The organism is Pseudomonas sp. S2_B10 (genome assembly GCF_054668425.1).
In genome coordinates this window covers 4,622,645-4,853,330 of record NZ_CP162768.1, presented here as the reverse complement: position 1 = coordinate 4,853,330, position 230,686 = coordinate 4,622,645, and the positions used below count along the sequence as shown (strand labels likewise).

The window sequence follows — 230,686 nt, the reverse complement described above, 5'->3', positions numbered from 1 at the left end:
AGCTCGGCAAGGTCGAAATAAGGCTGGAAGAAAACCGACTCTCCATCGGCACAACCACTTTTTATCTGCCGGTCTATGGAAGCGAAGATCTGATAGATCAAATCCGCGTTATTACAACCGGTGGAGTTGTGCACACGGTCGATCTGGTCTTTGATCGCATTTATCTGGATGGGCTTGATGCACGTTTTTTCGAAGAGCCCGACGCCTCAAAAGCGCTCCCGCCATATTTTGCCGCATTGGCCAACGACGAAGTCAAAGTCTGGAACGTTATCTGCGTCAACGACGAAACCGCACGCGTGGGCTACAACCTGGCCGCCCATGGCTGGGTATTGCGTGCCGACAAATCCCGCATCGAAAAGTCTGCGTTAAGAGTAGTGAATCGCTGCAGTCACCAGACCAACATTTTCCGCCCTGTTTCGCTGATGAAAGTGCCTCCCGCGTAATTCGCGGTAACCCGTCAACAAACACCCTTTTTTTATCAGCGTACTGTCTACGCGGCACCCGCACGCGTCTGCGCGCTCTTTTTCCGAGTATTTCCCATGGCCAAATCACCCAAAAAAATCCCGACCATAAAATCGCCCGATTCGCCCGATGCCACACATCCCGTATCACCGCCCCTCGTCAGAAATGTGGGCCTGGACATGCCTGACGCCCTGCTCCTGGGCATCGATTCGCCGGCGATCAGCCAAGCGCCAGCCACCTCTGCCGCAGCCAACGCAGTGCCCACGGTCAGCCTTCATGCGTTGCCAGAAGCAGCGCATGATTTCAGCGCCACTCGGACCGCAATCGCCTGGCCGCAAGAGCGCTTCCACGAATTGGTGCCGGTGACGCAGAACGATGGCTTGTTCACTGGACCGGATCAGCGCACCTACGCTCAAATCGCCAATGAAGGCCAGTTTGTCGTCGAGCAGGACGGGCAAGGCAACTACCATGTGCCACTGACCTTCGCGCCCGGCGTGCCCGGCCTGCCTCTGACGCGAACCGAGGGTCAGGCGATCTGGCAAATCCAGCGGCCCGAGAGGCCCTCCAACCGGCCTGCGTCCTCCACACCACACTTGCCCTCATACATCTCGCCGGCCGACGCCATGACGTTGACCAAGCCGGAAATGGCGACAGAAGGCCTTCGTTACAACAGACTCAGGCAGACCTTCGTAACCACGGTAGACGGCACCGTCATGGTGCGCAAAAACCAGGACGGTGAATATCAACAAGCGTTTGCCTCAACGACCAATGCACCCGACGTTTTCTTCGAGCAAATCCCCGGCACCGTTTTCTGGCGGCGAAAAACACCCGGGGCGAAGCCATCAGGTACCAAGCCCGAAGCCAGCCAGTCCGACAACGCAGTCCCCGGCCCGAGCAAGCGTCCACGACTTGCCGAGGACACAGAAACGCTAACCGCGTCGAAAGCCACGACTCCGCCTGAGGAGCTGACCCCGTATTTCTGGCTGCCCTGGGGGCACCTGAACAAACCAGTGCACATCGAATCGGTACAGCTTGGCTGGCTGCATTATCCAATCGTCCCTGTCGGCTCAAACACGACACCCAAAGTGTATTTCGTATGTCATCCCGAGTTTGTCCCGACAGATTTCAATACTTTCGAAAGCATGCTGATAAACATGCCCGAGCGACAGCCGGTAGCGACTTTTCGCATCGGCAGTGATCCGGGTGAGGTCCATCCGGGCAAACGCTTTTTTGAAGAGCCGATATCAACGTCCGTCGCTCGCGCGTTCCCCGATTTCTCTGAAGCAACAGCAAGGGCCGTCGCCCGCAGGTTGTTCGAACTCGCCGATCACTCCGAGACGATTACCGGCACCGGATTGATCAATGTCCAGGCCGTTCTGCATCAGTGGAAACAACTGCCGTTTTCCACAGCTCCCGATTTTGCCGACCCGCTGAACATGCTGGCCGTTGCGCCGGACATCGACCTGGGAAGCAAACGGCTTATTCCGATGCCTTCCCAGACCGACAGCGAATTGCAACGCCTGAGCTTCGATCCGCAGCATTTCCCCTCCGCCTGGAATCATTACAAGACCTATCCCTCGGATCTGAATCTGCGGCGATTGCTCGGCGCGTTGCTGGTCGGCTGTGGTTACGAGCTGTTTCCACTGACTTATGAGCACAGAATGCCGACGCTGGTCTTCAAACGAGCCGGTCACGATCAGATCTTCTTTTTGAAACTGGGAGCGATCAGTCAGGCCGGCCTGACTCATGTGCCTGGCAACGAACTGGCGGAACCGGGCTTGCCCGCCAGAATCGGTCAGGACGCCTTCAAGGCACTGACCGATGCAGCCGCGCAGAATAAAGTGGTATGGCTGATCGGGGGTGTATTGAAGGTCGCGTCCACGCCAGATTCGGTATTCATTATCCGCGAGCGCTGAGCCGCTACCCGCCTGCACCGGCGGTTGAGCTGTAAACAGGCATAAAAAAAGCCCGCAGTGTGAGCGGGCGAAAGACCAAAGAAGCTATATGCGCAGTCGCTTCCCGGTGGGGGCAGCTGCTTGGGGGTCAGCTGCCCCGATACGTGGAATAGCTGTAAGGCGAAATCAGCAGGGGCACGTGATAGTGCTCCTGCTCGGCGGAGATGCCGAAACGCAGCACCACCACGTCCAGGAAGGCCGGCTCGGGCAGTTGCACGCCCCGGGCGCGGTAGTAATCGCCGGCATGGAACTGCACCTGATAAACCCCGGTGCGGTAATCATCGCCTTGCAGCAACGGCGCATCGACCCGGCCATCGCTGTTGGTTGTCGCACTGGCGACCAATTCCAGGTGCGACCCTTCAACGCGGTACAGCTCGACCTTGATCGAGCTGCCCGGGCAACCGTGTGCAGCGTCCAAAACGTGTGTTGTCAAACGTCCCATTGATTCTGCGCGCCCGGCCGCAACAAGCGGTCAGACTTCGCGCCTCCCGAAGTCAGTTGAAAAGGAGACCGCACCGTTTCGGAGCACGAAACGCTGCGGCGAGCGACTGATTAAGACACTTTTCAAAAAAATTGTACACAATAAAAACGACATTTTTCGCTTCACCCCCGCCATCCGGGTCTTTATCACCAATTCGCAGGCAAAGCGCCTGATCATTGAACCTTCTATTCATTAGCTGACTGGTCAGGCAGGTTTCTTGCAGGCTGGAACCATTAACAGCAAAAGATGACAGCCGGTGAAAAATGCGAAAATTCAGGCTTACAAAATGTAAATAAAGTTGTATACAATCAGCCCATCGCTGTGACGCCAGCCTGCCAGGCCGCCACACCAATCTGTCAACGTACAAGAAGGAAGACTGCAGTGAGCGCTGACTACCCACGCGACCTGATCGGTTACGGCAGTAACCCTCCTCACCCACACTGGCCGGGCAATGCCCGGATCGCCCTGTCCTTCGTACTCAATTACGAAGAAGGTGGCGAGCGCAATGTTCTGCACGGCGACAAGGAATCCGAAGCCTTCCTGTCGGAAATGGTCGCTGCCCAGCCGCTGCAGGGCGCGCGCAACATGAGCATGGAATCGCTTTACGAGTATGGCAGCCGTGCCGGCGTCTGGCGCATTTTGAAGCTGTTCAAGGAATTCGATATTCCGCTGACCATCTTCGCCGTGGCCATGGCCGCCCAGCGTCACCCGGACGTGATCCGTGCGATGGTCGAGGCCGGCCACGAAATCTGCAGCCACGGCTACCGCTGGATCGACTACCAGTACATGGACGAAGCGCAGGAACGCGAGCACATGCTCGAAGCGATCCGCATCCTCACCGAACTGACCGGCGAGCGTCCGCTGGGCTGGTACACCGGCCGTACCGGGCCGAATACCCGTCGCCTGGTCATGGAAGAAGGCGGTTTCCTCTACGACTGCGACACCTACGACGACGACCTGCCCTACTGGGAACCGAACAACCCGACCGGCAAGCCGCATCTGGTGATCCCCTACACCCTCGACACCAACGACATGCGCTTCACGCAAGTGCAGGGTTTCAACAAGGGTGACGATTTCTTCGAATACCTCAAAGACGCGTTCGACGTGCTCTACGCCGAAGGTGCCGAGGCGCCGAAAATGCTCTCGATCGGTCTGCACTGCCGCCTGATCGGCCGTCCTGGTCGCCTCGCTTCGCTCAAACGCTTTATCGAATACGCCAAAAGTCATGAACAGGTGTGGTTCAGCCGTCGCGTCGACATCGCACGCCACTGGCAGCAAACCCACCCGTACCAAGGGACTGCAAAATGAGCCGCTTTCAAACCCTGCAACCGTCGACCCTGAGCCGCGACGCTTTCGTCAAAGCCTTCGCCGACATCTACGAACATTCGCCATGGGTGGCCGAAAAGGCCTACGACCTCGGTGCGGACGCTTCGATCGACGAGATCGAAACCCTGCACCAGCGCATGAGCGATATCCTGTTGAGCGCCGATCATGCCAGCCAGCTGGCCCTGATCAACGCTCACCCGGACCTGGCCGGCAAAGCTGCCGTCCAGGGCCAACTGACCGAAGCCAGCACCAATGAACAGGCTGGCGCCGGTATTCACCAATGCACGGCCGAAGAGTTCCAGCGCTTCACCGAGCTGAACGACGCCTACAAAGCCAAGTTCAAGTTTCCCTTCATCATGGCGGTAAAAGGCAGCAACCGGCATCAGATCCTCGCGGCGTTCGAAACGCGCATCAACAATTCGGTGGAAGCCGAGTTCAAATGCGCGCTGGCGGAGATCAACAAGATTGCCCTGTTCCGTTTACTGACTCTTTAGCAAGCCTGGCCCGAGCGTGAATGAACGCGCAAACGCCCAGGGCCCTGCGAGCATCCCCAGCCAACTTATCAAAGGCAGACAAGAAGAATGAAAGCTTACGCCGTACCTTTCGAAAAATACGTCAACCTGGCCGACGCCCGTCTGGGCACCAAAATCATCTCGGTCACCGATGACTGGTTCGCAGACGCCAATCGTCTGTTCCAACCGACCCCGGCCGTATGGAAGGAGGGCGTGTTCGATGACAACGGCAAGTGGATGGACGGCTGGGAGTCGCGCCGCAAGCGCTTCGAAGGTTACGACAGCGCGGTGATCCGTCTGGGCGTACCGGGCTCGATCAAAGGCGTGGACATCGACACTTCATTCTTCACCGGCAACTACCCGCCATCGGCCTCGCTGGAAGCGTGCTTCCTGGCCTCGGGCGAGCCGGATGAAAACACCCAGTGGACCGAAGTGCTGTCGGCCGTCGAGTTGCAGGGCAACAGCCACCACTACCATGAAATCAGCAACGACAAAGCGTTCAGCCACCTGCGCTTCAACATCTACCCGGACGGCGGTGTTGCCCGTCTGCGCGTGTACGGCATTCCGTTCCGCGACTGGTCCGCTGTGGGCGACAACGAGCAGGTCGATCTGGCCGCAGCCCTTAACGGTGGCCGCGCCCTCGCCTGCTCCGACGAACACTTCGGCCGCATGAGCAACATCCTCAACCCGGGCCGCGGCATCAACATGGGCGACGGCTGGGAAACCGCACGTCGTCGCACGCCGGGCAATGACTGGGTAATCGTCGCCCTGGGTCATCCAGGCGAGATCGAGAAGATCGTCGTCGACACCCTGCACTTCAAAGGCAACTACCCGGACACCTGCTCGATCCAGGGCGCCTTCGTCAAGGGCGGCACCGACAGCCAGATCGAAACCCAGTCGCTGTTCTGGCGCGAACTGCTGCCAAGCCAGAAGCTTGAAATGCACGCCGAACACACCTTCGTCGAGCAGATCAAGGCACTCGGCCCGATCACCCACATCCGCCTGAACGTGTTCCCGGATGGTGGCGTGAGTCGCCTGCGTGTACTCGGCAAGGTCGCTAAATAACACTGCAATGATCGTTCCCACGCTCTGCGTGGGAATGCATCACTGGACGCTCTGCGTCCGCTTTGGATGTGACGCGGAGCGTCACGGGCTGCATTCCCACGCAGAGCGTGGGAACGATCACTCAACGAAAAGAAGAACAGCATGCGCACACTGACGATTGAACCGCTGACCAAAGAAGCCTTCGCCCCTTTCGGTGACGTGATCGAAACCGACGGCAGCGATCACTTCATGATCAACAACGGTTCGACCATGCGCTTCCACAAACTGGCGACGGTCGAAACCGCTACGCCTGAGGACAACGCGATCATCAGCATTTTCCGCGCCGACGCGCAGGACATGCCGCTGACCGTTTGCATGCTGGAACGCCATCCGCTGGGCAGCCAGGCTTTCATACCGCTGCTCGGCAACCCCTTTCTGATCGTGGTCGCGCCAGTTGGCGATGAACCTGTATCAGGCTTGGTCCGCGCCTTCGTCACCAACGGCAGGCAGGGCATTAATTACCATCGCGGCGTTTGGCACCACCCGGTGCTGACGATCGAAAAGCGGGATGACTTCCTGGTGGTTGATCGCAGTGGCACAGGCAATAACTGCGATGAGCATTTTTTCAAAGAGGATGAGCGGTTGATCCTCGCCCCCCACCAATAAGAGAAGGTCTGATCACTCGACAACAAGAGTGACAGGCGAGAGGTAAAGACTGTGGAAGCACATCTGTTGGAATGGCTGAACCTGAGCGTGCGCTGGGTTCACATGATCACTGGCGTGGCCTGGATCGGCGCGTCGTTCTACTTCGTCTGGCTGGAGAACAACCTCAACCGCGTCAACCCGAAAACCGGTCTGGCCGGTGATCTGTGGGCGATCCACGGCGGCGGCATCTACCACCTGGAAAAATACAAACTGGCCCCACCGTCCATGCCGGACAACCTGCACTGGTTCAAGTGGGAAGCCTACTTCACCTGGATGTCGGGGATCGCGCTGCTGTGCGTGGTGTTCTACTCCAATCCGGTGCTCTACCTCGTGGCACCCGGCAGTGGCCTCAGCGGTCCTGAAGGCGTGGCCATCGGTATCGGCTCGCTGATCGTCGGCTGGTTTGTCTACGACTTCCTCTGCGATTCGGCCCTGGGCAAGAAACCCGCCCTGCTCGGCTTCATCCTGTTCGTGCTGATCATTGCCGCCGCCTATGGCTTCAGCAAGGTGTTCAGCGGTCGTGGTGCGTACCTGCACGTTGGCGCGATCATCGGCACCATCATGGTCGGTAACGTGTTCCGCATCATCATGCCGGCGCAACGGGCACTGGTCGCGGCGATCGCCGAGAACCGCACGCCTGATCCGGCCCTGCCGGCCAAGGGCCTGCTGCGTTCGCGACACAACAACTACTTCACCCTGCCGGTGCTGTTCATCATGATCAGCAACCACTTCCCGAGCACTTACGGCAGCCAGTACAACTGGTTGATCCTCGCCGGGATCGCGGTGTTGGCGGTATTGGTGCGTCACTACTTCAACACCCGTCACGACAGCCACAAGTTTGCCTGGACCCTGCCGGTGGCAGCGGTGGGCATGATCTGCCTGGCCTACGTCACTGGCCCGGCGCCGATGTCGAGCGCACCTGAAGTGGCCAAGGCACCGGCGAGAATCGAGTACCAACCGCTGCCGGAAACGGCACTGGGCGGTGGCGCGAAACCGGCCGAAGCGGCGCAACCTGCGGCACCCGCAGCCCCTGCGGCGGCACCCGCGCAAGCCTCGAATGCCGGCCCCGGTTTCGACAAGGTGCACAACGTGATTCAAGAGCGTTGCACGGTGTGCCATTCGTCCAAGCCGACCAGCCCGTTGTTCAGCGCAGCCCCGGCCGGTGTGATGTTCGACACCCCCGAGCAGATCCGCCAGAACGCCGCGCGCATTCAGGCGCAAGCCATCACCACGCAGATCATGCCACTGGGCAACATCACCCAGATGACCCAGCAGGAACGTGACCTGATCGGTGCCTGGATTGCCCAGGGAGCACAAACCAATTAATCGTTAAAAGCATCGCTGGCAAGCCAGCTCCCACAGGGTTTTGCATAGCCTGTGTGGGAGCGGGCTTGCCCGCGAATGGCCGCTCCGCGGTCTGCCTGATGCAAAGAAACAGCTGCAAGCAACCCGGCAGCTGTTAATCACAAGAATAAAAAAGATCCGAGGTGTTGCATGTCCGAGCTGTCCAAAGCGCGCATCCCCGACGCACCCGCCATTCAGCGTTTGCCCCTTTTGCAACTGATCCTGGTCGGTCTGCAACATGTTCTGCTGATGTACGGCGGTGCCATCGCGGTGCCGCTGATCATTGGACAGGCCGCTGGCCTGAGTCGTGAAGAAATCGCCTTCCTGATCAACGCCGACCTGCTGGTCGCCGGCATCGCCACCATCGTGCAGTCGCTCGGCATCGGCCCGATGGGCATTCGCATGCCGGTGATGATGGGCGCCAGTTTCGCTGCGGTCGGCAGCATGGTGGCCATGGCCGGCATGCCCGGCATCGGTCTGCAAGGGATCTTCGGTGCGACGATAGCTGCCGGTTTCTTCGGCATGCTGATCGCGCCGTTCATGTCCAAGGTCGTGCGTTTCTTCCCGCCACTGGTGACCGGCACGGTCATCACCTCGATCGGTTTATCGCTGTTCCCCGTGGCCGTGAACTGGGCCGGTGGCGGTGTCGACGCCGCGCAATTCGGTTCGCCGATTTATCTGGCCATCGCTGCGCTGGTGCTGGCGACCATTCTGTTGGTTCACCGCTTCATGCGCGGATTCTGGGTCAATATTTCGGTACTGATCGGCATGTGTCTGGGCTACGTACTGTGCGGCGCGATCGGCATGGTCGACCTCAGCGGCATGGCCAGCGCACCGTGGATTCAGTTCGTCACCCCGCTGCATTTCGGCATGCCGAAATTCGAGCTGGCACCGATTCTGTCGATGTGTCTGGTGGTGGTGATCATCTTCGTCGAGTCCACCGGGATGTTTCTCGCGCTGGGCAAGATCACCGGCCAGGAAGTCTGCCCGCGCATGCTCCGTCGTGGCTTGTTGTGCGATGCCGGCGCGTCGTTCTTCGCCGGTTTCTTCAACACCTTCACCCACTCCTCGTTCGCGCAGAACATCGGCCTGGTGCAGATGACCGGTGTGCGCTGCCGTTCGGTGACCATCGTTGCCGGTGGCCTGCTGATCGTCCTCAGCCTGTTGCCGAAAGCGGCGTTTCTGGTGGCATCGATTCCACCGGCGGTGTTGGGCGGCGCGGCGATTGCGATGTTCGGCATGGTCGCGGCCACTGGCATCAAGATCCTGCAAGAGGCCGACATCGGTGACCGCCGCAATCAGTTGCTGGTCGCGGTAAGCATCGGCATGGGCCTGATCCCGGTGGTGCGTCCGGAATTCTTCGCCCACTTGCCCATGTGGATGAGCCCGATCACCCACAGCGGCATCGCCATGGCCACCCTCAGCGCGCTGACGCTGAACCTGCTGTTCAACATCCTCGGCGGCAAGGAGCGTGCGGCGATCAATGATTGCCATGCTCACTGATTGAAACCACCACGCCACCTGTGGGAGCGAGCCTGCTCGCGAAAGCGCTGTGTCATTCAACATTGATGGCGACTGACACAACCGCTTCGCGAGCAGGCTCGCTCCCACAGGGACTACGCAACTGCTTGTGCCTCAAACAATAAAAACAACAGGGAGCAACAGATGACCCGCACGCAAAGCAACGTTCTGTTGAGTGGCGGCCTGCTGGCCGCGAGTCAGGCCATGGCCGGCGATCTGCTGCTGTGGCAGAGCAACAGCCTCAGCTATCTGTACGGCAAGAATTTCGCGATCAACCCGTCGTATCAGCAGACGGTCACCTTCGAGCACGCCGACAAGTGGAAGTACGGCGACAACTTTCTGTTCGTCGACAAGATCTTCTACAACGGCAAGGAAGACCCGAACAAAGGGCCGCATACCTTCTACGGCGAGTTCACCCCGCGTCTGTCCTTCGGCAAGATCCTCGACCGCAAGATCGAGTTCGGCCCGATCAAGGATGTGCTGTTGGCGATGACCTACGAGTACGGCGAAGGCGAAACCGAGGCCTATCTGATCGGCCCCGGCTTCGACCTGAAAGTGCCCGGCTTCAACTACGTCACCCTGAACATTTTCCGCCGCCAGACCGAAGGCCCGCGCCCCGGCGATGGTGTCTGGCAGATCACCCCCGCGTGGTCCTACAGCTTCCCGCTGGGCAATTCCGATGTGCTGATCGACGGCTACCTCGACTGGGTCGTCAACAACGACGAAAACTCGCGCGGCACCTACCACGCCAACCTGCACATCAATCCGCAGATCAAATACGACCTCGGCAAAGCCATGGGCTGGAGCCAGAAACAGCTGTACGTCGGCACCGAGTACAGCTACTGGAAGAACAAATACGGCATCGAAAACAGCCACGCGTTCGATACCAACCAGAACACCGCCAGCCTGCTGCTGAAGGTGCACTTCTGAGATGGCCCGCAACCGTGCGCCATGCTTGCCGACGGTGCTCTGTTGCGGGGCACTTGAGCGTTGGCCGAGGAGCCAGTATTCTCCGCGGCCTTCCGAATTCGCTCTAAAAAAAAGCCTGAATTCAATTTCTGACCGAAAAGCCAACTTATCCCGGCTGCGGTCAGTCCTGAGGCATCCCGAAAACACGCTCGTCGACTGTTTTTCAGCAGCCGAACGGGCGTTTTTTGGTTTTTCAAAAGCCTTGGCGCAGCTTTTGCTACCAGCATTCAAAGCTGACCGATCGGATGAAATTTGCGGTACGAAAAAAGGCGCCACATCAGAGCGCCGATCTTAAAAAAATAACGTGGAACACCTACTTTGGGAGCAACCGAATGAAACGTATGTGCACCAGCCTGATGCTGGCCGGATCGATGTTCGCCGGCGGCCAGGCGATGGCCGAAGGCCTGCTGCAGTGGCAGAACAACAGCCTGACCTACCTGTATGGCAAGGACTTCCAGGTCAACCCGCGCATTCAGCAGACCGTGACCTTCGAGCACGCCGATGCCTGGAAGTATGGGGACAACTTCCTGTTCATCGACAAGATCTTCTACAACGGCAAGGATGATGGCGGCGTCGGCTCCAACACCTACTACGGCGAGCTCAGCCCGCGCCTGTCATTCGGCAAGATCTTCGATCAGAAACTGGCCTTTGGTCCGGTGACTGACGTGCTGCTGGCCATGACCTACGAGTTCGGTGAAGGCGATACCGAGTCGTACCTGATCGGTCCGGGCTTCGACCTGGCGATTCCGGGCTTCGATTACTTCCAGCTGAACTTCTACCAGCGTCACACCCAGGGCGCACGCGCCGGTGACAATGTCTGGCAGATCACCCCGGTGTGGTCCTACACCATCCCGGTGGGCAAATCGAACATCCTCATCGACGGCTTCATGGACTGGGTGGTCGACAACGACTCCAATTCCAAGGGCGACTACCACGCCAACCTGCACTTCAACCCGCAGGTCAAATACGACCTGGGCAAGGCGCTGAATTTCGGCGAGAAGCAGTTGTATGTCGGTGTCGAGTACGACTACTGGTCGGACAAGTACGGGATCAAGGACAGCCAGTACTTCAAGACCGATCAGAGCACCACAAGCTTCCTGGTCAAGTTCCACTTCTGACCCTGAAAGCTTCGCGAGCAGGCTCGCTCCCACATTCAGACCGAGTTCCAATGTGGGAGCGAGCCTGCTCGCGAAGGCCTCACCGCAGATTTCAGGCAGGAGCCACCGCTTCAGATATCCGCAAAAACCGGCACAGCTCCTCGCGCTTGGCCAACGCATCGCGCCGCCCCAACTCGATCAACTCGCTGCAATACCCCGCCTCGAACAGCAGGTAACTGAGCACCCCCGCCCCGCTCGTCTTCGTCGCCCCCGGCCCGCGCAGAAACAGGCGCAACGCCGCCGGTAACTCCTGGCGATGCCGCGCGGCGATTTCGTCGATCGGCTGACTCGGCGCAATCACCAGCACTTCCACGGGCGCCACACCCAGCGCGCGAGTGGGTGTGCCGGCCGGGAGCAAATGACTGAACTGATTCAGACGCTGCAGCAACTCGATATCGCTCTCCAGACTGTCGATGAACGTGCTGTTGAGCATGTGCCCGCCAATCTGCGCCAGAGTCGGTTGCTGGCCGCTGTAGGCGCGCTCCAGCGGCTGCTGCGGATCGACGCCGCGCGGGTTGCCGCTGACGCCCACCACCAGCACGCGACTGGCCCCCAGATGCAGCGCCGGGCTGATCGGCGCCGACTGGCGCACTGCGCCGTCACCGAAATATTCCTCGCCGATTTTCACTGGCGCGAACAACAGCGGAATCGCCGAACTGGCCAACAGGTGATCGACCGACAATTGCGTCGGCACGCCAATACGACGGTGCCGCAGCCAGGCGTCGATGGTGCCGCCGCCCTGATAGAACGTCACCGCTTGCCCCGATTCGTAGCCAAACGCGGTCACCGCTACCGCGTGCAATTGCTTGCGCGCGATGGATTCGGCGATGCCAGGCAGGTGCAGTTTTTCCTCGAGCAGCTCGCGCAGCGGCGAACTGTTGAGCAACGCCACCGGCATCTGCCGACCGAGGCCGAGCAGGCTGTGGCTGACGAAACGGCTGGCCTGATGGATCACGCCCGGCCAGTCGCTGCGCAACACGCGGTGGCTGCGAAAGCCCTGCCAGAACTGGGTCAGGCGTTCGATGGCAGCGCGAAAATCCATGGCACCACTGGCCAGGCTGACCGCATTGATCGCCCCGGCCGAGGTGCCGACGATCACCGGAAACGGATTGTCCGCGCCGACCGGCAGCAACTCGGCAATCGCCGCCAGCACCCCGACCTGATAAGCCGCCCGAGCCCCGCCGCCGGAAAGAATCAAACCTGTGACCGGTTCAGCAGGACTCATCGCAACACTCCACAGTGCTTGTCAGTACGGGTGAATCAACGACGCTTGGGATAAAGCTTCGGCTCGCCCGGTGGGCGACTCTTGAAGCGCCGATGCGCCCACAGATACTGCTCGGGGCAGGCACGCAAAGCGCTCTCGACCCACTGATTGATGCGGATGCAATCGGCCTCCTCGCTTTCGCCGGGGAAGTCTTCCAGCGGCGGATGAATCACCAGGCGATAACCACTGCCGTCGGCCAGACGTTCCTGAGTGAACGGCACCACCAGCGCTTTGCCCAGCCGTGCAAACTTGGTCGTCGCAGTGACGGTGGCGGCCTGAATGCCGAACAGCGGCACGAAGATGCTCTGCTTGGCGCCGTAATCCTGATCCGGCGCATACCAGATCGCCCGTCCCGAGCGCAGCAGTTTGAGCATGCCGCGTACGTCATCGCGCTCCACCGCCAGCGAATCGAGATTGTGCCGCTCGCGGCCACGGCGCTGGACGAAGTCGAACAAGGGGTTTTTGTGTTCGCGGTACATGCCGTCGATGGTGTGCTGCTGGCCGAGCAGCGCCGCGCCGATTTCCAGGGTGGTGAAATGCGCGGCCATGAGAATCACGCCTTTGCCTTCGCGCTGGGCCTTCTGCAGATGTTCAAGGCCTTCGACGTGGGCCAGTTTCGCCAGACGCTCGCGCGACCACCACCAGCTCATCGCCATCTCGAAGAAGGCGATGCCGGTGGAGGCGAAGTTTTCCTTGAGCAGGCGTTTGCGCTCAGCGGCGGATTTTTCCGGGAAGCACAATTCAAGATTGCGCCGGGCGATGGTTCGCCGGTCGCTGGCGACGCGATACATCAACGCGCCCAAAACTCGACCGATGGTCAGCAGCGCCGGATACGGCAACTGCACGATCAGCCACAAAAGCCCCAGGCCGCACCAGAGCGGCCAGAAGCGCGGAGCAAGATATGCTTTTCGAAAACGCGGGCGATCCATTAAAGCTTCCGTAAATACAGTGGCCGCGCATTCTACATCGTTCGACCCGGCTTGCGGCTCGCGGGCGTTCTCGTTATAAGTCTCGGCACTTTTAGTGACAAGCCGTTGTATGCCGACATGAGCCAAACCGACCCGTTAGACCAAGATCCCGTATTCCAGCTCAAGGGCAGCATGCTGGCCATCACTGTGCTGGAACTGGCCCGTAACGACCTCGAAAGCCTCGATCGGCAATTGGCCGCCAAAGTCGCCCAGGCGCCGAATTTTTTCAGCAATGCACCGCTGGTTCTGGCGCTGGACAAACTGCCGCCGAATCAGGGCGCGGTTGACCTGCCGGGGCTGATGCGCGTCTGCCGTCAGCACGGTCTGCGTACCCTGGCCATTCGCGCCAGCCGCATCGAAGACATCGCCGCCGCCATCGCCATCGACATCCCCGTGCTACCGCCCTCCGGCGCCCGCGAGCGTCCGCTGGAGACGCCGGAAGCCGAAGTCAAAAAGAAGCCGGAAAAGCCGCCTGAGCCGACCGTCAAACCGACCCGCGTAATCACCACGCCAGTACGTGGTGGCCAGCAGATATATGCCCAGGGTGGCGATCTGGTCGTGGTCTCATCGGTCAGTCCGGGGGCGGAACTTCTCGCCGATGGCAACATCCATGTATACGGCCCGATGCGCGGCCGTGCGCTGGCCGGCGTCAAAGGTGACACCAAGGCACGGATTTTCTGTCAGCAATTGAGCGCTGAACTGATCTCCATCGCCGGTCATTACAAGGTCTCCGAGGATTTGCGTCGTGATCCGATGTGGGGCTCGGGCGTCCAGGTCAGCCTGTCAGGCGACGTGTTGAACATCATTCGGCTTTAACGGATACTGCCGCATTTTCCAAGCATCTCTAAAACGTAGCGAAAACGGCTCAAACGAAGTAGGAAAAAGGCTCAAAGCCAAATTCCAGCCAAGGCTGTCCGACTGCAGTAGTTTTCAAGAGATGTTTTTCAGGGGCTGAACAGTCCTTCTTCCTTAGGGGTGAAACACCTTGGCCAAGATTCTCGTGGTTACATCCGGCAAGGGTGGTGTGGGTAAGACCACCACCAGCGCCGCTATCGGTACCGGTCTCGCTCTGCGCGGCCACAAAACAGTGATCGTCGACTTCGACGTGGGCTTGCGTAACCTCGACCTGATCATGGGTTGCGAGCGCCGCGTGGTGTATGACTTCGTCAACGTGGTAAACGGCGAAGCCAACCTGCAACAGGCACTGATCAAAGACAAGCGCCTGGAAAACCTCTACGTACTGGCGGCCAGCCAGACCCGCGACAAAGACGCGCTGACCGTCGAAGGCGTGGAAAAAGTCCTGATGGAGCTCAAGGAACAATTCGAGTTCGTCGTCTGCGATTCCCCGGCGGGCATCGAGAAAGGTGCGCACCTGGCCATGTATTTCGCCGATGAAGCGATCGTCGTGACCAACCCGGAAGTCTCCTCGGTACGTGACTCGGACCGCATGCTCGGCCTGCTGGCGAGCAAATCGCGCCGCGCCGAACGGGGCGAAGAGCCGATCAAGGAACACCTGCTGATCACCCGCTACCACCCGGAGCGTGTCGAGAAGGGCGAGATGCTTGGCGTTGAAGACGTCAAGGAGATCCTCTCGGTGACCCTGCTCGGCGTCATCCCGGAATCCCAGGCGGTACTCAAGGCTTCCAACCAGGGCGTGCCAGTGATTCTCGACGACCAGAGCGATGCCGGTCAGGCTTACAGCGATACCGTCGACCGCCTGCTGGGCAAAGAAAAAGCCCACCGATTCCTCGATGTCGAGAAGAAGGGATTCTTCGAGCGCCTGTTTGGAGGTAGGTAATGAACCTTTTTGACTTCTTTCGTGCCAACAAAAAGCCAAGTACCGCCTCGGTAGCGAAAGAGCGTCTACAGATCATCGTGGCGCATGAGCGCGGCCAGCGCAGCACGCCGGATTACCTGCCAGCCTTGCAGAAGGAACTGGTCGACGTGATCCGCAAGTACGTCAACATCGGCAACGACGACGTACATGTTGCACTGGAAAGCCAGGGCAGTTGCTCGATTCTGGAACTCAACATCACCCTGCCCGATCGCTGAGTCGATTTGGCAGTCGCTACGGCGGCTCGGGCTGTTGATGCTCGTGTAGGAGCTGCCGAAGGCTGCGATCTTTTGATCTTCAAAGTCAAAAGATCGCAGCCTTCGGCAGCTCCTACAGAGTTATCAGCAGTCCCGAGCCGCCGTTGGCATTTGTTACGAGGCTGTTTTAATGCCGCTGTCCAACATCCGCATCATCCACGAGGACGCCGCCGTTCTTGTGGTCGACAAACCGACCCTGCTGCTCTCGGTGCCCGGTCGCGCTGACGACAACAAGGACTGCCTGATTACCCGCTTGCAGGAAAACGGCTACCCGGAAGCGCGCATCGTTCATCGCCTGGACTGGGAAACCTCCGGGATCATCCTGCTGGCCCGTGACGCCGACACTCATCGCGAACTGTCGCGGCAGTTTCACGACCGCGAAACCGAAAAAGCCTACACCGCTTTGGCCTGGGGTCAGCCGGAGCTGGACAGCGGCAGCATCGATCTGCCCCTGCGCTACGACCCACCGACCAAGCCACGGCATGTCGTCGATCACGAATTCGGCAAGCATGCGCTGACCTTCTGGAAGGTGCTGGAACGTTGCGGCGACTGGTGCCGTGTCGAACTGACACCGATTACCGGCCGCTCGCATCAATTGCGCGTGCACATGTTGTCGATCGGCCATCCGTTGCTCGGTGACGGACTCTACGCCCACGAGCAAGCGCTGGCGGCCTGGCCGCGTCTGTGCCTGCACGCGAGCATGCTCAGCTTCACTCATCCGCAGACCGGCGAGCGCCTGCGCTTCGAGTGCCCGGCTCCGTTCTGAATTGCGTGAATACTTTAAAAGCCCTTCGCAATGAAGGGCTTTTTTTGTCCTGCCAGAATTCCACCGGCAATAGATTGACGTAAAGAACTGTCATAAAATTGTAATCAAATATAAAATCATGGCACTTCGATATCAGGCAGGAGGCCTTTCCCGTGTTCTGCAGCAAAACACTTCAATCCGAATACCCGATCATCTACGCATTCGGTAACACGACCCTGCACTTGAGCGAAGCACCCAGCATCCAGGCACGCCAGGCCCTGGAGCAGCTCATTAAAAAACGCCGCGCGCACAAACTGACCCGGGCCAGCGCACCGTTATCGTCCTGTGAAACACCACTATTTGCCAAGGTCCAGCCATTGGACACGTTCAAGGCAAAGGTGCGGGTGAGCCTGAACAAACCGCAACGCAACGGGCGCTTCGACTGGCCTCTTGAAGAACTGATGAATTCCCTCGAAGCTCAGCGCCGGGGCGTGGAGATGCCTCCACTGAAGGGCTATGGCTATACCCGCAGCAGACTCGGCCTGACCGAGGAGTTCTTCCTGCTGACTCACCTGCTCGAAGGCCATATGGATGGGGCCGAGTGCATCAGACGCAATCCCGAAAACATCGAAGCCTTTATCCTCGACGCGTTTCAACTGCTCAGCTCGCTCGCCAGCAAGAACATCACCCACATGGATTTCTGGGTGGGCAACATCATGGTGCCCGAGCAAACGCAAAGGCCACTCAAAGCCATCGACTTTGAAAACTGCTTCGCAGGCCCGACCGCGCACGCAAGTGAAACCCTCGGTTTTCAACTCGGCTTCTTCTATCGTCGGGATATCTACAAATTCATCACCGAAGCCGCCTACGATCGCCTGGTAGATCGATACCTCAGTGCACTGCCTGGCTTATCGAGAGACAGGTTCGAGGCTGTCTATCAGTTGAGCAAACATGAATACGTCGGTCGCAAGCAACGCCGTGAAGTCTTCCTCTCTGGCAGATTGATCACTGGTTGACGCCCTCCCTGGCAACACTTTGAAGCAAGTGTCCGGCCTGCAAATCAGCGGAGCAATACGGTAAACTCGCGCCCCCGCCGTATGGAGCCGCTTATGCGCGAAGCCTTCCCCCCCTGGAAAAAGTACCGCACCAGCTGCTCTACCTGATCTATGGCGACAAAGACGTTTATCGGCGCGAGGCGAAATTCAGCATCCTCACCGCCCTTGCACAGCTGCAGCCAGATGAATCGTTGTGCATCCGAGTGCTGACCGATCGTCCGCAGGACTATGCCGGCTGGCCGGTCGAGACCGTCCCTTTGAGCGAGCAGACCCTGATCCAGTGGCAGGGCGAGAACGGCTACCACCACCGCCGCAAAGCGTGCGCCATTGCGCTGGGCCTGACACTCGCCGAAAAAACCCTGTTCGTCGACACCGACACGCTGTTTCTCGATTCGCCGCACCGGTTGTTCAGCATGATCACGCCCGGCCGTTACGTGATGGACCGCTTCGAATATGACTGGAGTTACGTCTGTAACCGGGCGGACTACGAAAAACTCGCGCGCTGCCTGCAAGTCCACGGCATCTCGTCGACGAACAGCTTCAAGCTCTACAACAGCGGCTTGTGCGGCGTCACCGATGGCGATGCAGCGCTGCTGGAGAAATCGATCCGGCTGATCGATGAGTGGACGCAGGGTTCGTTCGACATCCATACGATCGAACAGATTGCACTGTCTTTTGCCATGCGCGACCAGCCGATCCAGGAAGCGAAGAAATTCATCTATCACTACTTCGCCGACAAGAACTTCTTCCACGCCATGCAGAAACATTTTTTCGCCCGCTATGGCGAGGCCTTCCACCTCGAACTGCCAGCGCTGTGCAACGAGGTTCCGCGCAGCAAACCCGTTCCCTCAACCTGGGAGCGCCTGCGCATCAAGTGGAAGCTGCGCAAAAAGCGCGGCGGCATGAAGAAAGTCGGCCGGGCGTTGCTGTTCGGCAGTGCTGCACCTGCCCATCCGTATTACGAGATCTGCCGTCACGAATGGTGGGAATCGGCGTCGCGGGAAATCCTGCGTTGGGACAGCGTCACGCAAAAGGCCTTCTTCGGCAGCGGCAAGGGCTGGCCGAAGCACCTGCCGAAACCCGCCAGAAAGGATGATCAACAAGCCATCATTGCCTACCTGCGCAAGCGCATCGATCAGCACTCCTGAGCGTGCTTGCGCAAACCACTTGCCCAATGGCGCTGAGTGATGCGTTAAACTGCCGCCCATTGCTGTCTGGAGTTTCTTATGCGCGCAGAGTTGAACCAGGGCCTGATCGACTTTCTCAAGGCCTCCCCTACCCCGTTCCACGCCACCGCCAGCCTCGTTCAGCGTCTGGAGGCCGCCGGTTATGTGCGCCTCGACGAGCGCGAGCCATGGTCCACCGAGGCCAACGGCCGCTATTACGTCACCCGTAACGACTCCTCCATCGTCGCGATCAAAATGGGCCGCAACTCGCCACTGCACGACGGTATCCGTCTGGTCGGCGCTCACACCGACAGCCCGTGCCTGCGGGTCAAGCCGCAACCGGAACTGCAACGTCAGGGCTTCTGGCAACTGGGCGTCGAAGTCTACGGCGGCGCGCTGCTGGCGCCATGGTTCGACCGCGATCTGTCGCTGGCCGGCCGCGTGACCTTCCGCCGTGACGGCAAGGTCGAGAGTCAGTTGATCGACTTCAAGGCACCCATCGCGATCATTCCCAACCTGGCCATTCACCTCAACCGTGAAGCCAACCAGGGCTGGGCGATCAACGCGCAGACCGAACTACCGCCGATCCTGGCGCAATTCGCCGGTGACGAGCGCGTCGATTTCCGCGCCGTGCTCACCGACCAACTGGCCCGCGAACACGGCCTGAATGCCGACGTGGTGCTGGATTACGAGCTGAGTTTCTACGACACGCAAAGCGCTGCGGTGATCGGCCTGAACGGCGATTTCATTGCCGGTGCGCGTCTGGACAACCTGCTGTCGTGCTACGCCGGCCTGCAAGCGTTGCTCACCGCCGAAACCGACGAGACCTGCGTGCTGGTCTGTAACGACCACGAAGAAGTCGGCTCGTGCTCGGCGTGCGGTGCCGACGGCCCGATGCTCGAACAGACTCTGCGCCGCCTGCTGCCAGAAGGCGACGAGTTCGTGCGCACTATTCAGAAATCCCTGCTGGTCTCCGCCGACAACGCCCACGGCGTGCATCCCAACTACGCGGACAAGCACGACGCCAACCACGGCCCGAAACTCAACGCCGGCCCGGTGATCAAGGTCAACAGCAACCAGCGCTACGCCACCAACAGCGAAACCGCCGGTTTCTTCCGCCACCTGTGCATGGCCGAAGAAGTCCCGGTGCAAAGCTTCGTGGTGCGCAGCGACATGGGCTGCGGCTCGACCATCGGCCCGATCACCGCCAGCCATCTGGGCGTGCGCACCGTCGACATCGGCCTGCCGACCTTCGCCATGCATTCGATTCGCGAGCTGTGCGGCAGCCATGACCTGGCGCATCTGGTGAAAGTGCTCAGTGCGTTCTATGCCAGCCGTGAATTGCCGTAACGGCTGACAAGCTTCGCGAGCAGGCTCGCTCCCACAATGGAATGCCATTCACCTGTGGGAGCTAGCCTGCTCGCGAAATCGCCTGTGCAGACAGCAGAATCCTCCCGGCCTGATGCATTCCTGAGCCACATCACACCCCGCCTCGAAAACCCGCCTAGACTGCAAACATCCCCCACAGACAAGGCAGTCTTCATGATCTCGATGTCCTCCTTCCACGCCATGCTCATTCCCATCCTCAGCGGAATGATCCTGCTGGCCATCGGCTTCAACTTCCGCGACAAGAACGCCGGGGTGTTCGCCATGTGGATCGGTATGCTGATGATCCTCGCCACGGTGGTCTACAAGATCCTCGCCAAACTCAACGAATGACCGCGCCCGGCTCGCATTGAGCCAAAGGGCCTCGTACACTCCAGCGCATCCGCCTATCGCGAGGTTGTCTTCTGGTGTTCGCTCGTCTTTTTGCTTTGCCCGGTCTGCTGCTTGTCTGCCTGATGACGCTGCTGCCGCTGGCGCCCGCCCAAGCGGTCGGTCTGCCCGGCCTGCTCAACACTTCCAAACCGCAGCCTGAAGCCGTGGAACCCCTCGGCCAGTCACTGGACGAAGTGATCAAGTCGCTGGAAAACGACAAGCAACGCGCGCAGTTGCTCAGCGATCTGAAGAAGCTGCGCGACGCTACGAAGAAAGCTCAAGCCACCCCGGAAGAAGGCGTGCTGGGCCTGATCGGCGGCACCCTCGCCAGCTTCGAAAAACAGTTTTCCGGCGCCGACAGCCCGCTCACCCGCTGGTCCAACGAATTCGATCTGGCCAAGGACGAACTGACCAGCAAGCTGCTGCCGGCCAATGAATGGCTGCCGATCATTTTCGGTTTCGCGGTGATCCTGATGGTCTGGAGCCTGCTCGCCGCCGCGCTGATCTGGCTCAGCCACCGCGTGCGTCTGCGCTTCGGCCTCACCGAAGAACTGCCGCAACACCCCAAGGCCCTCGACATGCTGCGCTTTGCCCTGCGCAAGCTCGGGCCGTGGCTGATCGCGTTGGTAATGACGGTGTACATGAGCTACGTGCTGCCGTCTTCCCTGGGCAAAAGCCTGGCGATGGTGCTGGCCTATGCCTTGGTGGTCGGCACCTGTTTCTCGGCGATCTGCGTGATCGCCTTCTCCCTGCTCGACGGCCCGCACCGCCATCGCGCGCTGTACATCCTGCGTCATCAGGCGTTTCGGCCGCTGTGGCTGATCGGCAGCTTCGCCGCGTTTGGTGAAGCGCTGAGCGATCCGCGTCTGGTCGAGAGCCTGGGCGTACATCTGGCGCACACCGCCGCGACCACGGCCAATGTCCTCGCGGCACTGTCGACCGGCCTGTTCATACTGCGATTCCGCCGACCGATCGCGCACCTGATCCGCAACCAACCGCTGTCACGCCGCCTGACCCGCCGCGCCCTCAGCGATACCATCGAAATCCTCGGTACTTTCTGGTACGTGCCGGCACTGGTGCTGGTCGGCATCTCGCTGTTCGCCACGTTTGTCTCCGCCGGCGACACCAGCTCCGCGCTGCGCCAGTCGCTGATCTGCACGGTGCTGCTGGTGTTGTGCATGGTCATCAACGGCCTCCTGCGCCGCCATTCGCTGAAACCGCAACGCGGGCCGAAACGCCATGCGCTGTATTCGGAGCGACTGAAAAACTTCTTCTACACCCTGACGCATTTGCTGGTGTGGCTGATCTTCATCGAACTGGGCCTGCGCGTCTGGGGCCATTCGCTGATCGCGTTCGCCGAAGGCGATGGCCATGACATCAGCGTCAAACTGTTCAGCCTGATCGGCACGCTGATTTTCTCCTGGCTGATCTGGATCCTCGCCGACACCGCCGTGCACCACGCCCTCACCCGCTCGCGCAAAGGCCTGGCGAATGCACGGGCGCAGACGATGATGCCGCTGATCCGCAACGTGCTGTTCGTGGCGATTTTCATCATCGCGCTGATCGTCGCCCTGGCGAACATGGGCATGAACGTCACGCCGCTGTTGGCCGGTGCCGGCGTGATCGGTCTGGCCATCGGCTTCGGCGCGCAGTCGCTCGTCGCTGACCTGATCACCGGCCTGTTCATCATCATCGAAGACTCGCTGGCCATCGACGACTACGTCGACGTTGGCGGCCACCTCGGCACCGTCGAAGGTCTGACCATCCGCACCGTACGCCTGCGCGACATTGACGGCATCGTCCACACCATCCCGTTCAGCGAAATCAAAAGCATCAAGAACTACTCGCGGGAATTCGGCTACGCGATCTTCCGCGTCGCCGTGCCATACAACATGGAAATCGACGACGCGATCAAACTGATGCGCGACGTCGGCCAGAAGATGCGCAGCGATCCGTTGCAGCGCCGCAATATTTGGTCGCCGCTGGAGATTCAGGGTGTGGAAAGTTTCGAGTCCGGCAGCGCGATTTTGCGCGCACGGTTCAAGACTGCGCCGATCAAGCAGTGGGAAGTTTCCCGGGCGTTCAATTTGTCGCTGAAAAGGCAACTGGATGAGGCGGGGCTGGATCTGGCGACGCCAAGGATGAGTGTGCAGGTGATTACGCCTGGGGTGGAAATCAAAAAGGAAAGCTGAACAGAGATGGCCCCCTATTGGCAGGTAATACCAATAGGGGGCTAGTTTTATCTGGCTTTGAAACCAGGTTTTCCTTCGGCGGCCCGCCACCTTTTGACTTCCGCCACAATATTTTCCGGACCGCTTTTCCCCGATTCTGGGTAGTAGATCAAATCGGAACCCGCTGGATGTTCGCTCAGTCGTTCAAACTCCATTACAGCTGAGGTTTGCCCCTTCTCAGTCGCGTAATCCGATTGGTATATCTTTTGTACGAAATGCAAGAATTGCTCTTCGGACATTTCATTGATCATTAATTTTTTCATTACTCGCCTCCCTTATGAACTGCCAAATGCTGTTTCGGAGTTAGCAACCGCAGGTTGTCAATATCGTACAACTGCCCACCATCCGATAACGATGAGACGTGGTGCAACTCAAACTTCACTCGTTTACCAACCCGATCGCCCGCTTTCACATACGGTGATCGGCCTTTGCTCATTGCACTGAGACTACCTGGATCAAACGACATCGCCAGTTCCGCATCAGCGCTCACCGCTTTCCAGAAAGTCTCCCTGAATGCCCTGAAATCCTTGAAATTCTTGCCTCGCAATTGATCTGCAATTTTTGAGGGAATTGCCGCCCCCTCACCTTGCGTGGCCGCCTCCAGCCATCCACCCGCAACCGGCGCTCCATGACCACTCGCCACCCCTGGATCATTGCGTCGATCCCGGAACATGACGTACTGCGGTGGCAGGCCCGATTCCGACGGGAAGACCAGAATGAAGTCGTCGAAACGAATGCTGCCCCGCCCTGGGTGAGCGTCGATCCGTCCTTCAATCGGCACGAGGTTGCCGCCGATATATCGCGGTGGGGACGGATTCTCGATGGGGAACAGCGTTGAACTGTCTGCCGGCGTTACTGCGGGAGTCCAGACCGCGGTTGTCGGCGGGATGTCAGTGAGGGTCGCGCTGTAAGTGTTGTTCCCTGCGTTGAAACCAGCTGCAACCACGCGAACGCCGGAAGGCCGTTTTGTCCCCGCTACCGGAACGACAAGCAGTTCGGCGAGAGAGCCCGTCAGCGGCCGGGCGCTCAAACGTACCGGCAGATTCAGTCGTGCTCTTTCGCTTGCCAGCCTGTCCAGATCAGGCAGTTGACCGGGCAGCAGATCTGCCAGTGGGAGGCTGAGCAGAAAGCGTTCAGGCAACTCTCCATTGCCCAACACCGGGGAGTAGACAAACGCACTTACCCCCACCATCAGACCGGACGCCGTGCCGGCAGCCACCTCCGATAAACCGGCCACCGCCGCGCGAATCGAAGCGGCAAAACCCGCCATCAGGTTGTCGGCAATCGCGACCGCACCCGCGGACGTCGCAAATACCAGTTGGGCGTGGCTGGTATTGCCCTGAAAGCGCAACAGGCTACTGTGCCCACCGGAGGTGTCCTGCCGGTGCTTTTCCTCAGCAACCCTGCGTGCTTCGGCCTCAGCCTCAAGCGCTGCCTGTTCCTCGGCACGCTTGCGCTCTAGTGCCTCAGCCGCCAAACGGGCCTGTTCCTCTTCGAGCCGCCTGATTTCATCGGCCGCGGCCTGCCGCGCCAGCTCCTCCGCCTGCCGCCGCGCCTGCTCCTGAGCGACGCGGGCCTGTTCCTGTGCAACCTGCCTGGCGTATTCCGCCGCCAACCGCGCCTGCTCCTGAGCGATCCGCTCGGCTTCCTGCGCTTGCACCACGGCAATCATGCCCTTGACCGTGGCCGACTGGCTGTTCAACACGCCAATGCCTTCAACCAGTAACTTGGCGTTGAACAGAGCGCTATAAGCCTGCCGTACGCTGACGCTGGCGCTTCGCCGATTGACTTGCGGTAAGCGGCCTCCGTTGAAAAAGGTTTCAACCTGGGCGTGGCCGAAACGTTCGATGGCCACGTCCTTGGCCACCAAAAGCGCACCAAACTTCCTGGCGATCAGGGAATCCCTGAATTGCATCTCCCGCGCCAGCGCATCCAAAGGCGGCAAGACACTTTGATCACCTGCTGCCCGCACTTCTGCCAGTTCATTTTCAATGACCTGAGCAATATTCCTGGAAGTATCTTTATAGATACTTTCCATATCGAGTATTTCACCCAGCGGCGTAAAGTTAATGCCTGGTCCCGAGCCGTCCCCTGCACCTAAATAATGTAAATATTCATCTTGTTTATCCGGACGCACAACAATCGGCGGAAGCGTTATTCCATTACGCTGCATTTATAAGTCCTCCATGGACAATAGTTTTGTCGCACTGACTCGTTACCCTCAAACAGCCAATAACGTGACCGGCACCTGGAGAAATTTATGGAAATAGATGTTGTGCGGTGCGGTACATGGTTATCGCCCGCGTTTTATCTGTCACGCCGGACGGAACTGATAAAGCGGTAGGAGTTTTCGCTGATAACTTATGCTCAAACGTAAATCTGTCGGAGCGCATAGCGCTTTCCGGACCCGATCGCACTTGCGTGCAAAGCCTTTGTCACAGGCAAGGAAGCCAACAACAATAATCAAGGAGAAGCCCATGCAACTGACGCGCATTGCCCAGACCCTTTTGCTCACCCTGGTCGCCAGCCACGCCAGTGCCGCGACGATGGACAGCGCCCGCACGCGCATCGCCGAGCAGGCGCAGAAGCTCGAGCCGGAGCTGCTGGAAACCCGCCGCGACCTTCACGCTCATCCAGAACTTGGCAACACTGAAAAACGCACCGCTGAACTGGTCGCCAAACAGCTGCAAGCCATGGGCCTGGAAGTGAAAACCGGCGTCGCCCGCACCGGCGTTGTCGCCATTCTCAAAGGCGCCCTGCCCGGCCCGACCGTCGCCCTGCGCGCCGACATGGACGCGCTGCCGGTCAAGGAAGTCTCCGACTTGCCGTTCGCTTCGAAAGCCAAAGGCACGTATCTCGACAAGGAAGTCGACGTCATGCACGCCTGCGGCCACGACGCCCACACCGCAATCCTGCTCAGCGCAGCGAAAATTCTGACGGGCATGCGCGACACCCTGCCCGGCACCGTGGTGTTCTACTTCCAGCCCGCCGAGGAAGGCCCGAGCGATTTTATTCCCGACGGCAAAAACACCTGGGGCGCGAAGATGATGGTCGAGGAAGGCGTAATGAAATCGCCGAAACCAGACGCAGTGTTCGGGCTGCACGTCTGGGCCGGCGTCCCCGCCGGCCAGATCGCCTACCGCCCCGGCCCGACCCTGGCCAGCTCCGACGACCTGCGCATCAAGATCCACGGCAAACAAACCCACGCCGGCCGCCCCTGGGATGGCATCGACCCAATCACCGTCGGCGCGCAAACCATCGTCGGCCTGCAAACCGTGGTCAGCCGCCGCACCGACATTTCCTCTTACCCGTCGGTGGTCAGCATCGGCACCATCAACGGCGGCACCCGCTACAACATCATCCCCGAATCACTCGACATGACCGGCACCATCCGCTCCTACGACTACGGCATCCGCCAGAAACTGCACAGCGACGTACGCCAGACCATCGAGAAAATCGCCGAAAGCGGCGGCGCCAAAGCCGACGTCACCATCATCGAAAAATACGACCCGACGATTAACAACCCGGCACTGACCGAGAAAATGCTGCCGACATTGAAGTGGGCGGCCAAGGATGATGTGGTGCAGGGACCGCTGGTGGGTGGGGCGGAAGATTTCTCGTTCTTCGCCAAGGAAGCACCGGGATTGTTTGTGTTTCTCGGGGTTACGCCGCGGGATCAGGACATGAGCAAGGCCGCGCCGAATCACAATCCGGGGTTCTTTGTGGATGAGTCGGCGCTGGTGGTTGGGGTGAGAACATTGGCGTCGTTGGCGACGGATTATCTGTATGGGAATGCGGCGGTGGGCAAGTAGGAAGGGGTGACTGTGGGGGCGCTTTCGCGAGCAGACTCGCTTCCCACAGAAAAGCGAAAGCAAAAACAAAAGATCGCAGCCTTCGGCAGCTCCTACACACGATGAGCGTTAGCTCGAGCACCGCTTTTGATCTTGATCTCGGAGCCCGTCGGCAGGCTGAGTGGAGGGATTGATCCGGGCGTGGGAGCGCAGCGACCGTACGACGCAGTCGTACACAGCGAGTGTAGGTGCAGCGAAGCAAACCGGAGCCGCTGCGCCAGGATCGATCCCGCAGCGAAGGAACTCCGAGCCCCAGCGAGCGGGCCGAACGTCAGGGCGCAGCCTTTTGGTTACTTTTTGGTGTTTGAAAAAGTGACCCGCCGTAAGGGCGGAACCATAAGAAGCCGTTACCGCAGCAACGGATATTCACCCAACCCCCAAAACCTGGTTGGCCCAAAGGCCGCCAAGGTCAAAAAAGATCAAACCACATCAACCCCTACGTGAATCGCATCATGCCGCCAAAACTCCAGATCACAATCAATCAGCCGCCCATGCTGATCATAATTGACCCGAGCAATCCTCAATCCCGGACTCCCCACCGACACCCGCAAAGCCGCCGCCGCATCGACAGATAAAGACGTAGGCACAATCTCAAACCGCACCCGCCCATAGTGCAAATCGAAATGCCGCGCATACAACTCAGTGATCGACTGATTCAAATCAAACTCAAGAATCCCCGGAAAAAACTGTGGATTCAGATAGTGCTCCACATACAACACCAGTCGGCCATCAATCCGCCGCGAGCGGCAAATCTGGATCACGCTCGACAACGCCGGCAGCTGCAACCACGCACACACCGCCGCCGAAGCCGGCTGCAACCGCGCCGAAATCACCTCGGTCGACGGCTCACGCCCCTGCGCACTGACCATGGCGTGAAAATGACTGCGCTGCATCAGGTTGTACGCCAGACGCGGCGGCGACACGAACCAGCCGCGCCGCTCCTCACGATAAATCTGCCCTTGCGCCTCCAATTGCAACAGCGCTTCACGCACAGTGATCCGCGTCGTCCCGAACAACTCGCTGAGCTTGCGTTCAGCGGGCAACTTGCTCCCGGCCGCCAGTAAACCATGATCGATCTGCTCCTGCAGCACCTGGCCAATCGCTGTCACCGCTTTCGTTGCCTCATCGCGCATCAACGTTACCTATCTGGACTAGACCAGCACTGTTTCAGGGCAAATCCGGGCGCTGCTCAGAGCGCTTTCGTGTGTTGCAAGCCTAGGCAGTGCAGATGACCGACAGATGACAAAACTACCCAACGGTCGTTTTCACGGCTTGCAATACATCGGCCAAGTCCCTTGCTTATCGGGCCTGCGTCATGGTCTACGCTTGTTTGGCAACCGCCAATCCCGGGCGGAGAAAAGATCAGCCATAAGGCCATCGACATCAAAATGTCATCCAGCCCGCCTAAATTGGCTCAGGTATTGCTGACCTAGACCAACCCAACCGCAATCGCAGCGTTGAACACGACCAAGGAGCTTCGGAATGAAACAGCTTTTCCTGGCAACACTGTTAGGCTCGACCATTGCAATGTGCAGCGCCGCCATGGCGGCCGACACCGATCTGAAAACCCTAGAAGCCGCTGCGAAAGCGGAAGGCGCCGTCAACAGCGTCGGCATGCCCGATGACTGGGCCAACTGGAAAGGCACCTGGGAAGACCTGGCCAAGAAATACGGCCTGAAACACATCGACACCGACATGAGCTCGGCCCAGGAAATCGCCAAATTCGCAGCTGAAAAAGACAACGCCACCGCCGACATCGGTGACGTCGGCGCCGCCTTCGGCCCGATCGCGGTCAAGCAAGGTGTGGTGCAACCGTACAAGCCAAGCACCTGGGATCAGATTCCGGACTGGGCCAAGGACAAGGACGGCAACTGGGCACTGGCCTACACCGGCACCATCGCCTTCATCGTCAACAAGAAGCTGCTGAACGGCTCCGACGTGCCGACCAAATGGGCTGACCTGAAAACCGGTAAATACAAAGTCTCCATCGGCGACGTGAGCACTGCTGCCCAGGCCGCCAACGGTGTCCTCGCTGCCACACTGGCCAATGGCGGTGACGAGAAAAACATCAAGCCTGCCTTGCTGCTGTTCGCCGACCTCGCCAAACAGGGTCGTCTGTCGATGGCCAACCCGACCATCGCCACCATGGAAAAAGGCGAGATTGAAGTCGGCGTGGTCTGGGACTTCAATGGCCTGAGCTACAAAGCCAAGATGGCCAACCCGGATGATTACGTAGTGCTGATTCCATCCGACGGCTCGGTGATTTCCGGCTACACCACGATCATCAACAAGTACGCGAAAAACCCCAATGCCGCCAAGCTGACGCGCGAATACATCTTCAGCGACGCCGGCCAGACCAACCTCGCCCGCGGCAACGCCCGGCCGATCCGCGCCGAACACCTGCAACTGCCGGAAGACGTGAAAGCCAAGCTGCTGCCGAACGAGCAATACAAAAACGTTACGCCAGTCAAGGACGCCGACGCGTGGGAAAAGACCTCCAAAGCCCTGCCGCAGCAGTGGAACGAAGAAGTCATCGTAGAGATGAAGTAATCCTTCATCTGTAGGAGCTGCCGAAGGCTGCGATCTTTTGATCTTGCCCTTTAAAAGCAACATCGAAAGATCGCAGCGTCCGGCAGCTCCGACACAGATTGGTTCCAGATTTGTTTTCGGAGTTCTTGCCCCTATGAAGCACAACGTCATCCTTGTCGTGCTCGACGGCCTCAACTACGAGGTTGCGTGTCACGCCATGGGGCATCTGCAGGCTTATGTTGGCGCAGGACGCGCGGCGCTCTATCAACTGGAGTGCGAATTGCCCGCCCTGTCCCGACCGCTTTACGAATGTATCCTCACCGGCGTGCCACCGATCGGCAGCGGCATCGTCCACAACAATGTCTCGCGCTTGTCCAACCAGCGCAGCATCTATCACTACGCCCGCGATGCCGGGCTGAAAACCGCCGCTGCGGCGTATCACTGGGTCAGCGAGTTGTATAACCGCTCACCGTTCGTGGCTGCGCGCGACCGCCACACCGACGATCCGACATTGCCGATCCAGCACGGGCATTTCTACTGGAACGACCATTATCCGGATTCGCACCTGTTCGCCGACGCGGAGAACCTGCGCCTGCGTCATGCGCCGGATTTCCTCCTGATCCACCCGATGAACATCGACGACGCCGGGCACAAGCACGGCCTCGACAGCTCGCAATACCGCAACAGCGCGCGCTCGGCTGACGTCATCCTCGCCGACTATCTGCAGACCTGGCTCGACGCTGGTTATCAGGTGCTGGTGACCGCCGACCACGGCATGAACAACGATCGCTCGCACAACGGCCTGCTGGCGGAAGAACGTCAGGTGCCGCTGTTCGTCCTCGGCGAGGCGTTCAGCCTCAACCCTGATGTCACACCGAAGCAGACCGAGCTCTGCGGCACGGTTTGCGAGCTGCTCGGCGTGCCCCACGACAAACCTGTGTGCCGGGAGCTGCTCAAGTGAATGCCATGACTCGCGGCAAATGGCTCGCGGCGCTGTGTCTGGTGCCTTTCGCGCTGTTCTTTATCGTCTTCGAAATCGCCCCGCTGGTCTGGGTGATGATCAACAGCCTGGAATCGGAAGAGTCCGGGTGGGGCCTGGCCAATTTCAGCAAGATCTTCGGTTCGAAGTTCTATCGGCAGGCAATCCAGTACAGCCTGGAGATCAGTTTCTGGTCGAGCGTATTCGGCATCATCATCGCCGTGCTTGGTGCGTATTCGCTGCGCCGCGTCGATTCGAAGCTGCGCAACTTCGTGAATGCCTTCGCCAACATGACCAGCAATTTTGCCGGCGTGCCGCTGGCGTTCGCGTTCATCATCCTGCTCGGTTTCAACGGCAGCATCACCATCATGCTCAAGCAGTCGGGGATCATTCAGGACTTCAACCTGTATTCGAAAACCGGCCTGATCATCCTCTACACCTATTTCCAGATTCCCCTCGGCGTGCTGCTGCTCTATCCGGCTTTCGACGCTCTGCGTGAAGACTGGCGCGAGTCCGCCGCACTGCTCGGCGCCAACGGCTGGCAGTTCTGGCGGCACATCGGCCTGCCGGTGTTGACCCCGGCGTTGCTCGGCACGTTCGTGATCCTGTTGGCCAACGCCCTCGGCGCCTACGCCACGGTTTATGCGCTGACCACCGGCAACTTCAACGTTCTGCCGATCCGTATTGCGGCGATGGTCTCCGGCGACATTTCCCTTGACCCGAACCTGGCCAGCGCGCTGGCGGTGGTGCTCGTGGCGCTGATGACCATTGTCACCGTCGTGCATCAATTGCTGTTGAAGAGGAGCTACCATGTCTCGCGCTGAATCCGGCCCGGCCGGCCTCTACCACCGCGTCGTGGTCTATCTGCTGTTCGCCATCCTGTTGTTGCCGCTGCTGGGCACGCTGGTCTATTCGATCGCCAGCAGTTGGTCGGCGACCATTCTGCCGAGCGGCTTCACCTTCAAGTGGTACATCCAGCTGTGGAGCGATCCGCGCTTTCTCCACGCATTCGGGCAGTCGCTGATCGTCTGTGTCGGCGCGCTGGTGTTATCGGTGGTGCTGATCCTGCCGCTGCTGTTTGTCGTGCATTACTACTTTCCGAAACTCGATGCGCTGATGAACATCCTCATCCTGCTGCCCTTCGCGGTGCCGCCGGTGGTGTCCTCGGTGGGGCTGCTGCAGCTCTACGGTTCCGGGCCGATGGCGATGGTCGGCACACCGTGGATTCTGATCGGCTGCTACTTCACCGTAGCGCTGCCGTTCATGTACCGCGCGATCACCAACAACCTGCAAGCGATCAACCTGCGCGACCTGATGGACGCCGCGCAACTGCTCGGCGCCAGCACCTTTCAAGCGGCGTTTCTGGTGGTGCTGCCGAACTTGCGCAAAGGCCTGATGGTGGCGCTGCTACTGTCTTTCTCGTTCCTCTTCGGTGAGTTCGTGTTCGCCAACATTCTCGTCGGCACCCGCTACGAAACCCTGCAGGTGTACCTGAACAACATGCGCAACAGCAGCGGCCACTTCACCAGTGCGCTGGTCATTTCGTATTTCTTTTTCGTGCTGGTCCTGACCTGGATCGCCAACATCTTGAACAAGGACAAAAGCGAATGAGCTACGTCAGCGTCCAACACCTGCAGAAAAGTTATGCCGGCACCACGGTATTCAGCGACATCGATTGCGAGATCAACAAAGGTGAGTTCGTCACCCTGCTCGGCCCGTCCGGGTGCGGCAAGTCGACTTTGCTGCGTTGCATCGCCGGCCTGACCCCGGTGGATGGCGGCAAGATTTTGCTCGATGGCGTCGACATCGTGCCGTTGAGTCCGCAGAAACGCGGTATCGGCATGGTCTTTCAGAGCTACGCGCTGTTCCCCAACATGACCGTCGAACAGAACGTCGCCTTCGGCCTGCGCATGCAAAAGGTCAACGCCGATGACAGCCACAAGCGCGTCTCTGAAGTGTTGAAACTGGTTGAACTGCACGACTTCGCCAGCCGCTATCCGCATCAACTGTCAGGTGGGCAGTGCCAGCGTGTCGCCCTCGCCCGGTCGCTGGTGACCCGCCCGCGCTTGTTGCTGCTGGATGAGCCGCTGTCGGCACTCGACGCACGGATTCGCAAACACCTGCGCGAGCAGATCCGTCAGATCCAGCGCGAACTCGGCCTGACCACGATCTTCGTCACCCACGATCAGGAAGAAGCGCTGACCATGTCGGACCGGATTTTCCTGATGAACCAGGGAAAGATCGTCCAGAGCGGCGACGCCGAAACCCTCTACACCGCTCCGGTCGATGTATTCGCCGCCGGCTTCATCGGCAACTACAACCTGCTCGACGCAGATGCCGCCTCGAAGCTGTTGCAACGGCCGGTCAACCATCGCATCGCCATCCGCCCGGAAGCCATCGAACTGAGCCTTGACGGCGAACTCGACGCGCAGATCCGCAGCCACAGCCTGCTCGGCAACGTCATTCGCTATCGCGTCGAAGCGCGCGGGGTGGAACTGGTGGTCGACGTACTCAACCGCTCCGCCGCCGATCTGCATCCCGACGGACAACGCCTGGCACTTTCCATCGATCCGACGGCCCTGTGTGAGGTAGCCTGATGACTTTGCTGACGTTGAAGAGAGAACTGCACTGATGGCCCTGGCAATTTTTGATCTGGACGAAACGTTGATCCACGGCGACTGCGCCACCCTCTGGAGCGAGCAGATGGGGCGCCTGGGCTGGGTCGATCCCGAGTCGTTCATGCGCAAGAACAACGAACTGATGGACGCCTACAGCCATGGCAAATTACGCATGGAAGATTACATGGCGTTCAGCCTCGAACCGCTGATCGGCCGTACGCCAGAAGAAGTCGAGCACCTGGTCGGGCCGTGGGTTGAAGACTTTATCGAACCGATCATCTTCAGCGACGCGACCAAAACCATCGCCGCGCACCGCAAGGCCGGCGACCGGATTCTGGTGATCTCGGCGTCGGGCACGCACCTGGTCAGACCGATTGCCGATCGACTCGGCATCGACGAGATTCTAGGGATTGAACTGGAAGTCGCGCACGGCGTTTACAGCGGCCATACCGTGGGCACGTTGACCTACCGCGAAGGCAAGATCACCCGCTTGCTGGAATGGCTGGACGCCGAAGAAGAAAACCTCGAGGGCGCGAGTTTTTATTCCGATTCGCGCAATGACTTGCCGCTGCTGTTGAAAGTGGATTTTCCACACGTGGTCAATCCGGATCCGGTGCTGCTTGAGCACGCAGAAAAGGCCGGCTGGCCGATCCATCTCTGGAAATAAAAGCAAAAGATCGCAGCCTTCGGCAGCTCCTACTTTTGGAATACGTGCCTCTGTAGGAGCTGCCGAAGGCTGCGATCTTTTGACCTTGCTTTGCTGTCAGCTCAAACTCTCATTGATCACCAACACCAACTTGCCCGCCACCGTATTGCTCGCCAGTTCGGCAAACGCTGCTTCGGCATCCTTCACCGCAAAGGCTCTGGCCAATTGCGGACGCAAGCGGCCCTCGGCAAACAGCGGCCACACATGCTGGCCCAGATCACTGAGCAGATCGGCCTTGAATTGATCGCTACGGCTGCGCAACGTCGAACCGAGCAGTTGCACACGCTTGGCCAACACCTGCGCCAGATCCAGTTTCGCCTCGCGCCCGCCCATCAAACCGATCAGCACCCAACGTCCGTCCAGCGCCATCAGCTTGAGGTTCAGCGCCGCATAATTGCCGCCCACCGGGTCGAGAATCACATCGAACGGCCCGAAGTCGCGCAGGCTTTCAATTTCATCGGTGCGCACCACGCCGCCCTGCGCACCCAACGCTTCGCAGTAAGCCAAGCGTTCGGCGGAACCGACGCTGACCCAGCACGGGTTGCCGAAGGCTTTGCACAGCTGAATGGCGGCTGAACCGATTCCACTTGCGCCGGCGTGCAGGAGAATTTTCTCACCGGGTTTCAGCGCTGCAAGTTGAAACACATTCAGCCAGACGGTGGCGTACACCTCGGGCAATGCCGCCGCCTCGATCAGCGAAACACCTTCGGGCACGGGCAACACATGCCGTCCATCGACGACCACCTCTTCAGCCATGCCGCCCCCGGCCAACAAGGCGCAAACCCGGTCGCCAACCTGCCAGGACGAGCCCGCGCCGACCTCGCTGATCACCCCGGAGCACTCAAGACCAAGCACTTGGCTGGCCCCGGCTGGCGGCGGATAAAGCCCTGCTTTCTGTAATAAATCGGCGCGATTGAGGCCGGCTGCCGCCACCCGGATGCGGACTTGTCCTACATCGCACGTCGGACTCGGCTCTTCAACCCATGCCACTTGACCTTCAACGCCTTGCAATGCCTTCACACTGCCTCCATAGTGAGTCTGGACTGAGCCCGAAGCTGTAGCGCCGGGCTTTTTGCATTATGCGACCGGCTCTCAAAGAACCGGCGACTTCAAAGACGGCCTAATATGCGTTATCAATTGTCCCCGCGTCGAATCAGCATGAAGCATCTGCTCCCCAGCACCGCCCTCGCTCTTTTCATCGGTATCGGCCTGTTGCCGGTGTCGGGCACCACATTCGCAGCCAACAGCTGGGACAAGTTGCAGCCTGATCGCGATGAAGTCATCGCCAGCCTGAACGTCGTCGAGTTGCTCAAGCGTCACCACTACAGCAAGCCGCCGCTCGACGATGCGCGCTCGGTGATCATCTACGACAGCTACATCAAGCTGCTCGACCCGTCGCGCAGCTATTTCATGGCCAGCGACATCGCCGAATTCGACAAGTGGAAGACCCAGTTCGACGACTTCCTCAAAAGCGGCGACCTCAACGCCGGGTTCACCATCTACAAGCGCTACCTGGACCGCGTCAAAGCGCGTCTGGACTTCGCCCTTGCCGAGCTGAACAAAGGCGTCGACAAGATGGACTTCAACACCAAGGAGACCTTGCTGATCGATCGCAAGGACGCGCCTTGGCTCAAGTCCACCGCAGAACTCGACGACCTGTGGCGCAAACGCGTCAAGGACGAAGTGCTGCGCCAGAAGATCGCCGGCAAAGACCCGAAGCAGATCCAGGAAACCCTGACCAAGCGCTACAAGAATCAACTGGCGCGCCTCGATCAGACTCGTGCCGAGGACATCTTCCAGGCGTACATCAACACCTTCGCCATGTCCTACGACCCGCACACCAATTATCTGTCGCCGGATAACGCGGAAAACTTCGACATCAACATGAGCCTGTCCCTCGAGGGCATTGGCGCCGTGTTGCAGAGCGACAACGATCAAGTGAAGGTCGTGCGTCTGGTGCCGGCAGGCCCGGCGGACAAGACCAAGCAGGTCGCTCCGGCCGACAAGATCATCGGCGTTGCCCAGGGCAACAAGGAAATGGTCGACGTGGTCGGCTGGCGTCTGGACGAAGTGGTCAAATTGATTCGCGGCCCTAAAGGCACCGTGGTGCGTCTGGAAGTCATTCCGGCGAGCAATGCGCCGAACGACCAGACCACCAAGATCGTGCCGATCACCCGTGAAGCGGTGAAGCTCGAAGATCAGGCCGTGAAGAAGTCGATCCTCAGCCTGAAACAGGACGGCAAGGACTACAAACTTGGCGTGATCGAGATCCCGGCCTTCTACCTCGACTTCAAGGCATTCCGTGCCGGCGATCCGGACTACAAGAGCACCACTCGCGACGTCAAGAAGCTGCTGACCGAGCTGCAGAAGGACAAAGTCGACGGCGTGGTCATCGACTTGCGCAACAACGGCGGCGGCTCCCTGCAGGAAGCCACCGAGCTGACCAGCCTGTTCATCGACAAAGGTCCGACCGTACTCGTGCGTAACGCCGACGGCCGTGTTGACGTGCTCGAAGATGAAAACCCGGGCGCGTTCTACAAAGGCCCGATGGCGCTGTTGGTCAACCGCCTGTCCGCCTCGGCCTCGGAGATCTTCGCCGGCGCCATGCAGGACTACCATCGCGCATTGATCATCGGCGGCCAGACTTTCGGTAAAGGCACTGTGCAAACCATTCAGCCGCTGAACCACGGCGAACTGAAACTGACCCTGGCCAAGTTCTACCGTGTCTCCGGGCAGAGCACCCAGCATCAGGGTGTACTGCCGGACATCGACTACCCGTCGCTGATCGACACCAAGGAAATCGGCGAAAGTGCCCTGCCGGAAGCCATGCCGTGGGACACCATTCGCGCGGCGATCAAGCCGGCGGCCGATCCGTTCAAGCCGTTCCTCGCCCAGTTGAAGTCCGAACATGACTCGCGCACCAACAAGGATGCCGAGTTCGTGTTCATCCGCGACAAGCTGGCCCTGGCGCAGAAACTGATGGAAGAAAAAACCGTCAGCCTCAACGAAGCCGATCGTCGTGCCCAGCACGCCGACATCGACGCCAAGCAACTGGCGATGGAGAACATCCGTCGCAAGGCCAAAGGCGAAGAACCGCTCAAAGAGCTGAAGAAAGAAGACGAAGACGCACTGGCCGCTGCCGAGCCGGACAAGGTCAAACCAGAAGACGATGCCTACCTGAGCGAAACCGGGCGCGTGCTGCTGGATTACCTGAAACTTAGCAATCAGGTGGCCAAGAAGTAAGTGATGGCAATTTAGTGCTGACGATCCCCGGATCGTCATCAAACAGTCATCATTCTGTCGTGCAATAAAGGACCAGGAGCAAGCGCTCCCGGTCCTTTTTTTATCGCCAGAGACTGCCATGACCACGACCGAACAGCTGAGCGCCTTGAGCTCGATCCTGACTCAAAGCGGTTTACACAGCCTGTTCCAGCCGATCATCTGTCTTTCCGAACGCCGCATTCTCGGTTACGAAGCCCTCACCCGTGGCCCGTCCAACAGCCCTCTTCACTCTCCGATTGCCCTGTTCGCCGTGGCGCGACAGGCTGGTCGATTGAGTGAACTGGAAATCGCCTGCCGACAAAGCGCCTGCCGCCGCTTCAACGAACAGCAACTGCCGGGCAAGCTGTTCCTTAACGTGTCGCCAGAATCCTTGCTCGAAGCCGCGCACCAACCCGGCCGTACGTTGCAACTGCTGCAGGACTTGGGCATTGCGCCGAGCCAGGTGGTGATCGAGCTCACCGAGCAGACGCCGATCGATGACTTCCAGTTGCTGCAAACCGCCCTGCATCACTACCGGGCGATGGGTTTTTCCATTGCGCTGGACGACTTGGGCGCGGGGTATTCGAGCCTGCGCCTGTGGTCGGAATTGCGTCCGGATTACGTGAAGATCGACCGGCACTTCATTGATGGCATTCATCAGGATGCGTTGAAAAGAGAGTTTGTCGGTTCGATTCTGCAAATCGCCAAAGCCTCGCGCGCGCAAGTCATCGCCGAGGGCATCGAGCTACCGGAAGAACTCGCGGTGCTGACTGAAATGGGCGTCGACCTGGTGCAAGGCTACCTGCTCGGCCGCCCTCAGGAACATCCGTCCCGCGACGCTCGCGCGTTGATGCCCAAACACGACAGCAGCGCCGTCGCGCTGAATGACGAAGGCAGCGACCTCAGCGCCCTGCTCAACGACCAGCCCGCCGTGCAACGCGATACGCCCACCGCGACGGTACTGGAAGCCTTTCGCCGCCAGGCCAACCTCAATTCGCTCGCGGTGCTCGACGAACAAGGCCAGCCCTGCGGCATCGTCCATCGCCACTCGCTGTCGGACGCACTGCTCAAACCGTTTGCCACCGATCTGTTCGCGCGCAAACCGATCAGCCGCCTGATGAACGATGATTTCCTCGCCGTGGAAATCAGCCAGTCGCTGCAGCAAGTCAGCCGCCTGATCACCAGCCGCGCCCGCCAGCGCATCGAAGAAGACTTCATCATCACCCTCAACGGCGGTTATCTAGGCCTCGGCCGAGTGATCGACGTGCTGAAACTGATCACCGAACTGAAAATCCAGCAGGCGCGCTACGCCAATCCCCTCACCCTGCTGCCGGGCAACGTACCGATCCAGCAGTGCCTCACCCGCCTGCTGCAACAGGCCCGCGAGTCCATTATCTGCTACGTCGACATCGACAGCTTCAAACCCTTCAACGACATCTACGGCTACGGCCGTGGCGACGAAGTCCTGCTCTGCCTGGCCCAATGCCTCAACGAACGCATCGACCCCACCCGCGACTTCGTCGGCCACATCGGCGGCGACGACTTCCTCCTCGTCCTCGGCCCCGAAGACTGGCGCAAACGCCTCAACCAACTGCTCGACGATTTCCAAAGCCAATGCCGCCGGTTCTATCGGCCCGAGCATCTGGAAGCCGGTTGTTTTGTAGCGCCAAACCGACAGGGTGTGCGGCAAGAATTTGCGTTGTTGTCGTTATCGATTGGGGTGGTGCATTTGCGACCTGAAGCTTGTGCAACGCTTGATGCCAGCCAGCTTGCGGAGATGGCTTCGCAGGCTAAGCATCATGCGAAGGGGGTTGTGGGGTTTAGTGTGTACGTGATTGATAGTTTCGTCGCTGCCGAGCTACTTCCGTCATAGCTTACGGACCAACGTCAACTTGGCTTTTAGTTTACCAAGTTGATCTATCCTCATTAGTTGCCATCAATAGATCCTCTTTCCAAATTTCCTGCGCCAGTCGAAAGACATCTTGAAAAAAGCAACGGGGATTTTCTAATGAGTACCATTCCTCACGCGGCCAACTGTTTGTCTCGCATTCATCAATTTCGAATACAGCTTGAAAATCGAAGCTTGAATCCTTAAGCACTGCTTCCAGATTTTCAATGAGAACCAGTTTATGCCTAAAGGAGAGATAGGGCTGATTTAAGCAATATTTCGTTATTAGCACGCTTCTATCAGCTCGATCATTCGGATCATATATCTCGAGCTCCACACCCTTGGTTTCCTCTCTATCATAAACATCAAATACACCAACGAACCACATCAAATCAGGTTCAAAAGGCTCATTTAAAAATGGGTCTTTAAGCATCATTTGCCCTCCGACGGGAAGCCCGTAAAAGGCTTCTGTGTATTGTCTTTGTCGAACTTAACCTCAAACCAATTCATATCCTCATTCAGCCGAGGATTTTGTGCATCTTTTTTATTAGGCCTGTAGCCGCGCCCAGCTCCAGGCAGTTCCAATCGAACTATAGGATTTTTCTTTTGATCCTTCCCTGTATGTTTAATCAATCTGTTTTCATCCTTCGTCATCGCTTTATTCAAGGCCCCCAGATGCATACGCCAACTATGAAACTGAGAGCTTGGATTACCTTTGGCATTTTTAGGAACCTCGCCAGTATGAGGATCCGCGCCATTTATCGCTCGCTGCTTGAGAGCCGGGCCAGTAATTTCCGAACTATGTTTTTTCACAGTGTGCATGTCATAAAGTTCTTCATACTCACTCACACGCCGTTTCGCATTCTCCTCAGCCACTTCATCAATCCTCGCCCGTCGTTCCTGCGCCGTCATCTTTGGCAGCGGGGGCGCTCCCTCTTCGACGACCACGCGACCAGCCTCGTACCGCATAGGACGTCGCGGCGCTGACGGTGGACAAATGCAACTCAACCCCAACGGATCAACCCACCCCGTCGGATTCGGCACGTACTGGTACTGATTCAACCCACCCGCGAGCTTCACCGGATCCGGGGTTAGATACCTTCCCAATCTCGGGTCGTAATACCGATGTCGGTTGTAATGCAGGCCACTTTCAACATCGAAGTACTGCCCCTGAAAACGCAGCGGTTGGTCCAGATAGTCTTCGCCGGCGAGGGTGACGGCGGCGACTTTGCCGTAGGCGTCGTATTGCGCGGACCAGACGATTTCGCCGCTGTAGTCGGTGAGTTCCTGCGGGGTGCCGAGGTGGTCGAGTTGGTAGTAGAACGGGCAGGCTTTTTTCGGGCCTTTGCCGTCGAGCATCGCCAGTGGGCGGAAGGTGCCGGGTTCGTAGAGGAAGCTGCGGTATTGCGTGGCGCTGCTTTCGGCGACGAGGTGTTCGCCTTGCCAGAAGAATTCGGTGACGGCGCCGTCGATTGTTTTGCGGATGCGCCGGCCGAAGGCGTCGTAGTGATAAGTGGCGGTCTGGCCGTCGGGGCGGGTCAGGCCGATCAGGCGGTGCTGGCAGTCGTAGCGGTATTCGGTGACCAGGGTCTGGCCGTGGCCACGGCGTTCGCGGATCAGGTTGCCGAAGGCGTCGTAGTCGTAATGACGGTCGCCCTGCATCAGCAGGCGATTGCCCTTGATCTGCGCAGGGCCGGGACGATCCTGCATCAGCAGGTTGCCGGCCGGGTCGTGGGCGAAGGATTCGGGCAGCTCGTCGCGTGAGTGACGTACGCGGATCAACCGGTCGAGGGCGTCGTAGCCATAAGTGCGCTGGCCGTGGCGGCTGTCGGCAATGTGCTCGAGATTGCCGTTGGCGCTGTAGGCATAATCGCGGCGGTACAGCGAAGCGTGGCGATGACCTACAGCGTGGGCAAGCAAGCGGCCCTGATCGTCGTAAGAATATTCGCTGAGCAGCAAACCTTGCTGGCGTTGCTGTTCGCGACCGGACTGGTAGACGTGGCGCGTGAGCGGCGTGCCATTAAGGTCGATGGCTGACAGCGCACCGCCCTTGGTGTAGTGATAATCGAGCTTGCTGTTGTCCGGCAGACGCAGGCGTTTGAGCTGACCGCAGGCGTCATAGGCGTAGCGCAAGGTGCCCCAGCCCTGATGCTCGGTGATCAGCCGATCCTGACGGTCGTACTCGAAGGCCAGCGGATGGTTTTGCCCGTCCTCGACACCGATCAACCGACCGAGGCGATCGTAGTCGTAGCGGACTTTGAGCCCATCGGGCAGGGTTTTGACCAGCAAACGCCCGGCCTTGTCGCGCTCATAGTGGGTGACCAGACTGGGGCCGAAATCACCAAACTCGGTCTTCTCCAGCAAATGACCATTAAGGTCGTAGGCATAAGCCGTGCGCCGCCCATCAAACCCGGTTTCCTGTCGGATCAATCCGGTCGGCGTGTAATCCAGTCGGTATTTTTCCCCTGACTCGTTTTCAATTTCGGTCAGCAGCAACCGCGCATGGTCGTAGCGGTACTGCACGCGGGTGCCGTCAGGGTTGATCCGCCGCGAGACCAGATGCAGGTCGTCGTCATATTCGTAGCGGGTGATGCGCCCGAGCTCGTCGCGCTCAGCGGTGATCTGGCCGTAGGCGCCGTAGCTGTAGGCGCGCGTGCTTCCCGTAGGAGAAGTCGTCAGGATCAGTCGGCCGGCCGCGTCCCACTGCTGACGACTGACGACACCAAATTCGTCCTGGGTGGTAATCCGCCGTCCCAGCGCATCGTAGGAAAAGCGCCGCACGCCGCCATCGGGCAGGGTTTCTTCGATGAGCTGGCCGAGCTCGTTCCACACCCAGCGGTGGCGGCTGCTGTCCGGATAGCGCAGCGACAGCAATTGGCCGCGCAGGTTGTAGTAGTAATGGGTGACCTGGCCGTCGGGATCGACCGCTTCAGTGACGGCGCCTTCGGCATTGCGCCGGTAGATCCACACCGCATCACCACGGCAACGCTTGTAGAGAAAGCCGTTGCGGTACTCGTAGGACGTTGGTGCATCGTCCGGCGGAATCAGCGCGATCAGCCGTCCGAGTTCGTCATAGCGGTATTCGGTAACCGCGCCCAACGCATCCTGCTCGGCGATCAAGCGCCCCTGCTCGTCATAGGCCTTGAGCTGCTCGCCGCCATCGGCCGCGACCTGCCGCACCAGCCGTGCGCGCTCGTCGTGGACGTAGACTTCTTCGGTACCGTCGACGTAATGCACGGTCACGCTGGCGTCATCATCGTTCCAGACGTAACGGGTGTTCATCTGCGAGAACGACGCCCAGTGCCTCACGCAGCGGGCGGCTTTGCCCTCGCGCTGCCACTCCCAGAAGAAGCTCGCACCGCCGGTCAACTGGCGCTGGAGGATGACGTGGTGGTCGTCGTAGTCGTAGCGTTCGCTGTCGCCGACCGCGTTGGTCGCGGTCAGCAGGCGTTGCCGGGCATCGAAGCTGTAGGTGGCGAGGGTTTGCTCGGTGGTCCACTCGCCTTGGACGAACACCTGATAATCGATCGCCACCAGTTGCGCGCGGTCATAACGCAACAGCAGGGCGCGGCCGGCGCCGTTGTCCAGACGCTGAATGCGGTCGGAGCGATCGCGTTGCAGGGTCAGACGATTGCCGTAGACGTCGCTGATCGCCGTCAGCCGGCCGGCGCGAAAGTGATAAAAGCGCGCGCTGTCGCCGGCCAAAACCAGAATCAGTTCTTCCGGCTCATCGCCGAGAAAGATCGCCGCCCGCGACAGGCTGTTGTGAATCGCTGGGCGCGCGACGTTGGGCAGGGGAAAACGAGTGCGGCGGTTTTCGTGGTCGATCCAGATCACGCCATCGCCGTCGAAGGACAGGCGATGGGCCAGCGTGTGGCTCCAGCCAAAACCCAGGCCGATGTCGATCTCGACCGCGCTGCTGCGGTACAAGCGGGTGAACTCGAAGGGCAGCACGCCATCGAGCACCGCGTCGGTCAGGGTCAGCAGTTCCTCGCCGGTGACCATCGACACCGGACAGCCGTTTTTGCAGGTATTGGGGACGCAGTCGGCGGCATCGCCGTTGGGGTTTTTTGCCTGGTCGGGGACGTCGTCGTGCTGTTCGTCTTTCTTCAACATGGCGTTGCGCTGGGCATCCCAGCGCAATTGCATCCGGCCCTTTTTCACCCCGGCGGCGATGCCGCGCGCGGCAACGGCTTTGTAGCGGTCGACGTATTCAATGAAGGCGCTGACGATGCTGAACAGCGCCTTGACCAGACGCTTGGCGACGTTGAAGAGCTGCGTTGCACGGTCAGCCAGACGCAGCGTCAGATAAGCGATCCCCGCCCCCGCTCCGACAAACGTCAGCACCACGCTGATCAACACATCGATGATCAGTTGCACGATCATCATCGACGCCACTTCAGCAGATTTGCCGGCAATCTCGCTGGGCGGCAGCATGTCCAGCCACAGGCTTGCCGACCGCAGCAGCAAGCACATCGCCGCTTCGTCACTGACCAGCAACTGCAGCTTTTCCATGAGATTTGGCGCGGTCTGTGCCAGCTCGATCAGCTCAGCCGCGCCACTGCCCAAACGCTCGGCGAACTTGCCGGGTTCCTGAAGAATTTCCGAGAGCAGTCCGAGGCTGTCCCATACCCCCTCGATGGCCGCCCAACTGCCGGCGAGCATGCCGTTGCTGGCTGCGGCCGCTACCGACTGTGACCACTGCGGCTTGAAACCTTGCCACTCGCTACGCAGCCAGCCGTCCAGCTCGCCGGTCAAACCGTCATAGGATTCGAACAGCTTCGCGACTTGATTGGAGGTGACAGCGCTGTGCACAAGAACGCGGTAGAACTTGCCCTCTTCACCTCTGAATTCGCCCTTGCCCTGCTGATCAAGGGTGACCGGCGCGGTCTTGCCGCTATCCACGTCGACCACATCGACGGAAATGTTGCCCAGCGGGATGTCGTAGACCGATTCAAACTTGCTCTCGATCTGCATGAGCCCGCCCTGCGGGCACTGGACGACGCTGGAAGAAAACTCCTCGTCGCTGCTACTGACCGCCGTGCTGCGATCGCCGAAGCGAATGATCCGCTCCATACCCACCAGCGATGGCAGGTCTGCTGCCTCGCTGATCTGGTCCACCCTGCGACTGAGCCAGTGATCAAGCTGTTTGCGGTAGAGGCTGAGCGTTTGCGGAAAGCTGTCGAGTTCCTGCTCGATGCGAGCGATGGCTTCCATCAACACACGCAGGCAGACAAGGTGGGCTGAAAAACGGGCTGAAGCATGAGCGGTCCCTCGCGCAAGAAATTAGTCGCGGGAACTGTGCGGGGGATCAGAAAGGAAAGAAGTCAGGCGAGTAGGCAAAGGATGTAGGACTAATCTGCAATCCAACATCCAGCGAAAAACGTGCAGGCAAAACGTAAACGCGGCGTGAGGAAAACCTCACGCCGCGTTTACTTAGAAGACATACATGGAATTACTGCGTTGAATCACCAGCCATCAGCTGTTGCAGCTTAAGCTCGGCCAACGGGTGGCCGGCTTCGGCGGCCATGCTCCACCAACGAGCGGCCTCAGCGGGATCCGGCGCCTTGCTCGGGGTACCGGCGAGGCTGATCACGCCGACTTGATACGCCGCTTTACCATCACCAGCCAACGCCGCCAGACGCAGTAAGCGCACGCCTTCTTCACGCGCGCCTAACCCGACGCCGCGAAAAGTCAGAATGTGCCCATAAAAGCTTTGCGCACCGACATCGCCGAGGTTGGCCATGCGTGCAAACTGGCCTTCGAGCCAGCGCCAGCCACGCGGCTGGCGAACGAACCACGACCAATGAAACAGCCTGCGGGCCAGCCAGTAACCGGCCCGCGCCTTGAGGCGCAGAAACACTCAGGCCTCCGCCGATTCCGGGTATTCGTATTCGAAGACGCGCACCACTTCCGACGCATGCCAGGACGCCGCTGCAACGCCATCCGAAGGCCCGGAAAAGCGCCCCAGACGCTCGACACATTCAAAAAAACCGGTACGCGGCAAACGACTGGCGCCCTGACTGATGACCAGCGAACTGCGCAACGGCTGCTCGGCTTTGGCGTCCAGTGCGGCCAGATGCTCCAGCGCAGCCGTCAGTGTCTGCATCGCCGGCGTCGGCAGCTGCAAACGCTCAAGCAAGGCTCGATAAGTGAGAAGATGGCGCTGACGACGCGCCTGGTCCAGTTCCCCCAGCAATCCGTCCCAATGTTGACGGCTGATTCGTACGCTCACGATTCGTCCCTCCAACCCGGCACCGTCAGTTCCCAGGCCAGGCTGCGGCGAATCGCGGCGTCGGGCTGACGCTCACCACTTTCGATCATGGCCAGATAAGACGGGCTGATACCTACCGTGCGGGCCAGCGCCTCGATGGCGATGCCCTTCCCTTCGCGCAAACTGCGTAATTGATCCAGACCCGGAAGAATCGGCTCCGGCGAGGCGGCGAGCGGCGCTGCTGGCTGCTGCACCGGTGTTGCGTTGATCCCTGCTGCTTTCAGTAAAGCCTGATATTGAGCCCACGGCAGAACCGCGTATTCGGGTTCGCCATCGCGTGCAATTATCTGAATATCCATGACTACCCCGTAGGACAACACCACTTAGCGAGTCGGCACTTTTCCCTAGAAGTGTAATCCTAACAGCGGCCAAGGTCGCGAGTGGTATCTATCTGTAGGCAGTCTTCGTCAGTCAGGGCTTTTTCGGGCCTTGCAGCTGCAATTGTTCAGGGGTATCAGGAAGGCGCTCAACCACCGCCAGCTTCTCGGGTTGCTGGCGCTTGCGCCACAGGCGGAAGGCGTTGAGCTCGTCATCGAGGGTTTTCATCAGCCAGGCGAGGACAGCGATGTCATCGAGCATGCCGAACATGGGAATGAAATCCGGAATGGCATCGACCGGGCTGAGGAAATACATCAGGCCGGCCACCACCGAAATCAGCGACTTGGCACTGATCGCGCGATACTCGCCACGCCAGTAGGCCAGGCACAGCGACTGCAGCAAGCGCAGATCATCCTTGAGTTTGCCCAGGCGATTGCCTTGCGCGGCGCCTTTGCTGGCCACGGCAAACAACAGGGTCGGCAAGCGTCCACGGGCCAGCAGGCGACCGGCCAACGGCAGGAATCGAGCGAAATTCCACGGAGCTTTCATCTATTCTTCCCGTTGAAATGTTATCCACACAAATTGTGGATAACCTTGTGAACAGAGCTGCATTTCAGCGCTGAGAGCCCCGTTTCATAAGGGCTGCGCTCAGATCGGGCGTTTTTTACTCACATAAAAAAGCCCAATATTTCATTGACTTGGCAGCTCAGGGCGTCTAGCGCGGGCAGCCTCAAAGCTATGACTGTGCTGATCGCTGTCAGTTCGCTCTGTTTACCTTCCCTGACCTGCAGATGCAACAACGCCCCGCATGTGCGAGGCGTTGTTTTCGAGCCGTTGCGTGTTACTTGGCAGCGGCGTCTTCTTTGGCTGGATCCTTGATGGCCAGCAGTTCCAGGTCGAAAACCAGAACCGAGTTGGCCGGGATTGCCGGGCTTGGCGACTGAGCGCCGTAAGCCAGATCGCTAGGGATGTACAGTTTGTACTTCTCGCCAACGTGCATCAGTTGCAGACCTTCAACCCAACCCGGGATCACGCCACTGACTGGCAGATCGATCGGGCTGCCGCGCTCTACGGAGCTGTCGAACACGGTGCCGTTGGTCAGCTTGCCGGTGTAGTGAACAGTTACGACGTCGGTCGGCTTAGGCTGTGGGCCGTCGGCTTTCTTCACTACTTCGTACTGCAGGCCGGAAGCGGTGGTGGTCACACCGGCTTTCTTGCCGTTCTCTTCGAGGAATTTCTTGCCGGCGGCTGCCGACTCTTCACTCATCTTGGCCATACGCTCTTCAGCACGTTTTTGCAGCGAGGCGAAGGCTTCGACCAGTTCTTCATCTTTCAGCTTCTGTTCTTTCTTGCCAACGGCATCTTCGATGCCCTGGGCTACCGCTTTGGAGTCCAGATCATCCATGCCTTCCTGGGCAAGGCTTTTGCCCATGTTCAGGCCGATGCCGTAGGAAGCTTTTTGCGCCGGGGTTTTCAGCTCTACGCTGGTCTGCGAGTCACAACCCGCGAGTACCAGGCTAACCAGGGCTACCGCCGCCGCCAACCGATGCTGTTTCATGCTATTTCCTTGTTCATGCGCCGAATGGGCAATCGAGTAAAGCCGCGAGCTTATCAGGCCGCCACGACCAATGGCTACCGGCATGAGAGCAGGAATCTTCCGATAAGTTCAGGGATTAAAACGCATTTGGGCAACGGCTGGATGAAGCTTCTGTCATCCACGGACGACAAGCGTCATCGGAGCTTGCCTCAGCGTCTGGCGTAATGGCCACTTGCCCAGCAGTCATGGCTCAGGCATAACAGCGCAACAATTCGACAAGGATGTTTAACTTGCGCCTTCTATTCCGCGTTCTCACTCTGGTGATCGTGCTGGCGATAATCGCCCTCGCGGTGATCGTCTATTACGTCGCCAGCCCGAAATTGCCCTTCTACACCCCGCCGCAACAGGTACGTTACCTGGATCAATGGAGCGAAGAGCAACGGCAGACCTACTACTTCACGCCCCAAGGTACGCAAGTCAAAGGCCTGCGTTACGAGTGGTTTCAGGCATTGGAATTGCCCTTCTCCGAGCAGCGCTTCGCCTCCCCTGAATATCTCGCCCGTTTCGGCTTCCTGGTCGACCCGCAGCAGAAAGCGAGCGCGAACAACCCCGGCAACCTTCCCGTCGGTTTTGCCCGGCACCAGAATCCCGGCAACGCCTCGGAGCATTATCTGGACATCACCTGCGCCGCTTGCCACACCGGCGAGTTGCGCGTCAAAGGCCAGGCCGTACGTATCGATGGCGGCAGCGCACAGCACGTGCTGCCTTCCAGCGTTCCTACGTTGCGCGGTGGCAGTTTCGGACAGGCCCTGGTCGCCAGTCTCGCCTCGACTTACTACAACCCGTGGAAGTTCGAGCGCTTCGCCCGCCAGGTGCTCGGAGATGATTACGAAGCGCGCCGCGAACAATTGCGCAGCGAGTTCAAGACCTCGCTGAACACCTTCATCAAAGTGGCGTGGAACGACACCCATCGCGGCCTGTACCCGACCGAGGAAGGCCCGGGGCGCACCGATGCGTTCGGCCGGATTGCCAACGCGACGTTTGGCGATGCGATTTCCCCTGCCAACTACCGCGTAGCCGATGCCCCGGTGGATTATCCGCAGCTGTGGGACATGTGGACGTTCGATTGGGTGCAGTGGAATGGCTCGGCCCAGCAGCCGATGGCGCGCAATATCGGCGAAGCGCTCGGCGTCGGAGCCACATTGAATTTCTTCGACGGCAACGGCCAGCCGCTGCAAGGTGCTGAGCGCTACCCCTCCAGCGTGCGCGTTCGCGATCTGCACGCCATCGAAGAAACCTTGCAGCAGTTGAAGCCGCCGACCTGGCCGGAAGATCTGTTCGGTGCGATCGACAAGCCGCTGGCCGCCAAAGGCCGCGCGCTGTTCGCGGAAAACTGCGCCGGCTGCCATGTCCCGCGCCAATCGCAGGAAGGCGAACGTTGGGTGCAGCACTTGCACATGATTCCCGTGGAGGTGATCGGTACCGATCCGAATGCGGCCAACAACGTTGCCAGCCATCGTTTCGACCTGAGCGCGCTGCAATGGGATGTCAAAGAGTTGGAAAAAATGGACGTCAGACTGCACCCCGAACCTAAAGCGCCGCTTGATCTGAGCCAATTGTCGGTGGCCAAGGGCCTGGCTTACGTCACCGCGTTCGTGGAAAACCGTGCCTATCGCGACGCGCAGATCACGCCGGAAGAAAAACCGCGCATGGATGGTTTCGGCCTGCCGATCGGCGTGCGCGAGAAAGTCGCTTACAAGGCCCGGCCGCTGGCCGGCGTATGGGCGACTGCGCCGTTTCTGCACAACGGTTCGGTGCCAAGCATCTATCAGTTGCTGTCACCGCAGGATGAGCGCGCCACCACCTTCTATAAAGGCACGCTCGAATACGACCCGCGCCACCTCGGCTATCGCACCGAACCTTTCACCAACGGTTTTCTGTTCGACACGCGCATCAGCGGCAACCACAACAGCGGCCACGAATTCCGCGCCGGCGCGCGCGGCAACGGGGTGATCGGCCGCCTCCTGCAACCCGAGGAGCGCTGGGCGCTGCTCGAATATCTGAAAGTACTGGGCGGACCACTGGAGGCGCAGTTGCCATGATCATGCCGACATTCAAAAAAGAACTGCCGCCACTGGCGCGCTTCTGGCTCTGGTTGGGGCGTTTGCTTGGCAAGACGCTGCTGATCCTGCTGATCATCGGCCTGCTCGGCTGGGCCATCGCCGCCGCGTGGTTCGCTTGGCAGCATCGTGGGCCGGTGTCGGCGCAGGAACAGATTCCACCAGGCGAAGCGGCGATGACCCAGGACATCATTCAAACCGCTGTGCGCATCGTCGACCAGCATCGCGAAAGCACGCGTTATCTGCGCGATGCCCACGCCAAAGCGCATGGCTGCGTGAAGGCGCAAGTGCAGGTTTTACCGGAACTGGCGCAATCGCTGCGACAGGGTGTGTTCAGCGAGCCGGGCAAGACCTGGCAGGCGCTGATCCGGTTGTCCAACGGCAATGCCTACCCGCAATTCGACAGCATTCGCGACGCGCGCGGAATGGCGATCAAGTTGCTTGAGGTTCCTGGCACGCAACTGCTAGGCAACCGCCAGGACCAGCATGAACAGGATTTCGTGATGTTCAGCCATCCGAATTTCTTTGTCAGCGATGTCGCCGAGTATCGTCAGAATGTAGCGGCGCAGGCTGACGGCAAGAAGGTCATGGCGTTTTTTCCGACGTGGGATCCGCGCACCTGGCAGGTCCGTCATCTATTCATCGCGTTGGCAACCCTGTCAGCGCCGCCGGACAGTCCGACCGAGACTACATATTTCTCTGTATCACCCTACAAGTTCGGTGAGGCCAATGCGAAATTCCGCGTCGTGCCGGATCCGGAGCGTTGCCCGGCGTATACCTTGCCCAAACAGAATCACGACTTGCCGAATTTTCTGCGCAGTGCACTGAATCAACAGTTATCCACGGATCGGGTGCCGGCGTGTTTTGCCCTGCAGATCCAGCGCCAGGACGCGAACAAGTACATGCCGATCGAAAACACCAGCATTGAGTGGCGTGAGCAGGATGCGCCTTTTGCAACGGTGGCGCGGATCACCCTGCCCGCGCAGGACTTCGATACGCCGGCGCTGAATCTGCAATGCGACAACCTGTCGTTCAACCCGTGGTTCGGCATCGAGGCGCATCGGCCGGTGGGCGGGATCAATCGCTTGCGCAAGGCAGTGTACGAGGCGGTGAGCGACTATCGGCATGCCCGCAATGCGGCGCAGTAGCGCGGCGATTTCATAAATCGCAGACAGCAAAAAGCCCGCACAAGGCGGGCTTTTTGTGGTGTCTGGCGTTCAGTTCCAGATACCGAATATGGCGCAGCGGACGGGACTCGAACCCGCGACCCCCGGCGTGACAGGCCGGTATTCTAACCGACTGAACTACCGCTGCGCGAAACGCTTGAAACGAATGGTGGGTGATGACGGGATCGAACCGCCGACATTCTGCTTGTAAGGCAGACGCTCTCCCAGCTGAGCTAATCACCCTTCGCTTCGTTACGGGGCGCATTATGCCACAAGTTTTCGTAAAGTGTTGATTTAATTGAATATTTTTCAAAAAAATCTGAAAACCGGTGAAACGATACATCCCGCGGGTACAACCTTGAGACAGAAAAAAACCCGCCTCAGCGGGTTTTTCCGTGGTGACCTGGCGTTCAGTGGTCCAGGTTACCGAATATGGCGCAGCGGACGGGACTCGAACCCGCGACCCCCGGCGTGACAGGCCGGTATTCTAACCGACTGAACTACCGCTGCGCTAAACACTTGAAACGAATGGTGGGTGATGACGGGATCGAACCGCCGACATTCTGCTTGTAAGGCAGACGCTCTCCCAGCTGAGCTAATCACCCTTCGCTTCGGTGTGGCGCGCATTCTACGGAGCACCCCAACCTCTGGCAAGCACTTTTTTAAATAATTTTCCGAGGCCTTCCAAAGGCTTAGAGAAGGGTTGGCCTACGCCCCGGCGAAGACAATAATGCCCCCCTTTGTATAAAGGAGTGACTCGCCCCATGTGGTTCAAGAACCTGCTGATCTATCGCCTGACCCAAGACCTGCCTGTCGATGCCGAGGCGCTGGAAACTGCACTGGCGACCAAACTGGCGCGGCCGTGTGCAAGCCAGGAGCTGACCACTTACGGTTTCGTCGCACCGTTCGGCAAGGGCGAAGATGCGCCGCTGGTGCATGTCAGCGGGGATTTCCTGCTGATCTCTGCGCGCAAGGAAGAACGTATTCTGCCGGGCAGCGTCGTGCGTGACGCGGTCAAGGAAAAGGTCGAAGAGATCGAAGCCGAGCAGATGCGCAAGGTCTATAAGAAGGAACGCGACCAGATCAAGGATGAAATCATCCAGGCCTTTCTGCCGCGCGCGTTCATTCGTCGCTCGTCGACCTTCGCCGCGATCGCGCCGAAACAGGGCCTGATCCTGGTCAACTCGGCCAGCCCGAAACGCGCCGAAGACCTGCTGTCGACGCTGCGCGAAGTGATCGGCACCCTGCCCGTGCGTCCATTGACCGTGAAAATGGCACCGACTGCGGTGATGACCGAGTGGGTCACCACGCAGAAAGCCGCCGACGATTTTTATGTACTGGACGAGTGCGAACTGCGCGATACCCACGAAGACGGCGGCATCGTCCGTTGCAAGCGTCAGGACCTGACCAGCGAGGAAATCCAGCTGCACCTGAGCACCGGCAAAGTCGTCACTCAGCTGTCGCTGGCCTGGCAGGACAAACTGTCGTTCATGCTCGACGACAAGATGACCGTCAAGCGCCTGAAATTCGAGGATCTGCTGCAGGATCAGGCGGAACAGGACGGTGGCGACGAAGCCCTGGGCCAACTGGATGCCAGCTTCACCCTGATGATGCTGACCTTCGGCGACTTCCTGCCGGCGCTGGTTGAAGCGTTGGGTGGGGAAGAGATGCCGCAGGGGATCTGACTCTGACGAGCATCTAACCTGTGGGAGCGAGCCTGCTCGCGAATGCGGTGCGCCAGCAACATTAATGTATCTGGCTCACCGCTTTCGCGAGCAGGCTCGCTCCCACAATGTTTTGTGGTGTAACCAATAATAAGGATCAAGCCATGCGCGCACTGGCTGCACTCAGCCGCTTTCTCGGCAATACCTTCGCTTACTGGGTTCTGATATTCGCCGTCGTGGCCTTCCTGCAACCGGCGTGGTTCATTGGCCTGAAAAGCGCGATCGTACCGCTGCTGGGTCTGGTGATGTTCGGCATGGGCCTGACCCTCAAGCTCGACGACTTCGCTGCCGTCGCTCGCCATCCGTGGCGGGTGGCGCTGGGCGTGGTTGCACATTTCGTGATCATGCCCGGTGTGGCGTGGTTGCTTTGCCAGGTGTTTCACCTGCCGCCGGAAATCGCCGTCGGGGTGATTCTGGTCGGCTGCTGCCCGAGCGGCACCTCTTCGAACGTGATGACCTGGCTGGCACGCGGTGATCTGGCGCTTTCAGTGGCGATTGCCGCGGTCACTACCCTCCTCGCCCCACTGTTGACCCCGGCACTGATCTGGCTGCTGGCCTCGGCGTGGCTGCCGGTATCGTTCATGGAGCTGTTCTGGTCAATCCTGCAAGTGGTGCTGTTGCCGATCGTTCTCGGCGTGGTCGCGCAGCGTTTACTCGGCGACAAGGTGCGGCATGCGGTGGATGTGTTACCGCTGGTGTCGGTGGTCAGCATCGTGATTATCGTCACCGCCGTGGTCGCGGCGAGTCAGGCGAAAATCGCCGAGTCCGGCCTGCTGATCATGGCGGTGGTGATGCTGCACAACAGCTTCGGCTATCTGCTCGGCTACTTCACCGGGCGCCTGTTCGGCTTGCCGCTGGCTCAGCGCAAGTCGCTGGCACTGGAGGTCGGCATGCAGAATTCGGGACTGGGCGCGGCATTGGCCAGTGCGCACTTCTCGCCACTGGCGGCGGTGCCGAGCGCGCTGTTCAGCGTCTGGCACAATATTTCCGGGGCGCTGCTGTCGACGTACTTCCGGCGCATGAGCGAAAAAGAAGACCGCGACAACCTCGCGCAACGGGCTGCCGATTGAGGCTGAAAACTTGATCCCCGGGTTAATGCTCGTCAGTATATTGCGCAACGCGGGGACGACCCTGCGGCTCGCTCGAGTCATTCATCTGGGGACGACCCCGTCAATCGATGGAGGTCCTGCATGTCCTGGATCATTCTGTTTTGCGCCGGCCTGTTCGAAGTCGGCTGGGCCGTCGGCCTGAAATACACCGACGGCTTCACCCGCCCGCTTCCCACCGCCCTCACCGTTGCCGCCATGGCCATCAGCCTTGGTTTGCTCGGTCTGGCGATGAAGGAATTGCCATTGGGTACGGCGTATGCGATCTGGACCGGCGTAGGTGCGGTGGGCACGGTGATCGCCGGGATCATTTTGTTCGGCGAGTCGATGGCATTGATTCGGCTGGCCAGTGTGGCGTTGATCGTCACCGGTTTGATCGGGCTCAAGGTCAGCGCTTAAGCCACCAGCCCCATCGCTGGCAAGCCAGCTCCCACAAGATTGGTGTACACCATCGAACCTGTGGGAGCTGGCTTGCCAGCGATGAGGGCCGTCCAGTCAACAACTATCTGACGGATCCGCGCAACTCCCCCACCAACACCTGCAACTTCGCCGGCTCGGTCCCTTCGGTAATCGCCGGCCCCGCCACCAGCGTCACCCGCGACCACAAGCGATGGAACAAACCCTTATTCGGATCGCGACTGAAGAAACTCCCCCACAATCCTTGCAGCGCCAGCGGAATCACCGGCACCGGGGTCTCTTCGAGAATCCGCGTCACGCCGCCGCGAAACTCGTTGATCTCGCCATCGGCGGTCAATTTGCCTTCCGGGAAAATGCACACCAGTTCGCCGTCCTTCAGATACTGAGCGATACGCGTGAAGGCTTTCTCGTAGATCTGGATATCTTCCTGGCGTCCGGCGATAGGAATCGCGCCCGCCGTGCGAAAGATGAAGTTCAGCACCGGCAAGTCGTAGATCTTGTAGTACATGACAAAGCGAATCGGCCTACGCACGGCACCGCCGATGAGCAAGGCGTCAACGAACGACACGTGGTTGCACACCAGCAGCGCCGCGCCCTCGTCCGGGATCGCTTCAAGGTTGCGATGTTCGACGCGGTACATGGAATGGCTGAGCAGCCAGATCATGAAGCGCATGCTGAATTCCGGAACGATCTTGAAGATGTAGGCGTTGACGCCGATGTTCAGCAGCGACACCACCAGGAACAGTTGCGGGATCGACAGCTTGGCGACGCTCAGCAAAACAATCGAAACAATCGCCGACACCACCATGAACAACGCGTTGAGAATGTTGTTGGCGGCAATCACCCGCGCCCGTTCGTTTTCAGCCGTACGCGACTGGATCAGTGCGTACAGCGGGACAATATAGAAGCCACCGAAAATGCCCAGGCCAAGGATGTCGATCAACACCGCCCAGGTGTGAACGAAGCCCAGCACCGCAATCCAGCTATGGCCGGTGACGCTGTCCGGGATCCCACCGGAATGCCACCACAGCAACAGGCCGAACACGGTCAGGCCAAACGAGCCAAACGGCACCAGACCGATCTCGACTTTGCGCCCGGAGAGCTTCTCGCAGAGCATCGAACCCAGCGCGATGCCCACCGAGAACACGGTCAGGATCAGCGTGACCACGGTTTCGTCACCGTGCATCCATTCCTTGGCGTAGGCCGGGATCTGCGTCAGATAGATTGCCCCGACGAACCAGAACCACGAGTTGCCGACAATCGAGCGCGACACCGCAGGCGTCTGGCCCAGACCGAGTTTCAACGTCGCCCAGGACTGACTGAAGATATTCCAGTTCAGGCGCATTTCCGGCGACGAGGCCGCCGCGCGCGGAATACTGCGGCTGGCCAGATAACCCAGCACGGCAATGCCGACGATCGCGGCGGAGACTACCGGCGCGTAGTGCTCGGTCGACATCATGATCCCGGCGCCGATGGTCCCGGCGAGAATCGCCAGAAACGTGCCCATTTCCACCAGACCGTTGCCGCCGACCAGTTCATCGTCGCGCAAGGCCTGCGGCAGGATCGAATACTTCACCGGGCCGAACAGCGCCGAGTGCGTGCCCATGGCGAACAGCGCCACCAGCATCAGCGACAGATGATCGAAGAGGAAGCCGATCGATCCTACGGCCATGATGGCGATTTCCGCGAGTTTGATCAGACGGATCAGCGCGTCCTTGGCGAATTTTTCCCCGAACTGCCCGGCCAGCGCCGAGAACAGGAAAAACGGCAGGATAAACAGCAGCGCGCAGAGGTTGACCCAGATTGAGCGATCGCCCTCGATGGTCAGCCGATAGAGGATGGCGAGGATCAACGACTGCTTGAACACGTTGTCGTTAAACGCGCCGAGCGACTGGGTAATAAAGAAGGGCAAAAAGCGCCGGGTGCGCAACAGGTTGAACTGTGAGGGGTGACTCATCTTCCGTGTTTCCTGATGTTAGGTAGTGAGGCCTGGGTGCTTGTTATTGGAATCCCGCACCACGATCCAGGCCACACCTTACCTAAACTTTTCGGATTATTTCTTCAAACCTGCAATACACGGCGAGACAAACAGCTCGCCACGCCACGCGCCCTGCACGGTGCGCTTGCCGACGATCAGCCACATTGCCGCCAACAAAATCACCAGCGCCGTACCGAACACACTGAAAAATGTCAGGTTGAGGATACTTGCCAGTTTCAGCGTCGCCAGCGAATACACGCCCAATGGGAAGGTGAAGCCCCACCAGCCGAGGTTGAACGGAATGCCGTCACGCAGATAACGCACGGTGATCAGCAGCGCCATCAACATCCACCACAGACCGAAGCCCCACAGCGTGATCCCTGCCACCAGCCCTAATCCTGAGGCGATTTCACCGACGCCAGCCAGGCCATTGGCGGCAAAAATCGCTGGCGCCTCACCGCCCAACAGCAACATGCCCAGCGCACCGGTGCCGATCGGACCGAGGGCGAGCCAGCTCGACGCGGCCATGTTTTCGTGGGGCAGTTTGTGCAAGGCCATACGCAACAACAGGATGGTCAGAATGCTGAACGCCACCGGCAGGGAGAAAGCCCAGAGCACATAGCTGGTGGTCAGTACGACGAGTTGCCCATGGGCGTCAGTCAGATGCGGGGCGAGCAAGCCGCCGCTGGCCGCTGCTACTTCCGCCGCCACCACCGGCAGCAACCAGACCGCAGTCATCTGATCGATGCTGTGTTCCTGGCGGGTAAACATCATGTACGGAATCAGCACACCGCAGGCCAGCGACATCGCTACATCGATCCACCACAACACTTCAACGAGCTGAATGACACCGTCGCCCCAGCGCGGCAGGCCGAACAACAGAAAGCCGTTGATGATCGTCGCCAGGCCCATGGGAATGGTGCCGAAAAACATCGATACGGTGGAATGACCGAAAATCCGCCGCGCCTCGTCAAAGAACAAAATCCAGCGCGCGGCATAGGCAGCGGTAAACAGGCTGAACAACAGAATGTTGAACAGCCACAGCCCCTCGGCCACGGCGCGCAATCCGGGAATGGCCAGCGGCAACTGGGCCAGCGCCAATGCCAGCACACCGGTGCCCATGGTCGCGGCGAACCAGTTCGGCGTGAACTGGCGGATCACTTCGCGCGGATGCTGAAGCTGGCTGAAAGGTTTGTAGCCGGGCGTGACACTATTAGGGCAAATCATCATGAACTCCTGTCCTCTGGTGAGGTGGAGTCCATGGTAGATCCGAATCGAATATCGATATAACGGGTAATATCTCTAACTGTTATCTGTTTTGCAGATAAGTGCCTACACGCGCTCAAGGAGCGCTGCAAACTCTGCCTGTCTGCGGACGCAGACTGAGCAGCAGCGCAGCCACGGCCAGCACGATCAATACAACGCCGTAACCATCAGTGGTCGCCAGCAACCCGAAACTGCGAGCGAGATGCCCGGCCAGCAGCGCCGGCAGACAGAACGCCAGATAACTGAGCACGTAATAAGCCGACATCAACCCGGCTCGTTCATGCGGCAAAGCCAGCGACACCAGACTGCGCACCGCACCGAGGAAACCGGAACCGAAGCCGCAACCGGCGACCAGGGTGCCGAAGAAAAACAACGACAGACTGGCGCCATGCACACCGAGCAGGATCAGGACCAGCCCGATTGGCAGCAAGCTCGCACCCAGCCGCAACGCCTGAGCGGCCGGACGATTGCGCATCATGAAAATCATCAACGCACCGGTCACGGTGAGCGCCGCGACCGTAGCGCCGCCGATCAGATTGGAGGAAGAGCCAGTGGCCGTGCGCACCAACGACGGTGCCAGCGAGGCATAAAAACCTCCGAGCGCCCAGGTTGCGGTGTTCAGCGGCAGCACTCGCCACAACGTTGAACGCGCTTGCACCGGCACGTGCAGGGTCGGCCGCAACGACGCCAGCGCCCCACCTTGCCGCGAGACACTTTCCGGCAGGCGCCAGACATACACGCCTTGCAACACAAACAGTGCCAACAGTAACCAATAGGTCAGCTGCAACGGCGCTGGTGCGAATTCTGCCAGCAAGCCACAGCCCAAACCGCCCAAAGCCATCCCGAGTAACGGCGCGACACTGTTGATCAGCGGCCCCTGCTGACGGTCGGTGTCGAGCAGCGTTGCACTCAATACGGCAGTGGCCATGCCGGTGGCGAAACCTTGCAGCACCCGTGCGCTGATCAACCACGACACGCTGTCGGCATAAATGAACAGCAGCATCGCCAGCGCATTGAGCAGCACTGCACTGAAGATCACCGGTTTGCGTCCGAGATGGTCGGAAAGCGAACCAACCGTCAGCAACGCCGCCAACAGACTGAAAGCGTAAACGGCGAAGATCAGCGTCAACATCGCTGCCGAGAAATGCAGTTGATCCTGATACAAGTGATACAACGGCGTCGGCGCGGTGGAAGCGGCGAGAAAACTGAGTAAGGTGATCGCCAGAAACCACAAGCTGGACCGGTGGGAAGCGACACTATTCAAGGGGCTGGTCATGGGCATACTCCGCAAAAGCTAATTTTTTGCTTTTGCGCAGTGTGCTACCGCCCAGCGCTTAAAGCAAATTCTTTGTGTTAAGGTCTGCCGCATGGCTATTAAAGAAGGTTTACGCCCCGGTGGCCGCAGTGCCCGGGTGCAGGAGTCGATTCATTCGGCGGTCAATGCGCTGCTGCAAGAGCAGGAACGTTCCACCGTGACCGTCCCGCAGATTGCCGCCCGCGCGGGGGTTACGCCGTCGACGATCTACCGCCGCTGGGGTGATCTGGCGGCGTTGCTGGCGGACGTCGCCCTCGCCCGCATGCGCCCGGACAGCGAGCCGGCGAACACTGGCAGCCTGCGCGGCGATATCCGCGCCTGGGCCGAGCAATATCTCGACGAGATGAGCTCGGAGGTCGGGCGCAACATGATGCGCGACGTGCAGGCCAGCGCTACGCCCGGCTATTGCGTGGCGATCATTGGTGCGCAGTTGCAGACCATTGTCGATCGCTATCCGGATGAAAAGACACCGAGTGTCGATCGCTTGATCAATCTGGTGGTGGCGCCGGTGGTGTTCCGGATTCTGTTTTCGGCCACGGCGCTGGAGGTGGATGAGTTGCATCGGTTGATCGATATTGCATTGCGGCAGGACTGACGCCTTCGCGAGCAGGCTCGCTCCCACAAGGGAATGCATTCCAGAAAGTGGGAGCGAGCCTGCTCGCGAAGAGGCACGCCCGGGCACCACAAAAACCACCCGGTACCCCGCCTGCGACACCCCGCCACGCCACGACCTTGGTCGACACTGACTAACCGCCGCGCGCGTGCGAGACTGTCCGCCCGGGCAGGAGTGCCGGGGAGTCTTTTGTCGGGAGTGCTGCATGTCGTTGTCCACCGGGCTGATCGCCGTCGTTGCCCTGGCCTACATGGCCATCATGTTCGCCATCGCCTTCTACGGCGACCGTCGCAGCACGCCGTTGCCGCCACGGGTGCGCGCTTGGGTGTACAGCCTGTCGCTGGCGGTTTACTGCACCAGTTGGACGTTCTTCGGCGCGGTCGGTCAGGCGGCGGAACAACTGTGGTCATTCCTGCCGATCTACCTCGGGCCGATCCTGCTGCTGGTCGGCGCGCCGTGGGTCCTGCAGAAAATGGTGATGATCAGCAAACAGGAGAACATCACCTCCATCGCCGACTTCATCGCCGCGCGCTACGGTAAGTCGCAATCGCTGGCGGTGGTTGTGGCGCTGATCTGTCTGGTCGGCGTGTTGCCCTATATTGCCCTGCAACTCAAAGGCATTGTCCTTGGCGTGAACCTGCTGATCGGCGCCGGCGCCGATGCCATGGGCACCCGCGCTCAGGACACGGCGCTGATCGTGTCGCTGGTGCTGGCGTTGTTCACCATCGTTTTCGGTACGCGCAACCTCGACGCCACCGAACACCACCGTGGCATGGTGCTGGCGATTGCCTTCGAATCGCTGGTCAAGCTGTTCGCCTTTCTCGCCGTCGGCGCCTTCGTCACGTACGGCCTGTATGACGGTTTCGACGACCTGTTCAATCAGGCGATGCTCGCCCCGCGCCTTGAGGCGTACTGGAAGGAAACCATCAACTGGCCATCGATGGTGGTGCAGACCGGCGTGGCGATGATGGCGATCATCTGCCTGCCCCGGCAATTTCACGTCACCGTGGTGGAGAACATCGACCCACAGGATCTGCGACTGGCGAAATGGGTGTTCCCCGCCTATCTGGCTTTGGCCGCATTGTTTGTAGTCCCGATCGCCCTTGCCGGTCAGATGATGCTGCCCAGCCACGTGCTGCCCGACTCGTTCGTGATCAGCCTGCCGCTGGCCCAGGCCCATCCGGCGCTGGCGATGCTGGCGTTTATCGGTGGTGCATCGGCAGCGACCGGCATGGTGATTGTCGCCAGCGTCGCCCTGTCGACCATGGTCTCCAACGACATGCTGTTGCCGTGGCTGTTGCGCCGCAATAACGCCGAGCGCCCGTTCGAAGTGTTCCGCCAGTGGATGCTCTCGGTGCGCCGCGTCAGCATCGTGGTGATTCTGCTGCTGGCCTACGTCAGTTATCGCTTGCTCGGCTCGACCGCGAGCCTGGCGACCATCGGCCAGATCGCTTTCGCGGCGGTAACGCAACTGGCGCCGGCGATGCTTGGCGCGCTGTACTGGAAACAGGCCAACCGCCGGGGCGTGTTCGCCGGCCTCGCCACCGGGACGTTTCTGTGGTTTTACACGCTGGTGCTGCCGATTGCCGCGCACAGTCTCGGCTGGTCGCTGGCGAGTTTCCCCGGCTTGGCGTGGCTGCACAGCAATCCGCTGAACCTGCCGATTACGCCGCTGACTCAAGGCGTGGTGCTGTCGCTGGCGGGTAACTTCACCCTGTTCGCCTGGGTCTCGGTGCTGTCGCGCACGCGGGTTTCCGAGCACTGGCAGGCCGGGCGTTTCATCGGTCAGGAAATCAGCGCGCGGCCTAATGCTCGTTCAATGCTGGCGGTGCAGATCGACGATCTGCTGCAACTGGCGGCGCGTTTCGTCGGCGAAGAACGCGCGCGGCAGAGCTTCATTCGCTTCGCCTACCGTCAGGGCAAGGGTTTCAACCCCAACCAGAACGCCGACAGTGAATGGATCGCCCATACCGAACGTTTGCTCGCCGGTGTCCTCGGCGCTTCTTCGACGCGCGCTGTAGTAAAAGCCGCCATCGAAGGTCGGGAAATGCAGCTGGAGGACGTAGTCCGAATCGCTGACGAAGCCTCGGAAGTGCTGCAGTTCAACCGAGCGCTGCTGCAAGGCGCGATCGAGAACATCACCCAGGGCATCAGCGTGGTAGACCAGTCGCTGAAACTGGTGGCGTGGAACCGGCGTTATCTGGAGCTGTTCAACTACCCCGACGGCCTGATCAGCGTCGGCCGGCCGATTGCCGACATCATTCGCTACAACGCCGAACGCGGTTTGTGCGGCCCCGGCGAAGCGGAAGTGCACGTCGCGCGACGCTTGCACTGGATGCGTCAGGGCCGCGCGCACACTTCCGAACGGCTGTTTCCCAATGGCCGGGTGATCGAGCTGATCGGCAACCCGATGCCCGGCGGCGGATTTGTCATGAGCTTCACCGACATTACCGCGTTCCGCGAAGCCGAACAGGCGCTGACCGAGGCCAACGAAGGGCTGGAACAACGGGTCAGCGAGCGCACCCAGGAACTGTCGCAACTCAACGTCGCGCTCACCGAAGCCAAGGGCAATGCCGAGGCGGCCAACCAGTCGAAAACCCGCTTCCTCGCCGCTGTCAGCCATGACTTGATGCAACCGCTGAACGCCGCACGGCTGTTCTCCGCCGCCCTCTCCCACCAGAACGAAGGCTTGAGCGCAGAGGCGCAGCAGCTGGTGCAACACCTCGACAGCTCGCTGCGCTCGGCGGAAGACCTGATCAGCGATCTACTGGACATCTCGCGCCTGGAAAACGGCAAGATCAACCCGGACCGCAAAGCGTTCGTCGTCAATGAACTGTTCGACACCCTAGGCGCGGAGTTCAAGGCGCTGGCCCAAGAGCAAAAGCTCACGTTCCGGGTGCGCGGCAGTCAATTGCGCATCGACAGCGACATCAAACTGCTGCGGCGGATTCTGCAGAACTTCCTCACCAACGCGTTCCGCTACGCCAAAGGCCCGGTGCTGCTGGGCGTGCGTCGGCGCGGTGGCGAGTTATGTCTGGAAGTCTGGGATCGCGGCCCGGGGATTCCGGAAGACAAACAACAAGTGATTTTCGAAGAATTCAAACGCCTCGACAGCCACCAGACCCGCGCCGAAAAAGGTCTGGGCCTGGGTCTGGCGATCGCCGACGGCTTGTGCCGCGTGCTCGGGCACACCCTGCGCGTTCGCTCCTGGCCGGGGCGCGGCAGTGTATTCAGCGTGACGGTACCGCTGGCGCGCACGCAAACACCTGCGGCGAGCGCCTCGGTCGAACCGAACAGCAAAATGCTCAGCGGCGCGCAGGTGCTGTGCATCGATAACGAAGACAGCATCCTGATCGGCATGAACAGCCTGTTGAGCCGCTGGGGCTGCCAAGTGTGGACGGCGCGCAATCGCGAAGAATGCGCAGCGATATTGAATGAAGGCGTGCGGCCGCAACTGGCGCTGGTCGACTATCACCTCGACCACGGCGATACCGGCACAGAGCTGATGGCGTGGTTGCGCACACGCCTGGGCGAGCCGGTACCCGGCGTGGTAATCAGCGCGGATGGACGCCCGGAGACCGTAGCGCAAGTGCATGCTGCGGGCCTGGATTACCTGGCCAAACCGGTGAAGCCGGCAGCGTTGCGGGCACTGTTGAGTCGGTATTTGCCGTTGTAGAAGGTGACCTTGCAGACGCCTTCGCGAGCAGGCTCGCTCCCACAGAAAAGCAAAGCAGCGAAGCTGCCCGCGGCGCAGCCGCCCCACTCAACAATGAGCGCAAGCTCGAGTGCTTTTGATCTTGATCCACCGGCGACGTCGGAAGGCTGAGCGGAGGGATTGATCCGGGGGTGGGAGCGCAGCGACCGTACGACGCAGTCGTACACAGCGAGTGTAGGTGCAGCGAAGCAAACCGGAGCCGCTGCTCCCGGATCGATCCCGCAGCGAAGGGACCCGAGCCTGCGAGGGCCGAACGTAGGAGCAAGCCTTTTGGGTTACCTTTTTGGCGTTTGAAAAAGGTGACTCGCCGTAAGGGCGAAACCGCCAGCCGCCATCACCGCAGCAACGGATATGCCCCAAAAATCAGCCCAAAAAAAAGACCTCTTACTCAGGCAACTCAACCAACCCATCAACATCCGTCATCGCCCGCTCCAGCAAATCCGCCGGCAAGCTCTTGCTCGCCCGCGCCCCAAGCAACTTCAACTGCTCACTACGGCTGACCAGATTACCGCGCCCCTCTGTCAGCTTGTTGCGCGCTGAGCTGTAAGCCTTGTCCAGTTGCTGCAGACGATTGCCCACTTCGTCCAGATCCTGAATAAACAACACGAACTTGTCGTACAGCCAACCCGCCCGCTCAGCGATTTCCCGGGCATTCTGGCTCTGCCGTTCCTGCTTCCACAGACTGTCGATCACCCGCAGCGTGGCCAACAGCGTAGTCGGACTGACGATCACGATATTGCGGTCGAAAGCATCCTGAAACAGCGAAGGCTCAGCCTGCAACGCAGCGGAAAATGCCGCTTCGATCGGTACGAACAACAAAACGAAATCGAGGCTGTGCAGGCCTTCCAAGCGCTTGTAATCCTTGCCGGCCAGACCTTTGACATGATTGCGCAGCGACAATACATGCTGCTTGATCGCGATCTGTCCGAGGGTGTCGTCATCGGCCGCAACATATTGTTGATAGGCCGTGAGGCTGACTTTCGAGTCGACCACGACTTGCTTGTCGCCGGGCAGATAAATGATTACATCGGGCTGGAAACGCTCACCGTCCGGGCCTTTGAGATTGACCTGAGTCTGATACTCGCGGCCCTTCTCCAGACCCGCGTGCTCAAGAACGCGCTCGAGGATCAGTTCGCCCCAATTGCCCTGGGTTTTCTGGCCCTTGAGCGCGCGAGTCAGATTGGTCGCTTCGTCGCTCAGACGCAGATTCAATGCCTGCAAACGCTCCAGCTCCTTGGCCAGCGAGAAGCGCTCGCGGGCTTCGGCCTGATAGCTTTCTTCCACGCGTTTTTCAAAGGACTGAATGCGCTCTTTCAACGGATCGAGCAACTGCCCGAGCCGCTGCTGGCTGGTTTCGGCAAAGCGCTGCTCACGCTCATCGAAGATCTTGCCGGCCAGCTCGGCGAACTGCGCACGCAGCTCATCACGCGAGCCTTGCAGGTCGTTGAGACGTTGTTGATGGCTTTCCTGTTGCTCTCGCAGTTCGGCACTCAGCGAGGCAGCGTGGGCGTCGAGGCGGCGCAACTCAGCGTCCTTGTTGGCGCGTTCGAGGTTCCAGGCGTGGGAGGCATCGCGGGCGTCATCGCGCTCGATCTGCAGCAATTCGACTTCGCGGCGCAGCGCGGCGAGGTCTGCCTGTTTGGCGGCGTTGGCCTGGCCAAGATCGGCGATTTCATCGCGGCTCGCTTCAAGCTGCGCGGTGAGGCCGTCCTGGGCCAGTTGCGCCATCGCCAGGCGCTCTTCGAGCAAGGCCAGATCGGCCTGGGCATTGCTGGCCCGGCGTTGCAGTTGCCAGGCCAGCGCCAGCAGCGGCAACCCTGCCGCCGCAAGACCGAGCAATACGCTGGTCAAGTCCATAGCCATAGCGACTCCTGCCAATCGGATAAAGCCTGAAGGTTAACCAAGGTGCCTGGGCTTGGACAGCTCAGTCTTCGATCAGACCGAGTTCCTGCTGCGCGCGACGGTCACCGGCACGGGCGGCCTGACGCAGCAACTCCTGACCGATACGCCGGTCACGGGCATTGCCGCACTCCCGGCAAATCAATTGGCCGAGGCGGCTTTGTGCGGCGACCACGCCTTCTCGGGCCGGTTGCTTGAGCAGACGGCCGGCCAGGTGCTTGGCGCTGGGACTGTCGCTCAGGCGCGGCGCATCGAGCAGCCATTCGGCCACACGCACGGAAAAACGCTTGGGAGCGGTAACAGAGGTCGGATTGGAGGTAACAGAGTCTGATACTGAGCGAAACTTCATAAAGCACTGCGGGACAGATCGGAAGGCGCGCCACTTTACTCTCTTTTTCTTACAGGTAAGTCGAAAAAAACCCGGCACGCCCGTCCTAGAGCAAGCGCTAGGGACAATCCACAGAAGCTGTGGATAAGTCAGTGGACAACCGCTCTACGATCCCCGCAAAGCCTTATGGAATGGGGCTCGCAGTCAAACTGACGATTTTTTCACCAACAAAAAAAGACGATATTTTTCATTGACTTAAACTTTTGATACAGGCAGCGACTGGAGTCAGGATCGATGTGACAGTTGCGTTACGCTCTGCGCAACTAATGTGCACAAGTACCTGTGCGCCGGTTATATGCGTGCGCTTTTTGGGGTCATTTTGCGCAGCTGCGAACGACCGAAAGGCTCTGCGAAAAGCGTGCACGCCGACGGACGGTGCGACACGACCATACCCTGTGAAGCTTTTTTTGACATGGGGTTTGCTTCGCCCGAACGGATCCGTTACTATCCGCGGCGTTAGTACCAAGCTGAAAGTCAATTCCGGTCGAACATCTCCCCACGGTCAACTTCCAACAGGAAGACACTGCCGAAAAAAGCGGGAACGACCCCTCGATGGTTTCCAGGTAACTCTTGCGACGACGCTGCCTTTGAACGAAAACAAAGGGCGTTGCCAAGAACACTTACTCTGACCGAACCAACCTGCAAATTGATCAGGATCTTCACCCCGGGCCCAGAACCTTTGCCCTCGCTGTGATGCCTGTCCTCCTAAGTACCTACCTGCCAGCCCAAGCGCGCTCACTTATCAGCGCTTCAAACTGGCTGCTTTGTTCCAGTCGGGTTCTTCGTTCGATCAATGGTGATCAACGTTACTGGAACGTTTTAACGTTGCACGGTTCTTATCCGTGTCATTTGTAGGAACACCTAATAACTATGTCTACTCAAATCCAGACTCAGGATGCCATTCGCACCCTAACCAACGCTTTTGCTCCAATGAACTGCCTGATCATGGCCGCTCGCAAAGGCTGCTTCAGCTTCACCGTAGTCAATGAACACGGTATCGCTCGTCACAGCGAGCGTCTGTACCCCGATCAATACTCCAGCGCCGAACCGCTGCAGGCCGTGATCGAGCGTACCCGTCAGGCACTGGTTGCCTGAAAGCCGGACAGGCTGCAAAAGCAAAGCCCTGCTGAAAAGCGGGGCTTTTTATTGCCTGATATTTCACTTTTAGCGCAACGCTTCTAAGCATGTTCCGATCTAACGCCCGGTATGCGATGGCGGAAATATTTTAAAAACAGTCCTTTACACGCTGAATATGACACTACACTTCAACTCAAGCGGCTTGACCCGCTTGCGGCGAGCCTGATTCGATCCACTGCTGCCAAAGCCCCTTCAGGACTCGCCCTCAACAACAAGAACCGAGGGTGTTATGGGTATCGCTGCCAGCGAACTGTGCCGCTATGTGATCCGTCCCACATTGATCTATCTGGGACGCCACTGCGCAACCGCCGAATCCCTGCTGCTGGGTATCGCTGCCAGCCAATCCGCCCTCGGCTCTGCCCTGCACGACCGCCGCGGCCACGGCCTCTACCGGATTGCCGAGCATCGCCATCAGGCGCTCTGGGACGATTATCTGGCGCTCGACCCGGAGCGCGCCAGCCTGGTGCGCGGCCTCGCCAGTCAGCATGCATTCCTCAGCGGCCCGCATCTGGAACTGACCGTCAACCTGCGTTACGCCACGGCCATCGCCTGGCTGCTGGTGGAAGAACAGAACCCCACCCTCCCCGCTCCGACCGATCTGCTCGGCATGGCGCGTATCTGGCGCCAGACCTTTCAACCGCAAGGCCGTTTGCGCGACTTTACCTGCGCTTGGCAAACCTGTGTTTCACCGCTGAATCAGGTCGCTTGCTGACCGGGCGGTTTCACAAGTTCTCGCAACAAGTCGCCATTTTGGTCGGATTGTCCTACAAAACCGCTCTAACTCAAGGCTTACAAGCTATAGCGCTGGGACGAAAATGTTGGTAATTTTCGCCCCGGTGATCACCAGGAGTTCTAATAATGAAAAAAGTCATGCTCAAAACCACCCTTAGCCTCGCCGTTACCCTTGCCTCCACACAAATCTTCGCGGCAGGTTTTGCCCTCAACGAACAAAGCATCAGTGGGATGGGGACTGGTTTTGCCGGGCGATCTTCTTCTGCCGACGACGCAAGCACTGTTTATGGCAACCCGGCCGGCATGGCGCGCATCAAGCGCGAACAAGTCACCGGCGGCGTCGCCCTGGTCGACGCGCATACCGATATCAGCGATACCAGCTCCAGCCCTAATGGCGGCAGCAACAAGGGCGACATGGTACCCCTCACTGCCGTACCGATGGGCTTCTATGTAAAACCGATCGATGATCACTGGGCATTCGGCCTCGGTGTGTACGTACCGTTCGGCCTGATCACGGATTACGAAAACGGCTTCGCCGGTCGTTACTTCGGCAGCAAGTCCGAAGTGCAAGTCATCACTTTCCAGCCAACCGTCAGCTACGCCTTCAACGACAAGGTGTCGATCGGTTTCGGCCCGACCATCAACCGCATCGACGGCTCGCTGGAATCCAACCTGTCGATCACCCAGGCACTGCCGGACGGCAAGGTCAAGATCAAGGGTGACGACACCGCGCTGGGCTACAACGTCGGCTTGCTGGTCCAGGCCACCGACACCACCCGTGTCGGCCTGACCTATCACTCCAAGGTCGACTACAAGCTCGAAGGCGACACCAAGGTCAACTACAACGCTCTGGCGCTGGTGGGCGTTGGCGCCAACCAGAAGTACGACGCTTCGTTGAAGATCACCACGCCGGAATCCGTGGACCTGTCGGTCACCCAGGCGATCAACGATCGCTGGAACGTCTACGCCGGCACCACCTGGACCCGCTGGAGCCAACTGGACAAGATCACCGTGAAGAACTCCGGCGTGCAGCCTCTGCTGGCCGGTCAGTTCGGTTCGATCAACGAAGACCAGAACTGGCATGACTCCTGGGCCTATGCCGTGGGTACCTCGTACCAGTTGAACAAGGAATGGGTCCTGCGTACCGGTCTGACCTTCGACCAGTCGCCAACCAATAACGAAGACCGCTCGCCGCGTATCCCGACTGGCGACCGCACCATCTTCAGTATCGGTGCCGGCTGGAGCCCGACCGACGACCTGACCATCGACGTCGCGTACTCGTACCTGAAAGAAGAGTCGGTCAACATCCGCAACGAAAACGCGCGTGGCCAGACTTACGATGCCAAGTATGAAAACTCGGCAAACGGCTTCGGTGTCGGCGCGACATACCGCTTCTGATGCACCGTGGCGAGGCTAACCCCTCGCCCAAGAAAAAGCCCCGCTCTCTTTACAGAGGCGGGGCTTTTTCATGCCTGGGCATCGAACAAACCGGTAGGAGCTGACGAGTGCAACGAGGCTGCGATCTTTTGTTCTTGAAATTCCAGGATCAAAAGATCGCAGCCTCGTTGCACTCGTCAGCTCCTACAGGACCATCACAAGGCTTCAGGGCTTCAGCGGTTTGGAGGCAATGGCCTTTTCGATCGCGGCGATAAACTCGGGGTCATCCGGTTTGGTCAAGCTGGAAAAACTCGCCACGACCTTGCCCTGCCGGTCGACCACATACTTGTAGAAGTTCCACTTCGGCGCATTGCTCTGCGCAGCCAGCACCTGAAACAGATGCGTGGCGTCATCGCCGCGGACCTTCTGCGGCTCGGTCATGTTGAAGGTCACGCCATAATTGGCGTAGCAGACCTTGGCGGTTTCCGCGCTGTCCTTGGACTCCTGCTTGAAGTCATTCGACGGCACACCGAGCATTTCCAGCCCCTGATCCTTATAGCGCTTGTTCAGCGCCTCGAGGCCTTCGAACTGCGGCGCGAAACCGCAGGAGCTGGCGGTATTGACCACCACCAGCGGCTTGTCGGCGTACTGCTTGCACAGATCGATGGATTCCTTGGCGCGCAGCTTGGGCAGCGAGCCTTGCAGCAGCTCAGGACAGTCGGCGGCCTGGGCCAGACCAGTCAACGCCATCAGCAACGCGGGAACAGCACACCAGCGCATCAACATGTCGAACTTCCTTGGGCAGTCATCAGGCTTCGACGTTACTCGCCACGCTGCCATCTAGCAAATGCTCATGCCCAACTGCATCAGCGCCAGACCGCCGCGTTGCCAGCCCCACCACACCAGCGCCAACAGCGCTGCAGCCAGTGCGGTCAGCGCGAATCGCGCGCAGATCCGGCTCATGCTGCGCTCGCCGCAGCTTGCAGGCGGGCCACCGGACGCTCGCGCACCGGCCAGTTCAGCGCCGCCGCGAGCAGGCTCAAGAGAACCGCCACTTGCCAGATCAAGTCATAACTCCCGGTTCGGTCGTACACCACCCCGCCCAGCCAGCCACCAAGGAACGAACCGAGCTGATGGAACAGAAAGACGATGCCACCGAGCATGGACAAATTGCGCACGCCGAACAAGGTCGCCACCGTACCGTTGGTCAACGGCACCGTCGACAGCCACAGGAAGCCCATGGCCATGCCGAACAGATACGCTGTGGTGGTGGTCACCGGCAACCACAGGAACAGCACGATCACCACCGCGCGCAACAGATACAGCGCAGTCAACAGACGCGGTTTGGACATGCGTCCGCCAAGCCAACCAGCGGTGTAAGTGCCGAAGATATTGAACAGCCCGATCAATGCCAGCACCGTGGTGCCGACACTGGCGGGCAGATGCTGATCCACCAGATACGCTGGCAAGTGCACACCGATGAACACCACCTGAAAACCGCAGACAAAAAAGCCGAACGCCAGCAGCCAGAATCCGGAGTGCGAGCAGGCCTCACGCAGCGCTTCGGAAAGAGTCTGTTCATGGCCAAGCACCGGCAGGGGTTTATCCTTGAGCATGCTCACCAGCGGCACAATCATCGCCACCAGCAGGCCCAGCACCAACAGCGCGGCCGACCAGCCGAGCCAGCCGATCAACCCGAGAGTGCCCGGCAACATCGCAAACTGGCCGAACGAACCGGCGGCGCTGGCGATACCCATGCCCATGCTGCGTTTCTCTGGCGGCACAGCGCGACCCACAACACCAAGAATGACCGAAAACGAAGTGCCCGAAAGACCGATACCGATCAGCAGACCGGCACTGAGTGACAGAGTCACTGCCGAATCAGACAGGCCCATGCACACCAGGCCCGCCGCGTAGAGGATCCCACCGACCAGCACCACTTTCGCCGCACCGAAGCGGTCGGCCAGCGCGCCGGTGAACGGCTGCGCCAGGCCCCAGATCAGGTTTTGCAGGGCTATGGCGAAGGCAAACACTTCGCGACCCCAGCCGAACTGCGCGCTCATTGGCGACAGGAACAAGCCGAACCCGTGACGCACGCCCAATGACAACGCCAGGATCAGCGCACTCCCCAGCAACACCCAACCGCACGTACGCCACATCGATGTCATTGTTATTCTCCAGTCGCGGGTATATACCCGCTTGAGCGCGAAGAAACCGGCGTCAGGCCAGTTCGTCGAGCAATTTGAGCAAGGTTTCGCGCTTCTCGGCACCGAGCCGGTCGATCAGCCGCTGTTGCGCCGCCTCCCACGCCGGCAATGCCGCTGCCAGGCGCTGCACGCCGGTTTCAGTGAGGCGCACGATGCGGTTGCGCATGTCCTCGCCTTCGGCCAGCGCCACCAGACCTTCGCCCTCCAGCACACGCAAGTTGCGCCCCAAAGTGCTGCGATCCAGGCCCATGGCCTCGGCCAGTTCGGAAATGCTCGGTTGCTCCAGCCGCTGCAGATTGCACAGCAGAGAATACTGGGCAACGTTGATCCCGAAGCCGTCGAGAGCGCCGTCGTAATGCCTGCTGACGCCACGCGCGGCGCGACGCAGGTTGGTGCACAAACACTGAGAAGGAAGCATGATGCGTGTATATACCCGCGAGTGTGTTAAATCAAGTTACAGATGAGTTTACTCTGAACATCATTGCTGCCGGTGAGGCCGCCTTCGCCAGCAGGCTCGCTCCCACAGGGGATTGCATTTCGAAGGCGGGAGCGAGCCTGCTCGCGAAGGGGCCGGCATCATCAACGCCAATCCTTCAGACCAGAGCGAGGCCGACCAACACCCCCATCTCCAGCAATTCCAGCAACGCCCCCGCCGTGTCCCCGGTAGCCCCGCCCAACCGCCGCATCATCAAACGCCGAAGCCAGACAAACCCGACCAGCGAAATCAGCACCGCGCCGAAACCGGCGATAAACACGCAGCCCAAGGCACTCAACCCCAGCACCCACCACCCCGCTCTGCGCGGCAGATGATCGGCCAGTGCCTGACCCAAGCCACCCGCACGCACATATGGCGTAGTCAGAAACAACCCCAACAGCGCCGCTCGCCCGAGTACCGGAACGATGATCAGCGCCAGGGTATGCCCTTGCTCGATCAGCGCCAGCAGCGCGGCAAATTTGAGCAACAGGACCAGCACCAGCGTGACCACCGCAATCGGCCCGCTGCGCGGATCTTTCATGATCGTCAGCGTGCGCTCGCGATCACCAAAACCGCCGAGCCAGGCATCAGCGCTGTCGGCCAGGCCATCGAGATGCAGCGCGCCGCTGAGCAATACCCACACGGTCAACAACAGCGCCGCATGCAGCAACATCGGCGCGCTGGCCAACAACAGATTCAACGCATAGAGGATCAGCCCGAACAGCAATCCCACCAGCGGATAAAACAGCAGCGAACGGCCAAGCTGTTGCGGCTCAGGCATGCCCGGCAGGCGAATCGGCAGGCTGCTGAGAAACTGCAAGGCGATCCACAGCGGTAACATCTCAGTGACCTTCCTTGAGCGCGCCGTCAGCCTCGACCGTCAGCGCAAACAGCGCGCCGTGGCCGACTTCGACATTGAGCAGTTGCTCGCGCGGCAGACCACGTGCCTGCGCGAGCAACAAGCGCATCACGCCGCCGTGGCTGACCAGCAGAATTCGTTCGCCGGCGTAAGCCGCCTGCAACCGCGCGACCGCCGCCAACACCCGCGCGGAAAACGCGCTGACCGGCTCCCCCTGCGGTGGCGTGAAGCCATACGGATCAGCCCAGAACAGCCCCAGCGCTTCGGCATCCGTTTCCATCAACGCCGCCGCGCTTTGCCCTTCCCACGCGCCGAAATGCAGCTCTTGCAGATCCTTGTCCAGATGCACGGACAGGTTCAATTGCTCACCGAGTTCGGCGGCGAAGCGCGCGCAACGCTGCAATGGCGAACTGACAATTCGATCCCACGGCCCGCCGTCGACCACCGCTGCACGCATCTGCGTCCAGCCGTTTGCGGTCAGCGCATCGTCGAGGCTGCCGCGCAAGCCGCCGCCGAGTTCCGTTTCGCCGTGGCGCAGCAGATCCAGACGCAGACTCATGCCGGGCGATCCGCGACAGCCGCTTCGGCGAACGTCGCCATTTGTCCGTGTAGGTCACAGGCCAGGCGCAACAACGGCACCGCCAACGCCGCGCCACTGCCCTCGCCAAGGCGCAGGTCGAGTTCCAGCAACGGTTCGGCGCTCAAGGTTTCCAGCACATGACGATGGCCCGGCTCGGCACCGCGATGGCCGAACAACAGCCACTCGCGACAGGCCGGATTCAAGCGCACCGCGACCAGCGCGGCGACCGTGCAGATAAAGCCGTCAACCAGCACCGCGATGCCTTCCTGCGCGCAGGCCAGATAGGCGCCGACCAACGCGGCAATCTCGAAACCGCCAAGATTGAACAACGTCTGCAAGGCATCGCCACGCTGTGCGGCATGCAGCGCCAGCGCGCGTTCGATGACTTGCGCCTTGTGGCTGACGCCAGCGGCATTCAGCCCGGTACCGGGGCCGGTCAGGTGCGCTACCGGGCAATCGAGCAAGGCACAGGCCAGCGCACTGGCCGCCGTGGTATTGCCGATGCCCATCTCGCCGCCGATGAACAACTGGGTGCCGGCGGCTTTCGGGCGCACGACACTGTCGCGACCGGCCTGCAAGGCCAATTCGCCCTGCGCCTGAGTCATCGCTGCGCTCTGAGCGAAGTTCGCCGTTCCCGCGCCAATGTTCAGATGGCGCACGCCGGGCAGATTCAGCGTCGGATTCACTGTGCCCAGATCGACCACTTCCAGTTGCGCGCCGAGCTGACGTGCCAGCACGCTGATCGCCGCGCCGCCGCTGACAAAGTTGAGCAGCATCTGCCCGGTGACTTCCTGCGGATAAGCCGATACACCTTCGGCTACCACGCCATGGTCGCCAGCGAAAATCGCGATCCAGACTTGATCGAGCGTTGGCTTGAGCTGACCTTGCAGACCGGCCAGTTGCACGGCCACCGATTCAAGGCGCCCCAACGAACCGGCCGGTTTGGTCAGTTGCTGCTGGCGCTCGGTCGCTTGCGCGATGATGTCCGAGTTCACGGTTTTGCACGGGTTCAGCCACCAGGTCGGGCTCATAACGCAGGTCCTTTCAAAGTCAGGGGCAGGCCGGCGACGGTCAGGACAACTCGCTGACAACGCTCGGCCAGAGCTTGATGCAGCCAACCGGCTTCATCGACATAGCGGCGAGTCAATTCGCCCAGCGGCACGACACCCATTCCGGTTTCGTTGCTGACAAAAATGATTTCGCCCGGCAACGACGCCAGGCAATCGAGCAAGGCTTCACGCTCGGCGGCGAGACGTTCGGCGTCGTCGAGCATGAGCAGATTGGTCAGCCACAGGGTCAGGCAATCGACCAGCAGGCAGCGCTCGGCGCCGGCGGATTCGCGCAGCACGCGGGCCAGTTCCAGCGGCTCTTCGATCAACGCCCATTCAGCCGGGCGGCGTGCGCGGTGATGGGCGACGCGTTGATTCATTTCGCCGTCCAGCGGTTGGCTGGTGGCGATGTAGGTGACCGCCAGATGGCTGTCGCTGGCGAGTTTTTCCGCCAGACGACTCTTGCCGGAACGGGCGCCGCCGAGGATCAGTTGGAGCATGGGTTCATCCAAAAATGTGTGGTAAGGCAGCCGCCCCTTCGCGAGCAGGCTCGCTCCCACGGTTGATCGCAGTTCCCTGTGGGAGCGAGCCTGCTCGCGAAGAGGCCAGTCCAGACAACTCAAATCCCGCAGAGCTGACGCAACAGCCCGGTATCCAGATGCTTCTCCACCAGATCTGCCAGCCGTTCGATATCGCGTTCGCGCAAGCCGTGGTAATCGACCTCTTGTACATCACTCAGCCCGGCCCAGCGCAGCAACGCCGCGCTCGCCTCGGGGGATTCGAACAAGCCATGCAGATAGGTGCCGAACACCTGACCATCAGCACTTTGCGCACCATCGCAACGACCGTCGTCCAAATGCACCGCCGGATTCTCCAGCGCCGGCCCGCTGGTTACGCCAGCATGTATTTCGTAACCGCTGACTGCGGCGCTTTCCAACGCCAGCCGCCCGCGCACGTTGCGCAATTGCTTCTCGGCTTCGAGTTGGGTTTCGAACGCCAGCAGCCCCAGACCGGCGCTGGAGCCGGCAGCGCCTTCCAGCCCAAGCGGATCGTGCACCTGCTCACCGAGCATCTGCAGACCGCCGCAAATCCCCAGCACTTTGCCGCCGTAGCGCAGATGCCGATTGATCGCCGCGTCCCAGCCGTTGGCGCGTAGATAAGCCAGATCACTGCGCACGCTTTTCGAGCCCGGCAGAATGATCAGATCGGCGGCGGGAATTGCCTGGCCCGGGCCGACAAATTGCAGATCCACCTGCGGATGCAGACGCAGCGGGTCGAAGTCGGTGTGATTGCTGATGCGCGGCAGCACCGGCACCACCACTTTCAATACCTGCTCGGCCTTGTCGGTCTGGCGTTGGTCGATGCCGTCCTCGGCCTCAAGGTGCAGGTCCATCACGTAGGGCAACACGCCGACCACCGGTTTGCCGGTGCGCTGCTCCAGCCAGTCGAGGCCCGGTTGCAACAAGGCGATATCGCCGCGAAAGCGGTTGATGATGAAGCCTTTGACCCTCGCCTGTTCGCTCGGCGAGAGCAATTCCAGCGTGCCGACCAAATGCGCAAACACGCCGCCGCGATTGATGTCGGCGATCAGCAAAACCGGGCAATCCACCGCCTCGGCAAAGCCCATGTTGGCAATGTCGCCGGCGCGCAGATTGATCTCCGCCGGCGAACCGGCGCCTTCGACCATTACCAACGAGTACGCAGCGCTGAGTCGCTCGTGCGAGGCGAGCACCGCTTGCATCGCGATGGCCTTGTAATCGTGATAGGCGACGGCGTTCATCGTCGTCACCGCGCGGCCATGAATGATCACTTGCGCGCCGGTGTCGCTGTTGGGTTTGAGCAGCACCGGGTTCATGTCTGTGTGCGGTTCAAGACCGGCCGCTTGCGCCTGCACTGCCTGCGCGCGGCCGATCTCGCCGCCGTCAGCGGTGACTGCGCTGTTGAGCGCCATGTTCTGCGGTTTGAACGGCACCACCGCCACGCCCTGGCGAGTGGCCCAGCGGCACAACGCCGTCACCAACGTGCTTTTGCCGGCATCGGACGTGGTGCCTTGCACCATCAGAGTGGTCATGGGTGGTCCTTGGCGAATGCTTGCAAAGCCTGTTCGAGACGCAGCGCTTGCGCGGCATCCGCTGGCAGGCCGAAACGCACACTGCTGTTGTGGCTGAACAGGCGCAGGAGGATGCCGCGCCGGGCGAGGAATTCGTGCAGCGCTTCGGCGTGCTCGGTGATCAGCCACTGAAACAGCGCGCAGCCACCCTGCGGTGCAAAACCGCAACGGGTCAGCAGCGCCACCAGCCGTTCGCTCGCTTCATCGCTGCGAATCCGCTGACGGGTGTGACCCTCGGTGTCTTGCAGGCACGCCGTACCGAGTACACGCGTCGGCCCGCTCACCGCCCACGGCCCGACCTGTTCGGCGAGCAGTTTGAGCAACTTGCGCTCGGCCAGAACGAAACCGAGGCGCACCCCGGCCAGACCGAAAAACTTGCCGAACGAACGCAACACCACCAGCCCGACCTGATGCGCATAGGGCGCCAGGCTCAGCTGCGGCGTGTTGTCCATAAACGCCTCGTCGACCACCAGCCAGCCACCGCGTTGCGCCAGCCGCGCATGCCAGTCGAGCAGGCGTGCCGGGGTCAGGCTGAGGCCGGTCGGATTGTTCGGATTGACCACCACCAATACATCGAGGCTGTCGAGAAAGAACTCGACTTCCTGCTCGAGCACTTCACGGACGATGTAACCGCTGCGCCGCCAGGCTTCGGCATGCTCGGCATAGCACGGCGACAACACGCCGACCTTGCCGGCCCGGCGCAGACGCGGCAGCAACTGGATGGCCATTTGCGAGCCGGCCACCGGCAACACCTGCGCGGCGCCGTAGTAATCGCAGGCGGCCTGTTCCAGACCGTCGTCGGTTTCCGGCAAACGCGCCCAGGCGCGCAGCGGGATTTCCGGGATCGGGAACGGCCATGGCGCGAGGCCGCTGGACAGGTCGAGCCAGTCGGCTTCGGCAATCCCGTAATCGAGTGCAGCCTTGCGCAACCGGCCACCGTGCTCAAGCATAAAATTCCGCCCCCAGGCAAAGCATCAGCAGCCATAACCATACGCCGCGCTGGACCAATTGCCAGCCACGGTCAATGGAATCGGCATCCGCCGGCGCACCTTCGCCCAGTTGCGGGCGCTCATGCAGTTCGCCGTGATAGATCGCCGGGCCACCCAACTCGACGCCCAGCGCACCGGCACCGGCCGCCATCACCGGGCCGGCGTTGGGGCTGTCCCACTGCGGCGCCTGGGTGCGCCAGCATTTGAGCGCGAGTCGGGTTTTGCCGAGCAGCGCGTAGGTCAATGCCACCAGACGCGCAGGAATGTAGTTCAACACGTCGTCGATTTTCGCCGCCGCCCAGCCGAAACGTTCGAAGCGTTCGTTGCGATAACCCCACATCGCATCGAGGGTATTGCTCAAGCGATACAGAACCACGCCCGGGGCGCCGGCGACGACAAACCAGAACAGCGCGGCGAACACCGCATCGCTGCCGTTCTCCAGCACCGATTCAGTGGCGGCACGGGCCACGGCAGTGCTGTCGAGTTCATCGGTCTGGCGGCTGACCAGATAACCGACACGCTTGCGCGCCTCGTCCAGATCATCGGCGCGCAACGCAGCCGCGACCGGCGCGACATGTTCGCCGAGGCTGCGCATGCCGAGGGCGCAATACAGCGCGAGAATCTCGACAATCCAGCCCACATAGGGCGCCCAGGAAAATGCGGTGGCGAGCAGAGTCAGCGGCAGCACCGCGAGCACCCACGCGGTCACACCATGGCTGCGCCAGCCACGGCCGCCGGCGTTGAAGCGTTGCTCGATGCGCCCGGCAAAATTGCCGAACGCCACCAGCGGATGCCAGCGTTTCGGTTCACCAAGCAGCGCATCCAGCGCTACTGCGGCGACACTCAGCAACGCCACACTCATTGATTCACTCCCCAATAATTTTCGTACAGCAACTCGTTGAGCGGCCGCGCCTGCGCCCAGCCTTCGAGCACCAACATCGGCGCCGGATAGAACTCCCTGACCGGGCCGAGACACAACACCGCCAGCGGTTTCGCACCGGCCGGCAATTTGAGCAAATCCGCCAAGGCTTGCGGTTCGAACAACGAAACCCAGCCCATGCCCAGGCCTTCGGCGCGGGAGGCCAGCCACAGATTCTGGATCGCGCAGGACAGCGAGGCCATGTCCATTTCCGGCAACGTGCGCCGACCGAAGATGTGTTTTTCGCGATCGTCCATCAGCGCTGCGACCAGCACTTCGGCGCAGTCGTTGATGCCTTCGACCTTGAGCTGCATGAACTCATCGCTGCGCTCGCCAAGGGCTTCGGCGGTGCGGATGCGTTCTTCTTCCACCAGATCGCGGATCTGCCCGCGCAGAGCACGATCGCTGATACGAATGAAGCGCCAGGGCTGCATCAGGCCGACGCTCGGCGCTTGATGAGCGGCTTCAAGCAGACGACTCAGCAACTGCGGCTCGACGCTGCCGCCGGTGAAGTGGCGCATGTCGCGGCGCTCGGCGATTGCCTTGTAGACCGCTGCGCGCTCGGCTTCGGAGAAGGTGTTCTCGGTCATGGCCCCATCGCTGGCAAGCCAGCTCCCACAGGAGATCGCATTTCTTCAGGAAGCTCACCATTCACTGTGGGAGCGAGCTTGCTCGCGAAGCCGGCCTCACTGTCTGGCGCAAACAATGCCGCAATCGCAGTCGGATTCGATGGGAAATAAAAGTGCACGTACGACGCCGTCATCCGCCCCTCGCGATAAACCGCCTCAGCGCCGCGCCCGCCATTGGGGCTCAGCCCACGGGCAATCGGCGTCAGCTCTGTGGTGGTCAGGGAATGATGATAGGTATGCCCACGCAACTCCCCTTCCGGCAATTCAACCGCCTGCAACGCCAGCGCCGCCAGACGCTTCTGCATCACCGCCTCGCCCTTGAGCAAACCGACCAGCTCAGCACGGGTGCCTTCCACGTCGGTCAGCGAATCAAGCAGGTAAAGCATGCCGCCACACTCGGCGAGCAAGGGCTTGCCCGCCGTATGGTGCGCGCGGATCGCCGCCAGCATCGAGGCGTTTTGCGCCAGCGCGACGTGATGCAACTCTGGATAGCCGCCCGGCAGATACAGGCTGTCCGCCTCGGGCAATTGCGTGTCGCGGATCGGCGAGAAGAAGCGCAATTCGGCGCCCATCGCCCGCAGCAGATCGAGACTGGCGCCATAGGTGAAGGCAAAGGCTTCATCGCGGGCAACGGCGATGCGCACACCTTTTAATAGAGGCTCGGCGGCGATGACGTCAGGCGCGGCGAATTCAACGGCCGGTGGCAGCGCGACCTCGCAACTGCTGGCCAGCGCATCGGCGGCCGCGTCGAGGCGCAGATCCAGATCATTCAATTCGCTGGCCTGAACCAGGCCGAGGTGGCGGCTCGGCAATTCGATACCGGTTTCGCGGGACAGCGCACCGTACCAGCGCAGACCTTCGGTGAGGCTGCCTTCGAGTAATTGCGCATGGCGCAAGGTGCCGACGCGGTTGGCCAGCACGCCAGCGAACGGCAAGTCCGGCTGATACTTGGCCAGGCCCAGCGCCAAGGCGCCAAAGGTCTGCGCCATGGCGGTGCCGTCGATCACGCCGAGCACCGGCACACCGAAGTGGCGCGCCAGATCAGCGCTGGATGGCGTGCCGTCGAACAGGCCCATCACGCCCTCGATCAGAATCAGGTCAGCCTCGGCGGCGGCTTCCCACAACAGCCGGCGACTTTCCTGCTCGCCGACCATCCACATGTCCAGTTGATACACCGGCGCACCGCTGGCGCGCTCGAGGATCATCGGATCGAGAAAGTCCGGGCCGCATTTGAATACGCGCACCTTGCGCCCCTGATTGCGATGCAAACGGGCGAGTGCGGCGGTGACGGTGGTCTTGCCCTGACCGGAGGCCGGCGCGGCGATCAACACCGCCGGGCAGTGACGTGGTTGCTTCAAAGTTCGACGCCTTTCTGCGCTTTGATCCCGGCCTGAAAGGCGTGCTTGAGCATGCCCATCTCGGTAACCGTGTCGCCCATCTCGATCATTTCCGGCTTGGCGCCGCGACCGGTGACCACCACGTGCTGCATCGGCGGGCGCGCTTGCAAATCGCTGAGCACCTGATCGAGATCGAGGTAGCCGTGCTTGAGGGCGATGTTCAATTCATCGAGCACCACCAGACCGATCGAAGGGTCGCGCAACAATTCACGCGAGACTTCCCAAGCGGCGGTCGCAGCGGCGATGTCGCGCTGACGATCCTGGGTTTCCCAGGTGAAGCCTTCGCCCATGACGTGGAAACGCACCTGCTCGGGGAAGCGGCGGAAAAACAATTCTTCGCCGGTGCTGTTGCGGCCCTTGATGAACTGCACAACGCCGCACTGCATGCCGTGGCCCATCGCGCGGGCGAGCATGCCGAACGCCGAGCTGCTCTTGCCTTTGCCATTGCCGCTCAGCACCAGCACCAGGCCACATTCGTCGGGCGAGTTGGCGATGCGTTCGTCGATCACGGCCTTCTTGCGCTGCATGCGCGCCAGATGGCGTTCGTCACGCTCGGGGGAATCAGTCATGGGGGGAGCTCTCCGTTGAGGCTGGATAACGGCGGGCAGGCACAAGAATAGACGGCAAAAAGCCTGGCATCGCCCACCGTGATGCCGCTGAGATGGATCAGGCCGGTCTCCGGGCTCATGAGCGGCGTTTCGCCGGACTGCGCGCCTTCCCGCTTCTTTCGAGGCAGTGGCTCAAGGCGCAGTTTTCACTCATTTACCGTTGCGGGGGCAGCGCCGGGATCGTCGTGGCTTCGCTTGAAGACCACCCTCACCGGCTTCCCTGTTTCACTCTGTCGACGCGGGGCCACAGAGCACCTGAAACAAGCGGCGAAGGTTAGAGGGTTGGGGGTGGAGCGTCAATTGAAGAGGCGCTTTGCGCGCGAATAACTGCCGCTGATCCATTGTGCAGCGGCAATCTTGTGCCAGACTGCGACAAGTGATATCAAAGAGCCATGCTTTTTTCGAAAGCCCACTACAACAATAAGGATGACGACGATGCAAGGCATGATCATCAGCAACCCGCGCCTGGAATTCCTGCGCCCGTTGCTGGAACGCTGGTTTGACTGTATCGATCGCTACAACACCGTACGCGGCGACAACGACACGCCATATTGGCACGACGAGAAAGCCAATCTCGGCCTGCTCGCGGCAGCGGCGTGGATGGCTGAAATGGTCACGCTGAACGACACGGCCACGCGCAAACAGAACGAAGAAGGCGAACGCAATGCTCGCGCCGACCTGCTGATTGCCGGCGCCGAAGACCGCGCGTTCATTCAGGCCACGCAACGTTGGCCACGGGTCAACAATCTCAACCTGACCCAGGCACTGCTCGACATCACCGTTGATGCCAAGCGCATCAGCTACGCCAGCGATCTCAAGCTCGGCTGCCTCTTTGTTGCTCCGCAAAAACCTCAGCACAGCGCCAGCCCCGAAGAATTGCAGGACATGGTCGACGACCTGCAAAAGGAACACACCTGCGCCGTGGCCTGGTATTTCCCCTACGCCTATCGCAAATTGCACAGCGACGCGGGCAACTATCATCCGGGCATCGCCATGCTGTTCAAGGAAGCCCGCGGTTGAGCAGTTGAACCATCGGGCCTGCGCCCTCCTCTATGTTTAGGAATGCATTCATAGGGAAGATCAGCAATGCGCAAGGCCCAACTCGCTCTTATCATCGCCGTCGCTGGCGGGCTCGCCGCCTGCGGTGAAACCTCCAGCCTGCAAGTCTCCGACGGCACCGGCCCGTCACCGAAACTGCCCGAACCGAACAAGACGCTGATCCCGACAGTCAACATCGCCCCGGCGGTGGGCTGGCCGGAAGGCGCGAAACCGACCGCAGCGGCCGGCACCCAGGTCGCCGCGTTTGCCGAAGGCCTTGATCACCCGCGCTGGCTCTACGTGCTGCCCAACGGCGATGTGCTGGTGGCGGAGACCAATGCGCCGCCCAAGCCCGATGACAGCAAAGGCATTCGTGGCTGGGTGATGAAGAAAGTCATGGGCAAGGCCGGCGCCGGCGTGCCCAGCCCGAACCGCATCACCCTGCTGCGTGATGCCGACCACGACGGCGTCGCAGAAACCCGCACGGTGTTCCTGCAGAACCTCAATTCGCCGTTTGGAATGACGCTGGTCGGCAACGATTTGTACGTTGCCGACACCGACCGCCTGCTGCGCTTCAACTACGAGCCGGGCGCCACCGAGATCAAGACCCAACCGATCAAAGTCGTCGACTTGCCCGGCGGCACGCTGAATCACCACTGGACCAAGAACGTCATCGCCAGCAAGGACGGCAACAAGCTCTACGTCACCGTCGGCTCGAACAGTAACGTCGGCGAAAACGGTCTGGATCAGGAAGAAGGCCGCGCGGCGATCTGGGAAGTCGATCGTGCGACCGGCAACCACCGCATCTTCGCCTCGGGTATCCGCAACCCCAACGGCCTGGCTTGGGAACCCACCAGCGGCGCCTTGTGGACAGCGGTCAACGAGCGTGACGAAATCGGCAGCGATCTGGTGCCGGACTACATCACCTCGGTCAAGGATGGCGGCTTCTATGGCTGGCCGTTCAGCTACTACGGCCAGCACGTCGATGTGCGGGTCAAACCGCAGAATCCAGATCTGGTGGCCAAAGCCATCGCTCCGGATTACGCGGTCGGTCCGCACACCGCTTCGCTGGGCCTGACCTTCGCCGAGGGCAACCGCTTGCCGGCGCAATTCAAGGAAGGCGCATTCATTGGCCAACACGGCTCGTGGAACCGCAAACCGCACAGTGGCTACAAGGTGATTTTCGTGCCGTTCAGTGGTGGCAAACCGACCGGGCAGCCGGTGGATGTGCTGACCGGCTTCCTCGACAAGGACGAGAACGCGCTGGGCCGCCCAGTTGGCGTGGTCATCGATCAGCAAGGCGGCTTGCTGGTGGCGGATGATGTCGGGAACAAAGTGTGGCGCGTGTCGGCCAGCAAATAAGCTAAGCGCAACGCAAAAAAAGTGGGAGCGAGCCTGCTCGCGAAAGCGGTTTATCAGTCAAATCATTGTCGACTGACACTCCGCCTTCGCGAGCAGGCTCGCTCCCACATTTAGTTATGCATACGCACTAGGGGTTATGCGCCAGCTGCCCCGGCTGCAACACCCGCTTGGCGCTCAGATACGCCTTCTGCCAATACGCCTTCGACAGGCTATCGAGCTTGACCGTGCCGCCCGTGGCCGGCGCATGCACGAAGCGCCCCTCGCCGACGTAAATCCCCGCGTGACTGACCTGCGAGCCGCCATTGGTGGCGAAGAAGATCAGGTCGCCGGTCTGCAGGCCTTCCTTGCCGACATTCGGCGCCTGCATGACGATCATTTCGCGGGTCGAGCGTGGCAGCGAAATGCCCGCCGCGTCGCGGTAGACGAAACCGATCAGACCACTGCAATCGAAACCGGAATCTGGCGTGTTGCCGCCCCAGCGATACGGCGTACCGACCAGGCCGAGGGCACGGAACAACACGTCTTCAGCAACGGGGGAAAAAGCCTGGGAGGGAGCGAACACGATCGGCGCGCGAACCACGGGGGCTGGCGGCGGTGTGCGGCTGGCGCAGGCGCTGAGCAGCGCGGCGCAAAGGATCAAGGTGAGGCGGGCCGACATCGTCATAAGCAGAACATCCTGATCTGGCTGCGGCTTTCTCTGCCGAATGGACAGAAACAAAACCGCCTGCGTCATCACGCAGGCGGTTTGCCATCAATATAGATTCAGGATTCTAGCGGCTACGCGACAAACTTCAAGTAAGACTTTAACTTCACCTTGTAAAGTTTAGGTCTACTCCGTTGCCGTGCCGTTTTGTCGCCGCGAACGCAGCGACATCGCGCTTACTTGCGAGCGGTGACCACGGTTGGCGCCATGGCGAGTGCACGCTTGGCTTCGATGAAAGTCTTGCTCCAGTAGCTGTCACCCAGGCTGTCGATGCGAACACCGCCGCTGCGACGACTGCTGGAGTGAATGAACTGGTTGTCACCCAAGTAGATGCCGGCGTGACTGACACGACCGCGACGACCATTGGTGGCGAAGAACAGCAGATCACCCGGCTCAAGGTTGCTGCGCGAAACCAGCGGCGCATCAACGTTGATCATTTCGCGAGTGGAGCGCGGCAGGTTCATGCCCGCCTCTTCGCGGAACAGGTAACCGATGAAACCGCTGCAATCGAAACCGGCTTCAGAGGTACCGCCGAAACGGTAACGAGTACCGATCAGGGACATGCCGCGTTCGAGGATGCTGTCAGCCAGTACAGGAAGCTGATAAGGCTTGCTGCCGTTGAACTGGTTGAGTTCTTTTTCGGTGTCCAGCTCTTCCTGGTAAATAACGGAAGACTGGGCGGTAGCAGAATTCTTGACCTGTTGCGGCGGCTCTTGAACCGGAGAATGAGCAGCACAACCGAATAACAGGGTAACGAGTGCGAGAGGCACGAGGGGTGCGAAGCGCTTTAGCATGGGCACGACCGTGGCTGATAGTTGTAAAGAAGCCGAGACTATGCCCGCTATCGTCCTCATTTGCAAATTCAATCGAACTTTATGTGACTTCCCGGTTTCGCGTTTACATCTAAGCGCTTAATCCGCCAGGCCGCTCAATCGCCGCAGGCACGGAGGTTTTCTGGCGCCTGAAAGCTGGCAAAAGCCCACTACTACCAGCCCAGAGTTTCCTTGAGGAAGGGAATGGTCAGCTTGCGTTGCGCTTGCAGGGACGCCTGATCAAGCTGCTCGAGGAGATCGAACAGCGCGCTCATGCTCCGCGTGCCGCGAGTGAGAATGAAGTGCCCGACTTCATCGGTCAGGTGCAGACCGCGACGGGATGCGCGCAATTGCAGCGCACGCAATTTGTCTTCATCGGAGAGTGGGCGCATCTGGAAGATCAGCGCCAGGGTCAGGCGCGATTTCAGGTCGGCCAGCTTCACTGGCAATTCGCGCGGCGAAGTGGACGCGGCGATCAGCAGGCGCCGGCCGCTGTCACGCAGACGATTGAACAGATGAAACATCGCCTCTTCCCAGTCGGCCTTGCCGGCAATCACCTGCAAGTCATCCAGACAGACCAGTTCGTACTGCTCAAGGTTGTCGAGGATTTCCACGCCACGATCCATCAACTCGGCCAGCGGCAGATACACCGCCGGTTCGCCCATCTGCTCGAAGCGCAGGCACGCGGCCTGCAACAGATGCGTGCGCCCGACGCCGTGTTTGCCCCACAGGTAGATCAGGCTCTCCGTCCACCCGGCGTCGGCTTCGCAAAGACGCTCGACATAGCCGAGTGCAGCGGCATTGGCGCCTGGGTAGTAGTTGATGAAGGTGGCGTCGTCACGCAGACGCACACCTAGGGGCAGCTGAATCGGTTTCATGCTGACTGAACAGTTCTCAAAGGAACCGTTAGTGGCCTCTGTGTAAAGTTGGCGAAGTTTATACCCGTGAGGCTGAGCGCACAATGCGACAGACCCCAAGCAAAATCAAAGGTTTGCGTTGACGCAGCGGTTTGATGACAGATTCTCTGGCGCCCTCGCTCGAACGAAACGGGCCAGCCCGGCCAAGCGCCGGGCGGCCCGCGCCATCACAACTCAGGTTCGTCAACGCCGCTGTAGATCCCGGAATCCTTATACAAGTCGTGGACATGACGCACCAGCACCATGATCACCGCCGCCACTGGCAACGCCAGCAGCACGCCGGTAAAACCGAACAGCTCGCCACCCGCGAGAATCGCGAAGATCACCGCCACCGGGTGCAGGCCGATCCGATCCCCGACCAGCAGCGGCGTCAGCACCATGCCTTCCAGCGCCTGACCGACCATGAACACTGCGACGATCCCGACCATCGGGTACAGATCGCCCCCGAACTGGAACAATCCGGCGATCAACGCCGCGCCGATGCCGATGACAAAACCCATGTACGGCACGATCGCCGCGAGCCCGGCAATCAGGCCGATCAACAGCCCCAGCTCCAGACCGACGATCATCAGGCCGGCGGCGTAGATAACGCCCAGCGCAACCATCACCAGCAACTGCCCGCGCACGAACGCGCCGAGCACTTCGTGGCACTCACCCGCCAGCGCAACCACGCGCTCTTCGCGATCACGGGGCAATAGGCTGCGGATCTTGCCCATCATCACGTCCCAGTCGCGCAACAGATAGAAGCTCACCACCGGAATCAGCACCAGATTCGCCAACCAGCCGATCAGCGCCAGGCTCGAGGCCGTTGCCTGACTCAGCACCACACCGACGATGTCGGTGGTCTGGCCCATGTGCTCGCTGATCGCGGCTTTGACTTTATCGAACTTCCAGAAGCCGTCCGACAGCCCCAGTTTCGCTTGCGCCCACGGCACAGCGGTGTGCTGCAACCAGTCGAGCATCTGCGGCGCCAGCTCGTACAGACGCAGCAACTGCTTGGCGAGCATTGGTACCAGCACCAGCATCAACGCCGTGACGATCAAGGTGAACAAGGCAAACACGGCAATCACGCCCCAAGTTCGCGACAGCCCGAGCCGCTCCAGACGATCCACCAGCGGATCGAACAGATAAGCCAGCAACAACGCGACCAGAAACGGCGTGAGGATCGGATGCAGCAACCATACAAACGCGCAAAGCAGGACTACCCCACCGAGCCAGAACCAACGCCGCGTATCGGCCATTTACCACTCCTGATGCTTCTATATAAGGAAAGACTTACCAGCGAAACCGCAACGACGGTGCCGCCGCTGCCGGGGCTGGCGCTGCAACCGCAGGCGTACCATCCGCCGCTGGCTGGGCAGGCGCCACCGGGGCCGGCGCTTCGGCCGGCAGCTCCTGCAACTTCGCCAGCGACAATTGCGCGCGCAACTGATCGGCGCTGCCATTTACCCGATAGACGATCCGATCGCCCTGCACGCTTTGCAGACGCACGCCGAACGGCTCGAGTAACCGCAGCAGCGCCGCATAATGCTCCAGATTCATGCCCTGCACTTCCAGCGTCTGCTGACCCGACGCGCCGGGCTTGGCGACAAATCGCGGCGCCAGACGCTCGGCCACCGCCAGCATCACCGCATCGGCGACAGCTGCCTGATCGGCGCCCTGCACGCTGCCGGCCTCTTTCTGATCACCGAGCCACAAGCGCCATTTTGCCTGCCACTGCCCGCTCTCTTCGCGCGCATGCACCGCCAGCAAGGCGTCGGCGTTGTAGCGCTCCGAAGCACTGCGCAAGGGCGCGGGGTCAGCGCTTTCCAGCGCAGGTGCGGTGGCGACCAGTTGCTCGCTGAGATCAGCCAGCGGCAAGCGCAGTGGCAAACCGCGATGTTGTGCGGCCGTGCGCAACGCCGAGGCTGCGGCCTGACCGTCACCGACCAGGCTCGCACCTTCAGTTGAATCGTTCAGCCACCAGCCGAGGATCGACGGTCGACTCGCGCCCCACACCGGCAACCCGGCCCGGCGCAAGGCCTGCTCGGTGGTTGCCGGATCGAAATCGACTTTCAGCACTTCCGGTGGCCCGGCATCGAAACCGAACTGGCTGATGATCTGCTGCGGGTCCTTGCGGATCGGCGCCAGCCCCGGGTTCTGCGCGGCTTTCGGGTCGCCGGTCAGGCGCAGCACCAGGGTATCGAGCGCTGCCTGCGTGGCGCGATCGCGCTCTTCCGGCGCCTGGCCGTTGACCGGCTGACGCACCTGATACAGACCTTTGAGGTTTTCGGCATGGCTCGCCAGGCTGACCAGCGTCAGGCAGCCTACAAATAACAATTTACAAAAACGCATGGAAAATTCCCGTCGACAGGAGCGGCTGGAACACGCCGCGTGAACCGGTTGAGCAAGGCTGTGACCCCCACCTCTTGCAAAACATTCACACGGTGGCGGTAAGTTTTTGCACAGTCCTAACGATAGACGGTTAATCGCCACACTTTATACAGGCAGTCATATCCTGCGATTGCAAAAAATTTCCATCGATATGGCCCTGCCCGTCGGTGCGAGGATGGCCGCTGCCCCTCAAGCCTGATAAAATCGCGCGCCTTCGCAGACCGGCAACAGCCGGGCCCCTCGAAACTCGCGTGAGGCGATCGCCCATCGAGTTCGATGTTCCCGCTGAACTCGGTCGTTACCCCCTGAATCCCCTCCCCTAAAGGCCTGGATCATGAGCAAGCAACCCTCCCTGAGCTACAAGGACGCCGGTGTAGACATCGACGCCGGTGAAGCATTGGTCGAACGCATCAAGAGCGTCGCCAAGCGCACTGCGCGCCCGGAAGTCATGGGCGGCCTGGGCGGTTTCGGCGCCCTCTGCGAAATCCCGGCCGGCTACAAGCAGCCGGTGCTGGTCTCCGGCACCGACGGCGTCGGCACCAAGCTGCGTCTGGCGCTGAACCTGAACAAGCACGACAGCATCGGCATCGACCTGGTCGCCATGTGCGTCAACGATCTGGTGGTGTGCGGCGCCGAGCCGCTGTTCTTCCTCGACTACTACGCCACCGGCAAACTGAATGTCGACACCGCTGCCCAGGTTGTCACCGGCATCGGCGCTGGCTGCGAACTGTCGGGTTGCTCGCTGGTCGGCGGCGAAACCGCTGAAATGCCAGGCATGTACGAAGGCGAAGACTACGACCTGGCCGGCTTCTGCGTCGGCGTCGTGGAAAAAGCGGAAATCATCGACGGCTCGAAAGTCGCCACCGGTGACGCCCTGATCGCCCTGCCATCGTCCGGCCCGCACTCCAACGGCTACTCGCTGATCCGCAAGATCATCGAAGTCTCCGGTGCCGACATCGAGAACACCCAGCTCGACGGCAAACCGCTGACCGACCTGCTGATGGCCCCGACCCGCATCTACGTCAAGCCACTGCTCAAGCTGATCAAGGACACTGGCGCTGTGAAGGCCATGGCCCACATCACCGGTGGCGGTCTGCTCGACAACATCCCGCGCGTGTTGCCAAAAGGCGCGCAAGCTGTGGTTGACGTGGCAAGCTGGACTCGCCCGGCCGTATTCGACTGGCTGCAAGAGAAAGGCAACGTTGATGAAACCGAAATGCACCGCGTGCTCAACTGCGGCGTCGGCATGGTCATCTGCGTGGCTCAGGAGCACGTCGAAGTGGCCCTGAACACCCTGCGTGACGCCGGCGAGCAGCCTTGGGTCATCGGTCAGATCGCCGTGGCCGCCGAAGGCGCTGCGCAGGTCGAGCTGAAGAACCTCAAGGCTCACTGATGCCAAAGTCCTGTGATGTCGTGGTGCTGTTGTCCGGCACCGGCAGTAACTTGCAGGCTCTGATCGACAGCACGCGGACCGGCGACAGCCCGGTCCGCATCGCTGCGGTGATTTCCAACCGCGCCGACGCCTACGGCCTGCAACGCGCCCGCGACGCGGGTATCGCCACCCGCTCGCTGGATCACAAGGCATTCGAAGGCCGCGAGGCCTTCGATGCCGCGCTGATCGAACTGATCGACCAATTCAACCCCGAACTCGTGGTGCTGGCCGGCTTCATGCGCATTCTCAGCGCTGATTTCGTGCGTCACTACCAGGGTCGCCTGCTCAACATCCATCCGTCGCTGCTGCCCAAATACAAAGGGTTACACACTCATCAGCGCGCGCTGGAGGCCGGCGATACGGAACATGGCTGCTCCGTGCACTTCGTCACCGAGGAACTCGATGGCGGACCACTGGTCGTACAAGCAGTATTACCGGTAGAGTTGCACGACACGCCGCAGAGTCTGGCGCAACGAGTCCACGCCCAGGAACACCTGATCTATCCGATGGCAGTACGCTGGTTTGCCGAAGGCAGGCTGACACTCGGTGACCAGGGTGCTTTACTCGACGGTCAGCCACTCGCCGCCAGCGGCCACTTGATTCGACACTAGGAGATATTATGCGTCGCGCCCTGCTCTTCGCTTGCGCTCTGCTCGCCCTGCCCTTCGCGCAGGCAGCGGACCTTCAACCGTTCTCCGCCAGCTACACCGCCGACTGGAAGCAGCTGCCCATGAGCGGCACCGCCGAACGCAGCCTGACCAAGGAAGCCGACGGCGTCTGGAAGCTCAGCTTCAAGGCCTCGATGATGATCGCCAGCCTGACTGAAGAAAGCACCCTGAAGCTGGACAAGGACACCCTGCTGCCACAGTCCTACCACTTTGAACGCGGTGGTCTGGGCAAAGCGAAAAAAGCTGATCTGGACTTCGACTGGGCCAATAAACTCGTGACCGGCACCGACCGTGGCGACGCGGTGAAGATCCCGCTGAACCGCGGCATGGTCGACAAGTCGACCTATCAACTGGCGCTGCAGCACGACGTTGCCGCCGGCAAGAAAAGCATGAGCTATCAGGTGGTTGATGATGGCGAAGTCGATACCTACGACTTCCGCGTGCTGGGTTCGGAAAAGGTCGACACCAAGGCCGGCCAGATCGATGCGATCAAGGTCGAGCGCGTGCGCGATCCGACACAAAGCAAACGCATCACCGTGCTGTGGTTCGCCAAGGATTGGGATTACCTGCTGGTGCGCCTGCAACAGGTCGAGACTGACGGCAAGGAGTACAACATCATGCTCCAGGACGGTACGGTCAACGGCAAGACTGTCAAAGGCAGCTGATCCGTCGCAAGAACAGAGAGCCCCGCGAATGCGGGGCTTTTGTTTATCTGTTCGATGATACTGCGCGGCGGCCCTACCCCTCACCCCAGCCCTCTCCCGAGGGAGAGGGAGCCGACCGAGGTGTCTGCCGCTAACCATCGACCTGAGAAACCGAGTCGAATATGGATTCCAAAGCATCGCACGATTAGTCCCCTCTCCCTCCGGGAGAGGGTTAGGGTGAGGGGCTTTTGAAGGTCAAACTCACACCGAAAACCGCGCCACCATCCCGTTCAGATCCACCGCCAACTTCGACAACTCCTGACTCGCCGCACTGGTCTGATTGGCCCCAGCCGATGTCTGCATTGCCAGATCACGAATATTCATCAGATTGCGATCCACCTCCCGCGCCACCGCTGCCTGCTCTTCCGAGGCACTGGCGATGACCAGATTGCGCTCGTTGATCAAGGTAAACGCCGAGGCAATTTCCTCCAGGGCCGAGCCTGCGCTCTTCGCCAGCTCGAGGGTCGAGCGCGCCCTTGAGTTGCTTTGCTGCATCGAGCTGACCGCTGAATCGGTGCCCTGCTGGATCCCGCCGATCATTTGCTCGATTTCCTGGGTCGACTGCTGGGTGCGATGCGCCAGCGCCCGCACTTCATCTGCCACTACTGCAAAGCCACGCCCGGCATCACCGGCGCGCGCGGCTTCGATCGCGGCGTTGAGGGCGAGCAGATTGGTTTGTTCAGCGATCGAGCGAATCACGTCCAGCACTTTGCTGATGCCATGAACCTTTTGCGCCAGCGCCTCGACCTGCGCGGCATTATTGGTGACATCGCCAGCGAGAAACTCGATCGACGTCACCGTCTGCTGCACTTGCTCGCGCCCTTGCCGGGCGATGCGGTCGGACTCGCGGGAGGCTTCGGACGTGGCCACGGCGTTGTTCGCCACCTCTTCCACCGCTGCTGTCATCTGGTTGACCGCAGTGGCGGCCTGTTCGATTTCCTGGCTCTGCTGATGCAGGCCGCGAGTGGCGTCTTCGGTGACACTGCTGAGTTCTTCGGCTGCCGAGGCCAACTGCGTTGACGACTCGGAGATGCGCCGGATCGTGTCGCGCAGATTGTGCTGCATGCTTTTCAACGCTTGCAGCAGACGCGCCGGCTCGTCTTTGCCAGCGATGTGAATGTCACCGGTCAAATCCCCACCGGCCACCACCTCGGCCACGCTGAGCGATTGCGACAATGGCACGACGATGCTGCGCGTCAGCAGCAACGCCAGGCCGACAGTAATCAGCGCAGCCATGGCGATCATTACTGCGACCCATAGCCGCGATTGCTTGAACACCAGCCGCGCGGCCTCAGTGGCCAGACCGGCATTCTGTTTATTCAACTCGACCAGCTCACGCAAAGTGGCGGCGATTTCATCGGCCAGCGGGCTCATCTGATCATTGAGAATCGTCGCAGCCTCAGCGACCCGATTCTGCGCCGACAGCTGTAGGACTTGTGCTTGAAGCTCAAGGTATTTGTGCTCGGTGCCCTTGAAGCGTTCGAACAATACGCGCTCTTCCGGCAAAACGATCAACGCGTCATAACGCTGCTGCGCTTCGCTCAAGCCACTGCGCAGTTCGTCGAGCTTGGCGACATTCTGCTCCAGTGCCTTGGGGTCACGGTTGAGCAACAGGCGCATGGTCAGTGCACGCAGACGCAGCATGTCCTGACTCATCTCCCCCACCGCCATCACGCTTGGCAGCCAGTTGTTGTCGACTTCATCGGACTGCGCTCGCATGTTCGACATTTGCAGCAAGGCGAACGCGCCGAGGGCAAACACCATCAGGGCCAGCAGGCCGAAACCGAGACCGGCGCGCGGGGCAATATTGAGACTACGGATATTCATCACTCTGGCTCCTTCCAAAAGCGCTGCATCAGCCTGCAGCGGGTTGCTTTAGAAGGTATCGGCATTGCCGTGAAATTGCGTAAGACGAAAAAGCGATAGGCAGACGAGCGGCTAGTCCGAACTCATGGCTTTGACGTTTCAGTGCGGAGCAGCGGATTTTTCTGTGTTGCGCGGCAATATTGCCAGGAAGTTATCGCGCGCGACTTTGCGCGCCACCGCTTCCGGCAGCGCATCGAGAAACGGCTTGTAGCTGTGCATTTCCTGACCGAGTTTGTTGAACCGTCCTACCACGTCGGAGCCGAGCATGAAGCGCTCGGGATACTTTTCCACCAGCGCCAGCCATTCGGCGCGCGGCTTGCCCTGCTCGTCCAGCAGATACGGCGTGAGCATGCTCCACGACAGGTCGATAAACAGATTCGGATAAGCCTCAAGCATGCGCGTCAGGGTTGGCAGGAGAAACGGCAACTGGGTCTGATGCCGATGGATCTCGGCGCTGGTGCCGGCATGCGCCCAGATGAATCGCGTGTGCGGATGATTGCGCAGCGGCTCTTCGACTTCCTTCAGGTACAGCGGATTTTTCTCACGCTTGGAAGTGATGTTGGAGTGCAGCATCACCGGCAGATCGTTTTCCGCAGCGAGGTGATAGATCTTGGTCATTGCCTCGTTGTTCGCTCGAGGCGTGTCGCCGGAGGTCAGCGCCGTCAGATCATCGTGCCGGGTGAACACCTCGCCGATGCCCTGCCACAACCCCGGATACAGGTCGAGCATGCGCTGGATGTGCGCGGCGGAATTCTTGTCATTGGGATTGAAGCCGGACAGGAACGGATGAAAGTACTGGCGCTGCTCCGGCGCGAGCTTTTCCACCGCGTCGGCAACGATCACGTCAGTGGCGCTGTACCAATAGGCATCGGCGTCATCGCCGGCGTAGTAGCGCGGACGCTTGGGTTCGTCTTCGTGCCATTTCTTCGCCACGGGAATGCCGGAAATCATGACGTGCTCGATGGAATTGTCCTTCATGGCCGTGAGCAATTTCTGCATGCCGGCGCTTTCCTGGAAAAAATCCACGTAATGCAGGTGCGCATCGCTGTAGGTGTATTCGCGGGCACTGGCGCTGCCAGCGAACAGCAGCAGACAGGCAAGACTCAGACGAGACAAGGACACAAGTAATCTCCGGCAGATGGGCATAGCCTAGACCGCGCCCGAACGACAAGGGTTCATCCCTGCCGAAAAGCGGAACGCCCACTGCCGCGAATGCTCTATAACTGCAAGGTCTGTTTTGATCGAACGATTTTTCCTGCCGCCTGTGAGGTTTCCATGACTGTTACCGTCAATACCGTCTCTGCCGAAGGTTTTCGTCACACCGTCCAGATCGACGACCACGAATTGTTTGCCGATGTACCGAAAGCCGCCGGGGGTGAAGGCACCGCGCCAGAGCCACACGACTACTTCGACGCCGCCCTTGGCGCCTGTAAAGCGCTGACCCTGAAGATGTACGCGAAGAAAAAAGACATCCCGCTGACCGGCGTGGGAGTCGAAGTGAAGCGCGACAACAGCCAAGAGCAGAAAGGCAAATACGCCCTGCATGTCACCCTCACCCTCAAAGGTGTACTGACCGACGCTCAGCGCGAGGAACTGCTGCGTGTGGCCGATCGCTGCCCGATTCACAAATTGATGACCACCAGCGAAGTCAGTATCGAAACCCACGCACCACAAGGCTTTGACAGCCAATAATCCTCCTGATGCCAGCGGCGGGTTATGCTTCTGGCATCACCCGCTCAGCCTGGAATGCACCATGGACACGCCACTCCTGATCATCTGCCCGCGCGCCGAAGACGTCGAAGGCCAGCCGATCCTGCGCCCGCTGCCGTCAGCCAAATGCCGCAACGTCGGGCCTTTCGTGTTTTTCGACCACATGCTCGAGACGATTTATCCGACGGGTAAAGGCATGGATATCCGACAGCATCCGCATATCGGTCTGTCGACGCTTACCTACTTGTTCGAAGGGCAATTGCAGCACAAGGACAGTCTGGGCTCCGATCAAGTGGTCGGCGCCGGCGATGTCAGCTGGATGACCGCTGGCAGCGCCATCGCCCACGTCGAGCGTACGCCTGCGCCACTGCTTGCCGAGACCTTCACCCTGCACGGCCTGCAAGTCTGGCTGGCCTCGCCCAAGGCACACGAAGAAGGCCCGGGGCATTACAGTCATCACCCGGCAGCGACGTTGCCGGTCAGCGATAACCTCGGCGTGCAGATTCGCATGATTGCCGGGTCAGGCTTTTGCCTGGAATCGCCGGTCCCGGTGCTTTCTCCTACGTTGTATGCGGAAGTGAAGATGCAGACCGCGACCACATTGCTGATTCCGGCCGAGCATGAAGAACGCGCGGTGTATGTGTTGAGCGGGGATGCGCAGTTGAATGGCGAGGCGATCGAGCCGCATGCGCTGGTGGTGTTGCCGGTTGGCGAAGAGATGAGCCTGTTTGCCGAAACCGATGTACACGCCGTGGTGTTCGGCGGCGCGGCGCTGGATGGGCCGAGACGGATCAACTGGAATTTTGTTGCAAGCGATCCGGCGGCGATTGATGAGGCACGGCGCAAGTGGGCGGCCGGGGATTGGCCGACGGTGCCGGGGGAAGTCGAGCGGATCGAACTACCGCGCTAGGCCGCTTACCCTCACCCCAGCCCTCTCCCAGAGGGAGAGGGAGCCGACCGAGGCGTCTTGCGTTATACATCGACCTGAAAAGTCTCGGCGATTATGGATTCGCCTATTCACGTTCAGGTCGACGCCACTCCCGAGCAACCCTCAATCAGTCCCCTCTCCCCTCCGGGAGAGGGCTAGGGTGAGGGGCTTTTCGCTTTTAGCCGTTGAACACTTCATCCAGCAAATCATGCATCGACTTGAACGCGCGCTTGGCGGTCTTTTCGTCGTACATCATCTTGCCCGGCACATTGGCGTGCGGATCGGTAAACGAGTGCACCGCGCCGCCGTAGCTGAGCAGTTGCCAGTCGACTTTCGCCGCGTTCATTTCATCTTCGAACGCTGGCAGTTGCTCTTTCGGCACCAATGGATCGGACGCGCCATGCAGCACCAGCACCGAGCCCTTGATGTTCTGCGCATCCGCCGGGTTCGGCGAATCCAGCGTGCCGTGGAACGACACCGCCGCTTTTACCGGCGCGCCGGTGCGGGCCAGATCCAGCGCACAGCAACCACCGAAGCAGAAACCGAACACCGCCAGTTTCGAGGTATCCACTGCCGCTTCGCCCTGGCTCTGCAATTGCTCAAATGCCACTTGCAGACGTTTGCGCAACAGCGCGCGGTCGTCCTTGAGCGGCATCATTGCTGCCAGCGCCTCATCAGCGTTCTGCGGACGTACGCTCTGGCCATAGACATCCGCAATCAACACCACGTAACCCTTGGCCGCCACGGCTTTGGCAATGTCTTCAGCACCGGCGCTGACGCCCATCCAGTTCGGCGCCATCAGCAAACCCGGGCGCGCGCCCTTGTGCTCGGCGTCGAACGCCAGGCGACCTTCGTAGGTCTGGCCGTCAATCTGATAGACCACGGAACGTACAGTGACTTGGCTCATTTCTGACTCCTGATTGTGTAAACACCAGAATGAAAAAACCCGCCGAAGCGGGTTTTTCCTACAACGTGATCAAACCGACAGTTCAACCAGCAGCTTGTTCAGCCGGCGCACATAAGCGGCCGGATCCTTCAAGCTGTCGCCCGCCGCCAGGGCGGCCTGATCGAAGAGGATGTGCGACAGATCGCCAAAACGCTCTTCGCTCTGCTCGCCATCGAGTTTCTCGATCAGCGGGTGGCTCGGGTTGAACTCGAAGATCGGCTTCGAATCCGGGACTTTCTGCCCGCTGGCTTCGAGAATCTGGCGCATTTGCAGACCCAGATCCTGTTCGCCGATGGCCAGAATGGCCGGCGAGTCGGTCAGACGATGGGACACGCGAACTTCAGCCACGGAATCACCCAGCGCAGTTTTCAGGCGCTCGACCAGACCCTCTTTGGACTTGGCGACTTCTTCTGCGGCTTTCTTGTCCTCTTCCGAGTCCAGATTGCCCAGATCGAGGTCACCGCGCGCCACGTCGACAAAAGTCTTGCCGTCGAATTCGCTGAGGTAGCTCATCAGCCACTCGTCGATGCGATCGGTCAGCAGCAGCACTTCGATGCCTTTCTTGCGGAAGACTTCCAGGTGCGGGCTGTTCTTGACCTGCGCGTAGGTTTCGCCGGTGAGGTAGTAGATCTTGTCCTGACCTTCCTTGGCGCGGGCCAGGTAGTCAGCCAGACCGACAATCTGCTCGCCGTCGTCGCCCTGGGTCGATGCGAAACGCAGCAGACCGGCAATTTTCTCTTTGTTGGCGAAGTCTTCTGCCGGGCCTTCTTTCATGACCTGACCGAAGTTTTTCCAGAAGCCCTTGTATTGCTCAGGCTCGTTCTTCGCCAGTTTTTCCAGCATGTCGAGCACACGCTTGGTCAGCGCGGTTTTCATCGAATCGATGATCGGGTCTTTCTGCAGGATTTCACGCGACACGTTCAGCGACAGGTCGTTGGAATCGACCACGCCTTTGATGAAGCGCAGGTACAGCGGCAGGAACGACTCGGCCTGATCCATTACAAACACACGCTGCACGTACAGCTTCAGGCCCTTCGGCGCTTCACGCTGGTACAGGTCGAACGGCGCGCGGGCCGGCACGTACAGCAGCGAGCTGTACTCAAGCTTGCCTTCAACCTTGTTGTGGCTCCACGACAGCGGATTCTCGAAGTCGTGAGCGATGTGTTTGTAGAACTCCTGATATTCCTCGTCTTTGACTTCAGTGCGCGGACGGGTCCACAGGGCGCTGGCGCGGTTGACGGTTTCCCATTCAACGGCCGGAGCCTCTTCGCCTTCGGCCGGAGTGACTTCCTTCGGCAGTTCGATCGGCAAAGCGATGTGGTCGGAGTACTTCTTGATGATGTTGCGCAGACGCCAGCCATCCGCGAATTCGTCTTCGCCGGATTTCAGGTGCAGGACGATGCGGGTGCCGCGCTCTGGCTTGTCGATCGTGGCGACTTCGAACTCGCCCTCGCCTTTCGACGACCAGTGCACGCCTTCGCTGGCGGCAGTGCCGGCGCGACGGCTGTATACATCAACCTTGTCGGCGACGATAAAGGCCGAATAGAAGCCGACACCGAACTGGCCGATCAGGTGCGAATCTTTCTTCTGATCGCCGGACAGGTTTTTCATGAAATCGGCGGTGCCGGATTTGGCGATGGTACCCAGGTGGGTGATCACATCGTCACGGTTCATGCCGATACCGTTGTCTTCGAGGGTGACGGTCTTGGCGTCCTTGTCGAAGCTCACACGGATTTTCAGGTCAGCACCACCTTCGAGCAACTCAGGCTTGGCCAGGGCTTCGAAGCGCAGCTTGTCGACAGCGTCAGAGGCGTTCGAGATCAATTCGCGAAGGAAAATTTCCTTATTCGAATACAGCGAATGGATCATGAGGTGCAGCAGCTGCTTTACCTCGGTCTGGAAGCCCAGGGTTTCCTTTTGAGTTTCCACACTCATGGTCATCAAACTCCAATCAGATGGCAGTGGCCGCGACCCGAAATGGTCTGCGGCGGGTTGTCATCTGAGTTGGGGGCGCTGTTCAGGATTTCAAGGGCTCATCAATTTTGAAGTGCGCGCGGGCGGTGGCGATCGGTTCGCCCTCGGTACTCTGCCACGCAGTGACCGCAACGTTGGCCACGCGACGCCCCTGACGGCAGACCTGACACCTGGCCCACGTGTCGCGAAACTGCCCGGCGCGCAGGTAATCGAGGGAAAAATCGATGATCTTCGGCACGCCCGGCGTGCCGGTGAAAATCAGCAGATGCAGGGCTGCGGCCAGCTCCATGAAGCCGGCAATCACGCCGCCATGGATCGCCGGCAATAAAGGGTTACCAATGTTGTCCTTGTTCGCCGGCAGCTTGAACAGCAACTCATCGCCGACTCGCGAGCACTCGATACCGATCAGCCCGGCATAGGGAATCAATGCCAGCAGCGGCGTGTAATCGCCCTGCGCGTGGGCCTGTTGCAGCTGCTCCCTGAGATCGTTGCTCATTGGCTCGCTCCCTTGATCGCGCCCGCGAAACCTTTGCTGCCCTTCAAGCCGATGCCCATGCGCATGAATGTGCCGACGACGTGAGCAATCGGTTGCTCGGGATCGTCCTGGTAGGCAAAACCACGGGCAAAGATCACGTCGGTGGTGACGCGGTAGCACTGGGCAAAGCCGTACACGGCTTTGTTCGGTTCAGCGGCGTGCATGTAGTCGATGCGCAGATCGAGGGTCGGACAGACTTCGAACTCCGGCAGCACGCACAGGGTCGACATGCCGCAGGCGGTGTCCATCAGCGAAGTGATGGCGCCGCCATGGATGACTCCGGTTTCGGGATTGCCGACGATTTTTTCGCTGTACGGCAGGATCACCGTCAGCCCTTCGCTGGAGGCACTGTGCACCTGCAAACCCAAGACCTGACAGTGGCGCAATGCCGATAAAAAGCGCGTCGCGCGCTCAAAAACGGGGTTTTCGGCCATGTGATAATTACTCGCGTTTGGGCCTTGTGCCAGTAGTGAGAAAAGCGGCAAAAGTTCCGTGATAAAACAAACTTATATATCTGAAACAATTGAGGAACTTAACCCGCAGCGCCGAGTTCTTAAGGCCAGTAGTTATTTTCCATAAGGAGATACACCCCATGCGTAAGACTTTAGCTGTTGCCTTGATGTTGACCGCTTCCCTCGGTCTCGCTGCCTGCGATAAAAAATCCGAGGACAAAGCTCAAGATGCAAACCAACATGCTGAGCAAGCTCAGCAAGACATGAACAAAGCTCAGGATAAAGTGAACGACGCAGCAAAAGAAAACGCCGAAGCTGCCAAAGCTCAGGCTGAATCGAACGCCGCTGCTCAAGAAGAAGCCGCCAAAAAGCAATAAGCTTTGTGGTGTGAAAGGAAAACCCGCCAAGTGCGGGTTTTCTTTTGCCTGCGATTTACCGGTTAGAGCAACACGGTTCTAAAAGTCGGACTAATCATCAGCAACAACGAACAGATGAAGCCAACTAGCCACATCAGGCTGCGCAACTTCGCCAGATCGGCCAGATAGAACCACAGATAGAAAATCCGCGAGATCACGAAGATGATCGCCAGCGCATCGATCAGCCAACCCGCGGTTTGCGTGGTATGCGCCATCAGCACGCCGACGGCGAAGAGGATGAAGGCTTCGATGCTGTTCTGATGGGCCGCCAGCGCCCTCGCACCGAAGCCAGTCAACTGCGCCTGCTGCTGCCGCGGCAAGTGATTGTCATACCCGCCCTGCTCTTTCATGGCCTTGGCCACCGGCATACGCGCCACATAGATCAATAAAGCACTGATAAACACACACCAGAACGGAATACTCATCAAACAGCCTCTTTGTTCGCCTCAGGGACGGGCGCCTCTGTAGGGGTATAGACCATGACATCGAGAACGTCGGAATGAAACTCGCGGCGATACAAAACCACCACGACTCCCGCGCTCATGATCATGAACAGCCACGGGCTGACGAACCACGCCAGCATACTCATGCCGAAGTAATAAGAACGCAGGCCGAAGTTGAACTGGTTGGCCGCCATCGAAATCACCCGCGCCGCCCGCGAAGCGAACGCCTTGCGTTCTTGTTCAGTCACTTGGCGCTCACCGATCATCGGCGCTGAACCGACCAGAATCGCAGCGAAGTTGTATTGGCGCATGCACCAGCTGAAAGTAAAGAACGCATAGACGAACACCAGTGCCAGACACAGCAACTTGATCTCCGACATGCCCTGCGACGCCTGCTGCACCATCGGAATATCCGCCAACAACGACACGGCTCGGTCGGACGCACCGAGCACGGTGAGGATACCGGCGAGGATGATCAGCGTGCTGGAGGCGAAGAACGACGCGTTGCGTTCCAGATTGCCGATCACGCTGGCATCGGCGATGCGGTTGTCACGCAGCAGCATGCGGCGCATCCAGTCTTCGCGGTACAGGTGCAACACGCTGGCCAGACACGCCGTATCACGGGCCTTCCAGGTGGCATAACGGGTGTAACCGCCCCAGCAGACGACAAACCAGACGGCGGCGAGCAAGTGGATCAGATTGGCTTGGATGAACGACATTCGTTGTCCTGAGCAAGAGGAATGATGGAGGGAACCCTTCGTTTCGACGTGTTGGCTCGTAAAAAGACACGCTCATTGAAGAGTCAAATTTATTCAAAATAGACCGCAGCTATCAGTTTTCAGAGGCTTATACCTGTCAACTCTGACAGTAGCGCCGAGGGTATGGCGAGGCATAAGGTCGTTTTCTCAAACGGGAACACTGACCGCTCCCCTATCAGACAAGGATTTGAGCATGAGACCTTTGAACGCTGCGCTGCCCATTGACACAACGTTTGGCAACCGGGGGTACGCCGAGTCATTTGCTACGGGAAGCCAGGCTTTGAAAATCGCAGGCTTGCGCCCGGATGGAAAGATCCTTCTCGTGGGACAAACTGTTGTAGAGGGCAAGGTCAGTTTTCATTTGGCGCAATTACTGGCGGACGGTACTAACGATACTGGCTTCAACGAAAACGGTTTGATCGTAGGTACGTTTACAGGTTCGGGACAAGCCAGCGGAACTGGCGCCTGTCTTTATAAAGACGGCAAGGCGCTGCTTTTTGGGTATCAATATGATGAGGACCAAGGAACTCGATTTGCGCTTGCCAGATTCTTCGCTGATGGTGAAAGAGATCGCGATTTCGGTCCCGATGGGACGGTTTACGTCCCTTTCCTGCCACAGTCCGAATCGCAATTGCCAAAACCGGAAGCTTCCATCACGTCGCAATCCAGAACCAGGTTAGTACTGACTGCTGATGAAAAAATACTCGTAGGTCAAAGCGACCGACTGTTCAGACTTGATCAGAATGGAGATTTCGATACCGCTTTCAACAACAAAGGCTGGCTGGATCTTGCAATGGGCATTGCTTCGATTTCAGTAGCAGAGGATGGAGTAATCACAGTTGCAGGTTCGAGGGCTGGAGAAGGGAAGATTGTGCGCCTGAACGTCGATGGAACGCCCCATAAAGACTTCGGCGATGATGGCACCGGGACCGTCTACATTCCATCGGATTACCCGGTCAGCGTACGAAGCCTGATGTTACGTGCTGACGGCAGCTTCTTTGTTGCTGGCCAGGTCGACACATCCCCCAACGACGTTTGGGGGAAAGGACGCAAAGCAATGATGGCCGCGTACAACCCGAACGGTAGACCAAATCTCGCATTCAATCAGGGTCAGCCTGTTGTCACTGATCTTGGATTAACCGACGGTTGCACTTTGTTCGATCTAAGTGGGGAGCCTGAGGATGGTTTGGTTGTGGTGGGGAGTACAGGGCAAATAACCAGGGAGCAAATGCTTGCCTGCCGCTATCTGGCAACGGGTGAACTGGACACAACCTTTGGGGACGGCAAGGGATACGTTACTCACTCTATGGGGCCCGGTATGCAATGGATCTCGGTGGCAGTGCAGCCCGACAAGCGAATACTCCTGAGCCGTGACAGCGACAACGTCAATGTGGGAGCTCTGGTCGTACGTTATCTGGGTTGAGGATTATCAGCTCTGATAAAAAATGCCCCGTATCGATTGATACGGGGCATTTCTGTTTAACCGTGCCTGACCCGCTTGTGGCGGGTCACATCACGTCAGGCAGTGACTTCGCTGCGCTTGCCCAGCAGGCGATCACAGACCACGGCGACCACCAGGGTCATCACGCATGGCACCAGCCATGCCAGCCCTTGCTCGCTCAGCGGCAGATGGGTCAGCTGAGTTGGCATCCAGTCGGCCAGACCAGCGCCTTTCAGGGCGTCGATGGTGCCGAAAACGAAGGAAACCAGCATCACCGGGCCAAGAATGCGCCCGTGCTCATGCCAGAAATCCTTGCAGAAGCTCAGTGCGACCAGAACGATGCACGGCGGGTAGATCGCGGTGAGTACCGGAATCGAGAAAGCAATGAGCTTGGTCAGACCGAGGTTGGAGACCAGCAGCGAAAATGCCGCGAGGATAATCACCAGCGTCTTGTAAGACAGTGGCAGCACACGGCTGAAGTATTCAGCACAGGCACAGGTCAGACCGACCGCCGTGACCAGACACGCCAGCGAGATCAGCACCGCAAGGAAACCGCTACCCAGCGAACCGAAGGTGTGTTGCACGTAGGCATGCAACACCGCCGCGCCGTTGGTGGCGCCGACCGCGACTTCATGGCTGCCGGAACCGAGGCGGAACAGGCTGACGTAGACCAGTGCCAGACCCACGCCGGCAATCAGCCCGGCAATGATCGCGTAACGGGTGATCAGCGCCGGCGACTCGACGCCACGGGAGCGGATCGCGTTGACGATAACGATGCCGAATACCAGTGCGCCGAGGGTATCCATGGTCAGGTAACCATTGATGAAGCCCTGAGAGAACGGTGCCGCCACATATTCCGGTGTGCCGTGACCGATGTCACCCGCCGGCAAGGCGAACGCGGCGATGCCCAGTACTGCCAGCGCAATGATTTTCAGCGGTGCGAGGAAGCGGCCAACGGTATCCAGCAACCGCCCAGGGTAGAGCGAAATGAAGAACACCAGCAGGAAGTACACCGAGCTGTAGAGGAACAGCGCCAGCGGGCTTTCGCCGGTCAATGGCGCCAGACCTACCTCGAAGGATACGGTCGCGGTACGCGGGGTGGCGAACAGCGGACCCACGGCCAGGTAGCATGCCGCCGCGAGGATACCGCCAGCGATCTTACCGATAGGGCTGCTCAACGCATCCATCGCACCGCCGACCTTGGCCAGCGCCACCACGGTGACCACCGGCAAACCAACGGCGGTAATCAGGAAGCCCAGCGCAGCCATCCAGACATGAGGCCCGGCCTGCAAGCCGACGATCGGCGGGAAAATGATGTTACCGGCCCCGACAAACAGGGCAAACGTCATAAAACCAAGTGCAAGGATGTCCTGACCTTTCAAAACTTTCATTAAGGTAATACCACACTACTGAAATCGGAATTTAGAGGGGGATTGCCCTGTTGGATTAGGGAAATGCTGTCGATCCGTATGGGACTGACCCTTAAAGCGCGTAGCTGCCTTGTGGGCGGCGGACGCAAAAATGGCGGCCAGCCTAACGAATTTGGCTGACAAACGCACTGTTGGAGGGCGAACTATCCGATACGCGACGTTTCCGTGTCGCGTTTACATATCTATTTTTCATACAGAGAACACGTATTCATCACAGCAAACCTGTGGCGAGGGGATTTATCCCCGTTGGACTGCGCAGCAGTCCCAAAGAATCCGAGCTGAAACTGCCTGACTGATCATGGTCGCTTGCATGGGGGCCGCTTCGCAGCCCAGCGGGGATAAATCCCCTCGCCACAACAGCGCTCAAAATTCTCATACGCCAGGAACGACAAAGGCCACCCGAAGGTGGCCTTTGTTGCTGGAGCTAAAAAGTCAGCCGAAGCTTACTTCTTCACTTCCCAGCCAGTCAGCTCGGCCAGGGCCTTGCCGATGTCTGCCAGCGAACGCACGGTTTTTACGCCTGCGTCTTGCAGCGCAGCGAATTTCTCGTCTGCAGTGCCTTTGCCGCCAGAGATGATTGCGCCAGCATGGCCCATGCGCTTGCCCGGAGGAGCAGTCACACCAGCGATGTAGGAAACAACCGGCTTGGTCACGTTAGCCTTGATGTAGGCAGCCGCTTCTTCTTCAGCCGAACCGCCGATCTCGCCGATCATCACGATCGCCTCGGTCTTCGGGTCTTCCTGGAACAGCTTCAGGATGTCGATGAAGTTCGAACCCGGGATCGGGTCACCGCCGATGCCGACGCAAGTCGACTGACCGAAACCGGCGTCAGTGGTCTGCTTCACAGCTTCGTAGGTCAGGGTGCCGGAACGCGAAACGATACCGACCTTGCCTGGCAAGTGAATGTGACCTGGCATGATGCCGATCTTGCATTCGCCTGGGGTGATCACGCCTGGGCAGTTAGGGCCGATCAGGACTACGCCCAGCTCGTCGCACTTAACCTTGGCGTCCAGCATGTCCAGGGTAGGAATGCCTTCGGTGATGCAGACGATCAGCTTGATGCCGCCGAATGCCGCTTCCAGGATCGAGTCCTTGCAGAACGGAGCCGGAACGTAGATCACGCTGGCGGTAGCGCCAGTGGCAGCTACTGCGTCTTTTACGGTGTTGAACACTGGCAGACCCAGGTGCTCGGTGCCGCCCTTGCCCGGAGTTACGCCACCAACCATCTTGGTGCCGTATTCGATGGCTTGCTGGGTGTGGAAACTACCTTGCGAACCGGTAATACCCTGGCAGATAACTTTGGTGTCTTTATTGATCAGGACGCTCATTATTTGCCCTCCGCAGCTTTGACAACTTGTTGAGCAGCGTCGGTCAGGCTGGTAGCAGCGATGATGTTCAAACCGCTTTCTGCCAGTACTTTAGCGCCCAGCTCAGCGTTGTTGCCTTCAAGGCGAACAACAACCGGGATTTTCACGCCGACTTCTTTCACGGCGCCGATGATGCCTTCGGCAATCATGTCGCAGCGAACGATGCCGCCGAAGATGTTGACCAGTACTGCCGCGACGTTCTGGTCGGACAGGATGATCTTGAACGCTTCAGTAACGCGTTCCTTGGTAGCGCCACCACCTACGTCGAGGAAGTTGGCCGGCTTGCCGCCATGCAGGTTGACGATGTCCATGGTGCCCATGGCCAGACCGGCACCGTTGACCATGCAACCGATGTTGCCTTCCAGCGCTACGTAGTTCAGTTCGAACTTGGCAGCGTGCGCTTCGCGCGGATCGTCCTGCGACGGATCGTGGAAAGCCTTCAGCTTAGGCTGACGGTACATGGCGTTGGCGTCGATGTTGATCTTCGCGTCGAGGCAGTGCAGATCGCCGTCAGCCTTGATCACCAGCGGGTTTACTTCCAGCAGAGCCAGGTCGTGGTCTTTGAACAGCTTGGCCAGACCTACGAAGATCTTGGCGAACTGAGTGACCTGCTTGCCTTCCAGACCCAGCTGGAATGCCAGCTCGCGACCCTGGGATGGCTGAGCGCCAACCAGTGGATCGATAGTGGCCTTGAGAATTTTTTCTGGAGTGTCGTGAGCGATTTTCTCGATGTCCACGCCACCTTCGGTGGAAGCCATGAACACGATGCGACGGCTCGAACGGTCAACGACAGCGCCCAGGTACAGCTCTTTAGCGATATCAGTGCACGATTCAACCAGGATCTTGGTGACTGGCTGGCCATTGGCGTCAGTCTGGTAAGTCACCAGACGCTTGCCCAGCCACTGCTGTGCGAAGGCTTTGGCGTCTTCTTTGCTGCGAACCAGCTTTACGCCGCCCGCTTTACCGCGACCACCGGCGTGAACCTGGGCTTTGACGACCCACTCGTTGCCGCCGATTTTGTCGCAAGCTTCTGCTGCTGCTTCCGGGGTGTCTACTGCGTAACCAGTGGAAACTGGCAGGCCGTATTCAGCGAACAGCTGCTTACCCTGATACTCGTGAAGATTCATGCTTTTTACCGTCTTCGTTAGGTACTGCGCATTCGGCGCTGCGCTCGTTTGAGTGCCGCGCCACCTGTGACTGCTGCTTGCGTAGCTGGGCTACGCAAGACTGCGTCCGGCGGACATTCCGCGGTGAGTCTTGCTCGCAAGGCTCACGACGGGCCGTTGCCGCCGTGGTTTCTTATTATGTCTTAACGCTTCTTGCGGTTGGCAATGTGAATGGCGCCGCCATTCACTGCCAGAGCAGCTTCGTGCAAGGCTTCGGACAGGGTCGGATGGGAGAAAACCATCATGCCCAGGTCTTCAGCGCTGGTGCCGAATTCCATACCGATCGCGCCCTGCTGAACCAGTTCTGCAGCGCTCGGGCCAATCACGTGCACGCCCAATACGCGGTCGGTCTTCGCATCGGCGATGACCTTGACGAAACCACCGGTATCGTTGGCAGCCATGGCACGGCCGGAAGCGGCGAACGGGAAGGTGCCGACGTTGACTTCAACGCCTTCGGCCTTCAGCGCCTGCTCGGTTTTGCCAACCCACGCGATTTCCGGGTGAGTATAAATAACCGAAGGGATCAAATCATAGTTCATCTGAGCCTTGTGGCCTTTGATGCGCTCGACAACCATGATGCCTTCTTCCGAAGCCTTGTGGGCCAGCATCATGCCGCGAACCACGTCACCGATGGCGAAGACGCCCGGTACAGCTGTGACGCAATGGTCATCGACCGCGATGAAACCGCGCTCGTCGATTTCCACGCCGCAGTCGGCAGACAGCAGATCAGTGGTCACCGGACGGCGACCAACGGCTACGATCAGCTTGTCGAAAGTGATGGTCTGTTCGCCGTTGGCATCGGTGTAGTTGACGACGACTTCTTCGCCGTTGACTTTCGAACCGGTAACGCGAGCGCCCAGCTTGATGTCCAGGCCCTGTTTGGTCAGGGTTTTCAGCGCTTCCTTGGAAACGGCGGTGTCCGCTGCCATCAGGAAAGTGTCCAGTGCTTCGAGAACAGTCACTTCTGCACCCAGACGCGACCATACCGAACCCAGTTCCAGACCGATCACGCCAGCGCCGATCACGCCCAGACGTTTAGGTACGGACTGGAATTCCAGAGCGCCAGTCGAATCGACGATGACTTTCTGGTCAACCGGAGCCGGTGGAATGTCGATCGGACGCGAACCTGGCGCGAGAATGACGTTTTCCGCTTCGATGACTTCAACCGAACCGTCCGGCTTGGTGACTTCGACTTTCTTGCCGGCCAGCAGCTTGCCGTGGCCCTGGATCGAAGTAACGCCGTTGGCCTTGAACAGGGTGGCAACGCCGCCGGTCAGGTTCTTGACGATGCCAGCCTTGCGGCCAACCATCGCAGCGACGTCCATTTTGACTTCGCCGGTCGAGATACCGTGAACGTTGAAGCTCTCTTTGGCTTCCTTGTATTTCCACGAGCTGTCGAGCAGCGCCTTGGAAGGAATGCAACCTACGTTCAGGCAGGTACCGCCCAGGGCTTGCTTGCCCTCTGCGTCGGTGTACTTCTCGATGCAGGCAGTGGTCAGGCCCAACTGAGCAGCCTTGATGGCCGCTACATAGCCACCAGGGCCGGCACCGATCACTACTACGTCAAATTTCTGCGACATTCAAAAAATCCTCTTTAGCAATAAAGCTACAAGCCGCAAGCTCCAAGCTGCAAGCCCACCCGCTCGCCCTGAGCTTGAGGCTTGTAGCTGAAAGCTTGCAGCTGCTTTTTAGATATCCAGCAACAGACGAGCCGGATCTTCCAGCAGGTTCTTGATGGTCACCAGGAAGGTCACAGCTTCTTTGCCATCGATCAGACGGTGATCGTAGGACAGAGCCAGGTACATCATCGGACGGATCACGACCTGACCGTTGATGGCCATCGGACGCTGGATGATGTTGTGCATGCCCAGAATCGCTGCCTGCGGCGGGTTGACGATCGGCGTCGACATCATCGAACCGAAGGTACCACCGTTGGTGATGGTGAAGGTACCACCGGTCATCTCGTCCATCGACAGTTTGCCGTCACGGGCTTTCTTGCCAAATGTTGCGATGCCGCCTTCGATTTCAGCCAGGCTCATCAGCTCGGCGTTACGCAGAACCGGTACCACCAGGCCACGGTCGCTGGAAACGGCAACGCCGATGTCTGCGTAGCCGTGGTAAACGATGTCGCCGCCGTCGATCGACGCGTTGACAGCCGGGAAGCGTTTCAGCGCTTCAGTGGCCGCTTTCACGAAGAACGACATGAAGCCCAGGCGTACGCCGTTGTGGGACTTCTCGAACAGGTCCTTGTACTTCGAACGCAGCGCCATGACTTCGGTCATGTCGACTTCGTTGAACGTGGTCAGCATCGCCATGTTCGACTGGGCTTCAACCAGACGCTTGGCCACGGTGGCACGTACGCGAGTCATCGGTACGCGCTTCTCGATGCGGTCGCCGGCAGCGAACACAGGCGCAGCAGCCGAAGGAGCAGCAGCCTTGGCAGGTGCGGCAGCCGGAGCGGCTTTCTTGGCAGCAACCGCTGCTACCACGTCTTCCTTGGTCACACGACCGCCCTTGCCGGTGCCGGCAACGGAAGCGATGTTGATGCCGTTTTCTTCAGCCAGCTTGCGCGCGGCAGGAGCGGCGATCGGGTCATCTTCGCCATCGGCAGCAGCTGGTGCGGCAGCGGCAGTAGCGGCCGGAGCAGCAGCTGGTGCGGCAGCGGCAGTAGCGGCCGGAGCAGCAGCGGCGGCAGGAGCGGCAGCAGCAGCGCCGCCCTCTTCGATCGAGCCCAGGACCTGGTTCGACAGAACGGTAGCGCCCTCTTCGGCAACGATTGCGCCCAGCACGCCGTCTGCTTCAGCCAACACTTCGAGCACGACTTTGTCGGTTTCGATGTCGACGATCAGGTCGTCACGCTTGACGGCCTCACCTGGTTTCTTGTGCCAGGTGGCAACGGTGCCATCGGCAACCGATTCCGGGAATGACGGGGCTTTGATTTCGATAGCCATTATCTGTGGGTCCTTAAAATTCGGTTTCAGTCAGCGCGAAGGCGTTAAACAGTGAAAGCATCTTGCAGCAGTTTTTCCTGCTGCTCGGCGTGCATCGATGCGTAACCACAAGCTGGCGCAGCCGAAGCCTCACGGCCCGCGTACTCAAGTACGAGAGTCTTGTCGAGGTTGGCGATGCTGCGACGCAAGTGATGCTGGCTGCAGTACCAGGCACCCTGGTTCATCGGCTCTTCCTGACACCAAACGGCGTGTTTGACGTTGGTGTACGGAGCCAGGACTTCTTTCAAGTCGTCCTCAGGGAACGGATACAGCTGCTCGATACGCACGATGGCGATATCTTCGCGGCCTTCGGCACGGCGTTTTTCCAGCAGGTCGTAGTAGACCTTGCCGCTGCACAGAACCACGCGCTCGACCTTTTTCGGGTCCAGTGCGTCGATTTCCGGGATCACGGTCTGGAACGAACCTTCGGCCAGATCTTCCAGCGTCGAGATGGCCAGCTTGTGGCGCAGCAGCGACTTCGGCGTCAGCACGACCAGCGGCTTGCGCAGCGGACGGATCACCTGACGACGCAGCAAGTGGTAGATCTGCGCTGGCGTGGTCGGCATGCACACCTGAATGTTGTGCTCGGCGCACAGCTGCAGGTAACGCTCAAGACGAGCCGAGCTGTGCTCAGGGCCTTGGCCTTCGTAACCGTGTGGCAGCAGCATGGTCAGACCGCAGAGACGGCCCCACTTGTGCTCGCCGCTGGTGATGAACTGGTCGATCACGACCTGAGCACCGTTGGCGAAGTCGCCGAACTGGGCTTCCCAGATCACCAGCGCGTTTGGCGTGGTGGTCGAGTAACCGTATTCGAATGCCAGTACCGCTTCTTCCGAGAGGAACGAGTCGTACAGGTCGAAACGTGGCTGACCGTCGTACAGGTTCTGCAGCGGAATGTAGGTGCCCGCGTCTTTCTGGTTGTGCAACACAGCGTGACGGTGCGAGAACGTACCGCGGCCGATGTCCTGACCGGTCATGCGGATCGGGTGACCTTCGAACGCGAGGGTCGCGTACGCCATGGTTTCAGCGTAACCCCAGTTGATCGGCAGGCCGCCGGCTTGCATCTTCTGACGGTCTTCGTAGATCTTCGCGACCTGGCGCTGAACGACGAAGCCTTCCGGAATTTCCAGCAGCTTGGCGGACAGCTCTTGCAGGGTCTTCAGATCGAAACGCGTGTCGTGACGCGCAGTCCAGGCGTGGCCCAGGTACGGACGCCAGTCGACGAACAGCTCTTTGTTCGGCTCTTTGACCAGCGATTTCACTACGTGCAGACCGTTGTCCAGCGCGTTGCGGTATTCGTCGACCTTGGCCTGAACGCGTTCAGCGTCAAGCACACCGGCCTGAGTCAGGCGATCAGCGTACAGCTCACGGGTGGTGCGCTGCTTGGTGATCTGCTGATACATCAGTGGCTGGGTGCCGCTTGGCTCGTCGGCCTCGTTGTGGCCGCGACGACGGTAGCAGACCAGATCGATCACCACGTCACGCTTGAACTGCATGCGGTAGTCGATGGCCAGTTGGGTCACGAACAGCACGGCTTCCGGATCATCGCCATTCACATGGAGGATCGGCGCCTGGATCATCTTGGCGACGTCGGTGGCGTACTCGGTGGAACGCGAGTCCAGCGGGTTGCTGATGGTGAAACCGACCTGGTTGTTGATCACGATGTGCACGGTACCGCCGGTCTTGAAACCGCGGGTCTGCGACATCTGGAAGGTTTCCATGACCACGCCCTGACCGGCAAATGCCGCGTCACCGTGGATGGAGATCGGCAGTACCTTCTCACCGGTCAGGTCGTTGCGACGGTCCTGACGGGCGCGCACCGAACCTTCGACAACCGGGGAAACGATTTCCAGGTGGGACGGGTTGAACGCCATGGCGAGGTGAACTTCACCGCCGGTGGTCATCACGTTGGACGAGAAGCCCTGGTGGTATTTGACGTCACCGGAACCGAGCTCGACCTTCTTCTTGCCTTCGAACTCGTCGAACAGCTCGCGCGGGTTCTTGCCGAAGGTATTGACCAGAACGTTCAGACGGCCACGGTGGGCCATGCCGATGACGACTTCCTTGGTGCCGTACGAGCCGGAACGCTGGATCAGTTCGTCGAGCATCGGAATCAGGCTTTCGCCGCCTTCCAGACCGAAACGCTTGGTGCCCGGGTATTTGGTACCGAGGTATTTTTCCAGGCCTTCACCGGCAGTCACGCGCTCAAGCAGGTGGCTCTTGATGTCGGCGGAGTACGTCGGACGGCCACGCACGCTTTCCAGACGCTGCTGGAACCACTGGCGCTGCTCGGAATCGGTGATGTGCGTGAATTCAGCGCCGATGGTGCGGCAATATGTCTGCTGCAACGCTTCGTGAATTTCGCGTAGGCTCGCTTCCTCTTTGCCGATGAACAGGTCGCCGGCACGGAAGGTCGTATCAAGATCGGCATTGGTCAAGCCGTAATGATTGATCGACAGGTCTGCAGGTGCAGGACGCTGCCACAGCCCCAGCGGGTCAAGCTGGGCTGCCTGGTGGCCACGCATACGGTAGGCCTGGATCAATCGCAGCACTTCAACTTGCTTCTTCTCGTGCTCACTGCTCACGCTGCCGGCGGAAACCGGTTGGGCGCGGCGCTGGTTCTTTGCCAGCAGCACGAAATGATCGCGAATCGTCGAGTGCGAAACATCAGTGGCAGAGTTGCCGTCGGCGGGCAACTTCTGAAAGTAGGTGCGCCACTCTTCTGGCACAGCGTTAGGGTCGTGCAGGTAGAGCTCATAAAGCTCTTCCACATAGGCAGCGTTTCCACCTGAAAGGTAGGCGCTGTTCCACATGCGCTGCATCACGCTTTCTTGCATGCTTGGTCACCCTCGGTTAGGGGAACACCATCGGTGTCGACACCGAGCAAACTTGCAGAAGTCCGAATGCAGCGACTAAAACAAGCCACCTAGGATCACACTGATAGTCCGGGTACCAGCCCGGATGCCCCTGCTTGTCTCATTTCTTCAAAAGAAGAGCTGCAGCTTATGGCTACTGCTCTGGTTATAGCCATGACGCGGGTTGAAGCCCGCGCCACAGCCTCTACGGTGCAACGGTTACAGCAGCTGAATCACACGCCGCTCGAAAGCAGCATGTTACGGATGTGACCGATGGCCTTAGTCGGGTTCAGGCCTTTCGGACATACGTTGACGCAGTTCATGATGCCCCGGCAGCGGAAAACGCTGAACGGGTCGTCAAGTGAAGCCAGACGCTCGCTGGTCTTGGTGTCGCGACTGTCTGCCAGGAAGCGGTAGGCTTGCAGCAGCGCAGCAGGACCCAGGAACTTGTCCGGGTTCCACCAGAAGGACGGGCAAGAGGTCGAGCAGCAGGCGCACAGGATGCACTCGTACAGACCGTCGAGCTTTTCGCGCTCTTCTGGCGACTGCAGACGCTCGATGGCCGGAGCCGGCGTGTCGTTCTGCAGGTAAGGCTTCACCTTCTCGTATTGCTTGTAGAAGATGCTCATATCGACGACCAGGTCACGGATAACCGGCAAACCTGGCAGCGGACGAACGATCAGCTTGTTGCCTTTTACAACGGCAGACAGCGGCGTGATACAGGCCAGACCGTTCTTGCCGTTGATGTTCATGCCGTCGGAGCCGCAGACGCCTTCACGGCAGGAGCGACGATAGGAGAAACCTTCGTCCTGCTCTTTGATCAGGGCCAGCACGTCCAGCACCATCAGGTCTTTACCACCGGTATCGACCTGGAAATCCTGCATGAACGGCGCGGCGTCCTGATCAGGGTTGTAGCGATAAACACTGACTTGCAACATGGCGGTCACCCTTAATAAGTCCGGACTTTAGGTTCGAAAGTCGGAACAGTCTTCGGCGAGAAGTTCACGGCACGCTTGGTGACGCGCTTGTCACCCGGGAAGTACAGGGTGTGGCACAGCCAGTTTTCGTCATCACGGTCTTCGAAGTCTTCACGGGCGTGAGCGCCGCGGGACTCTTTACGTACTTCGGCCGCGATGGCGGTAGCTTCAGCCACTTCCAGCAGGTTCTGCAGTTCCAGCGCTTCGATACGTGCAGTGTTGAACGCTTGCGACTTGTCGTTGATCTTCACGTTGGCGATACGCTTGCGCAGATCGGCCAGCTGAGCGATGCCCTTCTGCATGTATTCGCCGGTACGGAATACACCGAAGTAGTTCTGCATGCAGCTTTGCAGCTCGCGACGCAGGGTGGCAACGTCTTCACCGTCGGTACGGTTGTTCAGCGCGTTCAGACGCGACAGTGCAGCTTCGATGTCGGACTCGGTAGCGTCGTCGTATTCGATGCCATCGGTCAACGCCTTTTCCAGGTGCAGGCCGGCAGCGCGACCGAAGACCACCAGGTCGAGCAGCGAGTTGCCGCCCAGACGGTTCGCACCGTGTACCGATACGCAAGCCACTTCGCCTACCGCGAACAGGCCAGGGATGATCTGGTCCTGACCTTCGGCGTTCTGGGTGATCGCCTGGCCATGAATGTTGGTGGCAACGCCGCCCATCATGTAGTGGCAGGTCGGCACAACCGGAACCGGAGCAACTACCGGGTCAACGTGGGCGAAAGTCTTCGACAGTTCGCAGATGCCTGGCAGACGGCTGTGCAGCACTTCCTCGCCCAGGTGGTCGAGCTTGAGCATTACGTGGTCGCCATTCGGACCGCAACCGTTGCCGGCGATGATTTCCTTAACCATCGAACGGGCAACCACATCACGACCTGCAAGGTCTTTCGCGTTCGGAGCATAACGCTCCATGAAACGCTCGCCGTGCTTGTTGATCAGGTAACCACCTTCACCACGGCAACCTTCGGTAACCAGTACACCGGCGCCGGCGATGCCGGTCGGGTGGAACTGCCACATTTCGATGTCTTGTACCGGCACGCCAGCACGCAGAGCCATGCCGACGCCGTCACCGGTGTTGATCAGGGCGTTGGTGGTGGACGCGTAGATACGGCCCGCACCGCCAGTGGCCAGAACGGTGGCCTTGGCACGGATGTAGGAGGTTTCGCCGGTTTCGATGCAGATCGCGATCACACCAACGAATTCGCCTTCCTGGTTTTTTACCAGATCAACAGCGTAGTACTCGTTGAGGAACGTGGTACCGGCTTTCAGGTTGCCCTGATAAAGGGTGTGCAGCAGCGCGTGACCGGTACGGTCGGACGCAGCGCAAGTACGTGCAGCCTGACCGCCCTTGCCGTAGTCCTTGGACTGGCCACCGAACGGACGCTGGTAGATGCGGCCTTGCTCGGTACGCGAGAACGGCAGACCCATGTGGTCCAGCTCGAAAACAGCGGCCGGGCCTTCCTGGCACATGTATTCGATAGCGTCCTGGTCACCGATGTAGTCGGAACCCTTGACGGTATCGTACATGTGCCAGCGCCAGTCATCGTTCGGGTCGGCGGAAGCGATGGCGCACGTGATGCCGCCCTGTGCGGACACAGTGTGCGAACGGGTCGGGAAAACCTTGGTGATCACCGCAGTCTTGTGGCCGCCCTGTGCCAGCTGCAGCGCAGCGCGCATGCCGGCACCGCCACCACCAATAATGATGGCGTCGAAAGAAATCGTTGGAATGTTAGCCATGAATCAGATACCCCAGAGAATCTGCACACCCCAGACGAAGTAAGCGAACATCGCAACGCCGCATACTGCCTGGAAAAGGAAACGTATCGCCGTTGCGGACTTGCCGAACGCCATTGGCGTCAGGTAGTCGGTCGCGATGGTCCACATGCCGACCCAGGCGTGAGCGCCCAGAGCAACAAGGGCCAGCAGGCTGAAAATACGCATTCCGTTGTGAGCGAACAGTTCATGCCACTGGGCATACTCGAGGCCAGGGTTGGCGACGATGTATCCGATCAGAAAGATGAAGTAAGCCGCGAGAACGACCGCAGACACACGCTGTGCCATCCAGTCATAGAGGCCCGAACGCGACAGGTTAGTGACGTTAGTTACCATATCCAGACTCCTGCCAGAACGATTACCACCACGGAAACGGCGATAACGATTTTCGAGCCCAGTTTGCCGCCTTCCAGCGTCTCACCGATGCCCATGTCCATGATCAAGTGGCGCACACCGGCTACCAGGTGATACAGCAGAGCGGACAGGATGCCCCAAATCACTAGCTTGGCTAGCGGACTGGTCAGACACGCTTTCACCTGACCGAAGCCTTCCTCGGAGCTCAGCGACTTGTCCAATGCGTAAAGCATGATGGCAAGGCACACGAAGAGGATGACACCGGAGATACGGTGAAGAATGGACGTGTAAGCAGTGACTGGGAGTTTGATGGTCCTTAGGTCTAGGTTTACAGGTCGTTGGCTTTTCACGGCTTTTTTTTCACACTGAAGAGCCCCTAACAATCAGGGCAAAGTTGTTGGGGAGTGCACTGGTCAGGTAACCACCACCCAGGGATGCGACCCCCAATGAAAGCAAGCCCAAAAGCCCTTGGCGGTCGGTGGCCGAGTATAGACAGTTAGGCTACTAATGACAACGCGTTCACCTACCCCCAATAGCGGATTGCACAAGTTGCATAAAAGGCGTAAATGGCAGGCAATTTCGAGGAAAAAGTCGGCTTAAAGCCTTCTGGAGCAAGACTTTAGGCAAATTGACATTCGAATTTATCTCACTATAGTGGTGCGGGCCCTGCGTGGGGGGTCTGTCTGATGGTTCAAGCATAAATAGGAGGCCACATGGCTGACAAAAAAGCGCAGTTGATCATCGAGGGCGCAGCCCCCGTCGAGCTGCCCATTTTAACCGGCACCGTTGGTCCCGATGTAATCGATGTTCGGGGCCTGACGGCCACGGGCCGCTTCACTTTCGACCCGGGTTTCATGTCGACCGCTTCGTGCGAATCGAAAATTACCTATATCGACGGCGACAACGGCATTTTGTTGCACCGCGGCTACCCGATCGAACAGCTGGCTGAAAAGTCGGACTACCTGGAAACCTGCTACCTGCTGCTCAACGGCGAATTGCCGACCGCAGAACAGAAGGCCCAGTTCGTCAGCACCGTGAAGAACCACACCATGGTTCACGAGCAGCTGAAAACCTTCTTCAACGGTTTCCGTCGCGACGCCCACCCGATGGCCGTCATGTGCGGTGTAGTCGGCGCCCTCTCGGCCTTCTACCACGACTCCCTGGACATCAATAACCCGCAGCATCGCGAAATTTCCGCGATCCGTCTGGTTGCGAAGATGCCGACCCTGGCAGCGATGGTTTACAAGTACTCCATGGGCCAACCCATGATGTACCCGCGCAACGATCTGACTTACGCGGAAAACTTCCTGCACATGATGTTCAACACCCCGTGCGAGATCAAACCGATCAGCCCGGTACTCGCCAAGGCCATGGACCGGATCTTCATCCTCCACGCCGACCACGAGCAGAACGCTTCGACCTCCACCGTGCGTCTGGCCGGCTCTTCGGGTGCCAACCCGTTCGCCTGCATCGCCGCCGGTATCGCCGCACTGTGGGGTCCTGCCCACGGCGGTGCGAACGAAGCCGTGCTGACCATGCTCGACGAGATTGGCGATGTGTCGAACATCGACAAGTTCATCGCCAAAGCCAAGGACAAGAACGATCCGTTCAAGTTGATGGGCTTCGGTCACCGCGTCTACAAGAACCGCGACCCTCGCGCGACTGTCATGAAGCAGACCTGCGACGAAGTGCTGAAGGAACTGGGCATCAACAACGATCCGCAACTCGAACTGGCCATGCGCCTGGAAGAGATCGCGTTGACCGACCCGTACTTCATCGAGCGCTCGCTGTACCCGAACGTCGACTTCTATTCGGGGATCATCCTCAAGGCGATCGGCATTCCGACCAGCATGTTCACGGTGATTTTCGCCCTGGCGCGTACTGTGGGCTGGATTTCGCACTGGAAAGAAATGCTTTCGAGCCCGTACAAGATTGGCCGTCCGCGCCAGCTGTACACCGGTTACGAGTCGCGTGACATTACCAAGCTGGAAGATCGCAAATAAGGGTTTTTCTTTTTTGTGATGGTTTAGTGGTGTGTCAGGAACGGCCTCTTATATAGAGGCCGTTTTTGTTTGTGGTTTCAGCGGCCTTCGGACCGACTGGTTCTTGGATTTTGGGGGCATATCCGTTGCTGCGGGTGCTGCCGCTGGCGGTTTCGCTCTTACAGCGAGTCACCTTTTCCAAACGCCAAAAAGGTAACCCAAAAGGCTTTGCCCCGGCGTACGGCCCGCTCGCTGGGGCTCGGGGTACCTTCGTTACGGGACCGATCCGGTAACGAAGCCTGCCGAAAGGGCAAAAGATCAAAAGCAAAGGCCAAAGCCAGATCAAGAGCCCCTCACCCTAGCCCTCTCCCAAAGGGAGAGGGGACTGACCGAGGTGTTTGGGCGAAACACGCCGACTTGCGATACCGAGTCGAATGCAGGTTTTGAACACCACACAAATCGGCTCCCTCTCCCTCGGGAGAGGGCTGGGGTGAGGGGCGAATCCACCGAAAATCTCAAGCCATGCGACGCTTCTAACCACTCAACAATGAGCGCAAGCTCGAGTGCTTTTGATCTTGATCCACGGGCGACGTCGGAAGGCTGAGTGGAGGGATTGATCCGGGCGTGGGAGCGCAGCGACCGTCTGGCGCAGCCAGACACAGCGGAAGGAGGTGCAGCGAAGCAAACCGGAGCCGCTGCGCCCGGATCGATCCCGCAGCGAAGGGACCCGAGCCTGCGAGGGCCGAACGCAGGAGCAAGCCTTTTGGGTTACCTTTTTGGCGTTTGAAAAAGGTGACTCGCCGTAAGGGCGAAACCCTAAGCAGCCGTTACCGCAGCAACGGATATACACACCAAACCAACCAATAACCGCCCACAAAAAAAACGCCCCAATCTCTCAATCAGGGCGTTTTCTTGCAGCTTGCAGCTTACAACTGATCTCTTAGTGCGAAACCGCCCCACTCGCCCCCAACCCGGTCTGCGAACGCACAAACTGCGGGAAGAACAGCGCCCGCTCGTTATCCGCAGCCGCCGACTTGTCGGTAATCGAGAAGAACCAGATCCCGATGAACGCAATCATCATCGAGAACAGCGCCGGATATTCGTAAGGGAAGATCGCCTTCTCGTGATGCAGAATCTGCACCCAGATGGTTGGGCCGAGGATCATCAGACCAACAGCACTGACCAGACCCAGCCAGCCACCAATCATCGCGCCGCGAGTGGTCAGCTTCTTCCAGTACATCGAAAGCAGCAGCACAGGGAAGTTGCAGCTCGCCGCGATGGAGAACGCCAGGCCGACCATGAACGCAATATTCTGGCTTTCGAACAGAATGCCCAGACCAATCGCCAGCACCGCCAGGGCGATGGTGGTGATCTTCGACACGCGAATCTCATCTTTCTCGTTGGCCTTGCCCTTCTTGATCACACTGGCGTACAGGTCGTGAGAAACCGCCGAAGCACCCGCCAGCGTCAGACCGGCTACCACAGCCAGAATGGTTGCGAACGCCACTGCCGAGATGAAGCCAAGGAAGATGCTGCCGCCCACCGCGTTGGCCAGGTGCACCGCCGCCATGTTGTTGCCGCCGAGCAAGGCGCCCGCTGCATCCTTAAAGGCCGGGTTGGTGCTGACGAGCAGGATCGCGCCGAAGCCGATGATGAAAGTCAGGATGTAGAAGTAGCCAATGAAACCGGTAGCGTACAGCACGCTCTTGCGCGCTTCTTTTGCGTCACTCACGGTGAAGAAGCGCATCAGAATGTGCGGCAGGCCAGCGGTGCCGAACATCAGCGCCAGACCCAGCGAGAATGCCGAGATCGGATCCTTCACCAGACCGCCGGGGCTCATGATCGCTTCGCCCTTGGCGTGAACCTTGATCGCTTCGGAGAACAGCGTGTTGAAGTCGAAGCCCACGTGCTTCATCACCATCAGCGCCATGAACGAGGCACCGGACAGCAGCAGCACTGCCTTGATGATCTGCACCCAAGTGGTCGCGAGCATGCCGCCGAACAGCACGTACATGCACATCAGCACGCCGACCAGGATCACCGCAACGTGGTAATCGAGGCCGAACAGCAGCTGGATCAGCTTGCCGGCACCGACCATTTGCGCGATCAGGTAGAACGCCACCACCACCAGCGAACCGCAGGCGGACAGGGTGCGAATCTGGGTTTGCCCGAGGCGGTAGGACGCCACGTCGGCAAAGGTGTATTTACCCAGGTTGCGCAGGCGTTCGGCGATCAGGAACAGAATGATCGGCCAGCCCACGAGGAAGCCGATCGAGTAGATCAGGCCGTCGTAGCCGGAGGTGAACACCAGCGCGGAGATCCCCAGGAAGGACGCCGCCGACATGTAGTCGCCAGCGATCGCCAGGCCGTTCTGGAAACCGGTGATCTTGCCGCCCGCCGCGTAGTAGTCGGCGGCCGAATTGTTTTTCTTCGAAGCCCAGTAGGTGATGTACAACGTCGCGCCGACGAAGGCCACGAACATCAGGATCGCCGGAATGTTCAGCGGCTGTTTGGCCACCTCCCCCGTCAACGCGTCAGCCGCCCAGACACTCGGCGCGAAAGCCGCAACACTCAATAGAGCCAGTAGACGCCGGATCATTGCTGAGCCTCCTTGAGAATCGCATTGTTCAGGTCGTCGAACTCGCCATTGGCGCGGCGCACGTAGATGCCGGTCAGGACGAAGGCTGAAATGATCAGGCCGACACCGATCGGGATGCCCCAGGTGATCGAGGATTCAGGACTGAGTTTCGCCCCGAGCACGTGCGGCCCGTATGCGATCAGCAGGATGAATGCGGAGTACAGCCCGAGCATGATTGCCGAGAGAATCCAGGCGAATCGTTCCCTTTTCTGAACCAGCTCCTTGAATCGGGGACTGTTTTGAATCGAGAGGTAAATGCTGTCGTTCATTGTTTTTATCCTCGCAGCACAAATTATTGTTGGAACGTAGCTAATGTATGCGGCTGCGAGAGAGGTTCCAGACGACCTTAGTAGTAGATGGCCATGATGTTCTGGCCATTTTCAAGCACACACAAAAACAACTGTGGGAGCGAGCCTGCTCGCGAAGGCGTCGTATCAGTCGATATTGCATCAACTGACAGATTGCATTCGCGAGCAGGCTCGCTCCCACAGGGGTGTGGCGGTGTTTAAATTATTTGGTCCAGTCAGCTACACGATCCGGGTGTTTGGCCACCCAGTCCTTGGCCGCTGCATCAGGCTTGGCGCCGTCCTGAATCGCCAGCATGACCTCGCCGATTTCGTCTTTCGAGGCCCACTGGAAGTTTTTCAGGAACTTGGCCACTTCCGGCGCCTTGGCGTCCAGGCCTTTGCTGCCGATGCTGTTCACGGTTTCAGCCTGGCCATACACGCCTTTCGGGTCGTCGAGGAAGCGCAGTTTCCACTTGGCGAACATCCAGTGCGGCACCCAACCGGTGACGGCGATGGATTCGTTCTTCTTCTCGGCGCGGGTCAGCTCGGCAATCATGCCGGCGCCGGAACTGGCCTTGAGGCTGTATTTGTCCAGGCCGTAATCCTTGATCGCCTGATCGGTCTTGAGCATTACGCCTGAACCGGCGTCGATGCCAACAATGCGGTTTTTGAAGGTATCGTCGGTTTTCAGGTCTTCGATCGATTTGGCTTTGACGTACTCCGGCACGATCAGGCCGATCTTCGCGTCCTTGAAGTTCGGGCCGTAATCGACGACCTGATCCTTGTTTTTCGTCCAATAGTCACCGTGGGTCACGGGTAGCCAGGCCGAGAGCATCGCATCGAGTTTGCCGGTGGCCACGCCCTGCCACATGATCCCGGTGGCGACGGCTTGCAGCTTCACGTCATAACCGAGCTTCTGTTTGATCACTTCGGCCGCCACGTGGGTGGTCGCGACGCTGTCGGACCAGCCGTCAACGTAACCGATGTTCAGGGTCTGTTTTTCAGCGTTGGCGAAAGTGGAACTCATCGCAAGCACCAAAGCGGCACCTGCGCCTAAAAGTCGTCGCATCTTCATCGTTTACTTCCCCGAAATGCTGCGCCCGACGGATGCCGGGCATCGTCAACGTATTGTTATGGTGCACAGCGCCCCCATCACGCCGGACCTCACACACCGAACATCAGCCGATTTTTCAAAAAGGGTACTGATGGTTTGATCATCAACCTCAAGCGGCCGGCGACCTGCTCTGTCAGCGACCTCAAGGCAGCGAGAAACGACATCAGAAAGCCATTAATCAAGCGAGATTAATTGACGCCAGACAATCCGCCCGAACTTTGCATGTACAACGCCAGCGAGCCACCTGCCCTTTCATAAATGCAGGTAACATGCGTCGCTTTGCAGCCACTCGGCCTGACTATGTCCGCAACGTCCCGATTTCCTTTTCTGCCTTATCTGTTCGCCTGCCTGCTCGGGCTGTTGGCCCTTGGCGGTTTCTGGTATGGCCTCGGCCAACCGGTGATCCTGCCGGACGCCGCGACGCCGACGCACAAGTTGCAATGCGCCTCCTACACACCGTTCGACAAAGACCAATCGCCGTTCGACGTGCCGTTCAAATTGCGCCCCGAGCGCATGGACGCCGACCTCGCGCTGCTGGCGACGCGCTTTGAATGCATCCGCACCTACTCGATGACCGGCCTCGACGCCCTGCCCGATCTGGCGCGCAAGCACGGTCTGAAGTTGATGATCGGCGCCTGGGTCAATAGCAACCCCGTCGATACCGAGCAGGAAGTCGACCTGCTGATCAAATCGGCCAATGCCAACCCCGACGTGGTCACCGCCGTAATCGTCGGCAACGAAGCGCTGCTGCGCAAAGAGGTCACTGGCGCGCAACTGGCCCGGCTGATCAACAAGGTAAAAAGCCAGGTCAAGCAACCGGTGACCTACGCCGATGTTTGGGAATTCTGGCTCAAGCACCCGGAAGTCGCGCCGGCTGTGGATTTTCTGACCATCCACCTGCTGCCGTACTGGGAAGACGATCCGTCGAATATCGACGTGGCGCTGCGGCATGTGGCGGATGTACGTCAGGTGTTCGGCAACAAGTTCGCGCCCAAGGACGTGATGATCGGCGAAACCGGTTGGCCCAGCGAAGGCCGCCAGCGCGAAACCGCCGTGCCGAGCCGGGTCAACGAGGCGAAATTCATTCGTGGATTCGTGGCGATGGCCGAGCAGGAAGGCTGGCGTTACAACCTGATCGAAGCCTTTGATCAACCGTGGAAGCGCGGCAGTGAAGGCGCGGTCGGCGGCTACTGGGGGCTGTTCGATGCGGATCGGCAGGACAAAGGCGTGCTCGCCGGACCGGTGAGCAATGTGCCGTACTGGAAAGAATGGCTGGCAGTCGGTGCTTTGATTTTCCTCGGCACGCTGATCCTTGGTGGACGCGTGCGCACCACTCGTTCGGCGTTGCTGCTACCGCTGCTGGGCGCGGTCGCAGCGTGCTCGATTGGCGCCTGGGGCGATCTGGCTCGATTGACCACACGGTTTGCCGGTGAATGGCTGTGGGTCGGCTTGCTGACCGGGTTGAATCTGTTGGTGCTCGCGCATGCCGCGCTGACGTTGAGCGCACGCAGCGGTTGGCGCGCGCGAGCATTCGATTTGCTCGAGCGTCGCGCCGGCTGGCTGGTCGCGGTGGCCGGTTTTGCCGCGGCGGTGATGATGCTGGAAATGGTCTTCGACCCGCGCTATCGCAGTTTCGCCAGCATGGCGTTCGTCCTCCCGGCGCTGGTCTACCTGTGCCGCCCGGTAAGCGTGCCGCGTCGGGAGGTTGCTCTGCTGACCTTTATCGTTGGCGCGGGGATTGCACCGCAGTTGTATCAGGAAGGGATGCTGAATCAGCAGGCGTGGGGCTGGGCGCTGGTCAGTGGATTGATGGTGGTGGCGTTGTGGCGCTGTCTGCGGGTTCGCAAGGCCTGATTTCAGCGCTTTCGAAATCGCCATCGCTGGCAAGCCAGCTCCCACAGGATTTCTGCTGCACACAAATGTTGTGTTCACCTCAATCCCTGTGGGAGCGGGCTTGCCCGCGATGACTGACTGTCAGGCGCTGCGGGACTCGCGGACCAGGCGCAATCCGGCAATCACCACCGCAAATACCGCTAATGTGGTGTTGTACAACGCCAGCGCCGGCAGGCCGAACACCAGCGCCAGCACCGCCAGCCACCACCCTGCCCGTCCCGGCAATACAAACGCCAATACCGCCGCGCCCACCGCCGCCCAGCCCAGCACCTTGAAATGAATCATCAGCCCCAGGTTCGACCGCACCACGCATTCCCAACGGCCGGCGTCGTCGACACAGATGCCCACCCACTGCCCGTCTTCCATGAAGCCATAGCGCGCGGCATAACTGCCGGCCAGCCACAGCGGCAACAAAACGAGCAGCACAATAACGGGCAAGCGGCGGGACATGGAGCACTCCAATCTGCGGAAATCGGCGGCCAGCTTAATCTGCCGACCGGCATTCGCAAGCACTAACAACTGTTAACTGTTCAGCGAGCCCTTGCAACGTGTATCGTCCAGCTACTATTACCCCGAATTCCGCCTGTTTGGTGCCGCAGCATGGCACTTTGGCGCACGGCCGGTGGTCATAGCCTGCGAACTTCAATCGGCACCTTCCTCTAAGGGATCTAGTCATGCTCCGTTCCTTGCGCTTCGCCGCGCTGTTCAGCGGCCTTATCTTGAGTGCGTCCGCGCTGGCGGTGGATATCGACGCCGCCAGCTATGGCTACCCGCTGACCAACCCGTTCGAGGCGACGATCGCCACGACACCACCGGACCTGCGTCCGGAGCTGCCGCTGGACGACGACATCAATCAATCGGACCGCAGCCTCACCCTGCGCCCGGAGCGTGAATTCCAACTGCCGGACAATTTCTGGGCAGTGAAGAAACTCACTTACCGCATCGCCACGCAGGACAAACCGGCGCCGCTGATCTTCCTGATTGCCGGCACCGGCGCGCGCTTTGACAGCACGCTCAACGAATACCTGAAAAAGCTGTATTACAAGGCCGGCTACCACGTCGTGCAGTTGTCCTCGCCGACCAGCTTCGACTTCATCAGCGCCGCCTCGCGTTTCGCCACGCCGGGCGTGACCAAGGAAGATGCCGAAGACATGTACCGGGTGATGCAGGCCGTGCGGGCGCAGAACCCGAAGCTGCCGGTCACCGAGTATTACCTGACCGGCTACAGCCTCGGCGCCCTCGATGCCGCGTTCGTCGCGCATCTGGACGAAACGCGCCGCAGCTTCAACTTCAAGAAAGTCCTGCTGCTCAACCCGCCGGTCAACCTATACACCTCGGTGACCAACCTCGACAAGCTGGTACAAACCGAGGTCAAGGGCATCAACAACAGCACCACGTTCTACGAACTGGTACTGACCAAGCTGACCCGCTACTTCCAGCAGAAAGGCTACATCGACCTCAACGATGCGCTGCTGTACGACTTCCAGCAGTCCAAACAGCACCTGACCAACGAACAGATGGCCATGCTCATCGGCACGTCGTTCCGCTTTTCGGCAGCCGACATTGCCTACACCTCGGACCTGGTCAACCGTCGCGGTCTGATTACCCCGCCGAAATTCCCGATCACCGAAGGCACCAGCCTCACGCCGTTCCTCAAGCGTGCGCTGCAATGCGATTTCGACTGCTACATCACCGAACAGGTCATTCCGATGTGGCGCGCGCGCACCGACGGCGGCAGCCTGCTGCAACTGATCGATCAGGTCAGCCTGTATGCGCTCAAGGACTACCTGCACGACAGCCCGAAAATCGCCGTCATGCACAACGCCGACGACGTCATCCTCGGCCCTGGCGACTTGGGCTTCCTGCGTAAAACCTTCGGTGATCGCCTGACCGTTTATCCACTGGGCGGCCACTGCGGCAACCTTAACTACCGCGTCAACAGCGACGCCATGCTGGAGTTCTTCCGTGGCTAAATATCTCCTGCTGATTGCAGCGTTCCTCTGTGCAGGCGTGGCCCAGGCCGACAACAGTAAAGCCGATGCACCGGTGGTGGTCGACAGCGATGGCTTCAAGCAGCCGCTGACCAAACTCAAGTTCAACCCGGGCCTGGATCAGCGCGAATTCGAACGCTCCACGCTCAATGCGCTGAACGTCTATGACCCGCTGGAATCGTGGAACCGCCGGGTTTACCACTTCAACTACCGCTTCGACCAGTGGGTGTTCCTGCCAGTGGTCGATGGCTATCGCTACATCACGCCAAGCTTCGTGCGTACCGGGGTGAGCAACTTCTTCAACAACATTGGCGACGTGCCGAACCTGGTCAACAGCCTGCTGCAGTTCAAGGGCCAGCGCTCGATGGAAACCACTGCGCGCCTGCTGCTCAACACCACGATCGGCATCGCCGGTCTGTGGGATCCGGCAACCGCCATGGGCCTGCCGCGCCAGAACGAGGACTTCGGGCAGACTCTGGGCTTCTATGGCGTACCGGGCGGCGCCTACTTCGTACTGCCGATCTTCGGCCCGTCGAACATCCGCGACACCGCAGGTTTGGCCGTGGATTACACCGCCGACACTGCGATCAACTTCCTCAATGTCGCGGAAGTCAGCTCCAATCACCCGGAAGTCTGGGCCTTGCGTGCGATCGACAAGCGCTACCAGACCAGCTTCCGCTACGGCCAGATGAACTCGCCGTTCGAGTACGAAAAAGTGCGGTACGTGTATACCGAAGCGCGCAAGTTGCAGATCGCTGAGTAAATCGGCTGCCGCAAAACACTGTGGGAGCGAGCCTGCTCGCGAACGCGGAGTTTCAGTCAACATCGATGTTGACTGAACTACCGCATTCGCGAGCAGGCTCGCTCCCACATTTGTTATGTGTTGCTGATTAACCCTTCAGCGCTTTCCAGAGCTTGCCTACGACCGAAACCACCGCCAACACCACCGCCCCGGCAATTATTCCCGCAACACCATTGAGCAACATCGGCACGGCGAACCCGGCGCTCCCTGCCGCTGCGCCAACACCTTCGATCCAGTGATGCAGCACCGGCACGCCGTGGGTCAGGATGCCGCCGCCGACCAGGAACATCGCCGCCGTGCCGACCACCGACAGGGTTTTCATCATGTACGGCGCGGCGCTGAGAATGCCGCCGCCGATCTTTTTCGCCATCTGCCCGGGCTTCTGCGTCAGCCACAGCCCCAGGTCGTCGAGCTTGACGATGCCCGCCACCAAACCGTAAACGCCCACGGTCATGACAATGGCTATGCCGGACATGACGACCACTTGCTGGGTCAGCGAGGCATCTGCCACGGTGCCGAGGGTGATGGCGATGATTTCTGCCGAGAGAATGAAGTCGGTGCGGATCGCGCCTTTGATCTTGTCCTTTTCGTACGCCACCAGATCGGTCGCCGGATCGGCCACTGCTTCGGTCAACTGTGCGTGTTCTGCCTCGTCTTCCTCTTTGCTGTGCAGAAACTTGTGCGCGAGTTTTTCAAAACCCTCGAAACACAGGTACGCGCCGCCGACCATCAACAGCGGCGTCACCAGCCAAGGCACAAAGGCGCTGATTGCCAGCGCCGACGGCACGAGGATCAGTTTGTTGACGAACGAGCCCTTGGCCACCGCCCACACCACGGGAATTTCCCGCTCGGCGCGCACGCCCGATACCTGCTGGGCATTGAGCGCCAGATCATCACCGAGCACTCCGGCGGTCTTCTTCGCGGCCATCTTGGTCATCAACGCAACGTCATCCAGAACGGTGGCGATGTCATCGATCAGCACCAGCAAACTGCTTCCTGCCATGAATCCTGTTTCCTTCTGTGTATGAATGTTGCCAAGCATAACGCGACCGCCGGCCACAGGCTGCATTGTTGAGCGCCGCTCAAGGCCGGTGCTACCATGCGCCACCGCCAGAACAGGCAAGGAACCACCGGGTTTATGAGCACAATCCGCGAGCGTAACAAAGAACTGATCCTGCGCGCCGCCAGCGAAGAGTTTGCCGACAAGGGCTTCGCGGCGACCAAAACCAGCGACATCGCCGCCAAGGCGGGATTGCCCAAGCCCAACGTCTACTACTACTTCAAATCCAAGGAAAACCTCTATCGCGAGGTGCTGGAAAGCATCATCGAGCCGATTCTGCAGGCCTCGACCCCGTTCAACCCGGACGGTGTGCCGAGCGAGGTGCTGAGCGGCTACATCCGCTCGAAGATCCGCATCTCCCGCGACCTGCCCTACGCCTCCAAGGTGTTCGCCAGCGAAATCATGCACGGCGCCCCGCACCTGAGCGCTGACCTGGTAGAGCAGCTCAACGCCCAGGCCAAACACAACATCGCCTGCATCCAGAGCTGGATCGACCGCGGCCAGATCGCCCCGATCGACCCCAACCACCTGATGTTCAGCATCTGGGCCGCGACCCAGACCTACGCCGACTTCGACTGGCAGATTTCCGCGGTGACCGGGAAAGACAAGCTTGATGAAGCCGATTATGAAGCGGCGGCGCAGACGATTATCCGGTTGGTGTTGAAGGGGTGTGAGCCGGATCGGTGAGATCGGGGGAACCGCTTCGCGAGCCTGCTCGCGAATGGCCGCAACGCAGATCTCAACTCATAACCAGATCGAATCCCACAACGGATAGTCGCCAAGGCTTTTGACCAGCCCTGCCCGCAATGGGTTGGCAATGACATACCTAGCCATCTTCACCAGATTCTCCTCTTTACGCAGTGCCCGGTCATGGAAGCCAGGTTGCCAAAGGCTGGACTTTCTACCGGTCGAAAGCGTTACCGCTTTGGTGCTGAGGGATTTAGTTCGCTGCATCAATTCGCCGAGCGAGCCACTCTTCAATTCAATCAGCCAGTGAAAATGATCTGGCATTACGACCCAAGCCAGAGAATTGGCCAATCCCGTTTCCTCAGCTGCCCGAAATTGGTTTACAAGCAATCTGCCCAGGAAGAAATCGCTGAATACGGGTTCTCTCCCGGCGGTATTGGCGGTCAGAAGGTAAATGCGGTTGTGTTCTGAATAGCGTCCGATGCGCAAGCGATGTGAAGCAGATAAACCCGGCATTCCGTTGCCTTCTCATATGTTGATCATGAGAAGGCTAGCCGTGGAGATGGCAAAGGGAGCGTCAGACTTTTAGCAAGATGTGTAGCGCAGATCGTATTCGCGAGCAGGCTCGCTCCCACAGTGGGCTTCAGGTGTTCAGACATTTTGTGTCCAACCCTGATCCAATGGGGGAGCGAGCCTGCTCGCGAAAGCGGTTATTCAGACACTGACATTCAACCAACCACCCCACCATCCGCCCTCAAATCCAGCGCCTCCACCGCTCTGATCGCCACCTGCTCATCCACATCCGACAAATCCCCACTGACCCCGATCGCGCCCAGCACCTCACCGGCCTGGTTGCGAATCAACACGCCACCCGGGGCCGGCACAACGCTGCCCTGCCCCATGCTGTTCAACGAAGAAAAAAACGCCGGGCGTTGTTGCGCGTCCTGGGCGAGCAGGCGTGAGCCCTTACCGAGAGCGATGGCGCCCCAGGCTTTGCCGATGGCGATGTCCGGGCGCAGCAGGCTGGCGCCGTCTTCGCGTTGCAGGGCGATCAGGTGGCCGCCGTTATCGAGTACCGCGATGGTCAGCGGTGCGGCGTTGATGCCGCGTCCAGCGTTGATGGCTTCGCTGACCAGGTTGACTGCGACTTTCAAGGTTAAAGCGCTCATGGTGCCGTCCTCATTTTGTTATAGGGAAAGTCGTGGGACCGCGCGTTTGTGCCGCAGTCCGATGCCACAAATAGAACACAATGAATTATTTTTTTGTATACAATAATTCTCGAAAAGCGCCACATGCGACGAAAAGCCACAGCACATCGGGCTTCCGACGAATGAAACAGCCGCTTGAGAAAATGGATTGACCTGCGCCGTCCGCCGTGAATACACTCTGCGCAAAGCCACTTGTATACAATTACAAAACGTAAAGAGGCACAAAACCATGAGCAAAATGAGAGCAATCGAAGCCGCCGTTCTGGTGATGCGCCGTGAAGGGGTTGATACCGCTTTTGGCATCCCGGGCGCAGCGATCAACCCGCTGTACTCCGCCTTGCAGAAGGTCGGTGGCATCGATCACGTCCTTGCTCGCCACGTTGAAGGCGCCTCGCACATGGCCGAGGGCTACACCCGCACCAAGGCCGGCAATATCGGCGTGTGCATCGGCACGTCCGGCCCGGCCGGCACCGATATGGTCACCGGGCTCTACAGCGCCTCGGCTGACTCGATTCCAATCCTCTGCATTACCGGTCAGGCACCCCGCGCCCGTATGCACAAGGAAGATTTCCAGGCTGTCGACATCACCAGCATCGTCAAGCCAGTCACCAAGTGGGCGACCACGGTTCTCGAACCGGGCCAGGTGCCTTATGCGTTTCAGAAAGCCTTCTATGAAATGCGCTCCGGCCGTCCAGGCCCTGTACTGATCGACCTGCCGTTCGACGTGCAGATGGCCGAGATCGAATTCGACATCGACGCTTATCAACCGCTGCCATTGGCCAAACCGACCGCAACCCGCGTACAGGTCGAGAAGGCTCTGGCGCTGCTGGATCAGGCCGAGCGTCCATTGCTGGTCGCCGGCGGCGGCATCATCAATGCCGACGCCAGCGACCTGCTGGTCGAGTTCGCCGAGCTGACCGGCATTCCGGTCATCCCGACCCTGATGGGCTGGGGCACCATCCCTGACGATCACCCGCTGATGGTCGGCATGGTCGGTCTGCAGACTTCGCACCGTTACGGCAACGCCACCATGCTGAAATCCGACGTGGTGCTGGGCATTGGTAACCGTTGGGCCAACCGTCACACCGGTTCGGTTGACGTGTACACCGAAGGCCGCAAGTTCATTCACGTCGACATCGAGGGCACGCAGATCGGCCGCGTGTTCACCCCGGATCTGGGCATCGTTTCCGACGCCGCTGCCGCGCTGACCGTGTTCATCGAAGTGGCCCGTGAATGGCAAGCCGCCGGCAAGCTGAAGAACCGCAGCGCCTGGCTGCAGGATTGCCAGCAGCGCAAGGCCAGCCTGCATCGCAAGACCCACTTCGACAACGTGCCGGTCAAGCCGCAGCGCGTTTACGAAGAAATGAACCAGGTGTTCGGCAAGGACACCTGCTACGTCAGCACCATTGGTCTGTCGCAGATTGCCGGCGCGCAGTTCCTGCACGTCTACAAACCGCGTCACTGGATCAACTGTGGCCAGGCCGGCCCGTTGGGCTGGACCATTCCGGCAGCGCTGGGCGTGGTGAAGGCCGATCCGAACCGGAAAGTCGTGGCCCTGTCGGGGGACTATGATTTCCAGTTCATGATCGAAGAACTGGCGGTCGGCGCTCAGTTCAAACTGCCGTACATCCACGTCGTGGTGAACAACTCGTACCTGGGCCTGATCCGTCAGGCCCAGCGCGGGTTCGAAATGGACTACTGCGTGCAGCTGTCCTTCGATAACCTGAATGCGCCGGAACTCAACGGTTACGGGGTTGACCACATCGCAGTCGCCGAAGGCCTCGGCTGCAAGGCACTGCGTGTGTTCGAACCGTCGGAAATCGCCCCTGCCCTGCGCAAGGCCGAGCAGATGATCGAAGAGTTCAAGGTGCCGGTGATCGTCGAGATCATTCTGGAGCGTGTGACCAACATCTCCATGGGTACCGAGATCAACGCGGTCAACGAGTTCGAGGACCTGGCACTGGTCGGCAACGATGCGCCGACGGCGATTTCGTTGCTCGATTGATTGCTTTTAGCCCCCTCTCCCTCTGGGAGAGGGCTGGGGTGAGGGAAAGGTTTTGCGGTGTTCGCACAATCGGGATCTGACTCAGGATTCCCCCTCACCCTAACCCTCTCCCCAAGGAGAGGGGACTGATCGCGTTCAGTCTGACCTACCGTGCCTCATCAGTTTTTAGGAGACCACCATGCCGCGTTTCGCAGCCAACCTGTCCATGCTGTTCACCGAACAGGATTTCCTTGCCCGTTTCGACGCCGCCGCCAAGGCCGGTTTCAGTGGGGTGGAATACCTGTTCCCGTACGACTTCAGCTCGGCTGAAATCAAGGCAAAACTCGAGGCCAACGGGCTGACCCAAGTGCTGTTCAACCTGCCGGCCGGTGACTGGGCCAAGGGCGAGCGTGGCATCGCTTGCCTGCCGGATCGGGTCGAAGAGTTCCGCGCCGGGGTCGATCTGGCGATCGCTTACGCACAAGTGCTGGGCAACACCCAGGTCAACTGCCTGGCCGGTATCCGCCCGCAAGGCGTTGACGATGCCACTGTGGAAAAGACCTTCGTTGCCAACCTCAAATACGCCGCCGACAAGCTGCAAGCGGTGGGCATCAAACTGGTGATGGAAGCGATCAACACCCGCGACATTCCAGGTTTCTACCTGAACAACACGGCGCAGGCCCTGTCGATTCGCGAGCAGGTCGGCAGCGCCAATCTGTTCCTGCAATACGACATCTATCACATGCAAATCATGGAAGGCGATCTGGCCCGCACCCTGCAATCGCACCTGGGCGAGATCAACCACGTGCAACTCGCGGACAACCCGGGGCGCAACGAGCCGGGCACTGGTGAGATCAACTACCGCTTCCTGTTCGAACACCTTGATCGCATCGGTTATCAGGGTTGGGTCGGTTGCGAATACAAACCGCTGACCACCACCGAAGCGGGCCTGGGTTGGTTGAAATCACACAACGCAATCTAAGAAACACAGCAAATCCCCTGTGGGAGCGAGCCTGCTCGCTCCCACATGAAAAGCAGCTCCCCTATTTGCTTGAGCACGAAAAAAACAAGAGGATTTTCTCATGGCTAAAATCGGATTCATCGGCACCGGCATCATGGGCCACCCAATGGCGGCGAACCTGCAGAAAGCCGGTCACAGCCTGTTCCTGTCGCAACACCACGACGCGGCCCCGGCCGATCTGGTCGCCGCTGGCGCCGTCGCCCTGGCCAACCCGCGCGAAGTGGCGCAGGAAGCCGAATTCATCATCGTCATGGTTCCGGATACCCCGCAGGTCGATGACGTGCTGTTCCGCGCCGACGGCGTCGCGGCCGGTATCGGCAAGGGCAAAGTCGTGATCGACATGAGCTCGATTTCGCCGACCGCCACCAAAGCCTTCGCCGCCAAAATCAACGAGAAAGGCGCGCAGTACCTCGACGCTCCGGTTTCCGGCGGTGAAGTCGGCGCCAAGGCCGCAACCCTGAGCATCATGGTCGGTGGCGACGCCGATGCCTTCGAACGCGCCCTGCCGCTGTTCCAGGCCATGGGCAAGAACATCACCCTGGTTGGTGGCAATGGCGACGGCCAGACCGCCAAAGTGGCGAACCAGATCATCGTCGCGCTGAACATCCAGGCCGTAGCCGAAGCCCTGCTGTTCGCCTCGAAAAACGGTGCCGATCCGGCCAAGGTGCGTGAAGCGCTGATGGGCGGTTTCGCTTCTTCGAAGATCCTCGAAGTGCACGGCGAGCGCATGATCAAAGGTACCTTCGACCCGGGCTTCCGCATCAGCCTGCACCAGAAGGACCTGAACCTGGCCCTTCAAGGCGCCAAGGAACTGAACATCAACCTGCCGAACACCGCCAATGCCCAGCAGGTATTCAGCACCTGCGCGGCCATCGGCGGCAGCAACTGGGACCACTCGGCGCTGATCAAGGGCCTGGAGCACATGGCCAATTTCTCGATTCGCGACAATAAATAAAGCCTGCACAAAACCCTGTGGGAGCGAGCCTGCTCGCGAAAGCGGCTTCACATTCAACATCCATGTTGGCTGACATACCGCGTTCGCGAGCAGGCTCGCTCCCACAAGGGACCTGAGTCGCCCTTTCGAATAACAAGAATTCCGGGAGCCCGCCATGTCGGTCGATCCGCAACAACTGCTGCGCGAGCTGTTTGCCACAGCCATCGACGCGGCCCATCCGAACCAAGTCCTCGAAGCCCATTTGCCTGCCGATCGCACGGGTCGGGTTATCGTCATCGGTGCCGGCAAAGCCGCTGCCGCCATGGCGCAAGTGGTCGAGCGCTGCTGGGAGGGTGAAGTCACCGGTCTGGTGGTGACCCGCTACGGTCACGGCGCCCCGTGCGAAAAAATCGAAGTGGTCGAAGCCGCGCACCCGGTGCCGGACGCCGCCGGTCTGGCCGTGGCCAAACGTGTGCTGGAACTGGTCAGCAACCTGACTGAAGACGACCGCGTGATCTTCCTGCTCTCCGGCGGCGGCTCTGCCTTGCTCGCCCTGCCGGCCGAAGGCATCACCCTCGCTGACAAGCAGTCGATCAACAAAGCCCTGCTCAAATCCGGTGCGACCATCGGCGAGATGAACTGCGTGCGCAAGCACCTCTCGGCGATCAAGGGCGGCCGCCTCGGCAAGGCCTGCTGGCCGGCGACGGTTTACACCTACGCGATTTCCGATGTGCCGGGCGACCTCGCCACCGTCATTGCGTCCGGCCCGACCGTGGCCGACCCGAGCACTTCGGCCGAAGCACTGGCGATCATCAAGCGCTACGGCATCGACATTCCCGCCTCCGTGCGCACCTGGCTGCAAAGTCCGGAATCGGAAACCGTCAAACCCGGCGACCCGTCCCTGGCGCGCAGCCACTTCCAGTTGATCGCCCGCCCGCAGCAATCGCTGGACGCGGCGGCGGTGAAGTGCCGTCAGGCCGGTTTCAGCACCTTGATTCTCGGCGATCTCGAAGGCGAATCCCGCGAAGTGGCGAAAGTCCACGCCGGCATCGCCCGACAGATCATCAATCACGGCCAGCCACTGGCGACGCCGTGCGTGATTCTTTCTGGCGGTGAGACCACGGTAACCGTGCGCGGCAATGGCCGTGGCGGGCGTAACGCCGAATTCCTCCTCAGCCTGACCGACAGCCTCAAGGGCCAGCCCGGCGTCTACGCGCTGGCCGGCGACACCGATGGCATCGACGGCTCGGAAGACAACGCCGGCGCAATCATGACTCCGGACAGCTACGCCCGCGCCGCCGCACTGGGTCTGAGCGCCAGCGACGAGCTGGATAACAACAACGGCTATGGCTACTTCCAGGCGCTCGATGCGCTGATCGTCACCGAGCCGACCCGCACTAACGTCAACGACTTCCGCGCCATTCTGATCCTTGAGAACTGCAAATCATGACGCCTGATAAAAAGGTCAAAATCCTCGCCACCCTCGGCCCTGCGGTCGACGGTATCGACGACATCCGCGAGCTGGTCGAGGCCGGGGTCAACATCTTCCGGCTGAATTTCAGCCATGGCGATCACGCCGACCACGCCAAGCGCTATCAATGGATCCGCGAAGTCGAGCGCCAGCTCAACTATCCGCTGGGCATTCTGATGGACCTGCAAGGGCCGAAACTGCGTGTGGGCAAGTTCGCTGACGGCAAGGTGCAGTTGCATCGCGGTCAGGCGTTCCGCTTGGATCTCGATGCGACACCGGGCGATGAGCGCCGGGTCAACCTGCCGCATCCGGAAATCATTGCCGCGCTGGAAGCGGGCATGGACCTGCTGCTCGACGACGGCAAGCTGCGCCTGCGCGTGGTCACCAAGTACGCCGATGCGATCGACACCAGCGTGCTCAACGGCGGCGAACTGTCCGATCGCAAAGGCGTGAATGTGCCGCAAGCGGTGCTCGACCTCAGCCCGCTGACCGCCAAGGATCGCCGCGATTTGAGCTTCGGCCTGGAATTGGGTGTGGACTGGGTCGCGCTGTCGTTCGTACAGCGCCCGCAGGACATTGTCGAAGCCCGCGCATTGATCGGCGACAAGGCGTTTCTGATGGCGAAAATCGAGAAGCCTTCGGCGGTCGAGCAACTACGTGAGATTGCTGAGTTGAGCGACGCGATCATGGTCGCGCGCGGCGATCTTGGTGTGGAAGTGCCGGCGGAAAGCGTGCCGCAGATTCAGAAAAACATCATCACCACCTGCCGCGCGCTGGGCAAACCGGTGGTGGTGGCGACGCAAATGCTCGAGTCGATGCGCTTCTCCCCTGCCCCAACCCGTGCCGAGGTGACTGACGTCGCCAACGCCGTGGCCGAAGGCGCCGATGCGGTGATGCTCTCGGCGGAAACCGCGTCCGGCGAATACCCGCTGGAAGCCGTGCAGATGATGAGCAAGATCATCCGTCAAGTTGAGAACGGCCCGGATTATCAGACCCAGCTTGACGTCAGCCGACCGAAAGCCGAGGCGACGGTTTCCGATGCAATCAGCTGTGCGATCCGCCGGATCAGCAACGTGCTGCCGGTGGCGGTGCTGGTCAATTACAGCGAGTCCGGCGCCTCGACGTTGCGCGCATCGCGGGAACGGCCGAAAGCACCGATCCTCAATCTGACGCCGAACCTGCAAACGGCGCGGCGCTTGAGCGTGGCGTGGGGCATTCATTCGGTAGTCAACGATCGCCTGCGTCAGGTCGACGAAGTCTGCTCGACCGCACTGGAGATTGCTCAGGCGCAAGGCATGGCCGAGCGTGGCGACACGCTGCTGATCACCGCCGGCGTGCCGTTCGGGCAGCCGGGATCGACCAATTCGCTGCGCATCGAGACGTTGATTTAACCCCCCATAAAAGTGGGTGCATAAACTTGTGGCGAGGGGATTTATCCCCGTTGGGCTGCGAAGCGGCCCCCAATCGGAGAATGCGGTTTCTCTGTGGAAACCGTCACACCCTTAAAAGCGACGACTGCTGCGCAGCCGAACGGGGCGGTGCGACGTTTCGCTAAATCCCCTCGCCACAGGGACTTGCAAGACCTTTTGATGTTCCAACTGCCCAGATTTTCTCAACATGCCTGCCAATCACTTCAACACCCACTGCCCCGACTGGGCCGAGGCTTTGCTCAACGGTTTCAGTCAGATTTTCTTTCAGCGCCACCCGCTGTGCGGCCTGCTGTGTCTGTTGGCGATTCTGCTGACCGCGCCGGTGCTGTTCGCCGGGGCGCTGCTCGGTGGCGTTGCCGGTCTGCTCACCGCGCAGCGGCGCAACTACGCCAAGGCCGATCGCCAGGCCGGGTTGTTCAGCTACAACGGCGTGCTGCTCGGCCTGCTGCTGAGCCTGTATTTCCCTTGGTCGCCACTGCTGCCGTCGTTGATTCTTGCAGCCGGTGGCTTGAGCGCGATGCTTACTCAGCAATGGCTCAAACACGTGTACCGCAGTCGCGCCATACCGGCGTATACCTCGCCGTTCGTGGCGCTCAGCTGGGTGCTGCTGATGTTCGCCGAGCCGTCCGCGCCGGCGGCATCGGTCGACCTGAACACGACAAATCTGCTGGCCGCTGAACTGCGCGGATTCGGCCAGGTGATGTTTCTCGACCATCCATTGGCCGGGGCGTTGATCGCCAGCGGTTTGCTGCTCGCCGATCGCCGCGCTTTCTGCTGGGCGCTGCTGGCGTCGGCGATCGGCCTCGGCTCGAGTCTGCTGCACCACGAAACGTCCGCCGCACTGCTCGGGCTCGGTGGCTACAACGCTGTACTCGCCGCCCTCGCCTTCAGCGCTCAGCGACAAAATCCGTGGCTGCCGCTGCTCGCCATTGTCCTGGCGCTGCTGGTGACGCCGCTGTTTGCCGCCCTCGGGCTGGCCACGCTGACCGCGCCGTTCATCCTCGCCTGCTGGTTGATCCGGGCTGGCATTCAAATGCTTGGCAAAGCTTCGCTCGCGCATGAGTCTTGCGCTCATGAGGAGAATCACCCTAGGCTGCGCTGATCTTCGATTCAGGCGTTATCCATGGACAGCAGCAACAATTGGCGCGAACGGCTTTACGTCATGATTTTCCAGAGCGACACCCCGGCCGGGCGTCGCTTCGACGGCATTCTGCTGTTGATCATCCTCGCCAGTCTGGTGATCGTGATGCTCGACAGTATCGACAGCATCCACCGTAATTACGCCGACGTTCTGGCCTATATAGAGTGGGGCTTCACGGCGATCTTCCTCGGCGAATACATCCTGCGTCTGTACTGCTCGCCCAAGCCGCTGCGCTATGCCTTCAGCTTTTATGGCCTGGTGGATCTGCTGGCGATCGTGCCGGGCATCCTCGCCCTGTATTACAGCGATGCGCAGTATCTGCTGATCATCCGCATCATTCGGATGCTGCGGATTTTCCGTGTGCTCAAGCTCAGCCCGTATCTCAAGCAAGCCAACTATCTGATGTCGGCGCTGCGTGGCAGCAAGCAGAAAATCGTCGTGTTTCTGGTCAGCGTGTGCACGCTGGTGACGGTGTTCGGCACGCTGATGTACGTGATCGAAGGCCCGGAACATGGCTTCACCAGCATTCCCAAAGGCATCTATTGGGCCATCGTGACCTTGACCACTGTGGGCTTCGGCGACATCGTGCCGAAGACGCCGCTGGGCCAGGTGATTTCCTCGCTGGTGATGATCACCGGTTACTCGATCATCGCCGTGCCCACGGGGATTTTTACCGCAGAGCTGGCCAACGCCATGCGCGGCGAACAGCTGCAACATGACTGCCCGGGCTGCCAGAAAAAAAGCCACGAGCAGAGCGCAGCGTTCTGTTCGCGCTGCGGCAGTCAGCTGTTCAAGAAAGTGGAATAAGCACAGAGCTTTTTAATCTTTAAGCGACTATGCGCTGCCCGTTATAGTCGCTGGCAAATGGCTTCATTTTTGGCATAACACCCCCACAGAACAAGGAATGCGCAGTGAAAAAACTCTTTGGCGCCTCACTTCTCGCCGCTGGCCTGGCCTTGGCCAACATCGCTCAGGCCGCACCAACGCTGCTCAACGTTTCCTACGACGTGATGCGCGATTTCTACAAGGACTACAACACTGCGTTCCAGAAGCACTGGCAAGCCGAGCACAACGAAAACATCACCGTGCAGATGTCCTTCGGCGGCTCGAGCAAACAGGCGCGTTCGGTGATCGACGGCCTGCCGGCTGACGTCATCACCATGAACATGGCCACCGACATCAACGCCCTCGCCGACAACGGCAAACTGGTCCCGGACAATTGGGTCACGCGCCTGCCGAACAACAGCGCACCGTTTACCTCGGCCACGGTGTTCATCGTCCGCAAGGGCAACCCGAAAGCCTTGAAAGACTGGCCGGACCTGCTCAAGGACGGCGTTCAGGTGATCGTGCCCAACCCGAAAACTTCGGGTAACGGCCGCTACACCTACCTGTCAGCCTGGGGCTACGTGCTGAAAAACGGCGGCGACGAGAACAAGGCCAAGGATTTCGTCGGCAAGCTGTTCAAGCAGGCGCCGGTGCTCGACACCGGTGGCCGCGCGGCCACCACCACGTTCATGACCAACCAGATCGGCGACGTACTGGTGACCTTCGAAAACGAAGCGGAAATGATCGCCCGCGAGTTCGGTCGCGATCAGTTCGAAGTCATCTACCCGACCGTCTCCGCGGAAGCCGAGCCACCGGTTTCGGTGGTCGACAAAGTGGTCGACAAGAAGGGCTCGCGCGCTGCGGCTGATGAGTATCTGAAGTACCTGTGGTCGCCGGAAGGACAGGAAATTGCGGCGGCCAACTACTTGCGCCCGCGTGACCCGGCGGTGCTGGCGAAGTACACCGACCGTTTCCCGAAAGTCGACTTCCTTTCGGTGGAGAAGACGTTTGGTGACTGGCGCACGGTGCAGAAAACCCACTTCAATGATGGTGGCGTGTTCGATCAGATTTATAGCGGGCAGTAAGGCTTGGTTTGAAAAATCAAAAGGCGACCCACCGGGTCGCCTTTTTGTTGCGCGGCAATACCGCTCATTACACTGCGTAATAACAGTTATCATCCGAAAACGTCTTCTGCCAGTCCACGTTGTCCATTAGCCTCAGCGCTTTCCTGTGCCCGACCCGAGATCCCCTATGACCACCACTCCTCACGCAATGACCCGAGGCATGGTCCTGCTGTTCGCGTTCTGCTGCGGCGCCATCGTTGCCAACATCTACTACGCACAGCCGATCATCGGCCTGATCGCGCCGGACATCGGCCTCTCCGACACCATGGCCAGTTTCATCGTCTCGCTGACGCAGATCGGTTACGCGTTGGGCCTGTTCTTTCTGGTGCCGCTGGGGGATCTGCTGGAGAACCGTCGGCTGATGATCATCACTACGCTGGTGGCGATCGCCAGTCTGCTTGGCGCCGCGTTCACTGAACAGCCGAACGTATTTCTGCTGATCTCGCTGCTGGTCGGCTTCAGCTCGGTGTCGGTGCAGATCCTGATTCCGCTGGCCGCGCATCTGGCGCCGGAAGAGTCCCGTGGTCGCGTGGTGGGCGGGATCATGGGCGGTTTGCTGCTGGGTATTCTGTTGGCGCGACCGGTGTCGAGCGTGGTCGCCGATCACCTCGGCTGGCGCGCCATGTTCATGATCGCCGCAGCATTGATGGCGGCTATCAGCGTGGTGCTGGCGCTGACCGTGCCCAAGCGCCAGCCAGATCACAGCGCTACTTATGGCCAATTGATCGGCTCGCTGTGGACGCTGCTGCGCCAGCAACCGGTGCTGCGTCAGCGGGCGTTTTATCAGGGCTGCATGTTTGCCACGTTCAGCCTGTTCTGGACCGCCGTGCCACTGGAACTTGCACGTAACCATGGCCTGTCGCAAAGCGAAATCGCCATCTTCGCCCTGGTCGGCGCCATCGGTGCCATCGCCGCGCCAATCAGCGGCCGCCTCGCTGATGCCGGTCACACACGCATCGCCTCGCTGCTGGCCATGCTGTTCGCCAGCCTGAGCTTTCTCCCCGCCTTCATTCACCCGGCCTATAGCGTCATCGGCCTGGCCGTGACCGGCGTGGTGCTGGACTTCTGCGTGCAGATGAACATGGTCCTGGGCCAACGCGCGGTGTACTCGCTGGACGCGAAAAGTCGTGGCCGTTTGAACGCGCTGTACATGACCAGCATCTTCATCGGCGGCGCGTTCGGCTCGTCGGTGGCCAGCGCGGTGTACGAACATGGCGGCTGGTTGTGGATCGTGATTGTCGGCAGCGTCTTTCCGTTGCTGGCGTTGTTGCGGTTTTTGAGTGCATCGCAAAACGCTGCGCTGGCGCAGCGAAAAGTCGCGTCCTGACGCGATGTCATAGTGGGAGCGAGCCTGCTCGCGAAGGCGGTGTGTCAGCCATAGATCAGTGCCTGACCTGACGCCTTCGCGAGCAGGCTCGCTCCCACAATTGCGCAGACCCTCAATACCGAACCAGTTTCTCCATCGCCGCATCCGCCAGAAACGAGGAGCGGCTTTTGACGTTGTGCTCGCGTACATAGCGATCAATACGCTGAATGACATAGCCGGGCAGCGTAACGTTGACCTTTTCGGTCTTGCCAAGGTACGGCGAGATATCCAGCTCCAGCATGCCCCAGCCCATCTCGGCAAAATCCGGATGATTGCGATGCGCCGCTGCCGAGGTCGGCATCGGAATCGCCTGACCGGCCGCCGCGATCTCCTGCAGCATGAGGTGAGCCACTTCCACGGCCGCGTTGTAGGCCTCCTCAAAGCTTTCCCCGGCCGTGACTGCGCCGGGAATATCGGGGATCTGAATGCCGATGGCAGTGTTCTCGTCACCCCACTCGATGCAGATGGGATATTGCATTACGGATCTCCTTCATGACGGGTTGGCGGGCTGAATAACCCCGCGCGCCGCCGAATGCTTTTGACTGTCCCCAACGGTAAATCCTTTTTCGGATGCGGGACGGCAATCGTGTCCGGGTTGTAACGATGAGTGAAGATGTAATGACTGCCCGCAACCCGATCCAGCGTCCAGCCCGCCTCCTCCAGCTCCTTCATCAATAGCCTGCTCTGCACCAACCGCCTCCTTGGCCTGGCCCATTAAAAATAACTCTAGAGTTATCTTTACTCAAGCACAGAATGGGGCGGGGTGACGGTTGGTTGTTTTACAAAGTATTCCTGCACCAGTTTCGTTTATTGCGAATTTCGTTTGATTCGAATAACGTCCGCGGATCTTCCTTACAATGCTGGAACAGTCTTATGACCACTGCTACTCCATCTGCCATCAATCTGCCTGTCGAACGAGAGGTCAAAGCCGCGATTGAAGGCCAGCGCGCCCTGACCGCATTTCTCGCAAGCGGTTTTGAAACTCAGCGAATCCAGATTTTTGATGAACAGAACGAAGCCCACAGCGTCGAGCTGCCAACATCGGCGTTGCGCTTGCTGAGCGATATCCTCGCGGCGCTGGCGCAGGGCAACGCTGTGAAGGTGGTACCGATCCACGCGGAGCTGACCACGCAGGAAGCTGCCGATCTGCTCAACGTCTCACGTCCGCACATGATCAAACTGCTGGAGAGCGGTGAGATTTCCTACCACAAAACAGGCAAGCACCGACGTGTGCGTTTTGCTGATCTGATGGAATATAAAACCCGGCGAGACACCGCCAGCGAGCAGGCAATGATGCTTCTCGCGGAGCAGGCATAGGCGCTAAGGACAGGATACGAGTGAGGCATTCCTCTTTCACTGCTGTATACGATGCATGCGTTTTATATCCGGCCCCTCTAAGAGATTTCCTGATGTGGCTCGCACTGTCAGGGTGTATCGGGCTCGCTGGACTCAGGAAATACACCACGAATGGAAGCGTAACTTATTGAAGAACAGGTCCGACCTGACCCTCGAACAACTCGATCGCACATCGCAATTGATGGGCCTGGCCATTCCAGACGCGTGTATCGATGGCTATGAAGACTTGGTGTCAGGCCTGACACTGCCTGATGAGAACGATCGCCATGTTCTGGCGGCCGCTATCCGATGCGGTGCCGATGTAATAGTGACGTTCAACCTGAAAGATTTCCCCACCCGTCACCTCGCGACATACGGCATTGAAGCTCAGCACCCGGATGAGTTTGTGGAAAATCTTTTCCATCTTGATTCGGCTGCCGTCGTCGCTGCGGCTCAAAGCCAGCGACGGCAATTGAAAACGCCCAATGTGGAGGTGGACAAATATCTTGGCTTTCTCCAACGGCAAGGATTGGTCGAGTCGGTAAAGGCGTTAGGTAACTATCGTGCGATTCTCTGAAAATCAGACGCAAAAAAAACGGCGATCCCAGGATCGCCGTTTCTCTTACTGCCCGAACTTCTTGCCCAACCCCGGCGGGACGCCGTGGATGTTGGTGTCTTCCCACGGGCCGTTGGGGCTGACCGAGCGGCTCCAGCCGTTGTTCCAGCGGTAGTAGGTGCGCTGGCGGTAGAAGGTGTTGGTCTGGTCGTCGAGCACGTAGACGCCGAGTTTCTGGTCCCAGTGGCTGTTGCCGCCCGGTGGCGGGGCGAAGCTGGCCGAGGTGCGGGGCACGGGCTTGGCGGGTTTGGCCGGGATGCTCTTGCCGGGGCTCGGCGAGGTCGACGGGGTCGGGCTTGGCTGCGAGGGCGGGATTGGCGGCAGGCTGGTGGTCGGTTCCGGGCGTTGTACCGCACATGCACTCAAGCCCAGGGCCAGTGTGAGGACTGTGATGCGGGCGATGGTGTGCATGGCGGTGCTTTCCTGTTGGGTCCGGTTACTTGTCCGGGCTGTCGATAGTCAGTTTTTGTGGCGCGGTGGTGCTGCTGGCCACTGGGCCGCTGCGACCGATCCACTCACCGGCAGTCGGTTGACCGGCCCGTGAGATGCGCGCAACCAGTTGGACTTCAGGGAAGTTGGACAGTTTCAACTGCGGCATCATCGCGTCGGCATCGCCCAGTTCGACGGTTACCGGCAGGTCGGCGACGGTCAGGCGTTTGGCCGCCAGCGGCGCCGGTGGGCCAGAAGTGGCGCGGGCGAAGATGAACACGCTGTCGCCCGGTTGCACCTTGCTCCTGAGTTCGCTGGCCAGATCAACGCTGACTGTCAGCAATGCCGCTTTCGGCGCCTGTGCCTGGGCAACTTTGCCGCCGCTGGCTTTCAAGCGTTCGGCGGCACGCTCGATGCCGCCTTGCAGCGCAGCGCGAGAGTTGTCATCCGGCGGCAGTTGCGCGAGCAGGCGATTCCAGTAGTCGATGGCCTCCTGATAACGCTCGCCTTCGAACGCGGCGATGCCGAGCAGGCCGAGGCTGGTAACTTCCTTCGGATCGGCCTTCAGCGCTTCGTCGGTCAATTTCTGAATCTGCTCCGACCACTTTTTACCGTCAGCAAAATACTGCGCCTGCGCCCACTGGCCGAGCAGTTCCGGCTGGCGACCGGCGAGGTTGGCGGCGCGTTCGAACATCTTCGCCGCGTCTGCCGGACGGTCCTGAGCCATGTAGGTACGGCCGAGGAAATACAGACCTTCAGCGGAATCCGGTTGTGCGGCGACCGCACGTTCCAGACGCTGGGTCATCTCTTCCATCGACTGCGGTGCCTGAGCGAATTCACGGGTCAGTTCGACCTTGTCGGCGGCGCCGAAATGCAGGTACAGACCGAGACCCAGCACCGGTACCAACACGGCGGCCAGCAGCGGCAACGGCTTGCCCAGGCGCGAGACACGTGGTGCGGTGACGCCTTCGGTGTCAGCGAGCAATTCACGCGCGGCTTCTGCGCGGCCGCTGTCCAGTTGCGCGGCGTCGAGCACGCCTTCGGCCTGCTGCGCTTGCAGCTCGGCAACCCGTTCCTGGTACAGCGCGACGTTCAACGCGGTGCGATCTTCTTCCCGCTGGGCGCGGCGTTCGCGCAGTACCGGGATCAGCAGAAAACTCAGGGCGACCAGAAGCAACAGCCCTGCGGCGAGCCAGAAATCAATCATTCTTGGTTTTTATCCAACAGTTGGTCGAGGCGCTGACGTTCTTCGGCAGACAGCGATGACGGCGTTTCGGCGCGTTGCCCGCGACGCCTGCGCACGATCAGCGCGATCACCACGAAACCACCGAGCAGCAGCCCGGCCGGGCCGAACCACAGCAGCGCGGTCTTGGCATTGAGCGCCGGTTTGTAGCGGACGAAATCACCGTAGCGATCGACCATGAAGTCGATGATCTGCTGATTGTCCTTGCCCTCGCCGAGCATGCGGAAAATCTCTTTGCGCAGGTCGGCGGCGATCGGCGCGTTGGAGTCGGCAATGTCCTGGTTCTGGCACTTGGGGCAGCGCAGTTCCTTGGTCAGTTCGCGGAAACGCTCACGGTCGCCCTCTTTGGCAAATTCGTAGGTGTCGATGGCCGCATGGGCGACACCGGCCAGGCTCAAACCCAACACGACCGCAGCGAGAAAACGCTTCATGGCTTGGCCTCATCGACCAGCGCCTGATACTTGGCCGCGAGTTTTTCGCGCCAGACCTGCTCGTCGATCACCCCGACGAACTTGTCGCGGATGATGCCTTTGGCGTCGATAAAGAAGGTTTCCGGCGCGCCGTAGACACCGAGGTTGAGGCCCAGCGAACCCTCGTCGTCACGAATATCCAGCGCATACGGATTGTGAAACTCGGCCAGCCATTTCAAGGCGTCGGCATTGGTGTCCTTGTAGTTGATGCCGTAGATCACCACGCCGCGCTCGGCAAGTTTGTTCAGCACCGGATGCTCGACCCGGCAGGAAATGCACCAAGTGCCCCAGACATTGACCAGCGCCGGTTTGCCGAGGATGTCGGCCTTGGTCAGCGTCTTGTCACCCTGCACACTCGGCAGGGAAAACTCCGGGAACGGCTTGTCGATCATCGCCGACGGCAGCTCCGCCGGATCCAGGTACAAGCCGCGATAGAGAAACACCGCCACCAGCAGAAAAATCGCCAACGGCAACAACATCAACCAACGCCTCATGCCGCCGCTCCCGTCATGCCCAGCGCTTCGCGCACTTTGCTTTTCACCTTGACCCGATAACGCCGATCCAGCGCCGCCAGCAAACCACCCAATCCGGTGAGCAAGCCGCCGAACCAGATCCAGCGCACAAACGGTTTGACGTGTACGCGCACGGCCCAGGCGCCATTATCCAGCGGCTCGCCGAGGGCGACGTAGAGATCGCGAGTGAAACCGGCATCGATCCCGGCTTCGGTCATCACCGAGTTCTGCACGGTGTACAGACGCTTTTCCGGGTGCAGCACGCTGATTTCCTCGCCGTCACGAATGACGCGGATGGTGCCTTTGTCGGAGGTAAAATTCGGCCCCTCGAAATGCTTGGCGCCCTCGAAGACGAATTGATAGCCGGCCAGATCCATCGACTCGCCCGGTGCCAGACGCAGGTCGCGCTCGGCACTGTTCTGGCTCGACAACACCACGCCCAGCGCGCACACGGCGATGCCCAGGTGGGCGATCTGCATGCCCCAATAACTGCGGGTCAGCGTCGGCAAACCTTTGATCAGGCCTTTGTGCCGAGTCTTGTCGAACAGATCGCGCACACCGGCAAGCAACACCCACGCCGCCAGCAGGAACGTCGCGATCACTGCCCAGTTAAAGTCGCCATAAGCCACGCCGGCCACCACGGCCAATGCGACGCTGCCGAGCAGCACCGGAGTGAGCATGCTCGCCAGCCATTTCACTGGCGTGTCCTTCCAGCGCACGATCACGCCGATCGCCATGACCAGCATCAGCAACGCCATCAACGGAATGAACAACGCATTGAAGTAAGGCGGGCCGACCGACAGCTTGGCGCCACTGATGGCATCAAGAATCAGCGGATACAAGGTCCCAAGGAGGATCATCGATGCAGCGACAACCAGCACCAGGTTGTTGCCCAGCAGCAAGGTTTCCCGTGACCAAAGATTGAACCCGACCTGGCTTTTCACCACTGGCGCGCGCAGGGCGAAAAGGGTCAGCGAACCGCCCACCACGAACAGCAGGAAAATCAGGATGAACACGCCGCGCTCGGGATCCGAAGCGAAGGCATGCACCGAAGTCAGCACACCCGAGCGTACAAGGAAAGTGCCGAGCAGGCTCAACGAAAACGCGGCAATCGCCAGCAACACCGTCCAGCTCTTGAACACCCCACGTTTCTCGGTGACCGCCAGCGAGTGAATCAACGCGGTGCCGACCAGCCATGGCATGAACGAGGCGTTTTCCACCGGGTCCCAGAACCACCAGCCGCCCCAGCCGAGTTCGTAATACGCCCACCACGAACCGAGGGTGATGCCGATGCCGAGGAAAGCCCAGGCGACGATGGTCCATGGCCGCGACCAGCGCGCCCATGCCGCATCGAGACGGCCGCCGAGCAGCGCGGCGATGGCAAATGCGAAGGCCACAGAGAAACCGACGTAACCCATGTACAGCATCGGCGGATGCACGATCAGGCCAATGTCCTGCAGCAACGGGTTGAGGTCGCGACCGTCTGCGGGAATCTGTGGCAGGATCCGCGAAAACGGGTTCGAGGTAAGAATCAGGAACAGCAGGAAACCGGTGCTGATCATGCCCATCACCGCCAGGACGCGGGCGAGCATGACTTGCGGCAACTGCCGGGAGAACACCGACACAGCGAAGGTCCAGCCGCCGAGGATCAACGCCCACAGCAGCAGGGAACCTTCGTGGGCGCCCCACACCGCGCTGAATTTGTAGTACCACGGCAAAGCGGTGTTGGAGTTGTTTGCCACGTAGGCGACAGAGAAATCATCGGTCATGAATGCGTAGGTCAAAATGCCGAACGCAAATAACAAAAAGGCAAACTGCCCCCATGCGGCGGGCTGGGCCAGACTCATCCAGAAACGGTCACCGCGCCAAGCACCGACCAATGGCACCACCGCTTGCACCAGCGCAAAACACAGGGCGAGGATCATCGCCAGATGGCCCAGCTCGGGAATAAACAGTGCAGCAGCCATCGATCAACCCTCCTTCACAGGCGTCGGTGCGGATTGACCGCTGTCCTTGAGCGCTTTGGTCACTTCCGGCGGCATGTACTTCTCGTCGTGCTTGGCCAGCACTTCATCGGCGACCACCACGCCATCGGCGTTGAGCTTGCCGAGGGCGACGATGCCCTGCCCTTCGCGGAACAGATCCGGGAGGATGCCGCGATAGGCGATGGTCACGGATTTGTTGAAGTCGGTGACGACGAATTTGACGTCCAGCGAATCCTTGGAGCGTTGCAGCGAACCGGCCTCGACCATGCCGCCGGCGCGGATGCGCGTGTCCTGCGGCGCATCGCCGTTGGCGATCTGCGTCGGCGTGTAAAACAGATTGATGTTTTCCTGCAACGCGCTCAGGGCCAGGCCGACAGCAGCGCCCACTCCGACCAGAATCGCCAGAATGATGATCAGACGTTTTTTGCGCAGCGCATTCACTTGCCGTTCTCCCGGCGCAGACGACGCGCCTCTTGTTGCAGATAACGCTTACGCGCCGCAATCGGCGCCACTACGTTGAGGGCCAGCACCGCCAGGCAGATGCCGTAGGCCGACCAGACATACAGGCCGTGATGGCCCATGGCGAGAAAATCGCCGAATGAAGCAAAACTCATCGCACCGCCTCCAGACTCTGCTGCACTTCGGCCTTCACCCAACTGGCGCGGGCCTCGCGCTTGAGCACTTCCAGCCGCATGCGCAGCAACAGCACGGCGCCGAAGAAGCAGTAGAAACCCAGCACTGTCAGCAGCAGCGGCAGCCACATTTCCGCTGGCATCGCCGGTTTTTCCGTAAGTGTGAACGTCGCGCCCTGGTGCAGGGTGTTCCACCACTCCACCGAGTATTTGATGATCGGAATGTTGATCACGCCAACGATCGCCAGCACCGCGCAGGCCTTGGCGGCGCTGTCGCGGTTGCTGATGGCGTTGCCCAGCGCGATCACGCCGAAATACAGAAACAGCAGAATCAGCATTGAGGTCAGGCGCGCATCCCACACCCACCACGAGCCCCAGGTCGGCTTGCCCCAGATGGCCCCGGTGACCAGCGCCACGGCGGTCATCCACGCACCGATCGGTGCGGCGCATTGCAGGGCAACGTCGGCCAGCTTCATTTTCCACACCAGCCCGACTACGCCGCAGACAGCGAGCATCACGTAGATCGACTGGGCGAGCATCGCCGCTGGCACGTGGATATAGATGATGCGGAAGCTGTTGCCTTGCTGGTAATCCGGCGGCGCGAACGCCAGGCCCCAGACCACGCCAACGCCGATCAGCAGCAACGCTGCAATGCTCAACCACGGCAGGAACTTGCCGCTGATGCCGTAGAACCACTTGGGCGAGCCGAGCTTGTGAAACCAGGTCCAGTTCATACTGTTTCCATCACGGTTGCCGCTCATCATCGCGAGCTGGCAGAGGGTCATGCCTTTCTTCTTGAAGAAGTGGTCAATTTTTGACCAGGCCTCATTATTATTCGCCGACGCTGATCTTCAGGCCAGCGGCTATTGCAAAGGGTGTCAGGGTGATCGCCAGCGCTGTGAGGCTGGCCATCCACAACAGGTAGCCGGTCGCCGGCATGCCTTGCAGCGCCGCTTGCAACGCGCCGCTGCCAAGGATCAACACCGGGATGTACAACGGCAGAATCAGCAGCGCCAGCAACAGCCCGCCGCGCTTCAGGCCGACCGTCAGCGCCGCACCGACTGCGCCGAGCAGGCTCAACACCGGCGTGCCCAACAGCAACGACAGCAGCAGCACCGGCAGGCACGCAGCCGGCAAACCGAGCATCAGCGCCAGCAACGGCGATAGCAGCACCAGTGCCAGACCGGAGAACAGCCAGTGTGCCAGCACCTTGGCCAGGACCAGAAGCGGCAGCGGGTGCGACGAAAGGACCCACTGTTCCAGCGAGCCGTCTTCGAAGTCACTGCGAAACAATCCGTCCAGCGACAGCAGGACCGACAGCAACGCCGCCACCCAGACTAACCCCGGGGACAGGTTTTGCAAGACTTGAGTTTCCGGGCCGACGGCCAGCGGGAAAAGGGCAATGACGATGGCAAAGAAAATCAGCGGATTGGCCAGCTCCGCCGGGCGGCGGAACAGCAGTCGCGATTCGCGGGCAAGCAGCAGGCCGAAGACACTCATACCGCCCATTTCCCCAGATCGATGTCGCGATAACCGGCCGGCATTCGGGTCAGGGTGTGGTGGGTGGTCAGCACCACCAGGCCGCCGCGTTCACAGTGGCCGGCCAGATGCTCTTCCAACTGAGCGACGCCCTGCTTGTCCAGCGCGGTGAACGGTTCGTCGAGAATCCACAACGGCGGGCTGTCCAGATACAACCGCGCCAGTGCCACGCGGCGCTGTTGGCCGGCAGAAAGGCTGTGGCAGGGAACGTCTTCGAAACCGCGCAATCCTACCGCTGCCAGCGCCTGCCAGATCGCTTCGCGTTCGGCGGGATGATGCAGGGCGCACAGCCACGACAGGTTTTCTTCGGGAGTGAGCAGATCCTTGATCCCGGCGGCGTGGCCGATCCACAACAGGTTTCGCGCCAGTTCGCTGCGTTGCTCGGCCAGCGGCTGACCGTTGAGCAGCACCTGGCCGTCGGTGGGTTGCATCAAACCGGCGAGCAGACGTAAAAGACTGGTCTTGCCGCTGCCGTTGGGGCCGCTGATCTGCACCATGTCGCCACTGGCCAGGCGCAATTCGAGGTTTTCGAAAAGCAGCCTGAGGTCGCGTTCACACGCCAGGGCAACGGTTTGCAGGACAGGACTGGTCAAGGGATCACGGGCCTTATACGGTTCAAGTCGGCTCTAGAGCGGCCGTTAAAGAGATGCAGCATAGATGCTTTGATCGCTCGATCTGGCGAGCTGGATCAAACAATTGCCAGGTTTTTTGAACGAAGCGCACGACGCGCGGCATTATACATGCCGTGCCTTACTCTCAAGAGCGCAATTTCCTCAGGTTGTGTCCGCGTATGACAGGCGAAATGAACATCCTCCCGCTGCCGCCCACCGTGCCGGCGAGCGCTCGCCCGCAGATGGGTGAACTGCTCAAGCTGCTGACACCGGTCGAAGGCTTGATCGGCGCGGGACAAAGCGCCAAGGCCGAGGTGTTGTCGCTCAAGCAGGCTGATCAGACCTTTGAATTGCTGCTCAAAGTGACCCTCGACAGCGGTCGCCAGACCACCGTGCAGGCCAGCAGCAACCTGCCGTTGCCACAGGGCACCAACCTGGCGATCACTCAGCCATCGGCCGGCAATCTGGCGATCACCGTACAGCAAGCGATCGCCAGCAGCGTCGCCACCCTCACCCGCATCGATACCGCGCAATTGCCCGCCGGCACCTTGCTGCAAGGCAAAGTCGTGACCTCGCAAGCCCTGCCGCAGACGCCGGGGCAAGCGGCGGTATTTCGCTCGATGGTCACCCTGCTCAACACCGCATTGAGCGGCAGCACCTTGACCGTCGACAGCCCGCAGCCGCTGCGCATCGGCACCTTGTTGTCGGCGCAGGTGCAGGACGCGCAAACCCTCAAATTCGTGCCACTGAGCAGCCGTCAGGAGCAACTGGCGGTCAGTCAGCAATTGCTCGGCCAGCAAAGCCGCCAGGGCTCGCTCGATGGCCTGCTGAAGATGTTGCAAAATCTGCCGCCTACCACTGACCAGACCTCGGCCGATCTGCGCGCGGTGGTCGACAAGTTGCTCGCCAGCCTGCCGGACGTGCAGCAGATGAGCACCGCCAAAGGCGTGGCGCTGGCCTTGGCCAACAGCGGCGCGTTCCTCGAAGCGAAATTGCTCGGCGGACAAAACCCGACTCTCGCCCCGGACATGAAAGCCGACCTGCTCAAACTGATCGCGCAACTGACCCCGGGCCTGCCAAGCAACACCAATTTCAATGCAATCATCGCCGCCAATACCCTTGCCCAGGCACTGCCGAGTTTCGTCCGGAACGCCCTCGGCACCCTAGGCCAGGTCAGCGCCAAACCGGTGCCGAGCAGCTTCCCGTTGCCCGAACGACTGCTGGCGAAACTCGAAGGCGAAGGTGATCTCGAACAACTGCTGCGCCTCGCCGCCGCTGCGGTGTCGCGTCTCCAGAGCCACCAGCTGTCGAGCCTGGAACAGACCGGCGTCACCGACGATGGCCGCCTGCTCAGCACTTGGCAGCTGGAAATCCCCATGCGCAACCTGCAAGACATCGTGCCGTTGCAGGTCAAGTTTCAGCGTGAAGAAGCGCCGGAGCGCGAACCGCAGCCGCACGAACGCCGCGATGAGCGCGAAGCCAAACAGCAACTGTGGCGCGTCGATCTGGCCTTCGATCTGGAACCGCTCGGGCCAATGCAGATTCAGGCGCAACTGATCGCCGGCAGCCTGTCCAGTCAGCTGTGGGCCGAGCGGCCGTACACCGCCGACCTGATCGAGAACAACCTGTTCGCCCTGCGCCAGCGCTTGCTCGATTCCGGGCTCAACGTCGGCGACCTCGACTGCCACCACGGCACCCCGCCGCAAGGCAACCAAACCCGCCTCGAACACCGCTGGGTCGACGAAACCGCATGAACGATTCCACCGCCCCACGCCAGGCCATCGCCCTCAAATACGACGGCAACCACGCCCCGACCCTCACCGCCAAGGGCGACGAAGAACTGGCCGAAGAAATCCTGCGTATCGCTCGCGATTACGAAGTGCCGATCTACGAGAACGCCGAACTGGTGCGCCTGCTGGCGCGGATGGAACTGGGCGACAGCATTCCCGAAGAGCTCTATCGCACCATCGCCGAGATCATCGCGTTTGCCTGGAATCTGAAGGGCAAATTCCCCGAAGGACAAGACCCGAACGCGCCGATGGTCGAGAAGGACATCACCGCCCGTGGGGATGATTATTGAAGCCCAAAAGCAAAAGATCGCAGCCTTCGGCAGCTCCTACAGGGAAACGCGAATCCCGATGCAGGAGCTGCCGAAGGCTGCGATCTTTTTGATCCTGCTTTGATCGTTCCCACGCTCCGCGTGGGAATGCCGCCCGTGACGCTCCGCGTCACATTTCACAGGCGGAACGCGGAGCGTCCCAGGATGCGTTCCCACGCAGAGCGTGGGAACGATCTCAATCCTGAAAGCAAAAGATCGCAGCCTTCGGCAGCTCCTACAGGGAAACGTGAATCCCGATGCAGGAGCTGCCGAAGGCTGCGATCTTTTGATCTTGCTTGAAGCTTGGAGCTTGAAACTCCTAGCTGCTCTTATGCAACTTGCGCATCAACTCCGCCTCAGCCTGGGTCAACCCGCACGACTGAGTCAGTTCATCGACGCTGGCGCCCATGCCCACCAGTTTCGCCGCCTGGGCGAATGACAGGCTCGACGGGTCGCGTTGTTCCAGTGCAACGATCTTGTCCGGCAACGGGCTTACCACCGCGCGCAACTCGTGCAAGGCCTCGCCCATGCGCACGTTGCCGTTCTGGTAATCGTCGACGCGTTTGGCCAGTTCCTTGATGCGCTGATCACGCAGCGCATCGCCCTGGGCCTGCTGTGCAGCGATCACTCGCTGCGCCTTGATGTACGAGACGAACATCGCCAGCGTGCCGGCCCAGAACAGGAACAGAACAATTACCGCAACCTCGAGAATCAAATCAGATGCTCTCCAGTTCCGACCATTCTTCTTCGCTCATCATCTTGTCCAGCTCGACCAGAATCAGCAGTTCGTTGTTCTTGTTGCACACGCCCTGAATGAACTTGGCCGATTCTTCGTTACCGACGTTCGGCGCGGTTTCGATTTCCGACTGACGCAGGTAAACCACTTCGGCCACGCTGTCGACCATGATGCCAACGACTTGCTTGTCGGCTTCGATGATGACGATACGGGTGTTGTCGCTGATCTCGCCGCTGTGCAGGCCGAAGCGCTGACGGGTGTCGATCACGGTGACCACGTTACCGCGCAGGTTGATGATGCCCAGCACGTAGCTCGGTGCACCCGGCACCGGCGCGATCTCGGTGTAGCGCAGCACTTCCTGCACGCGCATCACGTTGATGCCGTAGGTTTCGTTATCCAGTTTGAAGGTCACCCATTGCAGGATCGGATCTTCAGAACCTTTTGCATTCGACGCCTGATTACTCATACCCTGACCCCTCGAAAAAACCGCCCCGGGCGGTGTGTGTTCTGTGTGGTGGCATTGGAAAATGCCATCGCCTGATTGTTATGTCGGCTGCTATGTCGGTTTATGTAGCGGCTTGTTGCCACTCAAGTGCTTTGCCCCGCCGCTGGCGATCAACTCGGCCAGTGCGGATACGTCAAGCAATGCACACATGTGCTCGATCACGGTGCCGGCGAGCCATGGCCGCTGACCCCGGTGACTTCTCCATTTGATTTCATTCGGGTCAAGGCGCAACGAGCGGCTGACCTGATGCACCGCCAGCCCCCACTCGTAACCTTGTACCGAAATCACGTATTGCAGGCCCTGCCGGAAGTCATCGCGGTAACGGTCCGGCATGACCCAGCGCGCGGTGTCCAGAACTTTCAGGTTGCCAGCCTGGCTCGGCAGAATGCCGAGGAACCACTCCGGCTGACCAAACAGCGGCGTCAGCTCGTGGCCGGCCAGCGAATAGATCGAGCCGAGGCACACCAGCGGCACCGCCAGGGTCAGCCCGGCAACGTCGAACAGCAAGCATTCGAAAGCATCGGCAGCCCAGGCCGGACGGCCATCGGGCTCGACCGGTGGCGGCGGGTTGTTCGGTGGCAGATGCACTTCGACCAGCGGCGGGACCAGCACCTTCGGCTCCGCAATCTGCGGCGCGGGTTCTGGCTCCGGCGCGGGTTCTGGCTCCGGCTCGGGTTCCGGCACGGTCAATAATTGCGTTTGCAGCAGCGGCGCCAAGGTCGACAGCGGCGCGCGCGGTTCGTCGATCAGCGCAACTGGCGCTTTGGCCACGGGGGCAGCAGCGGGCGCGGCAATTGGAGCGACGGATTTCTGCGCGTCGCGGGCCTGCTCCTCCAGCACCGCTGCCTGGAACTCGTCCATGGCCTCGGTGCTTTCCACCACTTCAGGCTGCGCCTGTTCGACGACTGGCGGCGGCGCTTCGACCGGCGCAGGCAAGTCCTCGGGCAGGTCGAGCAACAGGTCTTCCAGATAGGACTGCAAGGCCTGTTGCGGACGAGAAGTCAGCTTCACCGGCCGGTTCATGCGCGACTCCCTGTAGGAGCTGCCGAAGGCTGCGATCTTTTGATCTTTTCAGGAGCACTGACAGGCCAGATCAAAAGATCGCAGCCTTCGGCAGCTCCTACACGAATAAAGATCATGCTCAGGCCACCTGCGGAACAAGTTGCTGCGCGAGCAGGTGCTTGAGCAGTGCGCGGTAGGCCAGGACGCCACGGCTCTTGCCGTCGAATTGCGAAGGCGTGACACCCGCCCGGCTGGCGTCGCGCAGACGGGTATCGACCGGGATGTAGCCGTGCCAGATGTCGTCGGGGAATTTGTCACGCAGCACGCGCAAGGTGCCCATCGACGCCTGCGTGCGGCGGTCGAACAGGGTCGGCACGATGCTGAACGGCAGCGGTTGTTTGCGCGAACGGTTAATCATCGCCAGGGTGTTGACCATGCGCTCCAGACCTTTCACGGCCAGGTGCTCGGTCTGCACCGGGATCACCAGTTGCTGGCTCGCGGCAAGGGCGTTGACCATCAGCACACCGAGCAACGGCGGGCTGTCGATGATTGCGTAATCGAAGTCCTGCCACAATTGCGCCAGACTCTTGGCGATCACCAGGCCCAGGCCACTTTGCCCCGGTGACTGTCGCTCAAGGGTGGCCAGTGCGGTGCTCGATGGCAGCAGGGAAATGCGTTCGTCGCTGGTCGACAACAGCAACTGCCCCGGCAGGCCTTGCGGCACGCTGCCCTTGTGCAGAAACAGGTCGTAGTTGCTGTGTTCCAGGCTGTCGGGGTCGTAGCCGAAATAGCTGGTCATCGAGCCGTGCGGGTCGAGATCGACCACAACCACGCGCTTGCCCGCCTCGGCCAGCAATCCGGCTAAAGCGATGGAGGATGTGGTTTTACCGACACCACCCTTTTGATTGGCGACTGCCCAGACTCTCATTCAGTTCGTTCCTCCCGGCCAGGTTGATTGGCCGAGACATGCTTCAGCGTGTTAATGCGGGCGACGGAGAATTGACGGCACTCTCGCGTCCCGGCGTCTTGACCGGGGTCGGTGCAGTTTGTGTGCCAGCGCGCTTCAACGCCGCGTCCGGTTGCGCATTGGCGGTTCCGGTGCCCGTCAGGCTGCGGCGCACATCAAGATTGCGCGACACCACCAGCACCACGCGACGGTTCTTCGCCCGGCCTTCGACCGTGGCGTTGTTGGCCACCGGCTGGAATTCGCCGTAGCCCACCGACGCCAGTCGCCCAGGGTTTACGCCCTGCATGGCGAGCATCCGCACGATGCTCGCCGAGCGCGCCGAGGACAGTTCCCAGTTGGTCGGGTACTGCGCGGTGCGGATCGGTTGATCGTCGGTGAAGCCTTCGACGTGGATCGGGTTATCGAACGGTTTGAGGATCGCCGCGACCTTGTCGATGATGTTGAACGCGATGTCGCTCGGCATGGCATCGCCGCTGCCGAACAACAGGCTGGAATTGAGCTCGATCTCGACCCACAACTCGTTGCCGCGCACGGTCATCTGGTTGGAGCTGATCAAATCACCGAAGGCGGCGCTGATGTCATCGGCGATGCTTTTCAGCGGATCGCTGGCCCCGGAAATACCGGCGTCGACCTGTTCGGCATCCTTGACCAGCGGCTTGGCCGGGGTCACGGTTTTCGGTCGTTCGTCGCCGATCGGAATCGGTTTGAGCGAGCGGTCGGAGTCGGTAAACACGCCGATCAGCGCTTCGGAAATGACTTTGTATTTGCCTTCGTTGATCGACGAGATCGAGTACATCACCACGAAAAACGCGAACAGCAAAGTGATGAAATCCGCGTAGGAAACGAGCCAGCGCTCGTGATTGACGTGTTCTTCCTGGTGGCGACGACGAGCCATGAGGTTATTCCCTTAGTCCATGAAGCCTTGCAGCTTCAACTCAATGGAACGAGGGTTTTCACCTTCGGCGATCGACAGAATTCCTTCCAGCAACATTTCGCGATAACGCGACTGCCGCAACGCGATGGACTTGAGCTTGGCCGCGACCGGCAAGAGGATCAGGTTGGCACTGGCCACGCCATAGATGGTCGCGACGAACGCCACGGCAATGCCGTTACCCAACTGCGACGGATCGGCGAGGTTGCCCATCACGTGGATCAGGCCCATCACCGCACCGATGATGCCGATGGTCGGCGCGTAGCCGCCCATGCTCTCAAAGACCTTGGCCGCTTCGATGTCGCGGGATTCCTGGGTGTAGAAATCCACTTCGAGAATGCTGCGAATGGCTTCCGGCTCGGCGCCGTCGACCAGCAATTGCAGACCTTTGCGCGAATAGCTGTCAGGTTCGGCGTCGGCCACGCCTTCGAGGCCGAGCAAGCCTTCCTTGCGCGCCGTCAGGCTCCAATTGACCACGCGGTCGATGCCGCCGGCCAGGTCGACACGCGGCGGAAAGAAGATCCAGCCGAGAATCTGCATGGCGCGCTTGAACGCACTCATCGGCGATTGCAGCAGCGCAGCACCGACCGTGCCGCCCAGCACGATCAGCGCTGCCGGGCCGTTGGCCAGCGCGCCGAGGTGACCGCCTTCAAGGTAGTTGCCGCCGATGATGGCGACGAACGCCATGATGAGGCCGATTAGGCTGAGAACATCCATCAGATACACGCCTCGACGATGTGCTTGCCGATGTCGTCCAGACCGTACACCGCGTCAGCCAGATCGGCTTTGACGATGGCCATCGGCATGCCGTAGATCACGCAGCTTGCCTCATCCTGCGCCCACACCGAACTGCCGCCCTGCTTGAGCAGACGCGCGCCTTCGCGGCCGTCGGCGCCCATGCCGGTCAGCACCACTGCCAGAACTTTGTCGCCGTAAGACTTGGCTGCAGAACCGAAGGTAATGTCCACGCACGGCTTGTAATTCAGACGTTCGTCACCCGGCAAAATCTTCACCGCGCCACGGCCGTCGATCATCATCTGCTTGCCACCCGGCGCCAGCAGCGCCAGGCCCGGACGCAGGATGTCGCCATCCTCGGCTTCCTTGACGCTGATGCGGCAGAGCTTGTCGAGACGCTCGGCAAACGCCTTGGTGAACGCCGCCGGCATGTGCTGGATCAGCACGATCGGCGCCGGGAAGTTCGCCGGCAACTGCGTCAGTACGCGTTGCAGCGCGACCGGGCCACCCGTCGAGGTGCCGATGGCAACCAGTTTGTAGGCTTTGCGTTTCGGTGCCGGCGACGAAGCACTGGCAGCGGATGCACGGGCAGGCGCAGGTGCAGGTGCAGGACGTGCCGGGACAGGGCTGCTGTGGCTCGTGTGGCTGCCGTAGCTCGACGCTGCCGGAGCAGGCGTCGGCGCTGGCGCAGCGGCGGGAGCCGGCGCGCTGTAGGCGCTGAAACGACGATTGCTGCGCGAGATGCTGTGGACTTTCTCGCAAAGCAGTTGCTTGACCTTCTCGGGGTTGCGCGAGATGTCTTCGAAATTCTTCGGCAGGAAATCCACCGCGCCGGCGTCCAGCGCATCGAGGGTTACCCGCGCGCCTTCGTGGGTCAGCGAGGAGAACATCAACACCGGGGTCGGGCAGCGCTGCATGATGTGCCGCACTGCCGTGATGCCGTCCATCATCGGCATCTCGTAGTCCATGGTGATCACGTCAGGCTTGAGGGCCATGGCCTGATCGATCGCCTCTTTACCGTTGGTGGCCGTACCGACCACCTGGATGCTCGGATCCGCCGAAAGAATTTCCGAGACGCGGCGGCGGAAAAAACCCGAATCGTCCACCACCAGGACTTTGACTGCCATAAACACTCCATTAGGTGCAGCGGCGCGTCATCGCGCCGCCGCCCCGGATTCAAATACGCTTTGTGGCGTAACGCTTGAGCATGCTTGGAACATCGAGAATCAGCGCAATGCGGCCGTCACCGGTGATGGTGGCGCCGGACATGCCCGGAGTTCCCTGGAGCATTTTGCCCAATGGCTTGATGACCACTTCTTCCTGGCCGACCAGTTGATCGACGACGAAGCCGATGCGCTGAGTGCCCACCGAAAGAATCACCACATGGCCTTCGCGCTGCTCTTCGTGAGCGGCGGAGCTGACCAGCCAGCGCTTGAGGTAGAACAATGGCAGCGCCTTGTCGCGCACGATCACCACTTCCTGACCGTCGACGACGTTGGTGGTCGACAGGTCGAGGTGGAAGATTTCGTTGACGTTGACCAGCGGGAACGCAAACGCCTGATTGCCCAGCATGACCATCAGCGTCGGCATGATCGCCAGGGTCAGCGGCACCTTGATGACGATCTTCGAGCCTTGGCCCTTGGTCGAGTAGATGTTGATCGAACCGTTGAGCTGGGAAATCTTGGTCTTCACCACGTCCATGCCGACACCACGGCCGGACACGTCGGAGATCTCGGTCTTGGTCGAGAAACCCGGGGCGAAGATCAGGTTGTAGCACTCGGTATCGCTCAAGCGATCGGCCGCGTCCTTGTCCATCACACCGCGTTTTACCGCGATCGAACGCAGGACGTTCGGGTCCATGCCTTTGCCGTCGTCGGAGATCGACAGCAGGATATGGTCGCCTTCCTGCTCGGCCGCCAGCACCACGCGACCGCCACGGGCCTTGCCCGATGCTTCGCGTTCTTCCGGCGACTCGATGCCGTGGTCGACGGCGTTGCGCACCAAGTGGACCAGCGGGTCGGCGAGGGCCTCGACAAGGTTTTTGTCGAGGTCGGTTTCTTCGCCCACCAGTTCCAGGTTGATCTCTTTCTTGAGCTGACGCGCGAGGTCGCGAACCAGGCGCGGGAAGCGCCCGAAGACCTTCTTGATCGGCTGCATCCGCGTTTTCATCACGGCGGTCTGCAGGTCAGCGGTGACCACGTCGAGGTTCGACACGGCCTTGGACATGGCTTCGTCGCCGCTGTTGAGGCCCAGACGCACCAGACGGTTACGCACCAGCACCAGCTCACCGACCATGTTCATGATCTCGTCGAGCCGCGCGGTGTCGACGCGCACGGTGGTTTCCGCTTCGCTGGCCGGCTTTTCTGCCGGGGCAGCGGCTGGCGCACGGGCCGGAGCCGGTGCAGCAGCGGCGGCCGGTTTCGGCGCCTCGGCTTTCGGTTCAGGCTTGGCGGCAGGCTTCGGCGCAGCAGCGGCAGCCGGAGCTTTCGCCGCTGGCGTGGCGACGCTCGACACGGAGCCGGCAGTCGCAGCGCTGGCGTCAAACTTGCCTTTGCCGTGCAATTCGTCGAGCAGCGATTCGAATTCGTGGTCGCTGATCAGGTCACTGCCGGCCGCAGCGGCTGCCGGTGCAGCAGGTGCTGACGGGGCCGAAGCGATGGCCGATTCCAGCGCGTCAACGGCGAAGTTGCCCTTGCCGTGCAACTGATCGAGCAAGGCTTCGAATTCGTCGTCGGTGATGTCCGAGCTGTCGCCCGCAGCAGGCGCGGCCGGAGCAGCCGGCGCTGCTGGTGCCGCCGGAGCGACCGCATCGACAGCAAACTGGCCCTTGCCGTGCAGCTGATCGAGCAGCGATTCAAATTCGGCGTCGGTGATTTCATCGCTCGCCGCCGTGTCGGCAACCGGCGCGGGCGCCACAGCAGCGGCCGGAGCCTCAGCCTGGGCCTTGACGGCATTCAGCGAGTCCAGCAGTTGTTCGAATTCGTTATCGGTGATGTCGTCCGAGGAGTCGCTTTCAACGACCAGTTCTTCGATCATCTCGGCAACCGGCGAAGCCGGGGCTTCATCCGCCGATTGCGGTTCGGCCAGGCGCGCCAGCGCGGCCAGCAGTTCCGGCGTGGCAGCGGTGATCGGTGCACGCTCACGGACTTCGCTGAACATGCTGTTCACCGCGTCCAGTGCTTCGAGCACCACGTCCATCAGTTCTGCATCAACGCGACGCTCACCCTTGCGCAGGATGTCGAAGACGTTTTCGGCGATGTGACAGCACTCCACCAGCTCATTGAGCTGAAGGAAGCCGGCGCCCCCTTTTACAGTGTGGAAACCGCGAAAAATTGCATTGAGCAGATCTGCATCATCCGGACGGCTTTCCAGCTCGACCAGTTGTTCGGACAGTTGCTCAAGAATCTCGCCGGCCTCAACCAGGAAATCCTGAAGGATCTCTTCATCGGCGCCGAAGCTCATTAATGGGGTGCTCCTACAGGTCTAAAAACCCAAAAAACCCGAATTCCGAAACTCTAGAATCCAAGGCTGGATAACAAATCGTCCACATCGTCCTGACCGGACACAACGTCTTCTCGTTTATCGGCATGAATCTGCGGACCTTCACCCTGCGAGAGATGTTTTTGTGGATCTTTTTCAGCAAGCATTGCGGCGCGGTCATGTTCGATGCCCGCAAAGCGGTCGACCTGACTGGCCATGAGCACGAGTTTGAGCAGATTGCTTTCGACTTCGGTGACCAGTTGGGTCACACGCTTGATCACTTGACCTGTGAGGTCCTGGTAATCCTGAGCCAGCAGGATGTCGTTGAGGTTGCTCGACACCGCACGGTTGTCCGTGCTGCTGCGTGACAGAAAACCGTCGACCCGGCGCGCCAGTTCGCGGAACTCTTCAGCCCCGACCTCGCGACGCATGAAGCGGCCCCAATCGGCGCTCAACGTCTGCGCTTCATCAGCGAGACTGTTGACCACCGGCGTGGCGCTTTCCACCAGATCCATGGTGCGGTTGGCCGCGGCTTCCGTCAGCTTGACCACATAGCCCAGGCGTTCGGTGGCGTCGGTGATTTGCGACACTTCCTCGGCCTGCGGCATGTGCGGATCGATCTGGAAATTGACGATCGCACTGTGCAGTTCACGTGTGAGCTTGCCCACTTCCTGATACAGGCCGCGGTCACGGGTCTGATTGAGCTCATGGATCAGTTGCACCGCGTCGCCGAACTTGCCTTTTTCAAGGCTCTCGACCAGTTCGACCGCGTGTTTTTTCAAGGTCGATTCGAAATCGCCCTGTGATGATTCGTTATGCTCCATAGCTCCCCCGCGCATTCATCAGCCGATGCGTTCGAAAATCTTCTCGATTTTGTCTTTCAACGCTTGAGCCGTGAAAGGTTTGACTACGTAACCGTTCACACCGGCCTGAGCGGCCTCGATGATCTGCTCGCGCTTGGCTTCAGCAGTCACCATCAACACCGGGAGGTGCTTGAGTTTTTCATCGGCGCGCACGTGACGCAGCAGGTCGATACCGGTCATGCCCGGCATGTTCCAGTCCGTTACCAGAAAGTCGATGCTGCCGCTGTTGAGCACCGGAATGGCAGTGGTGCCATCGTCGGCCTCGACGGTGTTGGTGAACCCAAGATCGCGCAGCAGGTTCTTGATGATCCGCCGCATCGTTGAGAAGTCATCAACGATGAGGATTTTCATGTCTTTGTTCAATTCGACCTCCAAGCAGTCTTAAACGCGCCCAGCACCTGGACGCGCCACTTCAATCAATCGGCGCAGCACTTAAAGTTTGTCTGGAGCACAACGGATCGAGACCGGCGCCGTTCATCACCGCACCAGCCTCGTTTCGCAGTGTCCCCACACTGCCTTCAGCGCGCTCGCCACTCCCCCAAACGCCCCCGCAGACGGGCCGCGCACTGGCTGTGTAACTGGCTGACCCGCGATTCACTGACGCCAAGGACTTCACCGATCTCCTTGAGGTTCAGCTCTTCGTCGTAGTACAGCGCCAACACCAGTCGCTCACGCTCCGGCAAATTGGCAATCGCGTCCGCCAGCGCCGCCTGGAAGCGTTCATCTTCCAGATCGCGTGACGGCTCCATATGAGCACTGGCGCCATCCTCGTGCAGCCCTTCGTGTTCGCCGTCCTGCAACAGGTCGTCGAAACTGAACAGGCGACTGCCCAAGGTGTCATTCAGAATCCCGTAGTAATCGTCGAGACTCAATTGGAGTTCGGCCGCAACCTCGTGATCTTTAGCGTCACGGCCGGTTTTAGCTTCAATCGAGCGAATCGCGTCGCTGACCATCCTGGTATTACGGTGAACCGAGCGTGGTGCCCAATCCCCTTTGCGCACTTCATCGAGCATCGCGCCGCGGATTCGAATGCCCGCGTACGTTTCGAAACTGGCGCCTTTGCTGGCGTCGTATTTAGTCGAGACTTCCAGCAAACCGATCATCCCGGCCTGGATCAGGTCTTCGACCTGCACGCTGGCCGGCAGGCGCGCCAGCAAGTGATAGGCAATGCGCTTGACCAGTGGCGCGTAACGCTCGATCAATTCGTATTGCGCGTCACGCGCCGACTTTTTGTAAAGATTCATGCCACTGGCGGTCATATCACAGGCCCTGCGGTTTGCTGCACGAGACGCTCGACGAAAAATTCCAGATGCCCGCGCGGGTTGGCCGGCAGCGGCCAGGTGTCGACCTTCTGGGCGATGGCCTTGAAGGCCAGCGCGCACTTGGAACGGGGAAAGGCTTCGTAGACGGCGCGCTGCTTCTGCACTGCCTTGCGCACGCTTTCGTCGTACGGCACGGCGCCGACGTATTGTAGGGCGACGTCGAGGAAGCGATCCGTGACCTTGGTCAACTTGGCGAACAGGTTGCGCCCTTCCTGCGGGCTCTGCGCCATGTTGGCCAGCACGCGGAAGCGGTTCATGCCGTAATCGCGGTTGAGCAACTTGATCAGCGCGTAAGCATCGGTGATCGAAGTCGGCTCGTCGCAGACCACCAGCAACACTTCCTGGGCGGCACGAACGAAACTGACTACCGAGTCACCAATACCCGCAGCGGTGTCGATCACCAGCACGTCGAGATTGTCGCCGATGTCGCTGAACGCCTGGATCAGGCCGGCGTGCTGCGCCGGGCTCAGGTGCACCATGCTCTGCGTGCCGGAGGCCGCCGGCACGATGCGAATCCCGCCCGGGCCTTGCAACAGCACGTCGCGCAGTTCGCAACGGCCTTCGATGACGTCGGCCAGTGTGCGCTTGGGTGTCAGCCCCAGCAGAACGTCGACGTTCGCCAGGCCCAGGTCGGCGTCCAGCAGCATGACCCGACGGCCAAGCTCTGCCAGCGCCAGCGACAAGTTCACTGACACGTTAGTCTTGCCGACGCCACCTTTGCCGCCGGTCACCGCGATCACCTGTACGGGATGCATGCTGCCCATGTTATTTCTTTACCTTGTCTTGCATAGACGGAGGCCACATTACTGGCTGCGCGTTCCTGATCGGAACAATGCGTGGCAGACCATCGATGTAGGTACAAAAACTGTTCATGATTACCTCAGCCAACCTGCTTGGTCGGGCTGTGATAGATATCAGCGAACATGTCAGCCATGGCTTCTTCGCTGGGTTCTTCCTGCATTTGCACGCTGACGGAGCGGGTGACCAGTTGATGACGGCGCGGCAGATGCAAATCATCCGGAATCCGTGGGCCATCGGTCAGATACGCGACCGGCAATTCATGACTGATCGCCAGGCTCAACACTTCGCCGAGACTGGCCGTTTCATCCAGTTTAGTCAGGATGCAGCCGGCCAGCCCGCAACGCTTGTAACTGTGGTAAGCGGCGGTTAGAACCTGTTTCTGGCTGGTGGTTGCCAGGACCAGATAATTTTTTGAGCGAATGCCACGCCCGGCCAGGCTCTCAAGCTGCATGCGCAACGCCGGATCACTGGCTTGCAGGCCGGCAGTATCGATCAAAACCACGCGTTTGCGTAGCAGTGGATCCAATGCCTGCACCAGCGACTGACCTGGATCGACGTGCGTTACCGGCACGTTGAGGATGCGTCCGAGGGTTTTCAGTTGTTCCTGCGCGCCGATGCGGAAGCTGTCCATGCTCACCAGTGCGACGTTCTGCGCGCCGTACTTGAGCACGTAACGCGCGGCGAGCTTGGCCAGCGTGGTGGTCTTGCCCATGCCGGCGGGGCCGACCATGGCAATCACACCGCCCTCTTCCAGCGGCTCGACTTCCGGTACGGCAATCATCCGCGCCAGGTGCGCCAGCAGCATGCGCCAGGCCTGACGGGGTTCTTCGATATCGGTGATCATCGCCAGCAGATCGCGCGACAGCGGGCCGGACAGGCCGATGCGCTGCAGACGGCGATACAGATTGGCCTGGGCCGGACGGCTGCCTTGCAGCTGATTCCAGGCCAGGGTGCCGAGCTGAACTTCCATCAGCTCGCGCAGGCTGTTCAATTCAAAACGCATCGAATCCAGCGCACGCGGATCGACACCCGCCGAGGCCTGCGCAGGCGCTGCGGCCGGGCGCGTCGGTGCGGCGTAGGTCGGCTCGCTCAGCGGTTCGGCAGCAGTCAGCGGCAGGCCTGCGGTCAATGGCAGCCCGGCAAACAACTGCTGATTGGTGTTGCCGTCGGCTTCGCCACGCAGGCTCAGCTCGGCCTGGGCGGTGACGATACGCGACTGGGTCTTGCGCAGCTCGTCTTCGAGTTCCATGTTCGGAACCCGTGGCGCCAGCGCCGACAGTTTGTAATCCAGAGCCGCCGTCAACTCGACGCCGCCGGCAATGCGGCGGTTGCCGATGATGGCGGCATCAGCGCCCAGCTCATCGCGAACCAGCTTCATGGCCTGACGCATATCGGCGGCGAAAAAACGCTTAACTTGCATAAACCACTACCTCAGCCGTTGGGCCCTACTGTCGCAACGATGGTCACTTGCTTGTTGTCCGGTACTTCCTGGTAGGCCAGCACATGCAGGCCTGGCACTGCGAGGCGGCCGAAGCGCGAGAGCATCGCGCGAATCGGGCCTGCTACCAGCAGGATCACCGGTTGGCCTTGCATTTCCTGACGCTGGGCCGCTTCGATCAACGAACGCTGCAGCTTCTCGGCCATGCTCGGCTCCAGCAGAACGCCCTCTTCCGAGCCTTGTCCTGCCTTCTGCAGACTATTGAGCAATATCTGTTCCAACCTTGGTTCCAATGTGATTACAGGCAGCTCGGACTCAGTGCCTACAATGCTTTGGACGATTGCACGGGATACGCCGACCCGCACAGCGGCGACCAGCGCGGCGGTATCTTGACTCTTGGCAGCGTTGTTCGCGATCGCCTCGGCAATGCTGCGAATGTCGCGCACCGGCACGTGCTCGGCGAGCAGCGCTTGCAGAACCTTGAGCAACTGCGACAGCGAAACCACGCCCGGCACCAGCTCTTCCGCCAGTTTCGGCGAGCTCTTGGCCAGCAATTGCATGAGTTGCTGCACTTCCTCGTGGCCGATCAGCTCACTGGAGTGCTTGTACAGAATCTGGTTCAAGTGGGTGGCAACCACGGTGCTGGCGTCGACCACGGTGTAGCCGAGCGATTGCGCCTGGGCGCGCTGGCTGATTTCGATCCACACCGCCTCCAGGCCAAAAGCCGGATCTTTGGCGTTGATCCCGTTGAGCGAGCCGTACACCTGGCCCGGGTTGATCGCCAGTTCGCGATCCGGATAGATCTCGGCTTCGGCGAGGATCACACCCATCAGGGTCAGGCGATAGGCGCTTGGCGCCAGATCGAGGTTGTCGCGGATGTGCACGGTCGGCATGAGGAAGCCCAGATCCTGCGAGAGCTTCTTGCGCACGCCCTTGATCCGCGCGAGCAATTGCCCACCCTGATTGCGGTCCACCAGCGGAATCAGGCGATAGCCGACTTCCAGGCCAATCATGTCAATCGGCGTCACGTCGTCCCAGCCCAGCTCCTTGGTTTCCATGGCGCGGGCCGGCGACGGCAGCAGTTCCTGCTGACGCTTGACCTCTTCCAGCGCCACGACCTTGGCGACGTTCTGCTTCTTCCAGAACAGGTACGCGCCGCCCGCAGCCAGCGCCGCCATGCTCAGGAAGGAGAAGTGCGGCATGCCCGGCACCAGGCCCATCACCGCCATCAAACCTGCGGCCACGGCCAGCGCTTTCGGCGAGGCGAACATCTGGCGGTTGATCTGCTTGCCCATGTCTTCCGAGCCGGACGCACGGGTCACCATGATCGCCGCTGCTGTAGATAACAACAGTGATGGCAATTGCGCCACTAAACCGTCACCGATGGTCAGCAAGGCGTAAACCTTGCCCGCATCGCCGAAGCTCATGCCGTGCTGGAAGATACCAACCGCCATGCCGCCAATGAGGTTGATGAACAGAATCAGCAGGCCGGCGATGGCGTCACCACGGACAAACTTGCTGGCACCGTCCATCGAACCGTAGAACTCAGCCTCCTGGGCGACTTCCTGACGGCGCGACTTGGCTTGATTCTGGTCGATCAGGCCGGCGTTGAGGTCGGCGTCAATCGCCATTTGTTTGCCGGGCATCGCATCGAGGGTGAAACGCGCGCTCACCTCGGAAATCCGCCCGGCACCCTTGGTCACCACGACGAAGTTGATGATCATCAGAATCGCGAAGACCACGATACCGACCACGTAGTTACCGCCGATCACCACCTCACCGAAGGCCTGAATCACCTTACCAGCAGCGGCGTGGCCGTCCTGACCGTGGAGCATTACCACCCGCGTCGAGGCTACGTTCAGCGCCAGTCGCAGCAACGTCGCCACCAGCAGGATGGTCGGGAACACGGCGAAGTCCAGCGGCCGCAGCGCATACACGCAGACCAGCAGGACGACGATGGACAGGGCAATGTTGAAGGTAAAGAAGACGTCGAGCAGGAACGGCGGTACCGGCAACATCATCATCGCCAGCATGACCAGCAGCAACAACGGCACGCCCAGATTGCCTCGACTGAGGTCGGCAACGTTGGTGCGTGCTGTATTGAATAACTGAGTGCGATCCACCGGTTTTCCCCGTTCCTTTAAAGCAAACTTTTGACGCCCCGAACGGGCGCAGGGCGGCTACTGCAAGAAGCTTTCCAACTTTTGCCGGGGAATGAAATAGAGCGGTTTTACTTGGGATTTATCGGCTGATTGGGCTGGCCCCTTCGCGAGCAGGCTCGCTCCCACAGTTTGACATGCATTCCCAATCGGACATTTGGAATACGGCCCCTGTGGGAGCGAGCCTGCTCGCGAAGAGGCCTTCGAATGCGGCGCATTTTTTTCGATTTAAACGAAGCTGTTTACAAGACACCTGCAGACACGGTCTCAAGGCTACAAATCCTTGCGCCATTGCCTACAGCCAAGCCAGAATCCGCCGGCTTGTGCACCTGGGGGTCGGATTCTATTGTGGTCCGGTCGCTGACGAATCAGCGATCGGGTTTAGCGACCCGGATCTTGAATAGGTGCATCAGCGTTCCATGCTTTGTCGCGGGTTCAGTATCTGCGACTGCGCCATGGTGGCTGTATGTGGGAGACCTTCGGGTCTGCCGGGTGCCTATAACCGGTTCGCTAACCTGCGTACAGCCGCCACCTTACTGTTTAGCGACAGTGCCTGACGGCTCCACTTATATAAGAGCTTCACCATGATCAAACCAACACCCAACCCGCCCGAATCCGACCCCACCTCCCCCTACGAATCCCTCGATTCAAAAAAACTCCACCAAGCCGCCGATCGCGCCCTCGACCACTACCTCTGCCCACCCGGCTCGACCCCACCACCCTTCAGCCCCCGCGCCATGTACGCCGTCACCGCCGACACCAAAAACGAAGACCTCCTGGCCAACGCCTGCGAAACCCTCGCCTCGGCCAAAACCATCGCCCAGGAATTCGCCGGGCTGGTCAAACCATCGCAGCGCCGAACGCTGATGGGGATTGCGCAACTGATCATGCTCGGGGAACTGGCGGTAAATCGGGTGCTGGATAATCTGGAGTTGCCTGGATGATGCGGTTCGGCTGAGTGATTCGAGTGAGAGAGCCGGCCTTTTGGCGAGCAAGCTCGCTCCCACATTTTGATCTTCTTGGATGCAAATCTTGCAGCGGCTGAAGATCCTGTCGAGTGCAGCTTGCGCGAGCTAGGCCTCTCGGCGGCGCAGGAGCGCCCACCCCTTCAGCGATACCATTGGTCGGATAACCGTCCCCACCTGTCAGATCTGACAGGTGACGGGCGCCTCGTTCTGCGTTGTGATGAACCTTGCCTGCCATTGTTCATCACCAGTGTTCGAGGAGAACAGAATGAGCGTTCAAGTCTATTCAACCGAAGCCAACGCTGCCCTGGCCTTGTATCCCGTGTACCCCCCGCAATGGATAACACCGGTGCTGCCTCCAGGTACTGCCGATGGTGGCCTTCCTCTCTCGGCATTCACTCCATCTGGGGTAGAACTTGTCATCGACCCCATAACCGGCTTGCGGAACTGGGTCATGGCGGCTTATGACGTCGTGACTATTTTTGTCAACGGAGTCAACACCGGCATCAGCAAAACCATCTATCCCGGTGAGGAGCAGGAACGCATTCTTTTGCGCGTGCCGGCGAGCTGGTTCACAAACGGTGTCAACGATGTCCACTACAGAGTGACCCGAGCCAGCGGTAACGACGCTGACTCACCCACACTCAAGCTGCTCTACAACAACCCGGCGCCTACCGTCACCGTCAGCCATCCACCCAGCGTCGCACCGGGGCAGACGGCAGTCATCACGATCACCGTCGGTTACTCACGGCCTCAAGACACGGTCACGCTCACCATAGGCACCTGGAGCATCACATTTGCCAACCCCACAAGCCCGATCAACCACACCCTGACGGCTGCAGAATTGCAGTTGATAGGCGACGGCACCCATTCGGTCTTCGCCAGGGTGCGCGATCAATTGACCAACAACAATGAGTCGGCGACGACCCCGATCACTATCACCGCCAATCAGAAGGTGTACAACTCGCCGATAATCGCTGAGGCCGTGGACGGCATGCTCGACGTGGCCGCACTGAGGGGCCAGGACGCCACGCTACGAGCACGCAACTGGACGGGAATCCAGGTCGGTCAGCAGGTGTGGTTGAAGCTTACCGGCCAGAAACCCGACGGCTCGGCGCACGTCCTGCAATTCTGGAATGGTGACACCCACAAGGTGAATGCGACCTGGGTCAGTCAGGGGTTCTGGGATAAACCGCTGCTCATAGCTTTTCTGAAAGAATTGAAAGAAGGATCGCTGTTGAAACTGGAATTCTGGGTATCGGAGGACAAGAGCAATGACTTCGCTAGCGCCACGCGGTTTCCGGATCAGGTGTATACCGTCATTGGCCTGCAACTTGACCTGCCACCCCCGACCTTGAACCCGCCCACAGTGCCGATTGACGTTTTGGCTAATCCGGATGGAGTGAAGCTTCAGATAACAGGCTTCGCAGCAGAGAAAGACGATAAAGCTCAATTCGTCCAGGTGAACGCGCCGGCCGGTGCGCCGCCGTTTCCGGTGGTGGATTTTGTTGGTGGGATTGCAGAGATTTCATTGAGCGCTGCGTTTCTGGCGGCTTGGCATGGCAAGGCGATTGAGTTGCGGTGGGATTTGATTCGTACCGGAGTTCCGGCTGGAGAATCACCAACAGTCAGGTTTGATGTCATGACAATCGCTGATGGAGACCCGCGTTTGCCGACACCCGTAATTCTCCAAGCAATTGGGCCGGACGAAGGAAAAGTACTTGATTTATCGACTTTTGATGGCGATGCGACTGTGACAGTCGATACCTGGACAGCCATGGCAAAGGGACAAAAGTTCTGGCTGCTTTGCGTAGGAAAAAAAGATGATGGATCGGACTACGAAATTTCGTTGGCTAATGGAATTGAAATTGAAATGCCAGGTAAATTGAGCAGAACGCTTTTGCGTTCGGAACTAGACCGCCTTGTTGATGGATCTCTTCGCGTGGACATTAGTGTTGGATTCAGCACCAACGGGGACAAAAACGACGCTACTCTGTTCCCTAGTCTAAATGTAGGCCTCAAGGTACGTGCAAAACTCATCATAGATGATTCACCTTTAGAGTTGTCAGGCAGGACAGTGTCAATCGTGAATACCAGTGGTCAGTACATCGATAGATGGCGCCTTACGGGTGTTCATCCGTCTGGAGCCTCAGCAAATCGTCAAGCGTCAGGAGGAGTGGGTCAAATTACTTATCAATCGGATAATCCAAAAATCGCAAACGTCAATGACGTCGGGTTAATCTGGAGTGAAGGTAATGGCAGCACCACCATCAATGTAAGAGATAGCTCAGGCCAACATGCCTCAATTTCTGTTTCTGTAAGCAACGTCGAACAATGCATTGTCTCACCATCACTTATAGCTGATTCAAAGATTGATCAGTGGGTCAATGCGAATGGCCGTGCTGTAAAAACGTCAGACCTGGTTTTGTTCCGAACTAAATTTTTTGTGACTCAGCCCGCTGCCTATGGAATTCGCTCAGACGTTAGTTTGTATTGGGGGTTGTACAACGAAGGACACGGGTGGAGAGAGCATGCTTATCATTCTAGCCCTGGACACACTGTCTTGTGTTTGCGGTAGTGAGTCGACGCTTCGCCTCATCAGAATTGAGAGAAAAGGGGACAGGAGTAAAGGGAACGGATTTATTTAACCAGTGATCTAGAACAGCGGGGCTTGAACTTGGTTGTTTTCCTGACCGGGATGACCCCTTAGCGAGCAGGCTCACTTTCGACGGTTGATCGCATTACAAGTGGAATCAAGTTTGCTCGCGAAGGCTACTGACAGGCAATAATCGCCCAAAAAAACCGCCGTTGCGCATCATCGGGACGGCGGTTTTCTTTTCAGGTGTTTGGCGATGAGGGCAAACTGCCGGTCAATACCGAAGGATTTTCACTTTCCCATTTTTGGTCCTGGGCAATTCGAACTCGACTTCGCCGCCCACTTTGATCTTCGCCTGCAAGGCCTCAGCCAATGGAATGCTGAACCGGTACTCTTTGGCCGTCAGAAAAAAACCCGTGGCTTCGGCAAAGGACAGGCATCGTCCCGAGGGCTTCGGCGTGATGGTGCCTTTGCCGGTTTTTTCATCGTAGCTGCTGAAAATACCTTTCATCGTCGTGCTCCCTTGCACTCGCTCGCCTGACCGCGCCAGTACGCAGCTGCATCTTGCATCAAACTGCAAAATCACGGCGACTGCACCTGTCAGAGTTGACAGTAAAGGGGAATCTCAGACAAAAGGCTGCGCAGCAACGTCAGGAATCCCGCCGCAAGTCCGGTGGAATCGGCAGATCATCCTTGAGCGGGTCCGGCCGTTTGCCCTTGCCCGCCTGGTGTTGGCGGATCTGGTAGACGTAGGCTAATACCTGCGCCACCGCCAGATACAGTCCACCGGGAATTTCCTGCTCAAGCTCAGTTGAGTAATAGATCGAGCGCGCCAGCGCAGGCGACTCGAGCAGCATGACGTTGTTGGCCACTGCGATTTCGCGGATTTTCAGGGCGATGAAGTCGCTGCCCTTGGCCAGCAGCACCGGTGCGCCGCCCTTCTCCGAGTCGTACTTGAGCGCGACCGCGTAGTGGGTCGGGTTGGTGATGACCACGTCGGCTTCGGGAATCGCCGCCATCATCCGTCGCTGGGACATTTCGCGCTGGGTCTGGCGGATGCGTTGCTTGACCTCCGGGCGGCCTTCCTGATCCTTGTGCTCGTCGCGCACTTCCTGCTTGGTCATCTTGAGCTTCTTCATGCTCTCCCAGATCTGCACCGGCACGTCGACGGCGGCGATGATGATCAGACCGCAGGCCAGCCACAGCGTGCTCCAGCCCACCAGCAAAACGCTGTGGATGATCGCCATGTCCAGTGGTTCGTGAGCGATGCGCAGCAAGTCGTCGACGTCGGCGGACAACACCAACAGCGCCACGCCCAAGGTGATCAGAAACTTCGCCAATGCCTTGAGCAGTTCAACCACAGCCTTGAACGAGAACATCCGTTTGAGGCCGGCGGCCGGGTTCATCCGGCTGAATTTGGGTGCCAGCGAACTTGCCGCGAACAGCCAGCCACCAAGGGAGATCGGCCCGATGATGGCGGCGAGCAACAGGGTAATCATCACCGGCTGAATCGCCAGCAAGGCGATCAACCCTGACTCCAACAGAAAACGGCCCATGGCGCCCTGATCCATGACCACTTCGCGGGACAGGGTGAAGTTCAGGCGCATCACATCCATCATTTCTTGCGCAAGCATGCCGCCGAAAATCAGCAGCGCAGAGGCGCCGGCCATCATCACGGCGAGGGTGTTGAGCTCTTTGGAACGGGCAATCTCACCCTTCTCACGGGAGTCCTTTTTGCGTTTCTCCGTGGGGTCTTCCGTTTTGTCCTGACCGCTCTCGCTCTCTGCCATGACTCAGCGCGCCCGTGCCAGTTCGCGTAGCAACTGCAAGGCCTCGCTGGCCAGCGGTTGATACTGGTTGAGAATGTCCGCAAGCCCCACCCAGACGATGAACAGGCCGAGCACCAGGGTCAGCGGAAAACCGATCGAGAAGATGTTCAGTTGCGGCGCGGCGCGGGTCATCACGCCGAAGGCGATGTTGACCACCAACAGTGCGGTGACGGCCGGCAACACCAGCAGCAATGCGGCGCCGAGGACCCAGCCGAGTTTGCCGGCCAGTTCCCAGTAATGCGCAACCATCAAACCGCCGCCGACCGGCAGCGTGGTGAAACTTTCAGTGAGGACTTCGAATACCACCAGATGGCCGTTCATCGACAGGAACAGCAACGTCACCAGCATGGTAAAGAACTGCCCGATCACCGCCACCGAAACGCCGTTGGTAGGGTCGATCATCGAGGCGAAGCCCATGCCCATCTGGATCGCAACAATCTGCCCGGCGACGGCGAAAGCCTGGAAGAACAGTTGCAGGGAAAAGCCGAGTACGGCGCCCACCAGAATCTGCTCGCCGATCAGCAACAGGCCGCTGAGATCGAGTGGGCTGACGGCGGGCATCGGCGGCAGCGCCGGGGTGATGACCACGGTGATCGCCACGGCGAAATACAGGCGCACGCGGCGCGGGATCAGGGTGGTGCCGAACACCGGCATGACCATCAGCATCGACGCCACGCGAAACAGCGGCAACATGAACGACGCCACCCAGGTGCTGATCTGGGTGTCGGTCAGCTGAAGCAGCGATTGCATGGCTTAGCCGATGACCATCGGAATGTTCTTGTACAGCTGGATGATGTATTCCATGAACGTCTGCACGATCCACGGACCGCCGATGATCAGGGTCACCAGCATCACCAGAAGACGCGGCAGGAAGCTCAGGGTCTGTTCGTTGATCTGCGTGGCGGCCTGGAACATCGACACCAGCAGGCCGACCAGAAGGCTCGGCACCACCAGGATGGCGACCATCATGGTGGTCAGCCACAGGGCTTCACGAAAGATATCGACCGCGACTTCCGGCGTCATGGCGAAACACCTCCAAAACTGCTGGCCAGAGTACCGATGATCAGCGCCCAGCCATCGACCAGCACGAACAGCATGATCTTGAACGGCAGCGAGATGATCAGCGGCGAGAGCATCATCATACCCATGGCCATCAGCACGCTCGCCACGACGAGGTCGATGATCAGGAACGGAATGAAGATCATGAAGCCGATCTGGAAGGCGGTTTTAAGCTCGGAAGTCACGAACGCCGGCACCAGAATGGTCAACGGCGCCTGATCCGGGCTGGCAATGTCGGTGCGCTTGGACAGGCGCATGAACAGCTCCAGATCGCTGGTGCGGGTCTGCGCGAGCATGAAGTCCTTGATCGGCACCTGAGCCTTTTCCACCGCTTGCTGGGCGGTGAGGGTTTCCGCCAGATACGGTTGCAGCGCGTCGTTGTTCGCCCGGTCGAACACCGGCGCCATGATGAACAGCGTCAGGAACAGCGCCATGCCGGTGAGGATCTGGTTCGACGGCGTCTGTTGCAGGCCGAGGGCCTGACGCAATATCGAGAAGACGATGATGATCCGCGTGAAGCTGGTCATCAGGATGACCGCCGCTGGAATAAAGCTCAGCGCGGTCATGATCAGCAGGATCTGCAGACTGACCGAATATTCCTGCGCGCCGTCGGCATTAGTGCCCAGCGTGATCGCCGGGATAGACAACGGATCGGCGGCGAACGCCAGCGGCGCGGCCAGCAACAGGACCAGCGTCAAGACGATGCGGAGCGCACCCATTACTTCGTATCCTTTTGGTCCTTGCCAAGAATCTTCAGCAGATGCTGAGCAAATTCCGGCGTCGCTTTTTCACTGGCGGTGGGGACTTCGACCGGCTCTTTGAGCACGTGCAGCGCGGTGATGGTGCCGGGGCTGAGGCCGAGCAGAATCTGCTCGTTGCCGACCTGCACCAGCATCAAGCGGTCACGCGGACCGAGCGCGCGTGAGCCGATCAGCTCGATTACCTGGCCCTTGCCCGCTGGCCCCGCCTGCTGCACGCGGCGCAACAGCCAGGCGAGGAAAAAGATCAAACCCAGCACCAGCAGCAAACCGAACACCAGTTGCGTTAACTGACCGGCCACGCCGCTGTTGACCATTGGCGCGGTGGCGGCAGGCGCGGCAGTGGTTGCACCCGGCTCGGCAGCCAGCACGCTCAACGGCCATGCCAGCAGCACCCAGAGAAACCTTTTCACTCAGCGCAGCTTCTTGATGCGTTCGCTTGGGCTGATCACGTCGGTCAGGCGGATGCCGAACTTCTCGTTGACCACCACTACTTCGCCGTGGGCGATCAAGGTGCCGTTGACCAGCACGTCGAGCGGCTCACCGGCCAGACGATCAAGCTCGATCACCGAACCCTGGTTGAGTTGCAGCAGGTTGCGGATGTTGATGTCGGTACTGCCGACTTCCATCGAGATCGACACCGGGATGTCGAGGATCACGTCCAGGTTCGGACCGTCGAGGGTCACCGGATCATTGTTCTTCGGCACGCTGCCGAACTCTTCCATCGGCAGACGGTTGGAGCTGGAAGTGCCGGCGTCGGCGGCCAGCAGTGCATCGATGTCAGCCTGGCCGGCGTCACCGGTTTCTTCCAGGGCCGCAGCCCATTCATCGGCCAGTGCCTGGTCGTCCTGCGCGTTCATATCGTCGTTCATCATGTGTCCTCGGCGGGCAACAATTCGGTTAAATACGGGGGTGAAAAGCGCCGCCTCAGCGACGCTCGATCGGCTCGATCACCTGCAACGCGAGGTTGCCTTTGTGCGAGCCCATCTTGACCTTGAAGGCCGGCACGCCGTTGGCGCGCATGATCATGTCTTCCGGCATCTCGACCGGGATCACATCTCCCGGTTGCATGTGCAGGATGTCGCGCAGCTTCAACTGGCGGCGGGCTACGGTGGCACCGATCGGCACGTCGACATCGAGTACGTCCTGGCGCAGGGCGTTGACCCAGCGCTCGTCCTGATCGTCGAGGTCGGACTGGAAACCGGCGTCGAGCATCTCGCGCACCGGCTCGATCATCGAGTACGGCATGGTCACGTGCAGATCGCCGCCACCGCCATCGAGTTCGATGTGGAAGGTGGAGACCACAATCGCTTCGCTCGGGCCGACGATGTTGGCCATGGCCGGGTTCACTTCCGAGTTGATGTACTCGAAATTGACTTCCATGATCGCCTGCCAGGCTTCTTTCAGATCGACGAACGCCTGTTCCAGCACCATGCGCACCACGCGCAGTTCGGTCGGAGTGAATTCCCGCCCTTCGATCTTGGCGTGACGGCCGTCACCACCGAAGAAGTTGTCCACCAGCTTGAACACCAGTTTGGCGTCGAGGATGAACAGCGCGGTGCCGCGCAGCGGTTTGATCTTGACCAGGTTGAGGCTGGTCGGCACGTACAGCGAGTGCACGTATTCGCCGAACTTCATCACCTGCACGCCACCGACAGCCACGTCCGCCGAGCGGCGCAGCATGTTGAACATGCTGATGCGGGTGTAGCGGGCAAAGCGCTCGTTGATCATTTCCAGCGTCGGCATGCGTCCACGGACGATGCGATCCTGGCTGGTCAGGTCGTAGCTTTTGACACTGCCGGGTTCGGCAGCATTATCGGTCTGTACCAGACCATCATCGACGCCATGCAGCAGCGCATCGATTTCATCCTGGGACAGCAGATCCTGCACGGCCATGTCGTGTTCCTACTGCAGTACGAAATTAGTGAAAAGCAACTGTTCGATGACCACTTTGCCCAGTTCTTTCTGCGCCACTTCCTGGACGCTGGCGGTGGCCTTCTGGCGCAACATCTCCTGGCCGACCGGGGTCGCCAGTGTGGCGAAATCCTGACCGGAGAAGAGCATTACCAGGTTGTTGCGGATAACCGGCATGTGCACTTTGAGCGCGTCCAGATCGGCCTGATTCCGCGCCAGCATGGTGATGCTCACCTGCATGTAGCGCTGACGGCCGTTCTGGTTGTAGTTGGCAACGAAGGCCGGCGCCATCGGCTCGAAAATCGCCGCCTGCTTGCCGACCGGCGCTGCTTCAGCGGCCTCGGCAGGCTTGCTCTGCGCGCCGTGCATGAAGAACCAGGTCGCCCCGACGGATGCACCAATGGCCACCAGCAACGCCAGCACGATCACGATGATCAGCTTGAGTTTGCCTTTGGTTGCGGGGTCTTTTACTGCTGCAGCTTCGCTCTTCGCCATGCCAATAATCCGTCACTAATCGGGGGTTTCACAGTCGCACGGCAAGGCAAGAGCAAGTGTTATGCCAGAAGTGTCGGCGCGTCATCTGAACGGCGCCATAAACAAATGTGGGAGCGAGCCTGCTCGCGAAAGCAATGTGTCAGTCAACATAAAGGTTGAATGTCACACCGTATTCGCGAGCAGGCTCGCTCCCACATTGGTATTGCGTTGCGTCAGGCGTAGTAATCGACCGCGCTGCTACCGATGACGCTGGTGGTCTGCGCGGCAACTTCCGCCACTGTAGCCGGTGCCAATTCCTCATCCGCCGAATCCAGGCGGCCACCCGCAGCGCTGGTCCGGCCACTCTGCCCCTGCTGCGCCTGTTCCTGACCTTGCTGCCCCTGCCAGCCACGGTTCTGGTCGGCGACATTGACATCCACCTGGCCCATGCCCTGCTGGTTGAACATGTCGCGCAGGCGGTGCATCTGGCTGTCGAGCGCTTCACGCACGCTTGGGTGTGCGCTCATGAAGGTGACCTGGGTCTGCTGATCGGGAACCATGTTCACGCGGATATCCAGACGCCCAAGCTCCGCCGGCTGCAACTGAATGTCGGCGGCCTTCAGGTTGACGCTGGACAGGTACATGACGCGGTTGACCACTTCTTCGGTCCAGCCGCTCTGGTGCATGGCGATCGGCTGATTCACCGGCAGCGCATTGGCGGTTTTCGGCGTAGCGGCCTGGGTCAGTGCCGCCAGACGGTTGGCGAAGTCATCGACGCGGGTGTCGCTGGTAGCCGATTTCAGATCCTTCAGACCATCGTCGATCAGCCCGCTGAAAGCTTGTTCGCCGCCCTGACTGGTGCTGTCCTTGTCGGCCTGCACGTCGAGCATGCTGGCCATGCCGGCGGCAAAGTTCTGCGCGGCGGTCAATTCGCCGTCAGCCTGAGCTTGAGCAGGCGTGGCTTTCGGTTGCGCCTGACTGGCGGCGGAAATATGCCCGCCCTGCTCCATCGCCATGCGCACGGCCGGCATCGAGTCGAGCGGGTCGGCCGATGGATCGAAATCGCTGTCGGTTGCCGCCGGATCTTTGACCATGCCCGACACGACCGCCAGTGCAGGCGTTTCGGTTTCCGGCTGGGCTGGCGTGGTGACTGTTGGTGCTTGCACCACAGGCGCTGCCACCAACGGCTGAACGACTTGCGCCAAGGCCGGATCAAGGGCCGGGTCTACAGGCGCGGCATCGGCCACAGGGGGTTGTATGGTTTCAGCGGTGTCATCGGCAGTGGCAGTCGCGTCGTCGCTCGCCGCCGCTTTGTCGGCAGGCAACGCTTTGCCGCTATCGGCAACTGCTGGCTGGGGCGCGGCAGATTGATCTTTGCCGATATCCTTTTTGCCGCTGCTGTCCGCGACCTTATCGCGTGCCGGCCTGACTGAATTGTCAGCGCTCACGGCGGGCTTGGCCGGCGCCTGATCGGCAAACACTTTGGCGAAGCTGGAGGCCTTGTCCCCGGCGTCTGCGGCCATTGCCGACGATTTGGCAGAGGCGGCTTGCGCCTTGGCCTGAGCGGCGGTCTGAAGAAGAATGTTGGGGGTCGCAGGCATGACACGGTCTCCGCTGCACTGGGATCGTAGGTACAGTTGAGCAAGTTGACTGCAAGTGCCGGGCCAGTTTGGCCAGACACTTGCGAAAAGCGCCGGACGGCAGCTTCAGTGGATGTGGGCGTGGTGCTTTTCGCTTTCGTACACCGGACGTACTTCGGCGAATTCAGAATGGATATCGGCGACTAGCTGAGCGAGCGCTTCCGGGCTTTTGTCCTTCGCGTTCGACTCCAGGTCCTGGCACAACTCGGCCAGTCGAACCGCGCCCATGTTGCTGGCGCTGCCCTTGAAGCTATGCGCTACATCGGAAAGCGCTTTGGCGCTGGTGCTGTCCTGCAACTCGTGCAGGCGGCTTTGCGAATCTGCCAGAAAAGTCTCCAGCAATTCCGTATAGCCGTCCTCCATCACCTCGCGCAAAGTATCGAGGACTTCGCGATTTACATGTGGGTCTGTCACTTGCTCACTCCTTGATCAAGAATGGGCGGATTATGCCTCAATCTCCCAGAAAAACTCCACGCTGGCACTACGACCTTGGTCCGACCAACTGGCGTTGCGCCCCAGCTGCCGGACCAGACCGATGCCGCGTCCCGACAAGCGGACGTTATCCACGGGCCTTTCCATGACCCGCGCCACATCAAACCCCTTGCCACTGTCATCGACACGAATGACCAGCCGCCCACCCTCGCCTTGCGGTTGCACCTGCAGATGCACGCGCACGAAACCGTCTTGCAGCGCCTCCAACCGCGCCGCGCGCATTTCATAGTAGCGGGCGAAACCTGCCGCATCGCGTTTGAGGCTCGAGTCCAGCCCGAGCACGCCATGCTCCAGGCCATTGGAATACAACTCGGCGAGCACGCTGTACAGCGCCCCGCTTTGCGCGCGCAGGCCATGCACCTCAAGCAGCAACTGCAAGAGGAACGGCAATGGATTGAAGCGCCTGAGCGTGGCGCCGCGAAACTCGAAACTGGCCGACCAGTCCAGCGGGCACGACTGGCCGCTGTCGGAATACACCGGCGCTGCGCCGTGGGCCTGCGCCGACTCGAGCAGACTGACCTCGACCATGCTTACGTCATCACGGGCCTGTCCGCGAAAATCGCGCAACGCTTGCTCGATATCCTCGAATAACCGATCCGGCTCACGGTTCGCCGCAAACACCTGCTGCAAGCGTTCGACGCCGAACAACTGGTCATTGGCATCGCAGGTATCGATCACCCCGTCCGATAACAGAAACACTCGATCATCGACGGCCATCGGATACACATCCGTACGGTCATCGAAGGCTTGCGCGCTGAGAATCCCAAGGGGCAAATGCCGCGCCGGCAAGGGCACACGCTCGCCGCTGGCCATGCGGTGCAGGTAACCGTCGGGCATGCCACCGTTCCACACCTCCACCGAACGGCTCTGGAAACTCAGACTGAGCAAGGTGGCACAGCAGAACATGTCGACCGGCAGGATGCGCTTGAGCTTGGCGTTCATCTCGCGCAGGGTTTCGGCCAGGCCATAGCCCTTGGCGGTCATCCCATAAAACACTTCGGCCAGCGGCATCGCCCCCACCGCTGCCGGCAAGCCATGCCCGGTGAAATCGCCGAGCATCACGTGCATGTCACCGGCCGGCGTATACGCAGCGAGCAACAGATCGCCATTGAACAGGGCGTAAGGCGATTGCAGGTACCGAATGTTCGGCGCACTCAGGCACCCGGAATGCGCGACCTTGTCGAACACCGCTTTGGCCACGCGTTGTTCGTTGAGCAGATAGTCATGATGTTTCGCGATCAGATCGCGCTGCTGCAGGACCGTGGCCTGAAGGCGACGCAAGCGATCCATCGCCTTGATTTTGGCGGCAAGGATCACCTGGTTGTACGGCTTCGCCAGAAAATCGTCACCGCCAGCCTCCAGACAACGGGCCAGCGCTTCACTCTCGGTCAGCGAGGTGAGGAAGATGATCGGCACCAACGCTTCACCCGCCAGCGCCTTGATCTGCCGCGCCGCTTCGAAGCCGTCCATCACCGGCATCAGCGCGTCCATCAATACCAGATCGGGTTGTTGCTGCTGGAAGCATTCGACCGCCTCCGCACCATTGGCCGCCGTCAGCACTTGATGACCTTGACGGCGGACAATGGTGGACAGCAGCAGCCGGTCGGCGGCACTGTCTTCGGCGATAAGAATAGTCAGCGGCTCTTGCGCCTGCATGGGCGTCAACTGATGTCGAAGAGTTTGTCGAAGTTGGAAATCGCGAGGATTTTCTTCACATCGGAGCTGCTGTTGACGACGCGGATATCCGAATTGTCGCCACCGGCGTGATCACGCAGCAGAAGCAACATGCCCAGCGCGGAGCTGTCGAGGTAAGTGGCCTCTTTGAGATCGACCACGATGGATTCGGGTTTGTGTGGGAGCCGTTCATACGACTCGCGAAATTCCTGATGGCGACCGAAATCGAACCGGCCTTTGACGGCGATCGTGAGCTTTTTCTGGTCTGGAGAGACTTCTGTAACGACTGACATTGACTGGCTTCCTTGTCATTGACGAACCTGTACAAGGTTTAGCACCTGGATAGGGTTGGGGCAAGGCGCAACAGTGGAACAAGTGTGGGAGCGAGCCTGCTCGCGAAGGCATTCTGTCAGTTGACTACAGGATTGACTGACACGGCGCTTTCGCGAGCAGGCTCGCTCCCACAGGGTTTGGCGGTGAGGTTTAGAAGGCATCACGCCGTGGCAACCGCTGCGACAGTTCATCGAGCAGCTTCTGCTCGCGCTTGTCTTCAAGGCGTTGCGCCTCATCACGATAGCGCTGCACCAGTTTGCGCAAACCCTCGACGCGGGCAAACGCCTGCTGCCACTCTTCACGAGCCTTGTCGAGCTTGTTCTGGTGCCAGACCAGGCTCTGCCGTTGCTGGTCGACGGCAGTATCGAGTTGCGCCAGAAAACCCTGAAAGCCCAGCAGCCATTGCCCGGTCACGCCGGTGCTGCCGCGCACGATCCACTGCTGCGAGTAATCCAGACGAAAGGCATTGAGGTCGGCCAGTTTGCTTTCGGCAACTTTGACCTGGCCCTGAAAGTAGGCGAGGCGCTGCACGGCGGCTTTCTCGGCCTTCTCGGCCATGTCCACCACCGGTGCCAGGCGCGCAGCGCGGCTGACGGCCATGGCCGGTTACCCGCCCGCCGCAGGGGCGAACAGGGTTTCCAGATAGGCCTGGCTTTCACCCAGATTGATTTTGTCGTTGAGGCCCTGGCGCTGATACCTGACCAATTGCGGCTGCAGGGAAATCGCCAGATCGGTCTCGCGATCACCACCGGCCACATAGGCACCGACGCTGATCAAATCACGGCTCTGCTGATAGCGCGACCAAAGCTGCTTGAAATACTGCGCGCGCTGCATGTGATCCGGCGAAACCACCGCCGGCATCACCCGGCTGATCGAGGCTTCGATGTCGATCGCCGGATAGTGGCCTTCCTCGGCCAGGCGCCGCGACAGGACGATGTGGCCGTCAAGCACGCCCCGCGCCGAGTCGGCAATCGGGTCCTGCTGGTCGTCGCCTTCGGACAGTACGGTGTAGAACGCCGTGATCGAACCGCCGCCCTTCTCCGCATTACCGGCGCGCTCCACCAGTTTCGGCAGTTTGGCGAACACCGAGGGCGGATAGCCCTTGGTTGCTGGCGGTTCGCCGATGGCCAGCGCGATTTCACGCTGGGCCTGGGCGAAACGGGTCAGCGAGTCCATCAGCAGCAGAACGTTCTTGCCCTTGTCGCGGAAATACTCGGCGATGCGCGTGCAATACATCGCCGCGCGCATACGCATCAGCGGTGCATCGTCCGCTGGCGAGGCAACCACTACCGAGCGTTTGAGGCCTTCTTCACCGAGGATGTGCTCGATGAATTCCTTAACTTCGCGACCACGCTCACCGATCAGGCCGACGACGATGATGTCGGCTTCGGTGAAGCGGGTCATCATGCCCAACAGCACCGATTTACCGACACCGGTACCGGCGAACAGACCCAGACGCTGGCCACGGCCGACCGTCAGCAAACCGTTGATGCAACGGATGCCGACATCCAGCGGTACGCTGATCGGGTCACGGTTGAGCGGGTTGATGGTCGGGCCGTCCATCGGCACCCAGTCTTCGGCCTTCATGCCGCCCTTGCCGTCCAGCGCGCGACCGGCGCCGTCAAGAACACGGCCGAGCATGCTCATGCCCATCGGCAAACGACCGGTATCGGCCAGCGGCACCACGCGGGCGCCCGGGGCAATGCCGGCGACGCTGCCGACCGGCATCAGAAAGACTTTGCTGCCGGAAAAACCCATGACTTCCGCTTCCACCTGAGACGGATGGTAGCTGTCGTCATTGATCACCATGCAGCGGGTGCCCATGGCGGCGCGCAGGCCTTCGGCTTCGAGGGTCAGGCCAACCATGCGCAGCAGCCGACCTTCAAGGATCGGCGCGCCGGCAATCTCGGTGGCCTCGGCGTAGGTGCTCAGGCGCTTGGCGAAACTGGTGCGTTCAAGGCGCATCGCTGGCGTCCGCGCGCGGCTCGTCAGAGTCGACAGCCGCTGGGGTGTCTTCGGGAATGTCCAGACTCAAGTCAGGCGCTGCCGGATGCAGAGCCTGCTCGTGCAACTGGTCGAACAGCTTGGCCATGACCTGGGTCACCCGCGATTCGACGCTGGCGTCGATGCGGCTGTGCTCGGTTTCAACCCGGCAGCCGCCCGGCAACAGCGACTCGTCTTCGACGATGCGCCAGGTTTCTTCGTGGCGTTCGCGCAGGGCTTTGACCTGGGCGAAATCCTGCGGATTAACGTACAGGCGCACGTTTTCCACGCCCAGCGGCAACAGCTTGAGGGCATCGCGCATGACGTGTTCGATCTGTGTCGAGTCGATGGCCAGTTCGCGCTTGATCACCTGCTTGGTGATGTGTTGCACGAGGTCAACCAGCGACTTTTCAATCTGGGTGTCTTGCTCGGCGATCGGTTCGAACAGGTTGGCCATCAGCAGCTCAAGGCTGGCGATTTTCGCCGCCAGCGCCGTTTCTGCTTCCTGACGCACCTTCAGCGTGGTGCTGTGAAAACCTTCCTTTTCACCAATGGCGAAGCCCTCGTTGTAAGCCTCCTGACGGATGCTTTCGAGTTCTTCCAGGGTCAGTGGCTGGACTTCTTCCAGCGGCACTTCTTCCATTTCCGGCGGTTCGGGTTCCGGCTCCGGCTCGGGTTCCGGTTTCGGCGGGTCGAAGCTGGGCAGCGCCCAGGATTCGAAGCCGCGAACATCACGGGCGCGGATCAGATCCGTCACAGACTCGTCAGGCTTATCCATGGGCTTAGATCATTTCCTCGCCGCCCTTGCCACCGAGCACGATCTCGCCGGCTTCGGCCATACGACGGGCAATAGTGAGGATCTCCTTCTGCGCGGTTTCGACGTCGCTGACGCGCACCGGGCCTTTCGCCTCGAGGTCGTCGCGCAACAGTTCGGCGGCACGCTTGGACATGTTCTTGAAGATCTTTTCCTTGACGCCCTCGTCCGAGCCTTTGAGGGCCAGCACCAGCACATCGGAAGAGACTTCGCGCAACAGCGCCTGAATGCCACGGTCGTCGACGTCGGCAAGGTTGTTGAACACGAACATGAGGTCTTCGATCTGACCGGACAGGTCTTCGTCGACTTCGCGGATCGAGTCCATGAGCTGGCCTTCGATCGAGCTGTCCAGGAAGTTCATGATGTCGGCCGCACGCTTGATGCCACCCAGGGTGGTGCGCGAGGCGTTCGAGTTGCCGGAGAACTGTTTCTCGAGAATCTGGTTGAGTTCTTTCAAGGCGGCCGGTTGCACGGTGTTCAACGACGAGACGCGCAGGATGATGTCCAGACGCACTTTATGGTCGAAGTTGCCGAGCACTTCACCGGCCTGATCCGGGTCGAGGTACGCGACCACGATTGCCTGGATCTGCGGGTGTTCGTAACGGATGACGTCGGCGACTGCGCGCGGCTCCATCCATTTCAGGCTGTCGAGGCCACTGGTGTTGCCACCGAGCAGGATGCGGTCGATCAGGCCGTTGGCCTTGTCTTCGCCCAGGGCCTGGGTGAGCATCTTGCGTACGTAGTCGTCGGAACCGACGCCGAGGCTGGTCTGATCGCCGACGATGTCGACGAACTCGCTCATCACCTGCTCGACCTGTTCGCGATGGACGTTGCCCATCTGCGCCATGGCCACGCCGACGCGCTGAACCTCTTTGGGCCCCATGTGGCGCAACACTTGCGCAGCATCGGTCGAACCCAGGGACAGCAGCAGAATCGCGGCTTTGTCGACCTTGGTCAGTTTGACGGTGGCGGCTCGGTTATCACTCATCTGCGTTAATCCACTCTTTCACGACCTGAGCCACGCGACCCGGGTCTTCAGCTACCAGACTCTTGATTGCATTCAGCTGCGCGTCATAACCCTCGCTCGGGCTCGGCAACAGAATGCTCTGCGGACCACCGAGGCTCACGCGGTCGTTGGCCAGTTCGCCGTCCAGGCCGCCCATGCCACCGAGTTCCACGTCGCTGCCCAGACCGGCCAGCTCCTTGCCTTTGCCACCGCCGGTGATGTTGTTGAGCACCGGACGCAGCACACCAAACACCAGTACGAGGATGAACAGCACACCCAGCACTTGTTTGACGATGTCCCAGAACCAAGGCTGGGAGTAGAACGGAATATCGGCAATCACTTCGCCGCGCTCGGCGGAGAACGGCATGTTGATCACGCTGACGCTGTCGCCACGGCTGGCGTCGAAACCGACGGCGTCCTGCACCAGACGGGTGAAGCGCGCCAATTCGTCGGCGCTCCACGGCGCACGGCTGGTTTCGCCGTTGGCCGGGTTGATCTTGACCTGATCGTCGACCACGACCGACACCGACAGGCGATTGAGACGGCCCTGCTGCTGCTTGGTGTGGCTGATCGAACGGTCGAGCTCGAAGTTCTTGGTGGATTGTTGACGCTTGTCCGCCGGGTACGGTGCGAGCATCGGCTGGCCGGTGGCCGGGTCCATGATCTGCTGACCGTTGGCGTCAACCAGTGGCTGACCCGGCTGGATCATCCCGGCCGGTGCGGCGGTGCCACCGGTGGTCTGCGGCGCCGAGGCAGGCGACGGCGGCTGGTTGCTCAGGGCACCCGGCACACCTTGCGGGCCATTGCTGGCGGTACGTTGTTCGTTGACCGACTGCTCGCTGCGCAACGCCGGTTGGTCCGGGTTGAACTGCTCGGCAGTCGATTCGACGGCACTGAAATCGACGTCGGCGGAGACTTCAGCCTTGTAGCGATCGTTGCCCAGTACCGGTTGCAGAATGTTGTGCACGCGCTGGGTGAGCATGCTTTCCATGCGGCGGCTGTAATCGAACTGCTTGCCGGCCATGGTCATTTCCGAGTTCTCCGCCTGATCGGAGAGCAGGTTGCCCTTTTGATCGACGACGGTGATCTGCGATTTGCTCAACTCGGGCACGGAAGTCGCGACCAGATTGATGATCGCCACCACCTGACCCGGCTCCAGCGAACGCCCGCTGTACAGCTCGACCAGTACCGAAGCGCTCGGCTTGCGCTCGTCACGGACGAACACCGAACTCTTCGGAATGGCCAGGTGCACGCGGGCACCCTTGACGTTGTTCAGGCTGGAGATGGTCCGCGCCAGTTCGCCTTCGAGGCCGCGACGATAACGGGTCGCTTCCATGAACTGGCTGGTGCCCAGACCCTGTTCCTTGTCGAGGATTTCGAAACCGATATTGCCGTCGCTGGGAGTGACACCAGCGGCAGCGAGTTTCATCCGCGCACGGGACAGGTCGTCGGCCTTGACCAGCAAGGCGCCGGAATTGGGTTCTACGTTATAGGGAATGTCAGCGGCGGCCAGGGTTTCCATGACCTGCTTGGCGTCCATGCCGGCAAGGCTGCCGTACAGTGGACGGTAATCCGGCTGCTGCGACCACAGCACCACGGCAAAGCCAATCGCCACGCTCGCCGCCAGACCGACCAACAGGCCGACCTGACGCAGCACGGTCATCTGGGAAAGGTTTTCCAGAAAGGACAGGCCGAACAGCGGCGGTTTGCCGTCGATCGGGGTGGCCTTGGCCGGAACGTTATCAGCGACTGCTTCTGCCATGACTTATTTCGCCCTTAAACCGGCATCTGCATGATGTCTTGGTAAGCCTGGACCAGCTTGTTGCGCACCTGGGTCAGAGCCTGGAACGACACGCTGGCTTTTTGCGACGCAATCATGACGTCAGTCAGGTCGACACCGCTCTTGCCGATCTCGAACGCGTTGGCCAGTTGAGTCGACGCCTGCTGGGTATCGCTGACTTTATTGATCGCCTGACCGAGCATGTCGGAAAAGCTGCTGCCCGCGATTTCAGGGACAGCGGCAGTCGATTTACGCGCAGACATGGCATCCACTTTCATGGCCTGCATGTCCATCATCAACCGATTAAATTCAATACCTTGGCTCATGGTCTACTCTCTTGGGCGGCCCGCAATTTTTTGACACTCACTCGGCGGGTACACAGGTATTAGCAACAAGGGTGCCAGCTAGTGGGCACCCTCCTGAGAAAAGCATCTGGAATGTTTTGCAGCATCGATCAGGTGGCGAACAGATAACCTTCGACATCCATCCCGGCATCGCGCATTTGCGCCAGTTTGTAGCGCAGGGTGCGCGGGCTGATGCCGAGCTTTTCGGCAGCTTCCTTACGGCGGCCACGCTCGGCGCGCAGGGTGTCGATGATCATCTGAAACTCCCGGCGGCGCAGGTCATCGCCCAGCGCGCCGGAAGAATCCGCCTCGATTTCCACCTCGCGGATCACCGGTGCCGTGATCGGCAACGGCGCAAATGTCACCGCACCGCTCAGGCAGAAATCCTGCGGCTGAATCAAACCGCCCTGCTGCAGAATCAACGCGCGCTGAATGGCGTTGTCCAGCTCCCGCACGTTGCCCGGCCACGGGTACGCGGTCAGGCAAGCTTGAGCTTCGGGGGACAGCTTCGCTGCTGCGTGCTTCATTTTATTGACGTGTTTGGCCAACAATTTTTCCGCCAGCGGCAGGATATCGGCAGTGCGCTCGCGAAGTGGACGCCAGGCCAAGGGGAAAACCGACAAGCGGTAAAACAGGTCTTCGCGAAAACGCCCCGCCGCCACCTCGCCGGCCAGATCACGATTGGTCGTGGCGACCACGCGAATATCCAGACTGATCGGCTTGCGCGCGCCCACTCGCTCCACTTCCCGCTCTTGCAGGACGCGCAGCAACTTGGCTTGCAGACCCAGGGGCATTTCGGAAATTTCATCGAGCAGAATGGTGCCGCCGTCCGCTTGCTCGAACTTGCCGGCCTGCGAGGCGATGGCGCCGGTGAACGAGCCCTTCTCATGGCCGAACAGTGTTGCTTCGAGCATGTTGTCGGGGATCGCCGCGCAGTTGATCGCAATAAACGGCTGGCTCGCCCGTCGCGATTGCTGGTGGATATAGCGCGCCAGCACTTCTTTACCGGTGCCGGACTCGCCGGAAATGAGGACAGTCGAATCACTGCGCGCAACCCGTGCGGCCAACTCAAGCAACTGCGCACTGGCCGGTTCAACGGCGACGGGGCCTTCCGCTTCGCCTGCATCAATGCAGCCCAGCGCATGCCGCGCCACCAGATCGAGCAATGCCTTGGGCTCAAACGGCTTGACCAGATAATCCGCCGCGCCTTGGCGCATCGCATCGACCGCACGCTCGACCGCGCCATGGGCGGTCATCAGCAGTACCGGCAATTGCGGCTGGCGTGCGCGCAGCAACGCAAGCAATTGATGACCGTCCATGCCCGGCATGTTGACGTCGCTGACCACCAGGCTGAAAGCTTGCTGCGCGACCGCCGTCAGCGCTTCTTCGGCGCTGCCGACGGCGTGATAGTCGTGGCCGGCGAGGAGCAGCGTATCGGCCAGCGCTTCGCGCAACGAACGGTCATCCTCGACCAGCAACACCTTGATGCCCATGACGTTTATTCAACTCCCTGTGCAGCGGAAAACAGTGGCAGGCTGAACTGCGCGCAGGTGCCGCGCCCGACTCGCGAGCGCAGGGTCAATTCTCCCTGATGCGCACGGGCCACCGCTTTGACCACGGTCAGGCCGAGGCCGGTGCCGGTGACTTTGGTAGTAAAAAAGGCTCGCCGAGGCGCGCCAAAACTGTCGGCTCAATGCCGCTGCCGCTGTCGCTGACACACAGACGCAGGGTGTTGCCTCTGGTGTAGCAATGCACTTTCAGGCGCGCTTCGCCGGCGCTGGCCTGAATGGCGTTTTCAATCAGATTCAGTAATGCCCCGACCAGTGTGTCGCGGTTGCACAGCAGCTCACCGGCATGGCTGTCGCACTGCCAGCGGATCGGCAGGTCCTGCACATGGGTCAGCGCCGCAGCCTGCAGCGACTGCATCAAGGCACCGGGCGTGAGGCGGTCGGTCAGCGGCAATTCACCGCGAGCGAACACCAGCATGTCGCGCACTTGATGTTCGAGTTCGTGCAGACGCTCTTTCAAGCGGCCGGCAAAGCGTTGCTGGGTTTCCACTGGCAGTTGCTGTTCAGTCAAATGACTGGCGTAGAGCAAAGCGGCGGACAGCGGTGTTCGAATCTGGTGGGCCAGCGAGGCAACCATGCGCCCCAGCGATGACAAACGTTCGTGGCGCGCCAACTGGTCTTGCAGATGACGTGTTTCCGTCAAGTCGTTGAGCAGCACCAACTGCCCCGGCTCGGCATCCAGCGAGCGGGTGGAAATCGACAGGCGTCGACCGTTTTTCAAGGAGATTTCATGACCGTCGTCTTCACGGGGAGCGAAGCAGCGTGCAATCACATGGCGCCAGAGTTCGCCCTCGAGTGGCGAGCCGAGCAGATCGATCGCGGCCGGATTGGCTTCGCGCACCAGACCGTGGCCGTCGATGACGATGACGCCGCCGGGCAACAGGTCGAGGAGGTTTTGCAGGCGATTGGCCAGGCGTTCTTTTTCCGCCAGTTCCTGCATGCGCTGGGCGCTGACCACGGCCAGCTCACCCTTGAGTTCGGTGACCCGCGCTTCGAGCAGGCTGTAGGAGTCGGTCAGCTGGCTCGACATCTGGTTGAACAGCTGGAAGGCCTGCTCAAGTCCCTGACGACTTGCCTGCTCTACGGACGAGGGTTGCCCCACGATATTGGAGGCAGAAGAGATCTGGGAGGCTTGGGGCATTGGGCTCTCTCGCTTGGCTGACCGTCAGTGAAACGGAACGTTGCGAGGGCTATAGCAATACCCGTGCCTAAAAAAAACCGCTTATAAATGAAGCGCTTGAAAAACAGGCGTCAATCATCCGCCTGTTCATCTCCTCCAGCCCGGCTCATGCCGTACTTGCGCATCTTCTCGACCAAGGTTGTGCGACGGATGCGCAGACGCTCAGCGGCGCGTGCAACAATGCCATTGGCGTCGTCCAGCGCTTGCTGAATCAGGCCCTGCTCCAGGCCCCCGAGGTAATCCTTGAGGTCCAGACCTTCAGGCGGCAGCAGTGCATTGGCGCTGAAGTCCGGCGTATGGCCGTTGATGGCCACGCGTTCTTCCAGATCGCTGCGCAGGCTGTCGACCATCTGCTCGTCTTCGTCGTCGACGTAGCGGAATTTCTTCGGCAACTCGACCACGCCAATCACCCCGTACGGGTGCATGATCGCCATGCGCTCGACCAGGTTGGCCAGCTCGCGGACGTTGCCCGGCCAGCCGTGACGGCACAGCGACATGATCGCCGCCGAGTTGAAACGGATCGAACCGCGCTTCTCGTGCTCCATGCGCGAGATCAGTTCGTTCATCAGCAGCGGGATGTCTTCGACGCGCTCACGCAGTGGCGCCATCTCGATCGGGAACACGTTCAGGCGATAGTAGAGGTCTTCACGGAACGAGCCGATCTCGATCATGCTTTCGAGATTCTTGTGCGTTGCGGCAATGATGCGCACGTCGACGCTCTGGGTCTTGTTGCTGCCCACGCGTTCGAAGGTGCGCTCTTGCAATACGCGCAGCAGCTTGACCTGCATTGGCAGCGGCATGTCGCCGATTTCGTCGAGAAACAGCGTGCCGCCGTTGGCCAGCTCAAAGCGCCCGGCACGGCTGGTGATCGCGCCAGTGAAGGCGCCCTTCTCGTGGCCGAACAGTTCGCTTTCCAGCAGTTCCGCCGGAATAGCGCCGCAGTTGACTGGTACGAATGGCGCGTCGCGGCGTTTGGAGTGATAGTGCAGGTTGCGCGCGACCACTTCCTTGCCGGTGCCGGACTCGCCGAGGATCAGCACGCTGGCGTCGGTGTCGGCCACTTGCTGCATCATCTGCCGGACGTGCTGAATCGCACGGCTGGTGCCGACAAGACTGCGGAAAAGATTGGGTTCGCGATGACGGCCGCGCTCGCGGGCCTGGTCGTACATTTCGCGATAGACCTGGGCGCGATGCAGCGAATCGAGCAATTTGCTGTAGCTGGGCGGCATTTCCAGGGTTGACAGCACGCGACGACGCTGGTCTTCAGGCAGGTCAACGGAAGAATTATCGCCCATTAACAAAACCGGAAGGAACTCATCCCAGGTTGCGAGTGTCTTTAGCAAGCCCAAAAGCGCGCCAGGAGCATTAACGGTCCCGATCAGTACGCAAATGACTTCACGACTAGACGACAAAGAGCCGACTGCCTGCTGCCAGTCATGGCTGCCGCAGGGTAAATTTTCTTCGCCAAGAAAATTTAGAATCACCGCCAGGTCGCGGCGGCGGACGCTATCGTCATCGATCAGCAGAATTTTGGTTTCACGCCACATGCAATAGCAACTTCCCTAGTCAACTCAATGCCCGAAAAATGGGGCAAGCGAGACGCTTGCAGGACACCTTGTGCCTGTAGACGCCCTAAATCTGATAATAGCCACTAGTTAAGTCAAAAAACCGTGCACAGTCAAATTTATGGCGCACATCTCTGGTTCAACTGACGGTTAATCAACCAAACAGATGGTAAACCTTTGCAGCCTTTTGCGCTTGGGTGATCTGCGACATCTCGTTGGCTATCGCCTGCCGCTCGCCCATTGCCACCTCGAGAAGCTCTTTGTAGACGAATAGCAGCTCTTCAAGGTTATCGCGCAACGCAACTTCGTCCAGCGAAGCTTCCGCCATGACGTCTTCCATGCAGGAACGGCAAGCCAGATCCAGCTCGCCGATGGCTTCCCAGTTTCGTTCGGCCAATGCTCCGACCAACGCTTCACGGGTATCGGCAATTCGCTGCAATACAAGACTCATGGTGATCTCCTTCAGAACTGCGGAGCCGGCACGGGCGCGATGGCGTCCCAACCTTCTTTGACCGTGGTCAGCAGGCCGGCGACTTCGTCGAGTACACGGGGATCGCTGCTGATGTTCGCCTCGGCGAGGCGCTTCATCATGTAGATGTACAGGCCATCCAGATCGGCCAGTGCCTCTGCATTGTTTTCAAGGTCGAGACCTTCACGCAGGCCACTGACAATGCCGATGGCCTTGCTGATCGCCGTGCACTTGCCGGGAATATCCTTGCGCTCAATGGCGCCCTTGGCCTGCGCAATCCGGGCCAGGCCACCTTCCATCAACATTTGCACCAGGCGGTGCGGGCTCGCTTCGGACGTCTGCGCATGGGCGCCGACTTTCTGGTACTGCCGAAGGGCTAACATCGGGTTCATGTTCTACCTCATTGCCACGTTGACTCGTATAACCAGTGTATCGCCAACCGGCCCGAAAACTTTAGATCAAAAGACAAAAACCCGGCGCACGCCGATAAAGCGTAGCCGGGTTTTTGTCGTTACTGACTGTTACTTCGCCGACTGCTGAGCGTTCAGCGAGCTGAAGAACGACGTGATGTTGCTCGCCGTTGCCTTCATCTGCCCTACCAGCAAGTCCATGGCGTTGTACTTGGCGGTCAATGTCGACGTCAGGTTGGCAACCCGCAGATCCAGCGCCGCCTGCTGCTTCTGCAAGCCGCTCGTCAGACTCGCCAAGTTGGAGCTGCGCTGATCCAGCAGCCCACCGGTCTTGACGTACGGATCAACCGCCGCAGTCATACGCGCCAACAGACCATTCTTGGCGTCGGTGCCGCTGAAGAGCTGCTGAACCTGGCCAGCCATGCCTGGGATTTCCATACGCTTGTTGAACACTGCAGTATCGAGCGTCAGCAAACCGGTTTTACTGTCAGTCAACACACCCATCTGTGAAAGCACGGACAATTGGCCTGCTCCGCCCGCCCCTGGATCTGTCAACTGAGCGCGCACGTCCGCCATCAACGAACGCGGCAGAGCGTCACCAGTGAACGCCGCCGAAACGGTCAGATTGCCATCGGCATCCGGCGTTGCCTTGGACAAGGTGTCGATGGTTTTCTTCAGGGTGTTATAGGAATCGATGAACGATTGCAGCGATGTCTGGATGCCGGCGGTATTGGTCGCAACCGATACAGTAGCCGGCGTTGGCACGCCGCCCACGACGGGACTCGCAGTGACCAGATTCAGCGTCATGCCGCTGATCGCACCGGTGACGGTGTTGGTCTTGCTGGTAACGGCCAGTCCGTCGATGGTCAGGCTCGCGTCCTTGGCCACATCACCGACCGCACCGGATGCCCCTGCCGCAGGACTGTCACCCATCTTCTGGGTGCCATCGATCTCGAGACCGGCGATACCGCTGACCTGCAGGTCCATGCCGGCGCCCGTCTTGTTGGAGCTCAGTACCAGACGCGAGGCGCCGGTACTGTCAGTCACGATGTTCGCGGAAATGCCATTGCTGGACTGCGCGGTGTTGATCGCATCGCGCGTGGACTGCAAGGTGGCATTGGCCGGAATCGCGACATTGTAATCAATGCCATTCTGACTGATTTTCAGAGTACCACTCGGAATGGCACTGGCGGCCCCGCCGGCAAAGGCGGCACTGGCAACTTTGGAGCCGGTGGCCAGGTTTTTCACGACTACGCTGTAAGTACCCGGCACGGCGGTTTTATCCGAAGTGGCACCGACGACAGTTGGCGTATCCGAGGTTGCAGTAAAACCGGCAAACGCCGGGCTTGTTGCCTTGTTCAGATCACCCATCGCTTTCTGATAGGCCGCCAGTGCACTTTTCAGCGAACCAACGCCGGAAATCTTCAGGCTGTTGCTTTTGGTCGCGGTATCGATCTGCGTCTGCTTGGCAGACTTGTCGGCGTTGACCAGCGCGGTCACGATCGCGCCGATGTCCAGGCCGGAACCCAGTCCGGAACCCGGTAAAATTGGACTTGCCATGTGCATCTCCCTTCAGATTGCTGCCATTCTTTTGACCGTTACACGCGTCCTGAGAACGAACAAACACTATTCATGCCATTTATCAGACCTTGGCGTCGAACAATACATGACTTGCATTGGCGAGGCTGTCGGCCAGTTTGAGGGCTTCGGCGGAAGGAATCTGTCGAACGACTTCACCCGTCTCGCTCGCGATCACCTTGACGATGACCTTGCCGGAATGCTCGTCAATCGAGAACTCCAGATTACGCTTGATCGACTGGACGAACTTTTCGATCTCTTGCACCGCCAGCTTCAACTTGGCGCCGTCCGAATCCTGATCCTTGGCAGCGACCGGTGCTTCAGTCTTTTGGACTTTAGGCAGCTCTGACGGTTTGTCAGCAACCGGTGTCACTGGCTTGGGAGCCGGATAAGACACGTTAAGCTTTACGCTCATGTCCATGCCCATCACCTCTTAACGTAAAAAAGCGAGAGAGCACGACAAGCGCACTCCCCCGCTTAAACTTGTTCCGGATTACTGAAGCAGCTTCAGTACAGCGGAAGGCAGTTGGTTGGCTTGAGCCAGTACGGAGGTCGAAGCTTGCTGCAGAGTCTGCTGCTTGGTCAGGTTAGCAGTTTCTGCGGCGAAGTCGGTGTCCTGTACACGACCCTGAGCAGCGGTGGTGTTTTCAGTGATGTTCTGCAGGTTGGAGATGGTGCTGGTCAGACGGTTTTGCGAAGCACCCAGGCTGGCACGGGTTGCACCGATTGCAGCGATAGCGGCGTCGATTGCAGTGATCGCGTTGTCGATGTTCTGCGAAGCAGAACCAGCACCAGTACCCGAAGTACCGGTCAGAACTACAGTACCGCTACCTACCGACAGGCTGACGGCGTCGAACTTGGAGCTCAGTACCAGGTCGATGTGGTTAGCCGAACCGGTGTTTGCGCCAACTTGCAGGGTCACAGTACCAGCCGAACCGTCCAGCAGGTTTTTGCCGTTCAGGTTGGTAGCAGCCGAGATACGGGTGATTTCGTCAGACATCTGAGCGAATTCAGCGTTGGTAGCGGTCTGGTCAGCGGTGCCGTTGGTACCGTTACGAGCTTTAACAGCCAGTTCACGCATACGCTGCAGGATGTCGGTCGAAGCTTGCAGAGCGCCTTCAGCGGTCTGGGCAACGGAGATACCGTCGTTGGCGTTCTGGATGGCCTGGGTGTTACCGCGGATCTGCGAGGACATACGGTTGGAGATCTGCAGGCCAGCGGCGTCGTCTTTGGCGCTGTTGATTTTCAGGCCGGAAGACAGGCGCTGCATCGAGGTGGACAGAGCGTCGGAAGCGCGGTTCAGGTTTTTCTGAACGTTCAACGATGTGGTGTTGGTGTTTACTGTTAAAGCCATGACGAATTCCTCGTTGGTTGGGTACTGCGGCTTCCGGCCCTGGCAACCGCCGGGTATGGCCTAGAGAACCTTCGTAATAGTTATCGTCGGGTTTGCAGGTTGCTTGAGGGCTTTTTGAAAAAATTTTGCCATCACCACGCCACCCCCGAGAAAACAAAGACTTAGCAGCACATCCAGCGCGAAAAAATGACGCCATAAAACCGCCTGTAACGCAAAGCCGCGGGCCAGCGCTGCGCAGCGGTTCAGCGCCTAGCACTTTCCAGCAATTCGAGCAGTTCGTATTCCATATAGTCAGCCAGGCCCAACCAGTCCTGGCGCTCCTGACAGTCGAGCATTTGCGTGAGCACCTGTGCCCACGCTTGCTGGATATCCACTGAGGCAGACGAAAGACACTGCTGGGCCTGTTCGAACACATCGACCATGGTCAACGCCGCCTCGACATCACGCCCCAGGCGAAACAAAGCCGCGCACTGACGACACTGATCCTGACACTGACTCAGCGCACTCATTGCACGAACTCCGGATTGAAAGCGGTCCCGGCAATCGATGCACCGGCGCGGCTGCTGTTGAGAAACTCGACCTGCGGATGCGCAGCGATATAACGCTCAAGCACACATAGATAGCCGCGAAAATTCAGCTGAGTGCTGACGCGCTGACCATGACCATCGCGCACCCAGTGCCGCGCCTGGGCCAGCGGCGGGCCCAGATCGCCGTCGTCCCAACCGGCGTGGGTCTTGTTCATCGGGAAGGCGAAGTCGGCGCCAAACAGAGTGATTCGGCTCGCGCCCATTTTTACCGCGAGATCCACCGCCGGATGGATCACGCTACCGCCGACATGCAGCTCACCGCGTGGATACTGTTCTCGCAGGTCGCTGTAGATCGGGCTGGCCGAATAGCCGCCATAACGCTTGCCCTTCCATGCCTTCAATACATGCGGATCGCTCATCGGCAAGTACACCAGCGCAATGTTCTCGGACGCCTCGCACGGCAGATGCCGAAAGCCGATGCGCTGATCGATGCTCACCACCAGATCAGGCTCGATGCCGTGCTCACGCAATGGCCGATAGGCCGTATCAACGCAGATGAACAACGGCCGTTCAGCAAGCTGACGGATCGCCGCCAGACGTTCGAAATGCTGCTCCAGTGTCGGCCCGGTGGCGATCACGTAGACTTCGCGCCCGGCGCAGCTACCGAACAACTGCGCCACATCAACATCGCCAAGCAACACCGGCAGACATTCCTGCAAGCGCTGCTGGATTTCCGGTGACCGCGGATCGAAATCGCGATTGTTGAATGTCAGGTGTACTTCATTGATCAGCCGGTCGCGGATCTTCGCGTTGAAGTCATCGGCCAATAACATCTCGGCCGGCAGGGCAAAGAACGGGGTGAAAAAGTCCGGGTGATCACCCGCGTAAAACAGTTCGACCCGGGGATCCTGCAGCCACTGGCGCTGATCGAGCAGTTGCAGTACCAGCGCGAACAGCGCGCCGTTGAGAATGTGCACGTACAGACGCTCCAGCCCTGCGCGCTCAAGCAGCACACCGGGCAAATCGCCGAGGCCAGTGCCATAGACGTGAACATGCGGTTTTTCCGGCAGGCTCGCCGCCTGGATTTGCGCCTCATGCAGACGATCATGGCGACTGGTGAGCTGAATGCCATCGACGCTCAGCGTCGAGCCCAGCCCTTGCACGAGTTCGGCCTGTACGGACGCGCTGTCTTCCGCCATCAATCGCTCGAACAGCGCCGGCCAGCGCCGTTGCAACACCTCGGCATTGGCTTGGAAAAACTCGCTCATGGCGCCTCGCGCTCCTTCTCGGGCAAAAAAATAGCGTTCAAGGTTAACCTTGAACGCTATTTTTGTATCAGAGGTTTTTGCTGCGGCTTACGGACGATAGATGATCGCCGAGCCCCACGACAGACCGACACCAAAACCGCTCAGCGCAACGCGCTGCCAGTCGGAATCGAGCACGTGTTTTTCCAGCAGCAGCGGAATGCTCGACGACACGGTGTTGCCGGTTTCGACCATGTCCTTGATGAACTTCTCCGGTTCGCCTTCAAAGCGTCGCGCCACGGCGTCGACAATCGCCGCGCTGCCCTGGTGAATGCAGAATGCGTCGATGTCATCGGCCTTGAGATTGGAATCGTCGAGCAACTCGTGCAAGTGCGCCGGCACTTTCAGCAGAGCGAAGTTGAACACCTGACGACCATTCATGAAGAACACGCCGTTGCTGACTTTCAAATGCGGTGCGCCGGAACCGTCGGTGCCGAACTTGGCCTTGCCCAGCGCCCAGGTCGGGTTTTCGCCCATCCAGGTGGCGGTGGCGGCATCGCCAAACAGCATGGTGGTGTTGCGGTCTTCCGGGTCAACGATTTTCGAGTACGGGTCAGCGGTGATCAGCAGGCCATTCTTCAGGCCGGCGGCTTCCATGAAGCCCTTGATCGCGTAGATGCCGTAAACATAACCGGAGCAGCCCAAAGAGATATCGAACGCTGCGACATTGGTCGGCAGGCCGAGTTTGTCCTGGACGATTGCTGCTGTGTGCGGCAGGCCTTCTTCATCACCGTTCTGGGTGACGACAATCAACGCGTCGATCGATTCACGCTTCAGTTCAGGATTGCTGGCAAACAGCGCATTGGCCGCTTCCACGCACAGGTCAGAAGTTTCCTGCTCAGCGTCTTTGCGCGGCAGGAACGCCGAACCGATCTTGCCCAGGATGAACTCTTCATCCTTTTCGAATTTTGCACCTTGTGCGTAATTGTCCACGCCGGCTACAGGAACGTAGCTCGCAATGCTTTTTATGCCAATCATTACGGCTTCCCAATAAAAAACAGCCCAAAACCACCGCTCGCAAGCATTCGAGGGGCGCCGACAAACAGAAAACGGCCGCCACAATGGGCAGCCACGGGAAGCGCAAAGGGCTATCACTGGAACCGCAAAACGGGCCAGGCGCCATCTCCCCGGTCAATACAATACAGTGAAGATGCGCGTTATGACTCGCAGGTCACGCTATTTTGCCGAATCGATGGCAGATTGGCCTATTCGACCAGCGACCAGTCCAGCGGCGTACCGCGCTTGATCGCGGTGCGCGCGCGGCGTCCGAGGACGGCATCGGTGTGCTTGGGCGGCAGGCCGAGGCCGGGGCGAATGGCGCGCAGATTGTCGCCGGTAAAGGCTTCACCGGCGGCCATGTCAGCGGTGACATACAGCGAGCGGCGATAGACCAGCGACTTGCGCTCGGCCTCGGTCGGACCATACTGAACACGCCCCATGGCCTGCCAGGCACGTTCGGTTTCGACGACCAGACTGGCCAGCTCCGCAGGCTCCAGGGAGAAACTCGCGTCCACGCCACCGGCCGAACGATCAAGGGTGAAGTGTTTCTCCACCACCGTCGCTCCCAGCGCCACCGCCGCCACCGACACGCCAACGCCCATCGAATGATCTGACAGCCCGACCTCGCATCCAAACAACTCACGCAGATGCGGGATCGTGCGCACGTTGCTGTTGAGGGGCGTGGCCGGATAGGTGCTGGTGCACTTGAGCAACACCAGATTCTTGCACCCGGCCTCGCGTGCGGCACGCACGGTCTCATCCAGTTCGGCGATGCTGGCCATGCCGGTGGAGATGATCAGTGGTTTGCCGGTCGCTGCCACTCGACGGATCAACGGCAGATCGGTGTTTTCAAAACTGGCAATCTTGTACGCCGGCACTTCAAGGCTTTCGAGAAAATCCACCGCGCTGTCATCGAACGGCGTCGAGAACGCGAGCATTCCCAACTCTTTGGCCCGAGCAAAAATCGGCGCGTGCCACTCCCACGGTGTATGGGCTTTTTCGTAGAGATCGTAGAGCGACGTGCCGGCCCACAGACTGCCCGCATCCTTGATGAAGAATTCGCCTTCAGCCAAATCCAGGGTCATGGTTTCGGCGGTGTAGGTTTGCAGCTTCAAGGCATGCGCCCCGGCCTTGGCTGCCGCCTCGACGATTTGCAAAGCGACGTCGAGAGACTGGTTATGGTTGCCACTCATCTCGGCAATGATGAACGGCGGCGCATCGGCACCGATGGTGTGGTGGCCAATCTTGAAACTAGACATGCGGGTGATCCTTCAAAACACGGCTGAACGCACAGGTTTCCTGGATGAACCCGGCGTCGCGAAAAACTTTCAATGAAGACTGATTGGCCGGCATGACCCGCGCAGTAATGCGCGTCAATTGCGGCCAGTGCGCAGCGACAAACGCCTCGCCGCGACTGAGCACTGCCCTGCCCCAACCGAGGCCGAAACGCCCCTCCAGCAGATAAATCGAGACTTCGGCTTCAAACCCGCGCAAGTCGTAACGCAGCACCCCGACCGGGCCGTCATCCGCCTCGGTAATCAGCAGCAGCCGCTGCGGGTTGCGCAAACTTGCCGTTAGCCAGTTCAGGTGTTGCGCCCAGTCGATGACGCCGGTTTCCAGCGACCAGCGCCGCACTGCTTCGGCATTGCGTCCATCGAACAGCAACTGCGCATCGTCCTGGGTTGCCGGGCGCAGTTTCAGCACCGCCCCGGCCAGCGCCGCCGCCACACGCTCGGCACCGCGCCCGTCGACCAGTTGCCGCGAACGCTCGGCGAGGCTGCGGCGTAGAAAATGATTGTTCACGACGAAGCCGACCGCATCACGCAACTGCTCGACGCTGACCTGCTCGCGGGCGCCCATGAACACATGCGCACCGGCAGCGGCCATGACTTCGCCGTTGGCCTGCTGATTGTTCGCCACAGCGATGCAGATCGTCGGCAAACCCAACGCCGCGCGCTCCCAACTGGTGCCACCGCCGGCGCCGATAAACAGATCGGCCTCAGTCATGCGCTGATGGAAATCGCTGACGAAACTGTGCAGGCGCCAGTTCGGTCGCGTCTCGGCCAACGCTTGCATCTGCGTCCACGCCGGGTTGTCGGCGCCAGCGACGAAGTCCACCTGCAACTCAGCGAAATCAGCCAGCGCCAGCATCGCATGATGAGTCTGCCTTGCCGCGTCGAAACCGCCGAAATTCACCAGCACGCGCCGGGCCTTCGGTTTGATCTCGATGGCATCGCAGTTGAATTCTTCGCGCAGCATGGCGTAGCGCGGGCCGAGCAAGGTGCGACAGCCTGGCGGCAGCAGCGCCGCGTAGTTTTCACTCAAGCCCGAGAGGTTCTGATTGAGCAGCAGATCGACGCTGTAACGCCGCGTGGCCAGATCATCCACGGCGGCGATTCGATGCGCCCAGCGCCGGGCAGCGGTTTGCCAGTGATGATCGAGGCCGTAATGGTCGACGATGATCCAGTCGAACGGTGCCTGCCCATCCAGCAGCAGGCCCAGTGCATCAATATCGAACTGCCACGGCAACATCGATTCGATGGCCTGCAGCGGGTCTTCGTCGCGATAGCGCTCGGGCAGTGCAAAGGTCTCGAAGCCTTCGGCATTCAAGGCTTCGAGTCGATGTCCCGGCAAACGCCGACAGGCAAACGCAACATGACTGCCCTGCCCGCGCAGCATCCGCGCCAGGGTCAGGCAGCGGGCAATGTGGCCGCTGCCGATGGTTGGCGAGGCGTCGGCGCGGATCAGCACTCTCATTGCAGTTCTCCGCCGGCTCTGAGTGCGGCGTACAGGTATTCGGCGCGTTGCCAGTCTTCGGGCGTGTCGATGTCCTGGACCAAATGACGCGGCAGGATCACCGGCAGACTCGCTGGCGAGAACAGCGTCTCGCCACGCAGCCACGCTTCGCTGCGCCCCCAGTAAAATTGCCCGGCATCCTGAAACGCTTCGGGCAGATCCTGCGAACGGGTGGTACGAAATTCGGGGTACATGGACATCAAAGCGCCCTCCTCGTCGAGGGTCAGTGCGCGCTGCACCGGGAAACCGAAACCGCACACCGAAAAGGCAAACGACTTGTGCGGATGCTGCTTGAGCAAATCCAGACCCTGACGCAGATAACGCGCCTGCAACAACGGCGCGGTCGCGTACACGCAGCAGGCGTAATCGAACGTCGGCAATTGCTGCAAGGCATGCACGATCACCGCAGCGGTACCGGTGAAATCATCGGCCAGATCGGCCGGTCGCATGAACGGCACTTCAGCGTCATGTGCTCGTGCGACGTCGGCGATTTCGTCATCGTCGGTGCTGACCACAACGCTCTCGAACAGCCCTGACTCCAGCGCCGTGCGAATCGAGCGGACGATCATCGGTACGCCGTCGAACGGTTTGAGATTCTTGCGCGGAATGCGCTTGCTGCCACCACGGGCGGGGATGATCGCGACGCAGCTCACGGTGCCTTACTCCTCAAGCAGCAGCCGACGCAGTTGCTCGACCACCTGGTCCTGTTGTGCCTCACTGAGCAAAGGGAACAGCGGCAAACTGATCGCTTCGGCGTAATAGCGCTCGGCCTCGGGGAAATCGCTCTCGGCAAAGCCCAGCTCGCGATAGTAAGGCTGCAAGTGCACGGGAATGTAGTGCAGATTGACGCCGATGCCAGCGCTGCGCAAACCTTCGAACACCTGACGATGACTGAGGTTGCAGCGCTCGGTCTGCACGCGCACCACATACAGGTGCCACGCCGAATCGGCTTCCGGCTGCGCGCTCGGCAAGGTCAGCGGCAGGTAAGCAAGCAACTGATCGTACCGTGCGGCCAGTTCGCGCCGACGTGCGACAAACTCATCCAGCTTGCGCAGCTGCGACAGACCCAGCGCCGCCTGCAGATCGGTGATCCGATAATTGAAACCCAGCTCGATCTGCTGGTAATACCACGGCCCGTGGCTCGGCTCGGTCATGTGCTCGGGATCGCGGGTCATGCCGTGGCTGCGCAGGCGTCGCAGACGTTCGGCCAGCGCCGGGCGATTGGTCAGGACCATGCCGCCCTCGGCGCTGGTGATGATCTTCACCGGATGAAAACTGAACACCGTCATCGCCGCGAAGTCGCCACAACCGACTGGACGCCCGGCGTAGCTGGCGCCCACCGCGTGCGAGGCGTCTTCGATCACGGTGAAGTTGTAGCGCACCGCCAGGTCGGCAATCTTGCGCATATCGCAGCTCTGCCCGGAGAACGCGACGGCGACCAGGACTTTGGGCAGCGTGCCGTCGCGTTCGGCCTGTTCGAGCTTTGCTTCAAGGGCGAAGGCATCGAGGTTCCAGGTCAGCGGATCGATGTCGACGAAATCAACGTCAGCGCCGCAATAACGCCCGCAATTGGCCGAGGCAAGAAAGGTGTTTGGCGAAGTCCACAAGCGATCGCCCGGCCCCAGGTCGGCGGCCAGACAGGCGATGTGCAGCGCCGCCGTGGCGTTGCACACCGCCACGGCGAAATCGGCCTGACAGCGCTCAGCCATGGCCTGCTCGAAGCGTTCGATGGTCGGACCCTGGGTCAGCCAGTCCGATTGCAGCACCTCGACTACCGCGTCGATGTCCGCCTGATCAAGGCTCTGCCGACCGTAAGGAATCATACCGACAGCTTCGCGTGCAGATCGGCGATCTGCCCCACTGAAAGGAAATGCGGGTTGGTGTCCGAGCGATACTCGAAATCCTCGCCCACCGCACGCCCACGTTCGCCAAGTTTATCGACGGCAAAATCGACGTCGACGCTGGTAAAACGAATCGACGGCTGAATCGTGTAGTGATCCTCGAACTCCAGGGTCATGCGCGCATCGTCCAGCGGCACCATCAACTCATGCAGCTTCTCGCCGGGACGGATGCCGACGTTCTTGTGCGGCAGATGTTCAGCCATGCCGCGCGCCAGATCGACGATGCGGATCGACGGAATCTTCGGCACGAACACTTCGCCGCCATGCATGCGGGCGAAGCTGTCGAGGACGAACTGCACGCCGTGGTCGAGGGTGATCCAGAACCGCGTCATGCGCTCGTCGGTGATCGGCAATTCTTGCGCGCCGTCAGCGATCAGCTTGCTGAAAAACGGCACCACCGAGCCGCGCGAGCCAGCGACGTTGCCGTAGCGCACCACGGCGAAACGGGTCTGCTGCTCGCCGGCAATGTTGTTGGCGGCAACGAACAATTTGTCCGAAAGCAACTTGGTCGCGCCGTACAGATTGATCGGGCTGGCCGCCTTGTCGGTGGACAGCGCGACGACTTTCTTTACGCCGTTATCGATCGCAGCGGCGATGATGTTTTCCGCGCCGTTGACGTTGGTGCGGATGCATTCGGTCGGGTTGTATTCCGCCGCCGGCACCTGTTTTAGCGCGGCGGCATGCACCACGTAATCGATGCCGCGCATGGCCTGACGCAAGCGGTCGGCGTCACGCACGTCACCGATGAAATAACGCATGCACGGCGCATTGAAGGTCTGCTGCATCTCGTACTGTTTCAGCTCGTCGCGGGAGAACACCACCACACGCTTGGGCTGGTATTGCTCCAGCAAGCGACGGATGAAGTTGCGCCCGAACGAGCCGGTGCCGCCGGAGATGAAGATCGATTTACCGTTGAACATTTTTTCAATTCCGTCCCTGTCGCCAGGCTTAAGCGAGCAACTGTGCCCAGTCCAGTGAAGCATTGTCATCGAGCACGAAGCCTTTGCCCTTCAGGCTCAGGTTCGCGTTGTAGGCCTGATCCTGAACGAATGCCGCCGGCCATTTTTCGCGCAGGGCCAGCAGCGCTTGCGGGGCGTCAGGCATACCGCCCTGATGGATGACTTGCACCGCCGGAGTCCATACCGTCAGATAACCGGCTTGCCCGGCGCTCAGGCACAGATCGACATCGCTGAAGCCTTCGGCAAATGTGCTTTCGTCCAGACCGCCGAGCGCCTCGTACAACTCTTTGCGGACCATCAGGCACACGCTCGATACCGCCGAGTAGTTCTGTTCCACCGCCAAGCGGTGCAGGTAACCGTCGGCATCGTGATCTTCACCGACGAAGGGCGAATCGACCCCGCCATTCATGCCCAGGATCAATCCCGCCTGGCTGATCTTGCGATCACGGTCGATCAGTTTTGGCCCGACCACGCCGACCTCCGGACGCAGAGCATGGTTGAGCAAAGAGTCGAGCCAGTTCGGATTGACCACTTCCGCATCGGCGGCGAGCAGCACCAGGTACTCGCCACGCGCCTGACGACTGCCCGCGTTGAATAATCCTGCTGCGCTCAACGTCCGATCAGTACGCAGCACCTGCACTCTGGAGTGCTTGTAAGTCCCGAGCCAGTCATTGATCTCAGCCGTCTGATCCGCAGTGGCGGCGATCAGCACTTCATAGTGATGGTAACGGGTACGCAGCAACACACCTTCAAGGCAACGTTGCAGCACCGCCAGATCGCTGCCCGCCGGAATAATGATCGACACCAGCGGACGATCACTGTGGTGGTAGTCGATCTGGTAAACCCCCGGAACCGCTGACGTCACTTTGCCCTTGTAACCGCGATTGCCCAAATGGCGCAGCAGCGCCAGGCGCTCGTCAGCATTCTCGACCAGCTCTGGTGCCTGGCTGATCAATAGCGGCTCGTCGAGGTGAGCCAGGCTGTTGAGGCCGTGTTCTTCGATAAGACGCAGCAGCACATCGAGCTCCAGTGCCTGACTGAAATCAGCGCGATAGCCGCCGATTTCGACCAGCGCATCGCGCCGTACCAGCCAGTGCCGCGCCATCAGCGTTGGCAGGCTCAGCAGCAGATCAAGGTTGAAGCCCGGCCGGAACACGTCGGTCAGGGCACCGTTTTCCTGACGCTGGATTTCGTCGGTGGATACCGCGCGGCAATCGCCGGCGTTCATCAACTCCAGGCTGGCGCGCAACAATCCGCTGGCAGTGAACTCATCACCGGCTTCAGCCAACAGCAGCCAGTCACACGGCGATTGACGAGCGCTTTGATTGAGCTTGTCGATCAGATTGCCCGCGGTCACTCGGACAAAATGCAGGGTGTTCTGTGCCGTGGTCGCGGCGGGCGCTTCGCCGGTGGTGAACACGACAATGCGGAAGGCCTTGCACTGCCCTTCCAGCAAGCTGTCGAGAGACACCTGAAGCTTGTCGATGTCGTCGTCCAGATCCAGCAGAAAAATGCCGAACTGCGGCCCGCCGCCATTCACCGCCAGATGTTGGCCGATTGCCTCGAGGTGAGCGCCGGGCGCACGTGCGGCCAGCCAGTTGAGCAGGCGACCGGACTGCATCTTGTCCATGACCGCATGATGGTCATCGACGGTCAACGCTTCGAGACGCTCGATCCAGGCCTGCATCGCTTGCGCCTCTTCGGCTTGGCCCATCGAAGTCAGTTGAGCCGCCAGCCGCTTGACCACGGTGCGATTGAACGCATTGAGATCGTGAGCCTGCCACAAACGGTCGAGAACGCTTTCCGGCGTGTCGTTGTTGCGTGCTTGCAGCAAGTGCGCCTGACGGGTCCAGACGCCCTCCAGGCCTTCAAGTTGGATGCGCCCCGCCGGCATGGCGTGCAGCATGAATTCGAACTGCGTCAGGCGGTCGAAAAATGCCTCGTTGTAGAACGGCATTTCCACGTACTGCAAAGGCCCGAAACGACGATCCGGGTACTTGAGCTCCTGATTCCAGGTGGACTGGATGATCAGCTCCGCGGTCAGCGCTCGATTCGATTGCAGGCTGTCGACCATTGCCTCGAAGCTTTGCAGGGCAAGCGCTTTGCCCTGCTCGGCGTCCAGCCCTTTGATCTGGGTTGGCAGCGCGGCAAGGAACTCGGCAAAGGCTTCACGCTCGGCCACCGATTTGGCATCGACGTAGGTCAGCGAGTGATACACCTCGGTGCTGTGTTCGGAGGCACCGTAGTTGATCTCCCGAACCACATAAGGGATCGGCAGAATCCGTGCTTTGGCACTGGCCAGCAGGAAATAGACATGGCCGATTTCCTGCCACTGGAAGCTGGTGCCGGGTGGCAATGCCGAGTGCCAGGTCTTCATCAGATCAGTACGGGTCACCGCATAGAACGGCGGGATGTACTGGCTCATGTAATCGATGACCCGCTCCTGAGCCTGTTCAGAGCAGTAGTCTTCCTGGACCTTTTTGTCGCGGCGGTAGTAGCTGACGCCACCGGCCAGCGTCAGGTACATCAGGCAGTAGCCGTGGCACATGCCGTAATCCGGATTGGCCTGCAGGAAACCCACGGATTCGGCCAATGAATCATGCAGGATGAAGTCGTCATCGGCCGCCAGCACCATGTACGGCGTGGTCAGTTGCTCGACACCATAGGCCAGTTTGGCCTGCATCCCCCAGTACGCGAATTGCGGCACATGATGGTAATCAACGGCGGAAAAATCGCCTTCCGGACGTTCCGGCGAGGAGTCGAGCACCATGATCTTGCAGGGCAAGTCGCTGTAATACTTCACAGCCCGACGCAGGAACGCCGGTCGGTTGTGGGTAATGAGCACCACCGTCAACAGCTCATCTAGCGGTAGCGTCAGTTCAGAACTGTACTTGCCTTGCATAACTTCTCTCCACAACCGGCGACTCGCCGAAACAACTCTGGGTAAATGTTGCGAATTAACGAACGCGACGCAGGTAGCCGTCCGGCGCCACGGTGATCAGCAGTTTGTTCTGCAATTGCTGGTCGATTTCGAAGTCCTGGTTCTCTTCCAGGTACTTCCACACGGCGGTTTTCGGGTTGTCGCCCGGGCCCCATGGACGATCCGGGAAGAAATCGGCCGGCATGTCTTCAACCACGGTGTCCATGACCACGCAATAGCTGTCGACCGACACCAGCGGCGCGTAGAGGCGCAGCTCTTCGAGCACGTGATCGTGAGTGTGATTGGAGTCGAGGACCAGAATGACTTTCTTGCCTTTGGCGGCGGCCTGCACCTGAGCGGCAATGGCCGGGTCGATGCTTGAGCCTTCGATCATCTTGATGCGCTTGGCCATCGGGTGGCTTTCGATGGCTTCACGGTTGTGCGGACGAATGTCGAGGTCGATGCCGAGCACTTCGCCGTGGCCTTGCAGCTCGAGCAGCGAGGCGTAGTAGATGATCGAACCGCCGTGGGCAATGCCGCACTCGATAACCAGGTCCGGCTTGACCTGCCAGATGATCTCCTGCATGGCCATCATGTCTTGCGGCAGCTGGATGATCGGGCGGCCCATCCACGAGAAGTGGTAGCTGTATTTGTGCTTGGCCGATTCGTTGAAGAAATCCCGGGCCAGGCCGGTCAGTTTCGGGTCGTCACCTTGCTGGGCGATCTGCTCGCGGCACTCGGCTTCGAAGGCTTGGTTGATGCTGTTGTCGGTCATGTTGGTCATCTCAAGGGTCACTGAAACGAAGCGCTGTCGACGGCGTGATAGACGTAGCGTCCACCGGTCATCCGCTTGATCTCTTCGAGGTAATTGGAATTCATCACAAACAGGTGCGCGCCTTCCGGCAGCGCATCCATGGCCTCTTGCGGCGAGGACACGCGCGCACCGCTCAGCGGCAGATAACGCCCCTGCTTGGCCGGGTTGATATCGACTACGCGATCGACCGCAACGCCGGCGCGTTGCAGGTACAGCGAATAGATCACGCCTTTGGACGAGGCACCCCAGATCGCCGAACCCTGCGCAGGCGCCGAGCGGATGATCTGCACGGCACGGTCGAGGCTGGCGCTGAAATCTTCAGGCAGAGTCAGGCGTGGCACCGGTTGTTCGGGTATCAGGCGCAACGTCGACAGATCAGCGACGATGTACAGATATTGACCGCCGAACAGATGCCCGGCCTCGTGCACCGTGCCGAACATCCGGCGCAGGTCATCGAGGCGGAAATAATTGACGTGTTCGTAGAACAGGTCGAACCAGGCCCTGTGCTCGAGGATCCAGTCCAGGCACGGCACTTCGATATAGATCTGCCCGCCCTGATTGGCCTCGGCGATCACGGCCAGAAAGCTCACCGGGTCTTCGATGTGCTCCAGCACATGACGCAGCACAATGGCATCTGCCGCCAGGCCGAGGCCGCGCGTGAACGGCGCCTTGATCACCTCGGGGTTTTCGCCTTCATAAGCCGGGTCGATGCCGGTGATCGAATAGCCGAGGCCTTTGAGCAGCTCGAGAAAATAGCCCTTGCCGCAGCCGACTTCGATCAGTTCCTGGCCCTTGAAGTGCTTGCCGATGATGCCTTCGACGTCACTTAAATGCTTCTGGAACTGACCGGAGTGCGCCTGCTCGTTCTGATAGTCGGCGTCATAACTGAGCTTGTCGGCATCGAACGCGGCGTTGAAGACCAGACCGCTGCGCTCGTCCTGAACCAGGACCATGTCGGCGCTGGCCGAGGCCCGCGCCGATTCGGCATCGGCGAAAGTGCGGTTCTGCAATACCGGCAGGCCGGTGGCCCGGTACAACTCGTGCCTCATGGCGACTCTCCCAATAACTGTTGCAAGCGCTCGGTGACGGCCCAGAACGCCAGCGGTTCGTGGGTCGGATACGGGTAATGGCCGAGGTTCAGAGCCAGGGTTGCGCCACGCTCACGCAAGCGCTGTTCGACCAGCGCACGCACCGACACCGGATGGCCGCTGGCGCAGTTGATCACGCCGTCGAACTCGCGCTGATGGAGGATCGCGGCGAGATGACTCGCGGCGGTTTCAATCGCGAGGAAATCTCGCAACTGCTCACCGGCCGACATGTTGAACGACGCCTCGCCGCTATCGATTGCCCGGTCCAGCGCGGCCAACAGGCTGTTGGGGTTCTGCCCTTCGCCGTGCAAATAGAACAACCGCGCCCACTGCAATGTGAACGGTTGCTCCTGCTGCAGATTCTGCAGAAACAGGTGGAGCGTATGTTTGGCCAGACCGTAGGGATTGCTCGGCCGTGGCTCGGTTGACTCGCTGAGCGGGCCGCTCTGCATGCCGTATTCGAAGCAGGTGCCGGTCACCAGCACCTGCGGCACGCCTGCCGCGACCACGCTCTTGATAAAGCGGTAATCGGCCATCAGGTTGTGCTCGAAATGAAACAGCGCCCGATAGTTCGGCAACCCCGGCCAGGCCAGATGCGCCAGCGCGTCGATGCCTTCGGTCAGCGCGACGACATTCAGGTCGGCAGCGTGAATGTCTGCCGCGACGAATTCGACGTGGTTGATCCATGGCATGCCCTGCGCCGTTTCTGCGTTGCGCGCCACCGCGCGGACTTCACAGCCGCGCTCAAGCAATGCAGCAACCAGATGCCGACCGACAAAGCCCGTGGCGCCAGTGACCAGAACTTTCACAGCACTTTCAACTCAGGCACGGCGATGACGAAGCGCCCGTCCCACTGACGCACCTGCGCCAGTTGCTGACTGACTTCGTGCAGCAGGTTCCAGGGCAGCACCAGCACGTAGTCCGGTTGCTCAATGTCGATCTGCGCTGGCGCAACAATCGGGATGCGACTGCCCGGCAAGAACTTGCCCTGTTTGTGCGGGTTGGCATCGGCCACCCAGGACAGCAGATCCGCTTTGACTCCGGCGTAGTTGATCAAGGTATTGCCCTTGGCCGCCGCGCCGTAACCGACCACACGTTTGCCGTCGGCTTTGGCCTGCAACAGGAAGCGCAGCAGGTCATGTTTGATGCGTTCGGCAGCAGGCGCGAGGGTCGCGTAGTACTCAGGGGTTTTTACCCCGGCAGCGAGCTCGGCCTGCAGTTGTTGCTGAACTGCCGGGAGAACAGCGCGGCGCTGGCCGTCCTTGCGCTGCACGAATACGCGCAGCGAGCCGCCGTGAGTGCTCAACTGGCTGACGTCGAACACTTCCAGGCCATTGCGCTCGCACAGGGTCTGCACGGCGGTCAGCGACAGGTAGGAATAATGTTCGTGATACAGCGTGTCGAACTGCGCGCCAGCCATCAGCGTCAGCAGTTGCGGAAACTCGAAGGTGGCGACGCCGGTCGGCTTGAGCAACGTCGCGAAGCCGGCGAGGAAATCGTTGATGTCCGGCACGTGCGCGAGCACGTTGTTGGCCGCCATCAGGTCGGCGCTCCAGCCTTCGTTGCGCAATTGCGTGGCGGTGTCGCAGCCGAAGAACAGCTCGCGAATTTCCAGGCCTTTCTCGCGTGCAGCCTGTGCGGTGCTGCGAGTCGGCTCGACGCCCAGGCATGGGATCCCGCGCGCGGCGACGTATTGCAGCAGGTAACCGTCATTGGCGGCGATCTCGACGACACGACTGTCGGCGTTAAGCCCGAAGCGCTCACTCATCTCGGCGACATAGCGCTCGGCGTGATTCAGCCAAGTGCTGGAGAACGAACTGAAGTAGGCGTATTCGGCATCGAACAGGCTGTCGGCACTGGTGTAATCCTCGGTCTGCACCAGCCAGCATTGCTGGCACACCGCGACTTTGAGCGGCACCCATTGCTCGGCCTGCTCCAGGCGATCGGCGTGCACGTAGGCGTTGGACGGCGGCGAAGTGCCGAGGTCGATCAGCGGCAAATTCAGCGGTGCGGCGCACCCACGGCAATTCATAGACGCACTCCAGCAAAGTGTTGATCGAGCGCAGGATGGCTGGAATCGCGCGCTGACAAATTATTGACAGGCAACGGCCAGGCAATCGCCAGCCGAGGATCGTTCACCGACAAGCCGCCCTCGTGCTCCGGCGCGTAATCGGCGCTGTGCAGATAGAGCAATTCGGCGTCTGCGGTAAGCGTCTGAAAGCCATGAGCGAAACCGGCCGGAATCAACAGGCTGCGGCCATCGCCCGCCTTCAAGTGCTCGGCGTGCCAGTGCAAAAACGTCTCCGAGTCCGGCCGCAGATCCACCGCCACATCCCAGACCTCACCGCGCAGGCACGTGATCAGTTTGGCTTCCGGGGCGTTGGCATTCTGATAATGCAGGCCACGCACACTCCCCTTCTCGCGGGTGCAGGAGTGGTTGATCTGGCGGATATGAAATTCATTGCCGAACGCAATCAGGCTGCCCTCGCAGAACAACCGGGCGAAGTGCCCGCGCTGATCTTCGAAACGTTTGTGCTGAATGCTGAACAGACCGGCCAATGGCAACGCTTTCAGGGAAAACTCGCTCACAGCGCGCCTCGGTACAGATTCAACTGGCCCAGAGTTACGGCGCGCATGTCATCGCCGTTCTGCCACGCCAAGTGCCAGTCGAGGGTCTGGGCCAGGCATTGCTGCAAGGTCCAGCGCGCTTGCCAACCCAGCAATTGCCGCGCACGGCTGCTGTCCAGGCGCAGCAGGCCGGCTTCATGCAGTTCGCTTTTTTCGATACGCAAACCAGGTGCCTGCGGCCAGCGGCTGGCGAGCAATTCGACGACTTCGCCGACGCTGCACATGTCTGCCTCACCGGGGCCGAAGTTCCACGCGCCGGCATACTCCGGACCTCGCTCATAAAGGCCTGCGGCCAATTGCAGGTAACCCGCCAGCGGTTCAAGGGCGTGCTGCCATGGGCGCACGGCTTGCGGGTAACGCAGGGTCACCGGCTCGTCGGCACTCCAGGCTTTGAGCACGTCGGGAATCAGTCGCTCCGGGGCAAAGTCACCGCCGCCCAGCACATTGCCGGCGCGTGCGGTCGCCAGGGCCAAACCATGCTCGGCATGTTTGTCCGCCGGGAAGAACGACGCGGCGTAGGACTGCGCGAGCAACTCGCAGCAGGCCTTGCTGCTGCTGTAAGGATCGTGTCCACCAAGGGCTTCGTCTTCGCGGTACGGCCACAGCCATTCCTTGTTGGCGTAGACCTTGTCGGTAGTCACCAGCACGCAGGCGCGCACGCCGCCGACCTGACGAATCGCTTCGAGCAGGTTCAGCGTGCCCATGACATTGCTTGAATAGGTGCCGAGCGGATCGCGATAGCCCTCGCGCACCAAGGGCTGGGCGGCCAGATGCAGGACGATCTCCGGTTCGGTCTCGGCGATGATTTCCAGCAAGGCGCCGAGGTCACGCAAATCGCCGCGCTGGTCGTTGATGCCTTCGTGTACGCGCGCCAGTTCGAACAGGCTTGGCTCAGTCGACGGATCCAGGGAAAAACCGCTGACCTGCGCGCCGAGGCTTTGCAGCCAAAGGGTCAGCCAACTGCCTTTGAAACCGGTGTGTCCGGTGACGAGAACACGCTTGCCACGCCAGAACTCCGCACTCAGGCCCATTGCTTCCATGGGGCCTCCCCGCTCTGCCACAGCGCTTCGAGATGGTTCTTGTCGCGCAGGGTGTCCATCGGATGCCAGAAACCTTCGTGCTCGAAGGCTTTCAGTTGTTCGTCCTGAGCCAGACGGGCCAACGGCTCGGCTTCCCAGGTGGTGCTGTCATCGCTGATGTAGGGCAGCACTTTTGGCGACAGCACGAAGAAACCGCCATTGATCCAGCCACCGTCACCACGAGGTTTTTCAGTGAAACCCAGCACCTGGTCACCTTGCCGTTCAAGCGCGCCATAACGACCTGGCGGCTGCACCGCAGTGACGGTCGCCAGGCGGCCGTGAGCCTTGTGATAGTCGACCAGCTCAGCAATATTGATGTCGGAAACGCCATCGCCATAGGTGAAGCAGAACGCCTCTTCATCCTTGAGATAACGCGCGGCACGCAACAGGCGGCCACCGGTCATGGTTTCCTCGCCGGTATCGATGAGGGTCACACTCCACGGCTCGCTGTAGTTCTGATGGACGTCCATGCGGTTGTTGCGCATGTCGAAAGTGACGTCGGATGTATGCAGGAAGTAGTTGGCGAAGAAGTCCTTGATCGCGTAGCCCTTGTAGCCCAGGCAAATGACGAAGTCGTGGATCCCGTGGGCGGAATACTGCTTCATGATGTGCCAGAGAATTGGCTTGCCGCCAATCTCGATCATCGGCTTGGGCTTGAGGTGCGACTCTTCACTGATGCGCGTGCCGAGGCCACCCGCCAAAATTACTGCCTTCATCGTCTCCCCTCTCGTACGTCACCGGGCTGCGCACTGCTTTTTTGAGCGTCGCAGGCCTTCTGGCCAAACCTTCTGCCGCTACGGGCGCAGGAGGAAACACCGCGAGCGCTCGTTTTATGGCGATTTGCGGGGCACTTGCAGGAAACGCGCCAGCTCGTAGCCGGGTTTTGGGAGATAGCTGATAGAGGCTTCGATGGAAGTGGCAACAGAATGACGGACGGGCTGAGGGCGTGGAGGGGCAAGAGATCAAAAGCCAAAGCAAAAGATCGTCCGATCGCAGCCCGAGCCTTCGCCAATTCCAACAGTTGGATCGCGTGCGCCCAGCAAGAAATGGGTCGGCGGTCAGGCCGCCTTCGCGAGCAGGCTCGCTCCCACAGAACAGCAAGAGCAAGAGCAAGAGCAAGAGCAAGAGCAAAAGATCGCAGCCTTCGGCAGCTCCTACAGTTGGATCGTGGGCATCCAGCAAGAAATGGGTCGGCGGTCAGGCCGCCTTCGCGAGCAGGCTCGCTCCCACAAAAGCAAAAGCAAAGCAAAGCAAAGCAAAGCAAATCAAATCAAAGCAGCGCAGCTGCCCGCGGCAAAGCCGCCCCACTCAACAATGAGCGCAAGCTCGAGTGCTTTTGATCTTGATCCACCGGCGACGTCGGAAGGCTGAGTGGAGGGATTGATCCGGGCGTGGGAGCGTAGCGACCGTTCGACGAAGTCGAACACAGCGGAAGGAGGTGCAGCGAAGCAAACCGGAGCCGCTGCGCCCGGATCAGTCCCGCAGCGAAGGAACCCGAGCCTGCGAGGGCCGAACGTAGGAGCAAGCCTTTTGGGTTACCTTTTTGGCGTTTGAAAAAGGTGACCCGCCGTAAGGGCGGAACCGTAATCAGCAACACCCGCAGAAACGGATCTACACCCAAAAACCCCAACAGCCTGGTCGGCCCAAAGGCCGCCAAGGCCCCAAAGAAAAGGCAACCCCAAAAAGCCACCTATATAAACGATCAATCCGCCAGCCAGCCATTCTCCCAATACCGCAGATTGTCACCACGCAACACATAATCGCGCATGACCACCTCGTGCAGCTCGTCACCCATGCGATAACTGGCGTCAGGGTCGGCCAGATGCATGCGAATCGCCTGCAGCCACTCATCAGTGCTGTTGGTCTTCACCCGCGTGCACGGCAGATAGCCCTGATAGGCTTCGGTATCAGTGCAGATGACCGGGTAACCGCAGGCGCCGTATTCCAGCAAACGCAGATTGCTCTTGCAGTCATTGAAAATGTGAAACTCCAGCGGTGCCAGGGCCAGGTCGAGGTTCAGACTGGCCAGCTTGGCCGGATAGACGTCCAGAGGAATCACACCGTGGAACTCGTGCATGTACGGACGCAGGTCATCCGGGCACATGCCAAAGAATACCCAGTCGACTTCGTTGGCCAGCTCACGCACGACATCGGCAATCACCGCCAGATCGCCATGGTGGCTGGTGCCTCCGCCCCAACCCACGCGAGGTTTTTTCGAGGTGCGGCGCTGACCCCGCAAACCGGTCCAGAGGTTTTGCGCAAGCATGTTGGGGACTACGCGAATGTCGTGGTGCATGTCCGACAACGCGTTGGCCAGTGGTTGAGTCGACACCACCACGCGGTCGCACAGGCTGATCGCCTGGCGCACCATCCGTTCCATTTCCTGCTTGCTGGGCATGTTGCGGATATGCGCATTGCGATGCGGAACATCAATCACATAGTCATCCAGCTCGAAGATGCGCCGGGCATGGCAGAATTTTTTCAGCGGCGGGATTTCATCGATCGCGCCCTGGGAATAGCGCCCTTGCAGGACGATGACATCCGGCGACTGACGCTCGATTTCAATGATCGACGGCAAGCCGTAACGAATACACCCTTCGGCCCGGTTCGCCGCTTCCAGCTCTATCAGCGGCTGACTCATGCGGTAATGGCCAATCGCTGAGGCATTGATCGGCACGGCGAGTACGTTGGGCAATTGCGGCCTGGAAAAAGCAGTCCACCCCGTACGCAGGCCCGGCTCAAGGCTGAAACTCGTCGCGCCGACGCCCTGCAAGGACAGGTTGACATTGAAGGCCGGATCGCGGGCAATGCGCGGCAGCCAGCGCTTGTAGAAGATCTCCTGCTCGTGCACATGTTGCTGGCCTTGCTCAGCTGTCGACTCGACAGTCGGGCGCACGCCCTGAGCCAGCAAGGCATAAGGCGTCCACACTACCAGGTAGCCTTCCTGGCCGATGCGCAGGCACAGATCCACCACGTTCAGCGCCTGCTTCAAATCCTCTTCATCAAGCCCTGCCACCGCCTCGAAAACCGTCTTGCGTACCATCAGGCAATCACCGCCGACCGCACTCAGATCGTGGGCGGCCTGGAGCCGGAACATATAACCGTCCGACTGCAGCGACTGTCCATAAAATGGCAGCCCGACCGCGCCCTGCATCCCCAGAATCATGCCGGCATGCAGCACATAACCATCCGGGTTGAACAACTTGGCGCCGACCACGCCGACTTCCGGGCGCTGCGCATGATTGAGCAGTTCGTCCAGCCAGTCGGCGTGGGTAATCACCGCAAAGGTATTGAGCAGCAGCACATATTCGCCACGAGCCTTGGTCACGGCAAAATTGTGCAGGGCAGCCATGTTGTCCGGCTGCGGGTACGTCAGCACGCGGATCCGGTCGCCACCCAATTGCGCGATGCCGTCCAGCCATGCTCTGGCCTCAGCGGTTTCGCTGCCGTTGTCGACCAGCAGCAGTTCGTATTCGGCGTAGGCAGTTTTTTCCAGCACGGTCTCGACACACCGCTGCAAGGCAGCGGTCTGATCCCGGGTGACGATGATGATCGACACAAGCGGACGGCGCGCGTGCCGATAGTCGACACGATTGAGCAATTGGCAACTGCCACGGCGGATTTCATGGGCAACGCCAATGCGTTGCAGATGCGCTTCGAGCACACGAGGGTTCTGTTCGATGACGCCTGGCTCGGCCAACCACCGCGACAGATCGAATGGCGACTCCAGCAGAACTTCGGCGACATGCCCGATCACTTGGGTGCCGTCGCTTTCGACCATGCGCCACAGCATGTCGTGAGGAGCCAGTTCGGTGAACGTCGTGTCAAAACCACCCAGCGCCAGAAAGCGTTCGCGCTTGAACGCCAAGGCGCGCCCGACATACGGGTAGCTGCGCATCAGATCAAGGTTGAAATCGGGTTTGAAGGCGGGTTCCACGGACTCACCATCGCGCAGACCGCCTTCATCGCTGTACACGCAACCGAGCGACGGCGAGTGCGCAATCCGGTCAGCCATGACCAGCAAGGCCGGCACCATCAGCCGGTCACCGGCCTGCAACAGGTAAAACCAGTCGGCGCCCTCCAGTTGGGGCAACAACGCGTTGATCTGACCCAGCCCGTCACCTTCCAGTGGCATGTGGAATACGCGGCCATCCAGCGTCGCCTCGTTACAGGAAGCGGACAGCACCAGAATCAGTTCAGGGGCATAGTCCTGCCGAGCAAGCGCCTCAAGCGTGCGCTCGACTCCATCGCGACTGCCCTGGGCATCAATGACGATCGGCACTATTCGCGGCTGTTGTGGCCAGGCGGCCAGAGTTTCCGGCAGTAACTTGCGCTGCCCTTCAGTGAGACTGCGGCACTGCAGCCAGTGCGCGTAGAGTTCGGCGAAGCTCCAGCTATCGATGCCGACGCACCACTCCTGGCGACTCTGCTTGGTACCCAGCGTTCGGCTCAGGGGCAGCTCTTCCCAGACGCGCGGCATTACGTCAGCCTTGGTCAGCGGGACATAGCGCACCCAACCCGGCGCTGGCGCCGACTCGCCGCTGCGCGCCTTGAGCATTTGCAGAATCCACTCGCGCTCAACCTCGACCGCGTCTTTCATCGGCTGCTGAGCACTCAAGCGCTCCGGATACAGCCGCTCGGCACTGAGCACGGTGTTCGACATCGCCAGATTGCCGCGCCGCAGCAGGCATACGTACAAGGCGAAATCCAGGGTGGCGACAAAGCAGTGGCCGTCCTGAGTCAGCGCCGGCAACAAGTCGACGAGGTCCGAACGACGAAACAAGGCGCTGGAGAAACCGCCCAGCACATTGACCGGAAATTTTTCGAAGATGCCCAGCAGGTCGTCACCCTTGAACAGACCGCTGGCCGGTGACAACGAAGTGTTTTCCAGGCGCGCCGGCAGAATGATGTCGTCGGCGTCCCAGAATAGCCGCTGAGCCAGCACCAGGCTGACTTCCTCACGCAACATCTCGTGCGCCTGCTGCTCGATGCAGGCGGCATAGAGATGGTCGTCGTCACACATGAACTTGACGAATTCACCCTGCGCCTGATCAAGGCACGCCTTGAGATTGCCGACCAGGCCCAGTGTGCGCGGGTTGCGCACATAGCGCACGGCAACACCCGAGCGCTCGGCCACAGCACTGACAATCCCTTCGATCTCATGATCACGACTGTCGTCGCAGACAATGATCTCAAGAGGCGCGTATGTCTGGCTGACGGCGCTGTTCAATGCCCGCTCGAAAAAGCGCGGATTGAACGCAGGGATGGCAATGCTGACGAGGGGGAGTGAATTCACGGCGGGCTCACAGGCGGTACGAGCCCGCTCGCAAAAACGAGCCCTTGATACCGCAAAAAATCATTAACAGAGGGACAACGTCAGCGGGCGCGCTCGCGCCCGCCAATCATCAGATCTTGTTGAACAGACCCAACTGACTGATCTTGCTGAACGCCAGTTGCGCGGCTTGCAGCATGGTCTGTTGCAGGGTCAGACGGGTCATGACTTCTGCCGCATCGGAATCACGAATCGAACCCTGGGTCGTGCTGTTCGCCGTGGTCAGGCTGTCGTTGGTGATGGTCTGCATGTCCAGCGCCTGGCCGCGGGCACCAATGGTGGTCACCGCCGTGCCGATCTGGTTGGACGCGGCATCGATATTGCCGAGGCCCGCCTCCATCGCGCCCTGCAATTTCTGCTTGGCAACCGGGTCACCGTCGACTGGCGTATTCAGCGCGGTGATCATCTGGCCCAGGGTGTCGAGCACGTTCTGGGTCTGATGATTGTTCGGCTGGATCGAGAACTGATCACCAGCGGCCGGCGCGCTGCCCAGGGCGAAAGTCACACCGGCAGCGGTGGCGTTACCGCCGGCAACCGTGCCCGAGGAAACCGGCTTGCTGTCGGCCGTCACCGGCGCGGCATACAGATCGAAATCGGTGGCGCTGGTGAACTTGAGCACCGCGCCGCCCTGCGGGAACGCTGCGGTGTAGGCTGCCTGATCGGTGATGGTCGAACCGGTGATCACGCTGGTCGACGGGTTACCCGGATTACGCGTGGTGGTGAACGAGTCCGGCGAGGCCGACAGCTGAAAACTGTGCCCTGCGATAACGGCGTCCGGATTGGTATCGCCTGCCTTCAGGTTGACGTTCAGTTTAAGGTCGACACCACGGAAGCTGACGGTCTGGTTGGCGCCGCTGCTGTTGCTGATCAAGCCGTTCTGGCTGGCCTCGGCGGTCACATCGTTGCCCAAGGCATCGGTGATTTTCAGCTGGGTGCTGCTGACGAAATCGATGGTATACGGCTGCCCGGCGGTGAACTTGGCGTCGTAAGTGGCGGCGGTGCCGACGGTGCCGTTGGACAGCACGACACGGCCGTCATCGACGGCTGGCGCAGTCATTTTGGTGTTGGTGCGGCCGGTGTTGATGGTCTGCTGGAACGCGTCCCAACCGGTGGTGTTGGTACCCACGGTCATGCCGTCGCCGATGCCCAGATCGATGGTGGTCTGGTCGCCGTTGTAGCTGAATGTGCCGTCAGAATTCTTCGAATACGGCGCGGTGTCGGTTTTCGAACCGGAGAACAGGTAGTTGCCGTTGGCATCCTTGGCGTTCATCAGGCCCAGCACTTGCTGTTGGATCTCACCCAGTTCCGAGGCATATGCCTGGCGGTCCTTGTCGGTGATGGTGCCGTTGTTCGCGGCCAGCGCCAGCTCTTTGGCTCGCGCAAGCGCCGTGGTAATCGAATCCAGAGTGGACTCCTGCACGGTCAAGGCGCTTTTGGTGGTGTTGACGTTGGTCTTGTACTGATCGAGCATCGCCGCCTGCTGGCCCAGCTGCAGCAAGCGCCCGGCACCGATCGGATCATCGGCGGCGGTGTTGATACGCTGCAGGCTGCTCGCCTCGCTCGCGGTAGCGACAGCCTTGTTGAAGTTACGCTGATAATCCGAAGCTTGCGTTCCGTAATACTGGGCGGTGGAAATGCGCATGAATTACGACTCCTTAAAGGCTGTTGATCAGCGTGGCGAAAGTTTCCTGCGCAGCTTTGATGATCTGCGAAGACGCTGTGTAGTACTGCTGGTACTTGACCAGGTTGCCGGTTTCTTCGTCCAGGTTGACCCCGGACAACGAATCGCGGGCACCCTTGGCGTTCTCCAGAATCGCCGTGGTTGCGGCGCTGTCGGACTTGCCTTGGGCGGTCTTGGTACCGACGTTGGTCACCAGGGTGTTGTAGGCGTCGGTCAGGCTGATGCCCTTGCTCGCCGAACCGGTGTCCACGGTCTGTTTGGTTTGCAACGCGACCAGTGCCTGGGCGTTGCGGTTGTCCGAAGACGCCGCACCAGTCAGGTTCATGGTGAAGGTCTCGCCGGTTTTCGGCGTGCCGCCCACGGTGGTCTGCACGGTGAAGGTCTTCTGTACGTTCGGCGTGACGGTAGTGTCCATCACCGGGTTGCCGCTGGCATCGACGATGCCGACTTTCAAATTCAGCGTGTTCGACTGGCCAGGCACGATGGTGCCGGTGCCGATGGTCGCGCCCTTGGCGTCGACCAGGTTGTACGACTGGCTGCCACCGCTGGCTGCGCCGAACACCAATTTGACCGGTGTCGAATTCTTCAGCGCCGCCTGCATGTCAGCCTGGGCGGTCGGGTTGTAGATGTCGATCTTATTGCTGAGCGTCGGCTGGGTGTACGTGCCCAGACCGTTGGCGCTGGCGACGCCGGTCAGCGGACCTGCCGCAGCGATTTTCTTCGGATCACTGAGCACGGTCTGAATGCTCGCCGCCGCGTTGCGGGTCGGCGTGATTTTGAACGAGTCACCCGCGCTCAGCGCGCCGCCATTCAAGGCCAGGGTGAAACCGTCGATCACTGGCGGCGGATTGGTCGTTGTGCTGAATGCGCCCAGATCGGTGCCGTCGGAACGTTTGACGGTGTAATCGGTAGCGCTGGTGAAGGTCACCTGATAATCGCTGGTGGTCAGCTTGCCGGTGTCCTTGATGGTCACATCGAGGTTGCCCGAACCGGCGCTGTTGCCATCCTTCGCAATGCTGCGCTGACTGATCAGGGCGGCACTGTTGATGTTGTTGAAAATCGCCGCGCCGAAGTCACCGTTCTTGTCGATGCCCTGGGCTTGCTGGCTGTTGATCTGATCGGCAATCACCAGGGCCACGCGACCGAGCTCGTTGAGCGATGGGTCGAGGACTTCCTTGCGATAGGTCAGCAGACCGCCGATTTCGCCACCGCTGATCACCGAAGTGATGTCGATGGTGCTCGAACCGCGATCCATCTGGATCGACATGCGCGACGGGTCGGTCTTGCTCGCGACCATGCTCAGGCTGTTGGTGGTGTTGCCGATGACCAGCGGCTGGCCGCTGCCGACATAAATGTCGAAGCTGGTGCCGCGCTCGACGACTTGCGCACCGGTAAGCTCGGAGAGTTGACGCACGGCTTCGTTACGGCTGTCGAGCAGGTCGTTCGGCGCCCCGCCGCTGGTGGAGATTTCGCCGATCTTCTGATTGAGATTGGCGATCGCCGTGGCGAGCTTGTTCACCTGGGCAGTCATGTCGCCGAGGCTGCCGTTGATCGTGGTGTTCTGATCGTTGAGCTGCTTGGCCAGGGTATTGAAACGGCTGGTCAGCGCCTGCGCGCCGGTCAGCACCGACTGACGCGAAGTGTCATCGGTGGCCGACGTCGATACGCCCTGCATCGAGGTGAAGAATTTCTGCAGTACACCGGTCAGGCCAGTGTTGGTGTCCGACAGCATCGCGTCCAGCGGCGTCGCCTGCTTGAGGAAGGCAGCCGATTCGCTGTCCAGCGAAGTCGCGGTGTGCAGCTGCGATTCCAGGTACGAGTTGTACACCCGGCGCACGTCGGCCAGGGTTGTGCCCGTGCCGATGAAAACGCTGCCGTACTGCTGCGAGGACTTGGTGCCCTGCACGGTTTGCTGACGTGAATAACCGGCGGTGTCGACGTTGGCAATGTTGTTGCCTGTCGTAGCCAGAGAGGACTGGCTGGCCGACAGTCCCGACATCCCGATATTGAGCAAACTCATGGTTCAGACCTTATTACCTGGTGCCTTATAAAGGCGTGGTGGAGACACCCGCCGCAGCGTAGTTTTCAAAACTGTTCATCTGCTTGGCAATTTGCGAAATCTTCGTCGCGTAGTTCGGGTCGGTGGCGTAACCGGCCTTCTGCAACTCGCGTACAAACTGTTCTGGGTTATCGGCCGACTTCAGCACTTCTTGATAGCGATTGTTGCTCTGCAGCAACGTCACCAGATCGTGGAAGCTGTCCTTGTACGAGGCGTAGGAACGGAACTCGGCCGTCTCCTTGACCATCGCGCCATTGCGGAACTCGCTGGTGATCGCGCGGGCCGAATCGCCCTTCCAGTTGCTGCTCGCCTTGATGCCGAACAGGTTGTGGCTGCTGCTGCCATCCTGAGCGCGCATGACCGATTTGCCCCAGCCGGTTTCCAGTGCCGCTTGCGCCACCAGATAACGCGGATCGACGCCGATGCGGTCGGCGGCTTCCTTGGCCATCGGCAGCATGGTATTGACGAATTCGTCGGCAGAACTGAAGGCTTTCTTCGCCGGTGCCAGCGGAATCTGCGCCATGGCGCGGCCGTAGACCTGCATCTGCCCGCCAGCGGCTTTCTGCTCTTCAGCACGGGCCAGCCAGTCACCGTTGTACAAGGCGCCTGAGCCTGTGACGGCGGTGGTCGCAGCCCGTTGTGGCAAGGCGTTGGTCGCTGCTGCTGCAGTGGCCACGCTCGGCGCCGACGGCACCAGACCGGCGAGCAAGCGATCGGCCAGTTTCGGCGGCAATGCCAGACGCCGCTGGTTGATCAGCGCCATGTCGTTGCGATGGGAAATATCGGTGTTGTTCGGAGCATGCACCGAGCGCGATGCCCACAACGGACGCTCGCCGTTGACGCGGGACAGCGGACCGGTGGCGACGGTGCCAGCGGCAATCGGCGTCGGCACGGCGGCGGCCTTGGCCAGCGCTTCCTGCTGCTTGGCGGCGGACGCGGCGGCAGCCTCGCCCGGCGCCATCGGCTTGTTCTTGGACATCTGGCGGATCAGCACGTCGGCCAGGCCGATACCACCGCCCTCGCGGGACATCGAAACCGCCAGCTGCTGGTCGTACATTTCCTGATACTGCTTGGCCGCCGGCGTGTTCAGCGGGTTGTCCTGACCAAGCGCTTCGGTGGCCGAGCGCATCGACTTGAGCATTTCGCCGAGGAACAGCGACTCGAATTCCTGCGCAACCTTGCGCATGTTTTCGTCGCTGTTCTTGTCGCCGACCTTGAGCTGGTTCAGACGATTGAGGTCGGAGTAGGACCCCGAATCGCTGCTGCTGACCAGACCGCTTTTGCGCATATCCATGGTGGCTGGCCTCAGATCACGATCAGGTCGGCTTGCAATGCGCCGGCCTGCTTCAGAGCTTCGAGAATCGCCATCAGGTCACCCGGTGCTGCGCCGACCTGGTTCACCGCACGGACGATCTCGTCGAGGGTGGTGCCCGGGCCGAACTTGAACATCGGTTTGGCTTCCTGTTCGGCATTCACTCGCGAGCGCGGTACGACGGCGGTCTGGCCGTTGGACAGCGGGCCAGGCTGGCTGACGATCGGGTCTTCGGTGATGGTCACGGTCAGGCTGCCGTGGGTCACGGCGGCTGGCGACACTTTCACGTTCTGGCCGATGACGATGGTGCCGGTACGCGAGTTGATGATGACTTTTGCCACCGCCTGCCCAGGATCGATTTCGAGGTTTTCCAGGATCGACAGGTAGTCGACGCGCTGGCTCGGATCCAGTGGCGCAGTGACCCGCACCGATCCGCCGTCGATGGCTTGGGCGACGCCAGGGCCGAGCATGTCGTTGACCTTGTCGACGATGCGCTTGGCGGTGGTGAAGTCGGAGCGGTTGAGGTTCAGCGTCAGGCTGTTGCCCTGGTTGAAACCGCTCGGCACCGCACGTTCCACCGACGCACCGCCAGGGATGCGACCAGCCGACGGAACGTTGACGGTGATCTTCGAACCATCGCGGCCTTCAGCGTCGAAACCGCCAACCACGAGATTGCCCTGAGCGATCGCATAGACGTTGCCGTCGATACCCTTGAGCGGCGTCAACAGCAAGGTGCCGCCGCGCAGGCTCTTGGAGTTACCGATCGAAGACACGGTGATGTCGACCTGCTGACCTGGCTTGGCAAACGCTGGCAGATCGGCGCTCACCGATACCGCCGCGACGTTCTTCAACTGCACGTTGCCCGATCCCGGCGGTACCTTGATGCCGAACTGCGAGAGCATGTTGTTGAAGGTCTGCAGGGTGAACGGAGTCTGAGTCGTCTGGTCACCGGTGCCGTTAAGCCCGACCACCAGGCCGTAACCGATCAATTGGTTGGAGCGCACGCCGGAAATGCTGGCGATGTCTTTCAGCCGCTCGGCGTGTGCGGTGAACGCCGCAGACATCAACAACGCGGCCACCATAAGGCTCTTGAAATTCAAAGTCGCCACCTAGAAAGGGAACAGCGGGCTGAGGAAGAAACGGTCGAACCAGCCTGGCTGACTCGTATCGGCAAACGCGCCGGTACCCGAGTAGGTGATGCGCGCATCGGCGACACGGGTCGACGACACGGTGTTGTCGGTCGCGATGTCATCGGCGCGGACCATACCGGCGATGCGCACCAGTTCGTCACCGGTGTTGAGCGTCAGCCACTTCTCGCCACGCACGGCGATGATGCCGTTGGGCAGCACGTCGGCCACGGTCACGGTGATCGAACCGGTCAGGCTGTTGCTCTGCCCGGACTTGGCGTCGCCCTTGGTCGAACGGTCGGCGCTGTAGCCAGCGTTCAGGCTCAGGTCACCGCCACCAATTGGGTTGTTGGTGGTCAGGCTGGAGCCGAACAACGAGGTCAGACCGATCGAGTTATCGCTGTTCTTGTCCATCTGCGAGTTGGCGTTCTTGCTCGCCTGGGTGCGCTCGTTCAGGGTGATGGTGATGATGTCACCGACCCGGAACGCCTTGCGGTCGCTGTACAGGTTCTGCTCGAAGCCGGCCTGATAGATCGAGCCGTTATTGGCAGCCGCCGGCAACGGTGTGCGCGGCAACACCGGGGCGTAGTAAGGGTCATTGGGCTTGGGCGTCGGGGCGACGCAGCCCGCGAGCGAGACGACCCCACTCAATGCCAGAACAGATACAAAGCGCTTCATGACCCTACCTCACGGTGTTGCTGGCGACCTCAGGCCACCCCAAAGACTGGATTACAGATTCTGCGTTACGAACGAGAGCATCTGGTCGGCGGTGGAGATCACCTTGGAGTTCATCTCGTAGGCGCGTTGAGTGGTGATCATGTTGACCATCTCTTCAACGGTGCTGACGTTCGAGGTTTCCAAAGTGTTCTGCAGCGTGGTACCGAAACCGTTCAGGCCCGGGGTGCCGATCTGTGGCGCGCCGGAAGCAGCGGTTTCCAGGAACAGGTTGTTGCCCACTGCTTGCAGACCGGCCGGGTTGATGAAGTCGGCGGTCTGCAGGTTGCCGATCACTTGCGAGGCCGGGTTGCCGGCGATGGTGATCGACACGGTGCCGTCACGGCCAACAGTGAAGGTCTGCGCATCGTTCGGGATGATGATCGCCGGTTCCAGGGCGAAACCGCTGGCGTTGACGATCTGGCCATTGGAGTCGAGGTGGAAAGTACCGTCACGGGTGTAGGACGTGGTGCCGTCCGGCTGCAGGATCTGGAAGAAACCGCGACCGTCGATGGCCATGTCCAGCGGCTGCTCGGTGGTTTGCAGGCTGCCGGCGGTGAAGTTTTTCTGGGTGCCGACAATGCGCACACCGGTACCCACTTGCAGACCCGACGGCAGTTCGCTGTCCTGGGTCGACTGGGCGCCTGGCTGACGCTTGATCTGATAGAGCAAGTCCTGGAACTCGGCACGGTCACGTTTGAAACCCGTGGTCGAAACGTTCGCCAGGTTGTTGGAAATGGTGGTCAGGTTGGTGTCCTGGGCGGACAGACCGGTTTTGGCAACCCATAGAGCCGGAAGCATTCGATTCTCCTCGTGCGCCTGTTTTACGGCGCGACGTTCTGATAATTAGCTGATCTGCAAGACCCGAGCCATGGCCTGGTCGTCGTCTTTGGCGGTGTTCATCATCTTGACGTGCAACTCGAACTGCTTGGCCAGGGCCAGCACCGAAGTCATTTCTTCCACGGCATTGACGTTGCTCGACTCAAGGAAACCCGAGACCAGTTTGACGTTGGCGTCGGCTTGCGCCGGCTGGCCGTCCTTGGTGTAAATCGAACCGTCGAGACCTTTGTTCATGTTCTTGATGTCCGGGTTGACCAGCTTGATCCGGTCGACTTCGGCCATGACGCGCGGACCTTCGCCCATTGCGCGAATGCTGATGGTGCCGTCTTCGCCGACTTCCACCTGCTGCTCGGGCGGCACGGCGATCGGGCCGCCGTTACCGATCACCGGCATGCCGTTGCCGGCGCGCAGTACGCCGAGGGCGTCGATGTTGAGGCTGCCGGTACGCACGTAGCTTTCGCCGCCGCTGGGGTTTTGCACGGCGATGAAACCGTTGCCGGATACCACGACGTCGAGTTCACGTCCGGTCTGCACCAGTGAGCCCGGCGTGAAGTCGGTGGCGGGACGTTCGCTCATGGCAAACGCGCGCGCCGGAAAGCTGTCGCCGAATACCGGCATCGAACGCGCCTGCTCGAGGTCGCGCTGAAAGCCGTTGGTGGAAATGTTCGCCAGGTTGTTGGCATGCGCCCGCTGCGCCAGTGCGTTCTGGCTGGCGCCGGTCATTGCCACATAAAGGTACTTGTCCACAGTGTTTCCTCTGCATGCCGGACGTTTGCCGCCCACCGCTGTACTGCTCAGCCATAAGCAATTTGCAGACCAACTTTTTATTGGCGGGCGAAGGCCCGGTAAACAGGGGACTTGGGGGGATCGGAGGGGGAATCTGAAATGGGTCGAAGACGAAAAACCGGCGGTGTCATGCCGGTTAGTGGCAATCCTGAGTTCGGCGGGGGATGGAGATCCTGTGGCGAGGGGATTTATCCCCGTTCGGCTGCGCAGCAGTCGCCAAGCCTGCAAATGAGGTCGCCGGGAAGAAAAAGCGGGGCGGCTTCGCCGCCCATCGGGGATAAATCCCCTCGCCACAAAGGCTCTATTTAGCTTTCGGAGGTTTTGCCAACCTCATACTCACGCAGCTTGTTGGCAATGGTGGTGTGCGAAACACCGAGCCGCTTGCCCAACTGCCGACTGCTTGGATGCTCGGAATACAAGCGTTCCAGCACCGCTTTTTCGAAACGCCCGACGATCTCGTCCAGACTGCCGTCGAGGGAAAAATCGCCAAGCGGCTGACGCACGCCGTAATCCGGCAGGCGAATATGTTCGGCCTTGACCGTGCCGCCGTCGCACAGGGAAACCGCCTGGAACAGCACGTTCTCCAGTTGCCGCACATTGCCCGGCCAGTGGTAATGGCTGAGGCGATCCATCGCCGCCGGGGCCAGTTTCGGCAGCGGACAACCGATCTGCCGACTGGCCTGGTCGAGAAAGTGTTCAACCAGCGGCGTCAGACCGTCGAGGCACTCGCGCAGCGGCGGGATGTGCAGCGACAGCACGTTCAAGCGGTGATAGAGATCCTGACGAAACTCACCGCGCGCGCACAATTCGGACAAGTCCACCTGCGTCGCGCAGATCACCCGCACGTCCAGATACACCTCTTCATCACTGCCGACGCGACGGAAGCAACCGTCCTGAAGAAAGCGCAGCAATTTGACCTGCAAACGCGGGCTCATCTCGCCGACGCCATCGAGAAACAGCGTGCCGCCAGCGGTCAATTCGAGCAGGCCAAGCTTGCCCTCAGCGCGAGCGCCTTCGAAGGCGCCGGGGCCGTAGCCGAACAACTCGGTCTCGGCCATCGACTCCGGCAGTCCGGCGCAGTTGAGCGCCATCAACGGTGACTGTCCGCGCGGGCTGGCGAGGTGGCAGGCGCGCGCCAGCAATTCCTTGCCAGTGCCAGTTTCGCCTTCTATTAATAGCGGCGCATCCAGCGGCGCCATGCGCCGCGCTTCGCGGACCACAGCGGCCATGACTTTCGAGCTTTGAAAGATGCTGTCGAACCCGCGCAGTTCCTGCTTGCGCACATTGTAGATTCGCTCGCCGACACGGTCGGCGCGATGCAGAGTCAATACGGCGCCGGCCATGGCCTCGCTGTCGTCGTGTTCCGATTGCAGCGGCGCGATGTCAGCGAGAAAGATGTCGCCCTTGACCTTGACCCGCATGCCGTTGATTCGCGATTTGTTGGCGCGCACCAATTCCGGCAAATCGAAATCCTCGGCGTAGCGCGACAGCGGAATCCCCGGCACCTCATCGACGCGCACCCCGAGCAACTGCGCCGCCGCGCGGTTGGCCGCAACGATCGAACCGCCCATGTCGATCGACAGCACCGGAAATTCCAGCGCGCCGAGCAGTGCGTTCAATTCCATGTGCCGGCGTTCGCTGGGCATCAGCCCGACGCGCTTGACCCCGAACACCCCGCCGATTGCCTCGAACTTGGGGCGCAACGCCTGGAACTGGATGTTGATCAGGTTCGGGCAGTGCAGGTAGATCGCATTGCCATGCTCACCACCCACCTCGCCGCGAGCGACGTTGATCCCGTACGCCACCAGCAGATTGAGGATGTCACGCAGGATGCCGATGCGGTTCTGGCAGTGGACTTTGATGCGCATAGAAAAAGGCCCGACAGGTTTGAAAGGTAAACACATGTCCTTGTGGGAGCGAGCCTGCTCGCGAAGGCGCCAGCACATCCAGTATCGATGTGTCAGACAGACCGCTTTCGCGAGCAGGCTCGCTCCCACAGGGTTCTGTGGCGCGCCCGGGGCAGATGTTTCTGTCGAGGCACGCAGATAGTTGTCAAGATTATGTGACAGCCCCGACCCTTTTCAAACCCGCCAATCACCGTAAATGCGCATTACCCGACAAAGCGTAACGATAACTTTACGAAATACGCAGAATTTTCCTACGCACACACCGGTCAACATGCTGCACGCCCTGTCACTCTCGGGTATTCCTTTAGCCATCGCTGGACATAACAAAAACGAATTTCCTAGCAGGAGAGCAGCATGAAGCAGACGCAATACGTGGCTCGCGAGCCCGATGCGCAAGGTTTTATCGACTACCCCGCCGAAGAACATGCGGTGTGGAACACGCTGATCACTCGCCAGTTGAAGGTGATTGAAGGTCGTGCGTGCCAGGAATATCTGGACGGTATCGAAAAACTCGGTCTGCCCCACGACCGCATCCCGCAACTGGCCGAGATCAACAAAGTCCTCGGCGAGACCACCGGCTGGCAGGTTGCCCGGGTGCCGGCGCTGATTCCTTTCCAGACGTTTTTCGAGTTGCTTGCCAGCAAGCAATTCCCCGTCGCCACCTTCATACGTACCCGCGAAGAACTCGACTATCTGCAAGAGCCGGACATCTTTCACGAGATCTTCGGCCACTGCCCGCTACTGACCAACCCCTACTTCGCTGAATTCACCCACACCTATGGCAAGCTCGGCCTGCAGGCGACCAAGGAAGAGCGCGTGTATCTGGCCCGGTTGTACTGGATGACCATCGAATTCGGCCTGGTCGACACCCCGCACGGCAAGCGCATCTACGGCGGCGGGATTCTGTCTTCGCCGAAAGAAACCGTTTACTGCCTGTCGGACGAGCCCGAACATCAGCTCTTCGATCCGCTGGAAGCCATGCGCACGCCGTATCGCATCGACATCCTGCAACCACTGTACTTCGTCCTGCCCAATCTCAAGCGCCTGTTCGATGTGGCCCATGAAGACATCATGGCCATGGTCCGTCAGGGCATGCGGCTGGGCTTGCACGCGCCGAAATTTCCGCCGAAACCCAAAGCCGCCTGAACCGCGACTTTTGCTGACAATTGCGTCTGTCCGTCGCCGCCACTTTGCTTTAGCGTGACGGCATTGACGGCACACGCGCTTTAATAAAAAACACACTCGTTTTCAGGAATCCACCATGTCGACTTTGAACCAAGCCCACTGCGAAGCCTGCCGCGCCGATGCGCCACAAGTCAGCGACGAAGAACTGCCGATACTGATCAAGCAGATCCCTGACTGGAACATCGAAGTACGCGACGGCATCATGCAGCTGGAAAAAGTTTTCCTGTTCAAGAACTTCAAGCACGCGCTGGCGTTCACCAACGCCGTCGGCGAGATCTCCGAGGCCGAAGGTCACCACCCGGGCCTGCTGACCGAGTGGGGCAAAGTCACCGTGACCTGGTGGAGCCACTCGATCAAAGGCCTGCACCGCAACGACTTCATCATGGCCGCGCGCACTGACGAAGTAGCGAAGACCGCAGAAGGACGCAAGTGATGCACTTCGACGCCATCGGCCGGGTTCCCGGCGACCCGATTCTCGGTTTGATGGAGGCCTATGCGCAGGATGCCAATCCGCGCAAGTTCGACCTCGGCGTTGGCGTCTACAAGGATGCCCAGGGCCTGACGCCGATTCCCGAAGCGGTGAAAATCGCCGAAGCGCGACTGGTCGAAAGTCAGGACACCAAGACTTACATCGGTGGTCACGGCAACCCGCTGTTCGGCAAGGTCATCAATGAACTGGTGCTCGGCGCCGACTCACAACTGATCACCGAACAACGCGCCGGCGCCACCCAGACCCCGGGCGGCACCGGTGCCCTGCGCCTGGCCGCCGACTTCATCGCCCAATGCCTGCCGGGCAAAGGCGTGTGGTTGAGCAACCCGACCTGGCCGATCCACGAAACCATTTTCGCCGCCGCCAAGGTCAAGGTCAGCCACTATCCCTATGTGGGCAGTGACAATCGCCTCGACGTCGAAGCGATGCTCGCCGTGCTCAAGGAAGTGCCGAAGGGCGACGTGGTGCTGCTGCATGCGTGCTGCCACAACCCGACCGGTTTCGACCTGAGCCATGACGACTGGAAGCGCGTGCTTGAAGTGGTGCGCAGCCGCGATCTGCTGCCGCTGATCGACTTTGCTTATCAGGGTTTTGGCGATGGCCTGGAGCAGGACGCGTGGTCGACCCGGTTGTTCGCGGCGCAAGTGCCGGAGCTGCTGATCACCAGTTCCTGCTCGAAGAACTTCGGCCTGTATCGCGACCGTACCGGTGCGCTGATCGTCTGCGCGACCAGCGCCGACAAGCTCATCGACATCCGCAGCCAACTGGCCAATATCGCCCGCAACCTGTGGTCGACGCCGCCGGATCACGGCGCGGCGGTGGTCGCGACCATCCTCGCCGATCCAGAGCTGAAGGCGCGCTGGGCCGATGAAGTGGAAGCGATGCGTCTGCGGATCGCCCAGCTGCGCAGCGGTCTGGTCGAAGCGCTGGAACCCCACGGTTTGCGCGAGCGCTTCGCGCACATCGGTGTGCAACGCGGGATGTTCTCCTACACCGGCCTGTCGCCGGAACAGGTGAAAACCCTGCGCGAGCGGCACAGCGTGTACATGGTCAGCTCCGGCCGCGCGAACGTCGCCGGCATTGACGCCACACGCCTCGCAATGCTCGCTGACGCGATCGCTGACGCCTGCAAATAGTTTTTGCAGTACACAACCCGGTCGGAGCGGGCCCTTGTGGCGAGGGGATTTATCCCCGCCCGGCTGCGCAGCAGTCGTACACTGTTGCTCGCGGAGTGTCAGACATTCCGCGTATGCAGGGTCTGGGGCCGCTTCGCAGCCCAGCGGGGATAAATCCCCTCACCACAGGGCCCGTTCCCACATTTAGTTTTCGGTTGATCTCGCGCCCTGCGGCCATCTGTCGCATTAATTTGAATTAAAAGTCTGATTGTCATTTTTCCTGCTGTATCCTGCGCAGGCTTTGTAAAGCGCGGAGCACCTGATCTATCAACAGACTTAGCGAGGAGCGCACCCATGCACGAGATTCCCAATCTCCCCTTCCCAAGCCTGCACGTACCTGAGCAGACGACCCCGCAACACGCCGGTGCTGAAAAGCCCGAGCCGCAAGAAGCCGCTGACAGCCGCAAAGCCGACAGCGAAGAGTAAGACCCGCCGTACAGACCGTGTGGAAAGCGCTAACATGCGCTTTCCACACTGCCTGAAACCCGAGCCCGCCATGACCGACGAATTCTCCGAAAGCCAAGCTGCCGTGCTGATCGGCGCCACCGAGAAAATGATCGAGATCTGGAATCGCCTCTCGCCCGAGAAACAAGCTGCCCTGCTCGAACGTTTCGGCAGCGAAGAAAACGCCCTCGCCGCCCTCGTCACCACGCAACTGGTCGCCCCGGCGAAATCCTGAAAGCGCCACCCGGCAAATAGTTTTACTTTTCCCCGCCCTTGAGCGGTTCACGCCGGTATCATGAGCAGCCTATCTAATCTGCTGCTCCCGTGGATCGTTACCCATGTCGTCTATACCCGAGCCCCAGCGTCCGCTGACGGTTACGCTGCAAGTAGTCTCCATCGTCCTTTTCACCTTCATCGGTTACCTGAACATCGGCATCCCGCTCGCCGTGTTGCCGGGCTATGTCCACAGTGACCTTGGTTTCGGCGCCGTGATCGCCGGGCTGGTGATCAGCGTGCAATACCTTGCCACCCTGCTCAGCCGCCCGTATGCCGGCAAGATCATCGACAACCAGGGCAGTAAACGCGCAGTGATGATTGGCCTCGCTGGTTGCGGCTTGAGCGGTGTGTTCATGCTGATTTCCGCGTGGACGCCGAACCTGCCGCTGGTGAGCCTGATCAGTCTGTTGATTGGCCGTCTGGTGTTGGGCAGCGCGGAAAGCCTGGTCGGTTCCGGTTCGATTGGCTGGGGCATCGGCCGGGTCGGCGCGGCGAATACGGCGAAAGTGATTTCCTGGAACGGCATCGCCAGTTACGGCGCCCTGGCGATCGGCGCGCCGTTCGGTGTGTGGCTGGTAAGCAGATTGGGGCTGTGGAGCATGGGCGTGAGCATCATCCTCCTCGCCCTGCTCGGTCTGGCGCTGGCATGGCCGAAGACCGCTGCGCCGATCGTCGCCGGTGAACGCCTGCCGTTCATGCATGTGCTGGGCAAAGTCTTCCCCCACGGCTGCGGGCTCGCGCTGGGCTCGATCGGCTTCGGCACCATCGCCACTTTCATCACCCTGTACTACGCGACCCAGCACTGGGACAACGCGGTGCTGTGCCTGAGCCTGTTCGGCGCCAGCTTCATCGGCGCGCGGCTGCTGTTCGGCAACCTGATCAACCGCCTCGGCGGATTCCGCGTGGCGATTGCCTGCCTGTCGGTGGAAACGTTGGGTTTGTTGTTGCTGTGGATCGCGCCGGATGCGCATTGGGCACTGGCGGGCGCGGCGCTGAGCGGTTTCGGCTTCTCGCTGGTGTTCCCGGCGCTGGGCGTGGAGGCGGTGAATCTGGTGCCGGCCTCGAGCCGTGGCGCGGCGGTCGGTGCCTATTCACTGTTCATTGATTTGTCGCTGGGGATCACCGGGCCGCTGGCCGGGGCGATCGCAGCAGGATTCGGTTTTGCTTCGATCTTCCTGTTCGCAGCCTTCGCTGCGTTGAGCGGACTTGGCTTGAGTGTCTATCTGTATAGGCACACGGCAAAATACCGCGAGGCTTAAAAATCCACTTTGCCGCGCCCGGCCTTGATACTGCCGCGTTTGGT

At 60.1% G+C, this 230,686-nt stretch carries 213 protein-coding genes, 4 tRNA genes, 2 pseudogenes and 1 riboswitch (2 of these 220 cut by a window edge); of the genes and pseudogenes, 73 read left to right on the top strand and 146 right to left on the bottom strand.

Features of this window, described 5'->3' with window-relative positions; all coding sequences use genetic code 11:
* Positions 1 to 443, top strand: the final stretch of a protein-coding gene (locus tag AB4O45_RS21735) for a hypothetical protein (RefSeq protein WP_460160522.1). Its footprint begins 1,306 nt before the window's first position; 443 of the gene's 1,749 nt are visible here — the last part of the coding sequence; the start codon falls outside the window, past its left edge; it ends in the stop codon at positions 441 to 443.
* 96 nt (positions 444 to 539) lie between these two features.
* The gene (locus AB4O45_RS21730; protein WP_460160521.1) at positions 540 to 2,378 is read left to right on the top strand and encodes a hypothetical protein; all 1,839 of its coding nucleotides are present in this window, start codon (positions 540 to 542) and stop codon (positions 2,376 to 2,378) included.
* A 127-nt stretch (positions 2,379 to 2,505) separates the two neighbouring features.
* Here AB4O45_RS21730 and uraH read toward each other — a convergent pair whose 3' ends face one another.
* Positions 2,506 to 2,859 carry a hydroxyisourate hydrolase gene (gene uraH, locus AB4O45_RS21725; protein WP_041479332.1) on the bottom strand — a complete coding sequence of 118 codons (354 nt, stop codon included), beginning with the start codon at positions 2,857 to 2,859 and terminating at the stop codon, positions 2,506 to 2,508.
* A 420-nt stretch (positions 2,860 to 3,279) separates the two neighbouring features.
* Between uraH and puuE the strand changes: the two genes are divergently transcribed.
* The 8 genes from puuE to AB4O45_RS21685 all read left to right on the top strand — a co-directional run bounded on the left by puuE (position 3,280) and on the right by AB4O45_RS21685 (position 11,437).
* Entirely contained in the window at positions 3,280 to 4,206 is a 927-nt protein-coding gene (gene puuE, locus AB4O45_RS21720) for an allantoinase PuuE (protein ID WP_150638729.1), read from the top strand.
* Positions 4,203 to 4,718 carry a 2-oxo-4-hydroxy-4-carboxy-5-ureidoimidazoline decarboxylase gene (gene uraD / locus AB4O45_RS21715; protein WP_016773760.1) on the top strand — a complete coding sequence of 172 codons (516 nt, stop codon included), beginning with the start codon at positions 4,203 to 4,205 and terminating at the stop codon, positions 4,716 to 4,718. Before puuE ends, uraD begins: the two co-directional genes overlap by 4 nt.
* A gap of 87 nt (positions 4,719 to 4,805) precedes the next feature.
* The gene (alc, locus tag AB4O45_RS21710) at positions 4,806 to 5,801 is read left to right on the top strand and encodes an allantoicase (RefSeq protein WP_071171520.1); all 996 of its coding nucleotides are present in this window, start codon (positions 4,806 to 4,808) and stop codon (positions 5,799 to 5,801) included.
* Positions 5,802 to 5,942: 141 nt separating this feature from the next.
* The gene (locus AB4O45_RS21705; protein ID WP_016773758.1) at positions 5,943 to 6,446 is read left to right on the top strand and encodes an ureidoglycolate lyase; all 504 of its coding nucleotides are present in this window, start codon (positions 5,943 to 5,945) and stop codon (positions 6,444 to 6,446) included.
* Positions 6,447 to 6,497: 51 nt separating this feature from the next.
* Positions 6,498 to 7,811 (top strand): urate hydroxylase PuuD, encoded by a 1,314-nt coding sequence (locus AB4O45_RS21700; RefSeq protein WP_431078393.1) that lies wholly within the window; start codon positions 6,498 to 6,500, stop codon positions 7,809 to 7,811.
* Positions 7,812 to 7,979: 168 nt separating this feature from the next.
* Positions 7,980 to 9,332 (top strand): nucleobase:cation symporter-2 family protein, encoded by a 1,353-nt coding sequence (locus tag AB4O45_RS21695; RefSeq protein WP_095180786.1) that lies wholly within the window; start codon positions 7,980 to 7,982, stop codon positions 9,330 to 9,332.
* 162 nt (positions 9,333 to 9,494) lie between these two features.
* Entirely contained in the window at positions 9,495 to 10,280 is a 786-nt protein-coding gene (locus AB4O45_RS21690) for an outer membrane protein OmpK (protein ID WP_431078392.1), read from the top strand.
* 371 nt (positions 10,281 to 10,651) lie between these two features.
* On the top strand, positions 10,652 to 11,437 hold the full coding sequence (locus tag AB4O45_RS21685; RefSeq protein ID WP_056784020.1) for an outer membrane protein OmpK: 786 nt from the start codon (positions 10,652 to 10,654) through the stop codon (positions 11,435 to 11,437).
* Between the two features lie 91 nt (positions 11,438 to 11,528).
* Here AB4O45_RS21685 and AB4O45_RS21680 read toward each other — a convergent pair whose 3' ends face one another.
* Positions 11,529 to 12,701, bottom strand: a complete 1,173-nt coding sequence (locus AB4O45_RS21680; RefSeq protein ID WP_041479321.1) for a patatin-like phospholipase family protein — start codon at positions 12,699 to 12,701, stop codon at positions 11,529 to 11,531.
* 35 nt (positions 12,702 to 12,736) lie between these two features.
* Positions 12,737 to 13,669, bottom strand: coding sequence for a lipid A biosynthesis lauroyl acyltransferase (locus AB4O45_RS21675; protein ID WP_041479319.1), 933 nt, complete (start codon positions 13,667 to 13,669; stop codon positions 12,737 to 12,739).
* Between the two features lie 117 nt (positions 13,670 to 13,786).
* Here AB4O45_RS21675 and minC point away from each other — a divergent pair, with 117 nt between their 5' ends.
* The 9 genes from minC (at position 13,787) to AB4O45_RS21630 (ending at position 22,715) form a co-directional block, all read left to right on the top strand.
* Complete coding sequence (gene minC, locus AB4O45_RS21670; RefSeq protein WP_041479318.1) at positions 13,787 to 14,524, top strand: septum site-determining protein MinC; 738 nt, start codon at positions 13,787 to 13,789, stop codon at positions 14,522 to 14,524.
* A 169-nt stretch (positions 14,525 to 14,693) separates the two neighbouring features.
* On the top strand, positions 14,694 to 15,506 hold the full coding sequence (minD, locus tag AB4O45_RS21665; protein WP_056784017.1) for a septum site-determining protein MinD: 813 nt from the start codon (positions 14,694 to 14,696) through the stop codon (positions 15,504 to 15,506).
* Entirely contained in the window at positions 15,506 to 15,760 is a 255-nt protein-coding gene (minE, locus tag AB4O45_RS21660; RefSeq protein ID WP_003223146.1) for a cell division topological specificity factor MinE, read from the top strand. The genes minD and minE overlap by 1 nt, the downstream gene beginning before the upstream one ends.
* Before the next feature lie 169 nt (positions 15,761 to 15,929).
* Positions 15,930 to 16,565 carry an RluA family pseudouridine synthase gene (locus tag AB4O45_RS21655; protein WP_024012204.1) on the top strand — a complete coding sequence of 212 codons (636 nt, stop codon included), beginning with the start codon at positions 15,930 to 15,932 and terminating at the stop codon, positions 16,563 to 16,565.
* A gap of 152 nt (positions 16,566 to 16,717) precedes the next feature.
* Positions 16,718 to 17,560, top strand: a complete 843-nt coding sequence (locus AB4O45_RS21650; RefSeq protein WP_460160520.1) for a protein kinase family protein — start codon at positions 16,718 to 16,720, stop codon at positions 17,558 to 17,560.
* A gap of 113 nt (positions 17,561 to 17,673) precedes the next feature.
* A complete protein-coding gene (locus AB4O45_RS21645; protein ID WP_460161514.1) occupies positions 17,674 to 18,747 on the top strand; it encodes a hypothetical protein in 1,074 nt (357 codons plus the stop codon).
* A 78-nt stretch (positions 18,748 to 18,825) separates the two neighbouring features.
* Positions 18,826 to 20,115: a M18 family aminopeptidase gene (locus tag AB4O45_RS21640; RefSeq protein ID WP_016773748.1), complete on the top strand. Its 1,290-nt coding sequence runs from the start codon at positions 18,826 to 18,828 to the stop codon at positions 20,113 to 20,115.
* Positions 20,116 to 20,307: 192 nt separating this feature from the next.
* Complete coding sequence (locus AB4O45_RS21635; protein WP_016773747.1) at positions 20,308 to 20,484, top strand: hypothetical protein; 177 nt, start codon at positions 20,308 to 20,310, stop codon at positions 20,482 to 20,484.
* 74 nt (positions 20,485 to 20,558) lie between these two features.
* The gene (locus AB4O45_RS21630) at positions 20,559 to 22,715 is read left to right on the top strand and encodes a mechanosensitive ion channel family protein (protein WP_460160519.1); all 2,157 of its coding nucleotides are present in this window, start codon (positions 20,559 to 20,561) and stop codon (positions 22,713 to 22,715) included.
* Between the two features lie 47 nt (positions 22,716 to 22,762).
* Here AB4O45_RS21630 and AB4O45_RS21625 read toward each other — a convergent pair whose 3' ends face one another.
* Positions 22,763 to 23,017, bottom strand: a complete 255-nt coding sequence (locus AB4O45_RS21625; RefSeq protein WP_076566779.1) for a bacteriocin immunity protein — start codon at positions 23,015 to 23,017, stop codon at positions 22,763 to 22,765.
* Positions 23,017 to 24,927, bottom strand: coding sequence for an S-type pyocin domain-containing protein (locus tag AB4O45_RS21620; RefSeq protein ID WP_460160518.1), 1,911 nt, complete (start codon positions 24,925 to 24,927; stop codon positions 23,017 to 23,019). Before AB4O45_RS21620 ends, AB4O45_RS21625 begins: the two co-directional genes overlap by 1 nt.
* 304 nt (positions 24,928 to 25,231) lie before the next feature.
* Here AB4O45_RS21620 and AB4O45_RS21615 point away from each other — a divergent pair, with 304 nt between their 5' ends.
* On the top strand, positions 25,232 to 26,566 hold the full coding sequence (locus AB4O45_RS21615; RefSeq protein ID WP_041479306.1) for an amidohydrolase: 1,335 nt from the start codon (positions 25,232 to 25,234) through the stop codon (positions 26,564 to 26,566).
* Between the two features lie 458 nt (positions 26,567 to 27,024).
* Here the strand turns inward: AB4O45_RS21615 and phnR are convergent, their stop codons facing one another.
* A complete protein-coding gene (gene phnR, locus AB4O45_RS21610; RefSeq protein WP_016773745.1) occupies positions 27,025 to 27,738 on the bottom strand; it encodes a phosphonate utilization transcriptional regulator PhnR in 714 nt (237 codons plus the stop codon).
* Between the two features lie 349 nt (positions 27,739 to 28,087).
* Here phnR and AB4O45_RS21605 point away from each other — a divergent pair, with 349 nt between their 5' ends.
* The 6 genes from AB4O45_RS21605 to AB4O45_RS21580 all read left to right on the top strand — a co-directional run bounded on the left by AB4O45_RS21605 (position 28,088) and on the right by AB4O45_RS21580 (position 33,398).
* Positions 28,088 to 29,155, top strand: a complete 1,068-nt coding sequence (locus tag AB4O45_RS21605) for an ABC transporter substrate-binding protein (protein WP_460160517.1) — start codon at positions 28,088 to 28,090, stop codon at positions 29,153 to 29,155.
* A 133-nt stretch (positions 29,156 to 29,288) separates the two neighbouring features.
* Positions 29,289 to 30,095: an alkaline phosphatase family protein gene (locus AB4O45_RS21600; RefSeq protein WP_150638736.1), complete on the top strand. Its 807-nt coding sequence runs from the start codon at positions 29,289 to 29,291 to the stop codon at positions 30,093 to 30,095.
* A 5-nt stretch (positions 30,096 to 30,100) separates the two neighbouring features.
* On the top strand, positions 30,101 to 30,937 hold the full coding sequence (locus tag AB4O45_RS21595; RefSeq protein WP_191637016.1) for an ABC transporter permease: 837 nt from the start codon (positions 30,101 to 30,103) through the stop codon (positions 30,935 to 30,937).
* A complete protein-coding gene (locus AB4O45_RS21590) occupies positions 30,924 to 31,724 on the top strand; it encodes an ABC transporter permease (RefSeq protein ID WP_016773742.1) in 801 nt (266 codons plus the stop codon). Before AB4O45_RS21595 ends, AB4O45_RS21590 begins: the two co-directional genes overlap by 14 nt.
* Complete coding sequence (locus tag AB4O45_RS21585) at positions 31,721 to 32,710, top strand: ABC transporter ATP-binding protein (protein ID WP_095180778.1); 990 nt, start codon at positions 31,721 to 31,723, stop codon at positions 32,708 to 32,710. Before AB4O45_RS21590 ends, AB4O45_RS21585 begins: the two co-directional genes overlap by 4 nt.
* Before the next feature lie 34 nt (positions 32,711 to 32,744).
* Positions 32,745 to 33,398, top strand: a complete 654-nt coding sequence (locus AB4O45_RS21580) for an HAD family hydrolase (protein ID WP_073472633.1) — start codon at positions 32,745 to 32,747, stop codon at positions 33,396 to 33,398.
* A 96-nt stretch (positions 33,399 to 33,494) separates the two neighbouring features.
* On the opposite strand, the gene AB4O45_RS21575 is transcribed toward AB4O45_RS21580, so the two are convergent.
* Entirely contained in the window at positions 33,495 to 34,457 is a 963-nt protein-coding gene (locus tag AB4O45_RS21575) for a zinc-binding dehydrogenase (RefSeq protein WP_460160516.1), read from the bottom strand.
* A 138-nt stretch (positions 34,458 to 34,595) separates the two neighbouring features.
* Between AB4O45_RS21575 and AB4O45_RS21570 the strand changes: the two genes are divergently transcribed.
* A complete protein-coding gene (locus tag AB4O45_RS21570) occupies positions 34,596 to 36,680 on the top strand; it encodes a carboxy terminal-processing peptidase (RefSeq protein WP_177434207.1) in 2,085 nt (694 codons plus the stop codon).
* A 118-nt stretch (positions 36,681 to 36,798) separates the two neighbouring features.
* Positions 36,799 to 38,571, top strand: coding sequence for a bifunctional diguanylate cyclase/phosphodiesterase (locus tag AB4O45_RS21565; RefSeq protein ID WP_460160515.1), 1,773 nt, complete (start codon positions 36,799 to 36,801; stop codon positions 38,569 to 38,571).
* Between the two features lie 31 nt (positions 38,572 to 38,602).
* Here the strand turns inward: AB4O45_RS21565 and AB4O45_RS21560 are convergent, their stop codons facing one another.
* The 7 genes from AB4O45_RS21560 to AB4O45_RS21530 all read right to left on the bottom strand — a co-directional run bounded on the left by AB4O45_RS21560 (position 38,603) and on the right by AB4O45_RS21530 (position 46,736).
* The gene (locus tag AB4O45_RS21560; RefSeq protein ID WP_056783991.1) at positions 38,603 to 39,022 is read right to left on the bottom strand and encodes a hypothetical protein; all 420 of its coding nucleotides are present in this window, start codon (positions 39,020 to 39,022) and stop codon (positions 38,603 to 38,605) included.
* A complete protein-coding gene (locus AB4O45_RS21555; RefSeq protein WP_460160514.1) occupies positions 39,019 to 43,803 on the bottom strand; it encodes an RHS repeat-associated core domain-containing protein in 4,785 nt (1,594 codons plus the stop codon). Before AB4O45_RS21555 ends, AB4O45_RS21560 begins: the two co-directional genes overlap by 4 nt.
* A gap of 238 nt (positions 43,804 to 44,041) precedes the next feature.
* The gene (locus tag AB4O45_RS21550) at positions 44,042 to 44,449 is read right to left on the bottom strand and encodes an SEL1-like repeat protein (RefSeq protein WP_076566754.1); all 408 of its coding nucleotides are present in this window, start codon (positions 44,447 to 44,449) and stop codon (positions 44,042 to 44,044) included.
* A complete protein-coding gene (locus AB4O45_RS21545; RefSeq protein ID WP_003223109.1) occupies positions 44,450 to 44,821 on the bottom strand; it encodes a hypothetical protein in 372 nt (123 codons plus the stop codon).
* Positions 44,818 to 45,159 carry a helix-turn-helix domain-containing protein gene (locus AB4O45_RS21540; protein WP_056783977.1) on the bottom strand — a complete coding sequence of 114 codons (342 nt, stop codon included), beginning with the start codon at positions 45,157 to 45,159 and terminating at the stop codon, positions 44,818 to 44,820. The genes AB4O45_RS21545 and AB4O45_RS21540 overlap by 4 nt, the downstream gene beginning before the upstream one ends.
* 112 nt (positions 45,160 to 45,271) lie before the next feature.
* Entirely contained in the window at positions 45,272 to 45,727 is a 456-nt protein-coding gene (locus AB4O45_RS21535) for a YkvA family protein (RefSeq protein ID WP_016773733.1), read from the bottom strand.
* Between the two features lie 292 nt (positions 45,728 to 46,019).
* On the bottom strand, positions 46,020 to 46,736 hold the full coding sequence (locus tag AB4O45_RS21530; protein WP_016773732.1) for an FKBP-type peptidyl-prolyl cis-trans isomerase: 717 nt from the start codon (positions 46,734 to 46,736) through the stop codon (positions 46,020 to 46,022).
* A gap of 269 nt (positions 46,737 to 47,005) precedes the next feature.
* On the opposite strand from AB4O45_RS21530, the gene AB4O45_RS21525 reads away from it, so the two are divergent.
* On the top strand, positions 47,006 to 48,817 hold the full coding sequence (locus AB4O45_RS21525) for a di-heme-cytochrome C peroxidase (protein WP_310215130.1): 1,812 nt from the start codon (positions 47,006 to 47,008) through the stop codon (positions 48,815 to 48,817).
* Entirely contained in the window at positions 48,814 to 49,983 is a 1,170-nt protein-coding gene (locus AB4O45_RS21520; protein WP_150636747.1) for a catalase family protein, read from the top strand. The genes AB4O45_RS21525 and AB4O45_RS21520 overlap by 4 nt, the downstream gene beginning before the upstream one ends.
* Positions 49,984 to 50,072: 89 nt before the next feature.
* Here AB4O45_RS21520 and AB4O45_RS21515 read toward each other — a convergent pair.
* From AB4O45_RS21515 to AB4O45_RS21500, 4 genes are all read right to left on the bottom strand, one after another.
* Positions 50,073 to 50,149, bottom strand: a tRNA-Asp gene (locus AB4O45_RS21515).
* 19 nt (positions 50,150 to 50,168) lie between these two features.
* Positions 50,169 to 50,244: transfer RNA gene (locus AB4O45_RS21510), tRNA-Val, on the bottom strand.
* A 190-nt stretch (positions 50,245 to 50,434) separates the two neighbouring features.
* Positions 50,435 to 50,511: transfer RNA gene (locus AB4O45_RS21505), tRNA-Asp, on the bottom strand.
* Between the two features lie 19 nt (positions 50,512 to 50,530).
* A tRNA-Val gene (locus AB4O45_RS21500) sits at positions 50,531 to 50,606 on the bottom strand.
* 159 nt (positions 50,607 to 50,765) lie between these two features.
* Here AB4O45_RS21500 and rdgC point away from each other — a divergent pair.
* The 3 genes from rdgC (at position 50,766) to sugE (ending at position 53,230) form a co-directional block, all read left to right on the top strand.
* Complete coding sequence (rdgC, locus tag AB4O45_RS21495) at positions 50,766 to 51,686, top strand: recombination-associated protein RdgC (RefSeq protein ID WP_024012190.1); 921 nt, start codon at positions 50,766 to 50,768, stop codon at positions 51,684 to 51,686.
* A 143-nt stretch (positions 51,687 to 51,829) separates the two neighbouring features.
* On the top strand, positions 51,830 to 52,795 hold the full coding sequence (locus AB4O45_RS21490) for a bile acid:sodium symporter family protein (RefSeq protein WP_150636745.1): 966 nt from the start codon (positions 51,830 to 51,832) through the stop codon (positions 52,793 to 52,795).
* Between the two features lie 120 nt (positions 52,796 to 52,915).
* On the top strand, positions 52,916 to 53,230 hold the full coding sequence (gene sugE / locus AB4O45_RS21485) for a quaternary ammonium compound efflux SMR transporter SugE (protein WP_041479526.1): 315 nt from the start codon (positions 52,916 to 52,918) through the stop codon (positions 53,228 to 53,230).
* Between the two features lie 103 nt (positions 53,231 to 53,333).
* Here the strand turns inward: sugE and AB4O45_RS21480 are convergent, their stop codons facing one another.
* From AB4O45_RS21480 to AB4O45_RS21470, 3 genes are all read right to left on the bottom strand, one after another.
* Positions 53,334 to 55,205 (bottom strand): MFS transporter, encoded by a 1,872-nt coding sequence (locus AB4O45_RS21480; RefSeq protein WP_460160513.1) that lies wholly within the window; start codon positions 55,203 to 55,205, stop codon positions 53,334 to 53,336.
* Between the two features lie 96 nt (positions 55,206 to 55,301).
* On the bottom strand, positions 55,302 to 56,453 hold the full coding sequence (locus AB4O45_RS21475) for a TDT family transporter (RefSeq protein ID WP_310215125.1): 1,152 nt from the start codon (positions 56,451 to 56,453) through the stop codon (positions 55,302 to 55,304).
* A gap of 115 nt (positions 56,454 to 56,568) precedes the next feature.
* Complete coding sequence (locus AB4O45_RS21470) at positions 56,569 to 57,756, bottom strand: MFS transporter (protein ID WP_423522856.1); 1,188 nt, start codon at positions 57,754 to 57,756, stop codon at positions 56,569 to 56,571.
* 103 nt (positions 57,757 to 57,859) lie between these two features.
* On the opposite strand from AB4O45_RS21470, the gene AB4O45_RS21465 reads away from it, so the two are divergent.
* Positions 57,860 to 58,402, top strand: a complete 543-nt coding sequence (locus tag AB4O45_RS21465; protein WP_150636740.1) for a TetR/AcrR family transcriptional regulator — start codon at positions 57,860 to 57,862, stop codon at positions 58,400 to 58,402.
* 223 nt (positions 58,403 to 58,625) lie between these two features.
* Positions 58,626 to 62,096, top strand: a complete 3,471-nt coding sequence (locus AB4O45_RS21460) for a hybrid sensor histidine kinase/response regulator (protein WP_460160512.1) — start codon at positions 58,626 to 58,628, stop codon at positions 62,094 to 62,096.
* A 423-nt stretch (positions 62,097 to 62,519) separates the two neighbouring features.
* Here AB4O45_RS21460 and AB4O45_RS21455 read toward each other — a convergent pair whose 3' ends face one another.
* Both AB4O45_RS21455 and AB4O45_RS21450 read right to left on the bottom strand, forming a co-directional pair.
* On the bottom strand, positions 62,520 to 63,884 hold the full coding sequence (locus AB4O45_RS21455) for a DNA recombination protein RmuC (RefSeq protein ID WP_163012219.1): 1,365 nt from the start codon (positions 63,882 to 63,884) through the stop codon (positions 62,520 to 62,522).
* A 175-nt stretch (positions 63,885 to 64,059) separates the two neighbouring features.
* Positions 64,060 to 64,383, bottom strand: coding sequence for an SEL1-like repeat protein (locus AB4O45_RS21450; RefSeq protein WP_024012181.1), 324 nt, complete (start codon positions 64,381 to 64,383; stop codon positions 64,060 to 64,062).
* 909 nt (positions 64,384 to 65,292) lie between these two features.
* Between AB4O45_RS21450 and AB4O45_RS21445 the strand changes: the two genes are divergently transcribed.
* The 3 genes from AB4O45_RS21445 (at position 65,293) to AB4O45_RS21435 (ending at position 67,689) form a co-directional block, all read left to right on the top strand.
* Entirely contained in the window at positions 65,293 to 65,517 is a 225-nt protein-coding gene (locus tag AB4O45_RS21445) for a hypothetical protein (RefSeq protein ID WP_016773719.1), read from the top strand.
* A 271-nt stretch (positions 65,518 to 65,788) separates the two neighbouring features.
* Positions 65,789 to 66,271 (top strand): hypothetical protein, encoded by a 483-nt coding sequence (locus AB4O45_RS21440; RefSeq protein ID WP_041479533.1) that lies wholly within the window; start codon positions 65,789 to 65,791, stop codon positions 66,269 to 66,271.
* A gap of 146 nt (positions 66,272 to 66,417) precedes the next feature.
* Entirely contained in the window at positions 66,418 to 67,689 is a 1,272-nt protein-coding gene (locus AB4O45_RS21435; protein WP_056783953.1) for an OmpP1/FadL family transporter, read from the top strand.
* A gap of 204 nt (positions 67,690 to 67,893) precedes the next feature.
* Here the strand turns inward: AB4O45_RS21435 and AB4O45_RS21430 are convergent, their stop codons facing one another.
* From AB4O45_RS21430 to cobO, 14 genes are all read right to left on the bottom strand, one after another.
* Positions 67,894 to 68,454 carry a glutathione peroxidase gene (locus AB4O45_RS21430; protein ID WP_460160511.1) on the bottom strand — a complete coding sequence of 187 codons (561 nt, stop codon included), beginning with the start codon at positions 68,452 to 68,454 and terminating at the stop codon, positions 67,894 to 67,896.
* A 54-nt stretch (positions 68,455 to 68,508) separates the two neighbouring features.
* A complete protein-coding gene (locus tag AB4O45_RS21425; RefSeq protein ID WP_256584315.1) occupies positions 68,509 to 68,631 on the bottom strand; it encodes a hypothetical protein in 123 nt (40 codons plus the stop codon).
* Positions 68,628 to 69,836, bottom strand: a complete 1,209-nt coding sequence (locus AB4O45_RS21420; RefSeq protein WP_056783951.1) for an MFS transporter — start codon at positions 69,834 to 69,836, stop codon at positions 68,628 to 68,630. Before AB4O45_RS21420 ends, AB4O45_RS21425 begins: the two co-directional genes overlap by 4 nt.
* Positions 69,837 to 69,888: 52 nt before the next feature.
* Positions 69,889 to 70,293: a MarR family winged helix-turn-helix transcriptional regulator gene (locus AB4O45_RS21415; RefSeq protein ID WP_016773714.1), complete on the bottom strand. Its 405-nt coding sequence runs from the start codon at positions 70,291 to 70,293 to the stop codon at positions 69,889 to 69,891.
* A gap of 175 nt (positions 70,294 to 70,468) precedes the next feature.
* Positions 70,469 to 71,191, bottom strand: a complete 723-nt coding sequence (locus tag AB4O45_RS21410; RefSeq protein WP_460160510.1) for an adenosylcobinamide-GDP ribazoletransferase — start codon at positions 71,189 to 71,191, stop codon at positions 70,469 to 70,471.
* Position 71,192: 1 nt separating this feature from the next.
* Entirely contained in the window at positions 71,193 to 71,768 is a 576-nt protein-coding gene (cobC, locus tag AB4O45_RS21405; protein ID WP_150741323.1) for an alpha-ribazole phosphatase family protein, read from the bottom strand.
* Complete coding sequence (gene cobT, locus AB4O45_RS21400; RefSeq protein ID WP_460160509.1) at positions 71,765 to 72,820, bottom strand: nicotinate-nucleotide--dimethylbenzimidazole phosphoribosyltransferase; 1,056 nt, start codon at positions 72,818 to 72,820, stop codon at positions 71,765 to 71,767. Before cobT ends, cobC begins: the two co-directional genes overlap by 4 nt.
* On the bottom strand, positions 72,817 to 73,338 hold the full coding sequence (gene cobU, locus AB4O45_RS21395) for a bifunctional adenosylcobinamide kinase/adenosylcobinamide-phosphate guanylyltransferase (RefSeq protein ID WP_039763697.1): 522 nt from the start codon (positions 73,336 to 73,338) through the stop codon (positions 72,817 to 72,819). Before cobU ends, cobT begins: the two co-directional genes overlap by 4 nt.
* Before the next feature lie 119 nt (positions 73,339 to 73,457).
* Positions 73,458 to 74,909 carry a cobyric acid synthase gene (locus AB4O45_RS21390; protein WP_252879678.1) on the bottom strand — a complete coding sequence of 484 codons (1,452 nt, stop codon included), beginning with the start codon at positions 74,907 to 74,909 and terminating at the stop codon, positions 73,458 to 73,460.
* Positions 74,906 to 75,898: a threonine-phosphate decarboxylase CobD gene (gene cobD, locus AB4O45_RS21385; RefSeq protein ID WP_041479542.1), complete on the bottom strand. Its 993-nt coding sequence runs from the start codon at positions 75,896 to 75,898 to the stop codon at positions 74,906 to 74,908. Before cobD ends, AB4O45_RS21390 begins: the two co-directional genes overlap by 4 nt.
* Complete coding sequence (gene cbiB / locus AB4O45_RS21380; RefSeq protein ID WP_041479543.1) at positions 75,891 to 76,799, bottom strand: adenosylcobinamide-phosphate synthase CbiB; 909 nt, start codon at positions 76,797 to 76,799, stop codon at positions 75,891 to 75,893. Before cbiB ends, cobD begins: the two co-directional genes overlap by 8 nt.
* Complete coding sequence (gene bluB / locus AB4O45_RS21375; protein WP_460160508.1) at positions 76,796 to 77,446, bottom strand: 5,6-dimethylbenzimidazole synthase; 651 nt, start codon at positions 77,444 to 77,446, stop codon at positions 76,796 to 76,798. Before bluB ends, cbiB begins: the two co-directional genes overlap by 4 nt.
* Positions 77,443 to 78,843, bottom strand: coding sequence for a cobyrinate a,c-diamide synthase (locus AB4O45_RS21370; RefSeq protein WP_460160507.1), 1,401 nt, complete (start codon positions 78,841 to 78,843; stop codon positions 77,443 to 77,445). Before AB4O45_RS21370 ends, bluB begins: the two co-directional genes overlap by 4 nt.
* Positions 78,840 to 79,451: a cob(I)yrinic acid a,c-diamide adenosyltransferase gene (gene cobO, locus AB4O45_RS21365; RefSeq protein ID WP_095180758.1), complete on the bottom strand. Its 612-nt coding sequence runs from the start codon at positions 79,449 to 79,451 to the stop codon at positions 78,840 to 78,842. The genes AB4O45_RS21370 and cobO overlap by 4 nt, the downstream gene beginning before the upstream one ends.
* Positions 79,452 to 79,534: 83 nt before the next feature.
* A riboswitch (cobalamin riboswitch) is annotated at positions 79,535 to 79,764 on the bottom strand.
* Positions 79,765 to 79,925: 161 nt separating this feature from the next.
* On the opposite strand from cobO, the gene AB4O45_RS21360 reads away from it, so the two are divergent.
* On the top strand, positions 79,926 to 80,510 hold the full coding sequence (locus AB4O45_RS21360; protein ID WP_460160506.1) for a hypothetical protein: 585 nt from the start codon (positions 79,926 to 79,928) through the stop codon (positions 80,508 to 80,510).
* A gap of 66 nt (positions 80,511 to 80,576) precedes the next feature.
* Positions 80,577 to 81,890, top strand: coding sequence for a PQQ-dependent sugar dehydrogenase (locus tag AB4O45_RS21355; RefSeq protein WP_406228579.1), 1,314 nt, complete (start codon positions 80,577 to 80,579; stop codon positions 81,888 to 81,890).
* Between the two features lie 127 nt (positions 81,891 to 82,017).
* Here AB4O45_RS21355 and AB4O45_RS21350 read toward each other — a convergent pair whose 3' ends face one another.
* The 5 genes from AB4O45_RS21350 to AB4O45_RS21330 all read right to left on the bottom strand — a co-directional run bounded on the left by AB4O45_RS21350 (position 82,018) and on the right by AB4O45_RS21330 (position 86,656).
* The gene (locus tag AB4O45_RS21350) at positions 82,018 to 82,554 is read right to left on the bottom strand and encodes a C40 family peptidase (RefSeq protein WP_041479547.1); all 537 of its coding nucleotides are present in this window, start codon (positions 82,552 to 82,554) and stop codon (positions 82,018 to 82,020) included.
* Positions 82,555 to 82,769: 215 nt separating this feature from the next.
* Positions 82,770 to 83,387, bottom strand: coding sequence for a C40 family peptidase (locus tag AB4O45_RS21345; RefSeq protein ID WP_016773699.1), 618 nt, complete (start codon positions 83,385 to 83,387; stop codon positions 82,770 to 82,772).
* 191 nt (positions 83,388 to 83,578) lie between these two features.
* The gene (gene hda, locus AB4O45_RS21340; protein WP_007919828.1) at positions 83,579 to 84,283 is read right to left on the bottom strand and encodes a DnaA regulatory inactivator Hda; all 705 of its coding nucleotides are present in this window, start codon (positions 84,281 to 84,283) and stop codon (positions 83,579 to 83,581) included.
* 206 nt (positions 84,284 to 84,489) lie between these two features.
* The gene (locus AB4O45_RS21335; protein ID WP_095180755.1) at positions 84,490 to 85,563 is read right to left on the bottom strand and encodes an AI-2E family transporter; all 1,074 of its coding nucleotides are present in this window, start codon (positions 85,561 to 85,563) and stop codon (positions 84,490 to 84,492) included.
* A 34-nt stretch (positions 85,564 to 85,597) separates the two neighbouring features.
* Complete coding sequence (locus AB4O45_RS21330; RefSeq protein ID WP_252879673.1) at positions 85,598 to 86,656, bottom strand: DUF2066 domain-containing protein; 1,059 nt, start codon at positions 86,654 to 86,656, stop codon at positions 85,598 to 85,600.
* A gap of 373 nt (positions 86,657 to 87,029) precedes the next feature.
* On the opposite strand from AB4O45_RS21330, the gene purM reads away from it, so the two are divergent.
* The 3 genes from purM to AB4O45_RS21315 are packed head-to-tail and all read left to right on the top strand — an operon-like array spanning position 87,030 to position 89,460.
* Positions 87,030 to 88,088, top strand: coding sequence for a phosphoribosylformylglycinamidine cyclo-ligase (gene purM, locus AB4O45_RS21325; protein WP_016773695.1), 1,059 nt, complete (start codon positions 87,030 to 87,032; stop codon positions 88,086 to 88,088).
* Complete coding sequence (gene purN, locus AB4O45_RS21320) at positions 88,088 to 88,738, top strand: phosphoribosylglycinamide formyltransferase (RefSeq protein ID WP_041479550.1); 651 nt, start codon at positions 88,088 to 88,090, stop codon at positions 88,736 to 88,738. The genes purM and purN overlap by 1 nt, the downstream gene beginning before the upstream one ends.
* 8 nt (positions 88,739 to 88,746) lie before the next feature.
* Entirely contained in the window at positions 88,747 to 89,460 is a 714-nt protein-coding gene (locus AB4O45_RS21315; protein WP_056783915.1) for a DUF3108 domain-containing protein, read from the top strand.
* A 240-nt stretch (positions 89,461 to 89,700) separates the two neighbouring features.
* On the opposite strand, the gene AB4O45_RS21310 is transcribed toward AB4O45_RS21315, so the two are convergent.
* Positions 89,701 to 91,326 carry a methyl-accepting chemotaxis protein gene (locus tag AB4O45_RS21310; protein WP_460160505.1) on the bottom strand — a complete coding sequence of 542 codons (1,626 nt, stop codon included), beginning with the start codon at positions 91,324 to 91,326 and terminating at the stop codon, positions 89,701 to 89,703.
* Positions 91,327 to 91,464: 138 nt separating this feature from the next.
* Positions 91,465 to 92,511: an amidohydrolase family protein gene (locus AB4O45_RS21305; RefSeq protein WP_460160504.1), complete on the bottom strand. Its 1,047-nt coding sequence runs from the start codon at positions 92,509 to 92,511 to the stop codon at positions 91,465 to 91,467.
* A 129-nt stretch (positions 92,512 to 92,640) separates the two neighbouring features.
* On the opposite strand from AB4O45_RS21305, the gene AB4O45_RS21300 reads away from it, so the two are divergent.
* Both AB4O45_RS21300 and AB4O45_RS21295 read left to right on the top strand, forming a co-directional pair.
* A complete protein-coding gene (locus AB4O45_RS21300) occupies positions 92,641 to 93,057 on the top strand; it encodes an OsmC family protein (RefSeq protein WP_095180751.1) in 417 nt (138 codons plus the stop codon).
* Positions 93,058 to 93,118: 61 nt separating this feature from the next.
* Entirely contained in the window at positions 93,119 to 93,985 is an 867-nt protein-coding gene (locus AB4O45_RS21295; RefSeq protein ID WP_460160503.1) for a pirin family protein, read from the top strand.
* Positions 93,986 to 94,181: 196 nt separating this feature from the next.
* Here AB4O45_RS21295 and AB4O45_RS21290 read toward each other — a convergent pair whose 3' ends face one another.
* From AB4O45_RS21290 to AB4O45_RS21275, 4 genes are all read right to left on the bottom strand, one after another.
* Positions 94,182 to 94,910, bottom strand: a complete 729-nt coding sequence (locus tag AB4O45_RS21290; protein WP_460160502.1) for a dienelactone hydrolase family protein — start codon at positions 94,908 to 94,910, stop codon at positions 94,182 to 94,184.
* A gap of 69 nt (positions 94,911 to 94,979) precedes the next feature.
* Positions 94,980 to 96,884, bottom strand: coding sequence for a molecular chaperone HtpG (gene htpG / locus AB4O45_RS21285; RefSeq protein WP_150741309.1), 1,905 nt, complete (start codon positions 96,882 to 96,884; stop codon positions 94,980 to 94,982).
* An 82-nt stretch (positions 96,885 to 96,966) separates the two neighbouring features.
* Complete coding sequence (locus AB4O45_RS21280; protein WP_041479556.1) at positions 96,967 to 97,419, bottom strand: PaaI family thioesterase; 453 nt, start codon at positions 97,417 to 97,419, stop codon at positions 96,967 to 96,969.
* Positions 97,416 to 97,892 (bottom strand): PaaI family thioesterase, encoded by a 477-nt coding sequence (locus AB4O45_RS21275; protein WP_024012154.1) that lies wholly within the window; start codon positions 97,890 to 97,892, stop codon positions 97,416 to 97,418. The genes AB4O45_RS21280 and AB4O45_RS21275 overlap by 4 nt, the downstream gene beginning before the upstream one ends.
* A gap of 158 nt (positions 97,893 to 98,050) precedes the next feature.
* On the opposite strand from AB4O45_RS21275, the gene AB4O45_RS21270 reads away from it, so the two are divergent.
* Positions 98,051 to 98,287: a hypothetical protein gene (locus tag AB4O45_RS21270; RefSeq protein ID WP_056783899.1), complete on the top strand. Its 237-nt coding sequence runs from the start codon at positions 98,051 to 98,053 to the stop codon at positions 98,285 to 98,287.
* A 62-nt stretch (positions 98,288 to 98,349) separates the two neighbouring features.
* Here the strand turns inward: AB4O45_RS21270 and AB4O45_RS21265 are convergent, their stop codons facing one another.
* Together AB4O45_RS21265 and AB4O45_RS21260 are read right to left on the bottom strand one after the other, a co-directional pair.
* On the bottom strand, positions 98,350 to 98,751 hold the full coding sequence (locus tag AB4O45_RS21265; protein ID WP_056783897.1) for an MAPEG family protein: 402 nt from the start codon (positions 98,749 to 98,751) through the stop codon (positions 98,350 to 98,352).
* Positions 98,751 to 99,488, bottom strand: coding sequence for a DUF599 domain-containing protein (locus AB4O45_RS21260; RefSeq protein WP_016773682.1), 738 nt, complete (start codon positions 99,486 to 99,488; stop codon positions 98,751 to 98,753). The genes AB4O45_RS21265 and AB4O45_RS21260 overlap by 1 nt, the downstream gene beginning before the upstream one ends.
* A gap of 232 nt (positions 99,489 to 99,720) precedes the next feature.
* On the opposite strand from AB4O45_RS21260, the gene AB4O45_RS21255 reads away from it, so the two are divergent.
* Positions 99,721 to 100,950, top strand: coding sequence for an NHL repeat-containing protein (locus AB4O45_RS21255; RefSeq protein ID WP_460160501.1), 1,230 nt, complete (start codon positions 99,721 to 99,723; stop codon positions 100,948 to 100,950).
* Between the two features lie 95 nt (positions 100,951 to 101,045).
* Here AB4O45_RS21255 and brnQ read toward each other — a convergent pair whose 3' ends face one another.
* The 10 genes from brnQ to sdhC all read right to left on the bottom strand — a co-directional run bounded on the left by brnQ (position 101,046) and on the right by sdhC (position 114,238).
* Positions 101,046 to 102,359, bottom strand: a complete 1,314-nt coding sequence (gene brnQ / locus AB4O45_RS21250) for a branched-chain amino acid transport system II carrier protein (protein ID WP_016773681.1) — start codon at positions 102,357 to 102,359, stop codon at positions 101,046 to 101,048.
* 482 nt (positions 102,360 to 102,841) lie between these two features.
* Positions 102,842 to 103,726 carry a succinate--CoA ligase subunit alpha gene (gene sucD, locus AB4O45_RS21245; RefSeq protein WP_016773680.1) on the bottom strand — a complete coding sequence of 295 codons (885 nt, stop codon included), beginning with the start codon at positions 103,724 to 103,726 and terminating at the stop codon, positions 102,842 to 102,844.
* The gene (sucC, locus tag AB4O45_RS21240; protein ID WP_016773679.1) at positions 103,726 to 104,892 is read right to left on the bottom strand and encodes an ADP-forming succinate--CoA ligase subunit beta; all 1,167 of its coding nucleotides are present in this window, start codon (positions 104,890 to 104,892) and stop codon (positions 103,726 to 103,728) included. The genes sucD and sucC overlap by 1 nt, the downstream gene beginning before the upstream one ends.
* A 182-nt stretch (positions 104,893 to 105,074) precedes the next feature.
* Positions 105,075 to 106,511 carry a dihydrolipoyl dehydrogenase gene (lpdA, locus tag AB4O45_RS21235; protein WP_016773678.1) on the bottom strand — a complete coding sequence of 479 codons (1,437 nt, stop codon included), beginning with the start codon at positions 106,509 to 106,511 and terminating at the stop codon, positions 105,075 to 105,077.
* 108 nt (positions 106,512 to 106,619) lie between these two features.
* Complete coding sequence (odhB, locus tag AB4O45_RS21230; RefSeq protein ID WP_460160500.1) at positions 106,620 to 107,882, bottom strand: 2-oxoglutarate dehydrogenase complex dihydrolipoyllysine-residue succinyltransferase; 1,263 nt, start codon at positions 107,880 to 107,882, stop codon at positions 106,620 to 106,622.
* Positions 107,883 to 107,926: 44 nt separating this feature from the next.
* The gene (locus AB4O45_RS21225) at positions 107,927 to 110,758 is read right to left on the bottom strand and encodes a 2-oxoglutarate dehydrogenase E1 component (RefSeq protein ID WP_041479560.1); all 2,832 of its coding nucleotides are present in this window, start codon (positions 110,756 to 110,758) and stop codon (positions 107,927 to 107,929) included.
* A 251-nt stretch (positions 110,759 to 111,009) separates the two neighbouring features.
* Entirely contained in the window at positions 111,010 to 111,714 is a 705-nt protein-coding gene (locus tag AB4O45_RS21220; RefSeq protein WP_016773675.1) for a succinate dehydrogenase iron-sulfur subunit, read from the bottom strand.
* Positions 111,715 to 111,725: 11 nt separating this feature from the next.
* Positions 111,726 to 113,498 carry a succinate dehydrogenase flavoprotein subunit gene (gene sdhA, locus AB4O45_RS21215; RefSeq protein WP_024012149.1) on the bottom strand — a complete coding sequence of 591 codons (1,773 nt, stop codon included), beginning with the start codon at positions 113,496 to 113,498 and terminating at the stop codon, positions 111,726 to 111,728.
* 3 nt (positions 113,499 to 113,501) lie between these two features.
* Complete coding sequence (gene sdhD, locus AB4O45_RS21210) at positions 113,502 to 113,870, bottom strand: succinate dehydrogenase, hydrophobic membrane anchor protein (RefSeq protein ID WP_008049683.1); 369 nt, start codon at positions 113,868 to 113,870, stop codon at positions 113,502 to 113,504.
* Positions 113,864 to 114,238: a succinate dehydrogenase, cytochrome b556 subunit gene (gene sdhC, locus AB4O45_RS21205; protein ID WP_016773673.1), complete on the bottom strand. Its 375-nt coding sequence runs from the start codon at positions 114,236 to 114,238 to the stop codon at positions 113,864 to 113,866. Before sdhC ends, sdhD begins: the two co-directional genes overlap by 7 nt.
* Positions 114,239 to 114,601: 363 nt before the next feature.
* On the opposite strand from sdhC, the gene gltA reads away from it, so the two are divergent.
* The gene (gene gltA, locus AB4O45_RS21200) at positions 114,602 to 115,891 is read left to right on the top strand and encodes a citrate synthase (RefSeq protein ID WP_003222994.1); all 1,290 of its coding nucleotides are present in this window, start codon (positions 114,602 to 114,604) and stop codon (positions 115,889 to 115,891) included.
* Between the two features lie 919 nt (positions 115,892 to 116,810).
* On the opposite strand, the gene AB4O45_RS21195 is transcribed toward gltA, so the two are convergent.
* From AB4O45_RS21195 to AB4O45_RS21185, 3 genes are all read right to left on the bottom strand, one after another.
* A complete protein-coding gene (locus AB4O45_RS21195) occupies positions 116,811 to 118,469 on the bottom strand; it encodes a cation acetate symporter (RefSeq protein ID WP_016771015.1) in 1,659 nt (552 codons plus the stop codon).
* A complete protein-coding gene (locus AB4O45_RS21190) occupies positions 118,466 to 118,777 on the bottom strand; it encodes a DUF485 domain-containing protein (protein WP_016771016.1) in 312 nt (103 codons plus the stop codon). The genes AB4O45_RS21195 and AB4O45_RS21190 overlap by 4 nt, the downstream gene beginning before the upstream one ends.
* Positions 118,778 to 119,018: 241 nt before the next feature.
* Positions 119,019 to 119,870 (bottom strand): glycine betaine ABC transporter substrate-binding protein, encoded by an 852-nt coding sequence (locus tag AB4O45_RS21185; protein ID WP_056783890.1) that lies wholly within the window; start codon positions 119,868 to 119,870, stop codon positions 119,019 to 119,021.
* Positions 119,871 to 120,167: 297 nt separating this feature from the next.
* On the opposite strand from AB4O45_RS21185, the gene AB4O45_RS21180 reads away from it, so the two are divergent.
* On the top strand, positions 120,168 to 121,763 hold the full coding sequence (locus tag AB4O45_RS21180; RefSeq protein WP_460160499.1) for a glycoside hydrolase family 17 protein: 1,596 nt from the start codon (positions 120,168 to 120,170) through the stop codon (positions 121,761 to 121,763).
* A 120-nt stretch (positions 121,764 to 121,883) separates the two neighbouring features.
* On the opposite strand, the gene AB4O45_RS21175 is transcribed toward AB4O45_RS21180, so the two are convergent.
* The gene (locus tag AB4O45_RS21175) at positions 121,884 to 122,252 is read right to left on the bottom strand and encodes a hypothetical protein (RefSeq protein ID WP_150741304.1); all 369 of its coding nucleotides are present in this window, start codon (positions 122,250 to 122,252) and stop codon (positions 121,884 to 121,886) included.
* A gap of 224 nt (positions 122,253 to 122,476) precedes the next feature.
* On the opposite strand from AB4O45_RS21175, the gene AB4O45_RS21170 reads away from it, so the two are divergent.
* Positions 122,477 to 123,775, top strand: coding sequence for a serine/threonine protein kinase (locus AB4O45_RS21170; protein ID WP_258707793.1), 1,299 nt, complete (start codon positions 122,477 to 122,479; stop codon positions 123,773 to 123,775).
* Positions 123,768 to 124,556: an MlaA family lipoprotein gene (locus AB4O45_RS21165; protein ID WP_041479602.1), complete on the top strand. Its 789-nt coding sequence runs from the start codon at positions 123,768 to 123,770 to the stop codon at positions 124,554 to 124,556. Before AB4O45_RS21170 ends, AB4O45_RS21165 begins: the two co-directional genes overlap by 8 nt.
* 127 nt (positions 124,557 to 124,683) lie before the next feature.
* On the opposite strand, the gene AB4O45_RS21160 is transcribed toward AB4O45_RS21165, so the two are convergent.
* Positions 124,684 to 125,598: a DUF808 domain-containing protein gene (locus AB4O45_RS21160; protein WP_310215026.1), complete on the bottom strand. Its 915-nt coding sequence runs from the start codon at positions 125,596 to 125,598 to the stop codon at positions 124,684 to 124,686.
* A 135-nt stretch (positions 125,599 to 125,733) separates the two neighbouring features.
* Between AB4O45_RS21160 and AB4O45_RS21155 the strand changes: the two genes are divergently transcribed.
* Complete coding sequence (locus AB4O45_RS21155; RefSeq protein WP_041479604.1) at positions 125,734 to 126,342, top strand: TetR/AcrR family transcriptional regulator; 609 nt, start codon at positions 125,734 to 125,736, stop codon at positions 126,340 to 126,342.
* Between the two features lie 57 nt (positions 126,343 to 126,399).
* Here the strand turns inward: AB4O45_RS21155 and AB4O45_RS21150 are convergent, their stop codons facing one another.
* A complete protein-coding gene (locus tag AB4O45_RS21150) occupies positions 126,400 to 126,858 on the bottom strand; it encodes an REP-associated tyrosine transposase (protein ID WP_460142902.1) in 459 nt (152 codons plus the stop codon).
* 212 nt (positions 126,859 to 127,070) lie between these two features.
* Positions 127,071 to 127,511 (bottom strand): GlcG/HbpS family heme-binding protein, encoded by a 441-nt coding sequence (locus AB4O45_RS21145; protein WP_460142901.1) that lies wholly within the window; start codon positions 127,509 to 127,511, stop codon positions 127,071 to 127,073.
* Positions 127,512 to 127,779: 268 nt separating this feature from the next.
* Between AB4O45_RS21145 and gcl the strand changes: the two genes are divergently transcribed.
* The 9 genes from gcl (at position 127,780) to AB4O45_RS21100 (ending at position 138,807) form a co-directional block, all read left to right on the top strand.
* On the top strand, positions 127,780 to 129,555 hold the full coding sequence (gene gcl, locus AB4O45_RS21140) for a glyoxylate carboligase (RefSeq protein ID WP_042607573.1): 1,776 nt from the start codon (positions 127,780 to 127,782) through the stop codon (positions 129,553 to 129,555).
* A 178-nt stretch (positions 129,556 to 129,733) separates the two neighbouring features.
* On the top strand, positions 129,734 to 130,516 hold the full coding sequence (hyi, locus tag AB4O45_RS21135) for a hydroxypyruvate isomerase (protein ID WP_056783872.1): 783 nt from the start codon (positions 129,734 to 129,736) through the stop codon (positions 130,514 to 130,516).
* Between the two features lie 100 nt (positions 130,517 to 130,616).
* Positions 130,617 to 131,510, top strand: coding sequence for a 2-hydroxy-3-oxopropionate reductase (locus tag AB4O45_RS21130; protein WP_016771028.1), 894 nt, complete (start codon positions 130,617 to 130,619; stop codon positions 131,508 to 131,510).
* A 154-nt stretch (positions 131,511 to 131,664) separates the two neighbouring features.
* Positions 131,665 to 132,939 carry a glycerate kinase type-2 family protein gene (locus tag AB4O45_RS21125; RefSeq protein WP_457263951.1) on the top strand — a complete coding sequence of 425 codons (1,275 nt, stop codon included), beginning with the start codon at positions 131,665 to 131,667 and terminating at the stop codon, positions 132,937 to 132,939.
* Entirely contained in the window at positions 132,936 to 134,351 is a 1,416-nt protein-coding gene (gene pyk / locus AB4O45_RS21120; protein ID WP_095180738.1) for a pyruvate kinase, read from the top strand. Before AB4O45_RS21125 ends, pyk begins: the two co-directional genes overlap by 4 nt.
* A 226-nt stretch (positions 134,352 to 134,577) precedes the next feature.
* Complete coding sequence (locus AB4O45_RS21115) at positions 134,578 to 135,492, top strand: urea transporter (RefSeq protein ID WP_095180737.1); 915 nt, start codon at positions 134,578 to 134,580, stop codon at positions 135,490 to 135,492.
* Between the two features lie 21 nt (positions 135,493 to 135,513).
* Entirely contained in the window at positions 135,514 to 136,338 is an 825-nt protein-coding gene (locus tag AB4O45_RS21110; protein WP_041479613.1) for an ion transporter, read from the top strand.
* Between the two features lie 104 nt (positions 136,339 to 136,442).
* Complete coding sequence (locus tag AB4O45_RS21105) at positions 136,443 to 137,441, top strand: sulfate ABC transporter substrate-binding protein (protein ID WP_056783861.1); 999 nt, start codon at positions 136,443 to 136,445, stop codon at positions 137,439 to 137,441.
* Between the two features lie 166 nt (positions 137,442 to 137,607).
* Positions 137,608 to 138,807, top strand: a complete 1,200-nt coding sequence (locus AB4O45_RS21100; protein WP_353188651.1) for an MFS transporter — start codon at positions 137,608 to 137,610, stop codon at positions 138,805 to 138,807.
* Between the two features lie 112 nt (positions 138,808 to 138,919).
* Here the strand turns inward: AB4O45_RS21100 and AB4O45_RS21095 are convergent, their stop codons facing one another.
* Both AB4O45_RS21095 and AB4O45_RS21090 read right to left on the bottom strand, forming a co-directional pair.
* Complete coding sequence (locus AB4O45_RS21095) at positions 138,920 to 139,324, bottom strand: type II toxin-antitoxin system HicB family antitoxin (RefSeq protein ID WP_457263959.1); 405 nt, start codon at positions 139,322 to 139,324, stop codon at positions 138,920 to 138,922.
* Entirely contained in the window at positions 139,324 to 139,536 is a 213-nt protein-coding gene (locus tag AB4O45_RS21090) for a type II toxin-antitoxin system HicA family toxin (protein ID WP_095180735.1), read from the bottom strand. The genes AB4O45_RS21095 and AB4O45_RS21090 overlap by 1 nt, the downstream gene beginning before the upstream one ends.
* Positions 139,537 to 139,719: 183 nt before the next feature.
* Here AB4O45_RS21090 and AB4O45_RS21085 point away from each other — a divergent pair, with 183 nt between their 5' ends.
* Complete coding sequence (locus AB4O45_RS21085) at positions 139,720 to 140,163, top strand: helix-turn-helix domain-containing protein (RefSeq protein ID WP_460161513.1); 444 nt, start codon at positions 139,720 to 139,722, stop codon at positions 140,161 to 140,163.
* A gap of 20 nt (positions 140,164 to 140,183) precedes the next feature.
* Positions 140,184 to 140,758: pseudogene (locus tag AB4O45_RS21080) on the top strand (PIN domain-containing protein).
* A 45-nt stretch (positions 140,759 to 140,803) separates the two neighbouring features.
* On the opposite strand, the gene AB4O45_RS21075 reads toward AB4O45_RS21080, so the two are convergent.
* The 10 genes from AB4O45_RS21075 to ccmA all read right to left on the bottom strand — a co-directional run bounded on the left by AB4O45_RS21075 (position 140,804) and on the right by ccmA (position 148,200).
* The gene (locus AB4O45_RS21075; RefSeq protein WP_016771039.1) at positions 140,804 to 141,208 is read right to left on the bottom strand and encodes a hypothetical protein; all 405 of its coding nucleotides are present in this window, start codon (positions 141,206 to 141,208) and stop codon (positions 140,804 to 140,806) included.
* A gap of 25 nt (positions 141,209 to 141,233) precedes the next feature.
* Complete coding sequence (gene ccmI, locus AB4O45_RS21070; RefSeq protein WP_095180733.1) at positions 141,234 to 142,433, bottom strand: c-type cytochrome biogenesis protein CcmI; 1,200 nt, start codon at positions 142,431 to 142,433, stop codon at positions 141,234 to 141,236.
* Complete coding sequence (locus tag AB4O45_RS21065; protein WP_016771041.1) at positions 142,430 to 142,900, bottom strand: cytochrome c-type biogenesis protein; 471 nt, start codon at positions 142,898 to 142,900, stop codon at positions 142,430 to 142,432. Before AB4O45_RS21065 ends, ccmI begins: the two co-directional genes overlap by 4 nt.
* The gene (locus tag AB4O45_RS21060; RefSeq protein WP_024012128.1) at positions 142,897 to 143,433 is read right to left on the bottom strand and encodes a DsbE family thiol:disulfide interchange protein; all 537 of its coding nucleotides are present in this window, start codon (positions 143,431 to 143,433) and stop codon (positions 142,897 to 142,899) included. Before AB4O45_RS21060 ends, AB4O45_RS21065 begins: the two co-directional genes overlap by 4 nt.
* Complete coding sequence (locus AB4O45_RS21055; RefSeq protein WP_460160498.1) at positions 143,430 to 145,418, bottom strand: heme lyase CcmF/NrfE family subunit; 1,989 nt, start codon at positions 145,416 to 145,418, stop codon at positions 143,430 to 143,432. The genes AB4O45_RS21060 and AB4O45_RS21055 overlap by 4 nt, the downstream gene beginning before the upstream one ends.
* A 3-nt stretch (positions 145,419 to 145,421) precedes the next feature.
* On the bottom strand, positions 145,422 to 145,877 hold the full coding sequence (ccmE, locus tag AB4O45_RS21050) for a cytochrome c maturation protein CcmE (protein WP_056783845.1): 456 nt from the start codon (positions 145,875 to 145,877) through the stop codon (positions 145,422 to 145,424).
* Complete coding sequence (gene ccmD, locus AB4O45_RS21045) at positions 145,874 to 146,050, bottom strand: heme exporter protein CcmD (protein ID WP_016771045.1); 177 nt, start codon at positions 146,048 to 146,050, stop codon at positions 145,874 to 145,876. Before ccmD ends, ccmE begins: the two co-directional genes overlap by 4 nt.
* Complete coding sequence (locus AB4O45_RS21040) at positions 146,047 to 146,802, bottom strand: heme ABC transporter permease (RefSeq protein ID WP_056786756.1); 756 nt, start codon at positions 146,800 to 146,802, stop codon at positions 146,047 to 146,049. Before AB4O45_RS21040 ends, ccmD begins: the two co-directional genes overlap by 4 nt.
* 97 nt (positions 146,803 to 146,899) lie before the next feature.
* The gene (gene ccmB / locus AB4O45_RS21035; protein ID WP_039763615.1) at positions 146,900 to 147,568 is read right to left on the bottom strand and encodes a heme exporter protein CcmB; all 669 of its coding nucleotides are present in this window, start codon (positions 147,566 to 147,568) and stop codon (positions 146,900 to 146,902) included.
* Positions 147,565 to 148,200: a cytochrome c biogenesis heme-transporting ATPase CcmA gene (gene ccmA / locus AB4O45_RS21030; RefSeq protein WP_095180731.1), complete on the bottom strand. Its 636-nt coding sequence runs from the start codon at positions 148,198 to 148,200 to the stop codon at positions 147,565 to 147,567. Before ccmA ends, ccmB begins: the two co-directional genes overlap by 4 nt.
* 197 nt (positions 148,201 to 148,397) lie before the next feature.
* Between ccmA and fliK the strand changes: the two genes are divergently transcribed.
* Together fliK and AB4O45_RS21020 are read left to right on the top strand one after the other, a co-directional pair.
* Positions 148,398 to 149,972, top strand: coding sequence for a flagellar hook-length control protein FliK (fliK, locus tag AB4O45_RS21025; RefSeq protein WP_122505941.1), 1,575 nt, complete (start codon positions 148,398 to 148,400; stop codon positions 149,970 to 149,972).
* On the top strand, positions 149,969 to 150,298 hold the full coding sequence (locus AB4O45_RS21020; RefSeq protein WP_041479625.1) for an EscU/YscU/HrcU family type III secretion system export apparatus switch protein: 330 nt from the start codon (positions 149,969 to 149,971) through the stop codon (positions 150,296 to 150,298). Before fliK ends, AB4O45_RS21020 begins: the two co-directional genes overlap by 4 nt.
* Positions 150,299 to 150,635: 337 nt before the next feature.
* Here the strand turns inward: AB4O45_RS21020 and AB4O45_RS21015 are convergent, their stop codons facing one another.
* The 14 genes from AB4O45_RS21015 to flhA all read right to left on the bottom strand — a co-directional run bounded on the left by AB4O45_RS21015 (position 150,636) and on the right by flhA (position 165,219).
* Positions 150,636 to 151,031: a DUF2802 domain-containing protein gene (locus tag AB4O45_RS21015; protein WP_042607551.1), complete on the bottom strand. Its 396-nt coding sequence runs from the start codon at positions 151,029 to 151,031 to the stop codon at positions 150,636 to 150,638.
* Between the two features lies 1 nt (position 151,032).
* A complete protein-coding gene (locus AB4O45_RS21010) occupies positions 151,033 to 151,518 on the bottom strand; it encodes a chemotaxis protein CheW (protein ID WP_095180727.1) in 486 nt (161 codons plus the stop codon).
* A gap of 90 nt (positions 151,519 to 151,608) precedes the next feature.
* Positions 151,609 to 152,580: a CheW domain-containing protein gene (locus tag AB4O45_RS21005; protein ID WP_460160497.1), complete on the bottom strand. Its 972-nt coding sequence runs from the start codon at positions 152,578 to 152,580 to the stop codon at positions 151,609 to 151,611.
* Between the two features lie 118 nt (positions 152,581 to 152,698).
* Positions 152,699 to 153,487, bottom strand: coding sequence for a ParA family protein (locus AB4O45_RS21000; RefSeq protein WP_024012121.1), 789 nt, complete (start codon positions 153,485 to 153,487; stop codon positions 152,699 to 152,701).
* Positions 153,488 to 153,530: 43 nt separating this feature from the next.
* On the bottom strand, positions 153,531 to 154,421 hold the full coding sequence (gene motD / locus AB4O45_RS20995) for a flagellar motor protein MotD (protein WP_016771054.1): 891 nt from the start codon (positions 154,419 to 154,421) through the stop codon (positions 153,531 to 153,533).
* A 12-nt stretch (positions 154,422 to 154,433) separates the two neighbouring features.
* Positions 154,434 to 155,174 (bottom strand): flagellar motor protein, encoded by a 741-nt coding sequence (locus tag AB4O45_RS20990; RefSeq protein ID WP_016771055.1) that lies wholly within the window; start codon positions 155,172 to 155,174, stop codon positions 154,434 to 154,436.
* Positions 155,174 to 156,319: a protein-glutamate methylesterase/protein-glutamine glutaminase gene (locus tag AB4O45_RS20985; protein ID WP_056783833.1), complete on the bottom strand. Its 1,146-nt coding sequence runs from the start codon at positions 156,317 to 156,319 to the stop codon at positions 155,174 to 155,176. The genes AB4O45_RS20990 and AB4O45_RS20985 overlap by 1 nt, the downstream gene beginning before the upstream one ends.
* Positions 156,320 to 156,368: 49 nt before the next feature.
* Positions 156,369 to 158,654, bottom strand: a complete 2,286-nt coding sequence (locus AB4O45_RS20980; protein ID WP_236169671.1) for a chemotaxis protein CheA — start codon at positions 158,652 to 158,654, stop codon at positions 156,369 to 156,371.
* A 53-nt stretch (positions 158,655 to 158,707) separates the two neighbouring features.
* Positions 158,708 to 159,496, bottom strand: coding sequence for a protein phosphatase CheZ (locus AB4O45_RS20975; RefSeq protein WP_016771058.1), 789 nt, complete (start codon positions 159,494 to 159,496; stop codon positions 158,708 to 158,710).
* 18 nt (positions 159,497 to 159,514) lie between these two features.
* Positions 159,515 to 159,886 (bottom strand): chemotaxis response regulator CheY, encoded by a 372-nt coding sequence (locus tag AB4O45_RS20970; RefSeq protein WP_024012118.1) that lies wholly within the window; start codon positions 159,884 to 159,886, stop codon positions 159,515 to 159,517.
* Between the two features lie 167 nt (positions 159,887 to 160,053).
* Positions 160,054 to 160,794 carry an RNA polymerase sigma factor FliA gene (fliA, locus tag AB4O45_RS20965; protein ID WP_016771059.1) on the bottom strand — a complete coding sequence of 247 codons (741 nt, stop codon included), beginning with the start codon at positions 160,792 to 160,794 and terminating at the stop codon, positions 160,054 to 160,056.
* A complete protein-coding gene (fleN, locus tag AB4O45_RS20960; protein WP_016771060.1) occupies positions 160,791 to 161,621 on the bottom strand; it encodes a flagellar synthesis regulator FleN in 831 nt (276 codons plus the stop codon). The genes fliA and fleN overlap by 4 nt, the downstream gene beginning before the upstream one ends.
* A 116-nt stretch (positions 161,622 to 161,737) precedes the next feature.
* Positions 161,738 to 163,078, bottom strand: coding sequence for a flagellar biosynthesis protein FlhF (gene flhF / locus AB4O45_RS20955; protein ID WP_460160496.1), 1,341 nt, complete (start codon positions 163,076 to 163,078; stop codon positions 161,738 to 161,740).
* Positions 163,079 to 163,089: 11 nt separating this feature from the next.
* Positions 163,090 to 165,219: a flagellar biosynthesis protein FlhA gene (gene flhA / locus AB4O45_RS20950; RefSeq protein ID WP_016771062.1), complete on the bottom strand. Its 2,130-nt coding sequence runs from the start codon at positions 165,217 to 165,219 to the stop codon at positions 163,090 to 163,092.
* A gap of 620 nt (positions 165,220 to 165,839) precedes the next feature.
* Here flhA and AB4O45_RS20945 point away from each other — a divergent pair.
* Together AB4O45_RS20945 and AB4O45_RS20940 are read left to right on the top strand one after the other, a co-directional pair.
* A complete protein-coding gene (locus AB4O45_RS20945) occupies positions 165,840 to 166,199 on the top strand; it encodes a DUF6124 family protein (RefSeq protein ID WP_073476221.1) in 360 nt (119 codons plus the stop codon).
* A 289-nt stretch (positions 166,200 to 166,488) separates the two neighbouring features.
* On the top strand, positions 166,489 to 168,798 hold the full coding sequence (locus AB4O45_RS20940) for an Ig-like domain-containing protein (RefSeq protein ID WP_460160495.1): 2,310 nt from the start codon (positions 166,489 to 166,491) through the stop codon (positions 168,796 to 168,798).
* Positions 168,799 to 169,090: 292 nt separating this feature from the next.
* Here AB4O45_RS20940 and AB4O45_RS20935 read toward each other — a convergent pair whose 3' ends face one another.
* The 52 genes and pseudogenes from AB4O45_RS20935 to AB4O45_RS20680 all read right to left on the bottom strand — a co-directional run bounded on the left by AB4O45_RS20935 (position 169,091) and on the right by AB4O45_RS20680 (position 225,774).
* Positions 169,091 to 169,327: a hypothetical protein gene (locus tag AB4O45_RS20935; RefSeq protein WP_056783821.1), complete on the bottom strand. Its 237-nt coding sequence runs from the start codon at positions 169,325 to 169,327 to the stop codon at positions 169,091 to 169,093.
* Between the two features lie 139 nt (positions 169,328 to 169,466).
* Positions 169,467 to 170,606 (bottom strand): flagellar biosynthesis protein FlhB, encoded by a 1,140-nt coding sequence (gene flhB / locus AB4O45_RS20930; protein ID WP_016771065.1) that lies wholly within the window; start codon positions 170,604 to 170,606, stop codon positions 169,467 to 169,469.
* Positions 170,607 to 170,609: 3 nt separating this feature from the next.
* On the bottom strand, positions 170,610 to 171,395 hold the full coding sequence (fliR, locus tag AB4O45_RS20925; RefSeq protein ID WP_016771066.1) for a flagellar biosynthetic protein FliR: 786 nt from the start codon (positions 171,393 to 171,395) through the stop codon (positions 170,610 to 170,612).
* A 3-nt stretch (positions 171,396 to 171,398) separates the two neighbouring features.
* Positions 171,399 to 171,668 carry a flagellar biosynthesis protein FliQ gene (gene fliQ / locus AB4O45_RS20920; RefSeq protein WP_016771067.1) on the bottom strand — a complete coding sequence of 90 codons (270 nt, stop codon included), beginning with the start codon at positions 171,666 to 171,668 and terminating at the stop codon, positions 171,399 to 171,401.
* A complete protein-coding gene (fliP, locus tag AB4O45_RS20915; RefSeq protein ID WP_460160494.1) occupies positions 171,665 to 172,423 on the bottom strand; it encodes a flagellar type III secretion system pore protein FliP in 759 nt (252 codons plus the stop codon). Before fliP ends, fliQ begins: the two co-directional genes overlap by 4 nt.
* Positions 172,423 to 172,875: a flagellar biosynthetic protein FliO gene (gene fliO / locus AB4O45_RS20910; protein WP_016771069.1), complete on the bottom strand. Its 453-nt coding sequence runs from the start codon at positions 172,873 to 172,875 to the stop codon at positions 172,423 to 172,425. The genes fliP and fliO overlap by 1 nt, the downstream gene beginning before the upstream one ends.
* A complete protein-coding gene (gene fliN, locus AB4O45_RS20905; protein WP_016771070.1) occupies positions 172,876 to 173,334 on the bottom strand; it encodes a flagellar motor switch protein FliN in 459 nt (152 codons plus the stop codon). It abuts the gene before it with no gap.
* 55 nt (positions 173,335 to 173,389) lie between these two features.
* Positions 173,390 to 174,358, bottom strand: a complete 969-nt coding sequence (gene fliM / locus AB4O45_RS20900) for a flagellar motor switch protein FliM (protein ID WP_003222890.1) — start codon at positions 174,356 to 174,358, stop codon at positions 173,390 to 173,392.
* Positions 174,359 to 174,367: 9 nt separating this feature from the next.
* A complete protein-coding gene (gene fliL / locus AB4O45_RS20895; RefSeq protein WP_016771071.1) occupies positions 174,368 to 174,871 on the bottom strand; it encodes a flagellar basal body-associated protein FliL in 504 nt (167 codons plus the stop codon).
* Between the two features lie 212 nt (positions 174,872 to 175,083).
* On the bottom strand, positions 175,084 to 176,451 hold the full coding sequence (locus AB4O45_RS20890) for a flagellar hook-length control protein FliK (protein WP_460160493.1): 1,368 nt from the start codon (positions 176,449 to 176,451) through the stop codon (positions 175,084 to 175,086).
* 105 nt (positions 176,452 to 176,556) lie between these two features.
* Positions 176,557 to 176,904 (bottom strand): Hpt domain-containing protein, encoded by a 348-nt coding sequence (locus AB4O45_RS20885; protein ID WP_041479021.1) that lies wholly within the window; start codon positions 176,902 to 176,904, stop codon positions 176,557 to 176,559.
* Positions 176,905 to 176,934: 30 nt separating this feature from the next.
* Positions 176,935 to 178,638, bottom strand: a complete 1,704-nt coding sequence (locus AB4O45_RS20880) for an ATP-binding SpoIIE family protein phosphatase (RefSeq protein ID WP_150636660.1) — start codon at positions 178,636 to 178,638, stop codon at positions 176,935 to 176,937.
* A 5-nt stretch (positions 178,639 to 178,643) separates the two neighbouring features.
* A complete protein-coding gene (locus tag AB4O45_RS20875; protein ID WP_056783805.1) occupies positions 178,644 to 178,949 on the bottom strand; it encodes an STAS domain-containing protein in 306 nt (101 codons plus the stop codon).
* Positions 178,950 to 179,139: 190 nt separating this feature from the next.
* Positions 179,140 to 179,589, bottom strand: a complete 450-nt coding sequence (gene fliJ, locus AB4O45_RS20870) for a flagellar export protein FliJ (RefSeq protein WP_016771076.1) — start codon at positions 179,587 to 179,589, stop codon at positions 179,140 to 179,142.
* Between the two features lie 6 nt (positions 179,590 to 179,595).
* Complete coding sequence (gene fliI, locus AB4O45_RS20865; RefSeq protein WP_016771077.1) at positions 179,596 to 180,954, bottom strand: flagellar protein export ATPase FliI; 1,359 nt, start codon at positions 180,952 to 180,954, stop codon at positions 179,596 to 179,598.
* Positions 180,944 to 181,750, bottom strand: a complete 807-nt coding sequence (fliH, locus tag AB4O45_RS20860; protein WP_041479018.1) for a flagellar assembly protein FliH — start codon at positions 181,748 to 181,750, stop codon at positions 180,944 to 180,946. Before fliH ends, fliI begins: the two co-directional genes overlap by 11 nt.
* A gap of 4 nt (positions 181,751 to 181,754) precedes the next feature.
* The gene (fliG, locus tag AB4O45_RS20855) at positions 181,755 to 182,774 is read right to left on the bottom strand and encodes a flagellar motor switch protein FliG (RefSeq protein ID WP_016771079.1); all 1,020 of its coding nucleotides are present in this window, start codon (positions 182,772 to 182,774) and stop codon (positions 181,755 to 181,757) included.
* Positions 182,767 to 184,554 carry a flagellar basal-body MS-ring/collar protein FliF gene (gene fliF, locus AB4O45_RS20850; protein WP_041479017.1) on the bottom strand — a complete coding sequence of 596 codons (1,788 nt, stop codon included), beginning with the start codon at positions 184,552 to 184,554 and terminating at the stop codon, positions 182,767 to 182,769. Before fliF ends, fliG begins: the two co-directional genes overlap by 8 nt.
* A 14-nt stretch (positions 184,555 to 184,568) precedes the next feature.
* Entirely contained in the window at positions 184,569 to 184,898 is a 330-nt protein-coding gene (gene fliE / locus AB4O45_RS20845; protein ID WP_016771081.1) for a flagellar hook-basal body complex protein FliE, read from the bottom strand.
* A gap of 128 nt (positions 184,899 to 185,026) precedes the next feature.
* On the bottom strand, positions 185,027 to 186,409 hold the full coding sequence (locus AB4O45_RS20840; protein ID WP_252869006.1) for a sigma-54-dependent transcriptional regulator: 1,383 nt from the start codon (positions 186,407 to 186,409) through the stop codon (positions 185,027 to 185,029).
* Positions 186,410 to 186,414: 5 nt separating this feature from the next.
* Positions 186,415 to 187,625, bottom strand: a pseudogene (locus AB4O45_RS20835) (sensor histidine kinase).
* 110 nt (positions 187,626 to 187,735) lie between these two features.
* Positions 187,736 to 189,211, bottom strand: a complete 1,476-nt coding sequence (locus AB4O45_RS20830; RefSeq protein ID WP_041479014.1) for a sigma-54 dependent transcriptional regulator — start codon at positions 189,209 to 189,211, stop codon at positions 187,736 to 187,738.
* A 172-nt stretch (positions 189,212 to 189,383) separates the two neighbouring features.
* The gene (locus AB4O45_RS20825) at positions 189,384 to 189,680 is read right to left on the bottom strand and encodes a hypothetical protein (protein ID WP_016771085.1); all 297 of its coding nucleotides are present in this window, start codon (positions 189,678 to 189,680) and stop codon (positions 189,384 to 189,386) included.
* An 11-nt stretch (positions 189,681 to 189,691) separates the two neighbouring features.
* Positions 189,692 to 190,090: a flagellar export chaperone FliS gene (gene fliS, locus AB4O45_RS20820; protein ID WP_041479013.1), complete on the bottom strand. Its 399-nt coding sequence runs from the start codon at positions 190,088 to 190,090 to the stop codon at positions 189,692 to 189,694.
* A gap of 129 nt (positions 190,091 to 190,219) precedes the next feature.
* Positions 190,220 to 191,668 (bottom strand): flagellar filament capping protein FliD, encoded by a 1,449-nt coding sequence (gene fliD, locus AB4O45_RS20815; RefSeq protein WP_095180716.1) that lies wholly within the window; start codon positions 191,666 to 191,668, stop codon positions 190,220 to 190,222.
* 82 nt (positions 191,669 to 191,750) lie between these two features.
* A complete protein-coding gene (locus AB4O45_RS20810; RefSeq protein WP_041479011.1) occupies positions 191,751 to 192,107 on the bottom strand; it encodes a flagellar protein FlaG in 357 nt (118 codons plus the stop codon).
* A gap of 72 nt (positions 192,108 to 192,179) precedes the next feature.
* On the bottom strand, positions 192,180 to 193,040 hold the full coding sequence (locus AB4O45_RS20805) for a flagellin domain-containing protein (RefSeq protein WP_016771090.1): 861 nt from the start codon (positions 193,038 to 193,040) through the stop codon (positions 192,180 to 192,182).
* 242 nt (positions 193,041 to 193,282) lie between these two features.
* Entirely contained in the window at positions 193,283 to 193,549 is a 267-nt protein-coding gene (locus AB4O45_RS20800; protein ID WP_252885563.1) for a hypothetical protein, read from the bottom strand.
* Positions 193,546 to 194,835: a motility associated factor glycosyltransferase family protein gene (locus tag AB4O45_RS20795; protein ID WP_252885562.1), complete on the bottom strand. Its 1,290-nt coding sequence runs from the start codon at positions 194,833 to 194,835 to the stop codon at positions 193,546 to 193,548. The genes AB4O45_RS20800 and AB4O45_RS20795 overlap by 4 nt, the downstream gene beginning before the upstream one ends.
* Before the next feature lie 87 nt (positions 194,836 to 194,922).
* Positions 194,923 to 195,849, bottom strand: a complete 927-nt coding sequence (locus AB4O45_RS20790; RefSeq protein WP_016771093.1) for a ketoacyl-ACP synthase III — start codon at positions 195,847 to 195,849, stop codon at positions 194,923 to 194,925.
* Positions 195,850 to 196,076: 227 nt separating this feature from the next.
* Positions 196,077 to 197,129 (bottom strand): pseudaminic acid synthase, encoded by a 1,053-nt coding sequence (gene pseI, locus AB4O45_RS20785; RefSeq protein WP_460160492.1) that lies wholly within the window; start codon positions 197,127 to 197,129, stop codon positions 196,077 to 196,079.
* Positions 197,122 to 198,627: a UDP-2,4-diacetamido-2,4,6-trideoxy-beta-L-altropyranose hydrolase gene (gene pseG, locus AB4O45_RS20780; protein WP_460160491.1), complete on the bottom strand. Its 1,506-nt coding sequence runs from the start codon at positions 198,625 to 198,627 to the stop codon at positions 197,122 to 197,124. Before pseG ends, pseI begins: the two co-directional genes overlap by 8 nt.
* Positions 198,624 to 199,319 carry a pseudaminic acid cytidylyltransferase gene (pseF, locus tag AB4O45_RS20775; protein ID WP_095180711.1) on the bottom strand — a complete coding sequence of 232 codons (696 nt, stop codon included), beginning with the start codon at positions 199,317 to 199,319 and terminating at the stop codon, positions 198,624 to 198,626. The genes pseG and pseF overlap by 4 nt, the downstream gene beginning before the upstream one ends.
* Before the next feature lie 6 nt (positions 199,320 to 199,325).
* The gene (pseC, locus tag AB4O45_RS20770; protein WP_095180710.1) at positions 199,326 to 200,489 is read right to left on the bottom strand and encodes a UDP-4-amino-4,6-dideoxy-N-acetyl-beta-L-altrosamine transaminase; all 1,164 of its coding nucleotides are present in this window, start codon (positions 200,487 to 200,489) and stop codon (positions 199,326 to 199,328) included.
* The gene (pseB, locus tag AB4O45_RS20765; RefSeq protein ID WP_041479004.1) at positions 200,486 to 201,487 is read right to left on the bottom strand and encodes a UDP-N-acetylglucosamine 4,6-dehydratase (inverting); all 1,002 of its coding nucleotides are present in this window, start codon (positions 201,485 to 201,487) and stop codon (positions 200,486 to 200,488) included. The genes pseC and pseB overlap by 4 nt, the downstream gene beginning before the upstream one ends.
* A 28-nt stretch (positions 201,488 to 201,515) precedes the next feature.
* Positions 201,516 to 204,428, bottom strand: coding sequence for a glycosyltransferase family 2 protein (locus AB4O45_RS20760; protein WP_460160490.1), 2,913 nt, complete (start codon positions 204,426 to 204,428; stop codon positions 201,516 to 201,518).
* 55 nt (positions 204,429 to 204,483) lie between these two features.
* Positions 204,484 to 205,221 (bottom strand): cephalosporin hydroxylase family protein, encoded by a 738-nt coding sequence (locus AB4O45_RS20755; RefSeq protein WP_038860482.1) that lies wholly within the window; start codon positions 205,219 to 205,221, stop codon positions 204,484 to 204,486.
* Positions 205,222 to 205,238: 17 nt separating this feature from the next.
* Positions 205,239 to 206,309 carry a class I SAM-dependent methyltransferase gene (locus AB4O45_RS20750; RefSeq protein ID WP_460160489.1) on the bottom strand — a complete coding sequence of 357 codons (1,071 nt, stop codon included), beginning with the start codon at positions 206,307 to 206,309 and terminating at the stop codon, positions 205,239 to 205,241.
* Positions 206,306 to 207,157 (bottom strand): NAD-dependent epimerase/dehydratase family protein, encoded by an 852-nt coding sequence (locus tag AB4O45_RS20745; protein WP_460160488.1) that lies wholly within the window; start codon positions 207,155 to 207,157, stop codon positions 206,306 to 206,308. The genes AB4O45_RS20750 and AB4O45_RS20745 overlap by 4 nt, the downstream gene beginning before the upstream one ends.
* Positions 207,154 to 208,380, bottom strand: a complete 1,227-nt coding sequence (locus AB4O45_RS20740) for a methyltransferase domain-containing protein (protein ID WP_460160487.1) — start codon at positions 208,378 to 208,380, stop codon at positions 207,154 to 207,156. The genes AB4O45_RS20745 and AB4O45_RS20740 overlap by 4 nt, the downstream gene beginning before the upstream one ends.
* Entirely contained in the window at positions 208,377 to 208,937 is a 561-nt protein-coding gene (locus AB4O45_RS20735) for a dTDP-4-dehydrorhamnose 3,5-epimerase family protein (protein WP_056783766.1), read from the bottom strand. The genes AB4O45_RS20740 and AB4O45_RS20735 overlap by 4 nt, the downstream gene beginning before the upstream one ends.
* On the bottom strand, positions 208,934 to 210,016 hold the full coding sequence (gene rfbG, locus AB4O45_RS20730; RefSeq protein WP_150742453.1) for a CDP-glucose 4,6-dehydratase: 1,083 nt from the start codon (positions 210,014 to 210,016) through the stop codon (positions 208,934 to 208,936). The genes AB4O45_RS20735 and rfbG overlap by 4 nt, the downstream gene beginning before the upstream one ends.
* Positions 209,998 to 210,771, bottom strand: a complete 774-nt coding sequence (gene rfbF, locus AB4O45_RS20725) for a glucose-1-phosphate cytidylyltransferase (RefSeq protein ID WP_041478997.1) — start codon at positions 210,769 to 210,771, stop codon at positions 209,998 to 210,000. The genes rfbG and rfbF overlap by 19 nt, the downstream gene beginning before the upstream one ends.
* 986 nt (positions 210,772 to 211,757) lie before the next feature.
* Positions 211,758 to 215,351, bottom strand: a complete 3,594-nt coding sequence (locus AB4O45_RS20720) for a glycosyltransferase (RefSeq protein WP_460160486.1) — start codon at positions 215,349 to 215,351, stop codon at positions 211,758 to 211,760.
* Positions 215,352 to 215,460: 109 nt separating this feature from the next.
* A complete protein-coding gene (locus AB4O45_RS20715) occupies positions 215,461 to 217,029 on the bottom strand; it encodes a flagellar hook-associated protein 3 (protein WP_460160485.1) in 1,569 nt (522 codons plus the stop codon).
* Positions 217,030 to 217,042: 13 nt separating this feature from the next.
* Positions 217,043 to 219,088: a flagellar hook-associated protein FlgK gene (flgK, locus tag AB4O45_RS20710; RefSeq protein WP_041478993.1), complete on the bottom strand. Its 2,046-nt coding sequence runs from the start codon at positions 219,086 to 219,088 to the stop codon at positions 217,043 to 217,045.
* Between the two features lie 25 nt (positions 219,089 to 219,113).
* Positions 219,114 to 220,421, bottom strand: coding sequence for a flagellar assembly peptidoglycan hydrolase FlgJ (gene flgJ, locus AB4O45_RS20705; protein WP_460160484.1), 1,308 nt, complete (start codon positions 220,419 to 220,421; stop codon positions 219,114 to 219,116).
* An 11-nt stretch (positions 220,422 to 220,432) separates the two neighbouring features.
* Complete coding sequence (locus tag AB4O45_RS20700; protein WP_024012083.1) at positions 220,433 to 221,521, bottom strand: flagellar basal body P-ring protein FlgI; 1,089 nt, start codon at positions 221,519 to 221,521, stop codon at positions 220,433 to 220,435.
* A 27-nt stretch (positions 221,522 to 221,548) separates the two neighbouring features.
* Positions 221,549 to 222,244 (bottom strand): flagellar basal body L-ring protein FlgH, encoded by a 696-nt coding sequence (gene flgH / locus AB4O45_RS20695; protein ID WP_016771110.1) that lies wholly within the window; start codon positions 222,242 to 222,244, stop codon positions 221,549 to 221,551.
* Positions 222,245 to 222,295: 51 nt separating this feature from the next.
* Positions 222,296 to 223,081: a flagellar basal-body rod protein FlgG gene (flgG, locus tag AB4O45_RS20690; protein ID WP_016771111.1), complete on the bottom strand. Its 786-nt coding sequence runs from the start codon at positions 223,079 to 223,081 to the stop codon at positions 222,296 to 222,298.
* A gap of 45 nt (positions 223,082 to 223,126) precedes the next feature.
* On the bottom strand, positions 223,127 to 223,867 hold the full coding sequence (locus tag AB4O45_RS20685; protein ID WP_460160483.1) for a flagellar basal body rod protein FlgF: 741 nt from the start codon (positions 223,865 to 223,867) through the stop codon (positions 223,127 to 223,129).
* 344 nt (positions 223,868 to 224,211) lie between these two features.
* Positions 224,212 to 225,774: a sigma-54-dependent phenylalanine hydroxylase transcriptional regulator PhhR gene (locus AB4O45_RS20680; RefSeq protein WP_016771113.1), complete on the bottom strand. Its 1,563-nt coding sequence runs from the start codon at positions 225,772 to 225,774 to the stop codon at positions 224,212 to 224,214.
* A 393-nt stretch (positions 225,775 to 226,167) separates the two neighbouring features.
* Between AB4O45_RS20680 and phhA the strand changes: the two genes are divergently transcribed.
* From phhA to AB4O45_RS20650, 6 genes are all read left to right on the top strand, one after another.
* Positions 226,168 to 226,959 (top strand): phenylalanine 4-monooxygenase, encoded by a 792-nt coding sequence (phhA, locus tag AB4O45_RS20675; RefSeq protein WP_252883369.1) that lies wholly within the window; start codon positions 226,168 to 226,170, stop codon positions 226,957 to 226,959.
* Between the two features lie 115 nt (positions 226,960 to 227,074).
* Complete coding sequence (locus AB4O45_RS20670) at positions 227,075 to 227,431, top strand: 4a-hydroxytetrahydrobiopterin dehydratase (protein ID WP_016771115.1); 357 nt, start codon at positions 227,075 to 227,077, stop codon at positions 227,429 to 227,431.
* The gene (locus tag AB4O45_RS20665) at positions 227,431 to 228,624 is read left to right on the top strand and encodes an amino acid aminotransferase (protein ID WP_095180700.1); all 1,194 of its coding nucleotides are present in this window, start codon (positions 227,431 to 227,433) and stop codon (positions 228,622 to 228,624) included. The genes AB4O45_RS20670 and AB4O45_RS20665 overlap by 1 nt, the downstream gene beginning before the upstream one ends.
* Before the next feature lie 333 nt (positions 228,625 to 228,957).
* Complete coding sequence (locus AB4O45_RS20660; RefSeq protein ID WP_016771117.1) at positions 228,958 to 229,089, top strand: hypothetical protein; 132 nt, start codon at positions 228,958 to 228,960, stop codon at positions 229,087 to 229,089.
* A 70-nt stretch (positions 229,090 to 229,159) separates the two neighbouring features.
* Positions 229,160 to 229,342, top strand: coding sequence for a hypothetical protein (locus AB4O45_RS20655; protein WP_039761215.1), 183 nt, complete (start codon positions 229,160 to 229,162; stop codon positions 229,340 to 229,342).
* Positions 229,343 to 229,454: 112 nt separating this feature from the next.
* A complete protein-coding gene (locus tag AB4O45_RS20650) occupies positions 229,455 to 230,642 on the top strand; it encodes an MFS transporter (RefSeq protein ID WP_375123757.1) in 1,188 nt (395 codons plus the stop codon).
* On the opposite strand, the gene arfB is transcribed toward AB4O45_RS20650, so the two are convergent.
* A protein-coding gene (gene arfB, locus AB4O45_RS20645; protein ID WP_016771119.1) for an alternative ribosome rescue aminoacyl-tRNA hydrolase ArfB crosses the window boundary here: on the bottom strand, positions 230,639 to 230,686 show its final stretch. The gene runs 366 nt beyond the window's last position; only the last 48 of its 414 coding nucleotides appear in the window; the start codon falls outside the window, past its right edge; the stop codon is at positions 230,639 to 230,641. The genes AB4O45_RS20650 and arfB overlap by 4 nt on opposite strands.

Coding starts and splice junctions, on each gene's coding strand:
- AB4O45_RS21730 (WP_460160521.1), top strand. CDS start 540: ATGGCCAAATCACCCAAAAAAATCCCGACCATAAAATCGCCCGATTCG.
- uraH (WP_041479332.1), bottom strand. CDS start 2,859: ATGGGACGTTTGACAACACACGTTTTGGACGCTGCACACGGTTGCCCG.
- uraD (WP_016773760.1), top strand. CDS start 4,203: ATGAGCCGCTTTCAAACCCTGCAACCGTCGACCCTGAGCCGCGACGCT.
- alc (WP_071171520.1), top strand. CDS start 4,806: ATGAAAGCTTACGCCGTACCTTTCGAAAAATACGTCAACCTGGCCGAC.
- AB4O45_RS21705 (WP_016773758.1), top strand. CDS start 5,943: ATGCGCACACTGACGATTGAACCGCTGACCAAAGAAGCCTTCGCCCCT.
- AB4O45_RS21695 (WP_095180786.1), top strand. CDS start 7,980: ATGTCCGAGCTGTCCAAAGCGCGCATCCCCGACGCACCCGCCATTCAG.
- AB4O45_RS21690 (WP_431078392.1), top strand. CDS start 9,495: ATGACCCGCACGCAAAGCAACGTTCTGTTGAGTGGCGGCCTGCTGGCC.
- AB4O45_RS21685 (WP_056784020.1), top strand. CDS start 10,652: ATGAAACGTATGTGCACCAGCCTGATGCTGGCCGGATCGATGTTCGCC.
- AB4O45_RS21680 (WP_041479321.1), bottom strand. CDS start 12,701: ATGAGTCCTGCTGAACCGGTCACAGGTTTGATTCTTTCCGGCGGCGGG.
- AB4O45_RS21675 (WP_041479319.1), bottom strand. CDS start 13,669: ATGGATCGCCCGCGTTTTCGAAAAGCATATCTTGCTCCGCGCTTCTGG.
- minC (WP_041479318.1), top strand. CDS start 13,787: ATGAGCCAAACCGACCCGTTAGACCAAGATCCCGTATTCCAGCTCAAG.
- minE (WP_003223146.1), top strand. CDS start 15,506: ATGAACCTTTTTGACTTCTTTCGTGCCAACAAAAAGCCAAGTACCGCC.
- AB4O45_RS21655 (WP_024012204.1), top strand. CDS start 15,930: ATGCCGCTGTCCAACATCCGCATCATCCACGAGGACGCCGCCGTTCTT.
- AB4O45_RS21640 (WP_016773748.1), top strand. CDS start 18,826: ATGCGCGCAGAGTTGAACCAGGGCCTGATCGACTTTCTCAAGGCCTCC.
- AB4O45_RS21635 (WP_016773747.1), top strand. CDS start 20,308: ATGATCTCGATGTCCTCCTTCCACGCCATGCTCATTCCCATCCTCAGC.
- AB4O45_RS21625 (WP_076566779.1), bottom strand. CDS start 23,017: ATGAAAAAATTAATGATCAATGAAATGTCCGAAGAGCAATTCTTGCAT.
- AB4O45_RS21620 (WP_460160518.1), bottom strand. CDS start 24,927: ATGCAGCGTAATGGAATAACGCTTCCGCCGATTGTTGTGCGTCCGGAT.
- AB4O45_RS21615 (WP_041479306.1), top strand. CDS start 25,232: ATGCAACTGACGCGCATTGCCCAGACCCTTTTGCTCACCCTGGTCGCC.
- phnR (WP_016773745.1), bottom strand. CDS start 27,738: ATGCGCGATGAGGCAACGAAAGCGGTGACAGCGATTGGCCAGGTGCTG.
- AB4O45_RS21605 (WP_460160517.1), top strand. CDS start 28,088: ATGAAACAGCTTTTCCTGGCAACACTGTTAGGCTCGACCATTGCAATG.
- AB4O45_RS21600 (WP_150638736.1), top strand. CDS start 29,289: ATGAAGCACAACGTCATCCTTGTCGTGCTCGACGGCCTCAACTACGAG.
- AB4O45_RS21595 (WP_191637016.1), top strand. CDS start 30,101: ATGACTCGCGGCAAATGGCTCGCGGCGCTGTGTCTGGTGCCTTTCGCG.
- AB4O45_RS21590 (WP_016773742.1), top strand. CDS start 30,924: ATGTCTCGCGCTGAATCCGGCCCGGCCGGCCTCTACCACCGCGTCGTG.
- AB4O45_RS21585 (WP_095180778.1), top strand. CDS start 31,721: ATGAGCTACGTCAGCGTCCAACACCTGCAGAAAAGTTATGCCGGCACC.
- AB4O45_RS21580 (WP_073472633.1), top strand. CDS start 32,745: ATGGCCCTGGCAATTTTTGATCTGGACGAAACGTTGATCCACGGCGAC.
- AB4O45_RS21570 (WP_177434207.1), top strand. CDS start 34,596: ATGAAGCATCTGCTCCCCAGCACCGCCCTCGCTCTTTTCATCGGTATC.
- AB4O45_RS21565 (WP_460160515.1), top strand. CDS start 36,799: ATGACCACGACCGAACAGCTGAGCGCCTTGAGCTCGATCCTGACTCAA.
- AB4O45_RS21560 (WP_056783991.1), bottom strand. CDS start 39,022: ATGATGCTTAAAGACCCATTTTTAAATGAGCCTTTTGAACCTGATTTG.
- AB4O45_RS21555 (WP_460160514.1), bottom strand. CDS start 43,803: ATGGAAGCCATCGCTCGCATCGAGCAGGAACTCGACAGCTTTCCGCAA.
- AB4O45_RS21540 (WP_056783977.1), bottom strand. CDS start 45,159: ATGGATATTCAGATAATTGCACGCGATGGCGAACCCGAATACGCGGTT.
- AB4O45_RS21535 (WP_016773733.1), bottom strand. CDS start 45,727: ATGAAAGCTCCGTGGAATTTCGCTCGATTCCTGCCGTTGGCCGGTCGC.
- AB4O45_RS21530 (WP_016773732.1), bottom strand. CDS start 46,736: ATGAAACAGCATCGGTTGGCGGCGGCGGTAGCCCTGGTTAGCCTGGTA.
- AB4O45_RS21520 (WP_150636747.1), top strand. CDS start 48,814: ATGATCATGCCGACATTCAAAAAAGAACTGCCGCCACTGGCGCGCTTC.
- rdgC (WP_024012190.1), top strand. CDS start 50,766: ATGTGGTTCAAGAACCTGCTGATCTATCGCCTGACCCAAGACCTGCCT.
- AB4O45_RS21490 (WP_150636745.1), top strand. CDS start 51,830: ATGCGCGCACTGGCTGCACTCAGCCGCTTTCTCGGCAATACCTTCGCT.
- sugE (WP_041479526.1), top strand. CDS start 52,916: ATGTCCTGGATCATTCTGTTTTGCGCCGGCCTGTTCGAAGTCGGCTGG.
- AB4O45_RS21480 (WP_460160513.1), bottom strand. CDS start 55,205: ATGAGTCACCCCTCACAGTTCAACCTGTTGCGCACCCGGCGCTTTTTG.
- AB4O45_RS21475 (WP_310215125.1), bottom strand. CDS start 56,453: ATGATTTGCCCTAATAGTGTCACGCCCGGCTACAAACCTTTCAGCCAG.
- AB4O45_RS21465 (WP_150636740.1), top strand. CDS start 57,860: ATGGCTATTAAAGAAGGTTTACGCCCCGGTGGCCGCAGTGCCCGGGTG.
- AB4O45_RS21460 (WP_460160512.1), top strand. CDS start 58,626: ATGTCGTTGTCCACCGGGCTGATCGCCGTCGTTGCCCTGGCCTACATG.
- AB4O45_RS21450 (WP_024012181.1), bottom strand. CDS start 64,383: ATGAAGTTTCGCTCAGTATCAGACTCTGTTACCTCCAATCCGACCTCT.
- AB4O45_RS21445 (WP_016773719.1), top strand. CDS start 65,293: ATGTCTACTCAAATCCAGACTCAGGATGCCATTCGCACCCTAACCAAC.
- AB4O45_RS21440 (WP_041479533.1), top strand. CDS start 65,789: ATGGGTATCGCTGCCAGCGAACTGTGCCGCTATGTGATCCGTCCCACA.
- AB4O45_RS21435 (WP_056783953.1), top strand. CDS start 66,418: ATGAAAAAAGTCATGCTCAAAACCACCCTTAGCCTCGCCGTTACCCTT.
- AB4O45_RS21430 (WP_460160511.1), bottom strand. CDS start 68,454: ATGTTGATGCGCTGGTGTGCTGTTCCCGCGTTGCTGATGGCGTTGACT.
- AB4O45_RS21425 (WP_256584315.1), bottom strand. CDS start 68,631: ATGAGCCGGATCTGCGCGCGATTCGCGCTGACCGCACTGGCTGCAGCG.
- AB4O45_RS21420 (WP_056783951.1), bottom strand. CDS start 69,836: ATGACATCGATGTGGCGTACGTGCGGTTGGGTGTTGCTGGGGAGTGCG.
- AB4O45_RS21415 (WP_016773714.1), bottom strand. CDS start 70,293: ATGCTTCCTTCTCAGTGTTTGTGCACCAACCTGCGTCGCGCCGCGCGT.
- AB4O45_RS21410 (WP_460160510.1), bottom strand. CDS start 71,191: ATGTTACCGCTGTGGATCGCCTTGCAGTTTCTCAGCAGCCTGCCGATT.
- cobC (WP_150741323.1), bottom strand. CDS start 71,768: ATGAGTCTGCGTCTGGATCTGCTGCGCCACGGCGAAACGGAACTCGGC.
- cobT (WP_460160509.1), bottom strand. CDS start 72,820: ATGAGCCCGACCTGGTGGCTGAACCCGTGCAAAACCGTGAACTCGGAC.
- cobU (WP_039763697.1), bottom strand. CDS start 73,338: ATGCTCCAACTGATCCTCGGCGGCGCCCGTTCCGGCAAGAGTCGTCTG.
- AB4O45_RS21390 (WP_252879678.1), bottom strand. CDS start 74,909: ATGACCACTCTGATGGTGCAAGGCACCACGTCCGATGCCGGCAAAAGC.
- cobD (WP_041479542.1), bottom strand. CDS start 75,898: ATGCTTGAGCACGGTGGCCGGTTGCGCAAGGCTGCACTCGATTACGGG.
- cbiB (WP_041479543.1), bottom strand. CDS start 76,799: ATGAGTGTGGCGTTGCTGAGTGTCGCCGCAGTAGCGCTGGATGCGCTG.
- bluB (WP_460160508.1), bottom strand. CDS start 77,446: ATGACCGAGAACACCTTCTCCGAAGCCGAGCGCGCAGCGGTCTACAAG.
- cobO (WP_095180758.1), bottom strand. CDS start 79,451: ATGACTGATTCCCCCGAGCGTGACGAACGCCATCTGGCGCGCATGCAG.
- AB4O45_RS21360 (WP_460160506.1), top strand. CDS start 79,926: ATGCAAGGCATGATCATCAGCAACCCGCGCCTGGAATTCCTGCGCCCG.
- AB4O45_RS21355 (WP_406228579.1), top strand. CDS start 80,577: ATGCGCAAGGCCCAACTCGCTCTTATCATCGCCGTCGCTGGCGGGCTC.
- AB4O45_RS21350 (WP_041479547.1), bottom strand. CDS start 82,554: ATGACGATGTCGGCCCGCCTCACCTTGATCCTTTGCGCCGCGCTGCTC.
- AB4O45_RS21345 (WP_016773699.1), bottom strand. CDS start 83,387: ATGCTAAAGCGCTTCGCACCCCTCGTGCCTCTCGCACTCGTTACCCTG.
- hda (WP_007919828.1), bottom strand. CDS start 84,283: ATGAAACCGATTCAGCTGCCCCTAGGTGTGCGTCTGCGTGACGACGCC.
- AB4O45_RS21335 (WP_095180755.1), bottom strand. CDS start 85,563: ATGGCCGATACGCGGCGTTGGTTCTGGCTCGGTGGGGTAGTCCTGCTT.
- AB4O45_RS21330 (WP_252879673.1), bottom strand. CDS start 86,656: ATGCGTTTTTGTAAATTGTTATTTGTAGGCTGCCTGACGCTGGTCAGC.
- purM (WP_016773695.1), top strand. CDS start 87,030: ATGAGCAAGCAACCCTCCCTGAGCTACAAGGACGCCGGTGTAGACATC.
- purN (WP_041479550.1), top strand. CDS start 88,088: ATGCCAAAGTCCTGTGATGTCGTGGTGCTGTTGTCCGGCACCGGCAGT.
- AB4O45_RS21315 (WP_056783915.1), top strand. CDS start 88,747: ATGCGTCGCGCCCTGCTCTTCGCTTGCGCTCTGCTCGCCCTGCCCTTC.
- AB4O45_RS21310 (WP_460160505.1), bottom strand. CDS start 91,326: ATGAATATCCGTAGTCTCAATATTGCCCCGCGCGCCGGTCTCGGTTTC.
- AB4O45_RS21305 (WP_460160504.1), bottom strand. CDS start 92,511: ATGCCCATCTGCCGGAGATTACTTGTGTCCTTGTCTCGTCTGAGTCTT.
- AB4O45_RS21300 (WP_095180751.1), top strand. CDS start 92,641: ATGACTGTTACCGTCAATACCGTCTCTGCCGAAGGTTTTCGTCACACC.
- AB4O45_RS21295 (WP_460160503.1), top strand. CDS start 93,119: ATGGACACGCCACTCCTGATCATCTGCCCGCGCGCCGAAGACGTCGAA.
- AB4O45_RS21290 (WP_460160502.1), bottom strand. CDS start 94,910: ATGAGCCAAGTCACTGTACGTTCCGTGGTCTATCAGATTGACGGCCAG.
- htpG (WP_150741309.1), bottom strand. CDS start 96,884: ATGAGTGTGGAAACTCAAAAGGAAACCCTGGGCTTCCAGACCGAGGTA.
- AB4O45_RS21280 (WP_041479556.1), bottom strand. CDS start 97,419: ATGAGCAACGATCTCAGGGAGCAGCTGCAACAGGCCCACGCGCAGGGC.
- AB4O45_RS21275 (WP_024012154.1), bottom strand. CDS start 97,892: ATGGCCGAAAACCCCGTTTTTGAGCGCGCGACGCGCTTTTTATCGGCA.
- AB4O45_RS21270 (WP_056783899.1), top strand. CDS start 98,051: ATGCGTAAGACTTTAGCTGTTGCCTTGATGTTGACCGCTTCCCTCGGT.
- AB4O45_RS21265 (WP_056783897.1), bottom strand. CDS start 98,751: ATGAGTATTCCGTTCTGGTGTGTGTTTATCAGTGCTTTATTGATCTAT.
- AB4O45_RS21260 (WP_016773682.1), bottom strand. CDS start 99,488: ATGTCGTTCATCCAAGCCAATCTGATCCACTTGCTCGCCGCCGTCTGG.
- AB4O45_RS21255 (WP_460160501.1), top strand. CDS start 99,721: ATGAGACCTTTGAACGCTGCGCTGCCCATTGACACAACGTTTGGCAAC.
- brnQ (WP_016773681.1), bottom strand. CDS start 102,359: ATGAAAGTTTTGAAAGGTCAGGACATCCTTGCACTTGGTTTTATGACG.
- sucD (WP_016773680.1), bottom strand. CDS start 103,726: ATGAGCGTCCTGATCAATAAAGACACCAAAGTTATCTGCCAGGGTATT.
- sucC (WP_016773679.1), bottom strand. CDS start 104,892: ATGAATCTTCACGAGTATCAGGGTAAGCAGCTGTTCGCTGAATACGGC.
- lpdA (WP_016773678.1), bottom strand. CDS start 106,511: ATGTCGCAGAAATTTGACGTAGTAGTGATCGGTGCCGGCCCTGGTGGC.
- odhB (WP_460160500.1), bottom strand. CDS start 107,882: ATGGCTATCGAAATCAAAGCCCCGTCATTCCCGGAATCGGTTGCCGAT.
- AB4O45_RS21225 (WP_041479560.1), bottom strand. CDS start 110,758: ATGCAAGAAAGCGTGATGCAGCGCATGTGGAACAGCGCCTACCTTTCA.
- AB4O45_RS21220 (WP_016773675.1), bottom strand. CDS start 111,714: ATGTTGCAAGTCAGTGTTTATCGCTACAACCCTGATCAGGACGCCGCG.
- sdhA (WP_024012149.1), bottom strand. CDS start 113,498: ATGGCTAACATTCCAACGATTTCTTTCGACGCCATCATTATTGGTGGT.
- sdhD (WP_008049683.1), bottom strand. CDS start 113,870: ATGGTAACTAACGTCACTAACCTGTCGCGTTCGGGCCTCTATGACTGG.
- gltA (WP_003222994.1), top strand. CDS start 114,602: ATGGCTGACAAAAAAGCGCAGTTGATCATCGAGGGCGCAGCCCCCGTC.
- AB4O45_RS21195 (WP_016771015.1), bottom strand. CDS start 118,469: ATGATCCGGCGTCTACTGGCTCTATTGAGTGTTGCGGCTTTCGCGCCG.
- AB4O45_RS21190 (WP_016771016.1), bottom strand. CDS start 118,777: ATGAACGACAGCATTTACCTCTCGATTCAAAACAGTCCCCGATTCAAG.
- AB4O45_RS21185 (WP_056783890.1), bottom strand. CDS start 119,870: ATGAAGATGCGACGACTTTTAGGCGCAGGTGCCGCTTTGGTGCTTGCG.
- AB4O45_RS21180 (WP_460160499.1), top strand. CDS start 120,168: ATGCAGGTAACATGCGTCGCTTTGCAGCCACTCGGCCTGACTATGTCC.
- AB4O45_RS21175 (WP_150741304.1), bottom strand. CDS start 122,252: ATGTCCCGCCGCTTGCCCGTTATTGTGCTGCTCGTTTTGTTGCCGCTG.
- AB4O45_RS21170 (WP_258707793.1), top strand. CDS start 122,477: ATGCTCCGTTCCTTGCGCTTCGCCGCGCTGTTCAGCGGCCTTATCTTG.
- AB4O45_RS21160 (WP_310215026.1), bottom strand. CDS start 125,598: ATGGCAGGAAGCAGTTTGCTGGTGCTGATCGATGACATCGCCACCGTT.
- AB4O45_RS21155 (WP_041479604.1), top strand. CDS start 125,734: ATGAGCACAATCCGCGAGCGTAACAAAGAACTGATCCTGCGCGCCGCC.
- AB4O45_RS21150 (WP_460142902.1), bottom strand. CDS start 126,858: ATGCCGGGTTTATCTGCTTCACATCGCTTGCGCATCGGACGCTATTCA.
- AB4O45_RS21145 (WP_460142901.1), bottom strand. CDS start 127,511: ATGAGCGCTTTAACCTTGAAAGTCGCAGTCAACCTGGTCAGCGAAGCC.
- gcl (WP_042607573.1), top strand. CDS start 127,780: ATGAGCAAAATGAGAGCAATCGAAGCCGCCGTTCTGGTGATGCGCCGT.
- hyi (WP_056783872.1), top strand. CDS start 129,734: ATGCCGCGTTTCGCAGCCAACCTGTCCATGCTGTTCACCGAACAGGAT.
- AB4O45_RS21130 (WP_016771028.1), top strand. CDS start 130,617: ATGGCTAAAATCGGATTCATCGGCACCGGCATCATGGGCCACCCAATG.
- AB4O45_RS21125 (WP_457263951.1), top strand. CDS start 131,665: ATGTCGGTCGATCCGCAACAACTGCTGCGCGAGCTGTTTGCCACAGCC.
- pyk (WP_095180738.1), top strand. CDS start 132,936: ATGACGCCTGATAAAAAGGTCAAAATCCTCGCCACCCTCGGCCCTGCG.
- AB4O45_RS21115 (WP_095180737.1), top strand. CDS start 134,578: ATGCCTGCCAATCACTTCAACACCCACTGCCCCGACTGGGCCGAGGCT.
- AB4O45_RS21110 (WP_041479613.1), top strand. CDS start 135,514: ATGGACAGCAGCAACAATTGGCGCGAACGGCTTTACGTCATGATTTTC.
- AB4O45_RS21100 (WP_353188651.1), top strand. CDS start 137,608: ATGACCACCACTCCTCACGCAATGACCCGAGGCATGGTCCTGCTGTTC.
- AB4O45_RS21095 (WP_457263959.1), bottom strand. CDS start 139,324: ATGCAATATCCCATCTGCATCGAGTGGGGTGACGAGAACACTGCCATC.
- AB4O45_RS21085 (WP_460161513.1), top strand. CDS start 139,720: ATGACCACTGCTACTCCATCTGCCATCAATCTGCCTGTCGAACGAGAG.
- AB4O45_RS21075 (WP_016771039.1), bottom strand. CDS start 141,208: ATGCACACCATCGCCCGCATCACAGTCCTCACACTGGCCCTGGGCTTG.
- ccmI (WP_095180733.1), bottom strand. CDS start 142,433: ATGATTGATTTCTGGCTCGCCGCAGGGCTGTTGCTTCTGGTCGCCCTG.
- AB4O45_RS21065 (WP_016771041.1), bottom strand. CDS start 142,900: ATGAAGCGTTTTCTCGCTGCGGTCGTGTTGGGTTTGAGCCTGGCCGGT.
- AB4O45_RS21060 (WP_024012128.1), bottom strand. CDS start 143,433: ATGAGGCGTTGGTTGATGTTGTTGCCGTTGGCGATTTTTCTGCTGGTG.
- AB4O45_RS21055 (WP_460160498.1), bottom strand. CDS start 145,418: ATGGCTGCTGCACTGTTTATTCCCGAGCTGGGCCATCTGGCGATGATC.
- ccmD (WP_016771045.1), bottom strand. CDS start 146,050: ATGAGTTTTGCTTCATTCGGCGATTTTCTCGCCATGGGCCATCACGGC.
- AB4O45_RS21040 (WP_056786756.1), bottom strand. CDS start 146,802: ATGAACTGGACCTGGTTTCACAAGCTCGGCTCGCCCAAGTGGTTCTAC.
- ccmB (WP_039763615.1), bottom strand. CDS start 147,568: ATGAGTGTCTTCGGCCTGCTGCTTGCCCGCGAATCGCGACTGCTGTTC.
- fliK (WP_122505941.1), top strand. CDS start 148,398: ATGACAGGCGAAATGAACATCCTCCCGCTGCCGCCCACCGTGCCGGCG.
- AB4O45_RS21020 (WP_041479625.1), top strand. CDS start 149,969: ATGAACGATTCCACCGCCCCACGCCAGGCCATCGCCCTCAAATACGAC.
- AB4O45_RS21010 (WP_095180727.1), bottom strand. CDS start 151,518: ATGAGTAATCAGGCGTCGAATGCAAAAGGTTCTGAAGATCCGATCCTG.
- AB4O45_RS21005 (WP_460160497.1), bottom strand. CDS start 152,580: ATGAACCGGCCGGTGAAGCTGACTTCTCGTCCGCAACAGGCCTTGCAG.
- AB4O45_RS21000 (WP_024012121.1), bottom strand. CDS start 153,487: ATGAGAGTCTGGGCAGTCGCCAATCAAAAGGGTGGTGTCGGTAAAACC.
- motD (WP_016771054.1), bottom strand. CDS start 154,421: ATGGCTCGTCGTCGCCACCAGGAAGAACACGTCAATCACGAGCGCTGG.
- AB4O45_RS20990 (WP_016771055.1), bottom strand. CDS start 155,174: ATGGATGTTCTCAGCCTAATCGGCCTCATCATGGCGTTCGTCGCCATC.
- AB4O45_RS20985 (WP_056783833.1), bottom strand. CDS start 156,319: ATGGCAGTCAAAGTCCTGGTGGTGGACGATTCGGGTTTTTTCCGCCGC.
- AB4O45_RS20980 (WP_236169671.1), bottom strand. CDS start 158,654: ATGAGCTTCGGCGCCGATGAAGAGATCCTTCAGGATTTCCTGGTTGAG.
- AB4O45_RS20975 (WP_016771058.1), bottom strand. CDS start 159,496: ATGGAGCATAACGAATCATCACAGGGCGATTTCGAATCGACCTTGAAA.
- AB4O45_RS20970 (WP_024012118.1), bottom strand. CDS start 159,886: ATGAAAATCCTCATCGTTGATGACTTCTCAACGATGCGGCGGATCATC.
- fliA (WP_016771059.1), bottom strand. CDS start 160,794: ATGACCGCCAGTGGCATGAATCTTTACAAAAAGTCGGCGCGTGACGCG.
- fleN (WP_016771060.1), bottom strand. CDS start 161,621: ATGGGCAGCATGCATCCCGTACAGGTGATCGCGGTGACCGGCGGCAAA.
- flhF (WP_460160496.1), bottom strand. CDS start 163,078: ATGCAAGTTAAGCGTTTTTTCGCCGCCGATATGCGTCAGGCCATGAAG.
- AB4O45_RS20945 (WP_073476221.1), top strand. CDS start 165,840: ATGATCAAACCAACACCCAACCCGCCCGAATCCGACCCCACCTCCCCC.
- AB4O45_RS20940 (WP_460160495.1), top strand. CDS start 166,489: ATGAGCGTTCAAGTCTATTCAACCGAAGCCAACGCTGCCCTGGCCTTG.
- AB4O45_RS20935 (WP_056783821.1), bottom strand. CDS start 169,327: ATGAAAGGTATTTTCAGCAGCTACGATGAAAAAACCGGCAAAGGCACC.
- flhB (WP_016771065.1), bottom strand. CDS start 170,606: ATGGCAGAGAGCGAGAGCGGTCAGGACAAAACGGAAGACCCCACGGAG.
- fliR (WP_016771066.1), bottom strand. CDS start 171,395: ATGCAATCGCTGCTTCAGCTGACCGACACCCAGATCAGCACCTGGGTG.
- fliQ (WP_016771067.1), bottom strand. CDS start 171,668: ATGACGCCGGAAGTCGCGGTCGATATCTTTCGTGAAGCCCTGTGGCTG.
- fliP (WP_460160494.1), bottom strand. CDS start 172,423: ATGGGTGCGCTCCGCATCGTCTTGACGCTGGTCCTGTTGCTGGCCGCG.
- fliN (WP_016771070.1), bottom strand. CDS start 173,334: ATGAACGACGATATGAACGCGCAGGACGACCAGGCACTGGCCGATGAA.
- fliM (WP_003222890.1), bottom strand. CDS start 174,358: ATGGCCGTGCAGGATCTGCTGTCCCAGGATGAAATCGATGCGCTGCTG.
- fliL (WP_016771071.1), bottom strand. CDS start 174,871: ATGGCGAAGAGCGAAGCTGCAGCAGTAAAAGACCCCGCAACCAAAGGC.
- AB4O45_RS20890 (WP_460160493.1), bottom strand. CDS start 176,451: ATGCCTGCGACCCCCAACATTCTTCTTCAGACCGCCGCTCAGGCCAAG.
- AB4O45_RS20880 (WP_150636660.1), bottom strand. CDS start 178,638: ATGCAGGCGCAAGAGCCGCTGACTATTCTTATCGCCGAAGACAGTGCC.
- AB4O45_RS20875 (WP_056783805.1), bottom strand. CDS start 178,949: ATGTCAGTCGTTACAGAAGTCTCTCCAGACCAGAAAAAGCTCACGATC.
- fliJ (WP_016771076.1), bottom strand. CDS start 179,589: ATGGCCGTCAGCCGCGCTGCGCGCCTGGCACCGGTGGTGGACATGGCC.
- fliI (WP_016771077.1), bottom strand. CDS start 180,954: ATGCGCCTTGAACGCACCAGTTTCGCCAAGCGCCTGAGCACCTACGCC.
- fliH (WP_041479018.1), bottom strand. CDS start 181,750: ATGGATAAGCCTGACGAGTCTGTGACGGATCTGATCCGCGCCCGTGAT.
- fliG (WP_016771079.1), bottom strand. CDS start 182,774: ATGAGTGATAACCGAGCCGCCACCGTCAAACTGACCAAGGTCGACAAA.
- fliF (WP_041479017.1), bottom strand. CDS start 184,554: ATGGCAGAAGCAGTCGCTGATAACGTTCCGGCCAAGGCCACCCCGATC.
- fliE (WP_016771081.1), bottom strand. CDS start 184,898: ATGAGCCAAGGTATTGAATTTAATCGGTTGATGATGGACATGCAGGCC.
- AB4O45_RS20840 (WP_252869006.1), bottom strand. CDS start 186,409: ATGGGCATCAAGGTGTTGCTGGTCGAGGATGACCGTTCGTTGCGCGAA.
- AB4O45_RS20830 (WP_041479014.1), bottom strand. CDS start 189,211: ATGTGGCGTGAAACCAAAATTCTGCTGATCGATGACGATAGCGTCCGC.
- AB4O45_RS20825 (WP_016771085.1), bottom strand. CDS start 189,680: ATGAGTCTTGTATTGCAGCGAATTGCCGATACCCGTGAAGCGTTGGTC.
- fliS (WP_041479013.1), bottom strand. CDS start 190,090: ATGAACCCGATGTTAGCCCTTCGGCAGTACCAGAAAGTCGGCGCCCAT.
- fliD (WP_095180716.1), bottom strand. CDS start 191,668: ATGGCAAGTCCAATTTTACCGGGTTCCGGACTGGGTTCCGGCCTGGAC.
- AB4O45_RS20810 (WP_041479011.1), bottom strand. CDS start 192,107: ATGGACATGAGCGTAAAGCTTAACGTGTCTTATCCGGCTCCCAAGCCA.
- AB4O45_RS20805 (WP_016771090.1), bottom strand. CDS start 193,040: ATGGCTTTAACAGTAAACACCAACACCACATCGTTGAACGTTCAGAAA.
- AB4O45_RS20800 (WP_252885563.1), bottom strand. CDS start 193,549: ATGAGTGCGCTGAGTCAGTGTCAGGATCAGTGTCGTCAGTGCGCGGCT.
- AB4O45_RS20795 (WP_252885562.1), bottom strand. CDS start 194,835: ATGAGCGAGTTTTTCCAAGCCAATGCCGAGGTGTTGCAACGGCGCTGG.
- AB4O45_RS20790 (WP_016771093.1), bottom strand. CDS start 195,849: ATGATTGGCATAAAAAGCATTGCGAGCTACGTTCCTGTAGCCGGCGTG.
- pseI (WP_460160492.1), bottom strand. CDS start 197,129: ATGTCTAGTTTCAAGATTGGCCACCACACCATCGGTGCCGATGCGCCG.
- pseG (WP_460160491.1), bottom strand. CDS start 198,627: ATGAGAGTGCTGATCCGCGCCGACGCCTCGCCAACCATCGGCAGCGGC.
- pseC (WP_095180710.1), bottom strand. CDS start 200,489: ATGATTCCTTACGGTCGGCAGAGCCTTGATCAGGCGGACATCGACGCG.
- pseB (WP_041479004.1), bottom strand. CDS start 201,487: ATGTTCAACGGTAAATCGATCTTCATCTCCGGCGGCACCGGCTCGTTC.
- AB4O45_RS20760 (WP_460160490.1), bottom strand. CDS start 204,428: ATGCAAGGCAAGTACAGTTCTGAACTGACGCTACCGCTAGATGAGCTG.
- AB4O45_RS20755 (WP_038860482.1), bottom strand. CDS start 205,221: ATGACCGACAACAGCATCAACCAAGCCTTCGAAGCCGAGTGCCGCGAG.
- AB4O45_RS20750 (WP_460160489.1), bottom strand. CDS start 206,309: ATGAGGCACGAGTTGTACCGGGCCACCGGCCTGCCGGTATTGCAGAAC.
- AB4O45_RS20740 (WP_460160487.1), bottom strand. CDS start 208,380: ATGAATTGCCGTGGGTGCGCCGCACCGCTGAATTTGCCGCTGATCGAC.
- rfbG (WP_150742453.1), bottom strand. CDS start 210,016: ATGGAAGCAATGGGCCTGAGTGCGGAGTTCTGGCGTGGCAAGCGTGTT.
- rfbF (WP_041478997.1), bottom strand. CDS start 210,771: ATGAAGGCAGTAATTTTGGCGGGTGGCCTCGGCACGCGCATCAGTGAA.
- AB4O45_RS20715 (WP_460160485.1), bottom strand. CDS start 217,029: ATGCGCATTTCCACCGCCCAGTATTACGGAACGCAAGCTTCGGATTAT.
- flgK (WP_041478993.1), bottom strand. CDS start 219,088: ATGAGTTTGCTCAATATCGGGATGTCGGGACTGTCGGCCAGCCAGTCC.
- flgJ (WP_460160484.1), bottom strand. CDS start 220,421: ATGGATATGCGCAAAAGCGGTCTGGTCAGCAGCAGCGATTCGGGGTCC.
- AB4O45_RS20700 (WP_024012083.1), bottom strand. CDS start 221,521: ATGGTGGCCGCGTTGTTGATGTCTGCGGCGTTCACCGCACACGCCGAG.
- flgH (WP_016771110.1), bottom strand. CDS start 222,244: ATGAAGCGCTTTGTATCTGTTCTGGCATTGAGTGGGGTCGTCTCGCTC.
- flgG (WP_016771111.1), bottom strand. CDS start 223,081: ATGCTTCCGGCTCTATGGGTTGCCAAAACCGGTCTGTCCGCCCAGGAC.
- AB4O45_RS20680 (WP_016771113.1), bottom strand. CDS start 225,774: ATGCGCATCAAAGTCCACTGCCAGAACCGCATCGGCATCCTGCGTGAC.
- phhA (WP_252883369.1), top strand. CDS start 226,168: ATGAAGCAGACGCAATACGTGGCTCGCGAGCCCGATGCGCAAGGTTTT.
- AB4O45_RS20670 (WP_016771115.1), top strand. CDS start 227,075: ATGTCGACTTTGAACCAAGCCCACTGCGAAGCCTGCCGCGCCGATGCG.
- AB4O45_RS20665 (WP_095180700.1), top strand. CDS start 227,431: ATGCACTTCGACGCCATCGGCCGGGTTCCCGGCGACCCGATTCTCGGT.
- AB4O45_RS20660 (WP_016771117.1), top strand. CDS start 228,958: ATGCACGAGATTCCCAATCTCCCCTTCCCAAGCCTGCACGTACCTGAG.
- AB4O45_RS20655 (WP_039761215.1), top strand. CDS start 229,160: ATGACCGACGAATTCTCCGAAAGCCAAGCTGCCGTGCTGATCGGCGCC.